The organism is Streptococcus suis (assembly GCF_902702775.1).
Lineage (GTDB): Bacteria > Bacillota > Bacilli > Lactobacillales > Streptococcaceae > Streptococcus > Streptococcus hashimotonensis.
In genome coordinates this window covers 1-230,686 of record NZ_LR738724.1, presented here as the reverse complement: position 1 = coordinate 230,686, position 230,686 = coordinate 1, and the positions used below count along the sequence as shown (strand labels likewise).

215 protein-coding genes, 30 tRNA genes, 6 rRNA genes, 2 pseudogenes and 2 riboswitches (1 of these 255 cut by a window edge) are annotated in these 230,686 nt (G+C 42.7%); of the genes and pseudogenes, 35 read left to right on the top strand and 218 right to left on the bottom strand.

Annotated features, from left to right (window positions below):
• Positions 1 to 139: the 5' end (the start) of a CidA/LrgA family protein gene (locus GPW69_RS01260; RefSeq protein WP_002941098.1), read on the bottom strand. Its footprint begins 242 nt before the window's first position; the window shows 139 of its 381 coding nt (coding positions 1-139); the start codon lies at positions 137 to 139; its stop codon lies off the left edge, out of view.
• Between the two features lie 293 nt (positions 140 to 432).
• Here GPW69_RS01260 and GPW69_RS01255 point away from each other — a divergent pair, with 293 nt between their 5' ends.
• Genes GPW69_RS01255 through GPW69_RS01245 form a run of 3 tightly spaced genes read left to right on the top strand, consistent with a single transcriptional unit; the run spans position 433 to position 2,562 of the window.
• Positions 433 to 759 carry a PadR family transcriptional regulator gene (locus GPW69_RS01255; protein WP_002937550.1) on the top strand — a complete coding sequence of 109 codons (327 nt, stop codon included), beginning with the start codon at positions 433 to 435 and terminating at the stop codon, positions 757 to 759.
• Positions 746 to 1,501: a DUF1700 domain-containing protein gene (locus GPW69_RS01250; RefSeq protein WP_074391380.1), complete on the top strand. Its 756-nt coding sequence runs from the start codon at positions 746 to 748 to the stop codon at positions 1,499 to 1,501. The genes GPW69_RS01255 and GPW69_RS01250 overlap by 14 nt, the downstream gene beginning before the upstream one ends.
• On the top strand, positions 1,498 to 2,562 hold the full coding sequence (locus GPW69_RS01245; protein ID WP_074391379.1) for a DUF4097 family beta strand repeat-containing protein: 1,065 nt from the start codon (positions 1,498 to 1,500) through the stop codon (positions 2,560 to 2,562). The genes GPW69_RS01250 and GPW69_RS01245 overlap by 4 nt, the downstream gene beginning before the upstream one ends.
• Positions 2,563 to 2,613: 51 nt before the next feature.
• Here GPW69_RS01245 and GPW69_RS01240 read toward each other — a convergent pair whose 3' ends face one another.
• A complete protein-coding gene (locus tag GPW69_RS01240; RefSeq protein ID WP_074391378.1) occupies positions 2,614 to 5,073 on the bottom strand; it encodes a YhgE/Pip domain-containing protein in 2,460 nt (819 codons plus the stop codon).
• A gap of 125 nt (positions 5,074 to 5,198) precedes the next feature.
• Here GPW69_RS01240 and GPW69_RS01235 point away from each other — a divergent pair, with 125 nt between their 5' ends.
• From GPW69_RS01235 to GPW69_RS01220, 4 genes are all read left to right on the top strand, one after another.
• Entirely contained in the window at positions 5,199 to 5,732 is a 534-nt protein-coding gene (locus GPW69_RS01235) for a TetR/AcrR family transcriptional regulator (protein ID WP_015646379.1), read from the top strand.
• Between the two features lie 84 nt (positions 5,733 to 5,816).
• On the top strand, positions 5,817 to 6,800 hold the full coding sequence (locus GPW69_RS01230; protein WP_074391377.1) for an ABC transporter ATP-binding protein: 984 nt from the start codon (positions 5,817 to 5,819) through the stop codon (positions 6,798 to 6,800).
• Positions 6,793 to 7,572, top strand: coding sequence for an ABC transporter permease (locus tag GPW69_RS01225; protein WP_024384749.1), 780 nt, complete (start codon positions 6,793 to 6,795; stop codon positions 7,570 to 7,572). Before GPW69_RS01230 ends, GPW69_RS01225 begins: the two co-directional genes overlap by 8 nt.
• Before the next feature lies 1 nt (position 7,573).
• Entirely contained in the window at positions 7,574 to 8,356 is a 783-nt protein-coding gene (locus GPW69_RS01220; protein WP_024400374.1) for an ABC transporter permease, read from the top strand.
• A gap of 263 nt (positions 8,357 to 8,619) precedes the next feature.
• On the opposite strand, the gene GPW69_RS01215 is transcribed toward GPW69_RS01220, so the two are convergent.
• From GPW69_RS01215 to GPW69_RS01200, 4 genes are all read right to left on the bottom strand, one after another.
• Positions 8,620 to 9,450: a Cof-type HAD-IIB family hydrolase gene (locus tag GPW69_RS01215; protein WP_074391376.1), complete on the bottom strand. Its 831-nt coding sequence runs from the start codon at positions 9,448 to 9,450 to the stop codon at positions 8,620 to 8,622.
• Between the two features lie 11 nt (positions 9,451 to 9,461).
• A complete protein-coding gene (locus tag GPW69_RS01210; RefSeq protein WP_074391375.1) occupies positions 9,462 to 10,694 on the bottom strand; it encodes a CapA family protein in 1,233 nt (410 codons plus the stop codon).
• A 332-nt stretch (positions 10,695 to 11,026) separates the two neighbouring features.
• Positions 11,027 to 11,965: a dihydroorotate oxidase gene (locus tag GPW69_RS01205; RefSeq protein ID WP_074391374.1), complete on the bottom strand. Its 939-nt coding sequence runs from the start codon at positions 11,963 to 11,965 to the stop codon at positions 11,027 to 11,029.
• A gap of 198 nt (positions 11,966 to 12,163) precedes the next feature.
• Complete coding sequence (locus GPW69_RS01200; protein ID WP_074391373.1) at positions 12,164 to 14,803, bottom strand: LPXTG cell wall anchor domain-containing protein; 2,640 nt, start codon at positions 14,801 to 14,803, stop codon at positions 12,164 to 12,166.
• Between the two features lie 231 nt (positions 14,804 to 15,034).
• Between GPW69_RS01200 and gdhA the strand changes: the two genes are divergently transcribed.
• Entirely contained in the window at positions 15,035 to 16,381 is a 1,347-nt protein-coding gene (gene gdhA / locus GPW69_RS01195) for an NADP-specific glutamate dehydrogenase (RefSeq protein ID WP_044673733.1), read from the top strand.
• A gap of 369 nt (positions 16,382 to 16,750) precedes the next feature.
• Here gdhA and GPW69_RS01190 read toward each other — a convergent pair whose 3' ends face one another.
• The 9 genes and pseudogenes from GPW69_RS01190 to GPW69_RS01150 form a co-directional block, all read right to left on the bottom strand.
• A complete protein-coding gene (locus tag GPW69_RS01190; protein ID WP_044771807.1) occupies positions 16,751 to 17,338 on the bottom strand; it encodes a DUF4352 domain-containing protein in 588 nt (195 codons plus the stop codon).
• A gap of 10 nt (positions 17,339 to 17,348) precedes the next feature.
• Positions 17,349 to 18,197 (bottom strand): mechanosensitive ion channel family protein, encoded by an 849-nt coding sequence (locus tag GPW69_RS01185; protein ID WP_002937530.1) that lies wholly within the window; start codon positions 18,195 to 18,197, stop codon positions 17,349 to 17,351.
• A gap of 258 nt (positions 18,198 to 18,455) precedes the next feature.
• Complete coding sequence (locus GPW69_RS01180; protein WP_074391372.1) at positions 18,456 to 19,790, bottom strand: alanine/glycine:cation symporter family protein; 1,335 nt, start codon at positions 19,788 to 19,790, stop codon at positions 18,456 to 18,458.
• A gap of 109 nt (positions 19,791 to 19,899) precedes the next feature.
• A riboswitch (glycine riboswitch) is annotated at positions 19,900 to 20,004 on the bottom strand.
• A 262-nt stretch (positions 20,005 to 20,266) separates the two neighbouring features.
• On the bottom strand, positions 20,267 to 20,899 hold the full coding sequence (locus GPW69_RS01175) for an ABC transporter ATP-binding protein (protein WP_024416766.1): 633 nt from the start codon (positions 20,897 to 20,899) through the stop codon (positions 20,267 to 20,269).
• Position 20,900: 1 nt separating this feature from the next.
• Complete coding sequence (locus tag GPW69_RS01170) at positions 20,901 to 22,883, bottom strand: DUF1430 domain-containing protein (protein ID WP_074391371.1); 1,983 nt, start codon at positions 22,881 to 22,883, stop codon at positions 20,901 to 20,903.
• Between the two features lie 19 nt (positions 22,884 to 22,902).
• Positions 22,903 to 24,888, bottom strand: a pseudogene (locus tag GPW69_RS01165) (DUF1430 domain-containing protein).
• Between the two features lie 181 nt (positions 24,889 to 25,069).
• Complete coding sequence (locus GPW69_RS01160; protein ID WP_074391429.1) at positions 25,070 to 25,927, bottom strand: helix-turn-helix domain-containing protein; 858 nt, start codon at positions 25,925 to 25,927, stop codon at positions 25,070 to 25,072.
• A gap of 136 nt (positions 25,928 to 26,063) precedes the next feature.
• A complete protein-coding gene (gene msrB, locus GPW69_RS01155; protein WP_074391370.1) occupies positions 26,064 to 27,002 on the bottom strand; it encodes a peptide-methionine (R)-S-oxide reductase MsrB in 939 nt (312 codons plus the stop codon).
• A 39-nt stretch (positions 27,003 to 27,041) separates the two neighbouring features.
• Positions 27,042 to 28,571, bottom strand: a complete 1,530-nt coding sequence (locus GPW69_RS01150; protein ID WP_074391369.1) for an AMP-binding protein — start codon at positions 28,569 to 28,571, stop codon at positions 27,042 to 27,044.
• On the opposite strand from GPW69_RS01150, the gene GPW69_RS10890 reads away from it, so the two are divergent.
• The gene (locus GPW69_RS10890; protein WP_353735889.1) at positions 28,561 to 28,611 is read left to right on the top strand and encodes a hypothetical protein; all 51 of its coding nucleotides are present in this window, start codon (positions 28,561 to 28,563) and stop codon (positions 28,609 to 28,611) included. The two genes, GPW69_RS01150 and GPW69_RS10890, sit on opposite strands and share 11 nt — an antisense overlap.
• Before the next feature lie 100 nt (positions 28,612 to 28,711).
• Here the strand turns inward: GPW69_RS10890 and trxA are convergent, their stop codons facing one another.
• The 8 genes from trxA to treR all read right to left on the bottom strand — a co-directional run bounded on the left by trxA (position 28,712) and on the right by treR (position 35,711).
• A complete protein-coding gene (gene trxA / locus GPW69_RS01145) occupies positions 28,712 to 29,026 on the bottom strand; it encodes a thioredoxin (protein ID WP_012775426.1) in 315 nt (104 codons plus the stop codon).
• Between the two features lie 375 nt (positions 29,027 to 29,401).
• Positions 29,402 to 30,256: an aldo/keto reductase gene (locus tag GPW69_RS01140; RefSeq protein ID WP_074391368.1), complete on the bottom strand. Its 855-nt coding sequence runs from the start codon at positions 30,254 to 30,256 to the stop codon at positions 29,402 to 29,404.
• A gap of 2 nt (positions 30,257 to 30,258) precedes the next feature.
• Complete coding sequence (locus tag GPW69_RS01135; protein ID WP_029694277.1) at positions 30,259 to 30,636, bottom strand: MerR family transcriptional regulator; 378 nt, start codon at positions 30,634 to 30,636, stop codon at positions 30,259 to 30,261.
• A gap of 102 nt (positions 30,637 to 30,738) precedes the next feature.
• Positions 30,739 to 31,392, bottom strand: coding sequence for a GNAT family N-acetyltransferase (locus tag GPW69_RS01130; protein WP_074391367.1), 654 nt, complete (start codon positions 31,390 to 31,392; stop codon positions 30,739 to 30,741).
• A 23-nt stretch (positions 31,393 to 31,415) separates the two neighbouring features.
• Complete coding sequence (locus tag GPW69_RS01125) at positions 31,416 to 33,749, bottom strand: endonuclease MutS2 (RefSeq protein WP_074391366.1); 2,334 nt, start codon at positions 33,747 to 33,749, stop codon at positions 31,416 to 31,418.
• A gap of 339 nt (positions 33,750 to 34,088) precedes the next feature.
• Positions 34,089 to 34,637, bottom strand: a complete 549-nt coding sequence (locus GPW69_RS01120) for a CvpA family protein (protein ID WP_074391365.1) — start codon at positions 34,635 to 34,637, stop codon at positions 34,089 to 34,091.
• Positions 34,634 to 34,945, bottom strand: a complete 312-nt coding sequence (locus tag GPW69_RS01115) for a hypothetical protein (protein ID WP_074391364.1) — start codon at positions 34,943 to 34,945, stop codon at positions 34,634 to 34,636. The genes GPW69_RS01120 and GPW69_RS01115 overlap by 4 nt, the downstream gene beginning before the upstream one ends.
• A gap of 52 nt (positions 34,946 to 34,997) precedes the next feature.
• Complete coding sequence (gene treR / locus GPW69_RS01110; protein ID WP_074391363.1) at positions 34,998 to 35,711, bottom strand: trehalose operon repressor; 714 nt, start codon at positions 35,709 to 35,711, stop codon at positions 34,998 to 35,000.
• Between the two features lie 233 nt (positions 35,712 to 35,944).
• Here treR and treP point away from each other — a divergent pair, with 233 nt between their 5' ends.
• Both treP and treC read left to right on the top strand, forming a co-directional pair.
• Positions 35,945 to 37,939 carry a PTS system trehalose-specific EIIBC component gene (gene treP, locus GPW69_RS01105; RefSeq protein ID WP_074391362.1) on the top strand — a complete coding sequence of 665 codons (1,995 nt, stop codon included), beginning with the start codon at positions 35,945 to 35,947 and terminating at the stop codon, positions 37,937 to 37,939.
• Positions 37,940 to 38,020: 81 nt separating this feature from the next.
• Positions 38,021 to 39,646, top strand: a complete 1,626-nt coding sequence (gene treC, locus GPW69_RS01100; protein WP_074391361.1) for an alpha,alpha-phosphotrehalase — start codon at positions 38,021 to 38,023, stop codon at positions 39,644 to 39,646.
• A 572-nt stretch (positions 39,647 to 40,218) separates the two neighbouring features.
• Here treC and GPW69_RS01095 read toward each other — a convergent pair.
• Together GPW69_RS01095 and GPW69_RS01090 are read right to left on the bottom strand one after the other, a co-directional pair.
• Positions 40,219 to 41,409, bottom strand: a complete 1,191-nt coding sequence (locus tag GPW69_RS01095) for a LysM peptidoglycan-binding domain-containing protein (RefSeq protein ID WP_156697658.1) — start codon at positions 41,407 to 41,409, stop codon at positions 40,219 to 40,221.
• A 408-nt stretch (positions 41,410 to 41,817) separates the two neighbouring features.
• Positions 41,818 to 42,801 carry a Gfo/Idh/MocA family protein gene (locus GPW69_RS01090; RefSeq protein ID WP_074391359.1) on the bottom strand — a complete coding sequence of 328 codons (984 nt, stop codon included), beginning with the start codon at positions 42,799 to 42,801 and terminating at the stop codon, positions 41,818 to 41,820.
• Between the two features lie 84 nt (positions 42,802 to 42,885).
• Between GPW69_RS01090 and rnhC the strand changes: the two genes are divergently transcribed.
• From rnhC to recD2, 3 genes are all read left to right on the top strand, one after another.
• Entirely contained in the window at positions 42,886 to 43,776 is an 891-nt protein-coding gene (gene rnhC / locus GPW69_RS01085; protein WP_074391358.1) for a ribonuclease HIII, read from the top strand.
• 9 nt (positions 43,777 to 43,785) lie between these two features.
• Positions 43,786 to 44,415 carry a signal peptidase I gene (lepB, locus tag GPW69_RS01080; protein WP_074391357.1) on the top strand — a complete coding sequence of 210 codons (630 nt, stop codon included), beginning with the start codon at positions 43,786 to 43,788 and terminating at the stop codon, positions 44,413 to 44,415.
• A 62-nt stretch (positions 44,416 to 44,477) separates the two neighbouring features.
• Entirely contained in the window at positions 44,478 to 46,961 is a 2,484-nt protein-coding gene (gene recD2 / locus GPW69_RS01075) for an SF1B family DNA helicase RecD2 (protein ID WP_074391356.1), read from the top strand.
• A 167-nt stretch (positions 46,962 to 47,128) separates the two neighbouring features.
• On the opposite strand, the gene GPW69_RS01070 is transcribed toward recD2, so the two are convergent.
• From GPW69_RS01070 to dinB, 5 genes are all read right to left on the bottom strand, one after another.
• Positions 47,129 to 47,767, bottom strand: a complete 639-nt coding sequence (locus GPW69_RS01070) for an endonuclease III domain-containing protein (RefSeq protein WP_169051083.1) — start codon at positions 47,765 to 47,767, stop codon at positions 47,129 to 47,131.
• A gap of 47 nt (positions 47,768 to 47,814) precedes the next feature.
• Entirely contained in the window at positions 47,815 to 48,735 is a 921-nt protein-coding gene (locus GPW69_RS01065) for a 1-phosphofructokinase family hexose kinase (protein WP_074391355.1), read from the bottom strand.
• Positions 48,736 to 48,834: 99 nt separating this feature from the next.
• A complete protein-coding gene (locus tag GPW69_RS01060; protein WP_024402034.1) occupies positions 48,835 to 49,461 on the bottom strand; it encodes an NAD(P)-dependent oxidoreductase in 627 nt (208 codons plus the stop codon).
• A 134-nt stretch (positions 49,462 to 49,595) separates the two neighbouring features.
• Positions 49,596 to 50,015 carry an Rrf2 family transcriptional regulator gene (locus GPW69_RS01055; RefSeq protein WP_024402035.1) on the bottom strand — a complete coding sequence of 140 codons (420 nt, stop codon included), beginning with the start codon at positions 50,013 to 50,015 and terminating at the stop codon, positions 49,596 to 49,598.
• Between the two features lie 42 nt (positions 50,016 to 50,057).
• Positions 50,058 to 51,125: a DNA polymerase IV gene (gene dinB, locus GPW69_RS01050; RefSeq protein ID WP_024402036.1), complete on the bottom strand. Its 1,068-nt coding sequence runs from the start codon at positions 51,123 to 51,125 to the stop codon at positions 50,058 to 50,060.
• A 315-nt stretch (positions 51,126 to 51,440) separates the two neighbouring features.
• Here dinB and pflB point away from each other — a divergent pair, with 315 nt between their 5' ends.
• Positions 51,441 to 53,786, top strand: coding sequence for a formate C-acetyltransferase (gene pflB, locus GPW69_RS01045; protein WP_023369171.1), 2,346 nt, complete (start codon positions 51,441 to 51,443; stop codon positions 53,784 to 53,786).
• Positions 53,787 to 54,239: 453 nt separating this feature from the next.
• Here pflB and GPW69_RS01040 read toward each other — a convergent pair whose 3' ends face one another.
• The gene (locus GPW69_RS01040; protein ID WP_044772393.1) at positions 54,240 to 55,187 is read right to left on the bottom strand and encodes a serine hydrolase domain-containing protein; all 948 of its coding nucleotides are present in this window, start codon (positions 55,185 to 55,187) and stop codon (positions 54,240 to 54,242) included.
• Entirely contained in the window at positions 55,184 to 55,918 is a 735-nt protein-coding gene (locus GPW69_RS01035; RefSeq protein ID WP_024402038.1) for a CppA family protein, read from the bottom strand. The genes GPW69_RS01040 and GPW69_RS01035 overlap by 4 nt, the downstream gene beginning before the upstream one ends.
• 181 nt (positions 55,919 to 56,099) lie before the next feature.
• Between GPW69_RS01035 and GPW69_RS01030 the strand changes: the two genes are divergently transcribed.
• Positions 56,100 to 58,367, top strand: coding sequence for a Xaa-Pro dipeptidyl-peptidase (locus GPW69_RS01030; protein ID WP_044772395.1), 2,268 nt, complete (start codon positions 56,100 to 56,102; stop codon positions 58,365 to 58,367).
• Between the two features lie 71 nt (positions 58,368 to 58,438).
• Here the strand turns inward: GPW69_RS01030 and GPW69_RS01025 are convergent, their stop codons facing one another.
• The 3 genes from GPW69_RS01025 to GPW69_RS01015 all read right to left on the bottom strand — a co-directional run bounded on the left by GPW69_RS01025 (position 58,439) and on the right by GPW69_RS01015 (position 63,870).
• The gene (locus GPW69_RS01025) at positions 58,439 to 60,949 is read right to left on the bottom strand and encodes a G5 domain-containing protein (RefSeq protein ID WP_044772396.1); all 2,511 of its coding nucleotides are present in this window, start codon (positions 60,947 to 60,949) and stop codon (positions 58,439 to 58,441) included.
• Positions 60,950 to 61,260: 311 nt separating this feature from the next.
• Positions 61,261 to 62,463: an IS110 family RNA-guided transposase gene (locus GPW69_RS01020; RefSeq protein WP_074391354.1), complete on the bottom strand. Its 1,203-nt coding sequence runs from the start codon at positions 62,461 to 62,463 to the stop codon at positions 61,261 to 61,263.
• Positions 62,464 to 62,706: 243 nt separating this feature from the next.
• Complete coding sequence (locus tag GPW69_RS01015) at positions 62,707 to 63,870, bottom strand: SIS domain-containing protein (protein WP_074391353.1); 1,164 nt, start codon at positions 63,868 to 63,870, stop codon at positions 62,707 to 62,709.
• A 283-nt stretch (positions 63,871 to 64,153) separates the two neighbouring features.
• Here GPW69_RS01015 and GPW69_RS01010 point away from each other — a divergent pair, with 283 nt between their 5' ends.
• Positions 64,154 to 64,453 carry a YbaB/EbfC family nucleoid-associated protein gene (locus GPW69_RS01010; protein WP_002941492.1) on the top strand — a complete coding sequence of 100 codons (300 nt, stop codon included), beginning with the start codon at positions 64,154 to 64,156 and terminating at the stop codon, positions 64,451 to 64,453.
• A gap of 37 nt (positions 64,454 to 64,490) precedes the next feature.
• Here the strand turns inward: GPW69_RS01010 and GPW69_RS01005 are convergent, their stop codons facing one another.
• From GPW69_RS01005 to GPW69_RS00970, 8 genes are all read right to left on the bottom strand, one after another.
• Complete coding sequence (locus GPW69_RS01005; protein WP_074391352.1) at positions 64,491 to 66,257, bottom strand: glycerophosphodiester phosphodiesterase; 1,767 nt, start codon at positions 66,255 to 66,257, stop codon at positions 64,491 to 64,493.
• Positions 66,258 to 66,447: 190 nt separating this feature from the next.
• Positions 66,448 to 67,374: a transketolase family protein gene (locus tag GPW69_RS01000; protein WP_023369151.1), complete on the bottom strand. Its 927-nt coding sequence runs from the start codon at positions 67,372 to 67,374 to the stop codon at positions 66,448 to 66,450.
• Positions 67,371 to 68,219, bottom strand: coding sequence for a transketolase (locus tag GPW69_RS00995; protein ID WP_024408595.1), 849 nt, complete (start codon positions 68,217 to 68,219; stop codon positions 67,371 to 67,373). Before GPW69_RS00995 ends, GPW69_RS01000 begins: the two co-directional genes overlap by 4 nt.
• Before the next feature lies 1 nt (position 68,220).
• Positions 68,221 to 69,567: a PTS ascorbate transporter subunit IIC gene (locus tag GPW69_RS00990; protein WP_074391351.1), complete on the bottom strand. Its 1,347-nt coding sequence runs from the start codon at positions 69,565 to 69,567 to the stop codon at positions 68,221 to 68,223.
• A gap of 53 nt (positions 69,568 to 69,620) precedes the next feature.
• Positions 69,621 to 69,905 (bottom strand): PTS sugar transporter subunit IIB, encoded by a 285-nt coding sequence (locus GPW69_RS00985; RefSeq protein WP_002935998.1) that lies wholly within the window; start codon positions 69,903 to 69,905, stop codon positions 69,621 to 69,623.
• Between the two features lies 1 nt (position 69,906).
• On the bottom strand, positions 69,907 to 71,949 hold the full coding sequence (locus tag GPW69_RS00980; RefSeq protein WP_074391350.1) for a BglG family transcription antiterminator: 2,043 nt from the start codon (positions 71,947 to 71,949) through the stop codon (positions 69,907 to 69,909).
• A gap of 426 nt (positions 71,950 to 72,375) precedes the next feature.
• Entirely contained in the window at positions 72,376 to 72,870 is a 495-nt protein-coding gene (locus tag GPW69_RS00975) for a DUF536 domain-containing protein (RefSeq protein WP_012774919.1), read from the bottom strand.
• 169 nt (positions 72,871 to 73,039) lie between these two features.
• The gene (locus GPW69_RS00970; RefSeq protein ID WP_074391349.1) at positions 73,040 to 74,440 is read right to left on the bottom strand and encodes a glycoside hydrolase family 1 protein; all 1,401 of its coding nucleotides are present in this window, start codon (positions 74,438 to 74,440) and stop codon (positions 73,040 to 73,042) included.
• Positions 74,441 to 74,677: 237 nt separating this feature from the next.
• On the opposite strand from GPW69_RS00970, the gene GPW69_RS00965 reads away from it, so the two are divergent.
• From GPW69_RS00965 to GPW69_RS00955, 3 genes are all read left to right on the top strand, one after another.
• On the top strand, positions 74,678 to 75,853 hold the full coding sequence (locus tag GPW69_RS00965; protein WP_074391348.1) for a BaiN/RdsA family NAD(P)/FAD-dependent oxidoreductase: 1,176 nt from the start codon (positions 74,678 to 74,680) through the stop codon (positions 75,851 to 75,853).
• A 359-nt stretch (positions 75,854 to 76,212) separates the two neighbouring features.
• On the top strand, positions 76,213 to 76,911 hold the full coding sequence (locus GPW69_RS00960) for an ABC transporter ATP-binding protein (protein WP_074391347.1): 699 nt from the start codon (positions 76,213 to 76,215) through the stop codon (positions 76,909 to 76,911).
• 9 nt (positions 76,912 to 76,920) lie between these two features.
• Positions 76,921 to 78,546, top strand: a complete 1,626-nt coding sequence (locus GPW69_RS00955) for a hypothetical protein (RefSeq protein WP_074391346.1) — start codon at positions 76,921 to 76,923, stop codon at positions 78,544 to 78,546.
• A gap of 140 nt (positions 78,547 to 78,686) precedes the next feature.
• Here GPW69_RS00955 and GPW69_RS00950 read toward each other — a convergent pair whose 3' ends face one another.
• The 7 genes from GPW69_RS00950 to GPW69_RS00920 form a co-directional block, all read right to left on the bottom strand.
• Positions 78,687 to 79,709: a YeiH family protein gene (locus tag GPW69_RS00950; RefSeq protein ID WP_044760992.1), complete on the bottom strand. Its 1,023-nt coding sequence runs from the start codon at positions 79,707 to 79,709 to the stop codon at positions 78,687 to 78,689.
• A 9-nt stretch (positions 79,710 to 79,718) separates the two neighbouring features.
• Positions 79,719 to 80,042: an AzlD domain-containing protein gene (locus GPW69_RS00945; protein WP_044694005.1), complete on the bottom strand. Its 324-nt coding sequence runs from the start codon at positions 80,040 to 80,042 to the stop codon at positions 79,719 to 79,721.
• A complete protein-coding gene (locus tag GPW69_RS00940) occupies positions 80,029 to 80,730 on the bottom strand; it encodes an AzlC family ABC transporter permease (protein WP_044669052.1) in 702 nt (233 codons plus the stop codon). Before GPW69_RS00940 ends, GPW69_RS00945 begins: the two co-directional genes overlap by 14 nt.
• A 193-nt stretch (positions 80,731 to 80,923) precedes the next feature.
• On the bottom strand, positions 80,924 to 83,125 hold the full coding sequence (locus GPW69_RS00935) for an alpha-galactosidase (protein WP_074391345.1): 2,202 nt from the start codon (positions 83,123 to 83,125) through the stop codon (positions 80,924 to 80,926).
• A gap of 9 nt (positions 83,126 to 83,134) precedes the next feature.
• On the bottom strand, positions 83,135 to 83,965 hold the full coding sequence (locus GPW69_RS00930) for a carbohydrate ABC transporter permease (protein ID WP_044756438.1): 831 nt from the start codon (positions 83,963 to 83,965) through the stop codon (positions 83,135 to 83,137).
• Between the two features lie 10 nt (positions 83,966 to 83,975).
• Positions 83,976 to 84,869: a carbohydrate ABC transporter permease gene (locus GPW69_RS00925; RefSeq protein WP_074391344.1), complete on the bottom strand. Its 894-nt coding sequence runs from the start codon at positions 84,867 to 84,869 to the stop codon at positions 83,976 to 83,978.
• 67 nt (positions 84,870 to 84,936) lie between these two features.
• Positions 84,937 to 86,211, bottom strand: coding sequence for an ABC transporter substrate-binding protein (locus GPW69_RS00920; RefSeq protein ID WP_074391343.1), 1,275 nt, complete (start codon positions 86,209 to 86,211; stop codon positions 84,937 to 84,939).
• A gap of 214 nt (positions 86,212 to 86,425) precedes the next feature.
• Here GPW69_RS00920 and GPW69_RS00915 point away from each other — a divergent pair, with 214 nt between their 5' ends.
• The gene (locus GPW69_RS00915; RefSeq protein ID WP_014637344.1) at positions 86,426 to 87,262 is read left to right on the top strand and encodes an AraC family transcriptional regulator; all 837 of its coding nucleotides are present in this window, start codon (positions 86,426 to 86,428) and stop codon (positions 87,260 to 87,262) included.
• Positions 87,263 to 87,298: 36 nt separating this feature from the next.
• Here GPW69_RS00915 and tsaD read toward each other — a convergent pair whose 3' ends face one another.
• Genes tsaD through tsaB form a run of 3 tightly spaced genes read right to left on the bottom strand, consistent with a single transcriptional unit; the run spans position 87,299 to position 89,416 of the window.
• A complete protein-coding gene (gene tsaD / locus GPW69_RS00910; RefSeq protein ID WP_044669060.1) occupies positions 87,299 to 88,306 on the bottom strand; it encodes a tRNA (adenosine(37)-N6)-threonylcarbamoyltransferase complex transferase subunit TsaD in 1,008 nt (335 codons plus the stop codon).
• Positions 88,296 to 88,736, bottom strand: a complete 441-nt coding sequence (gene rimI, locus GPW69_RS00905) for a ribosomal protein S18-alanine N-acetyltransferase (protein WP_029752424.1) — start codon at positions 88,734 to 88,736, stop codon at positions 88,296 to 88,298. The genes tsaD and rimI overlap by 11 nt, the downstream gene beginning before the upstream one ends.
• Positions 88,733 to 89,416: a tRNA (adenosine(37)-N6)-threonylcarbamoyltransferase complex dimerization subunit type 1 TsaB gene (gene tsaB / locus GPW69_RS00900; RefSeq protein ID WP_074391342.1), complete on the bottom strand. Its 684-nt coding sequence runs from the start codon at positions 89,414 to 89,416 to the stop codon at positions 88,733 to 88,735. The genes rimI and tsaB overlap by 4 nt, the downstream gene beginning before the upstream one ends.
• Before the next feature lie 446 nt (positions 89,417 to 89,862).
• Here tsaB and GPW69_RS00895 point away from each other — a divergent pair, with 446 nt between their 5' ends.
• Positions 89,863 to 90,093 carry a DNA-dependent RNA polymerase subunit epsilon gene (locus GPW69_RS00895; protein ID WP_002938523.1) on the top strand — a complete coding sequence of 77 codons (231 nt, stop codon included), beginning with the start codon at positions 89,863 to 89,865 and terminating at the stop codon, positions 90,091 to 90,093.
• A gap of 3 nt (positions 90,094 to 90,096) precedes the next feature.
• Complete coding sequence (gene rnjA, locus GPW69_RS00890; RefSeq protein ID WP_029752426.1) at positions 90,097 to 91,776, top strand: ribonuclease J1; 1,680 nt, start codon at positions 90,097 to 90,099, stop codon at positions 91,774 to 91,776.
• 327 nt (positions 91,777 to 92,103) lie between these two features.
• On the opposite strand, the gene glnA is transcribed toward rnjA, so the two are convergent.
• The 10 genes from glnA to groES form a co-directional block, all read right to left on the bottom strand.
• A complete protein-coding gene (gene glnA / locus GPW69_RS00885) occupies positions 92,104 to 93,450 on the bottom strand; it encodes a type I glutamate--ammonia ligase (RefSeq protein WP_011921751.1) in 1,347 nt (448 codons plus the stop codon).
• Between the two features lie 28 nt (positions 93,451 to 93,478).
• Complete coding sequence (locus GPW69_RS00880; protein WP_002940041.1) at positions 93,479 to 93,850, bottom strand: MerR family transcriptional regulator; 372 nt, start codon at positions 93,848 to 93,850, stop codon at positions 93,479 to 93,481.
• A 75-nt stretch (positions 93,851 to 93,925) separates the two neighbouring features.
• The gene (locus tag GPW69_RS00875; protein ID WP_024414154.1) at positions 93,926 to 94,441 is read right to left on the bottom strand and encodes an FUSC family protein; all 516 of its coding nucleotides are present in this window, start codon (positions 94,439 to 94,441) and stop codon (positions 93,926 to 93,928) included.
• A 629-nt stretch (positions 94,442 to 95,070) separates the two neighbouring features.
• Positions 95,071 to 96,270, bottom strand: coding sequence for a phosphoglycerate kinase (locus GPW69_RS00870; RefSeq protein WP_014637337.1), 1,200 nt, complete (start codon positions 96,268 to 96,270; stop codon positions 95,071 to 95,073).
• Positions 96,271 to 96,528: 258 nt separating this feature from the next.
• On the bottom strand, positions 96,529 to 97,539 hold the full coding sequence (gap, locus tag GPW69_RS00865) for a type I glyceraldehyde-3-phosphate dehydrogenase (RefSeq protein ID WP_002938507.1): 1,011 nt from the start codon (positions 97,537 to 97,539) through the stop codon (positions 96,529 to 96,531).
• Between the two features lie 206 nt (positions 97,540 to 97,745).
• A complete protein-coding gene (gene fusA, locus GPW69_RS00860; RefSeq protein WP_002938501.1) occupies positions 97,746 to 99,827 on the bottom strand; it encodes an elongation factor G in 2,082 nt (693 codons plus the stop codon).
• 326 nt (positions 99,828 to 100,153) lie between these two features.
• The gene (gene rpsG / locus GPW69_RS00855; protein WP_002940031.1) at positions 100,154 to 100,624 is read right to left on the bottom strand and encodes a 30S ribosomal protein S7; all 471 of its coding nucleotides are present in this window, start codon (positions 100,622 to 100,624) and stop codon (positions 100,154 to 100,156) included.
• 16 nt (positions 100,625 to 100,640) lie between these two features.
• Entirely contained in the window at positions 100,641 to 101,054 is a 414-nt protein-coding gene (rpsL, locus tag GPW69_RS00850; RefSeq protein WP_002940030.1) for a 30S ribosomal protein S12, read from the bottom strand.
• A 230-nt stretch (positions 101,055 to 101,284) separates the two neighbouring features.
• Positions 101,285 to 102,907 (bottom strand): chaperonin GroEL, encoded by a 1,623-nt coding sequence (gene groL / locus GPW69_RS00845; RefSeq protein WP_024393522.1) that lies wholly within the window; start codon positions 102,905 to 102,907, stop codon positions 101,285 to 101,287.
• A gap of 10 nt (positions 102,908 to 102,917) precedes the next feature.
• Complete coding sequence (gene groES, locus GPW69_RS00840) at positions 102,918 to 103,199, bottom strand: co-chaperone GroES (protein WP_074391341.1); 282 nt, start codon at positions 103,197 to 103,199, stop codon at positions 102,918 to 102,920.
• A 197-nt stretch (positions 103,200 to 103,396) separates the two neighbouring features.
• On the opposite strand from groES, the gene GPW69_RS00835 reads away from it, so the two are divergent.
• Positions 103,397 to 103,642 carry a hypothetical protein gene (locus GPW69_RS00835; protein WP_074391340.1) on the top strand — a complete coding sequence of 82 codons (246 nt, stop codon included), beginning with the start codon at positions 103,397 to 103,399 and terminating at the stop codon, positions 103,640 to 103,642.
• Between the two features lie 113 nt (positions 103,643 to 103,755).
• Here GPW69_RS00835 and GPW69_RS00830 read toward each other — a convergent pair whose 3' ends face one another.
• Positions 103,756 to 104,151 carry a single-stranded DNA-binding protein gene (locus GPW69_RS00830; RefSeq protein ID WP_074391339.1) on the bottom strand — a complete coding sequence of 132 codons (396 nt, stop codon included), beginning with the start codon at positions 104,149 to 104,151 and terminating at the stop codon, positions 103,756 to 103,758.
• 65 nt (positions 104,152 to 104,216) lie between these two features.
• Here GPW69_RS00830 and GPW69_RS00825 point away from each other — a divergent pair, with 65 nt between their 5' ends.
• Entirely contained in the window at positions 104,217 to 104,996 is a 780-nt protein-coding gene (locus GPW69_RS00825) for a DUF2785 domain-containing protein (protein ID WP_074391338.1), read from the top strand.
• 32 nt (positions 104,997 to 105,028) lie between these two features.
• Here GPW69_RS00825 and ytpR read toward each other — a convergent pair whose 3' ends face one another.
• The 4 genes from ytpR to GPW69_RS00805 are packed head-to-tail and all read right to left on the bottom strand — an operon-like array spanning position 105,029 to position 107,272.
• On the bottom strand, positions 105,029 to 105,652 hold the full coding sequence (ytpR, locus tag GPW69_RS00820) for a YtpR family tRNA-binding protein (protein WP_074391337.1): 624 nt from the start codon (positions 105,650 to 105,652) through the stop codon (positions 105,029 to 105,031).
• Between the two features lie 18 nt (positions 105,653 to 105,670).
• The gene (locus GPW69_RS00815; RefSeq protein ID WP_074391336.1) at positions 105,671 to 106,627 is read right to left on the bottom strand and encodes a DUF1002 domain-containing protein; all 957 of its coding nucleotides are present in this window, start codon (positions 106,625 to 106,627) and stop codon (positions 105,671 to 105,673) included.
• 43 nt (positions 106,628 to 106,670) lie between these two features.
• Positions 106,671 to 106,991: a thioredoxin family protein gene (locus GPW69_RS00810; protein WP_074391335.1), complete on the bottom strand. Its 321-nt coding sequence runs from the start codon at positions 106,989 to 106,991 to the stop codon at positions 106,671 to 106,673.
• A complete protein-coding gene (locus GPW69_RS00805; protein WP_024383185.1) occupies positions 106,988 to 107,272 on the bottom strand; it encodes a DUF4651 domain-containing protein in 285 nt (94 codons plus the stop codon). The genes GPW69_RS00810 and GPW69_RS00805 overlap by 4 nt, the downstream gene beginning before the upstream one ends.
• Positions 107,273 to 107,484: 212 nt before the next feature.
• Here GPW69_RS00805 and pepA point away from each other — a divergent pair, with 212 nt between their 5' ends.
• On the top strand, positions 107,485 to 108,546 hold the full coding sequence (pepA, locus tag GPW69_RS00800) for a glutamyl aminopeptidase (protein ID WP_074391334.1): 1,062 nt from the start codon (positions 107,485 to 107,487) through the stop codon (positions 108,544 to 108,546).
• Positions 108,547 to 108,590: 44 nt separating this feature from the next.
• Here the strand turns inward: pepA and GPW69_RS00795 are convergent, their stop codons facing one another.
• The 11 genes from GPW69_RS00795 to comGA form a co-directional block, all read right to left on the bottom strand.
• Positions 108,591 to 109,847, bottom strand: coding sequence for a bifunctional folylpolyglutamate synthase/dihydrofolate synthase (locus GPW69_RS00795; RefSeq protein WP_074391333.1), 1,257 nt, complete (start codon positions 109,845 to 109,847; stop codon positions 108,591 to 108,593).
• Positions 109,848 to 109,902: 55 nt separating this feature from the next.
• Positions 109,903 to 110,454 (bottom strand): folate family ECF transporter S component, encoded by a 552-nt coding sequence (locus tag GPW69_RS00790; protein WP_074391332.1) that lies wholly within the window; start codon positions 110,452 to 110,454, stop codon positions 109,903 to 109,905.
• A gap of 45 nt (positions 110,455 to 110,499) precedes the next feature.
• A riboswitch (THF riboswitch) is annotated at positions 110,500 to 110,645 on the bottom strand.
• Positions 110,646 to 110,770: 125 nt separating this feature from the next.
• Positions 110,771 to 111,958 (bottom strand): acetate kinase, encoded by a 1,188-nt coding sequence (locus tag GPW69_RS00785; RefSeq protein WP_044680792.1) that lies wholly within the window; start codon positions 111,956 to 111,958, stop codon positions 110,771 to 110,773.
• 49 nt (positions 111,959 to 112,007) lie between these two features.
• Positions 112,008 to 112,961, bottom strand: coding sequence for a class I SAM-dependent methyltransferase (locus tag GPW69_RS00780; RefSeq protein ID WP_024414316.1), 954 nt, complete (start codon positions 112,959 to 112,961; stop codon positions 112,008 to 112,010).
• Between the two features lie 49 nt (positions 112,962 to 113,010).
• The gene (gene comGG, locus GPW69_RS00775) at positions 113,011 to 113,424 is read right to left on the bottom strand and encodes a competence type IV pilus minor pilin ComGG (protein WP_074391330.1); all 414 of its coding nucleotides are present in this window, start codon (positions 113,422 to 113,424) and stop codon (positions 113,011 to 113,013) included.
• Complete coding sequence (gene comGF / locus GPW69_RS00770; RefSeq protein WP_044762030.1) at positions 113,402 to 113,836, bottom strand: competence type IV pilus minor pilin ComGF; 435 nt, start codon at positions 113,834 to 113,836, stop codon at positions 113,402 to 113,404. Before comGF ends, comGG begins: the two co-directional genes overlap by 23 nt.
• Complete coding sequence (gene comGE, locus GPW69_RS00765; protein WP_024401507.1) at positions 113,823 to 114,116, bottom strand: competence type IV pilus minor pilin ComGE; 294 nt, start codon at positions 114,114 to 114,116, stop codon at positions 113,823 to 113,825. Before comGE ends, comGF begins: the two co-directional genes overlap by 14 nt.
• Complete coding sequence (gene comGD, locus GPW69_RS00760) at positions 114,088 to 114,495, bottom strand: competence type IV pilus minor pilin ComGD (protein ID WP_074391329.1); 408 nt, start codon at positions 114,493 to 114,495, stop codon at positions 114,088 to 114,090. The genes comGE and comGD overlap by 29 nt, the downstream gene beginning before the upstream one ends.
• The gene (gene comGC, locus GPW69_RS00755) at positions 114,476 to 114,757 is read right to left on the bottom strand and encodes a competence type IV pilus major pilin ComGC (protein ID WP_074391328.1); all 282 of its coding nucleotides are present in this window, start codon (positions 114,755 to 114,757) and stop codon (positions 114,476 to 114,478) included. The genes comGD and comGC overlap by 20 nt, the downstream gene beginning before the upstream one ends.
• Position 114,758: 1 nt before the next feature.
• Positions 114,759 to 115,796 (bottom strand): competence type IV pilus assembly protein ComGB, encoded by a 1,038-nt coding sequence (gene comGB, locus GPW69_RS00750; protein ID WP_269472402.1) that lies wholly within the window; start codon positions 115,794 to 115,796, stop codon positions 114,759 to 114,761.
• Positions 115,708 to 116,658 carry a competence type IV pilus ATPase ComGA gene (gene comGA, locus GPW69_RS00745; RefSeq protein WP_074391327.1) on the bottom strand — a complete coding sequence of 317 codons (951 nt, stop codon included), beginning with the start codon at positions 116,656 to 116,658 and terminating at the stop codon, positions 115,708 to 115,710. The genes comGB and comGA overlap by 89 nt, the downstream gene beginning before the upstream one ends.
• Positions 116,659 to 116,743: 85 nt before the next feature.
• Here comGA and GPW69_RS00740 point away from each other — a divergent pair, with 85 nt between their 5' ends.
• Positions 116,744 to 117,694, top strand: a complete 951-nt coding sequence (locus GPW69_RS00740; RefSeq protein WP_074391326.1) for a S66 family peptidase — start codon at positions 116,744 to 116,746, stop codon at positions 117,692 to 117,694.
• Positions 117,695 to 117,721: 27 nt separating this feature from the next.
• Here GPW69_RS00740 and GPW69_RS00735 read toward each other — a convergent pair whose 3' ends face one another.
• From GPW69_RS00735 to pbp1b, 4 genes are all read right to left on the bottom strand, one after another.
• Positions 117,722 to 118,096, bottom strand: a complete 375-nt coding sequence (locus tag GPW69_RS00735) for a DUF1033 family protein (protein WP_024385120.1) — start codon at positions 118,094 to 118,096, stop codon at positions 117,722 to 117,724.
• 147 nt (positions 118,097 to 118,243) lie between these two features.
• The gene (gene rpoC, locus GPW69_RS00730) at positions 118,244 to 121,891 is read right to left on the bottom strand and encodes a DNA-directed RNA polymerase subunit beta' (RefSeq protein WP_024385119.1); all 3,648 of its coding nucleotides are present in this window, start codon (positions 121,889 to 121,891) and stop codon (positions 118,244 to 118,246) included.
• A gap of 177 nt (positions 121,892 to 122,068) precedes the next feature.
• Complete coding sequence (rpoB, locus tag GPW69_RS00725; RefSeq protein ID WP_002936570.1) at positions 122,069 to 125,641, bottom strand: DNA-directed RNA polymerase subunit beta; 3,573 nt, start codon at positions 125,639 to 125,641, stop codon at positions 122,069 to 122,071.
• 248 nt (positions 125,642 to 125,889) lie between these two features.
• Positions 125,890 to 128,313: a penicillin-binding protein PBP1B gene (pbp1b, locus tag GPW69_RS00720; RefSeq protein ID WP_024401499.1), complete on the bottom strand. Its 2,424-nt coding sequence runs from the start codon at positions 128,311 to 128,313 to the stop codon at positions 125,890 to 125,892.
• Between the two features lie 147 nt (positions 128,314 to 128,460).
• Between pbp1b and tyrS the strand changes: the two genes are divergently transcribed.
• Positions 128,461 to 129,717 (top strand): tyrosine--tRNA ligase, encoded by a 1,257-nt coding sequence (gene tyrS / locus GPW69_RS00715; protein ID WP_024401498.1) that lies wholly within the window; start codon positions 128,461 to 128,463, stop codon positions 129,715 to 129,717.
• Between the two features lie 56 nt (positions 129,718 to 129,773).
• On the top strand, positions 129,774 to 130,151 hold the full coding sequence (locus GPW69_RS00710; protein ID WP_024401497.1) for an HIT family protein: 378 nt from the start codon (positions 129,774 to 129,776) through the stop codon (positions 130,149 to 130,151).
• A gap of 27 nt (positions 130,152 to 130,178) precedes the next feature.
• Here the strand turns inward: GPW69_RS00710 and GPW69_RS00705 are convergent, their stop codons facing one another.
• The 71 genes and pseudogenes from GPW69_RS00705 to ruvB form a co-directional block, all read right to left on the bottom strand.
• Positions 130,179 to 130,388: a heavy-metal-associated domain-containing protein gene (locus GPW69_RS00705; RefSeq protein ID WP_024401496.1), complete on the bottom strand. Its 210-nt coding sequence runs from the start codon at positions 130,386 to 130,388 to the stop codon at positions 130,179 to 130,181.
• On the bottom strand, positions 130,385 to 130,831 hold the full coding sequence (locus GPW69_RS00700) for a CopY/TcrY family copper transport repressor (RefSeq protein ID WP_024401495.1): 447 nt from the start codon (positions 130,829 to 130,831) through the stop codon (positions 130,385 to 130,387). The genes GPW69_RS00705 and GPW69_RS00700 overlap by 4 nt, the downstream gene beginning before the upstream one ends.
• A gap of 102 nt (positions 130,832 to 130,933) precedes the next feature.
• Positions 130,934 to 132,445: a zinc ABC transporter substrate-binding protein AdcA gene (locus tag GPW69_RS00695; RefSeq protein WP_024414328.1), complete on the bottom strand. Its 1,512-nt coding sequence runs from the start codon at positions 132,443 to 132,445 to the stop codon at positions 130,934 to 130,936.
• A gap of 9 nt (positions 132,446 to 132,454) precedes the next feature.
• A complete protein-coding gene (locus tag GPW69_RS00690) occupies positions 132,455 to 133,267 on the bottom strand; it encodes a metal ABC transporter permease (protein WP_002936593.1) in 813 nt (270 codons plus the stop codon).
• Positions 133,260 to 133,964 (bottom strand): metal ABC transporter ATP-binding protein, encoded by a 705-nt coding sequence (locus GPW69_RS00685; protein ID WP_024404806.1) that lies wholly within the window; start codon positions 133,962 to 133,964, stop codon positions 133,260 to 133,262. Before GPW69_RS00685 ends, GPW69_RS00690 begins: the two co-directional genes overlap by 8 nt.
• Positions 133,965 to 134,408 carry a zinc-dependent MarR family transcriptional regulator gene (locus GPW69_RS00680; protein ID WP_012774904.1) on the bottom strand — a complete coding sequence of 148 codons (444 nt, stop codon included), beginning with the start codon at positions 134,406 to 134,408 and terminating at the stop codon, positions 133,965 to 133,967.
• Between the two features lie 166 nt (positions 134,409 to 134,574).
• Positions 134,575 to 134,766: a hypothetical protein gene (locus GPW69_RS00675; RefSeq protein WP_141591397.1), complete on the bottom strand. Its 192-nt coding sequence runs from the start codon at positions 134,764 to 134,766 to the stop codon at positions 134,575 to 134,577.
• Between the two features lie 196 nt (positions 134,767 to 134,962).
• Positions 134,963 to 135,793: a hypothetical protein gene (locus GPW69_RS00670; protein ID WP_074391324.1), complete on the bottom strand. Its 831-nt coding sequence runs from the start codon at positions 135,791 to 135,793 to the stop codon at positions 134,963 to 134,965.
• Entirely contained in the window at positions 135,744 to 136,607 is an 864-nt protein-coding gene (locus tag GPW69_RS10975) for a hypothetical protein (RefSeq protein ID WP_232051775.1), read from the bottom strand. Before GPW69_RS10975 ends, GPW69_RS00670 begins: the two co-directional genes overlap by 50 nt.
• A 496-nt stretch (positions 136,608 to 137,103) precedes the next feature.
• Positions 137,104 to 137,187 (bottom strand) — tRNA-Leu (locus GPW69_RS00660).
• 11 nt (positions 137,188 to 137,198) lie between these two features.
• Positions 137,199 to 137,270 (bottom strand) — tRNA-Gln (locus tag GPW69_RS00655).
• An 11-nt stretch (positions 137,271 to 137,281) separates the two neighbouring features.
• Positions 137,282 to 137,354: transfer RNA gene (locus GPW69_RS00650), tRNA-His, on the bottom strand.
• Between the two features lie 7 nt (positions 137,355 to 137,361).
• Positions 137,362 to 137,432 (bottom strand) — tRNA-Trp (locus tag GPW69_RS00645).
• A 7-nt stretch (positions 137,433 to 137,439) separates the two neighbouring features.
• Positions 137,440 to 137,520 (bottom strand) — tRNA-Tyr (locus GPW69_RS00640).
• 20 nt (positions 137,521 to 137,540) lie between these two features.
• Positions 137,541 to 137,613: transfer RNA gene (locus GPW69_RS00635), tRNA-Phe, on the bottom strand.
• Between the two features lie 15 nt (positions 137,614 to 137,628).
• A tRNA-Met gene (locus tag GPW69_RS00630) sits at positions 137,629 to 137,702 on the bottom strand.
• A 9-nt stretch (positions 137,703 to 137,711) separates the two neighbouring features.
• Positions 137,712 to 137,801 (bottom strand) — tRNA-Ser (locus GPW69_RS00625).
• A 5-nt stretch (positions 137,802 to 137,806) separates the two neighbouring features.
• Positions 137,807 to 137,878: transfer RNA gene (locus GPW69_RS00620), tRNA-Glu, on the bottom strand.
• A 6-nt stretch (positions 137,879 to 137,884) separates the two neighbouring features.
• Positions 137,885 to 137,958 (bottom strand) — tRNA-Ile (locus GPW69_RS00615).
• Between the two features lie 30 nt (positions 137,959 to 137,988).
• Positions 137,989 to 138,059 (bottom strand) — tRNA-Gly (locus GPW69_RS00610).
• Between the two features lie 5 nt (positions 138,060 to 138,064).
• A tRNA-Val gene (locus GPW69_RS00605) sits at positions 138,065 to 138,137 on the bottom strand.
• A 5-nt stretch (positions 138,138 to 138,142) separates the two neighbouring features.
• Positions 138,143 to 138,258 (bottom strand): 5S ribosomal RNA (gene rrf, locus GPW69_RS00600).
• Positions 138,259 to 138,343: 85 nt separating this feature from the next.
• Positions 138,344 to 141,247: ribosomal RNA gene (locus tag GPW69_RS00595) — 23S ribosomal RNA — on the bottom strand.
• A gap of 165 nt (positions 141,248 to 141,412) precedes the next feature.
• Positions 141,413 to 141,485, bottom strand: a tRNA-Ala gene (locus GPW69_RS00590).
• A 53-nt stretch (positions 141,486 to 141,538) separates the two neighbouring features.
• Positions 141,539 to 143,087: ribosomal RNA gene (locus tag GPW69_RS00585) — 16S ribosomal RNA — on the bottom strand.
• The 16S, 23S and 5S rRNA genes sit together here with 13 tRNA genes alongside, the layout of an rRNA operon.
• Before the next feature lie 530 nt (positions 143,088 to 143,617).
• Positions 143,618 to 144,913, bottom strand: a complete 1,296-nt coding sequence (locus GPW69_RS00580) for a glutamate-cysteine ligase family protein (RefSeq protein ID WP_074391044.1) — start codon at positions 144,911 to 144,913, stop codon at positions 143,618 to 143,620.
• Between the two features lie 198 nt (positions 144,914 to 145,111).
• A complete protein-coding gene (rplQ, locus tag GPW69_RS00575; protein ID WP_000331493.1) occupies positions 145,112 to 145,498 on the bottom strand; it encodes a 50S ribosomal protein L17 in 387 nt (128 codons plus the stop codon).
• A 14-nt stretch (positions 145,499 to 145,512) separates the two neighbouring features.
• Complete coding sequence (locus GPW69_RS00570) at positions 145,513 to 146,451, bottom strand: DNA-directed RNA polymerase subunit alpha (protein WP_004195512.1); 939 nt, start codon at positions 146,449 to 146,451, stop codon at positions 145,513 to 145,515.
• A gap of 44 nt (positions 146,452 to 146,495) precedes the next feature.
• Positions 146,496 to 146,879: a 30S ribosomal protein S11 gene (gene rpsK, locus GPW69_RS00565; RefSeq protein ID WP_004195509.1), complete on the bottom strand. Its 384-nt coding sequence runs from the start codon at positions 146,877 to 146,879 to the stop codon at positions 146,496 to 146,498.
• 17 nt (positions 146,880 to 146,896) lie between these two features.
• Complete coding sequence (rpsM, locus tag GPW69_RS00560; protein WP_002936622.1) at positions 146,897 to 147,262, bottom strand: 30S ribosomal protein S13; 366 nt, start codon at positions 147,260 to 147,262, stop codon at positions 146,897 to 146,899.
• Positions 147,263 to 147,281: 19 nt separating this feature from the next.
• Positions 147,282 to 147,398: a 50S ribosomal protein L36 gene (gene rpmJ, locus GPW69_RS00555; RefSeq protein WP_001808836.1), complete on the bottom strand. Its 117-nt coding sequence runs from the start codon at positions 147,396 to 147,398 to the stop codon at positions 147,282 to 147,284.
• A 24-nt stretch (positions 147,399 to 147,422) separates the two neighbouring features.
• Positions 147,423 to 147,641: a translation initiation factor IF-1 gene (gene infA, locus GPW69_RS00550; protein ID WP_002936627.1), complete on the bottom strand. Its 219-nt coding sequence runs from the start codon at positions 147,639 to 147,641 to the stop codon at positions 147,423 to 147,425.
• Between the two features lie 121 nt (positions 147,642 to 147,762).
• Entirely contained in the window at positions 147,763 to 148,404 is a 642-nt protein-coding gene (locus tag GPW69_RS00545; protein ID WP_002936630.1) for an adenylate kinase, read from the bottom strand.
• 93 nt (positions 148,405 to 148,497) lie between these two features.
• Positions 148,498 to 149,808 (bottom strand): preprotein translocase subunit SecY, encoded by a 1,311-nt coding sequence (gene secY, locus GPW69_RS00540; RefSeq protein WP_014637293.1) that lies wholly within the window; start codon positions 149,806 to 149,808, stop codon positions 148,498 to 148,500.
• A gap of 13 nt (positions 149,809 to 149,821) precedes the next feature.
• The gene (gene rplO, locus GPW69_RS00535; protein ID WP_002936637.1) at positions 149,822 to 150,262 is read right to left on the bottom strand and encodes a 50S ribosomal protein L15; all 441 of its coding nucleotides are present in this window, start codon (positions 150,260 to 150,262) and stop codon (positions 149,822 to 149,824) included.
• 135 nt (positions 150,263 to 150,397) lie between these two features.
• On the bottom strand, positions 150,398 to 150,580 hold the full coding sequence (gene rpmD / locus GPW69_RS00530) for a 50S ribosomal protein L30 (protein WP_002936638.1): 183 nt from the start codon (positions 150,578 to 150,580) through the stop codon (positions 150,398 to 150,400).
• 14 nt (positions 150,581 to 150,594) lie between these two features.
• Positions 150,595 to 151,089: a 30S ribosomal protein S5 gene (rpsE, locus tag GPW69_RS00525; protein WP_002936639.1), complete on the bottom strand. Its 495-nt coding sequence runs from the start codon at positions 151,087 to 151,089 to the stop codon at positions 150,595 to 150,597.
• Between the two features lie 18 nt (positions 151,090 to 151,107).
• Entirely contained in the window at positions 151,108 to 151,464 is a 357-nt protein-coding gene (rplR, locus tag GPW69_RS00520; RefSeq protein ID WP_002936641.1) for a 50S ribosomal protein L18, read from the bottom strand.
• Between the two features lie 88 nt (positions 151,465 to 151,552).
• Positions 151,553 to 152,089, bottom strand: coding sequence for a 50S ribosomal protein L6 (gene rplF, locus GPW69_RS00515; protein WP_004195502.1), 537 nt, complete (start codon positions 152,087 to 152,089; stop codon positions 151,553 to 151,555).
• Positions 152,090 to 152,405: 316 nt separating this feature from the next.
• Entirely contained in the window at positions 152,406 to 152,804 is a 399-nt protein-coding gene (gene rpsH / locus GPW69_RS00510; RefSeq protein ID WP_002936647.1) for a 30S ribosomal protein S8, read from the bottom strand.
• Between the two features lie 191 nt (positions 152,805 to 152,995).
• Positions 152,996 to 153,181 carry a type Z 30S ribosomal protein S14 gene (locus GPW69_RS00505; protein WP_002936651.1) on the bottom strand — a complete coding sequence of 62 codons (186 nt, stop codon included), beginning with the start codon at positions 153,179 to 153,181 and terminating at the stop codon, positions 152,996 to 152,998.
• A 14-nt stretch (positions 153,182 to 153,195) separates the two neighbouring features.
• The gene (rplE, locus tag GPW69_RS00500) at positions 153,196 to 153,738 is read right to left on the bottom strand and encodes a 50S ribosomal protein L5 (protein WP_002936653.1); all 543 of its coding nucleotides are present in this window, start codon (positions 153,736 to 153,738) and stop codon (positions 153,196 to 153,198) included.
• 23 nt (positions 153,739 to 153,761) lie between these two features.
• On the bottom strand, positions 153,762 to 154,067 hold the full coding sequence (gene rplX, locus GPW69_RS00495; RefSeq protein ID WP_014637292.1) for a 50S ribosomal protein L24: 306 nt from the start codon (positions 154,065 to 154,067) through the stop codon (positions 153,762 to 153,764).
• An 84-nt stretch (positions 154,068 to 154,151) separates the two neighbouring features.
• The gene (rplN, locus tag GPW69_RS00490; RefSeq protein ID WP_002936658.1) at positions 154,152 to 154,520 is read right to left on the bottom strand and encodes a 50S ribosomal protein L14; all 369 of its coding nucleotides are present in this window, start codon (positions 154,518 to 154,520) and stop codon (positions 154,152 to 154,154) included.
• 24 nt (positions 154,521 to 154,544) lie between these two features.
• Positions 154,545 to 154,805, bottom strand: coding sequence for a 30S ribosomal protein S17 (rpsQ, locus tag GPW69_RS00485; protein ID WP_000440801.1), 261 nt, complete (start codon positions 154,803 to 154,805; stop codon positions 154,545 to 154,547).
• Between the two features lie 23 nt (positions 154,806 to 154,828).
• Positions 154,829 to 155,035, bottom strand: a complete 207-nt coding sequence (rpmC, locus tag GPW69_RS00480) for a 50S ribosomal protein L29 (protein ID WP_002936659.1) — start codon at positions 155,033 to 155,035, stop codon at positions 154,829 to 154,831.
• Between the two features lie 9 nt (positions 155,036 to 155,044).
• Entirely contained in the window at positions 155,045 to 155,458 is a 414-nt protein-coding gene (gene rplP, locus GPW69_RS00475) for a 50S ribosomal protein L16 (RefSeq protein ID WP_002936660.1), read from the bottom strand.
• Between the two features lie 3 nt (positions 155,459 to 155,461).
• Positions 155,462 to 156,115 (bottom strand): 30S ribosomal protein S3, encoded by a 654-nt coding sequence (gene rpsC / locus GPW69_RS00470; protein WP_002936661.1) that lies wholly within the window; start codon positions 156,113 to 156,115, stop codon positions 155,462 to 155,464.
• Positions 156,116 to 156,127: 12 nt separating this feature from the next.
• Positions 156,128 to 156,472, bottom strand: a complete 345-nt coding sequence (gene rplV, locus GPW69_RS00465; RefSeq protein WP_002936662.1) for a 50S ribosomal protein L22 — start codon at positions 156,470 to 156,472, stop codon at positions 156,128 to 156,130.
• A 17-nt stretch (positions 156,473 to 156,489) separates the two neighbouring features.
• A complete protein-coding gene (rpsS, locus tag GPW69_RS00460) occupies positions 156,490 to 156,771 on the bottom strand; it encodes a 30S ribosomal protein S19 (RefSeq protein WP_000533766.1) in 282 nt (93 codons plus the stop codon).
• A 104-nt stretch (positions 156,772 to 156,875) separates the two neighbouring features.
• The gene (rplB, locus tag GPW69_RS00455) at positions 156,876 to 157,709 is read right to left on the bottom strand and encodes a 50S ribosomal protein L2 (RefSeq protein ID WP_002936663.1); all 834 of its coding nucleotides are present in this window, start codon (positions 157,707 to 157,709) and stop codon (positions 156,876 to 156,878) included.
• A gap of 17 nt (positions 157,710 to 157,726) precedes the next feature.
• Positions 157,727 to 158,026: a 50S ribosomal protein L23 gene (locus GPW69_RS00450; RefSeq protein ID WP_004195491.1), complete on the bottom strand. Its 300-nt coding sequence runs from the start codon at positions 158,024 to 158,026 to the stop codon at positions 157,727 to 157,729.
• Complete coding sequence (gene rplD / locus GPW69_RS00445) at positions 158,026 to 158,649, bottom strand: 50S ribosomal protein L4 (RefSeq protein ID WP_004195490.1); 624 nt, start codon at positions 158,647 to 158,649, stop codon at positions 158,026 to 158,028. The genes GPW69_RS00450 and rplD overlap by 1 nt, the downstream gene beginning before the upstream one ends.
• 24 nt (positions 158,650 to 158,673) lie before the next feature.
• Entirely contained in the window at positions 158,674 to 159,300 is a 627-nt protein-coding gene (rplC, locus tag GPW69_RS00440) for a 50S ribosomal protein L3 (protein WP_011921686.1), read from the bottom strand.
• 71 nt (positions 159,301 to 159,371) lie between these two features.
• A complete protein-coding gene (gene rpsJ / locus GPW69_RS00435) occupies positions 159,372 to 159,680 on the bottom strand; it encodes a 30S ribosomal protein S10 (protein WP_002939332.1) in 309 nt (102 codons plus the stop codon).
• Between the two features lie 220 nt (positions 159,681 to 159,900).
• Positions 159,901 to 160,047 (bottom strand): annotated as a pseudogene (locus GPW69_RS10765) (nucleotidyltransferase family protein); the annotation flags it as partial.
• A 134-nt stretch (positions 160,048 to 160,181) separates the two neighbouring features.
• Positions 160,182 to 160,502 (bottom strand): DUF1292 domain-containing protein, encoded by a 321-nt coding sequence (locus GPW69_RS00430; RefSeq protein ID WP_002939343.1) that lies wholly within the window; start codon positions 160,500 to 160,502, stop codon positions 160,182 to 160,184.
• A gap of 11 nt (positions 160,503 to 160,513) precedes the next feature.
• Entirely contained in the window at positions 160,514 to 160,933 is a 420-nt protein-coding gene (ruvX, locus tag GPW69_RS00425; RefSeq protein ID WP_002939356.1) for a Holliday junction resolvase RuvX, read from the bottom strand.
• The gene (locus GPW69_RS00420) at positions 160,933 to 161,199 is read right to left on the bottom strand and encodes an IreB family regulatory phosphoprotein (protein WP_002939360.1); all 267 of its coding nucleotides are present in this window, start codon (positions 161,197 to 161,199) and stop codon (positions 160,933 to 160,935) included. The genes ruvX and GPW69_RS00420 overlap by 1 nt, the downstream gene beginning before the upstream one ends.
• Before the next feature lie 99 nt (positions 161,200 to 161,298).
• Entirely contained in the window at positions 161,299 to 161,697 is a 399-nt protein-coding gene (gene spx / locus GPW69_RS00415; RefSeq protein ID WP_002939362.1) for a transcriptional regulator Spx, read from the bottom strand.
• 235 nt (positions 161,698 to 161,932) lie between these two features.
• Complete coding sequence (gene recA / locus GPW69_RS00410) at positions 161,933 to 163,084, bottom strand: recombinase RecA (RefSeq protein WP_024388019.1); 1,152 nt, start codon at positions 163,082 to 163,084, stop codon at positions 161,933 to 161,935.
• A gap of 51 nt (positions 163,085 to 163,135) precedes the next feature.
• On the bottom strand, positions 163,136 to 164,317 hold the full coding sequence (locus tag GPW69_RS00405; RefSeq protein WP_074391043.1) for a competence/damage-inducible protein A: 1,182 nt from the start codon (positions 164,315 to 164,317) through the stop codon (positions 163,136 to 163,138).
• Between the two features lie 36 nt (positions 164,318 to 164,353).
• Complete coding sequence (locus GPW69_RS00400; protein ID WP_044692561.1) at positions 164,354 to 164,923, bottom strand: DNA-3-methyladenine glycosylase I; 570 nt, start codon at positions 164,921 to 164,923, stop codon at positions 164,354 to 164,356.
• 607 nt (positions 164,924 to 165,530) lie between these two features.
• Positions 165,531 to 166,121, bottom strand: coding sequence for a Holliday junction branch migration protein RuvA (gene ruvA, locus GPW69_RS00390; RefSeq protein WP_074391042.1), 591 nt, complete (start codon positions 166,119 to 166,121; stop codon positions 165,531 to 165,533).
• Between the two features lie 38 nt (positions 166,122 to 166,159).
• Complete coding sequence (gene mutL / locus GPW69_RS00385) at positions 166,160 to 168,097, bottom strand: DNA mismatch repair endonuclease MutL (RefSeq protein WP_074391041.1); 1,938 nt, start codon at positions 168,095 to 168,097, stop codon at positions 166,160 to 166,162.
• Positions 168,098 to 168,214: 117 nt separating this feature from the next.
• Positions 168,215 to 169,738, bottom strand: coding sequence for a quinol oxidase (locus GPW69_RS00380; RefSeq protein ID WP_074391040.1), 1,524 nt, complete (start codon positions 169,736 to 169,738; stop codon positions 168,215 to 168,217).
• Between the two features lie 190 nt (positions 169,739 to 169,928).
• Complete coding sequence (locus tag GPW69_RS00370; protein WP_074391039.1) at positions 169,929 to 171,149, bottom strand: bifunctional folylpolyglutamate synthase/dihydrofolate synthase; 1,221 nt, start codon at positions 171,147 to 171,149, stop codon at positions 169,929 to 169,931.
• A 207-nt stretch (positions 171,150 to 171,356) separates the two neighbouring features.
• Positions 171,357 to 172,256 (bottom strand): helix-turn-helix domain-containing protein, encoded by a 900-nt coding sequence (locus GPW69_RS00365; RefSeq protein WP_074391038.1) that lies wholly within the window; start codon positions 172,254 to 172,256, stop codon positions 171,357 to 171,359.
• Positions 172,257 to 172,360: 104 nt separating this feature from the next.
• On the bottom strand, positions 172,361 to 172,984 hold the full coding sequence (locus GPW69_RS00360) for an HAD-IA family hydrolase (RefSeq protein WP_074391037.1): 624 nt from the start codon (positions 172,982 to 172,984) through the stop codon (positions 172,361 to 172,363).
• Between the two features lies 1 nt (position 172,985).
• A complete protein-coding gene (locus GPW69_RS00355; protein WP_074391036.1) occupies positions 172,986 to 173,732 on the bottom strand; it encodes a GNAT family N-acetyltransferase in 747 nt (248 codons plus the stop codon).
• Positions 173,732 to 174,730 (bottom strand): Holliday junction branch migration DNA helicase RuvB, encoded by a 999-nt coding sequence (gene ruvB, locus GPW69_RS00350; RefSeq protein WP_029172061.1) that lies wholly within the window; start codon positions 174,728 to 174,730, stop codon positions 173,732 to 173,734. The genes GPW69_RS00355 and ruvB overlap by 1 nt, the downstream gene beginning before the upstream one ends.
• A gap of 127 nt (positions 174,731 to 174,857) precedes the next feature.
• Here ruvB and GPW69_RS00345 point away from each other — a divergent pair, with 127 nt between their 5' ends.
• From GPW69_RS00345 to GPW69_RS00330, 4 genes are read left to right on the top strand one after another with little or no spacing between them, the layout of a single operon-like run.
• The gene (locus GPW69_RS00345; RefSeq protein WP_074391045.1) at positions 174,858 to 175,517 is read left to right on the top strand and encodes an amino acid ABC transporter permease; all 660 of its coding nucleotides are present in this window, start codon (positions 174,858 to 174,860) and stop codon (positions 175,515 to 175,517) included.
• A complete protein-coding gene (locus tag GPW69_RS00340; RefSeq protein ID WP_074391035.1) occupies positions 175,498 to 176,175 on the top strand; it encodes an amino acid ABC transporter permease in 678 nt (225 codons plus the stop codon). The genes GPW69_RS00345 and GPW69_RS00340 overlap by 20 nt, the downstream gene beginning before the upstream one ends.
• A gap of 4 nt (positions 176,176 to 176,179) precedes the next feature.
• Positions 176,180 to 176,926 carry an amino acid ABC transporter ATP-binding protein gene (locus GPW69_RS00335; RefSeq protein WP_074391034.1) on the top strand — a complete coding sequence of 249 codons (747 nt, stop codon included), beginning with the start codon at positions 176,180 to 176,182 and terminating at the stop codon, positions 176,924 to 176,926.
• 12 nt (positions 176,927 to 176,938) lie between these two features.
• Entirely contained in the window at positions 176,939 to 177,808 is an 870-nt protein-coding gene (locus GPW69_RS00330) for a cysteine ABC transporter substrate-binding protein (RefSeq protein WP_074391033.1), read from the top strand.
• 277 nt (positions 177,809 to 178,085) lie between these two features.
• On the opposite strand, the gene GPW69_RS10620 is transcribed toward GPW69_RS00330, so the two are convergent.
• The 8 genes from GPW69_RS10620 to purB form a co-directional block, all read right to left on the bottom strand.
• Positions 178,086 to 178,259, bottom strand: coding sequence for a hypothetical protein (locus tag GPW69_RS10620; RefSeq protein WP_171841446.1), 174 nt, complete (start codon positions 178,257 to 178,259; stop codon positions 178,086 to 178,088).
• 101 nt (positions 178,260 to 178,360) lie between these two features.
• The gene (locus GPW69_RS00325; RefSeq protein ID WP_074391032.1) at positions 178,361 to 180,073 is read right to left on the bottom strand and encodes an ABC transporter ATP-binding protein; all 1,713 of its coding nucleotides are present in this window, start codon (positions 180,071 to 180,073) and stop codon (positions 178,361 to 178,363) included.
• Positions 180,074 to 180,075: 2 nt separating this feature from the next.
• On the bottom strand, positions 180,076 to 180,846 hold the full coding sequence (locus GPW69_RS00320) for a hypothetical protein (RefSeq protein ID WP_074391031.1): 771 nt from the start codon (positions 180,844 to 180,846) through the stop codon (positions 180,076 to 180,078).
• A gap of 5 nt (positions 180,847 to 180,851) precedes the next feature.
• On the bottom strand, positions 180,852 to 181,724 hold the full coding sequence (locus tag GPW69_RS00315; RefSeq protein WP_074391030.1) for an ABC transporter ATP-binding protein: 873 nt from the start codon (positions 181,722 to 181,724) through the stop codon (positions 180,852 to 180,854).
• Entirely contained in the window at positions 181,717 to 182,145 is a 429-nt protein-coding gene (locus GPW69_RS00310; RefSeq protein WP_171841445.1) for an Msa family membrane protein, read from the bottom strand. The genes GPW69_RS00315 and GPW69_RS00310 overlap by 8 nt, the downstream gene beginning before the upstream one ends.
• Positions 182,146 to 182,159: 14 nt before the next feature.
• Positions 182,160 to 182,738 carry a CPBP family intramembrane glutamic endopeptidase gene (locus GPW69_RS00305; RefSeq protein ID WP_044683414.1) on the bottom strand — a complete coding sequence of 193 codons (579 nt, stop codon included), beginning with the start codon at positions 182,736 to 182,738 and terminating at the stop codon, positions 182,160 to 182,162.
• 9 nt (positions 182,739 to 182,747) lie between these two features.
• Positions 182,748 to 183,476, bottom strand: a complete 729-nt coding sequence (locus GPW69_RS00300; RefSeq protein WP_074391028.1) for an amino acid transporter — start codon at positions 183,474 to 183,476, stop codon at positions 182,748 to 182,750.
• Positions 183,477 to 184,124: 648 nt separating this feature from the next.
• The gene (gene purB / locus GPW69_RS00295; protein ID WP_024399268.1) at positions 184,125 to 185,417 is read right to left on the bottom strand and encodes an adenylosuccinate lyase; all 1,293 of its coding nucleotides are present in this window, start codon (positions 185,415 to 185,417) and stop codon (positions 184,125 to 184,127) included.
• Positions 185,418 to 185,707: 290 nt separating this feature from the next.
• On the opposite strand from purB, the gene GPW69_RS00290 reads away from it, so the two are divergent.
• The gene (locus tag GPW69_RS00290) at positions 185,708 to 186,295 is read left to right on the top strand and encodes a hypothetical protein (RefSeq protein WP_074391027.1); all 588 of its coding nucleotides are present in this window, start codon (positions 185,708 to 185,710) and stop codon (positions 186,293 to 186,295) included.
• Positions 186,292 to 186,852 (top strand): hypothetical protein, encoded by a 561-nt coding sequence (locus GPW69_RS00285; RefSeq protein ID WP_074391026.1) that lies wholly within the window; start codon positions 186,292 to 186,294, stop codon positions 186,850 to 186,852. Before GPW69_RS00290 ends, GPW69_RS00285 begins: the two co-directional genes overlap by 4 nt.
• Here GPW69_RS00285 and GPW69_RS00280 read toward each other — a convergent pair.
• The 56 genes from GPW69_RS00280 to dnaA form a co-directional block, all read right to left on the bottom strand.
• Positions 186,842 to 187,069, bottom strand: a complete 228-nt coding sequence (locus GPW69_RS00280) for a hypothetical protein (protein WP_074391025.1) — start codon at positions 187,067 to 187,069, stop codon at positions 186,842 to 186,844. The two genes, GPW69_RS00285 and GPW69_RS00280, sit on opposite strands and share 11 nt — an antisense overlap.
• A gap of 183 nt (positions 187,070 to 187,252) precedes the next feature.
• Entirely contained in the window at positions 187,253 to 188,350 is a 1,098-nt protein-coding gene (gene purK, locus GPW69_RS00275; RefSeq protein ID WP_074391024.1) for a 5-(carboxyamino)imidazole ribonucleotide synthase, read from the bottom strand.
• Positions 188,337 to 188,825: a 5-(carboxyamino)imidazole ribonucleotide mutase gene (gene purE, locus GPW69_RS00270; protein WP_074391023.1), complete on the bottom strand. Its 489-nt coding sequence runs from the start codon at positions 188,823 to 188,825 to the stop codon at positions 188,337 to 188,339. The genes purK and purE overlap by 14 nt, the downstream gene beginning before the upstream one ends.
• 25 nt (positions 188,826 to 188,850) lie before the next feature.
• Positions 188,851 to 190,113, bottom strand: a complete 1,263-nt coding sequence (purD, locus tag GPW69_RS00265) for a phosphoribosylamine--glycine ligase (RefSeq protein WP_074391022.1) — start codon at positions 190,111 to 190,113, stop codon at positions 188,851 to 188,853.
• 134 nt (positions 190,114 to 190,247) lie between these two features.
• Positions 190,248 to 190,526 (bottom strand): hypothetical protein, encoded by a 279-nt coding sequence (locus GPW69_RS00260; RefSeq protein ID WP_074391021.1) that lies wholly within the window; start codon positions 190,524 to 190,526, stop codon positions 190,248 to 190,250.
• A 114-nt stretch (positions 190,527 to 190,640) separates the two neighbouring features.
• On the bottom strand, positions 190,641 to 192,188 hold the full coding sequence (gene purH, locus GPW69_RS00255; RefSeq protein WP_074391020.1) for a bifunctional phosphoribosylaminoimidazolecarboxamide formyltransferase/IMP cyclohydrolase: 1,548 nt from the start codon (positions 192,186 to 192,188) through the stop codon (positions 190,641 to 190,643).
• Between the two features lie 9 nt (positions 192,189 to 192,197).
• Positions 192,198 to 192,749 carry a phosphoribosylglycinamide formyltransferase gene (purN, locus tag GPW69_RS00250; RefSeq protein ID WP_074391019.1) on the bottom strand — a complete coding sequence of 184 codons (552 nt, stop codon included), beginning with the start codon at positions 192,747 to 192,749 and terminating at the stop codon, positions 192,198 to 192,200.
• Complete coding sequence (purM, locus tag GPW69_RS00245; RefSeq protein WP_074391018.1) at positions 192,746 to 193,768, bottom strand: phosphoribosylformylglycinamidine cyclo-ligase; 1,023 nt, start codon at positions 193,766 to 193,768, stop codon at positions 192,746 to 192,748. Before purM ends, purN begins: the two co-directional genes overlap by 4 nt.
• A 56-nt stretch (positions 193,769 to 193,824) precedes the next feature.
• Positions 193,825 to 195,279: an amidophosphoribosyltransferase gene (purF, locus tag GPW69_RS00240; RefSeq protein WP_074391017.1), complete on the bottom strand. Its 1,455-nt coding sequence runs from the start codon at positions 195,277 to 195,279 to the stop codon at positions 193,825 to 193,827.
• A gap of 2 nt (positions 195,280 to 195,281) precedes the next feature.
• Complete coding sequence (locus GPW69_RS00235) at positions 195,282 to 199,001, bottom strand: phosphoribosylformylglycinamidine synthase (RefSeq protein WP_074391016.1); 3,720 nt, start codon at positions 198,999 to 199,001, stop codon at positions 195,282 to 195,284.
• Between the two features lie 12 nt (positions 199,002 to 199,013).
• Positions 199,014 to 199,721 (bottom strand): phosphoribosylaminoimidazolesuccinocarboxamide synthase, encoded by a 708-nt coding sequence (gene purC / locus GPW69_RS00230; protein ID WP_074391015.1) that lies wholly within the window; start codon positions 199,719 to 199,721, stop codon positions 199,014 to 199,016.
• 117 nt (positions 199,722 to 199,838) lie between these two features.
• Entirely contained in the window at positions 199,839 to 200,087 is a 249-nt protein-coding gene (locus tag GPW69_RS00225) for a phosphopantetheine-binding protein (protein WP_014637254.1), read from the bottom strand.
• Positions 200,080 to 201,087: a phosphate acyltransferase PlsX gene (gene plsX, locus GPW69_RS00220; protein ID WP_044756061.1), complete on the bottom strand. Its 1,008-nt coding sequence runs from the start codon at positions 201,085 to 201,087 to the stop codon at positions 200,080 to 200,082. Before plsX ends, GPW69_RS00225 begins: the two co-directional genes overlap by 8 nt.
• Positions 201,084 to 201,866 (bottom strand): DNA repair protein RecO, encoded by a 783-nt coding sequence (gene recO, locus GPW69_RS00215; protein ID WP_024385103.1) that lies wholly within the window; start codon positions 201,864 to 201,866, stop codon positions 201,084 to 201,086. Before recO ends, plsX begins: the two co-directional genes overlap by 4 nt.
• Entirely contained in the window at positions 201,853 to 203,031 is a 1,179-nt protein-coding gene (locus tag GPW69_RS00210; RefSeq protein WP_029172090.1) for a pyridoxal phosphate-dependent aminotransferase, read from the bottom strand. Before GPW69_RS00210 ends, recO begins: the two co-directional genes overlap by 14 nt.
• A gap of 86 nt (positions 203,032 to 203,117) precedes the next feature.
• Positions 203,118 to 204,086 (bottom strand): ribose-phosphate diphosphokinase, encoded by a 969-nt coding sequence (locus GPW69_RS00205; protein WP_002935337.1) that lies wholly within the window; start codon positions 204,084 to 204,086, stop codon positions 203,118 to 203,120.
• 102 nt (positions 204,087 to 204,188) lie between these two features.
• A complete protein-coding gene (pcsB, locus tag GPW69_RS00200) occupies positions 204,189 to 205,445 on the bottom strand; it encodes a peptidoglycan hydrolase PcsB (RefSeq protein ID WP_024385105.1) in 1,257 nt (418 codons plus the stop codon).
• A gap of 84 nt (positions 205,446 to 205,529) precedes the next feature.
• Complete coding sequence (gene mreD, locus GPW69_RS00195; RefSeq protein ID WP_074391014.1) at positions 205,530 to 206,045, bottom strand: rod shape-determining protein MreD; 516 nt, start codon at positions 206,043 to 206,045, stop codon at positions 205,530 to 205,532.
• Positions 206,035 to 206,871, bottom strand: coding sequence for a rod shape-determining protein MreC (mreC, locus tag GPW69_RS00190; protein ID WP_074391013.1), 837 nt, complete (start codon positions 206,869 to 206,871; stop codon positions 206,035 to 206,037). The genes mreD and mreC overlap by 11 nt, the downstream gene beginning before the upstream one ends.
• A gap of 59 nt (positions 206,872 to 206,930) precedes the next feature.
• A tRNA-Ser gene (locus GPW69_RS00185) sits at positions 206,931 to 207,018 on the bottom strand.
• A gap of 12 nt (positions 207,019 to 207,030) precedes the next feature.
• Positions 207,031 to 207,104, bottom strand: a tRNA-Ile gene (locus tag GPW69_RS00180).
• Between the two features lie 31 nt (positions 207,105 to 207,135).
• Positions 207,136 to 207,208, bottom strand: a tRNA-Phe gene (locus tag GPW69_RS00175).
• A gap of 15 nt (positions 207,209 to 207,223) precedes the next feature.
• A tRNA-Met gene (locus GPW69_RS00170) sits at positions 207,224 to 207,297 on the bottom strand.
• A gap of 10 nt (positions 207,298 to 207,307) precedes the next feature.
• A tRNA-Ser gene (locus GPW69_RS00165) sits at positions 207,308 to 207,397 on the bottom strand.
• Between the two features lie 7 nt (positions 207,398 to 207,404).
• Positions 207,405 to 207,478: transfer RNA gene (locus tag GPW69_RS00160), tRNA-Ile, on the bottom strand.
• Positions 207,479 to 207,494: 16 nt separating this feature from the next.
• Positions 207,495 to 207,568: transfer RNA gene (locus tag GPW69_RS00155), tRNA-Met, on the bottom strand.
• Positions 207,569 to 207,580: 12 nt separating this feature from the next.
• A tRNA-Pro gene (locus GPW69_RS00150) sits at positions 207,581 to 207,654 on the bottom strand.
• Positions 207,655 to 207,701: 47 nt separating this feature from the next.
• Positions 207,702 to 207,775 (bottom strand) — tRNA-Arg (locus GPW69_RS00145).
• Positions 207,776 to 207,793: 18 nt separating this feature from the next.
• Positions 207,794 to 207,877, bottom strand: a tRNA-Leu gene (locus GPW69_RS00140).
• A gap of 7 nt (positions 207,878 to 207,884) precedes the next feature.
• Positions 207,885 to 207,956, bottom strand: a tRNA-Gly gene (locus tag GPW69_RS00135).
• 12 nt (positions 207,957 to 207,968) lie between these two features.
• Positions 207,969 to 208,041, bottom strand: a tRNA-Thr gene (locus tag GPW69_RS00130).
• Positions 208,042 to 208,055: 14 nt separating this feature from the next.
• A tRNA-Leu gene (locus GPW69_RS00125) sits at positions 208,056 to 208,137 on the bottom strand.
• Between the two features lie 3 nt (positions 208,138 to 208,140).
• Positions 208,141 to 208,213: transfer RNA gene (locus GPW69_RS00120), tRNA-Lys, on the bottom strand.
• 74 nt (positions 208,214 to 208,287) lie between these two features.
• A tRNA-Asp gene (locus tag GPW69_RS00115) sits at positions 208,288 to 208,360 on the bottom strand.
• 2 nt (positions 208,361 to 208,362) lie between these two features.
• Positions 208,363 to 208,435: transfer RNA gene (locus GPW69_RS00110), tRNA-Val, on the bottom strand.
• Between the two features lie 5 nt (positions 208,436 to 208,440).
• Positions 208,441 to 208,556: ribosomal RNA gene (rrf, locus tag GPW69_RS00105) — 5S ribosomal RNA — on the bottom strand.
• Positions 208,557 to 208,641: 85 nt separating this feature from the next.
• Positions 208,642 to 211,545: ribosomal RNA gene (locus GPW69_RS00100) — 23S ribosomal RNA — on the bottom strand.
• A gap of 165 nt (positions 211,546 to 211,710) precedes the next feature.
• Positions 211,711 to 211,783 (bottom strand) — tRNA-Ala (locus GPW69_RS00095).
• A gap of 53 nt (positions 211,784 to 211,836) precedes the next feature.
• Positions 211,837 to 213,385, bottom strand: a 16S ribosomal RNA gene (locus GPW69_RS00090).
• A 616-nt stretch (positions 213,386 to 214,001) separates the two neighbouring features.
• Entirely contained in the window at positions 214,002 to 214,472 is a 471-nt protein-coding gene (locus GPW69_RS00085) for a sigma-70 RNA polymerase sigma factor region 4 domain-containing protein (RefSeq protein ID WP_024393242.1), read from the bottom strand.
• A gap of 351 nt (positions 214,473 to 214,823) precedes the next feature.
• Positions 214,824 to 216,797 carry an ATP-dependent zinc metalloprotease FtsH gene (gene ftsH, locus GPW69_RS00080; RefSeq protein WP_074391317.1) on the bottom strand — a complete coding sequence of 658 codons (1,974 nt, stop codon included), beginning with the start codon at positions 216,795 to 216,797 and terminating at the stop codon, positions 214,824 to 214,826.
• Between the two features lie 21 nt (positions 216,798 to 216,818).
• Complete coding sequence (gene hpt / locus GPW69_RS00075; protein ID WP_014735203.1) at positions 216,819 to 217,361, bottom strand: hypoxanthine phosphoribosyltransferase; 543 nt, start codon at positions 217,359 to 217,361, stop codon at positions 216,819 to 216,821.
• Positions 217,362 to 217,368: 7 nt separating this feature from the next.
• Positions 217,369 to 218,637 carry a tRNA lysidine(34) synthetase TilS gene (gene tilS / locus GPW69_RS00070; protein ID WP_074391316.1) on the bottom strand — a complete coding sequence of 423 codons (1,269 nt, stop codon included), beginning with the start codon at positions 218,635 to 218,637 and terminating at the stop codon, positions 217,369 to 217,371.
• Positions 218,638 to 219,918 carry a serine hydrolase gene (locus GPW69_RS00065; protein ID WP_074391315.1) on the bottom strand — a complete coding sequence of 427 codons (1,281 nt, stop codon included), beginning with the start codon at positions 219,916 to 219,918 and terminating at the stop codon, positions 218,638 to 218,640.
• A gap of 12 nt (positions 219,919 to 219,930) precedes the next feature.
• Entirely contained in the window at positions 219,931 to 220,044 is a 114-nt protein-coding gene (locus tag GPW69_RS10760) for an SP_0009 family protein (RefSeq protein WP_004194325.1), read from the bottom strand.
• Positions 220,041 to 220,409, bottom strand: coding sequence for an FtsB family cell division protein (locus GPW69_RS00055; RefSeq protein ID WP_004194327.1), 369 nt, complete (start codon positions 220,407 to 220,409; stop codon positions 220,041 to 220,043). The genes GPW69_RS10760 and GPW69_RS00055 overlap by 4 nt, the downstream gene beginning before the upstream one ends.
• Positions 220,396 to 220,668, bottom strand: a complete 273-nt coding sequence (locus GPW69_RS00050) for an RNA-binding S4 domain-containing protein (protein WP_004194330.1) — start codon at positions 220,666 to 220,668, stop codon at positions 220,396 to 220,398. The genes GPW69_RS00055 and GPW69_RS00050 overlap by 14 nt, the downstream gene beginning before the upstream one ends.
• 49 nt (positions 220,669 to 220,717) lie before the next feature.
• Positions 220,718 to 224,209 carry a transcription-repair coupling factor gene (mfd, locus tag GPW69_RS00045; RefSeq protein ID WP_074391314.1) on the bottom strand — a complete coding sequence of 1,164 codons (3,492 nt, stop codon included), beginning with the start codon at positions 224,207 to 224,209 and terminating at the stop codon, positions 220,718 to 220,720.
• On the bottom strand, positions 224,209 to 224,778 hold the full coding sequence (gene pth, locus GPW69_RS00040; protein ID WP_024384311.1) for an aminoacyl-tRNA hydrolase: 570 nt from the start codon (positions 224,776 to 224,778) through the stop codon (positions 224,209 to 224,211). Before pth ends, mfd begins: the two co-directional genes overlap by 1 nt.
• A 51-nt stretch (positions 224,779 to 224,829) precedes the next feature.
• Positions 224,830 to 225,162 (bottom strand): immunity 51 family protein, encoded by a 333-nt coding sequence (locus GPW69_RS00035; protein ID WP_228477898.1) that lies wholly within the window; start codon positions 225,160 to 225,162, stop codon positions 224,830 to 224,832.
• Between the two features lie 12 nt (positions 225,163 to 225,174).
• Positions 225,175 to 226,290, bottom strand: coding sequence for a redox-regulated ATPase YchF (ychF, locus tag GPW69_RS00030; RefSeq protein WP_014637241.1), 1,116 nt, complete (start codon positions 226,288 to 226,290; stop codon positions 225,175 to 225,177).
• 83 nt (positions 226,291 to 226,373) lie between these two features.
• On the bottom strand, positions 226,374 to 226,733 hold the full coding sequence (locus GPW69_RS00025) for a helix-turn-helix domain-containing protein (protein ID WP_074391322.1): 360 nt from the start codon (positions 226,731 to 226,733) through the stop codon (positions 226,374 to 226,376).
• Positions 226,734 to 226,836: 103 nt separating this feature from the next.
• Positions 226,837 to 227,040 (bottom strand): DUF951 domain-containing protein, encoded by a 204-nt coding sequence (locus GPW69_RS00020; protein WP_029171245.1) that lies wholly within the window; start codon positions 227,038 to 227,040, stop codon positions 226,837 to 226,839.
• A 9-nt stretch (positions 227,041 to 227,049) separates the two neighbouring features.
• Positions 227,050 to 227,931, bottom strand: coding sequence for a diacylglycerol/lipid kinase family protein (locus tag GPW69_RS00015; RefSeq protein WP_074391313.1), 882 nt, complete (start codon positions 227,929 to 227,931; stop codon positions 227,050 to 227,052).
• 91 nt (positions 227,932 to 228,022) lie between these two features.
• Positions 228,023 to 229,159, bottom strand: a complete 1,137-nt coding sequence (dnaN, locus tag GPW69_RS00010) for a DNA polymerase III subunit beta (RefSeq protein WP_004194538.1) — start codon at positions 229,157 to 229,159, stop codon at positions 228,023 to 228,025.
• A 153-nt stretch (positions 229,160 to 229,312) separates the two neighbouring features.
• The coding region (gene dnaA / locus GPW69_RS00005) for a chromosomal replication initiator protein DnaA (RefSeq protein ID WP_024384308.1) at positions 229,313 to 230,686 on the bottom strand (1,374 nt) is incomplete at its 5' end.

Genomic DNA, 230,686 nt, shown 5'->3' with positions numbered 1-230,686 from the left:
TCAATTTGAACTCTAGGGCTAAAAATAGGAGGATTAAGCCAATAATACTTCCCGGAATAGGAAGATGAAAAATAGTCGAAATAGCTTCTCCTAAAAATGAAAATACCAGAATAATCATAAACTGAACATATAGTTTCATATTTACACCACCTTAAATACTACTAATCCATCTGAGGTCATTCTCTTTTAGTCTAGAAAATCCCTTAATGTCAGTACTGTTATTAAGTTTACTACTCTGAAAATATTTTTCAAGGCTATAAAACGTTTACACATTAAAAATTTGTCTTAAGCTATTTTATTTATTTTGCACATAATCACTTGACAATTTATTTTTGTAGGTGTATATTTAATATATAACAAATTTTGATATATACAACTAAATACTATATATCAAAACCGAACCTAACTAACAACAAAGGAAAGGAGCGTCCTATGCATTTTCCAGTCCCCGCAGTGCTGACAGAATTTCTCATCATGGCTATTTTGGAATCCGATGATTCTTATGGCTATGAAATCTGTCAGACCATTAAATTAATTGCCAACATCAAGGAGTCCGCCCTCTATCCCATCCTAAAGCGATTGGAGCAAAATGACTTTTTGACTACTTATTCCCAAGAATATCAGGGTCGTATGCGCAAGTATTATAGCCTAACTCAGTTAGGTCACGAAGAATTGGTCCGACTCAAAGATGACTGGGATACCTATACAAACACGATAAACGGCATCATAGAAGGGAGCGTCCGCCATGACAAGAACTGAATACATGGAGCAGTTAGAAAAATATCTCAAAAAACTGCCCCACAAAGAATACTTTGAAGCCATCAGCTTCTTTAATGAGTATTTTGACGAGGCTGGACCAGAGCGTGAAACAGAAATTATAGAAGAACTTGGTTCACCAAAAGAAGCTGCCAGCGAACTCATCAACAACATGCTCAACAAACAGATCCAAGAGGAGAAGGATCAACAAGAACCTATTCAACTCAACTGGAAACTCTGGGTTGGTCTGGGAGCCTTAAGTATGACAGGTCTCTTCTCTTTCTTCCTACTCTTTATCATGGGAGAGTTCATCGGAGTCATTCCTCTGTTTGCAACTCTTATCCTCGGCGCCTTTCTCCTCGGTCGCTACTTCCGTAATTTTAGCCAAACAAAACGAACGCTCTGGTTGGCTATCCTAGCTGTCATTTCCCTGCCTATCGCCATTCCACTTTTGCTTATTCTCCTAGCTAGTCTATTGGGATTGGTGGCGCTCATCTTGGCCCTCATTGTCGGTGCCTTTGTTCTGGGTGTCGGACTTCTCACCAGCGGTGGCTATCTGATTTGGGAAGCCTTTAGCCTTATGTCAGAAGGTTTCAATATCTTCCTCATGGGGTTTGGCTCAGGTTTGTCTTTGATTGGCGGAGCTATTCTCATCTACATCTTGACTGGATTTTTTGCCTACTGGTCTTGGCGACTGGTCAAGGCTTGCTTCAAATGGATCTTGAAACGAGGTAAACGAGCATGAAAAAGAAACTAACCATCGCCATTATTATCGGCTTTGTCAGCCTGATTGCAGGCTTAATTCTGGCTGGCATTGGATTTTTCACAGGAGGCGTAACCCGCTTAGAAGAGGTTGCTGCTCCGACGGAAGTCCATAAGACCTTCACAGATTTGAATACCATTAAAATTGACTTTATCCCCCACAGCGTCTATATCAAGGAGTCTAGCGATAGCAACTACCATGTGACCTATGCCAACTCCGACAACAATATCCAAAACCCTCTAAAACTCAGTGAGAAAGACGGCGTCTTAACCCTCTCTGCACAGGAACTAAAATTTGCCATTGAGGGAATCATGCAGTATCTGGGAGAAAGGTTGGCCCAACGTCGCATCAATGTCTTCTCAGTCACCATTGAAGTGCCTAAAGGGAAGACTCTGAAAAAGCTTACAGGATATAGTTCCTATTTATATAATTATGGAGGCTTTTCCATTGAGAATGCCCATATACAAGAGGTTGACCTATCCGCTGGTATCTTCCTTGATAATGCACAAATTGACAGCGGTAAAATCACAGCTGGTTACTTTGAAGCTGTGAATTCTGCACTCAGAAATACCTCTATATCTGCAAATGAAGCTTCAGTCAATTTAATCGAAACCAGTTTGGAAAATGTTACAATTAAAAACTACCAAGAACTAAATGCAGATCAATTGACTATCATAGGAAAAAACGTCCTCACTCCTTCCGAATACAGCCTATCTGTTACAAATATAAACCTAACAGATAAGAGCTTACAAGACATCAATCTGAATATCAGTACACAGCTGGACATCAAAACACTTGCGGAACACTTAGGCTACCACTATGAAACCCTTGAAGAACTAAAGCAAGCTGTTGGTGATATGAGTTACTTCAACGAACAAGCTGAAAACGTTGGTATTTTCACTAAAGATAAGTATCAAACATTATCAATCAAAAAAGAGGAGGATAAACAAACCTTAACTTTGGAGAAAAAAGAGAGCAATAATAGCCTGACCATTACTTCAACTAACGCAACCATTAATTTACGAACACCAACACCAAAATAACTACATCGACCAAAAACCAACTGTCCACATTGTGAGCAGTTGGTTTTATTATTATTCATCTTTTTGATTATAAATCAAGAGACCTAGTCCCATAAAGCCTACTAAGAAGAGGCTCAGCATCCAAACTTGATGACTACTATTTCCAACCATAGAAATGGTTTGACGAAGGCCTGAAACAGAATAGGTCATTGGAAGATAGGGCTGAATGACTTGGAAGAAACGTGGGCTGAGTTCGATTGGGTAGGTACCTGCGCTTGATCCAAGCTGTAGTAACAAGATAATTAAACTTGCGAAGGAGCCGAAACGATTGTTCCAACCCACCAAGGCTGTAACGAGGGCCATAAAGGTCCATGAAGCTAAGAGGATTAATCCCAAGGTTGCCATAGGATGAGCTGGATCGATTCCAATCAAGCGAAGAACACCGTACAGAATCAGTGCTGCTAGGCTGGCTATCGTACCATTCAGTAACAATTTCCCTTTAGCCCAATCCCAACGATTTTTGTAGGAACGATTATCAATGTGTTTGACAAAAATAACATTCGCTGACAAGGCTGCAACCATTAGTGCGACAGATACCATGTAAGGAGCCATTCCGACACCGTTGGTTTTCACCTCATCTTGATCACTGTGTTCCAAGGTGACTGGCTGAGAAACCGCTTGTGCATTTTTGTCTTCTACAGAGATGACTGATAGTTGTTGACTGGCTGAGCTGAGTGAATTCGTTAGGGTTTCACTGCCTGTACGAAGACTGGAAATACCGCTTGTCAAGGTTTGACCGCCACTAGCTAATTGATCCGCACCAGCAATTAATTGCTGACTACCAGATGCCAGTTGTCCTGAACCGCTGACAAGTTGACTAGAGTTAGCAGCTAAGGTTGCCAATCCTGATGTTAACTGGCTACCTCCAGATTGGATGCTACTATTATTCGCAACCAACTGGGCTCCACCTGTTGCTAATTGGGCAACACCTGCGGTATAGGCTGTTACTCCTGACATGAGTTGACTCGCTCCATTTGATAATTGCGTTTGAAGTTGACTCACACCACTCGTCAAGGTTTGAGTTCCTGGTAGAACTTGCCGGTTCAAAGCGGTGTTGACCTGACTCAAGCCACTTGATAGGTTTTCAATGGCTGTTGTAGCTCCTGGCAATGCTTGATTGGCAGCCGTGTTAATCTGACCGACAGCTGATTGTAGCTGGCTCATTTGTGTTGCCATTCCAGAAAGACTTTGTAGGCTAGATAAGGCTTGACTGAGTTGAGACAATTGACCCAAAATCGTTTGGGCTGCTGTCGCTGTTGTCGAAGGCGAGTTTTGGAGGGCGCCAACCAATTCAGCTTGCTGATCAGCTGTCAAGTTCTGATAGGTAGCCGTTGCTTGCAAGGCTGCAATGCTGGCTGTTTTATCAGCTTGGGCTGCAGTCAACAATCCTTGAGCTTGAGCCCCCATCTCTGTCAAGAGGCTAGATAGAGTAGAGGTATCTACTGCAAGTCCTCCTATACTTGAGAGGCTATCATTTAATTGACTGATGGCTGCTTGCAACTGAGGAAGTCCTGTCAATAAGGCCTGTATCTGACTAGACTGTTCAGCAGACAAACTAGTTGAACTAGCGAGTTGCTTCAAGCCTGCCTGCAATTGATTGGCTCCCGTTACCAGTTGTTCAACCTGGCTTGCTCCTGATTGCAATTGTCCCACCCCAGCGATGAGCTGAGAGGAATTGGCATTTAATTGCTCCGCACCTGAAGCAAGACTCGCCACCCCATTTGTGTAGGTCGTTAAGCCACTGGACAGTGTTTGACTGCCTGTCGCAGCCTGATTGACTCCATCTGTATAAGATACAAGACCGGTGGCCAATTGATTTGCTCCTGTCACGAGTGATTGACCCGAAGTCGTTAAAGTAGTCAGTCCATTTGAAAGTGTTTGACTGCCTGACTCCAATTGACTAGCTCCATTTGTTAATTGTTGGCTACCATCTGCCGCCTCGACCATGCCAGATTGAATCTCTCCCATACTGTCAAAAACGGCAGAGGTGTATGTTTCGGTAATCGTCTCTGAAACAGATTCCTTTAATTTCTCCATAGCTGATTCGCCCATCTTAGAAGCGACAAAGCTGTGACCTTTAGAGGTTTGGTAAGAAATCGTTAGTGGTTCAGGCTGATCCGTCAAGAGACTAGATGCTTTTTCTGATAAATCTTCTGGTAGGGTGATGACCATATAATAGTCCCCTTCTTCCAAACCTTTTTCCGCATCCGTTTCTGATACAAAGTGGAAATCCAGACTCTTGCTCTCTTTCATATTATCCACCATATCATCACCAATGGTGAGGGTTTTATCTTGAAAGCTCGCCGACTGGTCTTGATTGACAACTGCTACAGGCAACTGGTCTAGTCGGCCGTAAGGATCCCACATAGAGGTTAGGAAACTAATGTTATATAAGGCTGGGACACAGGCAATACCAATAATGGTAACCAAAGTCATTGGCTTTTTTAAAATATTCTTCACTTTTCGTAACATAAGCAACTCCTTTAGACATACTGTCCAAAAACTGATAAAATACATTATACAAGTATCATTTTCAAAATCAAGTCAGAAGAATTGTTTTTGGACATTGTGTCCAAAAATGTTCAAAAGGAGAAATTATGGGAACAGATAATCGGAAAGAACGAACTCGACAGGCTATTTTGGAAGCTATGGTAACCTGCTTGGAATCACAAGGATTTAATGACATTACAACCACCCACCTAGCCCAGACTGCTGGTATCAGTCGTTCCAGTTTTTATACCCACTATAAGGATAAGTACGAATTAATCGACTCCTACCAACAAGGACTTTTTCACAAATTAGAGGCTATATTTGACCGTTATGATGGCAATCGCCAATCATCATTTTTAGAAATTTTCGAGTTGCTCTATCGTGAAAAATTGCTTTCCGCCCTACTGACCCATAACGGAACTCAAGAAATCCAAAATTTTCTTATCAATAAGGTCCGACTTCTTGTTGCCAATGATTTAGCGGAGCGCTTAGGAAAAGAGAATTTATCACAACTGGAAAAAGAATACAGCAGCATCTATTTTTCACATGCCTTCTTCGGTATCATGCAGGTATGGATTAAAAATGGTAAGCAAGAATCTCCTCAATATATGACCGATTTTCTAATAAAAATGTTACCTTAAATGTGACTTTTTACCGCCACTTTCTGGGGAATATGTTATAATATCCTTATCTTACGCAAACGTTTTCAAACAGGAGATTATGATATGATTCAAGCTGAACATCTATCAAAAACCTATTCCATCATAGATAAGGAAGTCGGTCTCAAAGGTTCGATTAAGGCCTTTTTCAAGCCAAAGAAAAAGTCAATCCCTGCTGTTCAAGACATTTCCTTGCAGGTAGAAAAAGGCGAAATCATCGGCTATATCGGCTCTAACGGTTCTGGTAAATCCACCACCATCAAAATGCTTACCGGAGTTCTCTTCCCAGACCAAGGACAGGTTCGCATCAACGGACTCAATCCGCAAGAACACCGTAAAGAAGTCAATAAACAAATTGGAGTTCTCTTTGGGCAAAAATCCCATTTGGATTGGAACTTGCCTGTCCAGGAATCTTTTATCCTTCACGCAAAAATTTATGATGTTCCAGATAAGGTATTCAAAGAGCGATTGGCTGTCTTGATTGACCTATTGGACTTGGCTGATATTATGAAGCAACCAATCCGTAATCTGTCACTCGGTCAACGGGTTCGCTGTGAATTTGCGGCTATCTTTATCCACCAGCCTGCCGTCGTTTTTTTGGACGAGCCAACCATTGGTTTGGATGCCAGCGTTAAGGAGACCATTCGCTCCTTCATCCGCTATATGAATCAAGAATACCAGACCACTTTCTTGATTACTTCCCATGATATGAAGGACATTGAAAGCCTCTGTGAGCGGATTTTTATCATTGATAAGGGCAAAAAAGTCTACGATGGTTCACTGACCGTCCTCAAAGAACGCTTTTCCACAGTCAAGACCATTCTCTTCTCCACAGAAAAACCAATTGAACAGGACTTACAATTGGAAGGCTTGGAATTTGTTCGTAAAGATGATTTTCACTTTGAAATCCACTACCAAAGCAAGGTCTGGACTAGTGCCCAGGTGATTGAGCAAGTTTTCAATCATTATTCAATTGAAGATGTCACCATGAAGGAATTGGAAATTGAAACCATGGTCCGCCAAATTTATGAGGAGGGTATCCATGCGTAAATATCTCTACATGACCCGCCTGACCATGATGAATGCCATGCAGTACAAGGCTTTCTTTCTAGCGACTTTCGTTTCACTGGCAGTGAAGATTTTGGTGGCTCTCTATGTCTGGAAAACCATTTTCTTCACTCAATCAGAAGTCAATGGCTTTACCCTGCAAACCTTTACTACATACATCATCTTTGCTAATCTACTAGCCAGTTTAAATTCCTTCTCACTCGGAGAAGATTTGTCCTACAGCATTTTGAAAGGGAGCATTGCGGGGGAATTTCTCAGACCCTATTCCTTTATCCTAGCCCTCTTTTTCAAAGACCTTGGAAATAAACTCTTGGAACTGATAAAATTTGCCATCGTATTTATCGGTATTCTACTTGTTCATCAAGATTTCTACCTGCCTGACGGCCAGACCATTTTGCTCTTTCTGGTCAGTTCGATTTTAGGGATGTTTATCGTTCAATTACTGGATATGGCTTTTGGCTTCTTAGCATTTTTTACAGTCAATGCCTGGGGAGTCATGCTTCTGAGAATGGGACTTTTCAATCTAGCCTCTGGGGCGCTTTTGCCACTCAGCTTCTATCCACAGGCTGTGGAAAACTTTTTGAAACTCCTTCCCTATAATTATGCGGTTAACGTTCCAGTTTCCATTTTATTGGGACAGGAAAGCGATCTAACAGCTTTGGGACTGCAAGTTATATGGATACCCATTCTAGCCTGCTTCATCGCCGCTCTTTGGTCCCAAGCCAAGCGTCGTATTGTCATTTTTGGAGGTTAACATGAAGAAATATATCAGCCTCTATCTATATAACATCAAGGTCTACATGATGGCCCAGATGTCCTTTCGGGTGGACTTCTTCATCGGGCTATTCTCCTCTTTGATTGAACAAATTGTCTACCTGATTTTCCTCAACATCCTCTTTGGAAATATCAAGGAAATCGCTGGTTTCAACTACGGTCAAATGCTTTTCATCTATGGAATAGCAACCGTCGGACGCTCCATTCACTTGATTTTCTTTGACAATCTCTGGATGTTTGGCAGTCGCTACATCCGACAAGGCGAATTTGAACGCCTCCTCCTCATGCCTGTCAATCCTCTTTTTCAGCTTATCTGTGAACGAATCCAGCCACAAGGAATCGGAACAACCCTCATCGGTTCCCTTGCACTAGCCCAAGCTTCCAAGGAACTGGGTATGGAATGGAGTCTTGGAAAACTAGCCCTACTAATCTTTATTGCCATTTGTATCGGCCTACTCTATGCAGCTATTCAGCTCGGTCCAACTGCTCTAGCATTTTGGATTGTAGAATCATTTCCTTTGACTATGGGAATTTTCGCCCTCAATCAGATGGCTCAATACCCACTCAATATCTATCCAAAAATCATTCAAATCCTGCTGATTTTTGTTTTCCCTTATGCTTTTACAGCCTATTTCCCAGCCCTCTACTTCCTAGACCTGTCTATGTGGGGACTGGCTTTGCCACTGGTTGTCCTGATCTTATTTACCATCAATTACAAACTCTTCCGCCATGGTATGACCAAGTTCACCAGCGTTGGAAATTAAAAAAAGCTAGCATTCTCTGGATTGAGAACACTAGCTTTTTTCTATATACTTATAAAATATAGTCGTTTAGTTTGCTTTTAGTACTAGCTTCAAAGGTTCGGGGAACCTTTGGAGGCTGGAAATAAAGCGAACAACGTTCGCATCAAAAAGTCGCAGGCTGTACTGGAGTACGGCAAAGCGAGTTCAAATCACTCCTGTGGAGTGTTTGAAGTTGGAAATAAGGAAACGACGTTTCCTCGCTCGTCGAAGTAATCAAAGATAAACTAAATGACTATATATTCTTCAATGACCTGCATGACCCCTGCCTCCAGATGGCTGGGAGCTCGGTACTTGGCTACCGCCTTGACCTTGTCTGTCGCATTTTCCATGGCATAGGAATGCCCAGCATAGGACAATAACTCAATATCATTGTCTGAATCACCGAAGGCCATCACCTGTTCAGGTTCGATATCCAAACTGGTCAAAACCTGTTCCAAGCCCCATGCCTTATGAATCCCTTCTGTCAATATATCAATGGAGCCATAGCCACTAGTCACTGCAACCAGCTGACCTTGAAAAGCCTGGTTAAACTCTTCCGTTATCGACTCCACACGCGCTTCAGGAATCCAGAGACCAACCTTATAAATAGGTTCTAAATTAGGATAGGCACTGAGGTCGTCTAAATAGGTCACACGATTTTGGAAGGCAGCCATTTGGGCTGGTTCTATTGGCAAATCCGTCCCTGCAAATGGCATACCTGCCCCAGCCTGCATATAAATGTTTTCTTCATTCGACAACATCAAACATATATCCGCCCAACGTCCTTTGAAAAAATGCAGTATTGCTTCGACTTCTTCTTGCTGAATAGCACGTCGAATCATTGTTTTGCCATTTTGATAAACATGGGCACCATTATCAGCCACAAAAATCAGTCGATTTTCAAATCCTTGGCATAATTGTAGCAATCGCCCAATTCCATTGCCACTAGCGATAACAAAAGGAATCTTTTTCTGATCTAGTTGATCCAAGACCCTTAAAAATCGCTCCCTATCAAAACTCCCCTGGCCATCTAAAAAGGTCCCATCCATGTCTGTTGCAATTAATCGAACTGTCATCTTCTCTCTCCTCACCATACCAAATTGACAAATTCCTTCATTTCCTGATAGGCTGTATCCACACGCGCCTGCGTATCTAGATCCAATTGTCCATAGTATCGACCACCAGCGATCCAGTCTTCCAATACATAGGTCTGATAGCTAAAACGCTCATAACCATCTAGTGAATACGTTCCCTGAGAGATACGATTCACCCAGGTTGGATGCGCTTGGGCTGTCCGAATACTTGTCTGCCCATTCTCTTTCTGAATCCTTATATCCATCAAGACACCCCGCTCGGTCCATTGGGAATTTGGTGTATCATCCATGCTTTCAATACGCTGATTGGACAGGAAATTCCCCATCGAATAGATAATCAATTTTCTCTGACCATCTTTTTCAATAATCTCTGCGGGCTCGACTACATGCGGATGCCCACCAAGAACGATGTCTGCTCCCCAATCAACCATTTGATGGTACAAACTGGTTTGTTCCTCCGTAGGCTCCAACTGATATTCCACACCCGTCTGAGGCATGACGATGGTAATATCTGCCTCTTTCTCGGCTCGTTTAATCTCAGCCTGCATCTTTTCTTTATCAAAATCCGATAAATAGGCATCATATTCCTCCTGACTCAGCAAAGCCTCCATCCCATTGAAACCGTAAGCATAGGCTAAAACAGCTATACGGATACCATTGACTTCCCGAATGTAGAGTGGTGCAGTTGCCCGATTGCCTTCAGCGTAGACACCGACTGTATCCACACCTGCCTCTCTAAATGTATTGACAGTGGAAACCAATCCAGAAAGATGTGAGTCCAAAATATGATTGTGGGCTAAGTCCACCAAATCGTAGCCCGCATCATGGATATTGTTGGCGACAATGGCAGGCGCATTAAAAAGTGGGTAACCTGCTAATTCGACATCTGGGGAAATGGTCCCTTCAAAGTCTGCGATAGCGAAATCAGCCTGTTCTATCCAGGGCTTTACGTAGGTAAAATTCTCAGAAAAATCGTAACTTCCATCTGGCTGTTCTGCTCCTCGAAGAATAGGCAAGTGATAGAGTAAATCTCCATGGGCCATGATGCGAACAGAATTATCTGAGTGCATTGATTCTGATGCCTGATTCAGCCTAGGAACTAGCTGCTCGCTTACAATAATAATCGCCAAGATAATAGTCGCTAAGCCACAAATAAAAAACAAATGCATCTTTGTCCGATAGGACGCATATCGTTTTCTGCGAATAGAGTTCGCCCTTTTCTCCATACCTTTATCCTCATACTCCCTACTTAAGAACCTTTGTTCAAAATACAGTCAGTAGTCTCTCAAAAAACTATTTCTTCCATAAAAGCACATCACTTATAAATAGAGGTTCTAATATTAGTATACGACATTTTTGCTAAAAAATCTAAATAAAATCAGAATTCCATCTCACAAATATATGTTTCCGACTATGTATTCCATTCCTCAAACGATTATCAGACCGATCTTCACAGACCATTTAAAAAGAGCTAACATTATCCCTTCCTAACTCCCTAAAAGATTATCTGGGAGAACGGTACAATGTTAGCTTCTTTTTATGTCTTCAACAGATGATTTTAATCATCTAAGTGCTGTAGCTTGCCACGAAAATCTTCAATCGTTTCATAGCCTTTTTCAGCCATGATGGCCTGCAATTCAGCCGTAATGCGTTCAAAGGCTGCCACACCTTCCTTTTGCAGGGTTGTTCCAACTTGAACCATGCTGGCTCCACAGAGAATGTGTTCGAAGGCATCCCGACCTGTCAAGACGCCACCAGTCCCAACAATCTGAATCTCCGGTTTCAAGCGCTGGTAAAAAGCGTGGACATTGGCAAGAGCAGTCGGCTTGATATACTCTCCACCGATACCACCAAAACCATTTTTAGGCTTGATGACAACTGACTCATCCTTGATATAGAGACCATTTCCAATCGAATTGACACAGTTGACAAACTTCAAAGGAAACTGGTTGAAAATCGCTGCTGCTTGGTCAAAATGCACAATATCGAAATAAGGTGGCAACTTAATACCGAGTGGTTTGGTAAAGTAAGTGAAGACCTCCCGCAAGATGGTTTCTGTCGTTTCAAAATCATAGGCAATCTGCGGTTTTCCAGGGACATTGGGACAAGAAAGATTTAACTCTGTCAGCCCCTTAAAATCACTGGCTTCTACAGTTCTCAAAATCTCATGAGTCTCATCAGGCGACATTCCAACTACAGATAAAACAAATGTGCGTTCTGGCTCCGTTTCCTGCAATTCTAGTAGATAATCCAAATAGTAAGCCAAGCCCTGATTTGGCAAGCCCATCGAATTGATAGAACCAAGCGGAACATTCTGATAACGTGGTTCTGGATTACCCGCGCGGTAGTCCAAGGTTGCTGTTTTTGTCACAAAAGTACCCGCCTTCGAGTTCTTAACCGCATCCAATTCTTCCTTGGTCATGCACCAAACCCCTGCCGCATTCATCAAACAATTACCAAAGGTAAATCCACCGAGTGTCGTTGCTGTTGAAACCATCTTTCCTCCTATTTTCGCTCGATAGATGCCAACCATTATCAACCAGCCATAAAAAAACTGACGGCTTTCCCAGTTTGCATAACAAAGAGCGTCTTTTTTATTTGTTTCATTATAACATAGCTTCTCTCGAGATGAGGCAAATCGCTGTCAATGTTCGTATTTTAAAAAGAGAGTCCAAATGGAACTCTCTCTAGGTTATTAATTTCTACGTCTACGCTGGTTAGCAAGAGCTAAGGTTCCTAGCAATGCCAAACCTGTCAGTCCTAACATTGACTCAACAGAACCGGTTGCAGGTAGAGTCTTAGTTTGAGTTGCAGTTACCTTGCTACTTGTTTGAGAAACTTCTGGTTTTGACAATGGTTTAGGAGTCGCTACAGGAGCCTGCTTCAATTCTTTAGCTTCAGCCGCTTTTTGCAATGCTAACTGTGCTTCATAAGCAAGTCTCATGCTCTTATATTTTGATAGAGCAGTTTCAAAATCTGTCTGCGCTGCTTGTTTGGCTTCCAAGGCTGCATCACGTTGTGCAAGAGCTTCTGCTGCCGCTACTTTCGCTTCCTCAAGCAACTGCTGAGCTAGACGATAGTTCTCTTGTGCATTGAGTAAGCTTGCAAGATAAGCTTCTGCTGCTTTCAAATCTGCGACTGTCTTGGCAAGGTTAGCCTCTGCAAGTTTCAAAGCTGCTTCTTTCGTTGCAGTTACTTCCTGTAAAGCGGATAGACTTGCCTGTGCTTCTGATAAAGCATTTTTTGCAGTCGTCTGTGCTGCTTGAGCGACTGATAAATCTTGTTTTGCAACACTTGCCGCTTGTTCTTTATTAGCAAGTGTCTGCTCAGCAGTAGTTAAGTCTTGTTTTGCAGCGGCTGCTTTTTCTTTTGCATCCGTAAGAGTAGCTTGAGCCTTATCAAGTTCTGCTTGAGCTTTCGTTACTTTAGACTCAACAGATAATAATTGGTTATAAGTTGTTTGACGATTTGCAACGGTAGCTTTCGCAGTCTCTACACTTGTCTGTGCCGCTTGACGTGCTGTCTTAGCTTTCGCAAGTTCGGCCTCCTGCTTCGCTAAATTCGCTTTAGCTTGCTCAACTGCATCGCGTGCTTTTTGAATATCAACTATTTTGACTTTGACCGTTTCTTTCTTACCATTTGGGAAGGTTACATACACGCTTGTTTCGCCTTCTGAGATACCTGTAAGCACGCCTGATTCTGAAACTACAGCAATGTTCTCGTCAGCAGATTCCCAAGTTAGTCCTGAATAAACAGATACGACACGGGCATAGTCATCGTAAGGGGCAAAAACTGCTGAAACATTCAGCACTATATTCTGATTGACATCTGATATTATTTCAGGCGTTAGCAATTCGTAATCAAATAAATAATCTTCTTTGGCTTCTAAAATCTGTACGGCATCACCGTATAAACCAACCGCTTCTTCTGAGGTATCCCCTACAGTAAAGTGTTGTGCCACACCTGTCCACCCATCATTGCCAGCTGACAAGAAAGCTGATAGGGCTGTATGGGTGTAATTCGGATTGATTAGTGATACATAGTGACCTACTACCGCATCCGGAGTCTGGTTCACAAAATCTTCTTTTTCTGCGTAGAACTGCTCAATAGCCGTCAACATTGCATCACCTGATCGACCAAAATTCCAAGCCAAATTCTCAGAACGTACGGCTACAATTTCAGGATTATCAGTGTCTACAGTAAAGACGCTCTTATCTGTCCAACGAATGTGCCCCAAGGTATACTCTGCCTCTGCAGCACGAATTTGAGTTGTATACTCTAAAATAGTTGACCACTTAAGAGGTACATAACGATCTACAAGGCCTTCATCAAAAGCTTCCTTACGAATTTCATTAATTCTAGCTAAGATAGCTGCTTGATCAGGTTCGTAGAAGGTGCCTGACACACCCACCATAGCATTTCCTTCAGACGGCTCTTCAACCTCTGCTCCGAAGAATTCTAGCGGAGTCAATTCTGTTCCATCTGAAACCAAACTAGCTAGATATGCTTCTGCTGCTGCAACTGCCGCTTGAGCTTCTTTAACACTTGATTCAGCCGTAGTCACCGCAGCTACTTTTTTAGCCAAATCAGCCTCAGCAGCAGCCTGTGCTTGTTTGGCTTGAGCTAAGTTCTCCTTGGCTAGCGCCAATTGTTGAGCTGTTTCCTTATCAGCTTGTTCAGCCGTTTGTAAAGCGGCTTGGGCTGCCTGAACTGCTTGCTCAGCAGTTGCAACTTGGTTGGTAGTTGTCGCTACATTTGCCTCTGCTGTTGCAAGAGCGGCTTGGGCTTCGGCAACTTGGTTAGTTGCTGCAGTAGCCGTAGCTTGTGCGGCAGATAATGTAGAATTAGCTTTTTCATAGGCTGTTTGTGCTTGAGCCACCTTCTCAGCTGGAACCTTTTCAGCCTTCTTAGCCTCAGCCAGTTCCTTTTCAGCAAGAGTTTGAGCTGTTTCTTGACTGGCAGCTGTTTCTTTTAACTCTTCTATAGTAGTCTGAGTCTTTTCGATTTCTGCCTCCGTAGCCTTCGCTACAAGCTCTTCAGCTTTTGCTAGATTATCAGTCGCCTCCACAACGCCTTGAACAGCGTTAGCAGCAACTTGTTCCTTAGCCGTAGCAGTATTTGAAGCAGCTTGGGCAACTTGCTCAGCCTCTGTCACAGCTGCCTGTGCACTTGCAAGCCCTTGCTCACTAACAACCTTTACTGGTGCAGCTTGTTCTTCTGAGACAGTAGGAACAATAGTATCGGCACTGACTTGGTTTGCTTGAAAACCAACTGTCCCAACAGCTAAAACACCTGTAGCAAGCGTTACTGGAATAGCAACAGATTTCTTTTTCATATATATTACCCCTATATTTTACTTACAACTTTTATATTATACTATCATTCCTCATTTGTCAATGTTCGTATGTAAAGAAAGTCTACTTTTTGTCTACTCGCAACTTGCTCAGAAAGTTTAGAAAAATTATCATTTTTTTCTTTACATTTAAAAATCATGGTGCTATAATAATTATCAGATAAATTAAATTGTCAGACAATTTAATAAATAAAAAAGAAATCAGGTGATCCCATGTCAAATGCCAAAGCTTACATCCAAGCTTCTTTTGAAGCAGTCAAAGCCCGCAACCCACATGAAACAGAATTCCTTCAAGCTGTAGAAGAGCTCTTCTCTACACTTGAGCCTGTTTTTGAAGCACACCCAGAATACATCGAAGAAAACATCTTGGCCCGTATCGTTGAGCCTGAGCGTATCATCAGCTTCCGTGTTCCATGGACAGATAAAGATGGAAATGTTCAAGTCAACCGCGGCTACCGTGTTCAGTTCAACTCAGCTGTAGGTCCTTACAAAGGCGGTCTTCGCTTCCACCCAACTGTAAACCAATCCATCTTGAAGTTCCTCGGTTTTGAGCAAATCTTCAAAAACGTCTTGACTGGTCTTCCAATCGGCGGTGGTAAAGGTGGTTCAGACTTTGATCCTAAAGGAAAAACTGATGCTGAAATCATGCGCTTCTGCCAAAGCTTCATGACTGAATTGCAAAAACACATCGGACCTTCACTTGACGTCCCTGCAGGTGACATCGGTGTCGGTGGTCGTGAGATTGGTTACATGTACGGTCAATACAAACGCCTACGCCAGTTTGATGCAGGTGTCTTGACTGGTAAACCTCTTGGCTTCGGCGGTTCATTAATCCGCCCAGAAGCAACTGGTTACGGTTTGGTTTACCTCACTGATAACATGTTGGCAGCAAACGGTAAGTCCTTCAAAGACCAAACAGTCCTTATCTCAGGTTCTGGTAACGTTGCCCAATATGCTGTTCAAAAAGCGACTGAACTCGGTGCAAAAGTCATCTCTGTGTCAGACTCAAATGGTTACATCATTGACGAAACTGGTATCGACTTTGACCTCTTGGTGGACATCAAAGAAAAACGCCGCGCTCGTTTGACAGAATACGCTGCAGAAAAAGCAACTGCTAAGTACTTCGAAGGTTCTGTATGGAACTACGATGGCAAGGCTGACATTGCCCTTCCATGTGCGACTCAAAACGAAATCAACGGCGAGCAAGCTGCTGCCCTTGTGAAAAATGGCGTTTACTGTGTGGCTGAAGGTGCCAACATGCCATCTGACCTTGATGCTATCAAAGTTTACAAAGAAAATGGCGTTCTTTACGGCCTTGCAAAAGCAGCCAATGCTGGTGGTGTAGCCGTATCTGCCCTTGAAATGAGCCAAAACAGCCTTCGTCTTTCATGGACTCGTGAAGAAGTAGATGGCCGTCTTAAAGACATCATGGCCAACATCTTCAACACAGCCAAAGAAACTGCTGAAAAATACGACCTTGGTACAGACTACCTTGCAGGTGCTAACATCGCAGCCTTTGAACAAATTGCGGATAGCATGATTGCCCAAGGTTTAGTATAAGCTTACTTTTAGTTTACTAAACTATAATAAAAACGCCCCCAAAATTGACGTGCTAATTTTGGGGGTATTTTTCGTTAAAAGAAGAGAGGCTGGGAAAAAAGTCCTGCCACACTTCTCAGAGTTCGTGTCAACATCTCAGCGCAGTGGTTGATTGGCAGATTTGTTCGTGTTTTACACTCCAAATCTGACCTAATCAACTGTGCGGGGGTGGGAAGACGAACTCTTTTTTAGACCAGTCGAGTTCTTTCCCACTCCCTTTTTAAAATGTAAAAATAACAGATAGGTCGATTATCAAGCCGAACAATCGGAACCCAAGGGGCGTTATAAACCCGCAAAATTATGCAGTATTTAAAACTTTTTCTACAGCAATTAGATACCTTCTGCGACTAATTCCGTCCACATGGCATCTTCGTAGGTAAAACCAAAGTTTGTTTCATCATCTATACCGTAGATAAGTTTTACTTGTACTTTCTCTCCTGGCTTCAACTTTTCAACTAGATTCACATCGTAGGTCCGTAAATCCAGAGAAAACGGAATCTGACTAACGGGGTCCATGAGACTGAAATAGTATTCATCAAAATAGAGTTCTTCTGCGGTCGAATTTTCAACTTCCATTTCAACAACATAAGCTGTGCTGTAGTAGCTATCTACTAGTTCTATGCTATCGTCTTTGCCCATAGACGTTACGGTCACATGAAGACCATCAGAAAAATCAACTGAGTCACCAACTTGATACTCCGTGTATTCCACAGTCTCATCAATGTATCCGTCACTACCTGTATCCCAATTATCAAAATTTGCTGCGCTTAGGCCAATCATAAAAATAAAACAGGTTACTCCTAGGATGAAGGAGAGAACAGCACCAGCAATGGTTGTCCAAAAGAGAGGCTGTTTGTGCAAGGGTTTCTTCTTATAATACATCTGCCCATTTTCAACGACAAAATCTTTTGTTTGCATAATAAACTCCTTATTTTAAAACAGTTGGTCCACTTGAAGGTAAATCTATTCCTGCTTGACGCAGAGCATCTTGATAAAAACCAAAGAATTGATGATAGATCTTGTTCTGTTGACCGTTGGCTACGAAAAGATTAACACGAAATACAAACTGTCCCGAAATAGCGTTTTGGGGACCTAATACAGTCACACCTGTAATCTGGTCAAAATTGCTGATTTCTCTCAAATTGACCTCTTCTATTACGCGATAGACTTGTTCCAAATCGGTATTAAATTTGAGCGGAATATCGATTTGAGCACGCATGTCCCCTCTTGACTGATTGGACACCACTAGAATGTTGCGATTGGGAATAAAATGCAATGTCCCATCTGCATCACGTACTTGTGTCGTTCGGATTCCCATGCTAACGATGGTTCCTGAAATGGTAATGGGCCCGTTGGTTAACTTAACCACATCTCCGACATCAAACTGTCGTTCAATTAAGATAAAGAATCCATTGACCAAGTCTGAGAGAAAGCCTTGTGCGCCCAGCCCAACAGCTACCCCAGCAATCCCGGCTCCTGCAAGAAGACTGGATACTGGTAAACCGAGGATACTCAAAATACAGTAGATAAGGATAAAGTAGAGTAGGTAATTTAGGATGCTTTCTACCAGACGACTGATGGTCTTCTGACGACCAATGTCTTGTGTAGATACCTTTAGAGAGGGAACCAAAACCTTTTTCACAGAAGCTTTGGCTATCTTCTTGATAATGTAAAATGCAACAAAGAGTAAAACAAGCGATAAAACCTTATTTAGACCCGCTGTCACAATGGCCTCAATATTAAATTGAGACAAATACTTGGTAATAAAATCATTCATGAGATAATTATAGCAGAAAACATCCTAAAAGAACAAAAAGACAGCCAAGTGGTTGACTTAGAACGTAGACAAACTCCTAAAAATATTAAAAATTGAAGAAGTTTGCGAAAGATAACAAGTCATTAAACTCCTAGAAACATTGATATTTCGCGTTTCTGAGAGTTTTTTATTTTTAACATAAAGAAAAAAGATTGAAGAAAATTGGTCCAAAATGGACTTTTTCTTCAATCTGAGACAGCCAAACGACTGTCTTTTATCTTATTTCTTCTTTGCAAAATACTGGCGTGTCTCCTTGATGATAACAGGAGAGAGGGCTAGTAAGGCAATCAAGTTTGGTAGGGCCATGAGACCATTCACAATATCGGCAATAGTCCAAATCAAGTCTAGTTTGAGGAAACCACCAAGGGCTACCATTGCCACAAATAACAGACGATAAGGCAAGATGGATTTGGTACCGAATAGAAACTCGATACAGCGTTCACCATAGTAAGACCATCCGAGAATAGTTGTAAAAGCAAAAAGTACCAAACTAATCGTCAAGGCAATAGATCCTGCATTGCCAAAAACTGTTGCAAAAGCTGCCTGTGTCAGAGGAGCTCCTTCCAATCCTTCGACAGACCACTGACCTGTCACCAAGATTGTCAAACCTGTTAAGGTACAGATAATAATCGTATCGATAAAGGTACCCGTCATAGAAATCAAACCTTGCTCAACAGGATTATCCGATTTGGCTGCCGCAGCTGCGATAGGCGCCGAACCTAGACCAGATTCATTTGAAAACACTCCACGCGCAATACCACGTTGGATTGCTTCTTTTACAGTTGCCCCTACAAAGCCACCTACTGCTGCTGCAGGTGAGAAGGCAGATTTCAGAACCAAACCAAGTGTCGGAAGCAGTTCATTCCAGTGAACTACCAAGACTATCAAACTTGCCAAAATGTATAAAATTGCCATGAAAGGAACGATTTTGGTCGAAACATCCGATATTTTTTCAATTCCCCCAAAGATAAAGAGAGCAATTGAAATGGCTGTCACAATGCTGACCAACTGGGGAGCTAATCCAAAACTCGAAGACATGGAAGATGCAATCGAATTAACCTGTGAAAATGTCCCCATCCCCAAAAGCGCTACGAGGACACCTGAGATAGCAAAGAAAACAGCCAAGGGTTTCCACTTCTGTCCCATCCCCAAGGTGATATAGTGCATAGGTCCACCTGCTGCTTGACCGTTGGCATCCTTGGTACGGTATTTAATGGCTAAAAATCCTTCCGCATACTTAGTTGCCATCCCGAAAAAGGCTGCTACCCACATCCAGAAAAGAGCCCCTGGTCCACCTGTCGTAATGGCTGTTGCCACACCGACGATATTTCCCGTACCAACTGTCGCTGCCAAAGCTGTACAAAGAGCCGCAAAGCTAGACACATCTCCCTGACCAGACTGGTCACTAGAGAAAATCAGACGAAAGGCGGTTGGTAACTTGCTAACTTGAAACATCCCTAAACGGAGTGTAAAGTAAACACCCGTACCGACCAAAAGTATTAAGAGAGGCGGTCCCCAAACAAGATTGTTGATAGCCTTAAATAGTTCTAACATAGTTCCTCCTAAGCATAATTCTTAATCCGATAAAGCTGCCGGAAAAACAAAAAGAGGCTGAACTCTTCAACCTCTAGAATCAACGTGAAAAATACAGAAAAAGCCTATTTTTCAACGCTCTGTCCTTTTACCTGAGAGTTTCAGTAGCTCTACTTTTCCAAGCAGAACTACCTTGCCCCTTCGGTGCCAAAATGGTCTCTCCAGAGTTCCGTCCATTGAACAGTCAGTTTCCCTTCTACCCAATATCAACCGGTTATTCAGTTTTATCTAGTTTTATTTTAATCTAATTTCACGAAAAAATCAAGAATATTTTCTGATACTCAATGAAAATCAAAAGTGGCCTAGGAAACGAAGCCGAAGATAGAACTCTGTTACTGTCTTGTTTCAAGGTAACAGGCTGAAAAGCTCCACCGGAGCTTTTCACTCATCAAGGCTCTTGACAACGGATAATTTTGATTTTCGAAGAGTATGAATTTTTACAAGTCTTCCATTTTTATGATAAGGTCTGCTCGCTCCCAAATCAAAGGATTATGGGTCGCAATCACAATTAGCCGTTCTGGGCTCTTCAAGGATAACAAAATATCCATAATTTCTTGGGAGCTCTTAGGATCTAAGGCAGCCGTCGGCTCATCTGCTAAAATCAATGGAGGATTTTTCAGGATGACTTTAGCAAGTGCTACCCGTTGAGCTTCCCCTCCTGAGAGTTCATAGATAGGCTGGGACAGGTCCAGATAAGATAGACCAACTGCATCAAGTGCCGCTTCCTGCCTCGATTTCCTTTCGTCTTTGGACAATTTTTGACCAATCAGTCCCAAATCCAGATTTTCTCTGATTGTCTGACTTTCTAAAAGACCAAAATTCTGAAAGAGATAGCCTAATTCCTCCCTAAAAAAGAGATGGGGCTTCAACTTTTTCAAATCCTTCCCCTTGTAGAGAATGTCGCCTGCATCATAGGACTCCAACTTGGCTAAAATATTCAGCAAGGTCGTTTTTCCGCTACCACTGGCACCTATCAAGGCATAGACCTTTCCAGCCTGCAAGTCTAGCGTTACATCAGAAAACAAGCTACGTTTCCCAAATTTCTTTTGAATTGATTGGATAGAAAACATACTAGGCTCCTTTCAAAATACGGATATTCCAAGCTCCTTCTTTCCTCGCCTGCCACCTCAATAAACAGAGGGCATTGACCATAAACAAGGCAAAACTGATACTACTTATGAAAATGTGACCTGTCACTACCATGCTTGCTCCAAGAGCCAACAAGAGGGAAAGCAGTTGGAACGTTAGGTATTTCTTATGGATTCCCAAAAAATCCATCCCTGCAATTTCTTTGATAAAAATATCACGTTTAAACTCTTCGAAGTATAATAGATTCATGGTATTAAACAGGATAATTGATGCCACAATCCCTAAAATAGCACCCATAGATGTTGAAATGGTCTCTATCCGAATACGGTCTAAAAGTTCTGTAAAGAGAGAGGAACTACTTCTCACTTCATTGACAAACTGAAACAGATTTCTTGCCTTCAATTCGCGCAAAAGTTTATCCCTGTTTTTAAATAAAATACTGCTATCTACTTCATTCAACCAAAAATCAGCAGATTCCTCTCCCAGACTTGACGGTGCCAGCACAACTAAAATAGGGTCTTTCAAATATTGCACATGCTGACCAGAACGATGATTGTAGATAAATTGCTTCTGCCCATCTTTTAAATAGGCAACTTTTCCCTTAATGGTAGCTGAGCTTGCTTGATTAGCAGGTCTAACCATACGATTGATATAATCTTGGTAAAGATGGAGATACCTATCACTTTCAGGACGCAATGTTTCAGGTAATAGAAGTTGAAATTCTCCTTCTTGTAGAGAAGGTAATGCTTCGTCCGACAAGTCTACATCCTGTATCTGCAAATAATTTGGACTAACGTAGAGGGTGTTTCCAGCTGGATGGTAACTGTCAAGGCTTGTCCCATCTTCCAGTTGGGAGCCCATTAAATAGGCATTCAAATTACTTTTGACAAAGAGCGCGCCGTCTTCCTCCAAAGCTTGCTTTAGTAAAGGATACCAATTTTCAGGCGAATTTAGTCCTGAGTGACCATCCGCAGCAATGTTCCAAGCCAAACTATGGTAATCCTCTTCTTTCTCCCACTGCCGGGCACCCGCTTGGTATTCTTGCCAAATTCCTGAATAATAGAAGGTTTGAGCCATACCCAATGACACCACCAGTAGAGCCAGCATTTGCCCCATAACCATAATGGTCAGGATTCCTTGCAGGGGCATCTTCCCTTTTAACAAAGGTAAAAAGTGATAGGTCCGAATGCCCAAGGTAAATGTAGCAGCGAAAAAAAGGGCAATCAAACCAAGCAAGAAATGATAGCCTACTAGAGCTGCGATCAGATAATAGACGGAATAGCTATCTAATCCGATGAGATAGGCCAGTCCAACTGCTGGAAGAACCGCAAATGGGATAGTCAGTGCTATCTCTTTCGCATTTTCCTGTAGAGATAGCCAAAACAGATGCCAGCGTGAATCTCCTGCAATCAAACGGATGCCTGCTGTACGCAACTGCCTTACATTGGCAATCACGACCAAAGCCATATAGGTAATAAGAAAGACCAGTATGGCTAAGAATTGACCACCTTGTGTCAGAAATGCGAGTAAAGTAGCAATAGTCGAAGGCTTCCGAATCTGAACCTCGTCAAATCCAAGCGAAACCAGAAGAGACCGAAGCTCCTCTACCGTCGCTTTCCCTTGGAAAATAAAATATTTGGTTAAAAGCGCAGACTCCACCTTTTCTGATGCCTGAAATTCCTCCAGCCCTCTCGGCAGGGGAGATTTACTAAAATTATCATAGGAAAAGGTACGTCCACCTGATGTACTTGGCTCAATCACCCGCCTGGCAATCACACTATCCGTCTGTTGAGAATATTCCTCTAATCGCTGTTGTACATCTGAGTAAGTCACGTCCTCAGATGCCGACAAGGTGGTCACAGAAGGATAATAATGAACTAGCATAGTCTCCTTTTGGCTAACCCCCAACCAAATCATAAAGACGGCTAGAATGATCGTCGATACAAGTACAAATTTTCCTTTCATTCTACCTTCACCTCATTAACTATCTGCCATTTAATACACTCAACTGGATTTTTTCTGCCTTTTTCGCTTGTTTGTTCAGTAACATCCAACTATTTATCAACAGAGCCACAACTACTCCTAGGCTAACAATAACTGACTTTGTCATAAACATTGCCAACCCCATCCCAACAAGAGCGGAGCCGACTTGTTCTCCTAGATAAGAACCATGCAATTCGATAAAACGCATCCCTGCTATCCGCTTGATGGCTATTTCTCTTTTGAAGGTCTCAAAGTATAGAAGATTCATCGTATTGAACAATAGTATGGAAGTGAATATTCCAAGGATTGTCGGAGATAGGGTCATAAGAATTTCAAGTTGAACATTTTTTCTCAGGGTGTTGTACTGTTGCCTGCTAGATAACAAGCTACCTATTGTGTTTCGTAAATTGTATTTGTCCAACAGCTGTTCCAGCATCTCTTTATCTTTGAAAAATACAAAATCTGGTAAGGCATTTTCCCAAAAATAGGACGTTTCTTCAAAACTTTCAGGTGATAGAACAACAATCAACGGAGCCTGTAAAAATTGCTCATAATTTATCGGAGTATGATTGTAAATGAACCATCGCTTCTCGTCTGAAATGTAATAAACATTTGAATGCAAACTTATGGATCTTTCTCCATCCGCAAGCAATTTCCCTACCATGTCCTCAAAATACGCTTAGTAAACACTCGCATCATTTTGCAAACTCTTTGGTAATAATAAAGCAATTTCTCCCTTACCTAATTGCTTTATCTCTTCCAGCTGATTGAAATCGTACAGGCCACCTTCTGATTGTATATAGTTCGGCGTCACATACAGCACCCTTTCTAGAGGAATTTCCTTGCTGGATTCAATGATGGTATGTTCTTTTATTGTGTTATGCCGTAAATGGTGCTGGACTAACATTACATTATTTTTCGAATATGATTCTAAAATTACATGAGACCAAGCTATTCTTTGTTGCTGAGCCATCGCTTCATCAGCTATGAACGCTTCACGATTCAAAGACAGACTAAAAACATCTTGTCTTTCTTGCCAAGCCTTTTCTCCTATCGTTAGTGTATGGAGGACTCCAACATATGTCAATGTTCGACTAACACCAATAGAGATGATACAAACCGCTAAACACTGACCTATTAGTAAAATAGCAAAAATCGCCTTGAGAGGCAAAGCTCCCTTAATTAGCTTTTGTAACTGAGTAATGTTTAATGCAATCATGAATCCAACACTTGTCGATAAAGACAGGAACAAAAGCAAACAAGCATAAAAAGCAATACCGATTGCTACAAAACGATAATATACCATTGGCCAACCCAAAATTAAAGTAGCAATCAGTCCGAAAACAAGCGCCCCTCCTGTAGCCAATGCTATATCTCTTCCATCCACTCTTAAAAAACGACTAGCAATCTGCCAACTCCTCACACCTGAAAGTATCTCTATCCCTGCTGACCGCAAGTAGACAATCTGCCCAACTACTGTCAATGCAAGATTTGTGAGTATAAAGATAATAAGGCCTAAGCTCGGAGCTCCCCTACCAAGAAATAGACTTAAACTGTTTAATAGGGTCGGTCTGTAAGTATAACTATCCACCAATCCTAGTGACTGTAAGACATTTTCTACCGCTTTGATGTCCAGATTCCCTTTTACAACATAGTAATTTTCAGCTAAGTTGGCCTGACTAGCTACTAACCTATCCGCTTTGACCAAGCCCTGTGGAAGCTCCCCCTTCCCAAAAACATCATAACTGGTAGCAGTTCGCCCACTATCATCTGTTTCTGTTATTGTCTTAGCAATTAGACTATTTTCCTTTTCAGCTAAATTTGTCAGGGCATCCGACACTTCTTCATAGGTCACTTCTTCCCCTCGACTTAATATAGAAACCGATGGATAGTAATGATAAATTAAAGAATCGAGTTGCAGACTCACTAACCATATACAGAAGAGACAGATGCTAAAAGTGGATAAATAAGTAAATACTTTTTTCATAACGAACCCCATTTGCACAAAAAGGAGGTGGACTCCACCACCTCCCTATCATTAGAACCCGTAACCAAAATCAACATGTTCTCAAACATTCGTTGATATAGCTTTTTATTTTATCTTAACATATTAATAGTTGATTTTCAACCAATTTTAATTATTTTTATAAAAAATCTATACTTGATTATTAAATATCTTTCGATAGATATTCTTTCAAACTAAGATAACTATTTTGCGGACCAAAAAATTTGAATAGACATTCCGCTTCTCTATAATAGGAGAGAATTTCATCTTTTGATAGAAATCCCTCTCCGACATTTGCGATTAAACAAAGCGTATCTGCCAAAAGATAACAACTCTTCTTGTCTCGCAAGATTTCGATTAGGTCTGTCAATTCATCAATTGCCTGTGACTGCCTCTTCCTTTTAAAAAGATAGTGAGCGTGATTGTAGCGAATCTTGATATACTTATGAAAACTCTCTGTGTTCGATATATCCAAGTGGCTAAGCTTTTCTGAAAGCCCCTCATACAAACTGTCTAAAGCCTCGTCTCGAGAAGTCAAGGCATAAAAATTAACCAAGCTATTGTATACATCAAGATAAAAACTAGATTTCTTACTGATTCGATGACTAAGTTCTTCCATACGTACAATTGCAGTATCTTCCTTATGATAATGATGGAAGTCCACTATACAAGCCAGATAAGTTAAATATTCACTGCTTTCCTGCGAATGAACAGCTTCTTTCTGCTTCTCTGCCTCTACAAGATAAGCCAGTTGATCATAGGAACGAGTGAACAAAGCTTTGTCCACCAATCGTTTAAATACCGTAATATCAGGCGCTTTATCTGATACACTTTCATCAAAAAAATAGTCCATAGACACCTGTAAGCGTTGTGATAAGGCAAATAATATATCCGATGTAGGAGCAACTCCTAATTTTTCAACTCGACTAATCAAACTCTGCTCACAAATTCCCTCTGCAAGTTCCTTTTGAGTAAAGCCAAGTTCCTTTCTTCTATTTTTAAAACGTTTACTAAGAATCATTTTCATAACCTTTCCATATATGTCCCTTAAGAAAAATCTCTATACAGATTATTATATCAAAATCATCTTTCTGAACATACAATTTTAATACACAAAAAGCCTATTCTTTGCGAATAGACTTTCTGCGCTCATAAATTTATTTAATCAACTCCAAAAACAGGCCATATCCTGCTTCTTCCATTTCCTCTCTCGGTATGAAACGAAGGGCTGCCGAGTTGATACAGTAACGGAGACCGCCTTTGTCTCTCGGACCATCGTCAAAGACATGACCTAAATGAGCATGACCAGCCCGACTGCGAACTTCGATGCGGTTCATGCCGTGGGAGAAATCTTGGAAATAAGTCGCAACTTCTTTGCTGATTGGTTTGGTAAAGGAGGGCCAGCCGCAGCCTGAATCGAATTTGTCCGTCGAGAGAAAGAGGGGCTCACCAGTCGTAATATCGACGTAGATGCCAGCTTGGTCGCTATTCCAAAACTCATTTTCGAAGGGTCTTTCCGTCGCAGCTTCTTGAGTGACTTGATACTGGAGGTCGGTCAAGCTGTCTTTTAAGACTTGCTGGTCTGGCTTTTGGTAGTCTGCAACATCAATCAGAGGGATTTTTGCTTGCCCAAGATCGATATGGCAGTACCCTTGGGGATTTTTCTTGAGATAATCCTGATGGTAGTCTTCGGCGGGGATGTAATGCGCGAGTGGCTCCACTTCAACGGCTAGGGGGCGTCCGCCAAAGAGCTGGGATTGCTCCGTCATGACCTGCTCGATGGTCGGCAAATCAGCCTCATCTGTGTAATAGATACCAGTCCGATACTGGCGCCCCTTGTCAGGCCCCTGCTGATTGACAGAGAAGGGATCAATGACGCGGAAATAGTAGAGGAGGATTTCCCGCAAATGGATACGAGTCTCATCATAGGCTAGATAGAGTGTTTCTGCGTGATCTGTTTGTTTGAGGAGTTGATAATTGGTCGTCTCCACCTGTCCATTGGCATAGCCAACGCTGGTGTCAAGAATACCATCAATCTGGGAAAAGTAGCCTTCCATTCCCCAGAAACAACCGCCTGCTAGATAAATTTCTTTCATGTGAACTCCTTCTTATCTGCAAGCGTGGTTTCGTCACCCTTACAGATTTTTTTCTTTCATTTCTGCTTCCATTTTGAGGCGTTGAACCTTCATGGTCGCAGTACGTGGAATGTCGTCATAAGCCATCAAGATGGGTTCTTTCAATAGTGGTAGATCTGCAACCATTGCCCACCAAGCTTCCCAGTTCATCTCAGTATCTTCTGCCAGAGCGATAATCGGCTGTGGTGCACCATTGACATCGCGTATAATCACGACTTCTGATAAAAAGTCCAATTTATCCAGCAATAAATCCTCCAAGGCAAGATTGCTGTCGATGTGCTCAATGAGGTCAACCTGACGGTCTTTTAGAAGAAGTGTACCCTCTGGAGTCATGCAGCCGTAGTCACCACTATCCCACCAAGCACCGTACACATTATCTTGGAAACGGGCATCTTCTTTATAATAGGTCACAGCACGGCCTTTTGACAGGAACTGGATATGTCCGTTTTCTCCAGCTGGGAGAGGATTCCCTTGGGCATCTGTGATGCGTGCTTCTGTGTAACCTTCCAGACCAATCCCCATATCTCGTCCGCTAACTGTTCCTAGATTTTCCAAACGATGGTAACGTAAAATCATTGGACCACATTCACTTTGACCATAAACTTGCATAAAGACTGGATGTTGCTCTTTGGAAGCCTCCAAGAAGGCGCGAAGCGTACCAATATTGATAGCATCAAAGGTTGAATGGTAATAACGAATGCTACTAAAGACCTCTGGTTTTTCCTTGGCCAATCTTGCCCATTGGACAAAGTTGTTAGGATGGGTTTCCAGAGCACTTGGACGATGAAGAGCAAGCGCCCGTTCAATATCATCTTTTCTTGCAGAAGAAAGCGGGTAGAGGGGGAATCCTAGCCCAATCGCCGACGACACGCCGATATTATAGCGTGAATGAACAGGGGAGATGTGGAAGGCCAGCAAGCCTCTCTCCGTCATCTTGTCAAAAATAGTCTGTTGCCATGCTACTCGCCAGCCCATGGTCTGTGCTGTGTGGCAGATTAGTTTTGGAACACCTGTCGTTCCTGAAGTATGGGTCATGTATTGAATGACATCTTCTGGCAGGAGATTTTCTTCAAAAGCAACTGCTTCTTGCACTAGGACTTGGGGTAAGAATACCTTTGTAACCAGGTCAGTTCGGGTCATTCCTGCCACACGTTCTTCCGTTTCCTGGTCATAGACAATGAAAGACTTTTCCAATCGCTCCGCAAACACATCTAAATTCGAAGATGGCAAATGGTAGGAAATCATAACAGGAACAGCACCCAATGCCGTTACCGCCACTGCTAACAAATAGGTGTCAAAAGCTGGACTCTTATATAGAATTACCTTGTCCCCATAGCCAATACCTGCTGCTGCAAATTGGGCAGCTCTTCTTTGAATGGCCTCAAAAACTGTTTGATAGGTATTTTCCAATCCTAATTCAGGGAAGGAGGCGTAGGGTTGGTCAAAATAAATGGCAACATTTGGAAACTCTTGAACTGCTGTTTTAAACTGACGATAAAGATTTAATGGTTTGTAATTAATAGTTGACATATCTAACCTTTCTAAAATGACAATGATAAGGTTATTATAACATCTTGTGTCAACCTTCACAATCTGATTTTTTGAACATACTTTCAGTTGTGAAAAAAACAAGTAGCGAATCTGAGCTCACTACTTGTTTACATTTTCAATTAACCAATCTCTGCCAAGATAGCTTTGATTTGATCTTTCGTGTGGACACCAGCAACTTGTTTCACAACCTGTCCATCTTTTTTGAACAAAAGAGTTGGGATAGACATGATACCAAACTGACGAGCTGTGTTTGGATTCTCATCAACATCCATCTTGTAAATACGCAATTCATCTTCGTCCACTTCATCTGCCAATTGCTCCAAAATTGGTGCTTGCATACGACAAGGACCACACCATGGTGCCCAAAAGTCAACAAGGACTACGCCTTCTTGTGTTTCAACTTCAAAGTTTGCATCTGTAATAACTTGAACCATAATTTTCTCCGTTTCTGTTTTTCTACTATCATTCTACACCAAAAAAAAACAGAAAGCGAATTTTTGCTACGGGATGAAGCATGAGATAAACGTATCTATAAGAATTTCAGTTGTAAAAAAATGGGTATAGCTAAACTAGACCGCAACGATACAAGCGAGAAATGAAAAATTGTTTTGCTTATCAAATCCAATTGTAACAATGAGACAAGGTGACGGAGTAGGTGCTACGGGAAAAAGCGGGGAGATAGATGTGTCGAGAAAATAGTGACTTGGAAAAACGTATTGGTCAAGCTAAACTAGATCGCAGGGAGCAAGCGTGAAATGGAAAATGGTTCTTCCTGTCAAATCCAGTATTAGCCAAAAACAAGCTTACTCTTAAAAGGCCTTCCCTACATAGCCTGCTAGAGCTTCAATGGTTTGAGCTTGGTGGTGGTCCGCAAAGACTGTTGTATCTGTATTGAGCCCTTGGATAGCGGTCATATCTTCTTCTGTCAATGTAAAGTCAAAGATGTCAAAATTCTGACGGACACGCTCTGGATTGGCAGATTTCGATAAAGAAACAATACCTGACTGGAGTTGGAAGCGGAGCATGACCTGGGCAGTTGATTTGCCGTATTTGTTGGCAATCTCTGTCAAGACAGGATTTGTAAAGACATCAAATTTCCCTTCTGCAAAGGCTCCCCAGCTTTGGACTTGGATGTCCTTGCTAGCTAGATAAGCCCGTTCTTCTGGTTTTTGGTTGAAAACATGAAGTTCAATCTGATTGACCATCGGCTTCACTCTATTAAAGAGAGCTAGGTTGGCAATCTGGTCTGATTTGAAATTGGACACGCCAATGGCACGGATTTTCCCTTCCTGATAGAGTTCTTCTACGGCCCGCCAAGCTCCAAAAGTATCTCCTACTGGCTGATGAAGAAGGTAGAGATCCAGATAATCCAAGCCTAGCTTTTCCATAGAGGTCGCAAAAGCTTCCTTGGCACCTTGGTAACTCATATCCGAAATCCACAATTTGGTCGTAATAAACAGTTCCTCCCGTGGCACACCTGCATTGCGAATGGCACGACCAACCGCCTCTTCATTGCCATAAGCCTGAGCAGTATCAATCAAGCGATAACCTGTCCGAATAGCTTCTTCAACAACCTGTTGGCAGGTTTCTGGATCTGGAATTTGGAAAACTCCAAATCCAACTGTTGGCATCTCAACTCCGTTGTGTAATGTAACTGTTTGCATATTTATTCTCCTTTGTCTAATCGTTCTTGTTCAAAGCGTAGTAAGTGACTATCATAGGTCGCCACCTTGTGACTCAACATTTCCAAGACAGCTTCTTGCTGAGCGATTTGCTCCTTCAACCGCTCTTCCTGTTCCTGTAAAATCGCCTTTCGAGCAGCGATGGTACTATCTCCCTGTCGTACTAGGCCAACATAGTCCACCAAACTTTCAATGGACATCCCAGATTTACGAAGCATTTTGACCAAAAAGAGCCAGTCAATAGACTGCTGGTCAAATTGCCGGTAGCCGTTTTTGTCTCGAGGCACCTGTAAGAGCCCGATTCGTTCATAATAGCGAATGGTGTCATTGGACAAGTCCAGTTCCCCCGCCACTTCTTTCATCGTTTTCAAAACATCACTTCCTCTCTCCAACTGATGATAATACGATTATAAACTATGGAGCCCACTCCATAGCAAGCGAAAAAAGAAAAAAGTTGAAATATTTCAACTTTTTTCTGTTAAATCCACTACGTAGGTTAATTCTTGGTAGACATCTTCTATGTCAAAGAGCTCCAGGTCAGCCTCTTCACTGACTACATAGACACCCTCTCTTAAATAATAAGGAACTGACTGACCCGACTCATCTGAAAAGGCCAATCGACCACTCTCTAAATCAATACCAAAACGGAAGGTCGGAATATCCTTGGGTGCCCCAACCACCAGATAATCAGTACATACCAATTGCCCACCCCATTTCTGATACAAATGGTTAGCAGCATCGTCCTCTCTGGTAAAGATAGCTAGTTTCTCTACACCTTGCTCTCTCAATTCATTCTCTGCCCGTTCAAAAAGCACTTGTGCAATGCCCTGCCCTTGAAAATCAGGGTGAACTGCTAGGTTAGTAAAATAAGCTGTTCGCTTACTTGGTGCGTAAATATAAGATTGGCTGCACTCCTCAGTATAAATATCGATGTCGATTAGACCAACGATTTGACCGTCCACTTCTGCCACCCATTCTACACGGTAGTCATAAATATCCGTCATCAGTTCAGGCTTTTCAGTTTCTCTATCGTCAAAAAATGGGGAAAAGAGATAGCTGAGTGCCTTACAGTAAACCCAGCCTTTTTCATCACTGGTTTGATATTTTCTGATAATCATAAGAATCTCCCATCGATTGATTGCTATTTAAACGTCACAATAGTACAGCCTGAGCCACCTGCATTTTGTGGGGCGTAGCCGAACTCCTTGACTTGCTTGTTGCGGCGAAGGTACTTTGTCACCCCTTCTCGGATAACCCCTGTACCAATACCGTGGACAATGTCGACTTGTGCTAAATTGTTGAGAAGGGCTTGGTCGATAAATTCATCCAGCTCCATCATAGCCTCTTCGTAGCGTTTGCCACGGAGATCTAAGCGGGCTTTTGGTCCTCGTACATTGGCACGTTTGACTGTGTGAACCTGGCGTTTCTTAGGCTGCTCTGCCTTTTCCGCCTTGACTAACTCAAACTCATCTTTGGCCAAGGTCATCTTAATCAAACCAACCTGAGCTTCCCAACGTCCATCTTTAAGCTGATTGGTCAAGGTCCCACGTTGTCCATAAGCTGTAACTATAATGTCATCGCCCAACTTGGCTTCCCGCTGAATTTTGGCTTTTTTCAAGACTTTGTTCTTAGACAAATCCACCACTTCAGGTGCCAACTTTTTCAACTCTGCCTTGGCTTCGATAATCTGGTGGGGCTTAAGACTGGCTGCAGCATGAAGATTTTTGAGAATATCCTCGCTTTCTGCCAATGCCATATCTACAATTTCCTTGGCCTCCAAACGTGCCTTGTTGAGCTCATTTTCCCGCTCACGATTGAGCTCGTCATAGAGCTTACGAAGGGCTCGGTTCATCTTGTAATTTTCTTGCTCCACATCACGAATCTTATCCAGACGCTGACGACTTTCAACCGTCTGACTTTCCAATTTCTCGATAATGCGGTTCACATCGCTATCTGTATCCGTCCAAGATTTTGCTGACTGGATAATAATATCAGATAGACCAAGACGGCGGGCAATTTCAAAGGCATTGGAGCGACCAGGAACACCCTGCATAAACTTATAGGTCGGACGCAGGCTATTGCTATCAAACTCCATGCTGGCATTTTCAATACCAGAGGTTTCTATCCCATAAGCCTTGAGCTCAGGGTAGTGGGTGGTTGCCATGGTCTTGATCCCCCGCAGACGAAGGTCATCCAAAATAGCCATTGCCAAAGACGCACCCTCCTGCGGATCTGTCCCAGCTCCCAACTCGTCAAATAGAATGAGGGAATCTTGATCCGCCTCTGCTAAAATCTGAACCGTGTAGGTCATGTGACTGGAGAAGGTTGATAAACTCTGCTCAATCGACTGTTCATCCCCAATATCCGCAAAAATTTCTTTGAAGATAGCTACCCTACTGCCCTTGTCTGCCAAAATAGGCAAACCAGACTGAGCCATAAGGTGCGTTAATCCCAAGGTCTTGAGCATAATGGTCTTACCACCCGTATTGGGACCTGTGATAACAATAGCCGTCAATTGACTACCAAAATACAGGTCATTTGGTACAGGCTCAGCAATGAGCGGATGGCGAACGTTAAGAAGGGCAATATCCTGCTTCTCAGATAGTTTGGGTACAACTGCTTGATGATCACGCGCAAAGAGATGCTTGGCACGGACGAAATCAATATGTCCGATAAGCCATGCATTGTTACGAATCACGCCACTATGCGGACGGAGCATATCCGACAATTCCTGCAAGATACGGTTGAGCTCGTGGCGTTCTTCTGCACGGAGGTGACTGATTTCCTCGTTCAGGGTCACCACTGCCCGCGGTTCAATATACACAGTCGAGCCAGAAGCAGAAATGTCATGGACAACCCCTGCAATCTTATTGCGATAGGTATTTTTGACAGGAAGGACATTTCGCCCATTACGACTTGCCAAAATACTATCGGACAGCATGTCGCCCTTGGTCTTCAAAATATCCTGCATGACCTGACGAACTTGGTCTTCAGCTTCACGGATTTTTCTTCGAATACGGGCTAGTTTTTCAGAGGCAAAATCCTCTACAAAACCAGCATCATTGATGGACTGGAGGGAGCCTTGTAAATGTGGAAAAAGCTCAATCTTCTCAAAGAGTTTATCCAGCTGGCTAAGACTGACATTTTCCAGATTTCCATAAAAATCCAAGAGAGATTTAGAAACTTCCAAGACCTTTTTAACAGCTAATAGCTCAGCGATATTGAGGTCTGTATCCAATTCCAAACGACGCATGGCTGGACCGATGTCGCTAGTAGCAGCCAGACTGAAATAGGGATTTTCCACAAAAATCTGCGCTATGTCTGTCAACTCGTCGAAGGCCTGTTGGATACGGTGGACTTCCACCATGGGCTCCAACTGTCGTAATTCTTCAAAGCCCTGTTCCGTCAAGAGATAGGGCTCAATTTTTTGTCTTACCTTGTGAAATTCAAGGGTTTCAATAATTTTATTATTCATATGTTCCTACTTAGTCTTTTCCTTAGCTCTATCTCATTATCAAAACAATAATAAGATAAAATATAGTCTTTCCCAGTCTCTTACATTAAAAGTATAACAGTCAACTAATACTCAATGAAAATCAGAATCAGACTTGCTCCAAAGGTTCGGAGAACCTTTAGAGGTTGGAAATAGGCGAACGTAGTTCGTTTCGCTCTGATGCAGATTGAACTCTGTTCCTTTTATATTTCAAGGGAACAGGCTGAAAAGATCCACTGGATCTTTTCTCTCAGTAAATCAACAACGTCCTATTTTGATTTTCGAAGAGTATAAATGACGATAAAAAGGATAAGGTCTCCCTTACCCTGCTATATTACTCAACCAGAGAGATTTAAAAAAACTACTTGTAAATGGTGTGTATTGAATCATGGCATTGGCAATAGAGCTATTTTGAAGATTATCCTGGATAATCGCCAATGGTATCGTTGATAACAGGACCATGACAATTTGTAAGGAAATAAAAGTCACCAAAACCGATAACAATCCACTAATCACATTGCTAGTCTGAGTATCTGGATTAAAATCTTCAAATAGATGGACAAATATCCCTAAAAATCGCACCAATACATAGACCAAGAAATAGATGATTAGGAAGGCCAAACCTGCATAAAATACACTATCTAAGTCAAAGAGATATTTCTCATCAAAATAATAGTTTGAACTACCTTGAGTCGCGTTCGCAAATGGAACCCAAAGATAAAGGAAAGGAATCAAACTTTTATAAGTTGCCGTCGCAATCGTTAGAGCAACAATACTTCCAAGGCTATAAAAGGTCTGCACAACCAAACCCCGACTATAACCCAGATAAAAACTCCATACCAAAACAAGAATAAGTACTATTGAAATCATGTCTTATCCTCAAGCCCATCTAAATCTACAAGGGTCACATTCTTCTTGTCAACCTTGTCTTTGGTCGTTTCTAACTCTTTTTCTCTCTGTTCAAAAGCAATCTCACGAGTTAATTGAACAGACAAGGCATTGATTGCCAATAAAAGGGCCAATGTCTCGGAATCTGCCGTCGGCATTTTTTCCTTTATTGCCTGGTATTTTTCCTGGGCAATACGTTCAATTTCCTCCATAAAGAGATTGTCATGCTCAGTTGTTAATGTTAATTGTTTTTCACCAAATGTAAATTTATATCGATTTAAGTTTGCCATATAACACCTCACCTACCATTATACAATAAAATAGATGATATTTCCATTCCTCTTATAACGAACGTTTTCGACGAGCAAAATCTACAAAACGGAATTTATCTATTTTATGCTTACTTTCCGTATATTGGAATTGCTGCGTATCACCAAGAAAGACACGAGACTTAATCAACACTAGGTAATCATCCTGTGATTTCATCAATTCGCATTCTTCACGACTGGTTGGCTCCACGGTAATTTCTTTTTGCGCATAAGAAATATCAAGGCCTAACTTATTTTCCAGGTATTCGTAAATGGATTTTTCAGCAATAGCAGTTGTCAACTCTGGCACGACATCGACAGCAAGATAATCTGTATCCACAACGGAGACCTTACCGTCAATCGAACGTGTACGGACAACTTTCCACACCTTGCTATACGGCTCAAAGCCTGTCAAATGCGAAAGGCTACTATTAACGGTAATCATATCTAAGCTGACAACATCTGTCTTGGTAGAAATCTGGAGAACATTTGTCAATTCCTGATAGGAAGTTAACCCTGAAACTGGGAAATTGAGAATTTCTTGCTTAAGGACCATTGAACCACGCCCTTGCACTTTTTGAATCAAACCTCCCTCAGTCAAAATCGCCAACGCCTTACGAACCGTATCACGACTAACACCATAGATTTCCTGAAGCTGCTGTTCTGTCGGTAGGGAGCTTTCTGCCGGATAAACATTTGTCCGTATTTTTTCTTTTAAGTCATTATAAATTTCTTGGTATTTTTTCATCATTTCCTCGCAAATTCATCTGTCAAATAGCATACAACTATCAACATTATAACAAAATTCATTTCAAAATTAAAAAAAACTAAGCAAAAACGCTTGCATTATTTTTTGAAATCGGATACAATCATAACACAAAGGAAATTTGTCCGTACAAATTTCGAAAAAGACATACTTTTGAGAGATGTCTAAAAAATATAGGGTGACGGATTCCATAAGCCGTCTAGAAGGAAAAATATATGGGAAAATTTGAAAAAGAAGCTAAACAGCTCCTAGAAGCTATTGGCGGAAAAGAGAATGTCAATGCAGTAACACACTGTGCAACACGCATGCGCTTTGTTCTTGCAGATGAGAAAAAAGCAAACGTAAAAGTCATCGAAGACATTCCTGCTGTAAAAGGAACATTCACCAACGCTGGTCAATTCCAAGTCATCATCGGTAACGATGTACCAATCTTCTACAATGACTTTACAGCTGTGTCTGGTATCGAAGGCGTATCAAAAGAAGCTGCTAAGTCAGCCGCTAAAAGTAACCAAAATGCCATCCAACGTGTTATGACTATGCTGGCGGAAATCTTCACTCCAATCATCCCTGCCCTTATCGTCGGCGGTTTGATTCTTGGTTTCCGTAACGTCTTGGAAGGCGTTCAGATGGAGTGGTTGGGACAAAAAGTAGTTGACGGTGTCAAACAAGTCACAGCTTCTGGCTCTCCGATTTATAATACTATCGTTGATGTTTCACCATTCTGGAATGGTGTCAACCACTTCCTCTGGTTGCCAGGTGAAGCCATCTTCCACTTCTTGCCAGTAGGTATCACTTGGTCTGTATCTCGTAAAATGGGAACTTCACAAATCCTTGGTATCGTCCTCGGTATCTGTTTGGTTTCTCCTCAGTTGCTCAACGCTTATGCTGTACCAAGTACAGATGCAGCGACCATCGCTAGCGAATGGTCTTGGAACTTCGGCGCATTTAGCATTGCCCGCATCGGTTACCAAGCGCAAGTTATCCCTGCCCTTCTTGCAGGTTTGGCACTTTCTTATCTGGAAATCTTCTGGCGTAAGGTTGTTCCAGAAGTGGTCTCAATGATCTTCGTACCATTCCTATCACTTCTTCCAGCTATTATCCTGGCTCACACTGTCCTTGGTCCTATCGGCTGGACAATCGGTCAATGGTTGTCAACTATCGTATTGGCTGGTTTGACTGGCCCATTGAAATGGCTCTTCGGTGCGGTATTCGGTGCCCTCTATGCACCGTTCGTTATCACTGGTCTTCACCACATGACAAACGCTATCGATACGCAATTAATCGCGGATGCTGGTGGAACTGGTCTCTGGCCAATGATTGCTCTTTCTAACATCGCTCAAGGTTCTGCAGTATTTGCCTACTTCCTCATGAACCGTCACAATGAAAAAGAAGCGCAAGTTTCTCTTCCTGCAACGATTTCTGCATATCTTGGTGTTACTGAACCAGCCCTCTTTGGTGTCAACGTGAAATACGTTTACCCATTTGTAGCTGCTATGATTGGTTCAAGTATCGCAGGCTTACTTTCTGTAACCTTCAACATCCAAGCTGCTTCTATCGGTATCGGCGGTCTTCCAGGTATCTTGTCTATCAAGGCTGAATACTGGGGTGCATTCTTTATGACAATGATTGTTGCGATTGTTGTCCCAATGATTTTGACAGCTGTTTTCAAACGTACAGGTGCATTTTCAAAAAAAGAAGAAACTGTTGAAGAAGTTGTAACTCTAGCTGAAACTATCGTTGAAACTGGATCTGCTATCGAATTGATCAGCCCACTTACTGGTCAAGCCAAAGAATTGTCACAAGCTACTGACCCTGTATTTGCATCAGGTGTCATGGGACAAGGTGTCCTTATTGACCCGAGCGAAGGTGTCTTGGTTGCTCCAGTCAATGGTGAAGTATCTGTCCTCTTCCCAACCAACCATGCTGTTGGTATCACTGCTACAAACGGAGTTGAGCTCCTTATGCACATTGGTATGGATACTGTTGGATTAGAAGGCAAAGGCTTCACAGCTCACGTCAAACAAGGTGACAAGGTAAAAGCTGGTGATAAATTGATTAGCTTTGACATCGATGTCATCAAGGCTGCTGGTCTTGTTGCTGAAACACCAGTTATCGTGACCAACCAAACTGACTTTGACACTCAAGTTATCGGAAATCTTCCTCGTGCCATCTCGCAAGGCGAAGCTATTCTGACAGTTACAAAGAATTAATGTTCTAGGAGGGCGCAAGGTAACTTGCACCTCCTATCATTGCTTATGCAAGAAGGAAAAAATTAAGAAAGAGAGAGCAAAATGACAATAGACAAACGAAAGGTTGTTTATCAAATCTACCCAAAATCTTACAAGGACACGACCGGCAATGGTGTCGGCGATCTGCGTGGGATTATTGAAAAACTCCCTTATCTAAAAGAACTAGGCATTGACATGATCTGGCTCAATCCCTTCTACCCAAGTCCTCAGCGAGACAACGGTTATGATATTTCTGACTATACAGCCGTCAATCCTGATTTTGGCACCATGGCCGACTTTGAAGAAATGGTGGCTGTCGGCAAAGAATTGGGCATCGAATTCATGTTGGACATGGTTCTTAACCATTGCTCGACAGACCACGAATGGTTCCAGAAGGCCCTAGCTGGCGATAAATACTACCAAGATTTCTTTATCCTGCGTGATCAACCTACTGACTGGGTGTCCAAGTTCGGCGGCAATGCCTGGGCACCCTTCGGCGATACTGGGAAATATTATCTCCACCTCTTTGATGTGACCCAAGCCGACCTCAATTGGCGAAATCCGCATGTCCGCGAAGAACTCTTCAAGGTGGTCAACTTCTGGAAAGACAAGGGTGTCAAGGGCTTCCGCTTCGATGTTATCAACCTTATCGGCAAGGATGAAGTCCTAGAAGATTGCCCAATCAACGATGGCAAACCAGCCTACACCGACCGTCCGATTACCCACGACTACCTCAAGATGATGAACAATGCTACTTTTGGTAGCGAAAAAGGCTTCATGACCGTTGGGGAAATGTCTGCCACCACCATTGAAAACTGTATTCTCTACACAGCTCCTGAGCGGGAAGAATTGTCCATGGCCTTCAACTTCCATCACTTGAAAGTGGACTACAAGGACGGTCAAAAATGGACCATTATGGACTTTGACTTTGAGGAACTCAAACGCCTCTTTCACACTTGGGGCGAAGAGATGTCCGTCGGAAATGGCTGGAACGCCCTTTTCTACAACAACCACGACCAACCTCGTGCCCTCAACCGCTTTGTTGATGTGGAGAATTTCCGAAGCGAAGGAGCAACCATGCTGGCTGCCTCTATCCACCTATCACGCGGGACGCCTTACATCTACATGGGCGAGGAAATTGGTATGATCGACCCCGACTACGATAGCATGGACGACTACGTGGACGTGGAGTCTATCAATGCCTACCAGATGCTCTTGGACCAAGGGCACGCACCTGAGCAAGCCTTCAAGATTATTCAGGCCAAGTCCCGTGACAATTCCCGCACCCCGATGCAATGGGATGCTTCTGACAATGCAGGCTTCTCAACAAGAACCCCTTGGCTGAAGGCTGGCAAATCCTATCCAACCATTAACGTTGAACAGGAAAAAACAGGCCCAATCTTTACCTTCTATCAAGAGTTGATTCGACTCCGAAAAGAACTCCCCCTCATCTCAGAAGGGGATTACAAGGCAGCCTACAAGGATAGCCAGAAAGTCTACGCCTTTGAACGCTTACTGAACAGCGAAAAACTGCTAGTCCTCAACAATTTCTTCGCAGAAGAAGTTGAGCTCGACCTGGCAGACGATTATGCCCACGGCCAAGTCCTCATCAGCAACTATCCTAACAACAAACTAGGAAAAAAAATCATTCTCAAACCTTACCAAGCATTGGCGATTCAAGTTAAATAAACGATAAAGCATCCGAAAACAACACTCTACATGTCAATTTTAATTTTCCTAAAATTAGAACCTGCCTTCACAGCTCAGTATGTTACTTGTGAAGGCAAGTTCTTGGTTTAAGGTTTCTTTTAGGAATATATTTTATACTATGATTTGCGCACGAAACAGCTATCTGGGGGGAGATGGCTGTTTCTTCTTTTATAGTCATTTGAATTAACTTTGATACATCGTCACTTTCGGCTTGCCGTACTCTACGAAAGTGACTTGTTTCGCAAGCCTTATTTCCAAACTAGAACGGGAGTGGGAAAGAACTCGACTGGTCTAAAAAAGAGTTCGTCTTCCCACCCCCGCACAGTTGATTAGGTCAGATTTGAAGTGTGAAACACGAACAAATCTGCCAATCAACCACTGCGCTGAGATGTTGACACGAACTCTGAGAAGCGTGGCTGGACTTTTTGCCCAGCCTCATTCTAGCTGCCTGCACCTCAGTTCCTTGTTTGAAAGTTAATTCATTCGACTATATTACTACATATAAAGAAATAACCGTTTCAGATAAGGCTGAAACGGTTATTTTTGTAAGTCTAATTAAAAGATACATGCACATGATCGTAGTGGTTTTCTGTAACGCTACCACGGTCTGGCATCAGGTTCCATGTATAGGCTGGACCATAGATACTGTCATACGGCGCATAGAAACGCTGTTTCCAAATGATGTAGTTGATATTTTTAGAAGCTAAGTTTGCAACTGCATAAGCTGCCACTTGATCTCCTAGAGCTGAGCTCTCAGGCACCATAAAGTCAATTGCCAGACCTTTACCATGGTCTCCTGAATCACCTGCACGGTAACCAGAGAATGAGGTAATACCAAAGGCATTTGCCACTTCTGCGCGGAAGGCTGCTACCTGAGGTTGCAAACCAACATCATAAGCACTTGTACTTGTTGTAGTGGTTGATAGGGCTGTCACTTGTGGAGTTTCAACTACAGGCTGTTCTACAACTTCCTCTACAGGCGCTTCTACTACAGGTTGCTCTACAACTTCCTCTACAGGTGCTTCTACTACAGGCTGCTCTACAACTTCCTCTACAGGTGCTTCTACTACAGGCTGCTCTACAACTTCCTCTACAGGTGCTTCTACTACAGGCTGCTCTGCAACTTCCTCTACAGGTGCTTCTACTACAGGCTGTTCTACAACTTCTTCTACAGGTGCTTCTACTACAGGCTGTTCTACAACTTCTTCTACAGGTGCTTCTACTACAGGCTGTTCTACAACTTCCTCTACAGGCGCTTCTACTACAGGTTGCTCTACAACTTCCTCTACGGGTGCTGAGTCAGTAACTGATGAAATTTGATCCAACGGAATAACCGTATCCTCAACCGTTACTTGATTGGTTGTTAGGTCAACAGTTGCCTGAACGGTCTCATTTGTGTTTCCCTGAACAGGAGCTTCAATCTCAACCTGAGTCACTTGATTGTTTTGGTCAACAGTCGTCGTCAGTACCGTATCAGGGAAAATCAAGTTGACATCTGCAATTTGATTCATTTTCGCCAGCAAGTCCATATCAATATTCATAGCTGAGGCGATGGCTGATAAGGTATCCCCATACTGAACAGTATAGGTCATCTTCCCTTCTTCTTGGACAATTTCTGGGCTAATTTCAGAAACAGTACGTGGAGCCCATTCGAGGGCTAAAACATTTGTTGAAATCACCCCTGTACTAAAGAGGGAAAGAGCCAATGAAGATGTGTATAACATCTTCTTATTGTTTTTCATGATGGGTGTTTTTCTCTTGCGACGCATATGTTGTGGTTTATTTGTTCTCTTACGTTTCATAATCTTATTCCTTCTTTATTTTTGAGATGGTTCTATCTTACCTAAATTAAATCTGAAAAACAAGCCTTCAACCGTTCTTTTAAATAAACTGTCTCCACTATGTAATCTTAGGACTTTTCTGTCACACAATCAATATAAATGTCATCTGACTGTCATATTATTAGATAATACTCAATGAAAATCAAAAACAGATTCGGAGACGCAGATGCAGGTAGAACTAACGTTTACCAAATCAAGTCAACAACGTCTGGATTTTCGAAGAGTATAAGTAAAAAATAAGAGTAAGGTAATAACCCAATAATTGGCTACTAGCTCACTCTCATTTCTATTTTCGGATTAGTCAAAACCCTACATTTCTTCAGGATAAACCAAGCCCCATTCTTTGCGGAGTTGGGTCATGATCTCCATGACATCTTGGGTGTAGGCTAGGTGCATGGTGTTTTCGATGCCTGCGACAGCTTTTTCCATATCCGCCACTTCATAAGAAAGGGCCTTGGCTGTCTCGCCCGCTTCGATTACCTCTTGACTACCATCTTCTGTGTAGGTAATGACTGCCTTCTGACCACGAGGATACTCGTAAAGTTCGATGTAGCCCTTGTCGTAGGCAATAGTACCCCGTTTTGGCTGTTTGGCATGGAGGGTCAGGGCGATGGTCACCATCTCTCCTGCATCATTGCTGAGTAAAATCCCTACCTGCTCGTCCACACCTGTCGGAGCTAATTTGACCTGGGATAGGACTTGATTTGGCTTTTCAGTCATAAACCAACGGACAAATGACAGAGCGTAGACACCAATATCCAAGAGGGCACCGCCTGCCAAGTTTTTATTGAAAAAGCGGTTGGTCATATCGTATTCCTTGTAGCTGCCAAAGTTCATCTGAATCATTTTCAAATCTCCAAGCTTGCCACTGGTAACCACTTGGCTCAACTGACGATAGATTGGCATATGGAAAATGGTCATGGCTTCTGCCAGGATAACCTGATTTTCTTCCGCCAGTTGAATGGCTTCTGCTAATTCTTCTGAATTAAGCGTAATAGACTTTTCACAGAGGACATGCTTTCCAGCCTCCAAAGCCTTTCTCAAATAATTGATATGGGTATTGTGAGGCGTAGAAATGTAGATAATGTCTACTTCAGGATCCTCAAAGACTTCATCGATTTCTCGATAAACTTTCTCGATGCCATATTTTTGCGCAAATTCCACCCCCTTGTCATAGGTACGGTTGGCTACCGAATAAAGATTTCCACCCATAGCCTGCAAGGCCTGAACCAATTCGTTGGCAATGACACCTGTTCCCAGAGTCGCCCATTTATACTTCATTTGCACTTCCATAGTGTACCTCACTTTCTTCTACCATTATAGTAAATTCCACCCTTTTCTGCACACTCTAACTAGCATTTGTGTTACAATAAGAACATGAATACCGTTGTACTAAAGGCATCTGCCCAGCAAAAACAAGCCATGATGGCTCACTATGACCGCTATCGGCAGACCAGCAAAAATCCTTACATCGAAGCATTTTTCAAACTGACCGGTGCCAGCCTGTCCATCTACACTTCTGGAAAAGTCGTTTTTCAGGGGGAAATGGCAGAGCAGGAAGCAGGGCTCTGGGGCTATGAGCCAGAAAAGTCTGGACAGACGACCATACCTGGTCAAAACCTGCCCATGATTGGTACCGATGAGGTTGGAAACGGGTCTTATTTCGGAGGTTTGGCAGTCGTTGCTAGTTTTGTCCGCCCAGAAGACCATGCCTTTCTCAAGTCGCTTGGTGTGGATGATTCCAAGAAAATGACAGACCAAAAAATCTGCCAAATCGCCCCTCTCTTAAAAGAGAAAATCCCCCACCAAGCTCTGCTATTGTCACCGAAAAAATACAACGAAGTCATCGAGCAAGGCTATAATGCGGTGTCTGTTAAGGTCGCCCTACACAATCAGGCTATTTTCCTACTCTTACAAAAGGGTGTCCAGCCTGAGAAGATTATTATTGACGCCTTCACTTCCAGTCAAAACTATCAAAAGTACTTGAAGAAGGAAGCCAACCAATTTGCCAACCCCGTCACTCTGGAAGAAAAGGCTGAGGGCAAATATCTGGCTGTGGCAGTATCTTCTATTATCGCTAGAGCTATGTTTTTAGAAAATCTTGTCCAGCTTGGTCAACTAGTTGGGATGAATCTGCCGTCTGGTGCGGGCAGTAAATCCGACCAAGCCGCAGCAAGCATCTTAAAACAATATGGTATGGCTGGTCTCAACCAAACTGCCAAACTCCACTTTGCCAATACGCAAAAAGCACAAAAATTATTGAAATGAGGAAAAAATATGGGAGCAATCCAAAAAACAAAACGCTCACCACTAGTCGCCTTCTTAGCTGAATGGGGCATCTTTTTACTGTTTATGGTAGCTTTTTTTGCCAGTCGTTACTTTATCTGGAATCCTGTCTCTGTCGATGGCCATTCCATGGACCCAACGCTTCAACACCAAGAAAAACTCATCATGCTAAAAACGACCTCTATCGACCGCTTTGATATTGTTGTAGCCAGCGAGACAGACAGCGATGGCAAGGAAAAACTGATTGTCAAACGTGTAATCGGTATGCCAGGTGACACCATTCGCTACGAAAACGATATCCTCTATGTTAACGACCAAAAAGTGGACGAGCCTTACTTAGATGAATATCTCGCTGCATTCCAGAAAGATAAACTTCAAGAAGTCTATTCTTACAACAAACAATTCCAAGCTGTGGCCCAATCTGCTGAAGCTTTCACACAAGATGCCAATGGTTACGTAGACTTTACCGTGACAGTCCCAGAAGGACAATACTACCTGATGGGAGATGACCGCCTTGTCTCACTAGATAGTCGTAGTGTAGGAACATTTTCCCGTGAAAACATCAAAGGAGAAGTTGTCTTTCGCATGTGGCCTTTCAATCGTATTGGGACTGTTGATTAATACAAACAAGTTTGGAGCAATCCGTTCCAAACTTCTTTTCATTATTATTGGAAATAAACTCTATGAACGAAGTGTATTTTACCGGTACTATTGACCGGATTATTTTTGAAAATCCTAGTAATTTTTATAAAATCCTTCTCCTTGAAATCGAGGAGACAGACGCAGACTATGATGACTACGAAATTATTGTGACCGGAACGATTGCCGATGTCATTGAAGGAGAAGACTATCGTTTCTACGGCAATCTAGTCACCCATCCCAAGTATGGTCAGCAGCTGCAAATTTCGCGTTACGAACGTAGCAAGCCTACCTCAGCTGGTCTGGTTAAGTATTTCTCCAGCGACCATTTCAAGGGAATTGGACGTAAAACAGCGGAAAAAATCGTTGAGCTCTATGGCGAGGATACCATTGATAAGATTTTAGCTGAACCTGAAAAACTAACCCAAATCACAGGCCTATCCAGCAAGAACATGCAGGCATTTGTGGAGAAACTCCGCCTCAATTATGGAACCGAGCTGATCTTGGCAAAACTAGCTGAGTATGGCATTCCCAATAAATTGGCCTTTCAAATCCAAGACCAGTATAAGGAAAAAACACTTCAGATTATTGAAGAAAACCCCTATCAACTGGTCGAAGATGTCCAGGGGCTCGGCTTTACCATTGCCGATAGGATTGCGGAAAATCTAGGAATTGCCAGCGATTCCCCCCAACGCTTTCGGGCCGGTATGCTCTTTAGCCTCATTCATCGCTCCATGGAAACAGGCGATACCTATGTGGAGGCCAGAGACTTGCTGGAAGCAACCCTTGAACTGCTGGAAAAATCCCGCCATACAGAGCTGGACCCCGCTGCTGTTGCCAAAGAATTGACGGGACTGATTGCAGACGACAAGGTACAGCAAGAAGGCACAAAGATTTTTGACAACAGCCTCTACTTTGCCGAACATGGTATCCATAAAAACTTGACCCGCCTGATGGGAAAAAATGGCTTCAAGCCCTTCCCACGCGCAGACGTCGAGGCTGCCATAGCAGAGCTGGAAAGTATGTCTTCCCTAACCTACGATGACATTCAAAAAGAAGCCATTGTCCAAGCCATTACCAATCCGCTATTCATTCTGACAGGTGGACCAGGAACTGGAAAGACAACGGTTATCAACGGTATTATCGCGGTCTATGCCATCTTGCATAAGATTGACCTGACTCGCAACCGAGAAGAATGCCCTGTCCTCCTAGCCGCTCCAACTGGACGAGCAGCCAGACGAATGAATGAATTGACAGGCCTGCCTTCCGCCACCATCCACCGCCATCTCGGTCTGGTAGAAGGACAGGAAGAATCCTACCGTGATGATTATTTGGATGCCGACTTTATCATCGTGGATGAGTTTTCCATGGTAGATACTTGGTTGGCAAACCAGCTCTTCCAGAACATCTCCTCCCAGACCCAAGTTCTGATTGTCGGCGATGCGGAGCAATTACCTTCTGTCAGTCCCGGTCAGGTCCTAGCTGACCTCTTGAAAATCGACAAGCTACCCAGCATCACTCTGGAACGCATCTACCGTCAATCCGATGATTCGACCATTGTTACCCTAGCCAGCCAGATTCGCCAAGGAGCTCTACCTAGCGATTTCCGTGAGAAAAAGGCTGACCGCTCCTATTTTGAAGCGCAAAACGAACAAATTCCAGCTCTGATTGAACGCATTGTCGGCGCAGCTATCAAGTCAGGTATCCCTGCAAACGAAGTCCAAATCCTCGCTCCCATGTACCGTGGTGCCGCAGGCATTGACCAACTCAACACCATGACCCAGGCCCTGCTCAATCCCCTAGAAGACGGTGAGCTGGAATTCCTCCACAACGAGCAGGCCTTCCGCCAAGGCGACCGAGTCATCCACCTTGTCAACGATGCTGAGGCCAATGTCTTCAATGGTGATCTGGGCTATATTACTGACCTCCTGCCTGCCAAGTACACCGACTCCAAGCAGGACGAGATTACCATCAACTTCGACGGTAGCGAGGTCACCTATCCCCGTAATGAATGGTACAAGATTACCCTGGCCTATGCCATGTCCATCCACAAGTCCCAAGGTAGCGAGTTCCAGGTGGTCATCCTTCCCATTACCCGCACCAGCCACCGCATGCTCCAGCGCAACCTGGTCTACACCGCCATCACCCGCTCCAAGAGCAAGCTCATCCTCCTAGGCGAAATCTCCGCCTTTGACTACGCCGTCAAAAACGCCGGCACCGTCCGAAAAACCTATCTGGTCCCACGTTTCCAAGGGGAAATGGCAGAGCAGGACAGTAAGGAAAGCCTGACTGAAAACAACGAAAGCAAAACAGCCACACAAACCCAGCCCCCTGCCCAGTCAGATAAACCAAAACAAACAGAGCCCGTAACAGAAAACAGCCAACAACTGTCCCTTCTTGACCAAGACCAGCCAGAAAAAACAAGTGGACAAGCCAGAGAATATATTCTGACTGTGGACAACCTGCTAACCATCGACCCCATGATCGGCATAGATCAGGCAGATATTGAAGAGTTTTTTAAAGCATAAAAACCAGCAAGTCAGTAGATTTGCTGGTTTTACTCTTCTCTAGTCGTTTCGTTTGCTTATTAGTACAAGGCAACGATAGGCTGGCTACTTCAACAGTCCAGTAGAGCGTTTGAACTCGGAAATAAGGCTTCCTCGCTCTTCGTAGTAATAAAAGATACACTAATGGACTATATCATCAACCATGATTCATCAAGCCGCCCCTTTGTTAATCTGAACTGCTTGCCATGTTCATCAATCAGTGCATGAAGCTCCTGAGCGTCTTTTACCGACCAATCTTTTATCTGCTCTGTAAATTCCTGTCTCAAACTCAAATAATCCTTAGACTGACTAAGTCCTAACCGATTAAATAGTCTAAGAGCATATTGATCCGCCACAAAAACACTTCTTCGACACAAATAGAGCAAAATAACATCCGCAGTTTCATTGCCAACCCCCTTCAAGCTCAGCAGCTCTTTTCGGAGTACTGCTGTCTCAACACTATCTAGGCGAGAAAAATCTCCATCGAACTGATTGGCCCACTCAACCACTGACCGAATGTAGAGTGATTTTTGCTTGAAGAATCCTGCTGGGCGAATACATTCTTGTAAATCCTCCACAGGCATCTCTAAAAGCGAATGAATTGTCAACCGTCCCTCCAACTGTTCTAAAGCACGCTTGGCATTTGCTTCCGTTGTTTGCTGAATAAGAATCATAGATACCAAATCCTTTATGGGATTTTCATCGTTCCACCAGTGAAATTCACCATATCGCCGTTTTAAATTTTGGTAAAGAACCGTCAACTGTTCCACTACTATCCCCCATCTCACCTTGTTTCTCCTTGCCATTATAGCACGATGAGTAAAGGGATACAATACTACAGTTCCTCTAGTAATATTGTATCTACAATCGCAGCAAACTGCTCTGCTTCAACCTCTGGAAAATAATTCAAACAATTGGCCGTTGCAAAGGCTGCCGCTTCTTTCAAAAAGATTTCTGGAGCTTGACCTTGACTGATTCCCTTGACTAGCAAGCCCAGGTAGAAATCCCCTGCGGCAATCGGATTACGCGTTTCTTTCTTAGGTGACTGAATTCGGAAGAACCGCTGACCTATTTTTGCCAGACTACCCTTACCTCCCATGGTAATGATGATGTTCTCATGAGGGGTTACATCTTTCAGTATTCGTAAAATATCCTCAGGACTTTCTTCATCCAGCTCAGGATAAATATCTTTCAGCTCTTCATTATTGATTTTGATAAGGACCGGTCTAGCTTGATAAGCCGCACGTAGAGCTGGTCCACTGGTGTCCACTATGGTCAGCACCTCTGGGTATTTTTCAATAAACTGCTGAATATAGTCATCCGGCATCCCCTTCATCAGACTGCCTGAAAAGACTAGGATGTCGCCAGCTTGCAGGCTATTTTCAATCTGCTGAGTGAATTGGTTGAGCAAATCCTCTGTTAGTTCAAAACCTTTTTCATAAAATAGTACTACATCGCCTGTACTGGTTTCAACATAGATATTACACGTCCGAGTATTCTGGCTATTTTCAACCACGCGCAGGGTATTTCCACTATCAGCATTAAGCTCCTGAATATAACGACCAATCTGACCACCCAAAATAGTATGAATGATGTAGTCTGTCACACCGTTTTCACGGAGGGCATAGGCCACGTTGAAGCTTTTTCCACCAGGATAATCCCTCACTTCCGTCGGTCTCAGGGGAATATTCTTTTCAATTTTTTCAACAAGTAGCGTACGGTCCAGAGCTGGATTGGGACAAATCAAGTGAATCATATCGGCCTCCTTTTTTGTTTATATTATTATACTATATACAAACAAAAAATAAAAAGATAATTCCTCGACGGGAACTATCTTTTAGACTATTTAATTTTTTTATGCAAATACGGAAATTCGTTCCTGCTGGTAGCCACCTTTTTCAGCAATGTCAACCAAAGCCATAGCATAGTCGGCATAACTAATATAGCTTTCACCTTGGGCATTGACTTGGAAAACCTCGCTAGCAATAGTGTAGATACCTGTCTTTGAGCCTTCTGCATCAAAATCGGCTGCTGGGCTGATATAGGTCCAGTTGATAGCTGTCGCCTGACGATAGAGGTCTAGACCAGCACCCATAGCCTCAGCGATTGGCAGATATTCCGCAGGGAAATCTGGTGTATCTTTCAGCATAGCTGTCTGGCTCTCGTCTAAATAAAGACTGCCTGCACCACCAACTACTAAGAGACGAGTTGGACTACCAGCAAGGATGGTCGTTAGATGCTCCGCAAGACGAGCGTGACCCGGCAAGGTTTCTGGTGTCCAAGCACCAAAAGCATTGACTACTACATCAAAGCCTGCCAAGTCTTCCTTGGTAAGAGCAAAAGCATCCTTTTGGATCACTTCTTGGGCTACACTCTTGTTTTCAGAACGGACAATAGCCGTCACCTGATGACCACGTTCTACTGCTTCCTTTGCAATGGTTTGACCTGCTTGACCATTCGCTGCAATAATAGCTATTTTCATATTGATACCTCACTTATTTTGTTGTAATAATTACATTTACAACAAAAGTATAAACTATTTTCGTTGTAACGTCAATTGTTACAACTCAAAAATTAAAAAAATCTCCACGAAGATGATTTTTCTTGAAAATATGATTACAATTCTGCCAATAAATCAGCAATAGTCGTCTGTGCAAGTTCATTTTCCAAAGCCGATTGAGCATTTTCCAAACGACTATCTAGCAGGGGATGAATATTGCGGCCTACCTGACAGTTTGGATTGGGTTGCTCATGAAAAGCGAATAATTGACCCTTTTCTCCAAACAACTCCACAGCCTGATAGACGTACAAAAGTGTAATCTGGTCTGGAGCCTGTGCCAAGCGAGCACCTCCAACACCACGCGCTACTTCTACCAGACCAGCCTCCTTGAGTTGGGACAAAATATTTCGGATAATGACAGGATTAACCCCGACACTACCTGCAATGCTAGTACTGGTCTGTTTTTCTTTTTCTCCTTCCAGAGCCAAGAGAACCAAGATATGGCTGGCAATGGTAAATCTACTTGAAATTTGCATCTCTTCTCCTTTTTTTCAGTCTATCATAGACTGAAACAGAACTCAAGTTTGAAAATTGGTCACGGTCACACCCAGCAAACGAATCCCTTTTTCAATCTTCCCAATTTCTTCAATTAGTTGACGAACCTCTTTCTCAATCGTTTCCGTCTGGTCCGTATACACCTCTAGACTATGACGTTTCGTCAAGGTAGAAAAATCACCATAACGTACCTTTAAAACAATTGTTCGCCCCTTTTTTCCATTCCGCTTCAAACTAGCTGCGACCCGTTGGCAGAGACTGATTAGCTCTTTCAGGACATCCTCCTCCCGATAAAGAAGTTTGCGATAGGTTCTTTCCTTTCCAATTGACTTACGAACACGGTCCACTTTAACGGGCGAATTAGAAATGCCCCTCGCTTTCCGATAAAGGTCGAAGCCAAAACGCCCAAATCTATCTATCAAAACCATTTCTGGTACATCTAGCAAATCTTTCCCCGTGTAGACCCCCATCTCATGCAGGCGTTCCACCGTCTTCTTCCCCACACCGTGAAATTTTTCAACAGGCAGGGAGGCGAGAATACCAACAGCATCTTCAGGTAGAATCAAGGTCAAACCGTGCGGTTTTTCCATATCAGAGGCAATTTTTGCTAAAAATTTATTATAGGAAACGCCTGCGGAAGCTGTCAGATGCAATTCATTCCAAATATCGTATTGGATAAGCTTGGCAATCTTAACCGCAGAGCTGATACCCAACTTATTTTCTGTTACATCCAAGTAAGCCTCATCGATAGACATGGGCTCCACCAAATCAGTATAGCGATGAAAAATTTCTCGAACCTGTCGCCCAACTTCCTGGTATTTTTCATAATTGCCAGAAATGAAAATCGCCTGAGGACAACGCTCATAGGCCTCTTTTGAGGACATAGCCGAGTGAATACCAAAGGCACGCGCCTCATAATTACAGGTAGACACCACTCCTCTACCGCCAGATAGTCTTGGGTCAGCCCCAATGATAACAGGTTTGCCCTTCAAAGCAGGATTATCCCTGACCTCAATGGCAGCAAAAAAAGCATCCATATCTACATGAATAATTTTTCTAGATAAATCATTGATTAAGGGAAAAATTAACATGACTGCCTCTTCCTGTTTTCAAGTTTAACTCGCTATATTATACCGCATTTCTTAGGAAGTTTCAGCCTTTAGATTCGTTGAACCAGCCATCTTACCAATACAATAAACGACAGCTTATCACCTTATTACAAATACAAGCAGAAATTCACTTTGAAAATACCAACTATGTCTTTCAAATTTTTTCATATTCCTTGAAAGGTTTTTCATTTATTTTCAAGTATTTTTGTCTTGTAGAAAGTGTTTTCAAATGGTATAATGATGACATGTTGGTATTGATACAAAGTCGATACCCAAAAGCATAAAAGGAGAACCCTCATGTCAACAAAAGTTAAAACAAAAAATGTTGCTGAAGACATTTTCGCCCAAGCCTGGGAAGGCTTTAAAGGTACAGATTGGCAAGATAAGGCAAGTGTAACACGCTTCGTTCAAGCCAACTACACTCCATACGATGGAGATGAAAGCTTCCTCGCAGGCCCAACTGAGCGTTCACTTCATATCAAAAAAATCATCGAAGAAACAAAAGCTGGCTACGAAGACACTCGCTTCCCAATGGACGTAGATCGTGCTACTTCTATCGCTGATATTCCAGCAGGTTTCATCGATAAAGAGAACGAACTCATCTTTGGTATCCAAAACGATGAGCTCTTCAAACTCAATTTCATGCCACGTGGTGGTATTCGTATGGCTGAAACAACTCTTATCGAAAACGGCTATACTCCAGACCCACTCCTTCATGAAATCTATACAAAACACGCTACAACTGTAAACGACGGTATCTTCCGTGCCTACACAGCTGACATCCGCCGTGCTCGTCACTCACACCACGTTTCTGGTCTTCCAGATGCATACTCACGTGGTCGTATCATCGGTATGTACGCTCGTTTGGCACTTTACGGTGCAGACTACTTGATGGAAGAAAAAGTAGCTGACTGGAATGCAATTACTGAAATCGATGAAGAATCAATCCGTCTTCGTGAAGAAATCAACCTTCAATACCAAGCATTGCAACAAGTTGTACGCTTAGGTGACTTATACGGTGTTGATGTTCGCAAACCTGCGATGAACACCAAAGAAGCTATCCAATGGACAAACATCGCCTTCATGGCAGTATGTCGTGTTATCAACGGTGCAGCAACTTCTCTTGGTCGTGTGCCGATCGTTCTCGACATCTATGCAGAACGTGACTTGGCTCGTGGTACATTTACTGAATCTGAAATCCAAGAATTTGTTGACGACTTCGTATTGAAACTTCGTACAGTGAAATTCGCTCGTACAAAAGCCTTCGACGAAATCTACTCTGGTGACCCAACATTCTTGACAACCTCTATGGCAGGTATGGGTAACGACGGTCGTCACCGTGTTACTAAGATGGACTACCGTTTCTTGAACACACTTGACAACATCGGTAACTCTCCAGAACCAAACTTGACAGTTCTTTGGTCAGACCAACTTCCATATTCATTCCGTCGCTACTGTATGGCAATGAGCCACAAACACTCTTCTATCCAATACGAAGGTGTGACAACAATGGCGAAAGATGGTTATGGCGAAATGTCATGTATCTCTTGCTGTGTGTCACCACTTGACCCAGAAAGTGAAGACCAACGCCACAACATTCAGTACTTCGGTGCTCGTGTGAACGTTCTTAAAGCTCTTCTTTCAAGCTGGAACAACGGCTACGACGATGTTCACAAAGATTATAAAGTGTTCGATGGTGTTGAACCAAATACTTCTGAAATCTTTGACTACGATCAAGTTATTGCCAACTTTGAAAAAGCCCTTGACTGGTTGACTGACACTTATGTAGATGCTATGAACATCATCCACTACATGACTGACAAGTACAACTATGAAGCAGTTCAAATGGCATTCTTGCCAACTCACCTTCGTGCAAACATGGGCTTCGGTATCTGTGGCTTCGCAAATACTGTTGACTCATTGTCTGCTATCAAGTACGCACAAGTGAAACCAATCCGTGACGAAGATGGCTTCATCTACGATTACGAAGTAACTGGCGACTTCCCACGTTATGGTGAGGATGACGACCGTGTAGATGACATCGCGAAATGGCTCATGGAAGCATTCTTCTCTCGCTTGAACAAGCACAAATTGTACAAGAATGCTGAAGCAACTGTGTCTATCTTGACAATCACTTCAAACGTTGCTTACTCTAAACAAACAGCTAACTCACCAGTTCACCGCGGTGTATTCCTCAACGAAGATGGTTCTGTTAACACTTCTAAAGTGGAATTCTTCCCACCAGGTGCCAACCCAACTTCTAAATCTCGTGGTGGTTGGTTGCAAAACTTGAATACTCTTTCTAAACTCAACTTCAAACATGCCAACGACGGTATCTCATTGACAACTCAAGTTTCACCAAAAGCTCTTGGTAAAACATTCGATGAGCAAGTGAACAACTTGGTGACAATCCTTGACGGATACTTCGAACAAGGTGGTCAACACGTCAACTTGAACGTTATGGACTTGAACGACGTTTATGACAAGATTATGGCAGGTGAAGATGTCATCGTTCGTATCTCTGGATACTGCGTAAACACCAAATACCTCACTAAAGAGCAAAAAACTGAATTGACTCAACGTGTCTTCCACGAAGTTCTTTCAATGGACGACCACGCTGCAGAAGTTTCAGGTCAAGCTTAATCAAGCAAACACAAAAGGACTTGCACATGCAGGTCCTTTTACTATGTCGAAAAATCTACTGAGTGTTGCGGAAGGATAGTTATAGTCTTTTAGTTTACTTTTAGTACTAGGCAACGAGCTGCAGACAGCTTGTACAGTCGAGTGACTGTGCAAGGTTGGAGATAGCACTTGCGGAGCAAGTCACCCCTGCAGAGTACGGCAAAGCGAGTTCAAATACTCCAGTGGAGTGTTTGAAATTGGAAATAAGGAAACGATGTTTCCTCACTCGTCGAAGCAATAAAAGAAAAACTAAACGACTATATACTCAATGAAAATCAAAAGTCGCCTAAGAAACGAAGTCGAAGATAGAACTCTGTTACTTTCTTATTTCAAGGTAACAGGCTGAAAACCTCCACTGGAGCTTTTCACTCATCAAGGCTCTTGACAACAGATAATGTTGATTTTCGAAGAGTATTAGTCAATAGCCTCTTCTTCCTCCAAGACCTGACGAATCAAGACCATAACCTGGTTTCTATCCAACTTCCACTGGGCCCGCTCATCCTTGTCAAAAGTACGATTCGAAAGAAAAATCGCAGCTTTCTGCAAGGGACGATTGTACATGATAAAGGTCCCCGTATAGCCTGTGTGGGACAACCAGTCCCCCTTCTTATCCCAAGCCAGAGACCGCTTGCGCTTATCATCAAAACCGTAATCCTGCGTTAAATTCGCCGCAAAGTCAGCCGTCAGACAGTGTTCCAAAAAGATTTCCAAATCTTTTACGGTCGAAAAGAGACCTGCACTTCCCGCGTGGAGGCCCAAGACACGCGCCTTGGGATCATGCACCACACCTGCCTTGACGCCACGCACCGTCGGCACCGCCTGACTGACTGGTCCAAAGGAGGTTTGGGACATACCAAAGGGCTCTAGAACGTCTCGACTAATCAGCTGGTCTAGACTGTCTCTACCCAGTTCCTCCAACAAAAAGCCCAGCAAGAGAAAATTAATGTCTGTGTAGAGGAAATCTTTCTTATCCGTTACGGTAATCTTCAAAATTGCTTCCTTGAGCTGGTCGGCATCCAGACTATCCCGATTGGGAATGAAGGGATTGATACCACTAGTATGGGTCAATAATTGCCGAATGGTGACCTCACTATCCGCAAAAGCTGGATAATAAGACTGCAAGGTCCTATCTAGCTCCAAAGCTCCGCTATTAACCAGAAAAGTCGCAAGAGTCCCTACTCCAACCACCTTGGAAACAGACGCCAAATCATAGGTCAAACCCGCCTCAACTGGTAACTGACCATCCTGGGTCCCTAAATAATATTCCTGCCACTGACTCTTAGAAAAAAGAGCCAGACTGGCACCAGGATAAACTCCTTGCTCAATCTGCTCTGAAACCTTGTCTAAAATTACTTGTCTCATTTTTCGAACCACAATTCAATACCACTTGGGTCAACCGTTTGGATAAAGCTTGCTTTTTTATCTTTAAAGAATGGTCCTTCCAACTGGCTTTCCAAATGTACCCAATCAAAATCCTGCTCAACGGGAAAACGCAAGCCTTCTAAATCCCAAACTTGTTCTGCAGGAGTTAATAAATCCTTACCTTCTGCTCCAACAAAACGCAAAAAGGCTTGTTGAGGTAGGATAGCCTCATAATAGTCTTGGCTGATACTAGCTTGTGGGGTATTAAGCCAAATAGACTCTACTGAAAAAGCAGTCAGACCAGAAAAGTCATCCTGCACCTTAAATGGAACAGGTGGAAGGATTGCTTTTAGGTCATCAACAGATGCTTCTGCATGCAAAAGGAAGGTGTCTCCTTCTGGCGACACAGCTTCAAAACCATAGCCATTTTTTCCTTGGTAGAGCTTACTATACTGTGACCCTTGCGCCAGTAAAACTTCAATTTCAGAGGCATTGTCTACTTTTATCACAATTTTATTCAGTTTTTTAAGCCCTTCGACAGCACGGGTGCGATTACCAGGAGATTCTGTCAAAACGAGCTTCGTTTCTGGACTTGTTCTATCTCCAAAATCAGCAAATGGACCATCTTCTAGCTTGGTTTTCATTCCTAGATTTTTTTCTAAAAATCCTTGATTAATAGCCCTATTATTAATACGTAAAATAGGGACTATAGCTTCATTTTTTCTCAACACGATACATTTCACTCCTCAGTCATTCTACAATATTGTATAAAAAATTTCATCATTTTACAACTAATTGTATCGTCGTTTTATACATTAATATTTTTATATATACTGATAATTTTTAGACAAACACTGGCTTATCAGATATAATAGCTATTATAGACTATTATCCTAAAAAAGAGGAGAATTTATGCGCTTTAATCAATTTTCTTTCATAAAAAAAGAGACCTCCGTCTACTTGCAAGAGCTTGGTGCTCTAGGATTTCAACTGATTCCTAATGCAAGTAGCAAGACAAATTTAGAAACCTTTGTCAGAAAGTGCCATTTCCTGACAGCAAACACCGACTTTGCCCTGTCCAATATGATTGCGGATTGGGACACAGACCTCCTGACCTTCTTCCAGTCTGACCGTGAGTTGACAGATCAGATTTTCTATCAAGTGGCCTTTCAGTTGCTGGGATTTGTGCCTGGTGTAGATTATACAGATGTGGAAGAATTCCGCAAGACCAGCCAGTTTCCTATTGTCTACGGAGATGTCATCGATAACCTCTACCAACTCCTCAATACCCGTACCAAGTCTGGCAATACCCTGATTGACCAACTGGTCAGCGACGACCTAATCCCAGAGGACAATCGCTACCACTTCTTCAACGGCAAATCCTTGGCAACCTTTTCGACCAAGGACCTCATTCGTGAGGTGGTCTATATCGAAACGCCTGTTGATACGGCGGGGACTGGACAGACTGACATTGTCAAGATTTCCATTCTCCGTCCTCACTTTGACGGGAAAATCCCTGCGGTGATTACCAACAGTCCTTATCATCAAGGAGTGAACGATGTAGCCAGCGATAAGGCCCTGCATAAGATGGAAGGGGAACTGGCTGAAAAACAAGTCGGTACCATTCAGGTCAAGCAGTCCAGCATCACCAAGCTAGACTTGGACCAGCGAGACCTGCCTGTCAGCCCTGCCACTGAAAGACTGGGCCACATCACTTCTTACTCCCTCAATGACTACTTCCTCGCTCGCGGCTTTGCCAGCCTCCACGTGTCTGGGGTCGGCACTCTGGGCTCGACGGGCTACATGACATCTGGCGACTACCAGCAGGTTGAGGGCTACAAAGCGGTGATTGACTGGCTGAACGGTCGCACCAAGGCCTACACAGACCACACTCGCTCGATTGAGGTCAAGGCCGATTGGGCAAATGGTAAGGTGGCGACGACAGGACTATCTTACCTCGGTACCATGTCCAATGCCTTGGCAACAACTGGCGTGGACGGATTGGAAGTCGTCATCGCAGAAGCAGGGATTTCCTCTTGGTATGACTACTACCGTGAAAACGGGCTGGTGACCAGCCCTGGCGGCTATCCAGGCGAGGATCTGGACAGCTTGACCGCCCTGACCTACTCCAAGAGTCTGCAAGCAGGTGACTTCCTCCGCAATAAAGCAGCCTACGAAAAAGGACTGGCGGCAGAACGTGCTGCCCTGGACCGCACCAGCGGCGACTACAATCAATACTGGCATGACCGCAATTATCTGCTCCACGCTGATAAGGTCAAGTGTGAGGTAGTCTTTACCCACGGCTCACAGGACTGGAATGTCAAGCCAATCCATGTCTGGAATATGTTCCACACCCTGCCAAGCCATATCAAAAAACACCTCTTCTTCCACAACGGTGCCCACGTGTATATGAACAACTGGCAGTCTATCGACTTCCGTGAGTCCATGAACGCCCTGCTCAGTCAAAAACTGCTGAGCTACGAGAATAACTACCAACTGCCAACGGTTATCTGGCAGGACAATAGCGGTGAGCAAACTTGGACGACCTTGGACACCTTTGGTGGTGAAAACGAGGCTGTCTTGCCACTAGGTACTGGAAGCCAGACCATTGCCAATCAGTATGCCCAAGAAAATTTTGACCGCTACGGCAAATCCTACCCTGCCTTTCACCAAGACCTCTATGCAGGCAAGGCCAACCAAGTCAGCATCGAGCTGCCTGTAAGGGAGGACCTCCTGCTCAACGGACAGGTCACCTTGAAACTCCGTGTGGCTTCTAGTGTAGCCAAAGGCCTCTTATCTGCTCAGCTATTGGACAAGGGAAGCAAAAAACGCCTAGCCCCAATCCCAACGCCCAAAACGCGGCTGAGCTTGAACAACGGTCGTTACCATGCCCAAGAAAATCTGGTGGAGTTGCCTTATGTGGAGATGCCGCAACGCTTGGTGACCAAGGGCTTTATGAACCTGCAAAACCGCACCGACCTGATGACTGTCGAGGAAGTGGTGCCTGACCAGTGGATGGACCTGACTTGGAAACTGCAGCCGACCATTTATCAGCTGAAAAAAGGTGATGTCTTGGAGCTGATTCTCTACACCACTGACTTTGAGTGTACTGTTCGGGATAATTCTCAATGGCAAATCCACCTTGATTTAAGTCAATCACAGTTAATTTTACCGCACTAATATTTGATTTTCAGTTCTAAAAAGAGGCTGGGCGTTTCCGCCCGGCCTCTTTGTCGCTGTTTCATAATGGTTTAGATTTGATCTTTAGATTTTTTGTTTATAGCTGTAGCGACTACTGTCAAGCTAATTCCAGCTAAACCAAGGCCTACTAAGGCTAGGTTATTGCGTTGTTCACCTGTTGCAGGTAGTGTTGCTTTGTTTGCAGAAGGTGCACCTTTGTGACTCAGTGTCGGATTCGATTGTACTGAAGGAGTTGTTTTTACTTCTTCTTTCTTCATTTCCAAGCTACCTTTTACAAGGATACGATTTTGACCTTCAACAACAGTCTCTGATAATAGGTTGGTTGCGACAACTTTACCATCAACTATGACATCTTGATAAACAGATACTTTTTTACCTGCTTTTCCTTCTTGAAGAAGGTATGATTTGCCAAGCGCTAGGCTTGCATCATATCTGATTTCTTCTTTGATAGGGAGAGCTTCTTCTACCTTTCGTTCTTTTGTTGTGAAATCTAGCTTTGGTTTTTCCGCTGTTTTTGGCGCGACTTCTGGAACTGCTGTCTTAGGTGTAGAGTCTTCCGCTTTTGGGTGCTCAGCCTTTGGCATTTCCTCCTTCGGCATGTCTTCTGCTTTCGGTTGCTCCATTTCTGGTTGCTTAGCCTCTGGCATCTGTTTGTCAGACTCTACTTTATCAGTTTTCGGTGCTTCCATTTGTGGTTTGTCCACTTTTGGTTGCTCAGCGTCTGACATTTCCGTTTTTGGTGCTTCCGGTGTTGGAGGAGTCGGCTTATCAGCCTCTGGTTCCATTGGTTTTAGAGCCTCGTCCTCAGCTTTCGACGTAATATCTGGTGTTTTTTCCACTAACATGCCTTTTGCAATCAGACGGTTGACTGGGGCTTTACGGTCTTCTGAAAGGAGATTACTTGCTATGACATTCCCTTCAACAATCACATCTTGATATTTCTTAACCAATTCGCCTTTTTGACCTTCACGAAGAACCTTTGTCTGACCAAGTGGCAAACTAGCATCGTCTTGTTCTTCAACCATATAATCCAAAATTTCTCGCTCTACTCGCTCTTTGACAGTAAATTCTAATTTTGGTTTTTCAGGCGCTGTCGGTGCTGTATCAGGATGTTTCTCTACTAACATGTTTTTTGCAATCAGACGGTTGACTGGGGCTTTACGGTCTTCTGAAAGGAGATTACTTGCTATGACATTCCCTTCAACAATCACATCTTGATATTTCTTAACCAATTCACCTTTTTGACCTTCACGAAGCACTTTTGTTTGACCGAGCGGCAAACTAGCATCATCTTGTTCTTCCACCATATAATCCAAAATTTCTCGCTCTACTCGTTCTTTAACAGTAAAGTCCAATTTTGGTTTTTCAGGAGCTGTCGGTGCTGTATCGGGATGTTTCTCTACCAAAGTACCTTTTGCAATCAGATGATTGACTGGCTCTTTACGTTTTTTGGAAATGAGTGTACTTGCTACAATTGTATCACCAACAATCACATCTTGATAAGTCTCAGACTCTTCGCCTCTCTCACCTTTTTGTCGTTCCTCTTTCTCACCAAGTGGCAAGTTTGGATCTTCCTGCTCTTTCGTTTCGAAATCTAAAAATTGATATGTTGTTCGTGTTTGAACTTTAAAATCTAATTTTGGTTTTTCGGCTACTCTAGGTGCTTCCTTAGGAACTTCTGTTTTGAGGTTATCACCTTCTATTTTTTCAGCTCTCTCTTTAATCCTTTCAAGTGCTGCTTCTGAATTCCCAACAGATACTCTAAGTAAATCTCCTTCTTGGCTAAAAGTACCGCTATCCTCTCTTTGCTCTAAATATGTCTTATACTCTTTTTCAATTTCTGGATCGTTAATATATTTTTTACGATACTGAGCAACCTCACGTGTTAAGCGTTCCATCGTAATATGGTGTTTAAAATCAGCCAATCTTCCATATACACTTTGAATCTTAGCATCCCCCTCTTCAAGTGTATGAGCAAGTTTTATATCTGCCTCTCCAACACTTAAAAAAGATTCCCAAGTTTCTTTTTGCAGTGAATAATCTGATTTAGTATAATCCCTAAACACCTCCAGCTCTTCCAAATCTCTTTCTAACTCTTTTACAAGTTTTTTAAGATTTTGAAGAGGTGAATTTTTAACTTCGGTATTCTCTGATACTTCTTCCTTAGCTTCGCTCGTGAGGGCTGCTGGGGCAGGAGTTGGTTCTTCTGATTTTTCAGGTTCAGAGGCTATATTTTGTTCAGCAGACTTCACTTCTGGATCTGCCTTTTCAGCAACTGGAGTTTCTGATGTTGCTGGAACTTCTTCTTTAGCTTCTGGCGCAACTTTTGATTCAAGATTCGTATTTTCTGTACTTACTGTTCCAGTAATCTGTACTGTTGGCTCGGTTTCTCCCGTTGGCTGAGTTGCTTCAACTTGAGTAGATTCCGAAGCCACTGTCGTTGCAAAAGCGGTTGTTGTCGAGACCCCAGCCCCAAGTAAGCAAGTGGCAATTAGCACTGAGCCTACACCGACTTTAAATTTACGAATACTATATCTGAATTTTTTCTTTGCAGTTTCCATTTCTATTATTCCTAATTTATATTTTATTATATACTGTTATTGTACCATGATATTCAGGTGTCAGGTGTATTTTTTATATATTAAAACTCTACCGAATAGCTACGTTTCTTCATCATTGAATACATGTAACTCTTTTCTACCATTTGTCAAGCCTTTCAAGGTATTTGATGAACAATATTTTGAATTCAGTAGTCAAAATAAGGAAATTATTTTATTTTGGACTAAAGTTTAGTGTAAAAAGTGTATACAAAAGCAACACCTTATGTTGAAATTTTTTGATAAGGTGTTACAATGATAGAGCATAAACAGTTTTACCGATTTTGGGTAGAAGTATAATCGTAAAGCTTATTATGCGTAATGAGGTAATACATTGTCCGAATGAGACGATGTATGGAGGCAATCGTGTGTGGCTTCGTTGAAGTCGTTTGCGATTGTCTTTTTCGTTTCTCATAAAAGTCTGCGATATGGCAAGGATTGGTATGACTGGCTGAAGCGATATTGTGAATGCATTTGAACAGAATCTTTCTAGCGTAGGGATTTCCACGCTTGGTAATGTGTTCCTTAGCGAGGAAGTTACCAGATTCATAGTGTCTCAGGTCAATACCGATAAAGGCATTGATTTGATTGGCAGACTGAAAACGGCGAATATCTCCCAGTTCGCCAATAATACTTGTTGCAGTAGTCTCAGCGATACCAGGAATAGAAAGCAGAATGTCATACTCTGGTAAAGGTTGAGCTAGTTCCACCATTTCGTCTAAGACTGCCTGTCTCTGTTCAGAAAGTCTAAGCAATTCTTTTGTATAGTAACGGACCTCTTCCAGCATTGGAGAGGTTTTCTTGACGGCACAATAAGATTGATTAGCTAGTGCTATCAGTTTATCGGCTAAGTACGCCACACGCTTGTCCGAAATCCGTTTTGAAGTGGATTGACGAATGCTTTCTGAGAGTTTATCCTTGCTTAACTCAAGCACGAAGTCCTTACAAGGAAAAGCTATAACTAAGTTCCAGTATTGTTCACCAGTTGGTGTTGACAAGATATTTTCCAATTCAGGGAAAGTGACCTGTAAGACCTTGTGCAGGCGGTTTTTAGCCCGAACGATGTCCTCGGTCAGATTCTGATAGAAACAGCTGAGATTCCGCAAGTTTTGGTAGACTTCTTCTTGGACATAGGTCGGTTTACGATTCAGTACAAACTGAGACTGAGCCAGTTTTTCAGCGTCAATTTGATCTGTTTTCCGCACACGCAAGCTATCCAGTTGCTTCTTGGCTTCTAAGGGATTGAGCCGTGTATAAGCGTAGCCATGTTCATCCAGAAAAGCTTGAAGACGACGAGAATAGACGCCTGTTGCTTCAAAGATGATTTCAGGCTTGTGAACGGTTTTCAAATCGCCAAGTAGCCGAGAAAAGCCAATGGCATCATTGGACATGGTGTAGTTATGTACCTTCTCGCCATTGACTAGAATGGCTACTTCTGAACTTACCTTACTCACGTCAATTCCAAATACTACTCGCATGATATTACCTCTTTGTCTTGAATGATTCCTTGTTTTAGTGATGTCATTTTCAATACTCGACGTCTGGCGTCCCACATACTTTGATAACATTCTTTCTAAAACAGGTGCCTTGCCAGTTTTTGATGCGACGTCTAGCGTCAAAAGAGTTCTCGACTTAACAAGACACCTCTACTTTATCATAAAGAAAAAGTAGTGAGTACTTTCTCCCGTCGGAGATTTCCTCACTACTAATCTTAGTATGTTTTATAGTGGATGTATAATCACACCCTGCACCACACGGTTGACGGTGCCTGTTGGAGATGGTGTATCTGGTAGGTTCTTGCATTTGATAGCTGCCATAATAGATACCGTTTGGGCAAAGATGATGTAAGGGAAGGTTAGGAAAACATCTGGCAGATCTGCTCCGCCTTCTGCCAAGACAAAGTTAGCTGCCTCTGTATCTGCTAGCTTGTCAGCCGACAATGCCACTATCCGCTCTGCTATGCCATCACCATGAACTTCATTAAGCAAGTCCACATCATACTGACGTGTGTAAGGATCGTTTGAGGCAAAGAGGAAAATCAAGGTCTTTTCATTGATGAAGGATTTTGGTCCATGACGGAAACCGAGTGGTGACTCGTACATGGTCGCAATTTTGCCTGCTGTCAATTCCAGAATTTTCAACTGAGCTTCGTGGGCAAGACCATAGAAACCACCTGAACCGAGGTAAATCACTCGCTCAAAATCAAGGTTAATCAAGTCTTGCACGTAGTCTTCACGGTCCAAAACATCTTGACCCAGACGGGCAATGATCTCAACCCAAGCAGCTTTTTCTTCTTGACTGGCTGGCGAGAAGACGAGGAGGGCTGTCAGAGCCATACAGCTGTAAGAACCTGTCATGGCAAAGCCCTTATCGTTTGAACCAGCTGGTTGCAAGAGCAGGAGATTTTCAGCATCTCCTTCAGCCGCTAGTGCCAGCTTACCTTCTGGTGCACAGGTAATGGTCACTTGATACAATTTATCTACCAATTGCTTAGCGACTTCAACTGCTGCCACACTTTCTGGTGAATTCCCTGAACGGGCAAAGGATACCAAAACCGTTGGCACATCTGCCTGTAAATAGTCATGTGGGCGACTAACCAGCTCCACTGTACCAATGGCAGAAAAACGAATGTGTTTCAAGTCATTGACTTGGTTGAGGTAGTTGGCAATGCTTTGCCCAACAAAGTCTGAAGTCCCTGCACCTGTAAAAACAACGTGAACAAAGTCATGTTTTTCCTTGATTGATTTTAGAAAACTCTCGATTTTTTCCAATTGGTCAAGATAGAGTTGATAAGCTTCCTTCCATAAGCCTGGCTGTTGGTAAATTTCGGTCGCCGTAATAATAGCCCCCAATTTTTCTAATTCTTCTTTTGCTAAACGGAACATAACTCCTCCTTGATTTCTGGTTATAACCAGTTTTTTCTTATATTATAGCGAATTTATCCCTCAAAGTCAATTTAAAATAGATTAATATGTCAAATTTACCAATTTATATCCGATATTGCTGACTATAACTTATTTTAAGAAGGTAGCATTATCTACATAAAACATGTTATAATATTTACTACGCCTCTGCCTTTGAAAATTTTTAACAATAAGGCAAAATAAGGTAAGGAAAAATTACAAACAAGGTCTAACCCCTTGATAGGAAAGGAATCTTAAAAATCTTATGATGAATATGCAAAACATGATGCGCCAAGCTCAAAAACTTCAAAAACAAATGGAGAAGAGTCAAGCTGAGTTGGCTGCTACTCAATTTACTGGTAGCTCTGTACAGGACTTGGTTACTGCTACTTTTACTGGAGATAAGAAATTGGTTTCTATCGACTTCAAGGCTGATGTTGTGGATGCAGACGACCTTGAAACCTTGCAAGAAATGACAATCCAAGCCGTCAACGCTGCACTTACAAAAGTTGACGAGGCAACTCAGAAAAAACTAGGTGCCTTTGCAGGTAAATTACCTTTTTAAAAGAAAACGCGATTGGATATTCTCCTCTCGCGTTTTTTTATTCAAAATTATAAATCAAAGACTGAAATTGCAGGAAAAAGAGGTCTGGATAACGTCGATTCTCTTTCATTTCCTCCATCAGACTTTGGAGGTCGGTCATGTTGTCAGTGATGATACCGTCCACTTGTAGCAGCAACATCTTGGTCATACTCTCTTCTTCATTCGGTGTCCAAGCATAAACTGACTTCCCACGAATCCAAGATTTTACCATAAAGTTTTGATCAAGCGAAGTATACTCCATAGTATAGCCGTCAGCAACCGTCGTCGGATAGATAGAGTTGAACGGAAGAATAAAGAAGGATACTAATTTCTCGCTATACTGCTTTATTTCGATAATAGTACGGTAGTCTAATGATTGCATCTGGTGTCCTTTGGCAATCAAACGTTGACCGTATTTTTTTAAGAAATTCTGGGTGAGTTTTGGCGAATCTGCCTTGGTCACTTTAATTTCTACCAATAATTTCTGTCCCAGCCCATCCGCTTTTTCAAGATATTCATCAAAAGAAGGAACTGGAGCTGCCATGCCGTTTTCTGATGCAGTCATCCCTGTCAACTCTGCAAGAGTATAGTCATGTGTACCTCCGGGATTGCCCGTCAAAGCCAATAAATCCGTATCATGCATGACAATAAACTGACCATCCTTCGTCTCCTGAACATCCATCTCAATATAATCTGGCTTGAGCTGAGAGGTTTTCTCTAAGGCCTCGATAGAGTTCTGGACAGCATTGCCATTGTCAACACCGCGATGGGAAATGGTAACTGGCAGGGTATCGAAGGGATAGTAGAGTGCAAGCGCTCCTTGGGTACCGAATACCAGACCAGATACTAGCAAAATTGCTAATCGCAGGCGATGACGGAGGCGTTTACGGCGGTAGTTTGGCAATTGTTTCCCTGTTAAGAGACTTACAAATCCTATCATAAAGAGTGCAACTACTCCGTAGTAGGCTAATTTTAGGATTGCATAACAAACAACTGCCAGCCAATATGAAGGGCCTGTGTCTGGTAGATAAGGTTCAGCCACTAGCTGTACTAGATAGAGCAATATCCCTATTCCTGTGAATAGGAGGACTGGAAAAGTGACCAGCCAAATCAGACGGAAAAAGGAACTGACTTGTTTTCTTCCCTTGGTCTTCTTCCAAGAATAAGCGATGGATTCCTTCACACTCCTGTGTTCAAAGTAAATGTTCGGCAGAGCGTACATAAAGCGTGATGCGAGCCAGAAGAACAAGAGGAGAAAGAACAAAATCAATATTCCTAGCCAGACTGTGTTGGATAGGTAATCTACGATAAATTGGGGTACTACGATTTTATTAAAATAATAGATATTTAATACCCGTCGTAGAAATGGGAGAAGAATAACTGAGTAAAAGAGTAGAAATAAAACCTTTGGTAGGCTGCTGTGACGGATAATCGCCACCATACTATCTCGTACATCCCGTAAATAGTCGGGGAGGTGCTTGACTTTTTCATCCAACAGTTGCCAAACCCCTGTGAACAATAGAGCTAATTCTAGATAGGCAATGGCAATGTTGACAAAAAAGAGGAGAATAAACAAGCCTGTCACGAGCAGATTTTCAGCAAACACCGACAACAAATTCGTCGGTGAAAGGTAGGCATGCCCTGTCATAGCTAAGAGTCCCTCAGAAATCCATGAATTGAGCGGTATCCAAACAAATTCCATAAAGGTAAACAGGGTAAAAAAGAGCAAAAGAATCTTGTCTAAGTTGTAATATATTTTTTGAAATTCACGTTGTATCTTTTTCATGATTCTAGTGTCCCATATTCTGACAGGAATTGCAAGCCTTCATCAAGGATGGAAGATTGTGAAAGTAATGAATGAAGTATAGAAAAAATCAAGTTCCTAAGTGGAGCTTGATTTCTTACATTTGATTTGCTTTCCTATTTCCAAGCCAAAGTAAATCGAAAGGCTACATAAAATACGAATCACTATCTCACTATTGTTGTAACATTAATTGTGCTTGTTTAACAATATGCTCTGCTGTCAGTCCATAAACATCCATCAAATAGACCTGTTGCCCAACTTGACCAAAAGATTCCTCAATACCAATTCGATGTACTGGGGTCGTCAGATCCGTAGCCATTAATTCACAAATGCTACTACCTAAGCCGCCAATTCGATTATGATTTTCTACAGTTAATACTGGCCTTCCTGATAATAGAGCTGGTATGTCTTCATGAATTGGTTTGATACGAAAAAGATCAATGACTTGAACAGATACTCCTTGAGCCTCTAACTGATCCGCCGCCTTTAATGCCTGCTCTACCATAATACCACTCGCAAGCAAGGTCATATCCTCCCCTTGCCTAAGGACACAGTAGCCTTTGCTAAAATCTTCTCCACCTTGATAAATAGGCGTTGGCGCTTTCCGAATGGTACGAATGTACTTCAACCCGTCTACCTTGATTGTTTCTTTAAGAACAGCTTGAAACTGGACATCGTCACTGACCTCATAAACACGCGCTTTTGGAATGAGCCGCATTAAGCCCAGCTCCTCAAACGGCATGTGAGTCCCACCATTCATCTCCGCTGATACCCCCGCATCGGAACCAATGACCGTGGCATTAAGCTGGGCATAAGCTAGAGAGATAAACACCTGATCATAGACTCTACGACTAGCAAATGGTCCAAAGGTATGAATGTATGGCTTGTATCCTAGAAGAGATAATCCAGCTGCTACCCCTACCATTTCCTGCTCCATGATACCTACATTGACATAGCGTCCACCCAGAACAGAGGACAATTTGTTGGTAGCCATTGAACTGGATAAATCTGCTTCAATAGCTGCTATGGTTGTGTCTTCCTGCCCTACCTGAGCTAGAAAATCACTATAAACCAGTCGCATCTCCTTTGTCTGTCTCATTCCGTCACCTCCAACTCTCTCGCTAAAACAAGAGTTACTTGCTCTAAATCTTCCCGTAATTGACCCGACAAACGCAAATGGTGATTGCTTTCTAATTCTTCTAAGAAGGTAACTCCCTGCCCCTTAGTAGTATCAAGAACGATACATTTTGGTTGAGGAGACTTACTTGACTTCATTGTTAGAATAGCATTTATAATAGCATCTATATCGGCTCCATTCACACGCATTGATTCCCAACCAAAAGCCTGAAATTTTTTAACAAAATCAAAGGTTTGGCAAATATCATGGGTACGACCATCTAGTTGTTTTTTATTGTCATCCACAAACAGAATCAGTTTCGATAGTTCGTGGTGGGCTGCAAACTGAGCTGCTTCCCAGCATTGACCTTCGTTAAGCTCCCCATCCCCTACCAGAGTATAGGTATAGTACGGTGACTGCTCTATCTTCTTACCATAAGCAACACCTGTCGCGACACTCATCCCTTGCCCCAACGAACCCGTTGTCATATCCACCCCTGGCGTTAAGTTTCGGTCAGGGTGTGAAGGCAAATGTGTTCCATTTTGATTTAGCGATAAGAGAAAATCTCTATCAAAGAAGCCTTTCAAATACAACGTACTATAAAGTGCTGGACCTGCATGTCCCTTAGACAGAATAAAGTGATCCCGCTCCTTAGAAGAGAAATTCTGGACACGAATGTCCAGAATTTCTCCATATAGAGCAGCCAACACTTCTACGATTGATAAGCTACCACCATAATGACCAAATCCTAATTGATTCAAAGTCGCCAAGGTATGGTAGCGAATTTCTTTGGCAAATCGTTTCAAATCCGTTGTGCTGCTAGTCATATTAGCCTTCTTTCTGTTCTTTATTCGCCAATGACAATCCAAGTATCAAAGCCAAGACAGCAAAGATACCAACCGAAACTGTGAGGATACCGCCATTCTTAGCTAGCACTCCCAGGAAAATACCAGAAAGACCAAAGTCTGCATCTGAGAAAGTTGAACCAGCAAAACCAAGGTCTCCCAAAACAGGAAGTAAGAATACAGGTAAGAAACTAATGAGAACCCCTTGCATAAAAGCACCACAAACTGCGCCACGAACACCACCTGACGCATTTCCCATGACCCCTGCGGTTGCTCCACAGAAGAAGTGTGGTACGACACCTGGAAGGATAACGACACCGCCAGTCAAGGCAAGAATAATCATGCTGACAATACCACCTGCAAAACTAGAGATAAAGCCAATCAACACGGCGTTTGGTGCATAAGGATAAACAACTGGACAGTCTAGGGCTGGTTTGGAATTCGGAACCAACTTCTCTGAAATTCCTTTGAAGGCTGGAACAATTTCCGCCAAAATTAAGCGTACACCGGATAAGATAACAAAAACACCTGCTGCAAAAGTTCCACCTAGGGTCAAGGCGTAAATCATACTGTTAGTACCACCACTAAGGTTTTCCTTAATATAATCACCGCCTGCAAACAAAGCCACAATCATGTAAATCAAGGACATAGAAATGGCAATGCTGACAGTTGAATCACGCAAGAATGCCAAACCTTTAGGGAAATTAATATCCTCAGTAGACTTAGACTTATCACCGACCAAACCGCCTACTACACCACTCAACCAGTAACCAAGTGCACTGAAGTGACCTAGGGCGACATGATCATTTCCTGTCAATTGAATCATGTATTTTTGAACGAAGGCTGGGGAGAGTGTCATAATCAGACCTAAAGCCAACCCACCCATCACAATTAGGCCGACAGAAGTGAATCCTGCAACACTCATGATAACTGCAATCATACAGGCCATATATAGTGTGTGGTGTCCTGTCAAGAAAATATATTTAAAGCGTGTAAAGCGAGCAATAGCAATATTGAAGACCATTCCAAGCAACATAATCAAGGATGTAGCAGTTCCATACTTATCCAAAGCCATCGCTACAATAGCTTCATTATTTGGAACAACCCCTTTCAAGTTGAAAGCTTGTTCAAACATTTGACCAAATGGCTCAAGCGAGCCAACAATAATATTCGCTCCGCCACCAACAACAATAAAACCAACAAAAGTTTTCAAGCCCCCCTTAACTAAATCTGCTGCAGGCTTTTTCTGTAAGGCTAAACCTAGAATAGCAATGAGAGCAACCAGAATTGCCGGAGTTTTAGCAATATCAATGAGAAAATCCAATATCATTTTCTGTCTCCTTTATAATTTTATCTTTGCAGGTCATCCCCTGTGTATACGATTTAAACCAAACCTTTTTCTTGACAGATAGCCGTGACAAGTTCCCTCAACTCATTCATATCAATAATACTATTCAATATTCGAACATCTCCTAAATGAGTTGCAGAATCAGCCAGGTCACGTCCGACAATCCACACATCTGCTTCACTCGGATTGGCACCACCTAGATCATAATGCTCCACATGAACATCTGATACACCTAAATCTCGCAAAATGGATTCAATATTCATTTGAACCATAAAGCTAGAGCCTAAACCTGAACCACAGGCTGTTCCAATTCGTAACATATTACTGTTCCTCCTTTAATAAATGTTGTACGTCGGCGAATTCTTTGGCGCCGACAAGTTGTTGAATATTTTCTTCTTCTCGCAAAATTTTTGTCAAATGCGAGAGTGCTCTGAGATGGGTTTGATTATCCACGGCTGCAATACAAATGAACAGCCGAATTTCATGACTAGGGTCATCCAATAGATAAACTGGCTTATCCAATACCAACATTGACATCCCTACCTCATTAACCCCATCTTCTGGTCGTGCATGTGGAATCGCAATTCCTTTACCTAGGTCAATAAATGGACCAAACTCTTCTACCTTCGCTATCATAGCATCAATATATCGAGTTTCTATAGATCCTTTATCTACCAGAGGTCGTGCAGCCAGGGCAACTGCTTTTTGCCAATCTAAAACTTCCTCAGACCATTGAAAGGTCTCTTTTGTAATCAATTCTTCTAACATAGGACTCCTTCCCCTTTGCTCATGGGAGCGTTGATTGAGAAACTGCACCAATTCATATTTCAAAGCCTGCTCCTGATGAATGGTTGCATGTTTCCCAACAAGTGATAATAACTGCTCAATCTCAATCGGAAAATAAGCCGCATTTGGGAAATGCTGATTAACCAAATGAAATAGTTCTTTTTTATGATTAGAGGTCATCAGCTGGGATACCAAGAAAAATGGTAGCTCTATATTCAGCTTGATAGTTCCAAATACCATGTCATAGTCTGTCATGTCTAGCATCTTCCAATCCTGTAAGGAATGGGTATCGGCAAAATAGATATTAGGAAATAGTTGCCGTAGATTTTCTTTTACAATCAGCGAAGAGCTCACTCCATTTGGGCAAACAACCAAGGCCCGATAACGATATGAACGTTGTTGACCTGCTTCGATGTAGCCACCAAAGTGGATGACAAAATAAGATACCTCACTATCTGGTATAGTAAAACCTAGATGCTCTTCCAAAGGCCGCAAAGCTTTTTTTACAAGATAGAACAAGTCGGCATGCTCTTCTTTGATGGTTTCAGTATATGAATTGACACTTACCAAACGAGATGTTAAACGGTAGTAAGCAGGAATTAGGTGACGTTGCAAACCTTCAATCATTTCCGAGCGATGTTCAAAAGCAATTAAGGACAAACGTTCCATCTCTTCCACTATTTCTACAGTCAAGTGGTAAAATAGGTCATCCTTTTCTCCGCTCTCACCTTCTAAGCATCCTTGCAGTAAATGTGACAGATACTCTTGTGTCGCAGCATTTAATTCTAATGTGCTAGTACTTTTTAAACGTAATAATTTCCAAAGGCGTTGCAGAAAATCTTTTACAAACCCTACCTTTCCTTCAAAATTCCAGTTAATAAGGTTGCCAACACGCGCCTGACGGATAAATAAAAATATCAAAAAATACAAATATTCATCCAATCTCTCTTCTAAAGCTGAGACTTTATAATAATTGCAAGCTTGTTGACTCACTATTTTCAATTCTTCAATAGGATTTTCCTCACCCCAAGATTTAAGAATATAATCCAAAGCCCACACACCAATCGAAGACTGCAAACAATTACTGAGTGCATAAAGCGCCAATCGATGTTTATCTTCTTCTCGACCAATTAGATGATAGCCTTTCGCCCTCGTATATTCCAAACGTACTTGAAAGTCCAAGCAAAGTTCCTTTACATTCTTAATATCCGTCAACGTTGTATTACGGCTCACACTCAATAATTCTTGGTAGTGAACGTTTGATACAAATTCTTTTCGGATAAAGGTATAAAGATAGATAAGAAGCTGTCTTTCTTCTTGCGAAAGATAGATCTGGCGATTGCGAAAGAGCGAAAATACTCTTTCTTTTTGATTGTAAAGCTCCGTAGAAATAACAAACTCGCTATCTTTGTATTGTATCTGCGGGAAGGAATGTTCTTGCAACAATTGATTGACTAGTTCCAAATTAGAATGTAGCTGCTCCTTTTCAATTCCTGTTTGAATACTAAGTTCGTACAAACTTTCTTTTCGAGTCGCAAACAATTCCATCAGAATTGCCATGGTACGATTATCAACCATATTTTCCTCCTTGTCTTAATTGTATCCCTTTTCATTTCTGATTTCTAGAGTCTTTGAGCCCAATTAATATAATGAAAAACAAAAATTCAATTGTGCTCACTACTTAAACTAAAAAAGATTGGTGCCCACCAATCTTCTTATATCACATATCATCTTCCATTTTTTAGCGCGGGCTGAAACAGTCTGTCCCCGGACTGTACCTCGCTTTCTTATTTCCAGGCTCGGGCTGAAACAGTCTATCCCCAGACTGTACCTCGCTTTCTTATTTCCAGGCTCGGGCTGAAACAGTCTATCCCCAGACTGTACCTCGCTTTCCTATTTCCAAGCTCGGGCTGAAACAGTCTATCCCCAGACTGTTTCACTCCCCCAGACCTTTATTCGCTCTCTTGTTTCCAAGCTCATGATAAAAAGGTCCCCCGGACCTTTTTATTTCCCAAACAAACGTGCAAAGAAGCCTTTAGCTTGCACTTCTTCTGCCTGTGCTTTAACTTCGTCCAATTCCAACTTGAGAACTTCCTTATCGGCCATAGCTTTTAGTGTCAATTGCTGTTGCTGATCTAACTGTTTATCCTTCTCAGCAATCTGCACATCTTTAACCTTGAGTTGTTCATCTTTTTCGGCAAGTTGCTTATCTTTGGCTTTTAATTGACTATATAAGCGGATGATTTCAGCATTTTTCTCGTCAACTAAAATTTCCATCAATTCACGATGCTTGACTTCATCACTAATCGGCTCATCTTCAAAAATGGTTGTTTTGTAGATTTCCTCCAACTTAATCAAGCCAGCACGGTTTACAACGGTCACACCCTTGTCATTTTTATCTACAAATTCTTCAGGAAGTGATTTGACACGATTATTCATAGCCTGCCGGCTCACTCCTAAAATTTCAGCTAACTCACTGACTGTTTTTTCGATTCCCATAATATCCTCGGTACTTACATTTCTCATAGTTTGTATCATTAAAATATTACCACAGAACCCTATCCCTGTCAAATCTAGGGGAATTTTCTTACCAAGCATTAGTGGATAATCACAAACCTCAAAAGCATCTTATCTCAATGCAATGTTATGCAGAAACGAAATATACATTCTATCTAATAAAACCATTTTTAGCACTCACTTGCTTGAACCAATATCCAGATTTTTTGACAGTACGCTTCTGAGTTTGGAGGTCAAGCGAGACCAAGCCGTATCGGTTTTTATAGGCATTTAACCAAGACCAGCAGTCAATAAAGGTCCAGACCATATAGCCCTTACAGTTCGCTCCTTCTTCAATACCTCGATGGAGCTGAATCAAATGGTCTTCCATGAATTTAATCCGATAGTCATCCTGAATCATGCCATTTTCTTCAAAAACATCCTCCCCTTCAACTCCCATACCGTTCTCCGTTACCAACCATTCGATATTCCCATAGTTTTCCTGGATATTTTTGGCAATGTCGTACAGCCCTTCTTCATAAATTTCCCAGCCTCTATGGGGATTGATTTTCTTGTCAGGCTTATCATAAGGCTGGAAATATTGGGATAGGAAAGTAGCTTCTTCGTTCCATCCATCTTCTGAAGGAGCCTGCACGCGCAGGGGCTGGTAGTAATTTACCCCCAGGAAGTCAACCCTATTTTCTTTGATAATAGTCAATTCCTCCTCTGTGGTTTCTGGACGTAAACCGTGTTTTTCAAGAATGTCAACCAGTTCCCTTGGGTATTGTCCCAAAACAGATGGATCCAAAAAACTTCTCGTTTGAAATAGCTCAGCAATCCGCGCTGCCTGTAAATCTTCTGGACTCTGACTTCTTGGATAGGCAGGAGTAAGATTAAGAACAATGGAAATTTTGTGGTCTGGGTGTAGTTGGTGACAGGCCCGAACAGCCAAAGAACTAGCCAGTTGAGTATGATACGCTACGACCACAGCTGCCTTTGCATCCACCTTGCAAGGATAATGATAGCTTCCTAGATAGCCACATTCTACTGGAACAATGGGTTCATTAAAGGTAATCCAATGATCCACCAGATCTCCAAAGAGACTGAAACACTGGCGAGCATAAGCCTCATAGGCCCAGACAATCTCCTTATTTTCCCAGCCCCCTTTTTCCTGTAAGACATAAGGCAAATCGAAATGATAGAGATTGATCAAAAGCTTTATCCCACGCTCTCGAATACTTGCAAATACAGCCCTATAAAACTCCACAGCTTGCGGATTGACCTCGCCTATCCCTTTCGGAATCAGACGTGACCACTGTATAGAGGTACGAAAAATACTATGACCTGTTTCCACCAACAAATCCAAATCTGAGTGGAAATGTTCATAGAAAGTCGATGTTTGTTCTGGTCCTATTTGCTGGTGAAAGAGCTCAGGTTCCTGATTGTACCAGTAATCCCAGTTATTCCACCCCTTTCCATCACCAGCTACGCTTCCCTCACTTTGAGGACCTGAAGTGGAGGAGCCCCACAAAAAACCTTCTGGAAAACGATACTCTCTTTGCTCAGTTACCATTCTTCTACCTACTTTCTTTCATGCTACAGACGGAATTGTTAGGACCTGGATTCACAATGCAGCCTCCACAAAAATACTTTGCTTGTACATACAGGCTCCTGATAAAAACTAATTTCCCTTAGTCTAAGTATACTCCCCTATCACGTCAATGGTCTTCCGCAATTTCAAGGAAAAACTCCACAAATCATAGCAAAGACTCAAACTACTTTCTTGATGAAAATATGATACAATAAAGCTATGAATACAGTAGATACCATTATTATCGGAGCGGGACCTGCGGGCATGATGGCCGCTATTTCTTCCAGCTTTTACGGCAAGAAGACCCTGCTCCTCGAAAAAAACAAGCGTTTGGGCAAGAAACTGTCTGGCACAGGTGGCGGACGTTGCAATGTGACCAACAACGGCACCTTGGAAGACCTGCTGGCTGGCATTCCTGGAAATGGCCGCTTTCTATACAGCGTCTTTTCTCAGTTTGACAACCATGACATCATGAATTTCTTTCAGGAAAACGGGGTCAAGCTCAAAGTGGAGGACCACGGCCGTGTCTTTCCGACCACCGACCGTTCCCAGACCATTATCAAGTGCCTGGAAATGAAGATGCTGGAAAATGGCGTGGACATCCGCACAGGAACTGAGGTGGTGTCCGTCCGCAAGATTGACGACCTCTTCCATGTCAAGACTAGCGAGGAGACCTTTACAGCTCCCCAGCTGATTGTCACCACTGGTGGCAAGACCTATCCTTCCACTGGCTCGACTGGCTTTGGTCACGACATTGCCCGCCACTTCAAACTGGAAGTCACGGAGATTGAGGCCGCTGAAAGCCCCGTTCTGACTGACTTCCCCCACAAGAAGCTCCAAGGCATTTCCCTGGACGACGTCACTCTGACCTACGGCAAGCACGTCATCACCCACGACCTGCTCTTTACCCACTTTGGCCTGTCGGGACCCGCTGCCCTTCGCTTGTCCAGTTTTGTCAAAGGCGGCGAAACCGCATTTCTCGATGCTCTGCCGACCCATTCTGAACAAGATTTGTTTGAACATTTAGAAGCCAACAGGGAAAAATCCGTCAAGAATGCCCTGCGAGAACTCATGCCAGACCGCCTAGCAGACTTTTTCGCTGAAAACTACGATAGCAAGGTTAAGCAAGTTTCTCAAAAAGACCTGGCTGAACTGGTCTCTCTCCTCAAAGCCCTCCCTATCAAGATTACAGGCAAGATGTCCCTAGCCAAATCCTTTGTGACCAAGGGTGGCGTTGACCTCAAAGAAATCAATCCAAAAACCTTGGAAAGCAAGAAAGTCCCAGGCCTCCACTTTGCAGGCGAGGTCCTGGACATCAACGCCCATACCGGTGGCTTTAACATTACCTACTGTCTAGCAACTGGCTGGGTGGCAGGGAGTTCCTACTCTTCGTAAATCAAACTCAGACGTTGTTGACTTGATTTGATGAGTGTAAAGCTCCAGTGGAGCTTTACAGCCTGCTACCCGAAAATAAACGGTAGCAGCGTCCTATCTACATCTAGTGTCACGAACTACGTTCGCCTTATCTCCAACCTCCAAAGGTTCCCCGAACCTTTTTGTAGCGAACTTTGTTCGCCTTATCTCCAACCTCCAAAGGTTCCCCGAACCTTTGGAGCTAGTCTGAGTTCGATTTCCTTTGAGTAGTACACTACTAATTATTTCATGACTGAAAAATTCAAGCACAAATTTGCTTGAATTTTTTTGTTTATTATTGTATGATAAAACCATAACAATACAACAAAAGGAGATTGGCTATGCGACTAAAACTGTCTTCTATTTCTAAAAAATTTGATCACAAGATTATTCTGGAGGATGCCAGCTTTCAATTTGAACAAGGAAAGATTTACGGCTTGCTAGGGCGGAACGGGGCTGGTAAGACAACCTTGTTTAACTGCATTGCCCGTAATCTGACCTTAGACAGTGGCAGTATCCAGTTTGTAGAGGGGGAAGAAACTCTTGACTACGATAATACAGACATCGGTTTTACCCAGACCTATCCGCAACTGCCTGCCTTTATGACGGCCTACGAGTTTGTCCGCTTCTATATGGACATTCACAAGGATAAGCTCAAATCTCCTCGCAGTCCAGAAGAATGGCTAAACTTGGTCGGTATTGGAGAAGAAGACCAGCACCGTCTGCTCAAGGATTTTTCACACGGTATGCAGAACAAGGTCCAGTTGCTCCTGTCCTTGATTGTCCAGCCACCTGTCCTGCTCTTGGATGAACCTCTGACTTCCTTTGACCCCGTGGCTGCCCACGAGTTTAAGCAGCTAATTCGGGAAGCAAAAAAAGATTCCGTCATTATCTTTTCCACCCACATTCTCCAATTAGCACAAGACCTCTGTGATGAGATTGTTTTGCTCCATCACCAAGAATTGCAGGCTGTTCCAAGCGACAAACTCCACGACCCTGACTTTGAACAGGAGATTGTTCAACTACTGATAGCAGATTAGGAGGAGCTTATGAAAACCATTCTACGTTATTTTTGGTATCGGGAAAAGTATGCCCTCCATCGCTCCGTCAACGGATTTTTCTACTATCTAAGGAAACTGCCACTTGTGGGAAAGAGCATTCCAGAAAGTATTTTCAAGTCTTACAGTTTTAAGTCTGGTCTCTTTTTGGTCCTGCACATCCTCTCCATCCCCAGTCGCTTTCTGGTCAAGGGCTTCTGGTTGGTTTTTCATTTCTATCACGCTTCTTTCTGGATGAATATCTTGGCCAGTGAGGAATTTACCTTTTGGAATATTCTTCCAGGGACTTGGCTTCTAGGCTTTGTGTTCTGGTTTCTGTTTGTCGGACTAAACTGTCGTTTTAGCAAGGGCTTAGACCCAGTCATCTCGAAAGCAGATAGAGAATTTATGCAGAACTTCGATCTATCACAATCTACCTTTTTGCAAAGTCAACTCTTTATCGAACCTATCCTGACTACCATTTACTATCTTCCAGCCCTAGTTATTTTTTGCCTAATGACAAATCAATGGCTGGTCTTTCCTGTCGGCATGATGACCGTACTAGCAGGTCACCTGACTGGTCATGCTCTCAATCGTTGGTTCTTTGAACATCGTATGTTAACCCGTCGCAATTCTTGGCATGCTTGGCTATGGGGCGCGTTTATTCTTGTTTTATATGTTCTGACTATTGTCTTCCGTCATCAACTCTCCTTAGGCATGCTAATTCCTATCCTGCTTGTCCAACCATTTCTGATTTGGTTTAGCTATGGTTATTTGAAAAGACAAACCAACCATCTGGACTATCTTTCCTACTGCATGGACCAGTCCTTACAAATGGACAAGAAAATTGTTGAGATGACCAAGGGCAATGAATATACTCGCCAGGGTTTGCAGATGCAGGCAAAACTGAATATGGAAACTGGAAAAGACCTGTCCCACCTGTCTGGCATGACCTACTTAAACGCTCTGCTATTTGACCGCTACCGCTCCATCCTCACTAAAAAATTGCTCTTCCGCTTGGGGTGTCTTTTGGCGATTATCCTCTTTCTTGAAGGAATCCGTTGGTTTTCAAAAGAGGATATAGAAATAAGCAATGCCAACTACATCGAGGGACTACCTTTTACTTTCATGGTCATGTATGCCGCCTCCATGGGCAAGGCTGTCGCACAGATGGTCTTTGTTAACTGCGATATTTCCATGCTCCACTATCCATTTTACCGCGAAGCAAAAACCATTATTGCAGGCTTTCATTATCGTTTTCTGCAAACTGTTAAATTAAATGCTGCCTTCTCTGGATCTCTACTATTGGCCCTCATCATCTTTACTAGAGCGCAGCTACCTATTGAAACCTATCTCCTAACTGCCCTGCTTTTGTTGAGTCTAACAGCCCTCTTTTCCTTCCACGATCTCTTTATCTACTATATTCTCCAGCCCTTTACAAAGGATATGGAGGTTGTCAACCCAGTCTATAAATTTCTCAGCGGTGCCCTCTACTGGGTAGCCTATCTCAATATCAAGCTGGAGCTTGGCAGTCACTTGTACATCCTACTCATTTCTCTGACTATGATTGCCTATGTCAGCATCGGTTACTGGATTTTATTGAAAAAAGCTCCGCAGACTTTTAGATTGAAAGCATAAAAAAGCAGCCTCTCGCAAGAGAAGGCTGTTTTATACTCAATGAAAATCAAGAGTAGCCTAGGAAACGAAGGTGATGATAGAACTGAGGATCATCGAACCAAGTTGACAACGGATAATTTTGATTTTCGAAGAGTTTTGCTTTACCAAATTCCCAAGATTGCCTGCCAAACCAGTGTCAGCACCGTCACTCCCAGCCAGCAAATCAGACCAATCAGAAGAGCAGCTCTGCCATTTTTCACCAAAGAAAAGACATTGGTCCGCAAGCCAATGGCTGTCATGGCCATACAAATGAGAAACTTGGACAGGGTTTTGAGCGGAGTAAAAATGTCCGCACCCAGTCCAAAGTGACCCGCGATTGTTGTCACCAAACTGGCTAGGATAAAATAGAGGATAAAGGTTGGAAAACCTGCCAAGAGCGAACTCTTGTCTGCCTGAACTCCCTTCCCTCTAGCCTGCCAAATTGCCAAAACTGACGTAATGGGAATAATGGCCAAGGTTCGCGTCAGCTTGACCATCACAGCCGTGTCCAAGGTCTGACTGCCCAGGCCGTAGAGGCTGTCCCAAGTGGTTGCTGTTGCGGTGACCGACGAGGTGTCATTGACCGCCGTTCCGGCGAACATTCCAAAGGCCTGACCCGAATCGGTCGAAAAACCAAGCCAGGTTGCCAAGGTCGGAAAGACCAGGGCCGCCAAGACATTAAAGAGGAAGATGACCGAGATCGCTTGTGCCACATCCTCATCATCCGCCTGGATAATGGGAGCCGTCGCCGCAATGGCAGAGCCACCACAGATAGAGGTCCCAACGCCAATCAAGGTCGCTAGATGAGATGAAATGGGCAACCATTTCCACAGCAGAAATGCCAAAAACAAGGCAAAACTGATGGTTGACAGAATAATTGGAAGCGATTGGCGACCGACTGCCATGACAGCAGATAAGTTTAGTCCAAATCCCAAACAAATCACCGCATACTGCAAAATCTTCTTAGAGGTAAAGGTCAAGCCTGGCTGAAAGGCATTTTTCCTTGAAATGTAGGAATGCAGGCTCATCCCGATTAGAAGGGCAAAAACAGGTCCACCCACCAATGGAAACAAGCCACCTAACCACTGTCCCACCAAAGCCAAGACTAGACAAAGTACCACACCTCTGGCATTTTCCTTAACCATAAGCCCCTCCTAGAAAATCAAGCGGAGAGCAGCTGTCGTCAAGACGCCAACCACTACTGCGAGGAGGATATTTTTGGTCCTCAAAACCACCAAAAAGGTCGGAAGGAGGGCCAGACTTTCGACAGGGAGAAGGTTGGGGAGGGAGCCCACTTCTTCGTCCATGATGCTGGACAGGGTCAGGGAAAAGATAATGGTGATGGGTAGAAAGCTGAGAAATTTCACCAGCTTTGGAGGCAGGGATTTGTTCTGCGTCAGTACAAAAGGCAGGACGCGTGGTACCCAGGTCACTAGGGCCGCCGCCAGAATAATCAGTAGAATACTAGTTTTTATCATCAATCATCACCCCCACAAAACAGCCCAAGAGCGTCGCCAGAAGCACCGCCACATAGGACGACACTAGCACAGACAGGCCGACATAGGCTAGACCAACCGCCAGCAAAATCAAGCCGATTTTTTTCAAAGGAATAGTCCGAGCCATAGCCTCCAACTGACCTGAGAAAATCCCGACAAACATGGCAACCAAGGCAAAATCCAAGCCAAACTGCTCGGGATTTGGAATCAAACCACCGATGAGATTGCCCAGAGTGGTAAAGATAGCCCAAGAAGCATAGCCAGCAAAGTTGTTGCCGTACATCCAGCTAGGGGCAATCTGCTTTTCCTCAATGTGTTTCCGCAAGAGAACCACATAGGATTCATCTGTTAAAAATGAGCCAATCAAGATATTGGAGCCCAGCCTATTTCCCTGAAAAATGGTCGTCGTATGCAGGCACATGAGAAAATTCCGCAGGTTGACAAAGAAAACCGTCACCGCAATCGACAACAAGGGGGCGCCTGCCAAAATCATGGCACACATGACAAATTGGGCACTCCCTGCATAGACCAAGAGGCTCATCAAAGCCATTTCCACTGCTGAAATGCCTGAATTGACCGATACCACACCGCAGGCTAAACCGATACTGGCATAGCCCAGAGCTGTGGGAATGGCATCCCGCAAGCCCTCACGAAAAGCATATTTCTTCATTCATTATCTCCCTTCCCCTCACTAATTGATTGAAGAATTATTCTCTCATTTTCTCACATTGCAACTCGTTTTTCAAGTCTTCCCTTATAGCTAAGCAAGCATTATGCCTTTATACTTGAAAAAGTGCAATAAACTTCCTGAGTTCCACACAAAATAGGTTCAACCAATGGCTGAACCTAGAGGGATAGGGAGGCTACTGTTGTTTCTGGAGGATCATCAAATAAGAAGTAAAGTCCTTATTGTCTCCAACATGGTCTCCATGTCGAATCGACAAACCTGTATGCATTAATTGGCTACCAGTATAAACTTCTCCATCAAGGTGATAGACCGCTTCCTCTTCCAACCCCTGCAAATACAAGCGTTGATAAGCAAGATTGGCAGTTGTTAACCGACGATAATAACCCACGATAACTTGCTGACCATCCAAGGATTGGACCTGCCAAGCCGTTATCTCACCATCGAATGGACTTTTCAGGCGAGTGAAAATACCCTGTTGGAAAATCTCACGGTGAGCCTTGTAAAAGGTAATCTGCTCTTTCATCTCTTCCAACTCTTCTTGGCTACAATCAAACAAATCCAACTCATAGCCAAAACTTCCAAAGAATGCAACATTGGCACGTGTGCTTAGTGGAGTAGCACGCCCCAACTGCTGATTCGGACTAGCTGACACATGGCAACCCATACTGTTCAAAGGATAGACCAGACTCGTTCCATATTGGATTTTCAAGCGTTCCATGGCGTCCGTGTCATCGCTGACCCAGGTTTGAGGTGCATAGTAGAGCATTCCTGGGTCAAATCTAGCTCCACCACTTGAACAAGACTCGAATAAGACTGTCGGAAAAGCTGCTATCAGACTATCATATAGACGGTAGAGATTGAGAATATAGCGATGGAAGGTCTCACCTTGCCGCTCCGCCTCCCGTGTACATGTAAAGACCTCTGTCATATAGCGATTCATATCCCATTTGATATAATCAATGTCATGCTCAGCCAACAGCCGATGGAGTTGGTCATGAATATTTTGATAAACATCCTCTCTTGATAAATCCAAGGTATATTGGTGGCGTCCGTGCGATTGACTATGCTGAGGATGACGGAAAATCCAATCTGGATGCGCTCGGTATAAATCACTGTCCTTATTGACCATTTCAGGTTCAATCCAAAGTCCAAATTTCATTCCCATAGCATGAACTTGGTCAATAATCCCTGTCAAGCCACTTGGTAATTTCTCTCGGTTGACCGTCCAATCTCCCAAGCCTGCTCGATCATGGTTTCGCTTGCCAAACCAACCATCATCCATGACAAAGAGTTCAACACCAAGACCTGCAGCCTCCTTAGCCAAGGAAAGAATTGTTTCCTCATCAAAATCAAAGCTCATAGCTTCCCAGTTGTTCAAGAGAACAGGCCGTTCTCTATCACGCCAATAGCCACGCACCAGATGTTTTTGGAAAAGGCGGTGATAGGTTTGGCTCATACCATTCAAACCATGCTCGCTATAAACCATAACGACCTCAGGCGTCTGGAACTCTTCTCCCTTATCTAATGTCCAAGAAAAACGTTCAGGATGGATTCCCATACTCACTCTCGTCTTTTGGAAAGAACTCACATCCACCTGCGCCAAAAAGTTTCCGCTATAGACGAGCGAGAAGCCCAGTACCTCCCCCTGATGCTCATCCGCATTTGGTCGTTTCAAAGCCATGAAGGGATTGTGCTCCGCACTACTAGCCCCTTTGAGACTGTAAATAGACTGACAACCTTGATGGAGAGGCGATAATTGCAGATGCCGCTCGCGCCCCCAAGCCCCATCCAAATGCAACCAGTCATAGTCCATATCAGGCAGACAGAGTGTCATACTCAAGGCACGGTTCAAACAGACAGATTTTTCTCCGAGTTGTTCAAAACGAGCAGAGCGGGTCACCGCTGGATAATCTCGAAAAATCGTATAAGACAAGACCAGAAGGGTCTGCGACTCTTCATCCAACAAATAAATATCCAAACTATCTGCCTGTCCCTCCTCATCCAGATAGAGATGAGGAAGACCCTTCAAAGCCGATCGCCCAGCATAAATTCTATGCCCTTGATAAACAAAGTGCGATAGGCTGCTACCATCCTTCTGCACCAACTCAAAAGTCGGAGAAAAATAGTCCGTTGTACCATAACAAGCAAATTCAGGATTGGCATATTGGAGTGAGAAGAAACGGTCATCGTCTTCTACAAAGGAAGTCAAAGCACGATACTCATCTTCACGCACATACTGATAGGAAGCTGTTTCTGTTACACGCTTTCCATAATACAAACTACCAATATGACCATTAGGCAAGACCGTCAACACATAGCTAATAAACTCATTGTAAAGATGGAATTCCTTTGTCTTTTCATGAAAGATAATTCCCATTGTAGCCTCCTATAATTTTCCACCAGATGTCGCAATTCCTTGGATAAACTGCTTCTGGAATATCACATACAGTACCAACATCGGCCAAATAGCCAAAACACTTGCAGCCATGAGCTGAGGATAGTTAACAGCGTAAGCTCCCTGGATCTTAGAAAGTGCGCTAGACAGGGTAGCCTTGTCCGCTTCTGAGTTGATAATCAATGGCCACAACAAATCCTTGAAAGCAAACAAAGCCGTAAAAATCGCTAAGGCAATCAAGCCAGACTTAGCCAAAGGCAACATGACCTTAAAGAAGGTCTGCCCAATATTACAACCATCCAATTTTGCAGATTCCTCCAATTCTTTTGGAAGACCCATGAAAAATTGACGGAGCAAGAATGTACCAAAGGCACTGACAATTCCTGGAAATACCAGAGCAAAAATCGTATTGCGCATACCAAGTTGGTCAATCATCAAATACTGAGGAATGACGAACAACTGAGGTGGCACCATCATTTGAAAGAGGACCAGACCAAACAAGAAATTCCGCCCAGGAAATTCCAAGCGAGCAAAGGCATAAGCTGCCATAGCTGAGAACATAACCGAGCTAAAGATACGCCATACCATCATCAAAATGGTGTTCAGATAGAGTATCGGAAAATTATTAGTCCGAATAGCCTCCGTATAATTGCTCACCATCCACTTACTTGGTAAAAATTGGAAAGGATTCATCTGAGTGGATTCGGTTACCGTTTTAAAAGACGTCAACACCATCCAAACAAACGGGATCAGCATGCCCATTGCCACTAAAATCAAGAAGGCATGCATCCAAATAGTTGATTTTAAAGCTGATTGTTTCACATGAACCTCCTTAACGGTAATGCACCCATTTTTTCTGTACCTTCATCTGAACGAAAGTAATGACAAGAATAATCAATAACAACAACATGACAATGGTAGAACCGTAGCCCTTATCCGAATATTTAAAGGAATTATTGTAAAACAGATAAACCAGAGATACCGTCTTATCATAGGCAGGACTTCGGATGTCTTCCATCATATAGATAACATCAAAGACTTGCATGGATTGAATAACACTGGTTACCACAACAAAGAACAAGGTCGGCGAAACCAAGGGCAGGGTAATGGAGAAAAATTGCTTGGCTGGACTAGCTCCATCAATGCGAGCCGCCTCATAAAAATCCGTCGGAATTTCTTGTAAACCAGCTAAAATTAAAATCATGCTATAGCCAACAGTACTCCAAATTCCAATCAGAGCAATTGAATAGAGAGCAATCTTTGGATCTTCAATCCAGTTCACAGCACCCAGTCCCAAACGACGCAAGACATAGTTAATCAGACCGAAGTCCGTATTGTAGAGCCATTTCCAAACTATGGTCACCGCGGCTGGTGCTGCCACCATAGGCAGGAAAAATATTGTCCGATAAATATGCTTCCCTTTAATCTTAGAATTCAACAAAACCGCAAGCAACATGGCCAAGGCAACGGTAGCTGGAACAACTAGAATCGTATATTTCAAGGTATTCCATGTCGCCTGCCACACTTGCGCATCCCCTAACATGCGTTGGTAATTTGCCAAGCCGACAAAGATGTCACCTCTGCCGAAATCTCCACTCTTATGGAAACTCATCTTCATAGTTTGGAAAATAGGAATAATATTGAGCACGACTAATCCGATAATGGTCGGCGCTACCATTGCCCATCCCCAAATTGCCTCATTTAAACTTCCTTTTTTTCGGAACATCTTATCCCCATCCTTCTTCATTTAATAAGAAGGTCCGGGGAAGAATCAACTTCCCAAGACCTCCTACCTATTTTTCAGTTGCTAATTCAGCATTCATCATATCAGCTGTTTCTTTGGCAGCTTCTTCAGTTGCTTTTTCTCCAAGATAAGCAGGTTTCAATAGCTCGTAAGCCTTATCTTCCCACTTGATGGTTGTTTGTGAATATGGACGAATCTGTGCATAATCCACCATGTCAACGTAGTTCTTGATAGCAAAGTTTTTATTTGAATCTACCCAAGTATCTGCCGCGCCTTTATAAGCCGAGATTGCCACACCAAGTGTTGCCTGCATTTCTTGTGCCTCTTTTGAGCTGAGGTATTCAACCCATTTCCAAGCAGCATCTGGCTGTTTAGTGGTAGCAGCAATGGCATGACCCAATCCATTAAAGATGGTTGCACGAGTTCCATCTGGCCCTTTTGGCAAGACAGCTACATCAGCATTTTCACGAATGTAGTCATTAGCAGTGAAACCAGATAAATTCCAAGAACCGAAGACGCTCATAGCCACTTGACCGTTTTGGAATGCTTCGGCCCGCTCTTTATCCACTGTAATAGCTGGTGAAATTTTCTCTTTGACAAAGCTAAAGTAGTAATCCAAGGCTTCAATGGTCTTAGGATCATCGTAGCCTGATTTCAAATCATCAGTAATAACCTTACCACCATTTTGATAGATAAAGTTGTAGTAGCCCTCTTGGTTACTCAAACCAGCACCAAAACCATACTGACTACCATCTGGCTTGGTCAATTGTTTTGCCACTTCCTTCAACTTGTTCCAATCCCAAGTATCATCTGGATATGGAATACCTGCTTCGTCAAATAATTTTTTATTGTACCAAAGACCGATTGTATCGAAATCTTTTGGAATAGCGTACTGCTTACCATTTATATTGTAGATTTCATTCAAACCATCTGGGAAATTAGCTAGTTTGGCATCTTCACTCTTGGCTAAGTATTCATCCAACGGCAATAGCATTTCATTGGAACCATAGCGATAAATCTCATTTGAATGCATCCAGAAGGTATCAGGCAATGAACCACCTGTCGCACCAGCTTCTAGCATAGTCCAGTAGGAATCCCAATCCGATACTTGAATATTGATTTTAATATCTGGATTCTTTTTCTCAAATTCATCCGCAATCTTTCTCAAACCAGGTTCCTGACCAGAATCCCAAATGGCATAGGATATTTCTGTCTTTCCTGAACCACTTCCTTCCGTAGCTTTACTAGACTCAGTCGAAGTAGAACACGCTGCCAGTAGGCCTGCAGCCGCAAGCAAGGTAACATAGCGACCAAATTTCTTCATGGTAATACTCCTTTTCTTTTGTCGAATACGTCGACGAACTTTGTTGTTTCTACTATAACTATAACATGTAAGCGCTTTATAATAAAATAGGAATATTTGACATCTTCTATATGATTTTGGGATATTTTTTAATTTTTTCAAATAAAATGTCACATTTACATATAAATATGTTATACTATTTGTAAACCTTTACAATTTTTGTGGAGAGAATACAATGAAAATACAACCTGAATTTTACGTCTTTAATAACAGATCCTATGTAGATTTTTACCCCATCCAATTTGGCATGGAAGCCTGTAAGCCACTTCACTCATTCGGCCCAACTATGAAACAACACTACCTGTTTCACTACATCATCTCTGGTTCAGGTACTTTTTACGATACCTCCGACCAACGTGAATACCACCTAACTGCAGGACAGGGCTTTCTTATCTCCCCAGATGCCATCTGTAGCTACGAAGCAGACGCAAAGGACCCCTGGACCTATATCTGGCTTGAATTTGACGGTCTGAAAACTGAGCATTTTCTTAGACAAGCAGGACTCTCAAAAGAGCAACCTATTTTTTCGCAACGAGAAATGCCCACCTCTAGCCCTGTCTACCATGAAATGAAACAAATTCTCGCGCTCCATCACCAAAAAAGCGCCTGCCTTCTTGGGCACCTCTACCTCTTTATCTCCTATCTCATCGACTGCTCTCTGACCAAAACAAGCAGTAAACACGATGAAAACAAGGAATTTTATATACGAGAGGCCATCAACTTCGTAGAACGAAACTATGAGAAAGCTATATCCGTCGACGATTTGGCACAAGTATGCAACCTCAATCGCCACTACTTCAGTCGGCTATTCAAGGAGCAAATGAACATCTCACCTCAACAATTTATCATCCAATACCGACTCAGCGAAGCCTGCGAACTCTTAAAAAACACCACTAAGACACTACAGGAAATTGCTGAAGAAATCGGCTACTCCAACCAATTCAATTTTTCAACTGCTTTTAAAAGGCATTACCAAATTTCTCCAAATCGCTGGCGAAAAATTCATAAATAAACCTCTTACGCATCCTTGACGTAAGAGGTTTTTATTCTATAAATTCTCAAAAGCCAAGCTTGGTTTGGCATTCAAATCCCAACCAGCAAAGTTTTCCTTATTGTATTCACTAACGGCTGCCAAGGCAATCATACCAGCATTGTCACCGCAGAGGCGAAGCGGGGGAATGATGACCTCCACATCGGTGATTTCAGCCGCCAACCGCTCCCGCAAGCCCTGATTGGCTGCCACACCGCCCGCTACGACCAAGGTCTTGACAGGGTATTTCTCCAAGGCCTTCTTGGTCTTAGCCATGAGAATGTCCATAACACAGGCTTGGAAAGAGGCTGACAGGTCCGCATTGGACAAGGTTTCCCCTTTCTGCTGGGCATTGTGGTAGAGGTTGATAAAGGCAGATTTGAGTCCAGAAAAAGAAAACTCCAGATTATCTTCTTTTATCATAGCACGAGGGAAGTCATAAATGTCTTGCCCCTCATGAGCCAATTCATCGATGACACGACCAGCTGGATAGGGCAGACCCATGACCCGTCCTACCTTATCGTAGGCCTCGCCGACCGCATCATCTCGCGTTTCACCGACAATCTTGTAGTCGCCCGCCTCTGACACATAGACCAACTCCGTGTGCCCACCGCTGACCAAAAGAGCCAAGAGCGGAAACTCCAACTCCTTGACCGCACGCGCCGCCATCAAATGCCCTGCCATATGGTTGACAGGAATGAGTGGCAAGCTATTAGCCCAAGCAAATGCCTTGGCAGCCGAAATCCCGACCAGCAAAGCACCGACCAAGCCAGGCCCATAGGTCACAGCCACAGCCGTCAGGTCCTCTGCCGTCACTTCCGCCTCCAACAAGGCCTCCTCGATGCAGGCCGTAATCACTTCCACATGGTGACGGCTAGCCACCTCAGGCACCACCCCGCCAAACCGCTGGTGGCTGGCAATCTGGCTGGCAATGACATTGGACAAAAGCTCCGCCTCATTTCGCAAAACAGCCACCGAGGTCTCGTCACACGAAGTCTCAATCGCCAAAATCAATCTATCTTTCATTCCGTTCTCTCTTCATTAGCACCGCGTCCTCGACAGGATGGCGGTAGTAGTCTTTTCGTTTTCCTATTTTGGTAAAATGCTGGCGTGTATAGAGGGCCTGAGCTGCACTATTGGACTCTCTCACTTCGAGGAAGATGTCCCCCTCCCAGTCCATCGCAGCAGCCATCAGCTGACTGGCGATTCCCAACCTCTGAAAATCAGCCCTGACAGCAATCTGCAAGATTTCCATCTCATCCAGCACCGTCTGAACAGCCAAAAATCCGACCAATTCCTGACCTTTATAAGCCAAATAGTAATCTTCATCCTGACTAGCCATACTGGACACAATTTGCTCCAGAGTCCATGGAGACTGCTCATAGACCGACTGCATAACTGCCAAAACAGCCTCTGCCAGATTTTCCTGACCATCGTAGTGTCTAATCTCTATCATACACGCTTGATATAACTTTCTGAGCCAGCTTGGTTGTCCTTGAGCCATTTTTCCTCTGCCTCTACTCGTTTGAGATAGTTGGGCTCAAAGCTGGTGACATCTACTGCTGGCAAGTCTTGACCAATCACCGCCAACTGATAGGCAGACGGCAGACTAGTTTGGTAATGGGCAGTCGGCAGAACTTGCTCGATTTGCTCCATAAAGTTTTCTACTTCTCCGACAAAGGTGATGTTTTCCCTGCCAGACAGGCTAGAAAGCAAGTCCTCAAAAGACCAGTAGCGGTCTGCCTCGACTGCTCTGCCATTTTCATAAACACCTGCATAGACGCAGTTACGGCGAGCATCGATGAGGGGCACCACCAGACCCGTCAGGCTGGACGGAACCAGGGACTGAAGGCTGGATAGCCCCACCAAGTCGATCTTGAGGGTGTAGGCCAAGGTCTTGGCAGTCGCCACCGCCACACGAAGCCCCGTGTAGGAGCCAGGTCCCTGAGCGACCACAACCCGATCCAGGTCTTTGGGTGTCCAGCCCACCTGTGCCACCAAAAAATCGACCACAGGCATGAGGCTGATACTATGATTTTTCTTGACAGCCAGCAGGGTTTCCGCCTGCAAGCGACCGTCCTCCACCAAGGCCACCGATAAGGCCTGGTTGGAGCTATCTAAAGCTAGGATTTTCATAAGTTTCTCTTTCTTTACAAGTCTACTCTCTATTGTAAGCTATCTTGGCCTTTTTTTCAAATAATGAAAAGACTGGGTTGTTATTTCTAGTAGGTTAATGGATCGAATCGATTTGTCATTCTAGTAAGTCACATCACTATCTGGCAGTTGACAGGCATTTCTCGGCACAATTGAACTTAGTCTTAGTAATCTCAACACACTCGGAATCCTAACTCATTTCTTTGATTTATCCCCTTCTGAAATACCGAATTTCTGAAAATCATGACACTTTTCCATTTTCCTACCAAACCCTTTTACCATCAGCATATTTTATGGTATAATGAAGAGTACATTTAGACTGAATAAATTGACAACTCGAGAAAATTGAATAGGCATTACCAGACAGCCCCAACTGTTTGGGGCTTTTTTCATAGTTGCCAGTCAAAAAGAAAGGAACTATACTACACATGATTTATAAAGTATTCTATCAAGAATCAAAAATTAGCCCACGTCGCGAGCAAACACGCGCTCTTTATCTAGACATCGATGCTGCATCAGAATTGGAAGGTCGTATTATCGCACGTGAATTGGTGGAAACCAACCGCCCTGAATACAACATCGAATTTATCGACCTCTTATCAGACAATCATCTTGAATACGAGAAAGAGCACGCAGATTTCAAAATTACGGAGTTTTAATCCATGTCATCAGTCAATCTAAAACCTCATGAAGTTGGCGTTTTCGCCATCGGTGGTTTGGGAGAAATCGGGAAAAATACCTACGGTATCGAGTATAAGGATGAAATTCTCATCGTCGATGCCGGTATCAAGTTCCCAGAAGATGACCTATTGGGTATCGACTACGTTATCCCAGACTACTCCTACATCGTTGAAAACCTAGACCGCGTTAAAGGTCTGGTTATTACCCACGGGCACGAAGACCACATCGGAGGCATTCCCTTCTTACTCAAGCAAGCCAATGTCCCAATCTATGCTGGACCTTTAGCCCTCGCCCTCATTCGAGGCAAATTGGAAGAACACGGACTGCTCCGTGATGCGACTTTGCATGAAATCAATCATAATACAGAGTTGACCTTCAAGCACCTCAAAGTCAGCTTCTTCCGTACCACCCACTCCATTCCAGAGCCACTCGGTATCGTCGTTGACACCCCGCAAGGAAAAATCGTCTGTACCGGTGACTTCAAGTTCGATTTCACTCCAGTTGGCGAGCCAGCAGACCTTCACCGCATGGCTGCCCTCGGTGAAGAAGGCGTTCTCTGCCTCCTCTCCGACTCGACAAATGCTGAAGTCCCAACCTTTACCAACTCGGAAAAAGTGGTCGGTCAGTCCATCATGAAGCTGATTGAAGGCATCCACGGACGTATTATCTTTGCTTCCTTTGCCTCCAACATCTTCCGTCTTCAACAGGCGGCTGATGCAGCGGTTAAGACCGGACGCAAAATCGCTGTCTTTGGACGTTCCATGGAAAAGGCCATTGTTAACGGTATCGAGCTCGGCTACATCAAGGTGCCTAAGGATACCTTCATCGAGCCAAACGAGATCAAAGAATACCCTGCCAGCGAGATCATGATTCTCTGTACAGGGAGCCAAGGAGAGCCTATGGCAGCACTCTCTCGCATCGCCCACGGTACCCACCGTCAAGTGCAACTCCAGCCAGGCGACACGGTTATCTTCTCGTCCAGTCCTATTCCGGGAAATACCACAGGTGTCAACAAGCTCATCAATATCTTGATTGAAGCCGGTGTCGATGTGATTCACGGTAAAATTAACAACATCCACACCTCTGGGCACGGTGGTCAACAAGAGCAAAAACTCATGCTCCGCTTGATCAAACCAAAATACTTCATGCCTGTCCATGGTGAATACCGCATGCAAAAAATCCATGCCAGCCTAGCTGTTGATACAGGCGTTCCAAAAAATAATATCTTCATCATGGAAAACGGAGATGTCCTTGCTCTGACAAAAGATTCTGCACGTCTCGCAGGTCAATTCAACGCCCAAGACATCTATGTCGATGGAAACCGCATCGGTGAAATCGGCGCAGCAGTCCTCAAAGACCGCCGCGATCTTTCAGAAGATGGTGTTGTCCTTGCAGTAGCCACTGTCGATTTTAATTCTAAGATGATATTAGCAGGACCAGACATCCTCAGTCGCGGTTTTATCTATATGAGAGAATCTGGCGAGCTCATTCGCGAAAGCCAACGCGTCCTTTTCAACGCTATCCGCATCGCCATGCGCAACAAAGACGCAAATATCCAAACAGTCAACGGCGCCATTGTTAACGCCTTACGACCATTCCTATACGAAAAAACAGAGCGTGAACCAATCATTATCCCAATGATTCTGACGCCTGACCGATAACACACTAAAATCCCATAGGTGAAACCTCTGGGATTTATTTTATATTAATACTCTTCGAAAATCAAAATTATCCGTTGTCAACTTGCCTTGATGAACTCCAGTTCTATCTTCGGCTTCGTTTCCTAGGCTACTTTTGATTTTCATTGAGTATAACAAGATAACCCAGCTTGAAAAAAGACCGATTTCAAGCTCATGTCCATCCCCTCGCCCTACTATTTCTTAGCTCAGGCTGAAACAGTCTCTTCCCAGACTACTTCACTCCACTGGACCATTACCCGCTTTCTAGTTTCTCGGCTCGTGAACAAAGGACCCGTCGGGGTCCTTTGTTTAATACATATCCAAATAGTTGTCGATTTCCCATTGGGAAACGTAGGTTGCGTAGCTTGCCCATTCGATTTTCTTAGCTTCCAAGAAATTCGTATAGATATGATCACCTAAAGCTGCACGAACTACCTCATCTTCACGAAGAGCTTTCAATGCATTGTGAAGAGTTGAAGGAAGATCAGTGATTCCTGCTTCACGACGCTCCTCATCAGACATTGCATAGATATTAGATTCTACTGGGGCTGGTGCTTCAATCTTATTTTGAATACCTTCCAAGCCAACTTCCAATAGAACGGCCATAGCTAAGTATGGGTTGGCAGTTGGATCAACCGAGCGCAATTCCAAACGAGTTCCCATTCCACGTGATGCAGGTACGCGAACCAATGGTGAGCGGTTTTTACCAGCCCAAGCAATATACACAGGAGCTTCAAAGCCTGGAACCAAACGCTTGTAAGAGTTCACTGTCGGGTTTGTAATAGCAGTATAGTTATAAGCATGCTTAATCAAACCACCAAGGAAATGGTAAGCAGTTTGAGACAGCTGCATACCGCGAGGATCTTCTGGATCAAAGAAGGCATTATTCCCATCCTTATCAAAGAGTGACATGTTACAGTGCATACCTGAACCAGCAATACCAAACTTAGGCTTGGCCATAAATGTCGCATACATACCATGCTTACGAGCAATTGTTTTAACAACTAACTTGAAGATTTGAATATTGTCACAAGCTTTTAAGACATCCGCATATTTGAAGTCAATTTCATGCTGACCTACTGCCACTTCGTGATGGCTCGCTTCAACTTCAAAGCCCATCTCTGTCAAGACATTGACGATTTCGCGACGTGTATTATCAGCCAAGTCCGTTGGTGCGAGGTCAAAGTAACCACCTTTATCATTTACTTCAAGCGTTGGATTTCCTTGTTCGTCCATCTTAAAGAGGAAGAATTCTGGTTCTGGACCAAGGTTGAATGAAGAGAAACCTGCCTCTTCCATGTGACGAAGCGATTTCTTCAAATTTCCACGTGGGTCACCAGCAAAAGGCTTAGCATCTGTTGTATAAATATCACAAATCAAGCCAGCTACACGGCCATTTTCATCACCCCAAGGGAAGATAGTCCATGTATCCAAGTCTGGGTAAAGATACATATCTGATTCATTGATACGAACAAATCCTTCAATAGATGAACCATCAAACATGACCTTATTTGACAAAACCTTTTCGACCTGCTCATCAGTTGCTGGAATTTCTACGTTTTTCATCACTCCCATGATGTCTGTAAACATAAGACGTAGGAAGGTAACGTTTTTCTCTTTGATATCACGCTTGATATCTGCCACTGTGAATGTCATTATTTTTCTCCTCTATTTTAAAAGCTAATTACGACGAACGGAAAATGGAACTAGGACTTGAAAATCGTCCCTGACGACTGAATTCATCATGTAAGATACGACGGACATCTTCATCAGTCAAGGTTTTCTGCTGTTTTTGGACCTTAGCTTTCGCTTCCCGATTTGCATATTCCTTCTTAATCGCAGCAATATTCAAACCTTCATCCAAAAAATCCTTGATTTCTAAAAGTAAGTCCATATCGTTTAGAGAATACAAGCGACGATTCCCTTCATTGCGATCGGGCTTAATCAAGCCTTGATCTTCATAGTAACGAATTTGACGAGCAGTTAAATCTGTCAACTTCATCACACTACCGATCGGAAAGATGGCTAAGGAACGACGAAACTCTTTTTCTCTCATAACGAACTCCTTTCTGCCTACCATTATAGGAGAATTTTTTTTTTAGGTCAATAGGCGATGTTATATTTTGTGACATCATTTATCCTGAAAACGTTTTTTTATAACATTCACATCATAATTAACTAGAATCGCAATGAAAACTCCGATAAAGGTTTCAAACACACGAATAAACACATATTGAATCGTATCACCAGCAGGGATAGACAATGTAATAATTAATAAAGCTGACACTCCACCAATAATTCCCGCTTTATTATTCATCGCCACATTTGTCATAATCGTTAACATGACAAATATCGGAACAAAAACCGCAGTTACCCAAAAATGATCTAAGAATAATCTATCCAAAATAAAGAAAAGTAGCGCATAAAAACCACCAATAGAATTACCCAGAATACGAGAAGCTCCAAAATGGACACTCTGATCGAAGTCTTCTCGTAAACTAAACACAGCCGTCAAAGCCGCAATCTGAATCCCTTGCCACCCCATAAAACCAAACAAAAGAATAACTAGGAAGACTGCCAAACCCGATTTGAACGTCCGCATCCCCAACCGAAATTTCTTTGGATCAAATGTATATTTTTTTAACATACCTCTATTCTAACATGATTTCGGAAAATAGAATAGCAAATACCTGCCCAGCTTTTCTTTTCTCCTAAGCTCGACAGGAAAAGCCTCCTGTTCACACCAGCTTTTCAAAAAACCAATAATCTGCCACTTTAAATCAGCTGCAAGAAGGAACCCAGAAGTAAGATAAACGAATAGACGCTGTAAAAAAACAACGTCTTTTTGCATTTATATTTTTGTTTGGTAGCTGAATGGCAGTTGTGACCAACCTATTCAGCCTTACGGAGTTCAAATAGCCCAGTGGACTATTTGAAGTTAGCACCCAATAAAAACAAAGTGACGAGCAACGGAATCATTTTTGACAGAAGCTTCGCTTCTTCTATTTCCAACCTCAAAATATCCCCCAGATATTTTGAGCTGACTTACCGCCTATTTTTCAGTAAGTGCTGCGAGACCAGGCAATACTTTTCACCTTGCTAGACTTTCTAACTCGCTTAGCTTCGTAGAAACTCTACGCGATGCACAAAATGCAACGGAAATCCGTTGCATTTTAGCCTTTACCTAGGCTGATTTTCTAACTCACTACGTTCACAGAAAATCTAGCCTTTGCACTAGAAAAGAGCTGGTTGCCCAACTCTTTTCGTCGCAAGTTTTTACTTTTCAGTAAGAGCTGCAAGTCCTGGAAGCACTTTGCCCTCAAGAAGTTCCATTGATGCACCACCACCAGTTGAGATCCATGAGAACTTGTCTGCACGGCCAAGGTTGATAGCCGCTGCTGCTGAGTCACCACCACCGATGATTGATTTCACGCCTGGTTGTTTCACGATCGCGTCCATTACACCGATTGTACCAGCTTGGAAGTCTGGGTTTTCAAATACACCCATAGGTCCATTCCAAACAACTGTTTTCGCACCAGTCAAAGCTTCGTCAAACTTAGCGATTGACTTAGGACCGATGTCAAGACCAAGGAAGCCTTCTGAAACTGCTTCGCCTTCAGTGTCGCGAACTTCAGTGTATCCAGCAAATGCGTTAGCTTCTTTTGAGTCAACTGGCAAGATCAATTTACCGTTAGCTTTTTCAAGAAGTGCTTTTGCTACATCCAATTTATCTTCTTCTACAAGTGAGTTACCGATTTCGATACCTTGAGCTTTGTAGAATGTATACGTCATACCACCACCGATAAGAACTTTATCAGCTTTTTCAAGAAGGTTCTCGATAACACCGATCTTATCAGATACTTTTGAACCACCAAGGATTGCTACAAATGGGCGTTCTGGAGTTTCAACAGCTTCTTGGATGTAAGCAATTTCGTTTTCCAAAAGGAAACCAGCTACTGCTTTTTCTACGTTTGCTGAGATACCAACGTTTGATGCGTGTGCACGGTGTGCAGTACCAAATGCGTCGTTAACGAAGATACCGTCACCAAGTGAAGCCCAGTATTTACCAAGTTCTTCGTCGTTTTTAGATTCTTTCTTACCATCAACATCTTCGAAACGAGTGTTTTCAACAAGGAGAACTTGTCCATCTTCCAAAGCATTGATAGCTGCTTCCAATTCAGCACCACGAGTAGCACCTGCAATGAAAGCAACGTCTTGACCCAATTTAGCTGCCAAGTCAGCTGCTACAGGAGCCAATGATTTACCTTCTTTGTCAGCTTCTTCTTTCACACGACCAAGGTGAGAGAAAAGAATTGCACGTCCACCTTGCTCAAGAATATACTTGATAGTTGGAAGAGCTGCTGTAATACGGTTATCGTTAGTGATAACGCCATCTTTCAAAGGCACGTTGAAGTCCACGCGAACAAGAACTTTTTTGCCTTTCAATTCTACATCTTTAACAGTCAATTTTGCCATTAGATAAGAACTCCTTAAATTATATTTACTTTACCATTGTATCATATTTTCTGTATTTTTTCTTGCATAAAGATATTTTTTTCACAAATGTTATGAAATCTAAAACTATCGCCTCGTAATCAGATTTTTCAAATTCTAAAATTGCCAAACCAGAAACAACTCATCTCATTCATATTTTTAGCATAAGAAAACAGCCATATTCCAGCAATCCGAAAATACAAAAAAAGAGGCCGAAGCCTCTTCGATTTTCACTAAGGATTATTTAGCGATTTTTGCGAAGTACTCAAGAGTACGAACAAGTTGTGCAGTGTAAGACATTTCGTTGTCGTACCATGAAACAACTTTAACCAATTGCTCGCCATCAACTTCGATAACTTTAGTTTGAGTTGCATCAAACAATGAACCGAATGAGATACCTACGATATCTGAAGATACGATTTGGTCTTCAGTGTAACCAAATGATTCAGTAGCAGCAGCTTTCATAGCAGCGTTTACTTCTTCAGCAGTTACTTTCTTGTCAAGAGTTGCAACCAATTCAGTTACAGAACCTGTTGGAACTGGAACACGTTGTGCAGCACCGTCAAGTTTACCGTTCAATTCTGGGATTACCAAGCCGATAGCTTTAGCAGCACCAGTTGAGTTAGGAACGATGTTTGCAGCAGCAGCACGTGCACGACGAAGGTCACCACCACGGTGTGGTCCGTCAAGAACCATTTGGTCACCAGTGTAACCGTGGATTGTAGTCATCAAACCTTTTTGAACGCCAAATGCATCGTGAAGAGCTTTAGCCATTGGTGCCAAACAGTTTGTAGTACATGAAGCACCTGAGATAACTGTTTCAGTACCATCAAGGATGTCGTGGTTAGTGTTGAAAACAACAGTCTTAACATCGTTACCACCAGGAGCAGTGATAACAACTTTTTTAGCACCGTTAGCGTGGATGTGTTGCTCAGCTTTTTCTTTAGAAGCAAAGAAACCTGTAGCTTCCAAAACGATATCTACGCCATCAGTAGCCCAGTCGATGTTTCCTGGCTCGCGCTCAGCAGAAACTTTAACGAATTTACCGTTAACTTCGAAACCACCGTCTTTAACTTCAACAGTACCGTCGAAACGACCTTGAGTTGTGTCATATTTCAACAAGTGTGCAAGCATTACTGGATCTGTAAGGTCGTTGATACGAGTAACTTCAACACCTTCTACGTTTTGGATACGACGGAAAGCAAGACGACCGATACGTCCGAAACCGTTAATACCAACTTTAACTACCATGAATGATTTCCTCCTTATGAAAATCGAGTTCTTTATTTTAAAAGGCAAGCCTTTTAATCCTTTTGTGAAAATATTAACTTGTAAGCCTACAAGCATCTTTTCAACGTTTTTATTATATAACTATTTACCGAAAATTGCAAGAGTTTGCATACTTTAATGCAGGAACTTACATAGAAAAAGGCAGCCGAAGCTGCCTGGGTTAGCAATTATGCATTGCCACCGTTTTTCTTAATGATTTCATCTTGTACAGATTTTGGTACATCTTCGTAGTGGTCAAATACCATCATGAAGGTACCGCGACCTTGTGTTGCTGAACGAAGAACAGTTGCGTAACCGAACATTTCAGCAAGTGGCACATAAGCACGAACGATTTGCGTGTTACCACGAGCTTCCATACCATCGACGCGACCACGACGTGCAGTAACGTGACCCATAACGTCACCAAGGTTATCTTCTGGTGCAGTGATTGTTACAAGCATCATTGGCTCAAGGATAGTTGGTTGAGCTGATTTAGCTGCTTCTTTAAGGGCAAGAGACGCTGCCACTTTGAAGGCTGTTTCAGATGAGTCGACATCGTGGTATGAACCATCGTAAAGCTTCGCTTTAACGTCAACGATTGGGTAACCAGCAAGAACACCGTTAGCCATAGATTCTACGAGACCCTTTTCAACCGCTGGGATGAATTCACGTGGAACCACACCACCGACGATAGCGTTCTCGAACTCGAAACCTTTACCTTCTTCGTTTGGTGTGAATTCAATCCAAACATCACCGAATTGACCTTTACCACCAGACTGGCGTTTGAAGAAACCACGAGCTTGTGTAGAAGCGCGGAATGTTTCACGATATGATACTTGAGGAGCACCTACGTTTGCTTCAACCTTGAATTCACGACGCATACGGTCAACAAGGACATCCAAGTGCAACTCACCCATACCAGAGATAACTGTTTCACCAGTTTCAACGTTTGTTTCAACGCGGAATGTTGGATCTTCTTCAGCCAATTTAGAAAGGGCAATACCCATCTTGTCTTGGTCAGCTTTAGACTTAGGCTCAACCATCAATTGGATAACTGGTTCTGGAACGTGGATTGACTCAAGGATGATTTTTGCTTTTTCATCTGTCAATGAGTCACCAGTTGTAGTATCTTTCAAACCAACCGCAGCGGCGATGTCACCTGCATAAACAGTTTCAATTTCTTGACGGCTGTTTGCGTGCATTTGAAGGATACGTCCGATACGCTCACGTTTACCTTTAGAAGTGTTCAATACGTATGAACCGCTGTTAAGGACACCTGAATATACACGGAAGAATGTCAAACGACCTACGAATGGGTCAGTCATGATCTTGAAGGCAAGAGCTGCAAATGGCTCTTCATCTGATGCATGACGCTCTTCTTCAGCATCTGTATCTGGGTTAACACCTTTAATAGCAGGGATGTCAAGTGGGCTTGGAAGGTAGTCGATAACCGCATCAAGCATCAACTGAACACCTTTGTTTTTGAAGGCTGAACCACACAATACTGGGAAGAATTCAACGTTGATAGTTGCTTTACGGATAGCAGCTTTTAATTCTTCGTTTGTGATTTCTTCACCTTCAAGGTATTTCATCATCAATTCTTCATCAGTTTCAGCAACTGCTTCAACCAATTTTTCACGGTATTCTTCAGCTTGCTCAAGGTATTCAGCTGGAATATCTTCTTCAAGAATATCTGTACCAAGGTCGTTAGTATAGATTTCAGCTTTCATCTTGATCAAGTCGATGATTCCACGGAACTCATCTTCAGAACCGATTGGCAATTGGATTGGATGAGCATTTGCTTGAAGACGCTCATGAAGTGTGCTTACTGAGTAAAGGAAGTCAGCACCGATTTTATCCATTTTGTTAGCGAATACGATACGTGGAACACCGTATTCAGTTGCTTGACGCCATACTGTTTCAGTTTGCGGCTCAACACCTGATTGTGAGTCAAGAACGGTTACCGCACCATCAAGAACGCGAAGTGAACGTTGTACTTCGATTGTGAAGTCCACGTGTCCTGGTGTGTCGATGATGTTTACACGGTGGTTATTCCATTGAGCTGTTGTCGCAGCAGATGTGATAGTGATACCACGCTCTTGCTCTTGCTCCATCCAGTCCATTTGTGATGCACCTTCGTGAGTTTCACCGATTTTGTGGATTTTACCAGTGTAGTAAAGAATACGCTCAGTTGTCGTTGTTTTACCCGCGTCAACGTGCGCCATGATACCGATATTACGAGTTTTTTCTAATGAAAATTCGCGTGCCATGAGGTTTGTTCTCCTATATTTTTAGTTTTCTATTCTGATTATACCATATTTTAAGAAAAGCGAGTGGGTAAATCCCACCCGCTTAAGTTCTTACTAATGGTGTGAAGTGGTTGAGGCAAGCCTCAATCCGATTTTTGATGGTTGAACGATAAGTTGGTGCATAATCTCAATTGATTTATGTAGAACTGACTTAACGTCCTCACATCTTAATTAGTTGAGTTCGGACTAAAAATTCTGGAAAAAAGATAAATCTTCCTTGGACCTTAAGGTCCATCGTCTGATTTCCTATTTTTCCTTGAATTTTCTTAACGTCCTCACATCCTATCTTACCAGCGGAAGTGTGCGAATGCGCGGTTTGCTTCTGCCATTTTGTGAGTATCTTCACGTTTCTTAACAGCTGCACCTGTGTTGTTTGCTGCATCCATGATTTCTTTCGCAAGGCGATCAATCATAGTGTGCTCACCACGGTTACGAGCGATTGTTACCAACCAACGAAGACCAAGTGTTGTACGACGCTCTGGACGAACTTCAACTGGGACTTGGTAGTTAGAACCACCGACACGACGTGCACGTACTTCAAGTACAGGCATGATGTTTTCCATTGCTGTTTCAAATACTTCAAGTGCATCGTTACCAGTTGCTTCTTTGATTTGATCAAAAGCACCGTAAACGATTGATGCAGCAGTACCACGTTTACCGTCCAACATAACACGGTTGATCAAACGAGTTACCAATTTTGAGTTATACAATGGATCTGGCAATACTTCGCGCTTAGGCGCTTGATTTTTACGACTCATTTATATTTCCCCTTTCTTAGCCTTTTGGACGTTTAGTACCGTATTTAGAACGGCCTTGCTTACGATCGTTAACACCTGCAGTATCAAGTGCACCACGAACGATATGGTAACGTACCCCTGGAAGGTCTTTTACACGTCCACCACGAAGAAGAACAACGCTGTGCTCTTGCAAGTTGTGACCGATACCTGGGATGTAAGCAGTAACCTCGATAAGGTTGCTCAAACGTACACGAGCAAATTTACGAAGGGCTGAGTTAGGTTTTTTAGGTGTCATTGTTCCGACACGAGTTGCAACACCGCGTTTTTGTGGTGATGAAACGTTTGTTTGAACTTTTTTACGGCTGTTGTAACCAACGTTCAAAGCTGGTGATTTAGATTTTTCTACTTTAGACTTACGTGGTTTACGTACCAACTGGTTAATTGTAGGCATCTACATTCTCCTGTATATATTTTTTATTTTTGGTGATAGGGCATTGGTGACAACCCCTATCTGTGTGTACTTTTGCAACATTTGTCAGCACGTCCCTGTACACTCTTGAGAGACCAAAAGTAAAAAGTACCGTCTAATATAGTACCACATCCCAAACCCATTGTCAAATAGATATGTTTGAAATTTTCAAGAAAAAACACAGCCAATCAGCTGTGTCATTTTGCTATTTCTTAGTAGCCCATACCCATTCCATCCATACCTTGTGGCATAGCTGGAGCGGCTGGTTCTGGTTTGTTGGCAACGACTGCTTCTGTCGTCAAAATCAAGCTGGCTACGGAAGCCGCATTTTGAAGAGCTGAACGTGTTACTTTAACAGGGTCAATGATACCTGCATCCATCATGTTGACCCATTCGCCTGTCGCTGCGTTAAAGCCAGTGCCAAGTTCTGAATTCTTCAGTTTATCAATGATAACTGAACCTTCATAACCTGCGTTATAGGCAATCTGACGAACTGGTTCTTCCAAGGCACGAAGGACAATATTGCGTCCTGTTTCATCGTCTCCTTTCAACTCCAATTTCGCTACGCTATCGATAACATTGACAAGGGCTGTACCACCACCGGCAACGATCCCTTCTTCAACTGCGGCACGTGTTGCGTTGAGGGCATCTTCGATACGGAGTTTCATTTCTTTCAACTCAGTCTCAGTAGCGGCACCGACCTTGATAACTGCAACACCGCCTGATAATTTGGCCAGACGCTCTTGCAATTTTTCACGGTCAAATTCTGAAGTTGTTCCCTCAATTTGTGACTTGATAACAGCCACACGGTTGGCAATGGCTTCTGGATTTCCAGCACCTTCAACAATGGTTGTACCATCTTTGTCGACCACAACTTTGGCAGCCTGACCAAGTGCTTCAATAGTCGCATCTTTCAAGTCCAAACCAAGGTCTTCTGTAATCACTGTACCACCTGTCAAAATCGCAATGTCTTCCAACATAGCTTTGCGACGGTCACCAAAGCCGGGCGCCTTAACAGCAACAACATTGAACGTGCCACGAATCTTGTTGAGAACAAGGGTAGGAAGAGCTTCGCCATCCACATCGTCAGCAATAATCAACAATGGACGATTGGTTTGGAGAATGCTTTCCAAAAGTGGCAAAATATCCTGGATATGAGAAATTTTCTTATCGGTAATCAAGATGAATGGATTTTCAAGTTCAGCTACCATCTTTTCATTATCTGTTACCATGTATTGTGACAGATAACCACGGTCGAATTGCATACCTTCAACCACATCCAATTCTGTCTCCATACCGCGAGATTCTTCGATAGTGATAACGCCGTCTGTTCCCACGCGCTCCATAGCTTCTGAAATGTACTCACCAACTTTTTCAGAACGGGAAGATACTGCTGCGACTTGAGCAATTTCAGCTTTATTCGATACAGGACTTGCTTGTGCTTTCAAAGCCTCAACTGCTGTTGCAACTGCTGCTTCAATCCCGCGACGGATACCGATTGGATTGGCACCTGCAGTTACGTTTTTCAAACCTTCACGAACAATAGCCTGAGTCAAAACAGTGGCAGTTGTTGTACCGTCACCAGCAATGTCATTGGTTTTTGAAGCCACTTCGGATACCAACTTAGCACCCATATTTTCAAAATGGTCTTCCAACTCGATTTCTTTAGCAATGGTCACACCGTCATTGGTAATGAGTGGTGAACCGTAAGCTTTTTCCAAGACAACATTACGACCTTTTGGCCCCAAGGTTACTTTGACTGTATCAGCCAAAATATCGACACCACGGACCATGCTTTCACGTGCATCTGCTGCAAATTTAATTTCTTTTGCCATTTTTCTACCTCTATTCTACAATTGCCAAAATGTCTGCTTCACGGATGATGTGAACGGTCTGGTCTCCGTCTTTAACTTCCAATCCTGCATGGGCATCAATCAAAACAGTATCTCCAACTGCCACTGCTGGGGCAACCAAGTCACCATTCAAGGTACGAATCCCTTGTCCGATCGCTAGGACACTTGCTTCTTTTGTCTTTTCTTGACTTGTACCTGCTAGGACAAATCCACCAACTGTTTGTTCTTTTTCTTCAATTTTTACGACGATACGATCGCCCAATGGTTTCAACATGGTATTACCTCCTGGTCTTTTTAGCACTCTTTACCTCCGAGTGCTAATTCACATTTCCTATTGTATCACTTGGTCAAAAATAGTCAAGAAAATTCTATTCCTTTTTCGTGAAAATCCTTCTTAAGTATGAGATAGAATTTACCTATTCATTATTGGTAAACTATGCTATACTATTTTTAACAAGTTAGGGGGTATTCATGAAAATTTTTAGAGATTTAAAAACAGATTACCTAGAAAGCCGATTTTCAGCCTACGAAAGTTTTGCAGAATGGTTTTTAAAACGTAAATTAGGCTTTTGGGGGAAAATGATATTCGCCTATCTACTCTGGCTAGTCTGGATATTTTTCTTTAGCCACCCTCATTACATCATCTTTTTCTTCTACGGCGTTATCCTATTGTCACTGATTGTTATGCTAGTAGAATGGTGGAAATATAGAAAATGAACAGCAAAAAACGCCAACTTTCGTCAGCGTTTTTAAGGAGATATGAAAAATATTTAGGATTGACTATAGTATAACCTACTTTTCAACATTCTCCATCGGTCTTGGGACGGATATTAAAACGGCAATTCTTCCTCTTCCAAGACCAAGTCAGCTAGGTCATCGCCAGTATTATTTTCTCGCATGGCACGTTGGGCGCGGCTTTCGAGCAACTGGAAGGTATTGCCCAAGATTTCGGTCACATAGTGGTTGCTGCCATCTTTTTCGTATTTTCGCGTCCGCAACTCACCATCAATAGAAATTAAACTTCCTTTACTACCATAAGAGACAAGTGTTTCCGCCAGTTTTCCCCAGAAAATAACATTCAAAAAGTCTGCCTCACGCTCGCCATTTTCTGTTTTGAAACGGCGATTCACAGCAATTGTAACACGAGTCAGATTTTTGCCATTTGGCGTTTGAGTCAGTTCCGGTTGGGCCGTCAAGCGACCGATTGCAATGATTTTATTATACATTTTTTATCCTCCTACTTATTTATTCGTAGGAAAGATGATAAAACGATGAAAAAGGAGAAAAATAGATGAAAAATATCCTTACCTCAAAGTTGCAAGCCACCCAAGCTTATACCAATCAGGAGCTAGTCTGGTTGCTGGAAAACATCGGTCATCCAGATCCTGCTATACGCAACGATCTGGTTTATACTAGTTTTTGCCACATCTTTCTAAATGGTTTGATTACAAGAGAACAAGCACAGTCGCTACTGCAATTCTCTCAAGAAACCAATCCCCTTTCCCTAGAAAGCTCCACACTAAAACGAAGTTTTACTTGCTTGCTTTACTGTCTTCTGCTGTCTGTTGACAATGACCAAGATTCTGAGTACTCTGCATTTTTAAGCACTGACGACCGCGAACTGCTTTTCCAACAGGCCTTGAATTATTTGACGATTGAAAATGACTGGTCTGGCTACGATGAAAAACTCGGCTGGATCCATACCGCTGCCCACGGAGCAGATTTTCTTCTGGCTGCAAGCTGTCATGAGCAATTTCCCAATGATAAAACCGAAGAAGTCTGGCAGGCTATTGTCACTTGTCTAAAGAAACAAAAGCAAGTTTTCTCCGCTGGTGAAGAAATCCGTCTGGCACAAATCCCTGTCTACCTCCTGCTGAATGAAAAAGTGTCAAGCCAGGAGCTGGCAGAATGGATTAACAAGCTAGACTTTCCCAACCAAGAACCTCTGGACTACTTCCGGTGGCTCAACCTCCAGCATTTCCTGTCCAGTCTCTACTTCCAACTCAATTCACATCAGACTTTGACAGCGGAACTCCAACAAGCTATTGAAGGAAAAATTGAAACAGCATAAAAGAATTGGCCATCTGACCAATTCTTCTTTTTCTATCCCTTCCAGTGTTTTACTGGATCAAAGGCTTCTCCGACCACTGCGGAGTCGTCCAATTCAATAATACCACGGACTTGTGGTGCGTTTGGCAGAGCCAATTCACGCGGACTGCACATCATACCAAAGCTATCTTCACCACGCAACTTCCCTGGGAAAATCAGGCTACCGCTCGGCATCATTGCCCCCGGAAGAGCTACAATGGTTTTCAAACCTTGGGCAGCATTTGGGGCACCAGCTACGATTTGCACTGTTTTACCACCGACATTGACCTGACAGATATTGAGGTGGTCGCTGTCTGGATGAGGAACCAATTCCACAATCTGACCGACTACGAACTTTGGAGCATTGTCGTTAACCAAGCTTTCAGTAAAACCTTCTTTTGCCAATTCTACATTCAAGGTCGCAACTTGCTCGTCTGTCAGGAAAACCTGACCATTTCCGGCAATCTCAATCAAACTTGATGCTTCAAAGATATTCCAAGCCACTGTTTTTCCTGTTTCCTCTAGGAAAACACGCGCCACTTGACCCTTGCGTTCAAACTGGACAGCTTGTCCCTTGTCCTCAGCAACAATCACCATCAGAACATCGCCGACGTGTTCCTTATTATATGTAAAAATCATTTCTTTTTCATTTCTCCTTTATGCAAATAGACCGGTCAAGCCTTTCCAAAGATTTTCAAAGAAGGCACCGATTTTTTCTAAAATCCCTGAATCTTGTAGATTCTTATAGGCTTCTGAAATTTGTTGCTCCGCCTGTTGTTTGAACTGGTTGAGCTGGGCAGCAACCTCAGCCGAATCAATGGCAGAGGTTTCCTGATAAGCTTTGGCAAAGGTAACCAATTTTGAAACTTCATCTGCTGTGATGACATTTTCCAAACCGTTATTGGCCAAGACATCGTTAATAATAGTATTGATGTCTGATTCAGAAGCTACCTGACCATTGGACTTTTTGTAGTCGGCAAGAGCTGTCTTGATTTCCGCTACCGCCTTATCCAAGGCTGAACTATCAAAATTGGAGTCACCTGTATGAGCCGTCGCTACTTCATTGACTGTCTCTAGCTCTTGTTGAGCTACTTCGGTTCGAGCTGTATCAACTGTTTCACCATTGGCCGCGAGAGCCTTGTAAACACCTGTCAGGGCAGACTCCCCCGTTACCTGAATCGGAGAAGCTACATCAATCAAGACATCCGTCGCACCAGCTGTAATAGCCGCATTGGCATACTGCGTCTCGGTAATCAAGGTGATGTTCTGCGGCGTCTTAATATCCACCACAACCCCTTTTCCAGCATCCTGCTTTTGCACCAAGATAGATGAATAGAGGGAGGCTGTGTCCGCTCCAGATGTACCTAAATATTGGTCCATATCCGTGCCAACAACCACCTGACGACTGACATTATTAACATCCGAAATACCAAATAGATTGTTAACCTCTGTCGCCTGCGCATCTGACAAACCGCCACCGTAGACCAGGGTTGGCTTGCCCCATTTTTCATTGATAATATCCGTCTGAATCTCCGCTTGCACCAAAGGAGCAAGACTCAAACTCAACCCCAGCACCACAGGCGCTAGAAGGATTCTTCCTAGTGATTTCTTCATGTTCTTTCCTTTCTTTTGGACATAGCAGAGCTTCTCTGCTAATTTATCTACCCAGTCCAGATAAGAAGTTCATGATTTCTTCCTTGGTCTTGCGATTCTTATCGACAAAACGACCGATTTCCTTACCATTTTCCAAAACAACCAGACTTGGAATGCCTAAAATAGCCCATTCCTGCGCCAAAGGCATAAAGTCATCTCGATCCAGTTGCACAAAACGGAAATCTGGAAAAGCCTCTTCGATAGCTGGCAAATGCGGTTTGATATAGTGGCAATCTCCACACCAAGTCGTCACAAATAGAAAAACAGTTGACTTGCCATCTTCAATCAAGGCAGCTACTTCTTCAAGATTTGTTGGAAAAATCATCTTTCTTCCTCCCTGTATTGAATAGAACCTTGGGTATTTTCAAATAGAAATACCTGTCCTGCCTCCATCACAACCCCTCCGATGAGAGTTGTCTGCGTAGAAGCTGTTTCATCCACATAGACCGTGGCAATCTCTCCTAAATCAGCGAAAAAGTCACGCACCTCCTGCAAGGCCTGTGCTTTTTTACGGTCTTCTTGGATTTTACGGTAAAATTGAGCACTAGCGGTGAGCACACCTGCCCCCAATAAGCCTGCTAGCAAGGCTGTCTTTTTCTTTTTCATGTTGACTATTTTATCATATTTCCTCGGAATTTTCCCAAAAATGCCATTGGACTTGTGACAGCTGAGACAAACTCTCCACAAACATATGAAAACGATTCAGTTTTCAGAAAGCATGATTTCATCATGTGTTTATTGTTTATTTTCCCATATTTTCAAGACAAGTCTAGCTCTTCGTGATAAAATAGTAGTAATCATGTCATGGAGGAAGAAGTATGACTCTTTTTGAAAAAATTAAAGAAGTTACAGAATTGCAAAGCTTACCGGGATTTGAAGGACAGGTTCGCAACCACATCCGCCAAAAAATCACACCGCATGTGGACCGCATTGAAACAGATGGACTAGGTGGAATTTTTGGCATCAAGGATACGGCTGTTGAAAACGCACCTCGTATCCTTGTAGCCGCTCATATGGATGAAGTCGGCTTTATGATTAGCCAAATCAAGCCAGACGGTACTTTCCGTGTTGTCGAGCTGGGAGGCTGGAACCCTTTGGTCGTATCAAGTCAAGCCTTCACGCTTCAACTACAGGACGGTCGGACCATTCCTGCCATTTCAGGTTCAGTGCCTCCCCATCTTTCTCGTGGGGCTAACGCTCCCGGCATGCCTGCCATTGCTGATATTATTTTCGATGCTGGTTTTGCCAATTATGACGAAGCTTGGACGTTCGGCGTTCGTCCGGGGGATGTCCTGGTACCCAAAAACGAAACCATTCTAACAGCCAACGGAAAAAATGTTATTTCTAAGGCTTGGGACAACCGCTTCGGTGTCCTTATGGTGACTGAGTTGTTGGAAAGCCTATCCGGTCAATCTTTGCCAAATCAGTTGATTGCTGGGGCAAATGTGCAAGAAGAAGTCGGCCTACGTGGAGCTCATGCTTCTACAACCAAGTTCAATCCAGATATTTTCCTTGCTGTTGATTGCTCGCCAGCAGGCGATATTTATGGCGACCAAGGAAAAATTGGTGACGGAACCCTGCTTCGTTTCTACGACCCAGGTCATATCATGTTAAAAAACATGAAAGACTTCCTCCTCACAACTGCTGAAGAGGCTGGGGTGAAATTTCAATACTACTGCGGTAAAGGTGGAACAGATGCTGGTGCAGCTCACTTGAAAAACCATGGTGTTCCATCAACAACTATCGGTGTCTGCGCTCGCTACATCCATTCACACCAAACCCTCTACAGCATGGATGACTTCTTAGAGGCCCAAGCCTTCTTGCAAGCCATCGTTAAAAAGCTAGACCGCTCAACGGTTGATTTGATTAAAAATTATTAAAATAAAAGACTTTGCTAGGTAGAATGCCCGGCAAAGCCTTTTTTCTATAAAATTTCCTCTAAAATGTACTTCCTCACATAGGTAATGAAATAAAGCGAGCCTGTAATCAGGTAAAGTTTTTGGGGATTGTCCAAGTCCGCCTGCTCCAACCACTCCTGATAGGTCTGAACTCGTTCATAGCCTGACGGATAATCTTCTAACTGTACCGCTCTGAAATCGTCAAAAGTTGTCACGCTAACAGGTCCAAATTGGCTAAGCTGGGACAACATCTGGTCCACTGGCTTAGTATTGATAGCTGCAAAGAGGATTTCAATATCCCTGTCCGCGTACTTTTCTTCCAAGAGTTGTGTCAGGACGGCGATGCTTTCATTATTGTGGGCTCCGTCAATCATGAGCCTTGGTTGTATCAATTCTAAGCGGCCCGGCCAGATGGCTTGGGACAAGCCCTGGCTGATGGTTTCATTGGTAATCTTTGGAAAATGAGGTCTGATGAGCTGAGCTGTGGTCACTGCCAAGGCTGCGTTGACCTCTTGGTGACGCCCCTGCATCTGTAGCCTCAAATCCTCAACACGGCCGAAGGGGCTTGAAACCGCAAAGCCTGCTCTGCTATTTTCCAAAAGAATCTCCCGCTCCACCGCATAGGTCGGACTCTGAAGCTGATGGGCGTACTCCTCAAATACTGCCACCACTTCTGGCTGGTCGGTCGCATAGAGGAGGGGAACTCGCTCACGCAAGACAGCAACCTTGTGACGGGCTATGGCAGCATGAGTCTCTCCCAAAAAAGCTTGATGGTCCAAACCGATAGAAGGACAAACTACCGCTAGAGGATTAAGGACATTGGTCGCATCCTGCAAACCACCCATACCTGCCTCCACCAAAAGAATATCGGGACGCTGGTAGTAGGCAAAGTAGACAAACATAGCCACTACTACAATCTCAAACTCTGAGATGGCATCCAGTCCAGCCGCCTGGTCCAAGTCCTCAATCAAGGGTTGCAAGTCTGTCACAATCCTCGCAAAATCTTCCTCCGAAATCATCTCCTGCTCAAAGACAATCTGCTCTCGAAAATCAATGATGGACGGCGATGTAAAGCGACCGACGGTGTACCCCGAAGACCGTAAGATAGACTGTAAGGCATTGAGGGTCGAACCCTTTCCATTTGTTCCAACAAAGTGAATAGTCGGCACTTGAAGCTGGGGATTGTCCAAGCGTTCCAAGAGCCAGTTGACACGCGCAACGCCATTTTCTAAATCTGATGCAGGGCGATTCGATAGCCACTGACGAGTTTCTTGATAATCCATGATTCCCTCTCTACAAAAGCAGCAACAGGGGGATGACCTGTTGCTCGATACTGTTTTATTTAATACCCATTAACTTGGCCAATTCAGGTATTTTTTGTAAACTTGGCAAGACAAGCATGGTCACGACAATGCGTAACGGAATTTCAAAAATAGCCTTAATCAAACGACTGCTATACAAGGCAATCCAAGGAGTTCCAAAATGGAAATGGAGGGCAATCGGTGTCATGATAAAGGAAATCACAACCTGAATCAAGACAACTACACCAGCCACATAGAGCCAATCAGCTTTGTTTTTAATATTCAGCGGCTTCTGATAAAAGAACCAGCCGTAGATAAAAGCCGATACCGCCTCAATCAAAATCCAAGTGAAGAGAACAGTTTGCCCGCTAAACAAGACAAAGACTGGGTCTGAAATAGCCGCAAAGACAGCCGCCCAAACTGGACCAGCAATAGCTCCCAAAATAGTATTGGGAATGAAGGTAAACTGGACCTGCAAGGTTTCCGAAATCCGAATGGAGAAATAGTTCTCCACAACCATAACCAAGGCAAGGGTCATCGCAATAGCAGTCAACAACTGCACCGTTAGTTTTGGAATCTTCTTTTCCATAAAAAATGCTCCTTTTTCAAAAAAATGGAGCTGTCGTTTGTATTCGACAGCGGATGCAATGGTTTACCGCGCTACTCTCAGCCAGACCCCAATGTTCCTACTCTAGGAGACATCAGATACAAGCAAAGATCAGCTTCGTTATGTGGCAACATCCCATCCACATACACTTGACGCAAACCATCTACTCTGTGCAAATTTCTTTGCCAGTCTATTGTATCACACACTATATATTTTGACCACTTGCTAAAAACTATACCTTTCTAAAGGTATAAACTATAAGAGAAACTGGCAGTCTCCGACTGCCAGTTAGTTTTTCTTATTTCAAACGTTCAACTTCACGCGCAATAACCAATTCTTCATCCGTTGGAATAACCAAGACACGAACTTTTGATTCTGGCTTTGAAATGTCACCATTCGCACCACGAACATTCTTAGCTGGGTCTATTTCGACACCGAACCAAGACAAACCTTCTACTACGTCATTGCGCATAAGCGGTGCATTCTCACCCATACCTGCCGTGAAGACAATAGCATCCGCACCATTCAGAACCGCAAAGTATTGACCAATGAATTTCTTGATGCGATCAATAAAGATATTATAAGCCAAAACAGCATCTGGGTTCTTAGCTTCCAAACCTGATTCAATGTCACGCATATCGCTTGAATAACCCGATACGCCAAGCAAACCTGATTGTTTATTCAGCATGTTAACAACATCCGCAGCATCCTTTAACTCATCAACATTTGCAATCAAGTAAGGAATAATCGCTGGATCAATATCTCCCGAACGAGTACCCATCATTGGACCAGCTAGAGGAGTGAAGCCCATAGAAGTGTCAACTGATTGACCGTGGTAGTTGGCAGTAATAGATACACCATTTCCGATGTGAGCCGTAATCAATTTTAATTCCTCAAGCGGACGTCCCAATACTTTTGCTGCCTCATGCGCTACATAATAGTGGCTAGTTCCGTGAGCTCCGTACTTACGAACCTTGTGGTCGGTATAGTACTTTTGTGGAATCGGATAAAGATAGGCATGCTTTGGCATCGTAGTGTGAAAGGCTGTATCAAAAACAGCTACATTCAAAACTTCTGGTAGTACTTCCTCAAATGCACGCATTGCTGCTACGTGAGCAGGGTTATGAAGCGGTGCCAAAGCACTTAGTTCTTCAATTTGCTCAACCTCTTTTGGTCCAATAACAGCTGATTCTTTGAAAATCTCTCCACCTGCAACAACACGGTGTCCGATACCAGTAATTTCCTCGTAAGCAGCGATGATGTTGTGTTTAAGCAAGTCTTCTAGGAGAATCTTAACCGCAACCGTATGATTAGGAATATCTAAAACTTCACTTTCTTTCTTTCCATCATACTTAACTGTTGAGATGGAATCATTCAAACCGATGCGCTCAATAATCCCTGCTGCTAGTACTGTTTCTTCTGGCATTTGATAAAGTTGCCATTTTAGACTTGAACTACCTGCATTAATTGCAATTGTTTTTGACATATCTTACCTCTTTTAAAGCGTTTTCCTAACTAGTATAACAGATTTTCACTTAAATTGCATTCTCTTGCTTCCAATTTTTGAAATTGAGCATGAACTTCTGAATAGCTTCTGGTTCTTGAAGACTTTGTAAGGGATAAACAAACGGCGCCAACGGTCTTGCAGCTTTCTTTTGCAAGACAAAAATAGACTTGGCCATAGCAGCCTTCCCAAAGAGATTTGGTGGCAGGGCAATCATGGCAACGATATTGGCTTGCTCCTGTAACCAGCCTTTCAGTAAATCGCTTTGCGGACTAGTCAACAAATCATTTGGAGCCAAGAGAATAGCGAATCCATCCTTTTCCAGATATTTGAGGGACTGTTCCATGAGTAAATGATGGGCGTAGGTATGTTCATTTGGGCTGGCAACCTGATAACGGCTGGCAATCTGGTCATCTGGATAGTAGCCAATAGGCAAATCTCCCAAAATCACTTGACTTTCCTTCAAAATCTGCGGACGTACCGCATCTCCCTGAGCAAAAGAAATATCTGCCTGCATGACATCCGCAATACTTGCCGACAAATCAATCAAGAGGTCGTCCACTTCAATCCCCAAGTAATCTAATTCTTTCTGGCTGGCGTTGAGAATGGTCTGAGCTAGATTGCCTGTCCCCGAACCAATTTCCAGAACCGTCACCTTGGAAGTAGATACTAGTTGGTCCACTAGAAAAGATAGGATAAATCCGATAGAGTCTGGTGTGAACTGGTGATTATACTGCATGGGTTCAGTCTGATTGGCCTTGATGAGCAGGAATTGGAAGGCACGACGCCATTCTTCCTTGGTTAAATCTAGTTGTTTCAAGGTCTTGTTATTATTGACAACAAGATCTGTCTCATGCTGACCAGCTACGTAAGCAGCATTTTGCTCAATCATGGCATCGTAGATATTGGTGCCTAGCTGGTTTTGGATAGTCTGTACGTTTTCTAATAGCAGGTCGTAAGCCTGTTCGATCTTTTCAAAATTCATACTCTTATCTTATCAAAAATTCACCAACTTTGCACCAAAAAGAGAGCGACTAGCCACTCCCCTCGGGTACTATTTTAACCGGAAATTGATAGGTATACAGACCATCACTTGTTAACTCAACTGCAACCAATAGTTGGTCACCTTTAAGTTGATAACGAGCCTGTCCCTCTTGAAAGGAGACCCTTCCTCCATCCTCCTTCTGCTTAGAACCTGTGGTTAAATTTGCTTCCTTTTCATTCACTACCGCTCCTGTAACTATTTTTTCTACTTGGAGGTCCTGCTCGACTTTGTCCAAGACCATCTGAGCCATGATGTAGGCCGTCGCTTCTTGCCTTACCACCTGAACCAAGCGACTCTCAGCTTCTTGGCGGTGGAGATAAAACTGAAGCAAAAGACTAAAAACCGCCAGCATCAAAAGGGCATAGAGCAGGATGCCCGCCTTAACTTTTTTCTTTAAAAGCATAGATAAAGGTCCGCTCCTCTCCGTTTTTAAAACTAAAGTCGATGCGCACCAGCTGGTTTTCTTGGGAAATAGCTGCGCTGTCCACCTGATAGAGCATGGGCTGGTAGCCCTGTCCCCTGTCATTTGTTTTCCGAAAATCATCCGACCGTGACTTACCAAAGGCCAAAGCCTGACCACCCTTATCAACATAGACCTTGCCATTTTCAACCTTGACCAAGTCAGCCTGATCCCACTCCGACCGCAATTGACTAGAGAAGACCAACCATTCCTTTTGAACGGTCTGACCTTGATAATGCGCTTCTTGGACCAGCAGTTTTGACAAGCCTTCAAAGACCAGAAGACTACCTGAAAGAATGACTAAGGCTACCAAGCATTCCAAGAGAGTAAAAGCAGGAATTTTACTTTTTAACAACCGATAAAACCTCCTTTCCCTCGTGGAAAACAATGATCTTATCCGCTGTTCGTTGAACCTGAACTGTAACACCGTTTAAGGCTAAGTTATCTTGCTCGGTCTGAACAGCCATCTGTGCTAGATTGAGAACCTCCTGTTGTTCCAATTCCCAAGCCTGTCGCCTACGACCTGCATCCACAGCTGATAAAATCAAACTGCAAATGGTCACTAGGGTCGCAAGGGCAACCAGACTTTCTAGCAAAATATAAGCCTTATTCTTCTGTTTTCTTATAGCGACCACTCCCTATATATAATTGATACGTGACTGTCTTTCGACTAAGCCGAAAACGAATCTTGGCCAGAGAAGAATTTCCACCATTTTCTTCAAATGTGATGGTCTTCCCTTCCAATACTTCTACATTTCTGGGTACCTGTACAGCCTGATAACCATTGGTAACCTCCTGTCCACCGATAGCTAGACTCACTGTTTGGTGGGAACTAGCTGCCAGTTTCTGACTGTCTTTATAGATGCCCTCAAATTCCCAGAGAAAAATCTCTTCTTGAACAGACTGAAAGGCCGTTTGCACCGTTCCTGATAAAGAAACAGCTAAAAAACTGACAACAAACAAGGTCAGCAGACTTTCAAACAGGGTGAAGGCCTTATTTTTTCGCCGTAGCATACTGCTCCGCTTGTTTTGGCGTAATATAACCAGCCTTTTGCAAGTCCTCCACCGTTGCTTCCTTATCATATTCCAATTCATAGAGCTCCATCTGACTCTCCACTACTTTGACAACCGCAGCATCCCCCTTCTTCTGAATAGCATCCTTCTGCTTGCTCAAATTTGGCACAAAGAGGAGCAAGAGCAGGCTGATAATTCCCAAAACGACTAACATTTCCACCAGAGTGAACCCTTTTACCTTCATTTCAATTAATTTTTTCATTTTACAACTCCATATTTTGATAAATCGGCAGCAACATGGCTGCGTAGATGAGAACGACCATTAAGGCCACAAAGAGAAAGACCAGCGGTTGAATCAGCTGCATGGCTCTATTGACCCGAGAGAAAAAGTCCTCCCAGCACTCGGCTGCATAGACTGTCAACTCGCCACCCAACTTGGACTTGACCTGACCATACTCGACAATCAAACTCAGCTCCCGCTTAAAAAAGGCATAGGTCTTAATGTGTTCGTGAAAACTCTGACCATTGGAAAGCGACTGCTCCAGGTCCTGTCCAATCTCTCGAAAGAGCTGCGATTGCTGCTCCTGCATCAAACCCACAATCTGCGGCAGGTCCAAGCCTTGCCCAATCAAACTCCCCCACTCCCTGGCGTAATAGGCCGTCAGATAGGTTTGGATGAGTTTTCCGAAAAATGGCAGAGCTGCTAAGCAGGAAAAGACCCTGATTTTGTTGGTTTTGCGAAACCAAACAAGACCAGCCAAGACCGCCACCAAACTAAGTCCACAGAGGGATAAAAAGATGGTCGGCAAATGGTTAATTAGCATAGTCGCTGCATTGCCTTCCTCCAACTGGGGCAGAAGGTAATTTTTCAAACCCAGCATAATCAAGAGCAGAAAACCTAGTAAGATAATCGGATAGGTCGCCACCTCAATCAGTTTTTTACGAACCTTGCTGACATTTTTCAAATAGGACTGGATATGGCTCAAACTCAGGCTGGTATTGCCATGAACTTCTGCCAGTGCCACCTGCGTGACCACCGCATCTGAAAACCGCAAATCTGCCAGCAAACTTGAAAAGGGTTTGCCTGCTAACAGCCCGTCTGACAAGACCTGGGTATAGGGATCTGCCAGAAGCTGACTGCGTTTGAGGAAATCAACAATTTCCCCCAAATGAAAACCACTAGCAAAAAGATTATTGAAAAGCTCAATGACCTTACGCTGGCGATCCAAAGGCAATTTTTTCTGTTTCTGCCTGCCGAAGACTGATATGTCCTGCTGCAAAAAGGCGATCAATTTGCGCATTCCACTGGTCTGCGGAATGGTTTTGGTAATTTCCCTTTGCAAAATCTACTACACCTCCTCCCCCAATCAAACGTTGATAGGCAATGCCTTGAAGGGCATTATTTAACTCCTCAGGGCTGACACCTAGTTCTAACATACGGGCATAGACTCCTGAAATAGACCTTGCATGAACTGTTGAGAAAACGGTAGCTCCCGTCAGACTGGCTCGAATGACTGCTCGAGCGGTTTCCGCATCCCGAATCTCTCCGATGATGAGCAAGTCTGGTCGATGGCGGAGGGACAGTTTGATCAGATTGTCGTAGGTGGCTCCGATGGCTTCATTGAGCTGGAGTTGCAGCATGTCCTCCTGTTTGATTTCGACAGGATCCTCGATGGTCAAAATCTGCTTGTCTGGGAATTTCAGCCTGGCAAGATGGTACATAAGTGTGGTCTTACCAGAGCCGACTGGACCCGAAAAAAGGTAGAGCCCTCGTCCCTTGATTTCTTCTGCAAGTCGCTCGGCCGCCTCAAACCAGAACTTGAGTTCCTTGTCATTGTCATAGAGCAGGCGGATAACCAAACTTTCCTTACCACGATAATCACCGACAGTTGATAAGCGAAGTGAAATCTCTCCGCTACCATAATCATAGTCACAGGAACCCTGCTGGCTACGGCGTTTTTCACCAACATTTAAACCTGCTAAAAACTTGAAATGGCTGATAATGGCTGTCACTTCCTCTTCAGCCACGTCTTGCACAAACTCCCGTTCATCCATGATGCGATGATAGACTTGATAGCCCTGACCACGAGGAACCAGATAAATATCACTGACCCTATCTGCCACTGCCTCTTCAATCATCTTTCTTGCTTTTTCTTGAATCATACAACCTCCTTACCCTATCAATTCGTAAGGAAACTTGATTTTCCATACTTTTTTGTTAAAATAATAAAAAAGCTTGGAGGTTCCTATGAAAAAATTAAAAAAAGACGACCACATACGCGTAGTCAGTCCCTCTTCATCTATTGAAAGAATCGGTGGTTTTGAGGCCAATCTTACCGCCAAGGAAAAATTAGAAGACCTGGGCTTCAAACTCACTTTCTCAGAACATTATTTTGAAAACGATATTTTTGATTCGGCTCCGATTGCCAGTCGTGTTGCGGACTTGGAAGTAGCCTTTGCGGATGAGTCGGTCGATGCCATTCTGACAACCATTGGCGGTGTCAACTGCAACGAACTGCTGCCTTATCTGGATTTTGACCTAATCGCCCGCCATCCGAAAATTTTCTGCGGTTATTCGGATACGACCGCCCTGCTCAATGCCATTTACGCCAAGACAGGCATGCAAACCTACATGGGTCCAGCTTATTCAAGCTTTAAAATGGTGCAAGCCCAAGAGTATCAAACAGAAGCCTGGCTCAAGGCCGTGACACAAGATTCCTATGACCTGATTCCGAGTCCTGAATGGTCTAGCGACGCCTGGTACCTACCAGACGCCCCTCGCACCTTTTACCCAACAGAATGGAAAGTATATAATCCAGGCCAGGCCTCTGGTATTGCCATCGGCGGAAACATCTCAACCCTCAATCTACTGACTGGGACAGAGTTTGCTCCCAGACCAGACAAATATATTCTATTTTTAGAAGAGGCGGAAGACGACGATTATCTCATTATCGCTCGTCATTTGACAGCTCTTCTACAAGCCTATCCAAATCCCCAAGCCCTTGTCTTCGGTCGTTTTCCTAAGGAGACCAAGATGACCCAGGAGATTTTCTTGGCGATTTTGGACAAGCACCCTATTCTCAAAAAAGTTCCTGTTCTCTACGATTTGGACTTTGCCCATACCCAGCCTCTGTTTACCATTACCATCGGTGGTCAAGTGGAGCTCGACACCGAAGCCTTTTCTATCAGATTCAGCTAAAAAGGATTGCTCACTATGGCAATCCTTTTATGAATCATAGTTGACACATTTTCCTTGTCTTAGCTTGCAAGGGCGAACTCGCGGTTGTTGCACCGGTTTAGTAGCAAACCCTGCAGGTAAATTTTCTCTCGCTTCTACCAACATCAGCGAATGATACCGCTGCAAATATTCATCGCATTCCTCACACCAATGCTGGTCTGATTCATCCCAAAAAGCCACCATCGTTCCATTCTTACTTTTCTTCATTGGAAAATCCTCTGATAGCCGTACCCACTCTTTTTGAAAGGCATTCAGTGCATCCTCATAGCGATCAAAAGCTGCCCTACTGGTAACATCCTCTTCCCAACCATCTAAGAACCACCAGGGTTCAAAATCTCCATACATTTTAATAACTTGATACATAATATTACTTCCTTTTTCGTACACATTATATCGAAATTGTATGATTTAAGAAAACATTCTGCTTGTTAATTCCTTATCAAGTCATATATATGTTTCTTTCCGAATATCAAAAAGCACATCCCTCAAAGAGAGATGTGCCATCTTAATTTACTCAGTTACTGCAGCAAGTTCTGCTTCTGCTGCAAGTTCTTCAGCGACTGTGTCTTCAATGATTTCAACTTCATTGATGGCTTGTGGTTCTAGATTACGGTAGCGGGCCATACCTGTACCTGCTGGGATAATCTTACCGATAATAACATTCTCTTTAAGACCGAGAAGGTTATCGCGTTTACCACGAATGGCTGCATCTGTAAGAACGCGAGTTGTTTCTTGGAAGGATGCGGCAGACAAGAATGAGTTGGTTTCAAGGGACGCTTTTGTGATACCCATAAGAACTGGACGAGCTGTTGCCGGAATACCACCAGCGATAACCACTTCCGCATTGGCATCTGTAAAGTCGGTAATATCCATGAGGGTACCCATGAGAAGATCTGTATCTCCTGGATCCATGACACGAACTTTACGAAGCATTTGGCGAACCATTACCTCGATGTGCTTGTCGCCGATTTCTACACCCTGGCTACGGTAAACTTTTTGAACTTCAGAAAGAAGGTAAGTTTCAACCGCCAAGACATCACGGACTTCAAGCAAGCGTTTTGGTTGGATAGAACCTTCGGTAAGGGCTGCTCCACGCGCAACTTGGTCACCAACTTCAACCTTCATACGGGCTGTAAATGGAACCACATATTCGCCTTCGCCAGTTTTACCTTTAACAAAGACTTTCTTGGTACGAGTAGAAGCATCTTCTTCAATAGCGATAACTTCACCTTTAACCTCAGTGATAACCGCTTCCCCTTTCGGATTACGGGCTTCAAAGATCTCTTGGACACGAGGAAGACCCTGCGTAATATCGCTGTTTGAGGCTACACCACCCGTGTGGAAGGTACGCATCGTAAGCTGTGTACCAGGTTCACCGATAGATTGAGCTGCAATCGTACCGACTGCTTCACCCACTTCAACCGCATCACCTGTTGCCAAGTTGATACCGTAACAATGACGGCAGACACCGTGACGAGTGTTACATGTAAATACGCTACGGATGGTTACTTGTTCAACACCTGCATTGACAATTTCACGGGCAATATCTTCCGTAATCAATTGGTTTGGACCAATGATAACGGCACCTGTTTCAGGATGTTTAACAGTTTTCTTAGTGTAACGACCTTGCAAACGCTCTTCAAGTGGCTCAATCATTTCCTTGCCATCTGTGATAGAACGGATGTCAAGACCACGGTCTGTTCCACAGTCGTCTTCACGGATAATAACGTCTTGGGCAACGTCAACCAAACGACGAGTCAAGTAACCTGAGTCGGCTGTCTTCAAGGCCGTATCCGTCATACCCTTACGGGCACCGTGAGTTGAGAAGAACATTTCCAATACAGAAAGACCTTCTCGGAAGTTAGACAAGATAGGCAATTCCATGATACGTCCGTTAGGAGCTGACATCAGACCACGCATACCGGCCAACTGGGAGAAGTTGGAAATGTTACCACGGGCACCGGAGTCCATCATCATAACGATTGGGTTCTTCGGATCTTGTTTTTCAACCAGACGTTTTTCCAATTTTTCCTTAGCTGAACGCCATTCATCTGTAACAGCTGCATAACGCTCATCGTCAGTAATCATACCACGACGGAATTGTTTCTTGATTTGTTCTACACGTTCGTGAGATTCTTCAATGATTTCAGCCTTGTTGTCGATGACCGGAATATCAGCAATACCCACTGTCAAACCAGCGAGTGTTGAGTGATAATAACCCAAGTCTTTCAAACGGTCAAGCAGGGCTGATGTTTCAGTTGTACGGAAACGCTTGAAGATTTCAGCGATGATGTTTCCAAGATTTTTCTTCTTGAATGGTTGGTTGATTGGCAATTCTGCAATAGCAGCCTTGATATCTGATCCTGGTTCCAAGAAGTATTTATCAGGGGTTCCTTCTGTCAAGTTAGCATTGTTTGGCTCTTGCAAGTATGGAAGACCTTCTGGCATAATCGCGTTGAACAAGATTTTTCCGACAGTTGTCATCATGACCTTGTGTTTTTGGTTGTCTTTCCAAGGTTTATCAAGGCTATCTGTTGCGATACCAACACGAGTATGCAAGTGAACATAGCCATTGCGGTAAGCCATAACAGCCTCATCCGCATCCTTGAAGACCATACCTTCACCTTCACGACCAGCATCTTCCATGGTCAAGTAGTAGTTACCCAAAACCATATCCTGAGATGGTGTTACGACTGGTTTACCATCTTTAGGGTTAAGGATGTGTTCTGCCGCAAGCATAAGGATACGTGCTTCTGCTTGTGCTTCTTCTGACAATGGAACGTGAATCGCCATCTGGTCACCGTCAAAGTCGGCATTGTAGGCTTCACAGACAAGCGGGTGCAAACGAAGGGCTTTACCGTCGATCAGAACTGGCTCAAAAGCCTGGATACCCAAACGGTGAAGGGTAGGTGCGCGGTTCAAAAGAACTGGGTGTTCTTTGATCACTTCTTCCAAAATATCCCAGATACGATCATCTCCACGTTCAATCAAACGTTTTGCCGCTTTTACGTTGCCAGCAATATCACGGGCAACGATTTCGCGCATAACAAACGGTTTGAAGAGCTCGATTGCCATTTCACGTGGCACACCACATTGGTACATTTTTAGCGTTGGACCAACGGCGATAACGGAACGTCCTGAGAAGTCAACACGCTTACCAAGCAAGTTTTGACGGAAACGTCCTTGCTTACCTTTAAGCATGTGGCTGAGTGATTTAAGCGGACGGCTACCTGGTCCTGTGATTGGACGACCACGGCGACCGTTGTCAATCAAAGCATCCACAGCTTCTTGGAGCATACGTTTTTCGTTTTGTACGATAATTCCTGGAGCATTAAGTTCCAAGAGACGAGCCAAACGGTTGTTACGGTTGATAACACGGCGGTAGAGTTCGTTCAAGTCAGATGCGGCAAAACGGCCACCATCCAACTGAACCATCGGACGCAAATCTGGTGGAATAACTGGAAGGATGTTGAGAATCATCCACTCAGGCTTGTTACCAGATTTATAGAAGGCATCCAATACATCCAAGCGACGCACTGCTTTAATGCGTTTTTGACCAGAAGCTGTTTTCAATTCTTCTTTCAAAGCTGCGATTTCTTTTGGAAGATCGACTTGTTTCAAGAGGTCTTGAATGGCTTCTGCACCCATTTTAGCAACGAATGAACCATAACCATATTCACGCAAACGCTCACGGTACTCGCGCTCAGTCATGATTGACTTGTGCTCAAGCGGTGTATCTTTCGGATCGATCACCACGTAAGCTGCGAAGTAGATAACTTCTTCCAAGGCACGTGGGCTCATATCCAAGGTCAAGCCCATACGACTTGGAATCCCTTTGAAATACCAAATGTGTGAAATTGGTGCTTTCAACTCAATGTGTCCCATACGTTCACGACGTACTTTTGCACGAGTTACTTCAACACCACAGCGGTCACAAGTAATCCCTTTATAACGGATACGCTTGTATTTACCACATGAACACTCCCAGTCTTTTGTTGGACCAAAGATGACTTCATCAAAGAGTCCATCACGTTCTGGTTTAAGTGTCCGATAGTTGATTGTTTCAGGTTTTTTAACCTCACCGTAAGACCATGAACGAACCTTACTTGGTGAAGCTAACGTGATTTGCATACTTTTAAATCGATTTACGTCAACCACTAATAATCCCTTTCTTTTCTTGTGAGAGGCTGGATTCCCAGACCTCAAATTCTTGAACAATAATCAGCAGAATGGATAGCTGGTAAGCTATTCCTCTATAAATCAGACGGTGGAAGATCGTTGGTCCTTATCTCTTTCAGTTCTGAGATTTGGACCAACTTGTTCCATCCATTCTCATTATTCTTTGCCTTCTGCTTCTTCTGCTGCAAAGGCTGCGGCTGCATCAGCTGCGGCTTTTGCACGTGCTTTTTCAAGATCATCTACGTGGATGATGTCATCATCTTCACCTTCATCAAGGTCACGCAATTCTACTTCATTGTTGTCTTCATCAAGGACACGCATATCCAAACCAAGTGATTGCAATTCTTTGACAAGAACGCGGAATGATTCTGGAACACCTGGTTTTGGAATTGGTTTACCTTTGGTGATGGCTTCATAGGCTTTAAGACGGCCTGTCACATCATCTGACTTGTAGGTCAAGATTTCTTGAAGGACGTTAGAAGCACCGTAGGCTTCAAGGGCCCAAACCTCCATCTCACCGAAACGCTGACCACCAAACTGAGCCTTACCTCCGAGTGGCTGTTGGGTAACGAGTGAGTATGGTCCGACTGAGCGGGCGTGAAGTTTGTCATCAACCATGTGGTGAAGCTTGATCATGTACATGACACCGACAGATACACGGTTGTCAAATGGCTCACCTGTACGTCCATCGTAAAGAATGGTTTTGGCATCTGAATCCATACCTGCTTCTTTAACAGTTGACCAGAGGTCTTCTGAACTTGCACCATCGAAAACTGGTGTTGCGATATGAATGCCCAAGTTGCGAGCCGCCATACCCAAGTGAAGTTCCATAACCTGACCGATGTTCATACGTGATGGCACCCCGAGTGGGTTCAACATGATGTCAACTGGTGTTCCGTCTGGAAGGTATGGCATATCCTCAACAGGTACAATACGTGAAACGACACCCTTGTTACCGTGACGACCGGCCATCTTATCTCCGACCTTGATCTTACGTTTTTGAGCGATGTAAACACGAACCAACATGTTAACACCTGATTGCAATTCATCACCGTTGGCACGAGTAAAGATTTTCACATCACGAACGACACCATCGGCACCGTGAGGTACACGAAGAGATGTATCACGTACTTCACGTGACTTGTCACCGAAGATAGCGTGCAAGAGGCGCTCTTCAGCAGAAAGATCTTTTTCACCTTTTGGTGTGACTTTACCAACAAGAATATCGCCCTCTTTAACTTCCGCACCGATACGGATAATACCCATTTCATCCAAGTTGCGAAGAGCATCTTCACCAACGTTTGGAATTTCGCGAGTGATTTCTTCAGGGCCTAACTTGGTATCGCGTGTTTCTGATTCGTATTCTTCCAAGTGAACAGATGTATACACATCGTCTTTCACAAGGCGTTCAGACATGATAACCGCATCCTCGAAGTTGTAACCTTCCCACGTCATGTAGGCAACGATAGGGTTTTGACCAAGAGCCATTTCCCCATTTTCCATAGAAGGTCCATCTGCGATGAAGTCGCCTTTTTCTACGATGTCGCCCAATTTTACAAGGGTACGTTGGTTGTAGGCAGTACCAGAGTTTGAACGACGGAATTTAGAAATGTGGTAGACATCAAGCGATCCATCTTCACGACGCACTTCTACCTTGTCCGCATCTGCGTAAACAACCTTACCATCGTGTTGAGCGATGATTGCTGCACCTGAGTCATGGGCAGCCTGGTATTCCATACCAGTACCAACGTAAGGCGCTTTTGGATCAATCAATGGAACAGCCTGACGTTGCATGTTGGCACCCATGAGGGCACGGTTGGAGTCATCGTTTTCCAAGAAAGGAATACATGCTGTCGCAACGGCAACTACCTGCTTAGGAGAAACGTCCATGAAGTCTGCTGAATCTGCTGGGAACTCTTGGTTGTTACCTTGGTGACGTCCCATTACAATCTTATCAACGAAACGGTTGTTTTCATCAAGTGGTGATGTTGATTGTGCTACGATGTAGGCATCTTCTTCATCCGCTGTCAACCAAACGATTTCGTTTGTAACTGTACCAGTTGCACGGTCAATCTTGCGGTATGGTGTTTGGATGAAGCCATACTTGTTGAGATGACCATAAGAAGACAAGTTGTTAATCAAACCGATGTTTGGTCCCTCAGGCGTTTCAATCGGACACATACGACCATAGTGAGTGTAGTGAACGTCTCGAACCTCATAACCAGCACGGTCACGAGTCAAACCACCAGGTCCCAAGGCTGACAAACGGCGTTTGTGAGACAACTCAGAAAGTGGGTTGTGTTGGTCCATGAACTGTGACAACTGAGATGAACCAAAGAATTCTTTGATTGCGGCTGTAACAGGGCGGATATTGATGATTTGTTGTGGCGTCAATACTTCATTGTCTTGAACAGACATACGCTCACGCAAGTTACGTTCCATACGAGTCAAACCGATACGTACTTGGTTAGCAAGCAATTCACCAACGGCACGAATTCGACGGTTACCCAAGTGGTCAATATCATCTACACGACCAAGACCTTCAGCCAAATTGAGGAAGTAGCTCATCTCTGCCAAGATGTCCGCAGGTGTTACTGTACGTACGTTTTCCGCCGGATTCGCATTACCAATCACCGTCACAACACGTTCTGGATCCTTAGGAGCTACAATCTTGAATTTCTGCAAAAGAACTGGCTCAAGAAGAACAGCATTGTCATTTGGAATATACTCTACCAAGTTGAGCTCATCAAATTGTGCTTCCACTTTTTCAAGCACATCACGACTCAATACAGTACCAGCTTCCAAGACGATTTCGCCTGTCTCACCGTTAATCACATGCTCAGCAAGTGTTTGGTTGAGCAAACGAGTACGGAGGTTGAGTTTTTTATTGATTTTATAACGACCAACAGGTGCCAAATCGTAACGACGTGGGTCAAAGAAACGAGCTGTCAAAAGACTACGAGAGCTTTCAGCTGTCTTTGGTTCACCTGGACGAAGGCGCTCATAGATTTCCTTAAGCGCTTCATCCGTACGAGAATCTGCTGGGTTTTTATGAATATCTTTTTCAATGGTATTGCGAACCAATTCGCTATCACCGAAGATGTCAAAGATTTCATCATCGCCTGAGAAACCAAGCGCACGAACAAGCGTTGTGAATGGAATCTTACGCGTACGGTCAATACGAGTGTAGGCAATGTCTTTTGAGTCTGTTTCCAATTCCAACCAAGCTCCACGGTTAGGGATAACCGTTGAACCATAACCTACTTTACCATTCTTATCTACTTTATCATTGAAGTAGACACCTGGTGAACGAACCAACTGAGAAACGATGATACGCTCTGCACCGTTGATGATGAAGGTACCCATTTCAGTCATGATTGGAAACTCACCGAAGAAGACTTCTTGCGTCTTGATCTCGCCAGTTTCTTTATTCACCAGACGGAAAGTTACATAAATTGGAGCTGAGTAGTTCGCATCATGCGCACGCGCCTCTTCCAATGTATATTTAGGTTCTTTCAATTCATAACCAACGAATTCCAATTCCATGGTATCCGTAAAGTTTGAAACTGGAAGTACATCTTCAAAGACTTCTTTCAAACCATAATCTAAAAAGTCTTGGAAAGAGTCCGTTTGGATTTCAATCAAATTTGGTAAATCAAGAACTTCCTTGATTCTTGAAAAACTACGACGGGTACGGTGCTTACCGTACTGAACTTCATGTCCTGCCAAGTTAATTCTCCTCTATTTTTCTATTGATTTTTCTGCAAAATCAAACACATTTGCCTTTTGTTAGAATTTTTAGAATCTTTAAGAATAGGTAACAATTCTCAAAAAAATTCCTCATAGACACAAAAAGAGCAGCTAAATCTTCCTTTGAAAAAGTTTGATTTAACTGCTGCAAGCCTTGTTTGGACAATATTTCAAACAAGACACACGACAAATAATTTACACTATTATAGCACAAGTACTAGGAAAAATCAAGGTGAATCATTATTCGCTTGCTCACTAGTTGCTGTTTGCGTTTCTGATGACTGGTTCGTGTTATTAGCTGAAGAACTCGTGCTAGTCCGAGTTGAACTGCTTCGTTGGGTTGAGCTACTTGATGTTGGTGTTTGCGAGCCGATAATTGTATTCCAAGCCTGTGCTCGGTCACTATCTGTCCCCCCAACCATGAAGTTATAACTCGTTACTGGTGCACCATTTTTAGCCCAATAACTAGTTGTCATCGCACCGCCAACTGTTACTTGGCGCCCATTTACCTGTGTCGTCCCTGCACGTTGACCTGTAGAAGCAACGACGCTAGAAGCAATAACACTACTGTCTAATTCAAATTTTCCTGCGAACATATCCGCATTAACATTGTAAAGTGCATCAACCATATGGGCCACATATTGTGAATTATTGTGGTAGCCAGTCCAGACATACATTTCTGAGTTATCATCATTCCCAGCCCAGGTACCTAAAGTTACTCTAGGGGTTGATAGCATGAGCCACACGTCATTGACTTCATTACTTGTTCCCGTCTTACCGACGAAATCAGACGATGCTGCCTGTGGGTTTAAACCACTCAATCGACTCTTGAACGTCGTAGTATACCCAGAGTTGACAACCTGTCTCAAAAGCTGGTTCATAATACTTGCAGTTGCTTTAGAATAGACCTGAACCGGAGCAGCTTCATGCTGATACACTACTGTTCCATCAGAGGCAGTAATGCTTTCAACAATGTAATGTTTGTTATAAACACCACCATTTGCCAAAGTTTGATAGGCATTTGTATTTGTCAATACTGAAATTTCAACACCACCGCCCAACGGTACACTTTCAATATCGTACATAGGAATATGATAATTCATTTTATCCATGTACGCTTTGGCATCTACACCTGCATTTCTCATCATCTTATAGGTCCAAAAAGCAGGAATGTTAACAGAACGGTCAATAGCCGTCTGTAAGTTCATCATGCCAGTACCACGTCCTGAACCATACATAATCGGTTGTCCACTTGAAAAGTTCGTTGGATAATCTGAAAGGATGCTGGCAGAACCTATCAAACCTTGATCAATCGCAATACCGTAAGCTAACAGAGGCTTGATGGTTGACGCTGGCGAACGAAGAGTATCAAAGGCATGGTTATTTTGGTTGGTTGCATAATCGCGACCACCCACAAATCCTAAAATGGCTCCCGTGGCATTATCAATTAACACACTACCTGTCTCGACATATTCGTTTCCATCATCCAAAACAGATCCATAGTTTGCCACAACAGACTGCATCGCCGCATAGATTCCTTGATCAACGGTACTCTTAATCGTATAGCCGCCCTGACTCAATTCTTGCTTAGCCAATTCTTCATATGAAGCCTTAGTTTCATCGTTTTTCAAGTCATTTTCAGAAACCTTATCGCGTTTTACAAGATAATCAAACATAACCTCTTGCGCTTCTTCCATGACCTCGTAGTAGAGATAATCTTTCGTATCCGCCATTACAGGAGCTGGAGCAATAAAATCTTGTTTAATATCGTAAGCTTTGTAGGTTTCGTATTCTTCCTTGGTCAAGAATGACGCCCGATACATATTAAAGAGAACATCTTGATAGCGTTCAATACCGTAAACCATATCTTCATCTGATTTACGTGTTCCATCTGATGCATAGGGAGAATAAACAATCGGACTTTGCGGTAAGCCTGCAATAAAAGCAGCCTGCGGAACAGTCAAGTCTTTCGCTGGTTTACCAAAAATTCCCTGAGCCGCAGCTTCTACCCCTGCAATATTTCGTCCCTGATTATTTCGACCAAATGGAGAAACATTTAGGTAAATGGTTAAAATCTCTTCCTTGGTCATATTCCGCTCTAATGCCAAAGCCGAAACAATCTCATTAGCCTTACGCGTAAAGGTTGGAGCATCTCCGACAAGTTGCTGTTTTATCAATTGCTGCGTCAAGGTTGAACCACCGCTAGATGAACCTAGACCAACTGATCCCAGTGCCGCACGCAAAACAGCCTTAGGCACAACCCCATTGTGGGTTTCAAATGTTTCATCCTCTGTCGCAATTACAGCCTGTTTTAGATAATTAGAGACCTCTTCCGAAGTAATGGGTACACGAAGCAAATCTGAATTAACTTCCGACACCAAGCTACCATCCGAATAGGTAACGGTGGAAATCCGACTAACTTCTGAAACCTTCGCTACCAGTTCCTCTGTTTTGGGAATCTTAACGTCATCGAAAAGACTAACCACGAAACCAATTCCTATACCCGCACCAAAAAGACCGAATAGGAAGACCAAGACTGCTACTGAATTGAATAATAATTTCAGCGTCCGAAGGAAAACTCCCACTACATCCCCTAAGCCTAGGGCACTGATTTTCTTTTTAAAATCTTGCTTATCTGATTTAGTCGCCATATTAACTCCTTATCGTTCCATTATACCAAATTTTGTTTATTTTCCGCAATTTCGTGGTATAATAGGAGAGAATTTTTTAATGGTGAGATGCGGTTTTAGCTTGTAAAAAAACTCAAAAACCAAAGCATCTAATTGAAGGAGAAACGCATGAACATTTTTGAAGAACTAAAAGCACGTGGCTTGGTCTTTCAAACGACTGATGAAGAAGCCCTAGTAAAAGCATTAACAGAAGGGCAAGTATCCTATTATTCTGGCTATGACCCAACTGCCGACAGCCTGCATTTGGGGCATTTGGTACCAATCCTCGTCTGCCGTCACTTGCAATTAGCAGGGCACAAACCTTACGCTCTAGTTGGTGGAGCTACTGGTCTGATTGGCGACCCTTCCTTCAAGGATGCGGAGCGGAGTTTGCAGACCAAAGACACCGTGGACGGTTGGGTTGATAAAATCCAAGGTCAACTCTCTCGCTTCTTGGATTTTGAAAATGGTGACAACAAGGCTGAAATGGTCAACAACTACGACTGGTTCTCAGACATCAGCTTTATCGACTTCCTCCGTGATGTTGGTAAATACTACACAGTCAACTACATGATGAGCAAGGACTCTGTGAAAAAACGGATTGAAACAGGGATTTCCTACACCGAGTTTGCTTACCAAATCATGCAGGGGTATGACTTCTACGAGCTCAATGACAAGCATAATGTAACCCTCCAAATCGGTGGTTCTGACCAGTGGGGCAACATGACAGCAGGTACTGAATTGCTTCGCCGTAAGGCCGACAAGTCTGGCCACGTCATGACTGTTCCCCTCATCACCGACTCAACAGGTAAGAAGTTTGGTAAGTCGGAAGGTAACGCTGTTTGGCTCGATGCCGACAAGACTTCTCCGTATGAAATGTACCAATTCTGGCTCAATGTCATGGACGACGATGCCGTTCGTTTCTTGAAAATCTTTACCTTCTTGTCACTGGATGAGATTGCTGAAATCGGGAAACAATTTGACGCAGCCCGTCATGAACGTCTGGCTCAGAAGATCTTGGCTAAGGAAGTCGTGACATTGGTCCACGGTGAAGAAGCCTATAACCAAGCCCTTAACATCACCGAGCAATTGTTCGCTGGCAATATCAAAAACCTATCCGCAAAAGAGCTCAAGCAGGGTCTCAGCAACGTTCCAAACTACGCTGTACAGGCTGAAGACAACCTTAACATCGTTGAACTCTTGGTTACCTCTGGTATTGTCAACTCAAAACGCCAAGCTCGTGAAGACGTAGCAAATGGTGCGATTTATGTCAATGGTGAGCGTGTGCAAGACTTGGACTACACTCTTTCTGACAGCGACAAAATCGACGGCGAGTTGACCGTTATCCGTCGTGGTAAGAAGAAATATTCTGTTTTGACTTATTAATGTTTTTCAAGGAAATCCTATGTGATTTCCTTTTCTGCTAACCTAGGAGAAAAGACATGACCTGCATTTTTTGTCACCAACTCAATGATAATGACATTCTCTACCAGACGGAGCATTTCAAGGTCGTCTGGGATATTGACCCTATTCAAACAGGACATCTGCTGATTATCAGCAAGGAACACTATGACACGCTCCACCAAGTCCCTCCTGCTGTTCGCTATGAGCTATCAGACTTGGAAGTCTTGTTGACTGAAAAACTCTGTCAAATATTGGCAATTGACGGCGTGACCATAGCCTGCAACGATCGCTTGTTTGATGCTGGCACCCATTTCCATGTCCACCTGATTCCACGCTTTCAATCAGACGGCTTCTGGGACCAAATTTCACTTGCACAAGTGCAACTGGATCTGACTCACTTTCTCAAAGCATTATAAAAAGCAGCTTGACGGCTGCTTTTTCACTTATATCAATTCTTCTACTTCATAGATAGTGTCTTCCAGCACCTCTTGGTATCGCTCCAAGTCATAGGCCACAGAGGTTTCCACCTCCGCCAACTGCTCTTCCAGCTGGATGTTCACATCTTCCACCCCATCCAAGTCCAAGAGGTGATTGGTCACGTGTTTGACACAGTTCTGACACGATAAGTTTTTCAATTTCAAAGTTTGCTTCATCTTCTTTCTCCTTTTGTATGATGCCCACAGGTACATTGCCCCACCAAACACCGACAAGCGATTCGCTCAGGTGCAGTCTTTTGTAGCTGAGAGATTTTGCTGGCCAGATTTTCTAGGCTTTTTTGGGAAAATGTCCCTGTGTCTAGCAGTTTTTCAACCAGTTGCCCCTGTTTTGTGGAACATATGGCAGCTAGTAAGAGCTCCACCTGCCCCTGCAAATGTTCCTCTTCACTGATCAGCGGGTAGTAGTGGTACTTGCTAGTTTCCTTAGCCATTCTCAAATAGTTTTTCTTCCGCAGCCGCCCTAAAAGTGTCTTAATGGTCGTCGCCTGCCAATCAAAGCCTTCCTGCAAGGCCTGAATAATTTCCTGAGAAGTCGCACCAGGCTGGGCCCACAAGACCCGCATGACCTGCCACTCCGCAGCAGAAATTGTCTGCTCCACAAACTCACCTCCCAACAATCATTTTCTAACTTTAGTTTACATTTGTAGTCAAAAATTGTCAAGAAGAAAGACTGAACATCTTGCCCAGTCTTCTCATTATTCTTAGTGAGCCAGCATTTCCTGACCAATTTCCAAACCAGTCAAACCAACAGGGTAGTATGTCGGCCAGTTTTCCAACTCTTCCAAGAGTTTTTCTTGGCTCTCTCCACCAAAATAGATATGGAAGTGACCTGTTTTAACAGGGGCGATATTGTGGTCGCTAAATTGAACATACTTATAGTTACCAGCATTTGCATCCGTTGCTTCAAACAAGAAACGAACACCACGATTTCCTTTTTTGTAGGTCAAAATCTTATAGCCCACATACTTATACGTGAATTTTTCTTTCTTATCTCCCACTACAAATTCCATGGTATTATCTGTAATGTTAATTTGATCAACATCTGTTTTGTAGCCTGTATCGTAATAAGCCTTGTACTCTTCAGCTGTCATACCACCTTTGATCTTAGCCTTGTAATCCCAGACTTGATCCAGCGTCCCGTCCAGCAAGTATGGATAAACCGACTGCCACTCACCTGCATAATCTGAAAGAGTACGATCTTTTACGGCACTATCTTCAAAATAACCATTATAAACAGTTTGCGCAGTCTCAGCACCTTCTTCTGGCAAAATTTCAGAACCTTCTTGGGAAGTTGTTTTTTCAAGGGCAGTCAGATTATCTTCCATAACAGAAATATAATCCTTACCATTTTTCATATCCTCATCCGTCAAACTTTCAAGAGGATTAAGAACGTCCAACTGAACCCCAGTCTCTTTAGCAAGTGTTTCTGCAACAGATTTTGACGCATTTTCTTCAAAATAGATATACTTAATACCATATTTATTGATATACTCTGTCAATTCCGCTAGACGTGATGGAGTCGGATCCTCATCTGCAGCAACACCTGTAATAGAAACTTGTTTCAAACCATAGTCCAAAGCCAAATATGCAAATGCAGTATGTTGTGTAACAAAGTATTTCTGTTTCGCAGCAGATAATGTTTCAGAATACTTCATATCTAAAGCATCTAATTTCTCAATATAGGCTGCCGCATTTGTTTCAAAAGCATCTTTCTTTTCTGGGTATTTAGCTACCAAACTATCACGAATATTTTCTACAAGTGTGATGGCACGCTCAGGAGACAACCATACATGCGGATCATAAGCATGGCTATGCCCCTCCTCACTATGGTCGTGATCTTCATGTTCCTCCTCACCGCCAGGCAAAAGCAACATCCCCTCCGTCGCACTAATCACATTAACCTTTGTTGTATCAAGTGATTTTTCAACATCATGAACCCATGTTTCCATATTTTCATTTTCATAAACAAAAGCATCTGCCTCTTGGATACGAGCAATATCTTTAGCTGACGGCTCATAACCATGAACCTCTGTCCCAGCCTTAACCAACAGATCAACATTTGCCTCATCACCTGCCACCTGCTTGGTAAACTCATAAACAGGATAAAAGGTCGTTACAATATTCAACTTCCCATCTTCAGAAGCTGTGCTATTGCCACAAGCCCCTAAAAGCAAAGCTGAAACAGACAATAATAATAAACCAACTTTTTTCATCTTAACTCCTTATTTTTTAAATTTTTGAACAACATTCACCAGTAAGAAAATACTAATGAAAATCAAGGTAATACTTGCACTAGCTGGGGTTTCTGCATAGTAAGAAGTCAGCAACCCCATGACCATTCCAAAAAAGCCAATGCCCATCCCAGTAAAGATAACAGCTTTAAAACTCTTACCAAGTCGCAATGCAATAGAAGCAGGCAATACCATAATTGTTGAAACCAGCAAAGCACCTGCCGCAGGAATCATTAAGGCAATGGCAACACCAGTCACCACATTGAAGGCAATGGACATAGCTCGCACAGGCAAGCCATCTACAAATGCCGTATCCTCATCAAAGGTAAGAATATACATCGGACGTAAAAACAGCAATGTCAGCACAATGACAATCACAGCAATCGTAAACAAAGCAATTACCTGCTCCTGACTAATCGTCACAATCGAACCAAACAGATATTGTTCCAGACTAAGCCCTGATTTCCCACCAGATTTATTCATGACAATGAGCGAAATAGCCAAACCAGTCGACATGAGGATAGCTGTCCCAATTTCCATAAAATTCTTGTAAATTGTCCGCAAATACTCTAAAAATACAGCTGCCACAATAACGACAAGAACAGTCGAAAGCGTTGGTGAAATCCCCAATACCAAACCGAATGCAACCCCCGCCAACGAAACATGACTAAGAGTATCCGACATCAAACTCTGTCGTCTGAGTATCAAAAAGACCCCCAAAATAGGCGAGAACAGACTCATCGCAATGATTGCCAGGAAAGCACGCTGCATAAAGTCATAATGAAATACAGATAGATCAAACATCGGCAACCTCCTCATCCGCTTCATGAACATTGAAACAACGCCAAGGAGACTGCTGATCACGAACCAAGTGAATGTTTCGATCAGCATACCTATTCAGCTCATCAGGATCATGAGTTATCATCAGAACCGACTTTCCATGCTTCTTAGCCGAATGATGCATGAGCTGGTAAAAAGCATCCTTGGTCCCTGCATCCATCCCTGTTGTCGGTTCATCCAGAATAAAAATATCTGGATCCGAAGCAAACATACGCGCAATGACCGCGCGTTGCTTCTGCCCACCACTCAAAGCACCTAAGCGCTTATCCCGATGTTCCCACATTCCAACTGATTCCAAACTAATCCGAACATGTTCCTCATCATGGGCTGTCAAACGACGAAACCAACCTTGTCGAGGATAACGCCCTGATTTTACAAATTCGTAAACCGTGCTCGGAAAACCAGCATTAAAACTTGCAATTTGCTGAGGTAAATAGGCCATTCTTAACTTCTTACCTTTTATACTCTTCTCAGCAATAGAAACCCTCCCTTGTTTGGGCTTCAATATCCCCAAAGTCGCCTTAATGAGGGTTGTCTTGGCTGCGCCATTCTCACCAGTCAAAGTCACAAATTCCCCACTATCAAGATAATAATGAATATGTTCTAAAACCGGTTCTTTGTCGTAGTAAAACGACAAGTCTTCCACAGTAATATATCTCATTTATTTTCTAATCTTCTCCACTAACTCACTTAAGAATCGAGCAATTGACTCCTGCTCTTCGAGACTATAATTTTCCAAAAGCTCTTCATAAGCTTCCAAGGTATGCGCGTGATGATGAGCATGCTCTGCAGCAATAGGCTTAGCAGCCTCAGTCAAACTAAAGCGAACAATACGAGCATCCTTATCATCTCTAACCGCCACCAATAACCCCTGAGCAACTAATGACTTTGTAGCCTTCGTGATCGCAGCCTGACTAACATTCAACTCCTTAGCAATCTCAGTATTAGTATATGCAGCCTTTTCAATAAGCATCAAAATATGCTCCTGCGTATTCGTCAACTTCACCGTGCTTTGACAAGAACCAACCAAAATCTCCAATTGATTCTCCGAACTCAAAACAATCTCGTGCAGGTACTTCTCAATTTCTAATGCAATACGATTCATAGGCATCCCCTTAACCTTTTAATTAACTTGTTAAGTATACCACATGGAAAACAAAAAAACAAGGAAAATTTACTGAAAAAGAGTATATCTATCCATAGCAACTCATAAGCCTTCTTAATAAAAAAGAAACACCAATTTCTCAGTGTTTCTTCATTTCAAACTATTCTTACCATCTGTTAACAGCAGATTCCACCTCTGTTGTAACATCCCTATACTCGAGATTAGTCAAACTTGCATAGACATCATCGATACTATCACGATAAAAATGATCCGACTGAGCAGATAGCTTAACCATTTTATCTTCATCCAGTTCACTCGGTGCTTCTAGTGTAACAATACCATCCTTGTCAATAATCAATTTAGAGAAATTGTAAACATAGAAATCTGTTGAAGTTTTGACAAAAGAATCTTCTTTTAAAAGAAACCGATAGATATTCTTTCGTTCCCACCTGACAAGCCGTTAACACCAAAACTGACAAGGCTACAAAACCTACTCTTAATAATTTCTTTTTCATCTTTCTCCTACAAGCCAGGACTTCTCCAGTTCATTTGAATCAGCGAATAGTTGCATGGACGCCGTAACGCTCCATGTTAGCTAATTTTTCATTAGCTCGCGCATTCTGGATAGCTACCCTTGCCGCGGGATCTTCCAAATGAGCCTGCCCTTTACGAAGTCGCTCTGCCTGAACACGCAGTTGTGAAATTTGAGCATTCCTCCGCGCCAATTGTTCCGCCATTTTTTTCTGTTGATTCATCACAGATTGCTGATGCTGTTCTGTCCGCCAAAGGTTAGCAGCTTCTTGGAAATTCGTTGCACGGAAATCCTGCAACAAGACCAACATACCCGCAAAATCTGTCAAATTTGCAAAATTATCAGGGATCAGAGACAAGAAATAAAGAAGTGTCTGGTTGCTTTCCAATGCTAACTTATCTGCAAGGAGCGACTGATATTCTTGAGAATGTTCCGCTTCAACAGTTGCTTCTTGAGTAACCTTCTCAAGTTGTTTCTTACTAAGTACATTTACAGTATAATTGAGACCGAAAGCCGAATGTTTTTTATTAGTCGGTCTAGCCATAAGCCACATAAAGAGACGGACTGTAGCCTGCCCAAATAGATACATCACCCCCATCATGAAAAGAGCGTTGAAAAAATTATTGCCGAGTTCAACCACTCCCATCAGGGCAAAAATGATACCACCAATATTTCCATTCCGATTATACTTAGCTGTTGTAGCCTGTTTAACACGCGTACGAATAGTCTGTTCAACAATAGAAGACATTTTATTCTTAATAGTAAAGAATTCATCAATCTGCACATACAAATACTGCAAAATATCAATGAGTTCCTCGCGACCAAATTGGTTTATATTTTGTTGTTCTGCCATTCTTTCCTATCCTCTTCTCCGTTTTTTTGCATAACCTAGTCCAAGACCAGCAAGGGCCGTGTAGCCTAACAATACCAAAAGGCTTTCTTGTGAGCCCGTTTGTGGCAGCTGTTTTTGCGGCTGCTTTAGTTTTCGCATCAGCCTGTGCTTGTGCAAGAGCTGCCGCTGTTTGGTTAGCAGTCGCTTGTTGTTGCGTTTGTGTTTCCGTAAGACTTGCAAGGTCGCTGGTCTTTTTAGCATCTGCGGCTTGGGCAGTTGCAAGGTCGCTTTGTGCCTTGTTTTCGGCTGCTTGGGCTCGTGTTAGGGCTGCTTCTGCATTATCACGTTCTGCAATGATTGCAGCAGCTCCAGTACCATCTAGAACTGCTTGTGCATTATCCACAGCTGTTTGAGCATTGTCCACAACAGTCTCTTGAGCGTCAATGACCGCTTGGTCACTATTTACTTTAGCTTGTGCATCATCGGCTTTTGCTTGTGCTTCAGCTGTGTTTTCAGCGGCTTGAGTAGCCTTGCTTTCAGCTTCTGAAATAGCTGTTTGCGTATCAGCCACCCCTGTTTCAGCATTCACAATATTTTCATCCCTTGCTTCGGCCTTGTTTGTTTCAGCCTCTGCAACCACTTCAGTAGCCCTTTCAACCACGTTTACGGCATTTTCTTCGGCAACACTCGCATCCACCACCACAGCTGTCTGATCAGCTACAGCCTGGTCAGCAGCAGTCTTAATAGTAGCCGCCTGATCAACCGTTGCTTCAGTCGGTGTTTCTGTTACAACAGCAGTACCATTGGTCACGATAACACCTGATACTGTCTTCAATACCTACACTAGCTGTCAGAGACACCTCAGGGCTCTCAACAGGGCTTGTAGGCGTATTTACATCTTCTTCAGCTTTTAGCAATTAGGAAAGGCTTGGCTGGAAAGTCAAGCCTTGTTATACTAGTATAACAAGCGATTTGTCAGGTATTTTGTGCAATATTTTCATTTATTTGTCAAAAAAAGATCTAAAATTTTTACATACTTTTCCAAGTCAATAAGAGATGAGAAGAACACCCCCATGAAAGCTTGTCATCAGCCCAAAGGAAAAACTGAAAGCATTATTTTCCATGCCCAAACTAATCAACACCTTAAATACAGGAAACAACTGCATCAATTTTCAGAAGCTCACCTTCCCATTATCAACATACTAAAGTAGAAGTACTATACCAAATCTAACATTACTACAATGTCAGAAATATTCTGAGCCTAAAACCACCCTACCCGCCAGACAAAGCAAAAAAGAAACGCTGATAAATCAACGTTTCTTCATAAACTATACCGGCGGCCGGGGTCGAACCGGCACGTCCTTGCGGACACTGGATTTTGAGTCCAGCGCGTCTGCCAATTCCGCCACGCCGGCATATAGTTGAACTGGGGTAGCTGGATTCGAACCAACGCATGAGGGAGTCAAAGTCCCTTGCCTTACCGCTTGGCGATACCCCAATATTAAAATAGGCGAGTGAGGGGAATCGAACCCCCGAATGTCAGAGCCACAATCTGATGTGTTAACCACTTCACCACACCCGCCATATAACACGGGCAGTAGGAATTGAACCCACACTGAAGGTTTTGGAGACCTTAGTTCTACCTTTAAACTATGCCCGTAAAGGTATGGAGAGAGAGGGATTCGAACCCCCGAACCCGAAGGAGCGGATTTACAGTCCGCCGCGTTTAGCCTCTTCGCTATCTCTCCGAAATATAATATTAAATTAATGGCGCGAGACGGAATCGAACCGCCGACACATGGAGCTTCAATCCATTGCTCTACCAACTGAGCTACCGAGCCAAATTCTTAAAGAAATTGCGGGAGCAGGATTTGAACCTACGACCTTCGGGTTATGAGCCCGACGAGCTACCTAGCTGCTCCATCCCGCGATAGTAGTAAGGAGGATGTGGGATTCGAACCCACGCACGCTTTTACACGCCTGACGGTTTTCAAGACCGTTCCCTTCAGCCGGACTTGGGTAATCCTCCAAATATAGTCCGTACGGGATTCGAACCCGTGTTACCGCCGTGAAAAGGCGGTGTCTTAACCCCTTGACCAACGGACCATATAATGGGCACGAGTGGAATCGAACCACCGACCTCACGCTTATCAGGCGTGCGCTCTAACCATCTGAGCTACGCGCCCAAACCAAGTTTGGGTATGAACTATGTTCAAAGCGGGTGACGAGAATCGAACTCGCGACAACAGCTTGGAAGGCTGTAGTTTTACCACTAAACTACACCCGCTTATATGGGAGTTAACGGGATCGAACCGCTGACCCTCTGCTTGTAAGGCAGATGCTCTCCCAGCTGAGCTAAACTCCCAATTTGCTAAGCGACTACCGTATCTAACAGGGGGCAACCCCCAACTACTTCAGGCGTTCTAGGGCTTAACTGCTGTGTTCGGCATGGGTACAGGTGTATCTCCTAGGCTATCGTCACTTAACTGTTGAGTCTTGTCAACTCAAAATTGAATATCTATATTCTAACAAGTTTTACCAACGCTGTCAATATTGACTCTAGTTTATTTTTTGGATAAGTCCTCGAGCGATTAGTATTGGTCCGCTACATGTGTCGCCACACTTCCACTTCCAACCTATCTACCTGATCATCTCTCAGGGCTCTTACTAACATAAAGTTATGGGAAATCTCATCTTGAGGTGGGTTTCACACTTAGATGCTTTCAGCGTTTATCCCGTCCCTACATAGCTACCCAGCGATGCCTTTGGCAAGACAACTGGTACACCAGCGGTAAGTCCACTCTGGTCCTCTCGTACTAGGAGCAGATCCTCTCAAATTTCCTACGCCCGCGACGGATAGGGACCGAACTGTCTCACGACGTTCTGAACCCAGCTCGCGTGCCGCTTTAATGGGCGAACAGCCCAACCCTTGGGACCGACTACAGCCCCAGGATGCGACGAGCCGACATCGAGGTGCCAAACCTCCCCGTCGATGTGAACTCTTGGGGGAGATAAGCCTGTTATCCCCAGGGTAGCTTTTATCCGTTGAGCGATGGCCCTTCCATACGGAACCACCGGATCACTAAGCCCGACTTTCGTCCCTGCTCGAGTTGTAGCTCTCGCAGTCAAGCTCCCTTATACCTTTACACTCTGCGAATGATTTCCAACCATTCTGAGGGAACCTTTGGGCGCCTCCGTTACCTTTTAGGAGGCGACCGCCCCAGTCAAACTGCCCGTCAGACACTGTCTCCGATAGGGATAACCTATCCGGGTTAGAGTAGCCATAACACAAGGGTAGTATCCCAACAGCGCCTCCGTCGAAACTGGCGTCCCGACTTCATAGGCTCCTACCTATCCTGTACATGTGGTACAGATACTCAATATCAAACTGCAGTAAAGCTCCATGGGGTCTTTCCGTCCTGTCGCGGGTAACCTGCATCTTCACAGGTACTAAAATTTCACCGAGTCTCTCGTTGAGACAGTGCCCAAATCATTACGCCTTTCGTGCGGGTCGGAACTTACCCGACAAGGAATTTCGCTACCTTAGGACCGTTATAGTTACGGCCGCCGTTTACTGGGGCTTCAATTCAGATCTTCGCTTACGCTAAACCCTCCTCTTAACCTTCCAGCACCGGGCAGGCGTCACCCCCTATACATCATCTTACGATTTAGCAGAGAGCTGTGTTTTTGATAAACAGTTGCTTGGGCCTATTCACTGCGGCTGACCTTAAGTCAGCACCCCTTCTCCCGAAGTTACGGGGTCATTTTGCCGAGTTCCTTAACGAGAGTTCTCTCGCTCACCTGAGGCTACTCGCCTCGACTACCTGTGTCGGTTTGCGGTACGGGTAGAGTATGATACATCGCTAGAAGCTTTTCTCGGCAGTGTGACGTCACTAACTTCGCTACTTAACTTCGCTCCCCATCACAGCTCAATGTTATAGATACAAGCATTTGACTCATATCACACCTCACTGCTTAGACGGGCACTTCCAATCGCCCGCTTTAGTTAGCCTACTGCGTCCCTCCATCACTTCATACTCTAGTACAGGAATATCAACCTGTTGTCCATCGGATACACCCTTCGGTCTCTCCTTAGGTCCCGACTAACCCAGGGCGGACGAGCCTTCCCCTGGAAACCTTAGTCTTACGGTGGATGGGATTCTCACCCATCTTTCGCTACTCATACCGGCATTCTCACTTCTATGCGTTCCAGCACTCCTCACGGTATACCTTCTTCACACATAGAACGCTCTCCTACCATAACACCTAAGTGTTATCCACAGCTTCGGTAAATTGTTTTAGCCCCGGTACATTTTCGGCGCAGGGTCACTCGACTAGTGAGCTATTACGCACTCTTTGAATGAATAGCTGCTTCTAAGCTAACATCCTAGTTGTCTGTGCAACCCCACATCCTTTTCCACTTAACAATTATTTTGGGACCTTAGCTGGTGGTCTGGGCTGTTTCCCTTTCGACTACGGATCTTAGCACTCGCAGTCTGACTGCCGACCATAAATCATTGGCATTCGGAGTTTATCTGAAATCAGTAAACCGAGATGGCCCCCTCATCCAAACAGTGCTCTACCTCCAAGATTCTCAAATGTCGACGCTAGCCCTAAAGCTATTTCGGAGAGAACCAGCTATCTCCAAGTTCGTTTGGAATTTCTCCGCTACCCACAAGTCATCCAAGCACTTTTCAACGTGCCCTGGTTCGGTCCTCCAGTGCGTCTTACCGCACCTTCAACCTGCTCATGGGTAGGTCACATGGTTTCGGGTCTACGACATAATACTAATCCGCCCTATTAAGACTCGGTTTCCCTACGGCTCCGTCTCTTCAACTTAACCTCGCATCATATCGTAACTCGCCGGTTCATTCTACAAAAGGCACGCTCTCACCCATTAACGGGCTCGAACTTGTTGTAGGCACACGGTTTCAGGTTCTATTTCACTCCCCTTCCGGGGTACTTTTCACCTTTCCCTCACGGTACTGGTTCACTATCGGTCACTAGAGAGTATTTAGGGTTGGGAGATGGTCCTCCCGGATTCCGACGAGATTTCGCGTGTCTCGCCGTACTCAGGATACTGCTAGGTATAAAGAATATTTCAAATACGAGGCTATTACTCTCTTTGGCCTACCTTCCCAGGTAGTTCTTCTATACTCTTTAAGTCCACTTTGCAGTCCTACAACCCCGAGGAGTAAACTCCTCGGTTTGCCCTCCTGCCGTTTCGCTCGCCGCTACTAAGGCAATCGCTTTTGCTTTCTCTTCCTGCAGCTACTTAGATGTTTCAGTTCACTGCGTCTTCCTCTTCACTACCTTAACAGTAGTGAGTGACAGGCATTACCTGCCGGGTTCCCCCATTCGGACATCCCTGGATCATTGCTTACTTACAGCTCCCCAAGGCATTTCGTCGTTAGTCACGTCCTTCATCGGCTTCTAGTGCCAAGGCATCCACCGTGCGCCCTTATTAACTTAACCTTATTAACCTAATTTTTTCAAAAATTAGAAAACTCATTAAATATTTACAGCGTTTTCGGTTTATTTTCTTGTTACTATTTCTATACGTACTGTTACATACGTTTAGGAATGTTTGATAGATATTCAATTTTCAATGGACAAAATCTTAACAACTTCCGTTGTTAATGGAGCCTAGCGGGATCGAACCGCTGACCTCCTGCGTGCAAAGCAGGCGCTCTCCCAGCTGAGCTAAGGCCCCACAAGACCTCTCAAAATTAAAGAAGACTAACGTACAGGTTTCCATTTCCTTAGAAAGGAGGTGATCCAGCCGCACCTTCCGATACGGCTACCTTGTTACGACTTCACCCCAATCATCTATCCCACCTTAGGCGGCTGGCTCCTAAAAGGTTACCTCACCGATTTCGGGTGTTACAAACTCTCGTGGTGTGACGGGCGGTGTGTACAAGGCCCGGGAACGTATTCACCGCGGCGTGCTGATCCGCGATTACTAGCGATTCCGACTTCATGTAGGCGAGTTGCAGCCTACAATCCGAACTGAGACTGGCTTTAAGAGATTAGCTTGCCGTCACCGACTTGCGACTCGTTGTACCAGCCATTGTAGCACGTGTGTAGCCCAGGTCATAAGGGGCATGATGATTTGACGTCATCCCCACCTTCCTCCGGTTTATTACCGGCAGTCTCGCTAGAGTGCCCAACTGAATGATGGCAACTAACAATAGGGGTTGCGCTCGTTGCGGGACTTAACCCAACATCTCACGACACGAGCTGACGACAACCATGCACCACCTGTCACCAGTGTTCCGAAGAAAAATCCTATCTCTAGGACGGTCACTGGGATGTCAAGACCTGGTAAGGTTCTTCGCGTTGCTTCGAATTAAACCACATGCTCCACCGCTTGTGCGGGCCCCCGTCAATTCCTTTGAGTTTCAACCTTGCGGTCGTACTCCCCAGGCGGAGTGCTTAATGCGTTAGCTGCGGCACTGAGTCCCGGAAAGGACCCAACACCTAGCACTCATCGTTTACGGCGTGGACTACCAGGGTATCTAATCCTGTTCGCTCCCCACGCTTTCGAGCCTCAGCGTCAGTTACAGACCAGAGAGCCGCTTTCGCCACCGGTGTTCCTCCATATATCTACGCATTTCACCGCTACACATGGAATTCCACTCTCCCCTTCTGCACTCAAGTTTGACAGTTTCCAAAGCGTACTATGGTTAAGCCACAGCCTTTTACTTCAGACTTATCAAACCGCCTGCGCTCGCTTTACGCCCAATAAATCCGGACAACGCTCGGGACCTACGTATTACCGCGGCTGCTGGCACGTAGTTAGCCGTCCCTTTCTGGTAAGATACCGTCACTGTGTGAACTTTCCACTCTCACACACGTTCTTCTCTTACAACAGAGCTTTACGATCCGAAAACCTTCTTCACTCACGCGGCGTTGCTCGGTCAGGGTTGCCCCCATTGCCGAAGATTCCCTACTGCTGCCTCCCGTAGGAGTCTGGGCCGTGTCTCAGTCCCAGTGTGGCCGATCACCCTCTCAGGTCGGCTATGTATCGATGCCTTGGTGAGCCGTTACCTCACCAACTAGCTAATACAACGCAGGTCCATCTCATAGTGAAGCAATTGCTCCTTTCAAGCATCTACCATGCGGTAAATACTGTTATGCGGTATTAGCTATCGTTTCCAATAGTTATCCCCCGCTATGAGGCAGGTTACCTACGCGTTACTCACCCGTTCGCAACTCATCCGTCTAGTGCAAGCACCAGACCTCAGCGTTCTACTTGCATGTATTAGGCACGCCGCCAGCGTTCGTCCTGAGCCAGGATCAAACTCTCATAAAAAGTTTTGATTCAAACTCAAGCTATCACTAGCTTTCCGTTTTATTGTTTTGTTTTGTCATTGACGATTTATCCTTAGATAAATCACCCTGCACGTTTGGTTCGTCTTCTTTAATTTTCAAAGGTCTTGTTCGTTGTCGCGCTCTCGCGACAACTATCTAAGTTTATCATTTCTTAGAAACTTTGTCAACACTTTTTTGAAACTTTTTTTCGTTTCGCTGTTAACCAGTTCCTCAAGAGACAACTCAATTATTCTATCATCTTCTGATGGACTTGTCAACACTTTTTCGAAACTTTTTTCATTCCGCTATTGACTAGCCCCTCAAGAGACAACTCAATTATTCTATCACGACTTATACACGTTGTCAACCGGTTTTTTGAGATTTTTTTGGATTTTTTTATAAAAAACTGAGAGGCATACTAATCAGCGATTGTATATTTTCTTCGTATGCCTCCAGTATATCAAATCTTTACAACGGTATTTATGTTCTTTGTAAAAATCTATGGCTACCTATTCATATTTTAGTAGACTGTCACAGTACCCCGGAGTTATCAATTAATGAATTGTACAGTGGAGTTAAATATTTTTCTTCACTGTATCCTCTCAAAAGGAGGGCTTCATGTGCACAATCTAATAATGTCTTAGAAAAGTCTTTCACCATTCTTTGTTCTACATCAAACAGTTTTTTTCTCGAAAATTGTCTACGTAGCTTTGAATAATCTCTGCCAAATTCTATAAAAAACTCTGTACTTTCTAGAATTTCTTCCAATTTCACGAGATTGGCGAGCAGACCTAAATGAAAGGCTATGGGAGCAAATGTTGTTTCAAATGGTTGTGTACATGTACTTCGAAATTCAATAGTTCCTCGCTTGGTAAGCTCCTGATAGTGGTATGAGCGATGATTTTTGAAATCATCTGCTTTCGAAACAAAGTAACATATCTCGCCAGTTTCTGAATACGCTGCAAATTTTTCTTGCTCAAAAAAAGATTTGACAGTAATTGGTTTAAAATAATAATAACAGTTATCCCTGATGACATAAAACATTGCGGACTCTTCTTGGTATTGACGATATTCTGCCTCAGTATGAAATTCCTCTGAGTAGATACCAACGTTATTCTTTAAGAGGCCATGCATTGAATATTCCCAAAAATAATCCCTAGTAAGGGCCATATCATCTATATGATCGAATGGTGAATTTGCAAACAAAAACGCCTTCGCTGCCTCAATTTTATTAAACGCATTAATGACTCGTAAAAAGGTTTTTCGACTCACATCAAACTGCACTTGATTTCCACAAATAAAGCCAGCATATCCAGTATAGGGATGCATATTAGGTTTGCCTTCTCCTAGCTTGAGATAGTTCATTAACATCCTATATCGGCCCGTATCTACCGGTCTATTGTCATTATTTTCCCAGTTGGGATTTATTCCTAACCCCTGCAATTCATGTCCATTTTGGCGCAAATAATCTTGAATATTCGCTAGATATTCTTTATGACGCTCTTCTACACTACCAATATTTTTTGCTTTTGCGAATGCAAATTCTAGTGTATTATACGTGACTTCAAATAGTATGAGGTCTCCCGACTCGTGCTGGAGTTCTATCGGATTTCCTCTATCATCTCTTTTGATGATTGTAAATCCATTTTGATTAGAAATGTGTCGCATCATATCTGTAGCCACTTGGATAGAAGTTGCTTTCCCTGAGATATTAACTATCGGATATTCTAATTCTACACCTATAAACAATTCTGGCTTTTCTTTAATGTTAGCAAAATAGTATTCTTCAAAACAATTGCCTATGGATATTCTGTCTTCTCTATTCATTTTATAAGTATATCAAAATTTTTGAGTAAAATAAAAACGCCTGCTTACGAAATTATTCTATCTTAGAGTAATTTCGTAAACAAGCGTCCAATCAACATGATGAGTGTTACCGCTGAGACAAGCTCAGCGGTAGACCAGAGCTAGACTAAGAATCAGAATAGGATTCCATCATCATAACACTCAACAAAATTGATGATCTTATACAAGTTCGATAATTGCCATTGGTGCAGCATCACCACGACGTGGTTCAGTTTTAAGGATACGAGTATATCCACCATTACGTTCTGCATAACGAGGTGCAATTTCAGAGAACAATTTTTGAAGTGCTGTAGTAGAAGTGTACTTATCAGTTGCTTCATCATAGTTTTCAGATGCAATTTCGTTACGAACAAATGCTGCTGCTTGACGACGTGCGTGCAAATCACCACGTTTACCAAGTGTGATCATTTTTTCAACTGTTTTACGGATTTCTTTAGCACGAGCTTCAGTTGTAACGATTGATTCGTTGATCAAAAGGTCAGTTGTCAAATCGCGTAACATTGCTTTACGTTGTGAGCTAGTGCGTCCTAGTTTACGGTATGCCATGATTTCCTCCTATATTATTTATCTTTTTTCAATCCTAGACCAAGATCAGCCAATTTAACTTTAACTTCTTCAAGACTCTTGCGACCAAGATTGCGCACTTTCATCATTTCTGGCTCAGTTTTCTCTGTCAAGTCGAATACAGTGTTAATGCCTGCACGTTTCAGACAGTTATATGAGCGAACAGATAGATCCAATTCTTCAATCGTACGATCAAGCATACGATCATCTGAAGCCACTTCAGCTTCTTTCATCACTTCTGCAGATTTTGCAACTTCAGTCAAGTCAGTGAAGAGACCTAAGTGCTCCATCAAAATGCGCGCAGAAAGACCTAAAGCATCTTCTGGAATAATGGTGCCATTTGTGTTGATTTCAAGTGTTAATTTGTCAAAACCATCGTTGCTACCAACACGAGCTGGTTCAACTTGATAATTGACTTTCTTCACTGGCGTATAGATAGAATCTACAGCAAGTGTTCCCACTGGTGCATCATCTTTCTTATTACCCTCAGCTGGTACATAACCACGACCTGAATTGACAGTCAAAACAGCTTTAAAAGTGGCACCATCAGCAATGGTAAAGAGATAATGGTCAGGGTTTACAATTTCAATGTCACTATCTGTAAGAATGTCTCCTGCTGTTACTTCAGCTGGACCTACTACATCAAGTTCAATTTTCTTTTCGTCTTCGACATAAGATTTTACAGCAATGCCTTTGATGTTAAGAATAATTTGCATAACATCTTCACGAACACCTGGAACTGTGTCGAATTCGTGGAGTACACCATCAATTTTAATTGATGTTACTGCAGCACCTGGAAGTGAGGCAAGAAGTACACGACGAAGAGAGTTACCAAGAGTTGTACCGTAACCACGTTCTAATGGTTCGATCACAAATCTGCCGTAATCTTTATTTTCATCAATTTTTGTTATTGTTGGTTTTTCAAACTCAATCATTTCTTACTCCCTCTTAAACGAAAAGCTGTGTATGGAATGTATGATTATACACGGCGACGTTTTGGAGGACGAGCACCATTGTGTGGTACAGGAGTCACATCACGAATTGCTGTTACTTCAAGACCAGCGGCAGCAAGAGCGCGGATAGCAGACTCACGACCTGAACCTGGGCCTTTAACGGTAACTTCAACTGTTTTAAGACCGTGTTCTTGTGCAGATTTAGCAGCTGCTTCTGAAGCCATTTGAGCTGCGAATGGTGTAGATTTACGAGAACCTTTGAAACCAAGAGCACCAGCTGATGACCAAGCAATAGCGTTACCATGCACATCAGTAATCATAACAATAGTGTTATTAAATGTAGCGTGAATATGAGCAATACCAGATTCGATATTCTTTTTCACACGACGTTTACGTGTTGGTTTAGCCAATTTTTCTACCTCCTATATTATTTTTTCTTACCTGCAATCGCAACAGCTTTACCTTTACGAGTGCGGGCATTGTTTTTAGTGTTTTGTCCACGGACAGGAAGTCCACGACGGTGACGGATACCACGGTATGAACCGATTTCCATCAAACGTTTGATGTTCAAGTTAACTTCACGACGGAGGTCACCTTCAACTTTGATTGCATCAACTTCGCGACGAATAGCATCTTCTTGATCTGATGTCAAATCTTTCACGCGTACATCTTCTGAAATACCTGCAGCTGCAAGAATTTTTTTAGATGTTGCAAGACCGATACCATAAACATAAGTTAATGAAATAACTACACGTTTGTCATTTGGAATGTCAACTCCAGCAATACGAGCCATGTTTTCTCCTTTCTATTTCTTAACCTTGACGTTGCTTGTGTTTAGGGTTTGCTGGGCAAATCACCATAACACGACCATTACGACGAATAACTTTGCAGTATTCGCAAATTGGTTTGACCGATGGTCTTACTTTCATGTCTAATCCCTCCAAGTATTTCGACTATTTAAAGCGGTATGTGATACGTCCACGTGTCAAGTCGTATGGACTAAGCTCAACAGTTACGCGGTCACCGACCAAAATACGAATGTAGTTTTTACGGATTTTACCTGAAACAGTTGCAAGGACTTGGTGTCCGTTCTCCAACTCAACAGTAAACATAGCATTTGGCATTGTATCGACTACTTTGCCTTCAATTTCAATCACATCTTCTTTTGCCATGCAAAAGTAACCCCTCTCTAAATATCGATTTGATGTCCTCTGAACACAGAGGTAACAATTATAAGTCAGACTAGGCTATTTTATCATCTTTGTATAAAAAATGCAAGCCAAATCTATTAGTTTATTGCAATTTTGATAGTACTGTATCAATTGCTTGGAAAACAAGGTCAATGTCTTGGTCACCTTCAATATCATGGACCAGCCCTTTTGCACGATAATGATCAATGATTGGCTGTCCTTGTGCGATATTGACCTCTAAACGACGTTTGACAGATTCTGGCTTGTCATCTTCACGTTGATAGAAGTCTTCCTCTTTGTAGTCTCCAACAGGTGGATTGAATACTTTGTGGAAAGTCTCTCCGGTTTCTTTATGAATAATACGACCGCTGAGACGCTCTACCAATTTTGAAGGATCAATCTCAATATTGATAACACCTTGCAACTCAATTCCTAAGTCAGCCAAATTTTCATCCAAGGCATGGGCTTGTTCAATCGTACGAGGATAGCCATCTAGCAAAAAGCCTTTTTCCTTGATGTCATCCTGAACCAAACGTTCTTTGACAATGCCATTAGTAACTTCATCGGGAACGAGGTCCCCCTTATCGATGTACGACTTGGCAAGAATACCCATTTCAGTCTGATTGGCCATTGCTGCACGGAACATATCTCCTGTTGAAATATGAGCAACATTGAATTTCTCAACAATCTTGGCCGCTTGTGTCCCTTTACCAGCACCTGGTAAACCCATAATTAAAAGATTCATGACAAACTCCTTATTTTGTTTTCACATAAATTTGCCATTATTGACAAACTTATCTAAAAACAAAATAGAAGGTTGACTAGGTCAACCTATATTCTATTCTGTAATTTCTAAGAAACCTACATATTTTCTCTTAAGAAGGTAGCCTTCTAATTGCTTGATGCCTTCGATACTTGTAGAGATTACGATAATCAAACTTGTACCAAGGAACGCAATGCTTGAAGAAAGCCCAAAGAGATTTTGCGCAAGGATAGGCAACAAAGCTACAAAACTCAAGAAGAGTGCACCGATTACTGCCAATCTTGTCAATAATTTTGACAAAAACTGTTCAGTGCCATTACCAGGACGAACTCCATGGATATAGGCTGCACTTTTCTGAAGGCTTTCTGCAGTCTTCTCAGGATTTACTTGAACAAAGGTGTAGAAGAATGTAAAGGCAATAATTAAACCTGCATATACAATCATACCTTTAGCAGTTGAATAATCAAAGTATTCCTGAACCGTCAATAACCACCCGGCACTCTTATTTTGACTTGCGAAATATTGAATCAAAGAAGTTGGCACTGCAGTGATTGAGCCTGCAAAGATTACGGGAATAACTCCTGCTGGATTCAATTTCAGCGGTAAATATGAGCTAGAAGGTGCTCCTTGTGCACGTTTTGTATATTGAATTGGTAATTTATATTCTGCTTGTTGTACAAAAGTTGTAAAATACACAACAAAGAATATTAATACGACGAGTGCAGCAACAAAGATTGCTGACTCCCCCAAACGACTTGATTCAATATTAACAAAGCGATCAATGTAAATCTCGTGAAAAGTCCCTGGTAGTGATGAAATGATACCCGCAAAGATGATCATTGATGTACCATTACCATAGCCCTTTTCAGAAATTTGTTCCCCCAACCAGGTTACAATAATCGAACCTGTTGTCAAAATTGATCCAATCAACAAATATGTTTGCCAATTTAGTGGCATATTGGTCAATTTTGCACCAGACAAGGCATTAAAGCCTGCTGTAATACCAATCGATTGAACAAATGCCAGTACCAAAGAAATGTAGCGTGTTGCCTGATTCAGTTTACGACGACCAACTTCACCTTGCTTACCCCATTCAACAAATTTAGGTAAAATATCCATTTGCAAAAGTTGAACAATGATGGAAGCTGTAATATAAGGACTAACCCCTAGTGCGAAAACTGAGAAATTACGCATAGCATTTCCCGAAACCAAGCTCAACATGTTCAAAAACGGAACATTTGACAAGGCTTCAAGACTCTTTGCGTTTACTCCTGGTACTGTAATGTGGGTTCCTACGCGGAAGACAAAAAGGATAAAGATAGTAAATAGAATTTTACTACGTACCAATTTTACCTTTAAGGCATCTTTTAAAAGTTTAAAAAACATAGGCTGTCACCTCTTAGATGACTTCTACTGAGCCACCTTTAGAAGTGATTGCTTCTTCAGCTGATTTAGAGAATTTAGCAGCTTTAACTGTCAATTTCTTCGTCAATTCACCGTTACCAAGAATTTTAATTCCTGATTTTTCAGCTTTAACGATTCCAGCTTCGATAAGCACAACTGGTGTTACTTCTGCACCATCTTCAAAAGCGTTCAATTGATCAAGGTTAACGATTGCGTACTCTTTAGCGTTGATATTTGTAAATCCACGTTTTGGAAGACGACGGAACAATGGAGTTTGTCCACCTTCAAAACCTGGGCGAACACCGCCACCGCTACGAGCTTTTTGACCTTTTTGACCACGGCCAGATGTTTTACCGTTACCTGATGATGTACCACGACCTACACGGTTGCGGACTTTACGAGAACCTGTAGCAGGTTGTAATTCATGAAGTTTCATTATTATTTCTCCTCTTTTATATGCTAGCGCCTGTGAAGTACAAGAGTCTTCCTCCACAAACTCGCTGTATGTAAATATGTAAAATGGACTAGAAGTCGCAAAGATTTCTCTATGCGACTTAGTCTATTTGTTAGATTATTTAACTTCTTCTACAGTTACCAAGTGAGAGATAGCGTTAACCATTCCAAGAATAGCTGGGTTATCTTCTTTAACAACTGAAGAGTTCAATTTACCAAGTCCAAGTGCAACAACTGTTTTACGTTGTTCTGGTTTGCGACCGATTGGAGACTTAGTCAAAGTGATTTTAATTTGAGCCATGAGTATCTCCTTTCTTATGCTAAATCAGAAACTGAGATGCCACGAAGTGCAGCCACTTCTTCAGCACGTTTCAATTGTTTCAAACCTTCAACTGTTGCGCGAACGATGTTGATTGGTGTGTTTGAACCAAGTGACTTAGAAGTCACATCTGCGATACCTGCCAATTCGATTACGGCACGAGTTGCACCACCGGCAGCAACCCCAGAACCTTCTGAAGCAGGTTTCAACAATACACGAGCGCCGCCAAATTCTGAGCGAACTTCGTGAGGGATTGTTGTACCAACCATTGGTACTTCAATCATGTTTTTCTTAGCAGATTCAACTGCTTTACGGATAGCTTCTGGTACTTCTTGAGCTTTACCAGTACCGAAACCTACGCGACCGTTACGGTCACCAACAACCACAAGAGCTGCAAAACGAAGACGACGTCCACCTTTAACAACTTTTGTAACACGGTTGATGGCTACTACGCGTTCTTCAATTTCAACTGCGTTATCTTTGAATGCCATTTCTTAGTGTCCTCCCTATTAGAATTTCAATCCGTTTTCACGAGCTGATTCAGCCAAAGCTTTCACACGTCCGTGATAGAGATATCCACCGCGGTCAAAAACCACTTCAGAAATACCTTTAGCTACCGCGCGTTCAGCAACGAGTTTACCTACAACAACAGCTTGTTCTGTCTTAGTACCTTTTGAAACTTCTTTATCAAGAGTAGAAGCGCTTGCGAGCGTTACACCCGCTACGTCATCAATCACTTGAGCGTAGATGCCTGTATTAGAACGGAAAATGTTCAAACGTGGGCGAGCAGCAGTTCCAGAGATTTTACCGCGAACGCGACGGTGGCGTTTTTGGCGGATTTTGTTTTTATCTGGTTTTGAAATCACAATATTCACCTCTTAATGTATGATTCTGTTTCTTACGAAACAATTTGAGAAATAGTCAGCCAGGTGGCTAAGCCACCTCAGCAAGCTATTATTTACCTGTTTTACCTTCTTTACGGCGAACGAATTCACCAACGTAGCGGATACCTTTACCTTTGTATGGCTCAGGAGCGCGAAGGCTACGGATGTAAGCTGCTGTTTGACCAACAACTTCTTTGTTGATACCAGACACGACGATTTGTGTTGGTGTTGGAACTTCAAATGTGATACCTTCTGGTGCAACCACTTCATCTGGATGTGATTTACCAACAGCAAGTGTCAATTTGTTACCAGCCAATTGAGCACGGTAACCGACACCACGCATTTCAAGTTCTTTTTTGAAGCCTTCAGAAACACCAACAACCATGTTGTTGAGGTTAGCACGGCTAGTACCGTGAATAGTCTTCATTTCTTTTGAATCGTTTGGACGGTGAAGAGTTACTTCTGCACCTTCCACACGGATTTCAATAGCAGTTGGGAATTCACGAGTCAATTCCCCTTTAGGTCCTTTTACAGTTACCACGCCGTTGTTTTGAGCAAGCTCAACACCAGCAGGCAATGTAATTACTTTATTACCAATACGTGACATATTTTTTAATTCTCCTGTTAAATTATCAAGCCGTCTAGCGACTAGTTTTCACGGGGGCTCATGATACAGAGGGCGTTAAGAAGTCAAAGTAAAAATAGGAATCTTGACGCAGAAGCCTAAGCTTCGAGGAAGGATTGTCTTTTTTACACAGACTTTAGCCCGTGTTCGAATGAGCAGGTTTCATGATCGCATTTGAGAAGCAATCATGCTTTTAGGTTTCAATTTCTAAATGTGGCAAGGTAGAGCGACGCAGGCTATACTCGAGTATGCCAAGACGCTCTAACACAGGCACATGACGAAATTGGAAGCTAAAAGATTACCAAACGTATGCGATAACCTCACCACCAACGTTCTTTTGACGAGCTTGTTTGTCAGTCAAAAGACCTTCTGATGTTGAGATGATTGCGATACCAAGTCCGTTAAGAACTTTTGGAATATCTTCACGTTTTGAGTAAACACGAAGACCTGGTTTTGAAACGCGTTTCAAGTTAGTGATAACTTTTTCACCGTTTGGTCCGTATTTCAAGAATACACGGATGATGCCTTGTTTGTCATCTTCGATGAATTCAACGTTTTTCACAAAACCTTCGTTTTTAAGGATTGTAGCAATGCCTTTTTTGATGTTTGATGCAGGAACTTCAAGCACTTCGTGTTTTGCTTGGTTAGCGTTACGAATACGTGTCAAAAAATCTGCAATTGGGTCAGTCATAACCATTTGTTGTTTCTCCTCTTACTAGCAGTTTGATTAGATCACTTGCTAGTTAATGATGTCCTTGCGGACAAGTAGTAAGTGTATATATAGAATAAGTTGCTAGTCCTAAGCAAGTCTAGGAAGCACTTCGCAGGCAATACCGAGGTATGGCCAGAAGTGCTGACGACGAATTGCAACGGAATAGCAAATTATTCTTACCAAGAAGCTTTTGTTACACCCGGAATTTGTCCAAGGTAAGCCAAGTCGCGGAAGCATACACGGCACAATTTGAATTTGCGGTAAACTGAGTGTGGACGTCCACATTTTTCACAGCGTGTGTAAGCTTGTGTAGAGAACTTAGCTGGGCGTTTGTTCTTAGCGATCATTGATTTTTTAGCCATTTATTCTCTCCCTCTTATTTTGCAAACGGCATACCAAGGCCAGTAAGCAATGCACGTGATTCTTCGTCAGTGTTAGCAGTTGTAACGATAACGATATCCATACCGCGAGTCTTATCAACATCGTCGAAGTTGATTTCTGGGAAGATCAATTGCTCTTTCACACCAAGTGTGTAGTTACCACGTCCGTCAAATGACTTAGTTGGTACACCGTGGAAGTCACGTACACGTGGAAGTGAAACTGTAACCAATTTGTCCAAGAACTCATACATACGTTCGCCACGAAGAGTTACTTTCGCACCGATCGCAACACCCTCACGAAGACGGAAGCCGGCGATTGATTTCTTAGCTTTAGTGATAAGTGGTTTTTGACCTGAGATCAAAGCCAATTCTTGAGCAGCTTTCTCAAGGTTTTTAGCGTTAGAAACAGCGTCACCAACACCCATGTTCAAAACGATCTTATCAACTTTTGGCACAGCCATAACTGAAGAATAGTTAAATTGTTCAGTCAAAGCAGGAACTACTTCATTAAGATATTTTTCTTTTAAACGATTTGCCATTATACTTCTCCTTTCCTTCGTGATTAATCAAGCACTTCGCCTGATTTTTTGTTGTAGCGAACTTTTTTGCCGTCTACAAACTTGTAACCAACGCGTCCTGCAACACCATTTTTGTCAAGAACTTGAACGTTTGACACATGGATTGGAGCTTCTTTTTCAACGATAGCGCCTTGAGGGTTTTCGCTGTTTGGTTTCTGGTGTTTCTTAACGATGTTAACACCTTCAACAATAACTTTGTTTACTTTTGGAAGTGCTGTTACAACAAGAGCTTCAACGCCTTTGTCTTTACCAGCGATTACGCGAACCTTATCGCCTTTTTTTACAAACATTTGATTTCTCCTATGATTTCTTACGCCCTAATGGGCACCCTGGTTAGTGATTTAACCAGGGGACTTAGTTTGTTAGATTTTAAATTAAAGTACTTCTGGTGCCAATGAAACAATTTTCATGAAACCGCCATCACGCAATTCGCGTGCCACTGGGCCAAAGATACGAGTTCCGCGAGGGTTTTTGTCTTCACGGATAATAACTGCAGCATTCTCATCGAATTTGATGTATGAACCATCAGCACGACGAGCACCTGTCTTAGTACGAACGATAACGGCTTTAACAACGTCACCTTTTTTAACCGCACCACCAGGAGTAGCTTGTTTTACTGAAGCAACGATGATGTCGCCGATATTCGCGAATTTACGTCCTGAACCACCAAGAACTTTGATTGTCAAGATTTCACGTGCGCCACTGTTGTCAGCAACTTTCAAACGAGTTTCTGTTTGAATCATGTCAATTTTCTCCTTTCAGGTTGATTAAATGATAACTGCCTCTTCCACAACTTCTACAAGACGGAAACGTTTTGTAGCTGAAAGTGGGCGAGTTTCCATGATACGAACGATATCGCCTTCTTTAGCAACATTGTTTTCATCATGAGCTTTGTACTTTTTAGAGTAGTTAATACGTTTACCATAGACTGGGTGGTTACGTTTAGTTTCAACTACAACTGTGATTGTTTTGTCCATTTTGTCAGATACTACGCGTCCAACAAGAACTTTACGATTATTGCGTTCCATTGAAATTCTCCTTTCCCAATCTATTATTTAGTTTCAGATTGCACAGTTTTGATACGTGCAATTTGTTTCTTCACTTCGTTCAAACGAGCAGTTTGCTCAAGTTGACCAGCAGCAGCTTGGAAACGAAGTTCGAAGAGTTCTTTCTTCAATTCGTTTTCTTTCTTAGCAAGTTCTTCTTGAGAAAGGCCACGAAGTTCTTTTACAAAATCTTTAATTTCTTGAAGTTTCATGTCTTCTCCTTATTCTGCTTCACGTTTTACGAATTTAACTTTAACTGGCAATTTGTGACCAGCAAGGCGGAATGCTTCGCGAGCGATTTCTTCAGAAACGCCAGCTACTTCAAACATAACCTTACCGCGTTTAACTGGAGCTACCCAACCTTCAGGAGCACCTTTACCAGAACCCATACGTACACCGATAGCTTTAGCAGTGTATGATTTGTGTGGGAAGATCTTGATCCAAACTTTACCACCACGTTTCATGTAACGCGTCATAGCGATACGGGCAGCTTCGATTTGGCGGTTTGTAATCCATGAGCTAGTAGTTGCTTGAAGACCGTATTGACCAAAGTCTACTTGTTTTCCACCTTTAGCTTCACCGCGCATTTTTCCACGGAATTCACGACGGTGTTTTACACGTTTAGGTACTAACATTTGTTATTTACCTCCTTTAGTGTTTTTACGAGCTGGAAGAACTTCACCACGGTAGATCCATACTTTAACACCAAGTTTACCGTAAGTTGTCAAAGCTTCTTCCCAAGCGTAGTCGATATCCGCACGAAGTGTATGAAGAGGAACAGTTCCTTCTGAGTAGCCTTCTGCACGGGCAATATCAGCACCGTTCAAACGGCCAGAAACTTGTGTTTTGATACCTTTTGCACCAGCGCGCATTGCACGTTGGATAGCTTGTTTTTGAGCACGGCGGAATGCCACACGTTGCTCCAATTGACGAGCGATTGACTCACCAACAAGGTGTGCATCCAAATCAGGTTGTTTGATTTCGATGATGTTGATGTGTACTTGCTTACCAGTCAATTTGTTCAATTGAGCACGAAGTGCATCAACGTTGCTACCAGCTTTACCGATAACCATACCTGGCTTAGCAGTGTGGATAGAAACGATTACTTTATTTACAGCACGTTCGATTTCGATTGTTGATGTTGACGCATCAGCCAATTCTTTTTTGATAAAGTTGCGGATTGCAAGATCTTCATGAAGGTAATCCGCGTATTCTTTTTCAGCATACCATTTAGCATCCCAATCACGGATGATGCCAACACGCATACCAATTGGATGTACTTTTTGACCCACGTTTTTACCTCCTTATTTCTCTGCCACAACTACAGTGATGTGAGCTGTGCGTTTGTTGATTGGTGAAGCAGAACCTTTCGCACGTGGACGGAAACGTTTCAACGTTGGTCCTTCGTTTGCGAATGCTTCGCTGACTACCAAGTTAGCTTTTTCCAAACCAAAGTTATTTTCAGCGTTAGCGATTGCTGAGTTCAAAACTCCCTCGATAATGCCTGCAGCTTTGTTTGGTGTGAATTTCAAGATTGCGATTGCGTCTGCTACGCTTTTGCCACGGATGTTATCCAAGACAAGACGTGATTTACGAGGTGAAACACGTACTGTGCGAGCAGTTGCTTTAGCTGAAGTAATTTCTGCCATTGTGTTTTCCTCCTAAATTATTTACGACGAGTTTTCTTGTCGTCAGCAGCATGACCTTTGTAAGTACGAGTTGGTGCAAATTCACCAAGTTTGTGACCTACCATGTCTTCTTGAATGTATACAGGTACGTGTTTACGTCCATCGTAAACTGCGATTGTATAACCGATGAAACTTGGGAAGATCGTTGAACGACGTGACCAAGTTTTAATTACTTTTTTCTTTTCGTCGTTTGCTTGAGCTTCAACTTTTTTCATCAAATGCTCATCGACGAAAGGTCCTTTTTTAAGACTACGTCCCATTTTAGTGTTTTCTCCTTTAAAATATGTACCACAGCGGCTTGTCCGCAAAATAGCGGACTACCGAGTTGGCGGATGATATAGAATGCTAAGCAACTAAGAATAGATTATTTTTGGTTGCGACGACGAACGATAAGTTTGTCAGATTTAGCTTTCTTGTTACGAGTTTTCAAACCAAGAGCTGGTTTACCCCATGGTGTAGATGGTGCTTTACGACCAACTGGTGCTTTACCTTCACCACCACCGTGTGGGTGATCGTTAGGGTTCATTACAGAACCGCGAACTGTTGGACGAATACCTTTCCAACGGCTACGACCTGCTTTACCAAGGTTAACAAGGCCATGTTGTTCGTTACCTACAGTACCAACAGTAGCACGGCAAGTACCAAGGATCATACGAACTTCACCTGATTGAAGGCGAACAAGAACGTATTTACCTTCTTGACCAAGAACCTGTGCAGATGCACCAGCAGCACGAACCAATTCACCACCGCGACCTGGTTTCAACTCGATGTTGTGAACAACAGTACCGACTGGGATGTTTGCAAGTGGAAGTGCGTTACCAACTTTGATATCTGCTTCTGGACCTGAAACGATGCGTTGACCAACTTCAAGACCTTTAGGAGCAATGATGTAAGCTTTAACACCGTCTGTGTAGTGTACAAGAGCGATGTTTGCTGAACGGTTTGGATCGTACTCGATAGTTTTAACGATTGCTTCAACGCCATCTTTGTTACGTTTGAAGTCTACCAAACGGTAGAAACGTTTGTGACCGCCACCTTGGTGACGAACAGTGATGCGACCGTTGTTGTTACGACCAGCTTTGCTCTTCAAAGCAACAAGCAAGCTTTTTTCTGGAGTGCTTGTTGTGATTTCAGCGAAGTCCAAAGAAGTCATGTTACGACGGCCATTTGTCGTTGGTTTATAAACTTTAATACCCACGTTAATTCCTCCTTTGATTATTCAGCGTCAGCTGTAGCGAACAATTCGATCGCTTTTGAATCAGCAGCCAATGTGATGATTGCTTTTTTCACTTTGTTTGTGCGACCTACATAACGACCTACGCGTTTTGTTTTAGGTTTCACGTTGATTGTGTTAACATTTGCAACTTTAACACCCTCAAATGCAGCTTCAACAGCTTGCTTGATCAAGAGTTTGTGTGCACGAGTGTCAACTTCAAATACATACTTGCCTGCTTCGAGTTGGCCCATTGAGCTTTCTGTGATGACAGGTTTTTTGATAACATCATACAAATTCATTATGCAAGAACCTCCTCAATTTTAGAGATAGCTGCTTGAGTTACAAGAAGTTTGTCTGCATTTGCGATGTCAAGTACGCTTGCAGTTGTTGCAGTTGCAACTTTAACTCCTGGGATGTTACGAGCAGAAAGAGCTGCGAATTCGTTGCCTTCTTCAAGAATAACAAGGACTTTAGAATCAATGCTCAATGCTGCAAGCACTTTTGCAAATTCAGCAGTTTTTGGAGCTGTGAATTCAAGTGAGTTAACAGCTACAAATTTGTTTTCAGCAACTTTTTCTGAGTAAACAGATTTAAGTGCCAAGCGACGAACTTTTTGTGGAAGTTTGTACGCGTATGAACGTGGAGTTGGTCCGAAGACTACGCCACCGCCACGCCATTGTGGTGAACGGATAGAACCTTGACGAGCACGTCCAGTTCCTTTTTGACGCCATGGTTTGCGTCCGCCACCTGAGACTGCTGAACGGTTTTTAACTGCGTGAGTACCTTGACGAAGGCTAGCACGTTGGCTGATGATCACATCAAATACAACTGCTTGGTTTGGCTCGATACCAAAGATCGCATCGTTAAGAACTACTTCACCAGCTTGTTTACCAGTTTGGTCAAATAATGTTACGTTTGCCATTTCGACTGATTTCCCCTTTCCTTATTATTTACCAGCTTTAACTGCTGACTTGATAGTGATAAGAGATTTCTTAGCACCTGGTACGTTACCTTTGATAAGGATAACGTTCTTTTCTGGAACAACTTGTACAACTTCAAGGTTTTGAATTGTTACACGGTTGCCGCCCATGCGACCTGCAAGGTTTTTACCTTTGAATACACGGTTAGGTGCAACAGGACCCATAGAACCTGGACGACGGTGGTAACGAGAACCGTGAGCCATAGGACCACGTGATTGACCATGGCGTTTGATAACACCTTGGAAACCTTTACCTTTAGATGTACCAGTTACATCAACAACATCACCAGCTGCGAAAGTTTCAACTGTAATTTCTTGTCCAACTTCCAAGCCTTCAATGTTTTTGAATTCACGAATGAAGCGCTTAGGAGCTGTGTTAGCTTTAGCTACATGGCCTTTGGCAGGTTTGTTGCTCAATACTTCACGTTTGTCATCAAAACCAACTTGAACTGCTGCATAACCATCAGTTTCAACTGTTTTCACTTGAAGAACAACGTTTGGAGTTGCTTCGATGACAGTAACAGGGATAAATTCACCAGATTCAGTGAAGATTTGAGTCATTCCCACTTTTTTCCCTAAGATTCCTTTTGTCATGAGAAAAATATTCCTTTTCTTATTTTATAGTCAAAAAGTTTTTAACGAGCGTTTTTTATGCTCAAAATCAATTAAAGTTTGATTTCTACGTTTACACCACTTGGAAGATCCAATTTCATCAAAGCGTCAACTGTTTTTTGAGTTGGGTTGATGATGTCGATCAAACGTTTGTGTGTACGCATTTCGAACTGCTCACGAGAGTCTTTATACTTGTGAGTCGCACGGATGATTGTGTAGAGGCTACGTTCTGTTGGAAGTGGAACTGGACCTGCTACTTGAGCACCTGTACGTGTTGCAGTTTCAACGATTTTTGCAGCTGCTGTATCAAGTGTACGGTGTTCGTACGCTTTCAAGCGGATGCGGATTTTTTTGTTTGCCATCTTTTTCTCCTTTTCGTCTATTTAACATAATAGGCTAGCTCCACAAGAAAACCAACACGAGTCGCGTGGCAATGCAACCGAGCGTGTCGCAACCTCTTGCATCAAAGCTACAGCCGTAATTTTTACGGCACTAGAACATTCTATCAGATTCTACTTGCTATTGCAAGAGTTTTTACTCAAAAATTCAAAAAATCCCAAAACTTTTATTTCAGGATTCTTCATTACTTCTATCCATTATGTCTAATATGACCAAAATATTTTTATCAGCCAGTAGACGCCTCTCTAATTCCTCACTCAGCCTCTTACTTCTTTCTGTAAAACTATCTTTCATCTGACCTCCCTTTTGATTTTCTGGCTCATGATTCATTCCTCCCCCAGACTGTTTCACTCCACCGAACCTCAATTCGCTCTTTGATTTTCAACTCACGATAAAAAGGTCCACTGGACCTTAATTCGCTTTCTTGTTTTCAGGCTCATGATAAAAAGGTCCACTGGACCTTTTTATTCCTCTTCCATAAAGCTATTGAAGACTTCTTCAATCATATCCCATTCTGCTGTTGCGTCTTCTGGGATAGGTTGCAAATCGCCTTCTGTGCCATTCTCATTCTCAATGTATGAGTAAGCTTGGATTTCAACTTCTCCGTTCTCATCTTCTTCTGCACTTGCAGGAATCAAGAGAACATAGTTCTTACCAAACTCTTCTTGACCGTCAATCGTCAATAAGATTTCAAAAAGTGTTTCGTTACCTTGGTCGTCTACCAAAGTAATCAATTCACGTTCGTCGTGATTGTGGTCGTGTTCATGGTCATGATGATGTGCCATTAGAATCTCCTTTAAAATGTTCTATCTAAATAATTTTGTAAAATCAGCTGAGCTGCTAATTTATCAATAACTTTCTTGCGTTTTCCTCGGCTGATATCCGCTTGCTCAATCAGCATCCGTTCTGCTGCAACAGTTGTTAAACGTTCATCCTGATAATCAACTGGAAGTTTATAACGCTCAGTCAATAAATCACCGTAAGCTTGACTAGCTTCCACACGTGGACCACTAGTATTATTCATATTCTTCGGCAAGCCTACAACAAATTTATCAACCTTGTACTGTTCTACAAGTTCGGTCAAACGCTCCAGACCGAATTCGCCCTTTTCTTCATCGATTGGGATGATTTCCAACCCTTGGGCCGTGAAGCCTAACGGATCTGAAATGGCTACACCAACTGTCTTGGAACCGACGTCTAATCCCATTATTCTCATTAGAGGTCAATCCCATTCCCTTTCAAATAGTAGCGCACCAATTCTTCAATGATTTCATCTCGTTCATGCTTACGAATCTGATTGCGGGCATCATTATAGCGAGGAATATAAGCAGGGTCCCCACTTAATACATAGCCAATGATTTGGTTAATCGGATTATAGCCCTTTTCCTCTAGCGAACGATAAACACTAGTCAATGTTTTGCTGATTTCTTGTTTATCTGTATCATCTAGGCGAAAACGAACGGTTTCTTCGGTAAATCCCATACTTACACCTTCTTTCCCTATTTTTTACATTATATCACAAATTTTAATTATTCTCAAAAAATGCGCAAAAAGAACCCCAAAAGAGTCCTTTTGTACATCTTATAGAGCTGCTCTCATACGAGCTTGAGCATTTTCAACATTGCGCACTGCACGTGGCAAGAAAGCGCGTATATCATCTTCTTTATAGCCCACTTGAAGTCGTTTCTCGTCAATCAAGATTGGACTCTTCAAAATACGTGGGTTAGAGGTAATTAAATCAATGACCTCATTCACACTCAACTCTTCAATATCAAAGTCTAGACTCTTTGCATAACGGTTTTTTGACGATACGATACTTGCAATACCATTCTCTGTTTTTGTTAAGATGTTTAGGATTTCTTCCTTAGTAATGGCTTCCTTCGCAAGATTATGCTCATTATAAGATAATTGGTGAGCATTTAACCAATTTTTCGCTTTCTTACAAGAAGTACAACTAGATACAGTATAAATTTTAATCATGTAGTCACTCCTTTGCTACATTTTATTAAGCACATTATAGACTATTATATCATAAATTCCCTCGGTCTGCAGACCTATTTTTTAAAAAAACATTAAATTTTGGGGTAAAAATTCGGTTTTTATTAGAAAAAAGCCTGGAATCTCCAGACTTTTTCGTGCTTATACTAAACAACTTCGTACACACATATAAAATATAGGTGGCAATAGTTCAATATTAAATCTATTTTGTTAGGAATTAATCTTCTAATTCAATACCGCCATCAAGATCTAGGATAACATCTTGGATCTCTTCCGCAGCAACAGGAGCTTCTTCGGTCGCAACCTCTTCAACTCCATCTGCTTCAATCAAGCCATAATGAATACGAATCTTGCGGTCAATTTCATCAAAGATTGCTGGATTATCTGCTAAGAATTTCTTAGCATTTTCAGAACCTTGGCCAATTTTCTCTCCATTATATGAATACCAAGCACCTGCTTTTTGGATGATACCGAGGTTGCTACCAATCTCAATCAATTCACCTGTGCGAGAAATTCCTTCACCGTACATGATTTCAACAACAGCTTCTTTAAATGGTGGAGCCACCTTGTTCTTCACAATCTTCACCTTGGTTTCCTTACCAACGTTTTGATCTTTCTTGTCGCCTGTTCCTTTGATTTGCGTGTTTCCACGAACATCCATACGGACAGATGCATAGAATTTAAGCGCACGTCCACCTGGCGTTGTTTCAGGGTTACCAAACATGACACCAACTTTTTCACGCAATTGGTTAATGAAAATAGCTACTGTTTTTGTTTTGTTGATGGATGCACCGAGTTTACGCATGGCCTGACTCATCATACGAGCCTGCAAACCAACGTGGCTATCACCAATATCACCGTCAATTTCTGCACGTGGTACAAGGGCTGCAACCGAGTCAACAACAACCAAATCAACAGCACCAGAGTCAATCAACTTACCAGCGATTTCAAGACCCTGCTCTCCTGAGTCTGGCTGTGACAAGAGCAACTCATCAATATTGACACCAAGAGCTGCTGCATAGGCTGGATCCAAGGCATGCTCCGCATCGATAAAGGCAGCAATACCGCCATCTTTCTGGGCTTGAGCTACTGCGTGTAGAGCAACAGTTGTCTTACCTGAGCTCTCTGGACCGTAAATCTCAATGATGCGGCCCTTCGGATAGCCACCCGCTCCAAGCGCAATGTCGATTGACAAGCTACCTGAACTCATAACTTGAACTTTTTGCTCAGCACGCTCACCAAGACGCATGACAGCACCCTTACCAAAATCTTTTTCAATTGATTTTAGGGCATCATCCAGCGCTTTTTTACGCTCATCGCCAAATTTCTTTGTAATATCTTCTAATTTTTTTCCTGGTTTCTTAGCCAATGATTTTCTCCTCTTTTCTTAGTCAAACTATTATAGCAAATATCTGCTATTTCACAAAGTGTTTCGTACAAAATCCCAGGCCTGCAAACAAGCAAGCTGGCGAAGGTATTGCCACGAATAACCACCTAAATCTATCTCTTTTTTGGAAATACCCGAGGTCGTAGCCAAGGTGAGATATACTTTTGCAAGTACGTTGTCCTCTGTTGATTCCGGTTTGATAAGCACAGACACAGCCAAACCTAAATCAGCTTGCAGCTCCTGCCGAATGCAGTCAGCTTCCTCTGATAGCCTGCCCGATTCTGTCCCTAGCTGACCGATGACTTTCCCCCCGCTAAAATACGGCTGATCAGCCAAAGCCAAACTCAATTCAGCTTGCAAGAGACCACCTGTCCCCTGTTCGACGATGGCTATAGTTTGTTTTTTCTCTATCAAACAAGACGCTACCATTTTGACCAAACTATTATCCTCTCCGTAGGCATAGAAATAGTCTGCCAGTTTGTCATGTTGTAAGATTTCTTCTTCCAACTGATTCAAACGTAGATTTGCTTCTTCTTGGCTGGTCGCTTTGGTGGACAAGCGTAAAGTCACCTCTCCAACCTTAGCATAGGGTGCAAGAGTTGGGTCTGTCTGCTTGTCAATCAAGTCCGCCAAAACAGTCACCAGCTGGCTTTCACCAATGCCAAAAAAGCGTAGGACACGCGAATAAAGTTGCTGCTGAGATTGGGACAGTAAAGGCAAGAGACTCTCAGAAAACATGGCCTTGAGCTCGCTTGGTGGGCCAGGCAAAACAATATAGGTTACACCATCTTGCTCAATCATACCACCAGCAGCTAAACCAGCTGGATTCTGTAGCGCCTGACTTCCCTCCACAATCTGTGCCTGACGTTCATTATTTGGTGTACGGACACGACCTGGGCGACTGGCAAAGAAGCGGTCTAATTTTGCCATAGCCTTTTCATCAAAGACCAATTTTCTACCTAAGAAGGTCGCCAGGGTCTGCTTGGTCAAATCATCTTCAGTTGGACCAAGTCCTCCACAGAGAATGACCAAGTCGCTCCGCTGACGGGCTACTTCCAGTACAGACAGAAGCCTGTTTTCATTATCTCCAACAGCTGTGTGGAAATAAACATCAATTCCCAGCTCTGCGCATTTTTCCGAAAGGAACTGAGCATTGGTATTAACGATTTGGCCTGTCAAAATCTCCGTCCCAACGGCGATTAGTTCTGCTTTCATATTCCTCCTCTGTCTAGGGTGCGATTGCTCGCTCATCTAATTAGTTCGTAATTTCTTTCCAATCTCACAAGTTTCTTCATGTTCATTCAACAGACCTGCTGCCTGCAAATAAGAATAAATACAGACAGGACCTACAAATTTGAAACCTCGCTTTTTCAAATCTTTTGAAATTCGCTCAGACAAGTCGTTCTTGGTCGGCAATTCTCGGAAGGACTTGACAGGGTTGTCGACAGATGTAAAGTTAACCCATTCCCAAAGATAGGTATCAAACGTGCCGAATTCCTCCTGTACTCGAAGAAAGGCCTGGGCATTGGCGCGGGTAGCATACAACTTAGCCTTGTGACGAATGATGTTTGGATTGCTCAGAAGACCGTCTAACTCGCTATCGGTCAGAGCCGCAACCTTTTGAATATCATAGTTGAAAAAAGCAGAGCGAAAAGCCTGGCGTTTATTGAGAACAATTTCCCAGGAAAGTCCTGCTTGGTAGGATTCCAAGCAAAGCAACTCAAACAAAGACTGCTCATCGTGAAGTGGCTTGCCCCATTCTTCATCATGGTAAGCAATATAGAGTGGATTATTTAGATTAACCCAAGCACAACGGGACATAGAAACTCCTTTTCGTGAATAACTAAAGTGCGAATCAGGATAAACTGACTGAAACACGACTACGATACTTTGTAAAATTGTCAAACTGAATCCTAAATATCACCGAATAACGCAGTTGACATCTGGCAAGAGGCGTCGTTAAAACTCGCCTCTTACCTAGCTGTCATTACGGAGGTCTCACACTGTTCGACCGTCTATTTTCTCTTTGTCCTTTACGTCCTTTGTATCTGGACACGACATGAGCCGCAAAAATCGATATTATTTTTGTGGCGAATTAGTAAGGTACCTAGGCAAGTCGCAAATAGCGATTGCCGTAGTGGGAGCAGGAAAGAATTCAACAGATAAAAAAGAATTCGTCTTCCTGCCCCCGCACAGTTGATTAGGTCAGATTTGAAGTGTGAAACACGAACAAATCTGCCAATCAACCACTGCGCTGATATGTTGACTCAAACTTTGAGTAACAAAACAAAACTTTTTAACCATCATACTGGTACGGTAATTGAACACGGACTAAGGACTGTGAGAAAAAGATAAACCTGCCTAGAGCCTAAAGGCTCTGCGTTAGGTTTCCTACTTTCTCTTTGTCCTTTACGTCCTTTGTATCTTATCACTTCATCAACATTTTAAGTGCTGACTTGATGTAGTTTTCGGCGGTGTCATTGGTGCCGTCGAAGAATTTCTTGATTTTCTTGAGTTCAGCTGGTCGGTAGCCAAGAGCTTCCATGGCTTCCATAGCTTCTTCGAGGGCGATATTTTCACTGGATGGTGCTACTTGTTGGACAGGACCAGCTTCTTCGCTGATAACAAACTTGCCTTCCAGGTCCAAAATCATCTGCTGGGCTGTTTTCTTGCCAATCTTTGGAAACTTGGTCAGGTAGGTAATGTTTTTCTGCTCAATGGCACGAACAAGCCCATCATTATCATCGACAGCAATAATAGCCAGAGCTGTTGTTGGACCAATACCTGATACTGAAATCAGACTCAGAAAGACGGATTTTTCATTCTCAGTCGCAAATCCGTAAAGCAGATGAGCATCTTCACGAATCACCTGATGAGTATAGACAGTCACTTCTTGCTGGACTTGTCCTGAATAGGCGTAAGGGTTAGCAACCTGCAAGATATAGCCTACTCCATGCGTTTCTACCACAATGTATTTTGCAGTTATTTTCGTTAAAATTCCTTTAATATAGTAGTACATATACTTCCTTTACTAATGTGTCAACTTTTTCAACTATGTTAATACTTGCCCAATTCTCGCAAACTTGTGTGATTTTCTTGAATGCGACGGAACATTTTTTCCATGTCCGACTTGCTAAAATGCACTAAAACTGGACGACCGTGCGGGCAATTATAGGGATTTTGGCAGTAAGACAATTGTCTCAATAAATCACGCGCCGAATAATCATCCAAAGCATGGTTGGCCTTGATTGACCGTTTACAAGACATCATGATAGCCAGTTCTGCCCGATACTGCTTGATTGACACCTGATCCGTCAAGAGCAACATGTCACACATCTCATAGATGCCAGACTCAATCTCCTCTTCCTTCATCCAAATAGGATGTTCACGCAGAATAAATTGATTAGCTCCATATTCTTCTAAGTTGACACCAACTTGACGAAGAGCATCCATTTTGTGGACAAGGTTAAGGGCATCATTCTGCGGAAATTCAAAAATATACGGCACCAATAACTGTTGAGCTGAATTGTCAACCTGTCCAATTTTCTCACGATAGTATTCGTATTTGACCCGTTCTTGTGCGGCATGCTGGTCAATGATATAAAGTCCTGTCTTACCTTGTGCAAATAAATACGTCCCATGCATTTGACCAAAATATTCTAACTCTGGAAATGTCGATGTTTCCTCCTGGTCTAATTTATCTGCCAGTTTTGCCAATTCTTTTGCACTTAGATTAGGATGCTCCTGATCTTCTGATTCCACCGACTGACGTTCTGCAAATTGAACAGATGTAGGTTTATTTTCGACAGGCGACTCAACAATCTCTTGCCTATCCTCTTCGAGAGGTTTGACATCCTCAGCGACCACGTCTGGTTTTAAGAAGAAGTCTTGCTTAATCGTATCATAATAGATTTTTGGCTCTTTGAGTGGTAAGGTGCCTTGCTCTACTTTTACTTTTGGTCGAGTACTTGACTGAGCTAAATTCTCAAGAGCATCTGGTATCAAGTCCTGCTCTTTAAGCGCTTGACTAATCGCCTCTCGAATCAAGGTCATGAGTTCTTTTTCCTTGGAAATACGGACCTCTTGCTTGGTCGGATGGACATTGACATCAGCAAGATAGGGGTCAATTTCTATAGAAATGACTGCCAGCGGAAAGCGTCCAACCATCAACTTACTGCCATAACCTTCCAAAATCGCTCGATTAAGCAAAAAATTCTTGATATAGCGACCATTGATGAAAATGGAAATGTAGTTGCGGTTGGCACGAGTCAACTCTGGCAAGGAAACATAACCTGAAATCTGAAAATCCAAGTCTTCGGCCTCAATTTCAACCATTTTTTTGGCAGAAGCAATCCCATAAATCCCTGAAATTGCCTGACGAAGTTTCCCTGTCCCTGCAGTTCTAATTAATTCTCGTCCTTCGTTTACTAAGGCAAAAGCTATTTCCGGATGAGCTAGACTCAATCGATTTACAACATCAACAATATGTGATAATTCAGCCTGTTGACTGCGAACGTATTTGAGACGAGCAGGGGTATTGTAAAATAAATCCGAAACAGTAATCTGCGTACCAACTGGACGACTAACTGGCTCCTCTTTCTCGATGACACCGCCTTTGGCCTCCAAATGAAGCCCATGTGCAGAGTCTGCCGTAGCTGTCTCAATAACCATCTGACTGACAGAAGCAATGGAAGGCAGAGCTTCTCCACGAAAACCGAGGGTGCGAATACGAAACAAATCCGATTGATTTTTTATCTTACTGGTGGCGTGACGGCGGAGGGCAAGCGCTACTTCATCAGGGGCAATCCCCTCACCGTTATCCGTGATTTGAATCATTTTAAGGCCAGCCTCTTCAACACTAATTTCAATCTGACTAGCCCCTGCGTCAATGGAATTTTCCACCAACTCCTTAACCACACTGGCTGGTCGCTCAATGACCTCACCAGCCGCAATCTGGTTGGCTAGTATTTCTGGTAGTTCAATAATATGTGACATCATTTCTCCTACATTTCTTTAATAATTTTTCCCGAATGCTTATTTTTCCATTATACCACATATCCACTTTCCCTCCTTTTCCCAGATAGGCTAAAGAAAAAATGACTGCCTGAGCAATCATTCATTCTTTTGATAAATCGTAAAGTAATCCGTTGTCTGAACAGACTGGTACTGTGATTCTAAATTTGTCTTGATTTCATCTAGAATTGGCAAATTCTTATTGACGACTACAAATTTTGCCTCATTTTTATTAATGTCATACATCAAGCTATTTTTATTGTCGTCAGTATTCAGATAGGGTTCTGCTGTAGTAATCGTTGCGGCAGATAAACGTTGACTTGAAAGATAGATGCTTGCGCTATTATCCCAAACATAAATCTTATCCGAATCTTTCGTTTGTTCACCAATGTAATTGGCAACTTGTTCACGGTCAGTTCTCAAATCTCCCTGTATCAAATAAAGATAAGCAGGTTGAGCGATAATACCCAAGCAAATAGCTAATGGAAGGAAGAATTGACGACGCAAATAGCCACGATGATCTTCTACATCCTCATCACGCAGATAAACGACTGACATCGCAAAACCATACGGTAAAAGAAGAATGAGTTGACTCCATTGAAAGTTTGCATTCCCAATAATAAAGACACATTGAACTAAGAAAGTCAATAATAGGAGAACTTTGATATAGGTATGTCTTCCTTGTTTGAAAGAAAACACCATTTGGATGAAACTTTTAAAGAATCCAGATAAGAGTAAAAATACAGACACAATCGCCAAGGCTAAATATAGATAGGAATGGTGAAAGTCTAACTGTAAGTTATAAAGGAAAGTTTGTTGAATAGCTGTCCCCAGAATCTGCGCCTCAAAAGCATAATAACCTACCGCATATAGAATCAAAAGAAAACCAAAAATGGTCGCTAATAATTGATAGATTCCTCGAGTAACTTGGCGGTGTTGGATATTAAAAATAAATAAAACTAGACCCGCAACTAACCAAAGAATCAGACTTTTTGGGTAAATTAAAAATACCAATGCCGCATCGATTCCGTAGAGGATAAATGCCTCATCACGCACTGCATTTTCAAAATAGCGGACCAGAAACCACACACTAGTCAAAAGAAACGGAAGAGCAAACATTTCTGCATACATCCCTCCAAAACCAAGTGCAAAAATAAACACATAGAACCAATGACTAGAACTTGTCGCTAGGTGTTCTGACTGACTAAAATAAGCTACAATCTTATAGAAATAGATTCCCGCTATCAGTAACGCTATAAACTGGAGGATTCCAAAGATAATGAAAGTCCCTCCCAGATGACCTAAGAAAGCAAGTAAGTAGAATAATAACCCGCTTGTACCAAAGAAATCACCATAAGGGATTTGTCCATTTGCCATTGCCATCCCTGCATATAAATTTTGAGTTTGTATATTGGTTGCAAATGGCATTAGCAGTGGATTGGCTACGCTAAAAACACTTAAAACTAAGCTCCAAACAAGAGCCGGCCAATACTTTGTCTTTAATACTCTTTCATGAAATTCACCATTCAGTTGCACTTGCTGTCTGCGTGATGCTCTACGACTACTCCGATAAGTTTCCTCAGGATGAGTAACTACATCCGAAACTACATCTAATTCTGTCATTTTCTTCTCCTTGGATTTGCTTTCTTTATTATATCAAAAAGCACTCCCGATGTCATTTCCTATCGGGAGTTCTAGAAATTTTTGCAAACTGTTCTAATTGGCGAAAGGTATGGCGTTTGAGCTTTTCAAATTCCTTTAGAAATGCTATTTTTTCTGCATGTGTCATACCTATTTATTCGCAAAAAGATAGTTATTTTTTAAAAAGCCGACGAACTTCTGAGATAAAGTAGAGAGAGCCTGTGACAATCAAAATCCCTTGCTTGCTAGATTTCCAGTCTTCTATAAACTGCTGATAGTTCTCAACATAATCTCGTCCTTGTCGGTTTTTCTCAGACAAGGCACCATCATAAGCAAAGCTGGTTAATACAAGGGCAGTATGTGGTAATTTTTCGTCCAATAATTCCAGCATTTCTTGAAAGTCCTTGCGCCGAAGAGCTGAAAAGAGAATGGTGACAGGCTCTTCTTGAACCTGAATAAATTCAACCAAACGTTCGATAGCTGGGACATTGTGGGCTCCATCCAAATAGATTTTTGGCTCTTGAGCAACCAATTCCAAACGACCAGGCCAGCTGGTTTGGGCAAGGGCTTGTTGAATCAACTGAGGTTGAATGTCTTTTTGGATATTGGTCATATAGAGTATAAAAGTTTGTAGAGCTACGGCCGCATTCTCTTCTTGATGATGGCCTGCCAGACCCAGAACTAATTCTGATAGGTCGATGTCCGTATTGCTGAACTGTCCTGCTTTATAGGTGAATTCCTGACCAAATTGGTAGACTGGTGCTTGTTTTTCAAGGGCAATTTGGCGACAGATGGCTGTGGTTTCTGGAGAAAGTGGTCCAAGGACGACAGGCATGTTTTCCTTGATAATCCCTGCTTTCTGCTCTGCTATTTCCCCTAAAGTCAAGCCTAGTAAATCCTGATGGTCCATACCGATGGAGGTGATCACGCTTAGGGCTGGTGACACGACATTGGTCGTATCCAAAAGCCCTCCGATGCCCACCTCTACTAGTGCCACATCGGGCTGCTGGTCCTGGAAATAGAGGAACATAATGAGCACCATAACCTCAAAATAGCGGAAAGGCTCATAGCGAGCGGCGATTTCCTGCTCCAAGTCGTAGACTTTCTGTAAATAGTGCTGAAAATCATGGTCAGAAATGGGCTGGCTGTCGATACAAATCCTGTCGTGTACGCTCACCATGTGGGGTGACACGAAACTGCCGACACGCAAGCCATGTGCCTGAAATAGCTGGCGCATAAAGGCAATGGTCGATCCCTTGCCATTGGTCCCAGCGACATGAATGACTGGCACTGCAAACTGGGGATTTCCTAGCAGTTCTAGGGCATACTCAATCTTCTCCATCTTATAATGAAACACCTGACCTTGCTTGGTGTTTAACCAATTTTCTAACATGGCCACCTCCTACATACTGTCTAGTATAACAAAAAAGCCTAACGGATGTTGGCTTTTTACTAATATTATTCTTCAACCCAAGTCCCCCAATTACCACCAAGACGACCAAAAAAATTCAAAAAGTTAAACATATTACTAATCTCCTTTAATCTTTATGAGTTTAGTATAATGCTTTTTGCAATTCTTCAACAGGACAAAAATGTCACTTTATTGATTGTCAACTTTCCAATCTTCTTCAATCTTCTCCTCTAACTCTCTATTTTCTATCAATTTTGCAAATAGCATCGCATCTAGATAATGCTTTTCAGCCTCACCTCTATCCTTATTTACAAAAAGTGCGTACTTCCATTTCAACACGCTGACAATTGGCTTTTTCTGAAAATCTTGCGTTAACTGTATAATTTTATCTACACTGTCGAATATCTTTGGTATTGGTTCATAATATTTTTTACTTCCCAAAATGTTTACACAAGATAACAATGTATCTCTTAGAACAAATAAATCACTTGAATTGATAATATCAATTTGTCCATGTAAATATTCTATAATTTTCAAAAACTGTCCAAATATCTCTGAGTCACTACTGGATAATCTAACGTATTCAAGCTGGAGCCTAATAATCAGCAAATCATTCACTTCGTACTTTTGTTTTCGAAAAATTTGTTCAAAGTAATCTTCCAGTATCTCTTTTCCAAAGCCTGCTGTCCCTGACTCTAAGGTATCAATTCGGGATTGAATGGCATCAATCGCTACTTTCTCCTCCTCAGGCAAGTCATCATAATAATCATCATAGATTTCCGTCATGATAGCATCACGTTTTTCAACTAATTCCTCATTACCATAAGTCGGTGTACGGAGGACATCAAATTTCAGCTTGGAGTATCTTTCTGGCAAGGATACATAATCAGGCATAAGCTCATAGAGCCCCATGCCTAAGCGGGTTGCGATATATTGGATTTTTGAAAAAGTCGGCTTAGAAGTACCTGCTTCGATACGGGTTAATTGGCGGACGGAGAGCTCAAGTTCGTCACCGCAAAACTGTTCACGTGTCAGACTAGCGGTTTCTCGAAGTTGACGTACACGTTGTCCAAATTCCTTATCGTTCATAAAATACCTCCAAATATTATTTTGTATATTATAGCAAAATCATCACTCAATTTCCATACTTTTTTCTGCTTTTAAATAAAAAACAAACGGTTTTACGTTTGTTTTTATTTGTATTCATCGGTTAATATTTGTTTTATATCCAAAAGAGAAACAATCTTCCAATTCTTCTCTACACCATCAATTTGCAGGTTGATGCTATGAATCCCTGCGTTGATAGCTGTTTCTACATCGAGCAAACGATCGCCGATGTAGTAGGTATTTTCTTTGTTCAGTCCATATTTTTCGATGAGAAATAGCAGAGCTTCTGGACTTGGTTTGCGGGCAAAACCAGAATCGCTGGTCAAGATTTCTGTGAAATGGTGACGGACACCCAAATCCTCCAAAACCTGAAAAGCATTGTCACTTTTGTGTGTATAAACGAAATTTTGAATTCCTTTCTCTGCTGTCCAATCCAAAATTTCACGCGCACCAGCCATCAAGGGAATTTGCGTATTTTTCTCCTTCAAGGAAGTCGCACGCACACGATTGAGCTCATCGCTATCCAGACCGTACTTGTCCGCATCACGCACCAGCAAATCCTTGACAGAATAGCGAAGAATGAAATTTCTTACTTCCTCACGGTCAAAAGGAAGGTCAAATTGGTCGTAGGTTTCCTGTATACCAGCTAAAATCGCTTCATAAGAATCCAGCAATGTTCCGTCCAAATCCCAAATAAATGTCGGTGTCATCTTATCTCCATTCATATGCTTGATAGGGCTTGTCCAATTGGTAACCCAATTTTTCAGCCAGTTTCAAGGAAGTCAGAGTATGGGCATCCCAGCTAGGATAGAGATTACGGTCTAAACAAGCTAAGATTAACTGAGCAGCACAAGATCTAGCCAAACCCAAACCTCGATAGTCTTCCCTAGTATCCACTTCTATCTCAATCCCACCTGAATAACTGGCATAGGGTGAGGCACCTGACACCACCTGTTCCTTATGCAAGATGATATAGCCTAGACCCAAGTCTAAAAACTGCTCCACATCAGCATAATTGCCCACCAAATCGCGTGACCATTCTTCTACCAGACAGGCATCATACAGATTACGGTCAATCACTTTCAGGTCAAACTCTTCAGGTAGGGCATCAATCAGTTTCTGCAAATGCCCAAGGTCAAAACTAGTATCTTTTTTCGTAGCATAACGGGTAAAGGACCGGATCCTGTCTCCGTAAGTCCCTTCTATCAAGTCTGACCAGGCTTGGTTTTGGGGTACTAAAATAATATCCTTTCCCTCACAAATTTTTAGCAAGTCTGCATTTGGTTTTCCGGCCCAAAAACCAAAGAAGCTCTGCCGTCCATAGAGAGCTAGGACTGACTGGGGAGACTGGGTATTATCTACATGAATCTGTCCCATTCTGCCCTCTAAACAGGTCCAAATAATTGCCTCAGCCCAATCTCCAAATAAACTGGCTACTCGTCTCATCTGCTCTGCCATTATTTTTCCGTATAGGGATAACCCAAGTGCTCGTAGGCCTTGGCTGTCGCAACCCGCCCTGTCCGTGTCCGCATGAGGAAGCCCTGCTGAATCAGGTAAGGCTCGTACATATCCTCCACTGTTTCACGCTCCTCGGCGATATTGACCGACAGGGTGTTGAGGCCGACAGGACCGCCGCCGTACATCTCAATCATTGTACGAAGAATCTTCTGGTCCACATAGTCCAGCCCCTCTCGGTCCACGTCTAGCATGGTCAGGGCCTTGTCCGTAATGCTATCGTCAATCAGGCCGTCACCCATAATCTGTGCAAAATCCCGCACTCGCTTGAGCAGGCGGTTGGCGATACGAGGGGTCCCCCGCGAACGACGAGCCAGCTCAATCGCTGCTTCATGGGTAATCTCCATCTCAAAGATATCCGCTGTCCGCTCGACAATCTCGGTCAAATCAGCCAGTTCATAATACTCCATGTGACCGGTGATACCAAAACGAGCCCGCAGGGGATTGGACAGCATCCCCGCACGAGTGGTTGCTCCAATCAGGGTAAAAGGAGGCAACTCCAGATGCACAGAGCGACTGGCCTCCCCAGCCCCAATCATGATGTCAATGTAAAAATCTTCCATAGCAGAGTAGAGAATTTCCTCGACCGCCATGGGCATACGGTGGATTTCATCGATAAAGAGGACATCGCCTGGCTCCAAATCGTTGAGAAGGGCCACTAAATCGCCTGCCTTTTCAATGACGGGACCACTGGTCTGCTTGATATTGACGCCTAGTTCGTTGGCAATGACAAAGGCCATGGTGGTCTTACCCAGACCTGGAGGACCAAAAAGAAGAGTATGGTCCAAGGCTTCGTCACGGAGCTTGGCTGCCTCGATAAAGATTTTCAGCTGGTCCTTGACCTTGTCCTGACCGATGTATTCATTTAATTTCTGGGGACGCAGGGTACGCTCAACGTATTCCTCGTCCTGCATTTGTTCCATATCTAATATTCTACTCATGCATCTATTATAGCATAGCCCGTTAACTGATAGAGAAAACTTATACCTCCCATTAAAAAAATAAAATTTTCAAGCAAAAGCATATATGTTACTATAAATTCAATACTTCACAAAGGAGGTGAATCTTCTGGATTGGAACTTTATTCAAGAATCCATACCACTCTATCAAGAGGCATTCATTCTAACAATCAGACTCGCATTCCTCGGAATTATCGGTGCTTTTAGCTTGGGGTTGATTATTAGTATCATCCGTTATTACCGTATTCCAGTTCTACAACAGATTTCTACTGCTTATATTGAATTGTCACGCAATACTCCCTTGGTCATTCAACTTTTCTTCCTCTACTATGGTTTGCCGAGATTGGGAATTGTGCTGGATGCTGAAGTCTGTGCCATTGCTGGTTTGATTTTTCTAGGTGGTTCCTATATGGCAGAATCCTTCCGTAGTGGATTTGAGGCTATCAAGAAAAGTCAGATAGAAATCGGAGCTAGTTTGGGTCTGACAAATTGGCAAATTTTCCAATATATCTTGCTTCCTCAATCACTAGCTATCGCTCTACCTTCCTTTAGCGCCAATGTCATCTTTCTCATCAAAGAAACTTCCGTCTTCTCCATTATTGCCTTGGCCGACCTCATGTACGTGGCTCAAGATTTGATTGGACTACAATACGAAACAGACGAAGCACTCTTTCTCCTAGTGAGTTCCTACTTGATTGTCCTGCTTCCACTCTCGCTTTTCTTTTATTACCTAGAAAGGAGGATTCGCCATGCAGGATATGGGCATTAAAGTCTTACTAGAAGGAAATAATTTGCAACGGCTAATGGCCGGGCTTGGTGTTACACTCTGGATTTCCTTTCTCTCTATCGGTATTTCCACCATTGCTGGACTAGGATTTGGCATCATCATGACTTCAAAAAATAAGCTGATTGTATGGATGTCACGGATTTATTTAGAAACCATTCGCATTGTACCCCAGCTGGTCCTACTCTTCCTTTTCTACTTTGGATTAGCACGGGGATTCAATATCAATATTTCCGGTGAATTGGCCGCGATTATTGTATTCTCACTATGGGGGACAGCTGAAATGGGAGATTTAGTTCGAGGTGCCATCACCTCTCTACCTAAACACCAATTCGATAGCGGATTAGCATTGGGATTAAGCAAACAAAGTCTCTATCGCTATGTCATCATCCCTCAAGTTCTACGCAGACTACTCCCACAGGCAATTAACTTGGTCACCCGCATGATCAAAACCAGCTCCCTGGTTATCCTCATTGGCGTAGTCGAAGTCAATAAAATCGGACAACAGATTATTGATTTTTACAGGACTACCTCTCCTAGCGTGTCCTTATGGATTTACGGAGTGATTTTCTGTATTTACTTTATGATTTGTTTCCCAATATCTGCATTTTCTCGCTATCTTGAATCGATTTGGAAGGAGTGAAGTCGTGAGCCATCCTGTCTTAGAATTACAAAATATTACTAAAAGCTTTGGTCAACAAACTATTCTCAATCATCTTTCCTTATCCGTTAAGGAAGGGGAAGTCGTCGTCATCCTAGGACCTTCTGGTTGTGGAAAGAGTACACTACTCCGTTGCATCAACAAACTTGAAAGCATTCAAGAGGGCGATATTTTACTAGATGGCCAATCTATTCTGTCTGGATCACTTTCTCTACAGGATATTCGTCAAAAAATTGGCATGGTCTTTCAAGATTATGAATTATTTCCCCATATGGATGTCTTACAAAATCTGACCCTTGCTCCTGTCAAAGCCCTAAAACGCAACAAAGAAGAGGTCCAAGCAGAAGCCGAGACCTTGCTCAAACGGGTAGGACTAGAGCATAAAAAACATAGCTATGCCAGAGAATTATCTGGCGGGCAAAAGCAACGGGTAGCTATCATTCGTTCCCTCCTGATGCATCCTGAAATTTTATTATTTGATGAAGTCACTGCTTCTCTTGACCCAGAAATGGTTCGGGAAGTCTTGGTTCTCATCAATGATTTGGCAAAAGAAGGACGGACCATGCTGATTGTGACGCATGAAATGGAATTCGCACGCGCCATTGCTGACCGCATCATTTTCATGGACAAGGGAGAAATTATCGAAGAGAATACTGCTCAGAATTTCTTCCAACATCCACAAACTCAACGGGCTCAAGCCTTTCTAACAACTTTTGATTTTAATCATTTTTAAAAGGAGAATTTTATGAAAATCTTTAAACCTATTTTTGCTATTTTTAGTGTATTAGCTGCAGTTATTTTAGTCGCCTGCAGTAATACAAGCACTTCTTCAACTAGTTCCAGCAGTTCCACAAGTGGGGCAACCGCACGTACTCTTGAAGAAATCAAAGAAAGTGGAACAGTCAAAATCGGTGTTTTCAGTGACAAGAAACCATTTGGCTATGTGGATGCAAATGGTGAATACCAAGGATATGACGTCTATCTAGGCAACCGTTTGGCAAAAGAATTGGGCGTTGAGGTAGAATACGTCCCTGTCGAAGCTGCAAACCGTGTGGAGTATCTCACTTCTGCCAAAGTTGACATCATCCTAGCCAATTTCACAGTAACAGATGAGCGAAAAGAACAGGTTGACTTCGCCCTACCTTACATGAAAGTATCCCTCGGCATCGTGTCTCCAAGCTCTGCTGTCATCACTGATCCAGAACAACTCAATGGTAAAACCCTCATCGTCAGCAAAGGAACCACAGCTGAACTTTATTTTGAAGAGAATTATCCAGAAGTCAAACTTCAAAAATACAACCAATACAGCGAAGCCTATGCTGCCCTCTTAGACGGACGCGGCGATGCCATGAGTACAGACAACACTGAAGTTCTCGCATGGGTCTTGGAAAACAAAGGTTTCGAGGTTGGTGTAAAAGCACTAGGGGATGTAGACACTATCGCTCCTGCCGTCCAAAAAGGAAATACCGAATTACTTGATTTCATCAACCAAACAATTGAAAAACTTGGTGAGGAAGAATTCTTCCATAAAGCCTACCAAGAAACCCTTCAACCAGTATATGGTGATGCTGCCCAAGCTGATGATCTTGTTGTAGAAGGTGGAGTTATTAAATAATATTTGAAGAATAATAAGGTGCAGAGTTAGTCTGCATCTTTTTTTGATAAAAATGAAAACAGCCGACTTTTGCCGACTGCTCTCAGGAGATTATATGATACCTAGCTCTTGTCGCTTGCGACTTAGAGCTAGAGACACCTTTAGGTGAAAAGTATTTCTGCTATTTCTAGCTTGGATATAGTATAACTCGCCAAGCTTAAGGGAAAGTAAAACAGAATTCATTTTATGTGTTTTTCATTATTTATAAAAACATCTGTGATTTTTGCTCACAGCTACTTTACTCCTCAATTCGCACATGAACAAACCATTTGTCAATTCGCTTCTTCCCAGATCGCCGTAACCGCTCTGCGATCCCCTCCATATATTTTTCAAACTTTTCTTCCATCTTTGAAACTTTCGAGTCCCCTCTATCGTTTCCTCCCAAAGATAATGTGTAAGTTGCTTGTTTCATTCTCTTCTCCTATCTATTTATTGTACAAGTAATCATCAGTATTCCATTTTATTATTAGGTAACCCTAGACTTAGACTGGTCAGTCCATCGACTCCCATTCACTAACTGGCTTGCGGTAAGCCTCTTAAGAAATCTTGATAGAGATGATTTCTCTCCACTAACTGCTGATGGGGACCATAGTCGGCTACTTGCCCATTTTTATCCAAGACCAAAATAGCATCCGCCTCACGCACTGTGTGCAAACGGTGAGCAATGGTTAGCCTTGTTTTCCCAGCTGTTAAACGGTCAATCGCTTTGCTAATGACACGTTCTGTGACAGTATCTAAACTTGCTGTCGCCTCATCCAACAAATAGATAGGATGCTCTAATAACAAGGCTCTCGCAATGCTAAACCGTTGTTTTTGGCCTTCCGACAAACCTGTCCCATTTTCTGAAATCCGAGTATCTAAACCATCTTCCAGCTCAGCTACTAAATGAGACAATCCCAACTCCTTGAGAATATGAGCAATACGCTCTTCAGACACTGACTCGTTCTTTCCATACAATAGATTTTCTCTAATCGTCCCATGGAAGAGGGTATTATCTTGAGGTATAAAGGAAATCAATCTTCTCATCTCCTTGGTTGAAATATCACTTAAGCATTGTTGACCAATCCGAATCTCCCCTTGGTAGTCTTGATAGTATTTCATCAGCAAGGCAAAAATAGTTGATTTTCCTGCCCCACTTGGACCAACAATCGCTACATGAGCTCCCTCAGGAATTCTAACCGATACTCCATTCAAAACCGGATCTGTATGATAGGAAAAACAAACATTTTCCAACTGGATACTAGCTTCATCAACCAACTCTGTATCTGCCTGTTCTTCCTTATTCAGCTCTAACAACTCTACCAAACGTTTAGACACCGCATGAAACTCCATTAGTTCGTTTAAGGAAGAGGCAATGTCTGTTACTGGGTCAATCAGTTGCATCATGTACAATACGAAGGTTGTCAATGTGGCCATGGTCATCACTCCCTTGGTCACTTCTATACCTGCCACAAGCAACATCAGAATGATAAATCCTGTCATCAAGCTACTAACCAAGGTATGTTGCACCGCTGATAGTCTAATCATTTTCTCAAAGGTTTGTGACAGTTTCTGAAAAGACTTGCCCATCTCTCGTTGTTCATGCTTTTCTCCCTGAAAGGCCTTCATCAAACGAATCGTTGTAAATTTATGACTAATTCTACTAGAAACCTGCCCTAATCCCTCTTGATAAGCAGAGTAGTAACCTTCCAGTCGCTGATTCATTGGAATCATAACCATTGACAACAAAGGAAGCAACAAGAGACTAAGACCTGTGAGCCACGGACTAATGGTCCACAGAAAATAAATTGACCCGACAACCATCAAACCATTCATCAAGAAATTTGGAAGAATAACGGTGATGAAGTTCAGAACAACCGACATATCATTGGTCAAACGACTGGCAAGATCGCCTGATTGGTACTGATCCAAGTCCTTTACAGATGTGGTCAACAAGGATTCATAAATAAATTGTTGCAACTGTTTGAGTGCATTACTACCGCTACGCCCGATGAAATAATTGGATAGAGCTTGTACCGTATAAACCGATACAAAGAAAAGGATGAAACCAGCCAGCAATGCTGGTCGTGTTAATAGATTGCTTAAATAGGTTTGATCTAGCAACTGACCAATAAACTGGGGAAGGAACAAGCCCATTCCAACCCCAAGAGCACTCAGCACTATTCCAAATAGGAACATCGTTTTATTTAGCGACTTCAATAACACTCCGACGAGTCTTCTATTCATACCTAGAACTCCAAATTCTTGAATTTTTTCGCAGCAATTTTAGTAAATACGAGTGCGTAAACAAGCGTCACACCAATAGCTCCTAAGTAAGCAAGTCCCACTCCTGTTAGACCGTCGCTCGCTAAAGGCATATAACTAGTTGGAAAAATCATCGCAACTGGACCGCCAACAACTGCTAAAATCATCATCGTAATCGTCACCAAGAATCCTGTGACCATTGTGGTAATATTTTTCAGATACAAACAAAGAGCAGTTACCAAACTAACCGATAAAATATCTTTTAGTAAATAAGCGACAATACAAAACACATTACTCAAACTCTCTGCCAAACTAGTATCAAAAACGGACGGACTACCAAAAGGCAGGTGAATTACTCGAACATAATGTACAAATGCAGATGTCGCAAGGAAGAAGCCATAGAAAATAACAATTGTTGCTAAGAGACCCAAATATTTAGACCAGAAAATCTGTTTCCGCCCAAGATCTCTGTATAAAAACATGGTATGTTCATCTACTTCTTTCCTAAAGACAGAGATAGCCAAGAAATACAGGGTCAAACTAGGAAGAATAAAACTATCCACAGAGCTCATCATCATATTCGTAAAGGCAACAAGGCTAACCAACCCCTCACTAGCATGAATTTGCATAAAATTCGACCCTTCAATAAATGAAGCGGCCATATAAATAAGAGGAAACAAAGTGAACAGGAGATAAATCTGCGTCTCCTTTCGCTTCCAAATCGTTCTAAAGATAGCTGGAAAAATTTGCTTCATACTCACTACCCTTTCGTAAAGATTTCTTTCAAGTGATTCTCTTTCACTTCTAGTTTCACAATCAATTCTTGACGAGCCAGCACACCAAAAATCCGATTTAGCTCACTTGTAGGTGTAGCAGTGGAAATCTCTAACACTTCCCCCTCTAGCACCACATGGTCATTGAGCAAAGCCTCTACAGAATCTAGTTTTTTAGTCGTATCCAACTGCACGAGTACGCTTGGATGAGATTTGCCTTCAAAAGCCTCTGCCAATTCTCCCGATTCGATATAGACATAGCGACTGCACAAGGCCTCCAGCTCACCTAGTTGGTGACTCGAAATCAACATGGAAATTTGTCGCTCACTCGACCACTGCTTCAAAATATCAATCAATTTCTGAACACCAATCGGGTCCAAGCCCACAAACGGCTCATCTAAGATAAGGAAATCTGGCTCCGCAACCAAGGCAATCGCCAAAGCAGTCCGTTGTTTCATACCAAACGAGAATCCCTTTGGTTTCCGATTACGAGCATCCCATAACTCTACCAATTTCAAAGTCTTCTCAATATTTGGATAGAGCTCTTTTTTCCCATGCAGGTCCAAATAAAACTTAAGATTGTCCATAACGGTCATTTCTGGATAGAAGACTGGATCAATCATAATCCCAAAATCTGCCAACAAATTATCCTGACTAAAAATATCCGTACCCTTATAAGTAATGGTTCCTGAACTTGGTTTTAGGGACTTGGCCATTAATTTCATGAGCGTGGATTTTCCAGCTCCATTTTTCCCAATCAGACCAACAATCTCGCCCTTATTGATCTCTAAACTCACATCTTTTAGTGAGTAAAATTCGTTTCCTGCAAACTGCTTTGATAAATGATTGATTTTAAGCATAAATAACTCCTTTTTCTTTCTGACGACCTGTTTGTTGAATAAAATATGTAGCAAAAGCTATGCCATAGTACACTACAGCAACAAATAGTATTTGTGATGGAGCTAACAGATTACTAGCTACCTCGACACTCATGACATCGTCTGAAACTGTATTCAGTTGAGAAAACTGAGCCCACTGACCATTGCTACTCGTAATGTAGGCAAAAGCAGCATAAAATATCATTGACATTGTTGGAAAAATGCCTGCTGACCATGCTTTCCAAGAATTATCCTTTTGCAATCCTAGACAGATTGAATTGACAATGGGTGGTAGCAAATAGGTCAACAATAGCAAAATAGGAACCGAAAGGCTTAACAGTAGTTGCGAACTAACAACTGTCAAACAAATATAAAATAAACTCAATAGTAGAATAAATATCATCATAACCCTCACAATTAAAATGGAAATCTCGAAACCAACAGATTGTAGATCCAATGTCCTCCGATAGCATACTGCAATCCAAAACGTGTAGCTAATACAGAGAACAATAAACCTAATGGAGTTCGAATGATTAGATTATCCAACAATGGATAATTCATATGTAGCAAAACTCCAAACAAGAGAGAAGTGACCAACATAGCTAGCCAAGTAGGGTATTCACTTTTTAGAATACGGTAGATAAGATAACGGAACAAGAATTCTTCACAAGTCGCAATAATAAATTGATTGACATATTCTTCACTTTGAATAAACCAGAAATTGATCAGGAAAATTGCAATAGCCAGCAAAACAAAACTTTTCCAACTGAACTTTACTTCCGATAGCTCCTGGCAAAGTTGATAACGCTTGGTTAACATAGATGGAAGTAGAATAAAACCTACTGGCATTCCAACCAGTATAGAAAATAGGTAGGCTACCTGTAAAAATTGACTGGGACTAAACAAAACCATAGATGTTGCTAGAAGATAAGAAATTGATGCTAAAATAATCAAAGCAATGGATAAGGCAACCGGTCTAATATAGCGAATTACCATAAAATACCTCTAAAACTCCAGCTTTTCAAAGTTCGAACGGCCTTTGAGATAGATAGCAACAATATAAAATGTCGTTATAGCTGCTACCAAGGACCATGCAAGCAGTGGCTGATTAAAGCTCATCTGAGCATAGCCATTCGGTACGACATAACGAACTCCAATGAGAAATGGTGCAGTTGTTGTAAACAGCGACCAAAAAACTCCTGCTAAAACTGCCTGTAAGGATTTGGCTTTGATAGAAACCATGGCAACCATTAGAATACCGATAACATTGATTGAAATTGTTGCAAAAATAGATAGCAAAGTGGACTGTACATTATTCCAATCATCCGATACTACTTTTCCAGAAGCATTCAAGAAACCAAAATAAGCAATCGCACTTGTCAGCATTGTTAGAAGGACATAAGAGGCATACATCGCCACTAAACTGATGATTTTTGCATTAAAAAGTCGGGATCTATTCAGATCTTTATATAAAAATAGAATACCGCTATCAATCTCATCCCTAAAAACTGCGGAAATTATCAAGGATAACAGCAATGTTGGTAACACAATCCCATCCTGTGTTGCCAATGCTGCTCCTAGAAAATCTAAAAAATTGTCTGTATATTCAGCCTTTACGCCTACCAAAAATTTGGACAATATAGGAACTAAGATTGGTAAACCAGCAAAGGCATAGAACAAAGCAACATCTCTTCTATAGATAATCGATTTAAAAATAGACCTAAACATATTCATATTGTTTCCCCTTTTTATCAATAAGATAGGAACTGTAACAAATTCCCATCTTATTGATAGCTAAATCAAATTAGCTATCAAGTTCTTTTTACAAAGTGTGACGACCACGACGATAGGTGTATTTGATAATACCTAGATCGATTGTTACACGTTTATTTTTCTTAAAAAATTTGTTCATTTCTATTCCCCCCTATTACTTTAACAATTTGATTTACTAACCTATTTACAAGGTATGACGACCACGACGGTAGCTATACTTAATAATCCCGAGGTCAATCGTTGTACGTTTGTTTACAATCTTGAACTTCTTTTTCATCCTTCTTCTCCTTTCATTTTTCCTACACTTGTTTATTCGTAAATCATTTGGAAAATGATTTATTTTTTCAAGTGTGTATCTCCTTGAGGGGAATTTTCCCTCTCACTTACTTATTCGCAAGTCGTTGTCATTTTTTTGAAAAAATCTTACTTTTTTTGAATAAGTTGTGAGCTTGCTTCCCCCACACTTATCTATTCGTAAACTTTTGTAAAAAATAATTTATTTTTACTCACGAATGATTGTCTAGCGGAAGGAGCTTGTTTTCCCCTTCACCTATTTATTCGCAAGTAAACAAAAAAATTCTCTGGAAAATCCAAAGAATTTTGATTTTTTTATAATCCAAGTCGTTCAAAGATGTCATCTACCCGTTTAGCATAGTAGTCTGGGTTGAAGAGTTCATCGATTTCTTCCTGGCTGAGTTTGGCTGTCACACGCTCATCCGCTTCGAGAAGGGGCTTGAAGTCCACTTGATTGTCCCAAGAATGTGCGGTTTTTGGTTGCACCAAGTCATAGGCTTCCTCACGGGTCATGCCTTTCTCAATCAAGCTGAGCATGACACGCTGGCTATAAATCAAGCCAAAAGTTGACTCCATATTGCGTTTCATATTTTCAGGGAAGACCGTCAAATTCTTGACGATATTGCCAAAACGGTTGAGCATATAGTTGATGAGGATTGTCGTATCCGGCGTGATAATCCGCTCTGCTGACGAGTGAGAAATATCACGTTCGTGCCAGAGAGCCACATTCTCAAAAGCCGTCACCAAGTGACCACGCACCACACGAGCCAGACCGGTCATGTTTTCAGAGCCGATAGGGTTGCGTTTATGGGGCATAGCAGAGCTACCCTTTTGGCCTTTGGCGAAATACTCTTCGACTTCGCGTTGTTCAGATTTTTGTAGCCCACGGATTTCTGTCGCCATACGCTCGATAGACGTTGCAATCAAGGCTAGGGCTGAGAAATATTCTGCGTGAAGGTCACGAGGTAGGACCTGGGTCGAAATTTCCTGCGGACGAATGCCCAATTTGCCACAAACATACTCTTCCACAAATGGAGGAATGTTGGCAAAGTTACCAACCGCACCTGAAATTTTACCAGCCTCAACGCCCTTAGCTGCCACATCAAAACGCTCCATGTTGCGTTTCATTTCGCTATACCAAGTCGCGAGTTTCAAACCGAAGGTCGTTGGCTCCGCATGAACACCGTGAGTCCGCCCCATCATGATAGTGTACTTATGCTCACGTGCCTTGTCAGCGATGATATTGGTAAAGTTTTCAAGATCGCGACGGATGATGTCGTTAGCCTGCTTGTAGAGGTAGCCGTAAGCCGTATCCACCACGTCGGTCGATGTCAGACCGTAGTGGACCCACTTGCGTTCCTCACCCAGACTTTCCGAAACCGCACGCGTGAAAGCCACCACATCGTGACGGGTTTCCTCTTCAATCTCTAAAATGCGGTCGATGTCAAAAGTCGCCTTCTCACGAATCAAGGCCACATCTTCCTTGGGAATCTCACCCAACTCAGCCCAAGCCTCATCAGCGAGGATTTCCACCTCCAACCAAGCCTTGTACTTGTTCTCTTCACTCCAAATAGCCGCCATCTCTGGGCGGGAATAACGATTGATCATGATTTATGATACAGAGGGCGTTAAGAAAGCGAAAGAAAAATAGGAAACTGACGCTGTGTGCTAGCACACAAGGCAGTTTATCTTTTTTCCGACGCTTTTAGCCCGAGTTCAAATTCTCAGAACGCTCTCTTCTCCTTTCACAATTTTTCTATCCCTATTATAACAAATTCATCCATTAATTTCATTTTAAAAATAATAGTCTCAGTATACTTTATAGGCATACTATGGTACAATGATTAGTGACTACTTTACAGAAAGATTTATTTTGATCTATTATGATAATTGGAGAAATGAAAAAAAATAAAGAATTTCCTATTAATATAACTGAGTATCTCACAAACGCTCACAAATACATAACAGAAAGATTCCCATCACAAACCATCAACGATGTCATTCGCCTACAAATGACCAAAGATAACAGAATATTATCTGTAAGATTTGAATTGAACGATGGCATTTTTAAAATACTTGAAGAAAAATTTACCCCCTTAGAACCGACATATGTTGTTAAAATTTCTGAGGAAGTTAAGCCAAGAACAAATAACTCTATTACAACTGGAAAATACAGTTATGAAATCAAAAATCAGAATGATGCAGATGATTTTGTGAGATTTGATTACAAGCCTTATGAACACTTTCCCCACTATCATATAAACGCTAGTGCGAGAATCCATGGCCCCAATAACCATCTAGAGTATCCAAAAGATACAACTATTAACTTAGAGCTATTAGATTGTTTTAAAGCAATTAACATTTTCAATGCCTTTGTCAAAGATTATATTGAAGGTACTGTCGATAATACGAATGATATATTAGTAAATTTCAAAAATAAGAATCCTAAATACATAAATAAATTAAAATCAGGAGAGCGCACATGACAACCAATTATAAAGATATCTGCGAAATGTTCAACGACTCCAAAGCTTATGCTATGGAAAAGAATATCAATAAAATTATTTTATTTGCTAAAGGAATAGAAAATGTCTTAAAATTCAAGAATATACTTGATGAAACTGATATTGAACTTATAATTACCACATTCCCAAGTAATCAGGTACTTTACATAGAAGACGAAGAGGAGGGGATTATTGAGACTCACCCTGAAATCTTGTCTTCCGAAAATCGAACAAAATTAAAATCCTTAAATATTCCACTGATTACATCTACTTTCCCATTCGAGCCAATTATCATACCTGGAAATAACTACAATCCCTATTCAACCATATCTCAAACCCTTAATATTTTTGGTCCCGGCACTGACATCGCTGTACAATCTTCTCTAATGGCTGTAGATACGGGTGTTGTTGAGCCTGGAGAGCGAATCTTAAGCCTTACAACCCAAAATGTACTGGACTTGAAAGCTACTAATAGTCGATTTCTTTTCCATCCAGAAAAAGGACTAGAAATTTATCATATTTTACGACCTAAAGAATAATCATAAAAAAACTACTGCCCATTATTACATGAGCAGTAGTTTTTTCCATATTTTGTGCGAATTCTATATTATCCACAGTAGTAGCTTTGAAAAAATCTGCAGATAAATCTGCAATTGAACTACTTTCTTCAATAATATCAACTCCAAAATCATCGATATTTATTCCAAATTCCAACAACGAAGATGCCAAATCATCAAAATGAATTTCATAAGACATAAAGTAAACAACTCCTTTTAACTCATTATATAACTCTATATAATTTTGTCAAGTATTTTTATTTTTTTAAGATTAGTACCAATTAAAACACATACTCGTTTATACTATTCGAAACTGCTTCTCTCTCTTTAAAATTCGTAAATCAAATTTAAATCTACCACGAAAACATTAATATCGATAAACTTAATAATAGCAAAACTTCTTTTCTTCCTCAAATTCCTCCACCTCAACACTATCCCCCAACACCGTCACGTGTCCCATTTTGCGATTGTGCTTCGCTTCTAGTTTACCATAAAAGTGGGGATGGGCGGTAGGATTTTCTTGAAGAAATGTTTGGACGGCTTCCATGTCTTGTCCGAGGACGTTGATCATGACAGCTGGTGAAAGCAGGCGGATAGGGGGTAGAGGCTCCCCTAGAATGCCTCGGATATGGGTATCAAACTGTGAAAAATCACAGGCTTCAATGGAATAATGTCCTGAATTGTGTGGTCGAGGGGCGATTTCGTTGACCAGAATGTCCTGACCTGCCACAAACATTTCAACACAAAGGGTGCCTGCCAAATGGAGCTTGTCTGCGATTTGTAGGGCCATGGTTTTGGCTTTTTCAGCTAGTTCATCTGAAATACGGGCAGGCACAATGGTCTTGTAAAGAATATTATTGCGGTGGATATTTTCCTGTACAGGAAAGACGGTGTAGTCGGAGCCATTGCCAGACACAAGGACGGAGATTTCCAGGTCGAAATTCACAAACTCTTCCAATACACACTCGGCAGAGTTGGCTAGTCGACTAGCCTCTATCAAGTCCGCCGCTTCTCGAATGACCTTCTGACCATGTCCGTCATAGCCCCCAGTGGCTGTCTTTAAGACATAGTTTTTGCTGAGGTCCAGACCTTCTAGGTCTAGGCTAGAAGTGACGACTTTGTAGGGGGCGACTTGCACGCCAGCTTTTTTTGCCAAAAAATCCTTCTCAAAAATGCGGTTCTGGGAAATGCGGAGGAGGTCTGTCCCTTGAGGGAGCTGGCCGTCCTTGATGACCGCGTCCAGTCCGTCGGCATCGACATTTTCAAACTCGTAGGTCAGGACATCGCACCGCTCCGCCAGCTGTTTGAGGGCCGCCACATCGTGATAGGGAGCGACAATGACCTCGCTGACTTTGGAGGCTGGGCAGTCCGCTGCGGGATCCAGCGTGATGACCTTGTGACCCATGTAAATAGCAGAAATAGCCATCATCTGCCCTAGCTGACCGCCTCCGATAATTCCGATTGTCTTAGATGAGGTCATCTGTCATCGCCTCCGCAATTTTTTCTTGTTCCTTGGCAAAATCTGCCAGCTGAGCTGCAATGTTTTCATCTTCAATGGAGAGAATGCGAAGAGCTGTCAGAGCTGCGTTAGTGGCACCTGCTTCTCCGATTGCCATGGTCGAAACAGGCACACCGCCTGGCATCTGCACGATAGAGTAGAGCGAATCCACACCGCTGAGGGCACGGGATTGGACTGGGACACCGATGACAGGCAGGGTCGTCTTAGCTGCCACCATACCTGGCAAATGAGCCGCACCGCCCGCTCCTGCGATGATGACCTTGATACCACGGCCACGAGCTTCTTCGGCGTGACGAAACATAAGGTCTGGCGTGCGGTGGGCAGAGACCACTTTCTTTTCATAGGCTACGCCAAATTTGTCCAGCACATCGGCTGCTTTTTTCATAGTTTTCCAGTCGGAACTAGACCCCATGATGATGGAAATTGGAATGTTCATGCTTATACTTCCTTTTCTTTATCCCTTATTTTACGGCCTTGCTTCCAATATCTGTCCGATAAAAGAGGCCTGTCGTCTCTTGATTTTTCAGCTCCGAGTAAATTTTCTCTTGGGCTTCTTGGACGGTATCTGCTGTGGTGACTAGCATATAAACCCGACCGCCGTTTGACAGCAGTGCTCTGCTATTTTCCGCAAAACGAGCCCCTGCATAGTAGGTCGTGATGTCACCCTCGGTCTTCGCTGGCAACTCTACGCCTTTTTCATAGTCCAGAGGATAGCCGTTTGATGCCACGACAACGCCCAGCGTCACGCCGCTTTCCAGCCAAGTCAGCTGGGTCGAGCGTTTGTGGAGGATGTCGTCGATGTTCTGAGCAAAGTCAGAGGTCAAGCGAGGTAGGATAATCTGAGTTTCTGGGTCTCCAAATCGAGCGTTGAACTCAATGACTTTAGGACCTTGATCGGTCAGAATCAAGCCAGCATAGAGCACGCCCAAATAAGACCGCCCCTCCGCAATCATGCCGTCCAGAATAGGCTTGACAATGGTGTCAACCGCTGTGTCCACCACGCTTTGAGGCAGGTGGGGAACAGGAGCGTAAGCCCCCATACCGCCTGTGTTGGGACCTTGATCGCCGTCAAAGGCACGCTTGTGGTCCTGGGCTGTCGGCAGGATATAGAACTGGTCGCCGTTGACCAGAGCAAAGAGGGAAAACTCCTCACCTGCCAAGAACTCCTCGATGACCACGCGGGCACCTGAGTCGCCGAATTTGTTGTCCAAGAGCATCTCCCGTGCCGCTTCGACCGCCTGCTCGACGGTTTCCGACACGACCACACCCTTGCCCAGTGCCAAGCCGTCCGCCTTGACCACGATTGGAGCCCCCTGCTCTTCGATGTAGGCCTTGGCTTCTTCGAAGTTGGAAAATGTGCCAAAGGCTGCTGTTGGAATGCCGTATTTGACCATGATTTGCTTAGCAAAGTCTTTTGACCACTCCAGCTCCGCGGCTAGACGACTCGGACCAAAAGCTTTTAGTCCCGCCTGTTCAAAATCATCAACGATACCTGCTGCCAAAGCATCGTCTGGACCAACAAAAGTCCATGCAATGTCATTTTCCTTAGCAAAGTCAATCAGAGTAGAATGTTCGGAAATACCGATATTCACCAATTCAATACCGTCCAATGTCATTCCATCGTTTCCAGGAGCGACAAAAACCTGTTCTACCTGCTCAGACTCTAACAATTTCTTTGCGATAGCATGTTCACGACCACCAGACCCAACAACCAAAAGTTTCATGTTTCACACCTCAAAAACGGATTTTCTATAAACAGTATAGCAAAAATAGACGGATTTTAATAGAAAGAACAGAAGAATGTTCGGGAATAGAAAAAGCTCACCGAGGTGAGCAAATTATCTAAAAAAATGTACTGTTATTGAATAGTAGTCTCTACTTGCCTAGCCTCCTCTTTTTCCAACTGCTCCATTTCAGAAAATAATTTACTAGCTACATTATCGATACGATTCATAACATCTTGTAAGTTGGTGTGAAGGGTATCTGTAATGTTATGAAGGTGGATCCGTACCAAGTCACTGTTTTCTGGTTTGTTAAAAGAGTGTAGTAAATCTACAGTAGCAACCTGTAAACGCAAGTTTTCTGTGGCTACCCCCAGTTCCAATCCCAATTCACTAAACTGATTTTTATTTAACATTGCTATTATCCTCACTTTCATATTTATGAGAACAGCTTAACGTACTAGACTGAAAATATTCTAAAAAACCACCCCAACTTCTCCAGCTAGGGTGCTATACTTATTCCAAAATCCTCAATGTCTAAAATGTCTGACTCCTGTAAAGACCATGGTCAATCCGTACTTGTTGGCCATGTCAATGGAGTCTTGGTCACGGACAGAGCCACCTGGTTGGATAATGGCCTTGATGCCTGCGGCAGCGATTTCTTCCACGTTATCAGCAAAAGGGAAGAAGGCATCCGATGCCAAAACAGCTCCTTCCAAACGGTCCTTGGCCTGCTCGATGGCGATACGGACGGAAGCCACACGGTTGGTTTGCCCTGGTCCCACGCCCAAAGTCATCTTGTCATTGGTGATGATGATGCCGTTGGACTTGACGTACTTGGAGGACTTCCAAGCGAACTCCATAGCCGCCCACTCTTGATCGGACGGTTGACGATCGGTCACCACCTGCCAGTCCGCTGGGCTTTCCACCACCACGTCCTGATCCTGCACCAAGAGCCCGCCGACAACGCCTGTGAATTCCTTCTCAACTTCGCTCGCATCCTGTGCGTCAAAGGCCAACTCCAAAATCCGAAGATTTTTCTTTTTATTGGTCAAAATAGCTAGCGCTTCTGCCGAGTAGCTCGGCGCGATGATGATTTCTAAGAAAATCGGGTGCATCTTTTCAGCCGTCGTAGCATCTACTTCTCTGTTCAGTACGACGATGCCTCCGAAAATCGACACTGGATCAGCCTCATAAGCGTAATCCCAAGCCTGTTCAATGGTTTCTGCCTGCCCGATACCACAAGGGTTCATGTGTTTAAGAGCCACAACAGTTGGACGGTCCTTGAAATCACGGATAATCCGAATGGCCGCATCCGCATCACGAATGTTGTTGAAAGACAGCTCCTTACCATTTAACTGCTTAGCAGCTGCAATAGAATAGTCTGTTGGCAGGGCATTTTGGTAAAAATCCGCATTTTGCTGGGGATTTTCTCCGTAGCGCATAGGCTGATTGAGGTCATAAGTAATGGTTAATTTTTCAGGCTTATCTTCGCCTACTTGCTTGGTAAAATAATCTGCTATTAGGGCATCATAAGCTGCGGTATGACGGAATACCTTTGCAGCCAGTCGCTGACGTGTTGCATAGCTCGTTCCCCCCTGCTCTGCAATTTCCCCTAAAACCGTCGGATAATCTGTCGGATCCACTACAACTGTCACGCTGGCGTGGTTCTTGGCTGCCGAACGAAGCATAGAAGGACCACCGATGTCAATATTCTCCACCGCCAAATCATAGGTCACATCTGGACGTAAAATAGTCTCTTTGAAGGGATAAAGGTTAACCACTACCAAGTCAATCAAGCCGATTTCATGGTCGCTGGCTGCTTGTAGGTGGCTGTCCAAATCCCGACGTGCTAACAAACCACCGTGTATTTTCGGATGAAGAGTCTTGACACGACCGTCCATCATCTCAGGAAAACCTGTCACATCGTCAATGGCGATGGTAGTTACACCAGCCTGATCCAAGGCAACTTTGGTACCACCGGTGGAGATAATTTTCCATCCAAGTTTGGTCAATTCCTGGGCAAACTCCACAATGCCCGCCTTGTCTGATACGCTAATTAACGCACGTTTTGTCATGATTTCTCCTTATTTTCTCACTACCCCTAACTCCTCCAATACTGCTGGATAGAGTTGGTATTCTGCTTCATGTATTCTAGCTTCGAAGGTTTCCAGGGTATCCTCAGCCAGTCTGGGTACACGGACTTGTTTGATAATTTGTCCTGTGTCAACGCCACTATCAACCCAGTGGACTGTTACGCCACTTTCAGACACACCTGCCTGCCAGGCATCTTCAATCCCATGAGCTCCTGGAAATTCAGGCAAGTAGGCGGGGTGGATATTGATAATCCGACCTTCATACTGAGCCAGCAGGGTTGGTCCCACAATCTTCATATAACCTGCCAAGACCACCAAGTCAATCTGGTGCTGGTCTAATAGTTGGATAAGGGCTTCTTCGTAGGCCTGCTTATCCGCAAACTCTTTTAGTTCAAAAGCAAAGGTTGGTACACCTAGTTTTTCAGCCCGTTCCAAGACATAGGCATTTCTACGGTCTGAAAAGACAAAAGCTACTTCAAACTGCTCTGCGATGACCTGGAAATTAGATCCATTGCCTGATGCAAACACTGCTATTCGCTTCATTTGATGACCACACTCTTGTCTTCCTTGGCGATGATGCGACCAACGGTGTAAACTTCCTCGTCAACTAGTTGACAGACACTGTCAATCTTGTCTGGACTGACTGCCAGGACCATTCCGATACCCATATTGAAAATTTCAAACATTTCTTCATGTTTGATGTGGCCGTATTTTTCAAGAGCTGTAAAGATTGGGAGGACCGGAATCTTATCTTCTTCAATCTCAGCTGCAAGATTATCAGCAAACATACGGGGAACATTTTCAATAAAGCCACCACCTGTGATGTGGGCAATCCCGTTGACCAGCCCTGCTTTTACTAAAGGCAATACCTGCTGGACATAGATGCGGGTCGGCTCTAAGAGGACATCCTTCAGAGCTCTGCCATTGAGCTCTGGCAACAGAGCGTCGCCAGAAACATCCGCAAAAACGCGACGGACCAGGGAATAGCCGTTGGAGTGGATGCCGCTGGAAGCTAGGCCGAGGAGAATGTCGCCCTCCTGGACTTTACTGCCGTCGATAATCTGGGATTTCTCCGCAATGCCGACGGCAAAGCCAGCCAGGTCATAGTCATCCTCTCCGTACATACCAGGCATTTCAGCTGTTTCACCGCCAATCAGGCCGCAACCAGCTTGGACACAGCCTTCAGCCACACCGGCTACCACCTGCTCCAGCTTGGCTGGCTCATTTTTTCCTGTCGCGATGTAGTCGAGGAAGTAAAGTGGCTCCGCACCTGCAGCGATGATGTCATTGACACACATGGCCACGCAATCCTGGCCAATCGTGTCGTGCTTGTCGTACTGAATAGCCAACATGAGCTTGGTACCGACACCGTCTGTTCCTGATACCAAGACTGGCTCTTTAACATCCAGTTTGGTCAGATCAAACATACCGCCAAAGCCACCAAGAGCTCCCATAACACCCAAACGTTCTGTCCGAGCCACGTGCTTCTTAATGCGTTCAACAACTTCATATCCAGCTTCGACGTCAACACCCGACTGGGCGTAGGCATTTTTATTTGTCATTTTGATTCCTTTCAACAGTTTACAGGTCTGTCAAGTAACGTTGACACCTCTGTCACTTACTTGACGTTTTCAATGTAGAAACTCGTTTTCTCTTCTAGGCTACGGAGATATTCTTCCTCATAGTCATAGAGAGGCGTTGGAAATTCTCCATCAAAGTAGGCCACACAGAGCCCGCCTTTTGGCGCATCGGTTTCGATGCCTATGGCTTCAATCATCCCCTCAAGAGAAAGGTAGGTCAGACTGTCTGCCCCAATAATCTCACAGACTTCCTCAACGGTATGGTTGGCTGAAATCAGCTCCCGACGGGTCTGAATATCAATGCCATAGAAACACGGGTACTTGAGTTCTGGGCTACCGATAGCCACATGAACTTCTTTTGCCCCAGCATCACGAAGAAGCTGGACAATGCGGCGGCTAGTTGTACCGCGAACAATAGAGTCGTCAATCATAACCACGCGCTTGCCTTTGACAACACTTGAAACGGCTGACAACTTCATGCGAACCCCCTGCTCCCGCAATTCCTGGGTCGGTTGAATAAAGGTCCGCTGGGTATATTGGTTTTTAATTAGCCCCATTTCATTTGGCAAACCAGATTCCTCTGCAAATCCCATAGCCGCAGATAGGGAAGAGTTTGGCACACCAACGACAATGTCTGCTTCCTGTTGAAATTCCTGGGCCAAACGACGACCCATGTTTTTTCTGGCCGTATGGACATTGACCCCGTGAATTACCGAATCTGGGCGAGCAAAATAGACATACTCCATAGAGCAAACTGCCAGTTGCGTATCTCTTGTATAGCTATCATATTGAATTCCTGAATCATTAATGACGACAATTTCACCAGGCTCCACATCTCGCACCCAGTCAGCCCCCACTACTTCAAAAGCACAAGTTTCGCTGGCAACTACCCAGGCACCATTTTTCATCCGACCGATTGACAGGGGACGGAATCCATTTGGATCCAAGGCAGCAATCAGCTTGTCCTCTAGCATGATGAGGTAGGCAAAGCCACCTTTAACAGTATTGAGGGCTTCCTTGATTTTTCCCATAAAGTCTGGATTGTGACTGCGGCGAATCAAGTGCATGAGAATTTCAGTGTCAGAAGAAGAAGAGAAAATGGAACCATTTTTTTCAAGTTCATCCTTCAAACTAACCGCATTGGTCAAATTCCCATTGTGTGCCAAACCCACCTGCATATCTGCAAAATCAAAGAGGAAGGGCTGGATATTATTGATAGAAGCAGAGCCAGAAGTCGCATAGCGGACATGACCAATGGCAGCCCTTCCTGTCAAGGCTTCTAAATCTGCTGGATTTTTGAAGACTTCTGCAATCAGACCTGTTCCACGATGGCGACGCAAATACTCACCATCATTGGCTAAAATCCCTGCCCCTTCTTGACCTCGGTGCTGCAAACTATGGAGACCAAAATAAGTAACCTGAGCAGCCTGCGGATGTCCCCAAATGCCGAAAACACCGCATTCTTCATTGAGTGATTTAACTTCGTATGTCATATTTATTTTCCTGTAAAATAGCGAACCGCTGAAACAAAGAGTTCTTGGTCTTTCTTACCTGGAATGTTTTGGAAAAGACCGTCCTCATACCGCTCTGAATGTCCCATTTTCCCGATAATCTGACCGTTGCGACTGGTAATGCCCTCAATGGCATGGCTAGATCCATTTGGATTGTACTTAGAATCCATGCTTGGCTGACCTGTAAAGTCAACGTACTGGCTGAAAATCTGACCATTATCCCGCAAGATAGCGAACTCCTCGTCCGTCACTACAAATTTTCCTTCCCCATGAGAAACTGGGATAGCGTGAATATCGCCGACTTGGACACCTGCCAACCACGGAGAGTTGACATTGGCAATCCGTGTCTCCACCATTTTGGCAACGTGCTGGTTAGCATCGTTGTAGAAGAGGGTCGGACTGCTTTCACCCGCCTCCTCAAAGTTTCCATACGGCAACAAGCCCGATTTGACAAGGGCCTGGAAGCCATTACAGATACCGATGATGAGGCCACCTTTTTCGATGAATTTGTCAATAGCAGAGCGGACCTTGGCGTTTCGTAAGATGGTCACGATAAACTTGGCAGACCCGTCTGGCTCATCCGCAGCCGAGAATCCCCCTGCGAAGAAAAGAATGTGTGCCTTGTCAATGTTGTCAACCATTGTGTCAACTGACTTTTCAATACTCTCTGCATCCAAAGTCACAAATGGAACAAGATTGACTTTTGCACCAGCCTGTTCAAAGGCCTTGGCAGAATCATATTCTGAGTTGGTACCTGGGAAGACTGGAATGTAAACCACAGGCTCCTCGATAATCTCTTTAGCCTGAATAACTTCTGTATTGGCTACCGCTGGAACTTCTTGGAGCTTTGTGTCCTGTTCAAATTCTGTTGGGTAAACCTCTTCTAACTTACCTTCAAAGGCTACCTGTAAGTCCTGCCCTGCTAGGTTGACACCGTTGACAAGGAGTGTAAAGTCAGCGGTGGTTTGTCCAATTTTCACAGCATCTAGAATGTCTTCTTTCGATGTAAAGACAAATCCGCCAAGCTGACCTGTCAAGCTGGTTTCAAGATCTGCAAGTTCGACTCTTGCTCCGATTTGGTTTCCAAAGGACATGAGGGCTAGACTTTCTAGAACTCCACCGTACTTGACTGCACTAGCAGCCGTAATCGCATGAGCGCTCTGCCATTTTTCAAAAGTCTCAAAATTAGACTTCATCAAGGCAAAATCAATGTCCTCCGATAAAATCTGACCTGGCAAGTAGTAAATGTGCTCGCCAGCCGTCTTGAACTCAGGCGAGAGGACCTTGCGGCTGTCTGCTGTGGTCACGCCAAAGGCAACCAGGGTTGGCGGAACTGTCAAGTCCTCAAAGGTACCAGACATGGAATCCTTGCCACCAATAGACGGCAAACCAAGCTGGATTTGAGCCTCGATAGAGCCCAGAAGAGCTGCTACCGGCTGACCGAAACGATCCGCCTGCTTGTCCATGCGTTGGAAGTATTCTTGATAGGAGAAGCGAGCCTTGGACCAGTTGGCGCCTGTTGCCACCAAGCGAGCCGTCGCTTCGATGACCGCGTAGGCTGCAGCGTGATAAGGAGACCAGTCTGCCAGATAGGGATGATAGCCCTGAGCCATGACAGAGGCCGTTGTGGTCACACCATGTTGGACAGGTAGTTTCTGTACAGAACTTTCTGTCGGTGTCAGCTGTTGGCGACCTCCGAGTGGGTGGTTGACGGTTGAACGACCAACAGATGAGTCAAAAATCGTCTGCAAACCTTTCTGACTAGCATGGTTGAGGTCTGAAAGAAGGTCTTTCAAGTCCTCCTGTAACGTTTCAACGGAAGTTCTACGTGTTTCTGGTAGATTGACAGGACTGTCAACTACCTTGGCATCGACGACTACACGGACACCGTTGGTATCAAGGAAGGAACGTTCCAAATCAACAATGGTTTGTCCATTCCAAGTCATGACTAAGTTTGGTTTTTCCGTCACTTTGGCTACGACAACCGCATGGATATTTTCCTGACGACAAGCTGCGATGAAGGCGTCTACATCCTCTGGACGAACAACGACGCTCATCCGCTCCTGCGACTCTGAAATAGCAATTTCTGTTCCGTTCAAGCCTGCGTACTTGAGTGGAACCTTGTCCAAATCAATTTCAAGACCATCTGCTAACTCACCAATGGCTACGCAAACACCGCCCGCACCGAAGTCATTGGATTTTTTAATCAAGCGAGTCACGGCACCATTGCGGAACAAACGCTGAATTTTGCGTTCTTCAATGGCATTTCCTTTTTGGACTTCCGCACCTGCTGTTTCCACAGACTCGACTGTCTGTACCTTGGACGAGCCTGTTGCCCCACCGATACCGTCGCGACCTGTTTTGCCTCCTAACAAGATAACCACATCGCCTGCGGCTGGTTTTTCACGGACCACATTTTCCTTAGGAGCTGCACCGACTACGGCACCCAGCTCCATGCGTTTAGCGACAAAGCCTGGGTGGAAATATTCACGCACATAGGTGGTCGCAAGACCGATTTGGTTACCGTATGAAGAATAACCATGTGCTGCTGTTTTAGAAATGATTTGCTGTGGCAATTTCCCTGGGCGAGTAGCCGTCAGAGGCTGGGTAATATCACCTGCACCTGAAATCCGCATAGCTTGATAAACATAAGAACGACCTGACAAAGGATCACGAATGGCTCCACCGATACAGGTTGCGGCTCCACCGAAAGGCTCGATTTCTGTTGGGTGATTATGGGTTTCATTCTTGAACATGAGGAGCCACGGCTCTTTTACGCCGTCCACATCCACTTCAATCTCCACCGAGCAGGCATTGATTTCATCCGACACTTCCATGTCATCCAGACGACCGTTGGTCCGCTCATAGCGACCAAAAATGGTCGCCATATCCATAAGCGTCTGCGGCTTGTCTGTCCGACCTAATTCTGTTCGCATCGCCAGGTACTTGTCATAGGTCGCCTGCAGTTGCTTGTGGAATTTTGAAGCTGAAAAGTCAATAGACCTCAATTCGGTTTCAAAAGTCGTATGACGGCAGTGGTCACTCCAATAGGTATCCAAGACCTTAAGTTCTGTCTCAGTTGGAACTCGCCCGATTGACTTGAAATAATCCTGAATAAAGAGCAGGTCTTCCACTTCCATAGCCAAGCCAGCCTCACGCTTGTAAGCCGCAAATTCTTCCGCCCCATAGCTATCAAAAAAGTCCAAGTTTGGAATAGTCGCATCTGACACCGAAAACTCTTGGGCTACCAAAGGAGCATCCAAGTCCTTGAAACGCGAATCCACAGGGTTCAGCAAATAGTTCTTGATAGCAGCTAACTCTTCTTCCCGCACATCGCCATTCAAGATATAGAGCTGACCTGTATTGACACGCACCTCCTGACGACTGCCCAATAAGAGAAGGGCCTCCTGACTGCTGGCAGCTCGCTGATCAAACTGCCCAGGAAGAGCCTCAATCGCAAAATAAGCAGCCTCGGCCAAGTCCAGTTCCGCTTCCGACAAGACCTTGTCCGTCACCTGCTCAGTAAAGATATGCTTGATCGCCTGCTCCAGCAAGTCCTCCTCAAGATTGAAAACATCGTACACCTGCACCAGACGTACACTCGTCAAACTTGTCAACTGTAAATTATGGGTCAACTCCTTACGAAGAGCCTCCGCCTTAACCTGAAAATCCGCCTTCTTCTCAACAAAAATCCGCTTCGCCATTTTTTCCAATCCTTACTTCACTTCTTGTAACTTTGCCAATACGACCTCGTAAACCTCGGTCAACTCCCCGAGACCCCGACGGAAAACATCCTTGTCCAGATGATTGCCATCCGCATCCCACAAACGACAATTATCAGGAGAAAACTCATCCGCCAATAAAATCTGACCAGACGAGTCAACCCCAAATTCTAGCTTGAAATCCACCAAAGTCAGCCCAATCTGTGTAAACAAGTCCTTCAAGAAGCCATTGATTCGTCTTGTTTCTTCCTTGATATAGGCGATTTCTTCTGAACTAGCTAGATTAAGGAAAAAAATATGTTCATCGTTGATAAAAGGATCGTCCAATTCATCTTTTTTATAGTAAAATTCTACGATAGGAGTAGGTAAGGCTATCCCTTCCTCCACCCCGAAGCGTTTTGAGAAAGACCCAGCTGTCACATTTCGCAAAACAACCTCAAGAGGAATAATCTCCACCTTCTTATTCAACTGTTCCGTATCCGACAAACGCTTGATAAAATGCGTCTGGGCACCCGCTTCATTCAATTTTTCAAAAATCAAAGAGGAGATCAGATTATTGAGCCGGCCCTTACCCACAATCTGTTCTTTCTTACCACCATTAAAAGCCGTCGCCTGATCCTTATAAACCGCAACAATCTGGTCGCTGTCAGCCGTTGCGTAGATGTCTTTGGCTTTTCCTGAATAGAGAAGGTCTGTTTTCATGAGAATGTTCGCCTTTCGTAAAATATTCTAGTCTTTTCGTTTATTCTAACATACAACATTCGCATTCACAACCAATTTACGGTTATTTAGGAAAAAACAAAGAAAAACGCCCGTAAACTACGAACGTTTTTTTACTTCTTCATAAATAAAATCAACAATATCAGATAGGACCTCAAAATGCTCAATAGCAGCATCTGGGACATCTACATGAAATTCATCCTCCAAATTAAGAACAAATTCCATGATTTCTACTGAATCTGCTGCAATATTATCTGCCAAAGTAGATTCAGGTTGAACTTGAAAATCTTCCCCCTTCTCATCCTGAATCAATTCAACAACCCGCTGATAGACCTGCTCTCTAGTCATGACTTTCCTCCACTACTGAAAATTTGGCCACTGATTTTTCAACAATACCAGCCTCCAAAATCGAACGCGTCTGCTTGATCGTATAGAAAATTGACTGAGCATCGCTGGATCCGTGCGCCTTGATGACAGGTGCTTTCAGACCAAGCAAGACAGCACCACCTGCAGTTTTATAGTCCATAGCCCCCAAGGCCTTTTTCAAGGTTGGCTTGACCAAAAGACCACCCAATTTAGCACGCAGACCGCCATTCTTGATTGAGCCCGTCAACTGACCAACGATGGATTTTGCTGTCCCTTCGACTGTTTTCAGCACAGCGTTTCCCGTGAAACCATCCGTCACGACCACATCCGCCACGCTGTTAAGCAACTCGCGCGCCTCCACATTGCCAATAAAGTTAATCGACTTGTCTTCCGCCAAGAGTTTATAGGCTTCTTGGTGAACTGGCGTGCCCTTGGTATCTTCCGTACCGTTGTTCAAAAGTCCCACACGAGGTTGTTTGACACCACGCACGTGCTCCGCGTAAAATGAACCAAGAATACCATACTGATAGAGGTGATGAGCTGTATTTTCAGCATTTGCCCCCAAGTCCATCATATCAAATCCCTTACCGTCCATAGTCGGCAAGGTAGACATAAGACCAGGACGGTCGATGTTCTTGATGCGACCGACCACAAAGACGCCTGCCGCCAAAAGAGCACCTGTATTTCCAGCTGACAAGACTGCATCTGCCTGACCATCCTTGACAGCCTTGGTCGCTAGGACCATAGAAGCCTCTTTCTTACGACGAATAGCCTTGACAGGCTCATCATCTGAATTGATTTTCTCCGTCGTATGGACAATGCTGACACGCTCTGTCACTGTCAAATACTGCTTGATTTTAGCCTCATCACCATAAAGTTGAATCTCAATATCTGGAAAGGCAGCCAAGGCTTGATTGACACCTTCTACCACTGCCTGAGGGGCATGGTCCCCACCCATAGCATCTACTGCAATACGTTTCATTCTGTTTCCTCATTTTCTGTTCTTGGTTTCATAATCTGCCCCCAAGAAGACAAATCATCTATAAATTTCTTGGATTTCAAGTGAATCCCCACATATTCCTCGTACAGCTGGTCAATAAAAAGCCGTAATTTTCGCTTCATCTCAGGCTTGATGGAAATGGTTTCCAGCTCATCAAAGGAAATAGCCTGAAATTGATCAAGTAGATAGGGAACATTGGGATCCAGATAAGCCCGTCGCTCATCTTGTTGATAGTGTTGCGGACACAAGACACCGCTGTACTTGTAGGAATAGTCGAAAGGCAAGCCAACCCGATGACAAAAAGCACACTCGTGAAAATTCAGACTGATCCCAAATCGTCCCAAGAGTTGAATTTCAAAGATATTGGTCAAAATTTCATAGTCCAAACCCGACTCCATCAAATCTAAGGTCTTGACCAAAAATGCAAAGAGGGCTGGGTCATAAACCTTATCCTGCAAGGCCGCATCTGCCAAGGCCAAGATATAGGTAGCATAGCTAAGCTTGAAAATATCGCCGTTAATATTCTTAAATGGCTGTACCTGATGAAAATCTTCGATATAAGACAGACCATCATCATTGATTTTAACGATAAAATCCGCATAGGTCAAAGGCTGGATAGAAGCTACCAGCTTGGACTTAGAGGCATGTTTCACAAAAAACATTCGCTTGCCAGCCTTCTCTGTAAAAATCTTGACCAGCTTGTCATCTTCTCGAAAATTCCGATTGTAAAGGACTAATCCCCTAGTTTCAATTCGTTCCATTTTCTTCCAGATATTCCTTCAAACGAACCATAGCTGTTTGAATTTTCTCCATACTTGCTGCATAGGAAATTCGCACATAGCCTTCTCCATACTGACCGAAGGCCGCACCCGGAATTAAGGCCACCGCTTTCTTTCTCGCAAAGTCTTGCAAGAAGCTAAAGGAATCTTGATTGTAACCCGCAGGGATTTTTGCAAAGATGTAAAAAGCTCCATCAGGCTTGATAATTTTAAAGCCCAAGTCCGTCATCTTCTCGATGATGTAATCCCTACGCTTGATATACTCCGCCCGCATTGGCAGAGCATCATCCTTACCATTTTTCAAGGCCTCAACCGCACCATACTGCATAGCAGTTGACGCTGCAGTCACGAGATATTGGTGGCTCTTGATGATTTGAGCGATGATGGGAGCCTGACTCATAATCAAGCCAATCCGCCAACCTGTCATGGCATGGGACTTGGACAATCCCTGAATCAAAATGGTCTGTTCTGGCAAAAACTCCGCAATCGAAGTATGGGGCTGGCCAGTATAAGTCAACTCCGCATAGACCTCATCTGATAGAACAAAGACAGGATACTTACGCAAGACATCCGCAAAGGCCTGAATCTGCTCACGTGAGTAGGTCACTCCCGTTGGATTGGCAGGATAGTTGAGAATGACAGCTTTTAGCTTATCCCCCTGCTCAATAATCGCCTCTTCCAACATCTCAGGTGTCAACACAAAATCATTTGCCGTCGTATCGATTTCAACAATGTCTGCTCCCACCATATTGACAATCGGCTCATAACCAGGATAGGCAGGGGCAGGTAGAAGTACCGTATCCCCAGCTTCTAAAATAGCAACTAAACTCGCTGATAGAGCTTCTGTCGCACCGATTGTAGAGAGGATTTCATTTTCTGGATTATAGTGTAAATTATATTTTTCAGCCACAAACTCAGCTGCTGCTTGGCGCAACTCCAAAAGACCAGCCATACCAGTATAATAGCTCTGGTTAGCATCGATTGCAGCCTTAGCCGCTTCTTTAACATGATCAGGCGTTGTAAAATCAGGCTCTCCCAAGGTCAGTTTCAAAATCCCTGGAACATCCGAAATAGACTGATCAAACTGACGAATCATCGAAACCTCAATCCGATTCAAATTCTTATTAAAACGATTTAATAAATCCATTCTACCACCTCAAAAACATATAAAACTATTATAATACATTTTGAAAATAAATGTAAAAAAGAAGAGTCATTTGACTCTCCTCATACCTATTTAACACGACTTGCCTCAAACAAAGGTGACAAGGGACGTTTTTCATGAATACGAATAATCGCTTCCGCTAATAATTCTGCCGTTGAAATATGTTCGATTTTATCGATTAAGCGATCTTCTGCAATTTCAATTGTATCAAGAACAACCAATTTCTTAATTGCTGACTTACTAATGTTATCCATAGCAGGCCCTGACAATACTGGATGCGTACATGAAGCATAAACAGCTGTTGCCCCTGCATCTGCCAAAGCATCCGCTGCATGACAGATGGTACCCGCAGTATCAATCATATCATCAATCAAGATACAAGTTTTATCCTTAATATCTCCAATAATGTTCATCACTTCTGATGTATTCATCTTATCAACACTACGACGTTTATCAATAATAGCAATCGGTGTCTTCAAGAACTGTGCTAACTTACGGGCACGTGTCACACCACCATGGTCAGGTGATACAACAACATAGCCATCACCTACCATACCACGACGCTCAAAATAATCCGCAATCAATGGAGCACCCATCAAATGATCAACAGGAATATCGAAGAATCCCTGAATCTGCGCAGCATGTAAATCAATTGTCAACAAACGATTGACACCCGCTGTCTGCAACATATTAGCTACCAATTTTGATGTAATTGGTTCCCGTGCACGAGCCTTCCGATCTTGGCGTGCATAACCATAATAAGGCATTACTACGTTTACTGATTCAGCAGATGCACGTTTAAGAGCATCAACCATAATCAAAATTTCCATTAAATTATCATTAACTGGTGAGCTAGTGGATTGAAGAATGTACACATGAGTTCCACGAATGGATTCCTCAATATTTACCTGAATTTCACCATCTGAAAATTGACGAACACTTGATTTTCCAAGAGGAATTCCTATTTTTTTCGACACCTGTTCAGCTAACTTCTGATTTGACGAAAGAGCGAACAATTTTAAGTCAGTAAACGCCATGACAGCCTCCTATATATTTCTACCTTTACTATTTTAACCCTTTTTCCTTCATTTTTCAAACAAAAATAGAGCGCAAATCCACACGCTCTATTTGAAAATTTCTTAATATGGAGGGTAAATGTAGTAAACTGCTCCCTCAGAAGTCGTTGTTGGGTTGAAATAACCACCACGATGGTTACCAATATAACGACGACCCATGTAGTTTGATTCAACAACTTGGATACTTGTTGAAGATTGAACAGCCGTAACAACCGCTACGTGCCCATAATAACCACCTGTCCAAACAGCAATCGCACCTACTTGTGGAGTAGAACCTGTACTAAAACCTTCAGCACGTGCTGATGCTAACCACTGTTTAGCATCTCCCCAGTAAGGACCAACCCATGAAAGTTGAGATTTAACTCCCCAAGTACACTCACCAACTGGGTAAGATGAAGCATCATAACGCGCATTATTTGCTGCCGCTGAACTACCTGAACCTGATGATGTAGACGTTGTAGGTGTACTTACCGTTGGTGTAGATTGTGATACTGTTTGAGTAGGAGCTGCAACCGTTTCAGTCACTGTAGTTTCTACTGGCGTTGACACGACTGGTGCTGATACTGAAGCTACTTGTTGCTGTGCTAGAGCTGCCTGTTGTGCTTGATACTCCGCTTGACGAGCTGCCGCTTGACGAGCTGCTTCTTCTGCAGCTGCCTTTTGCTCCAACAATGAATTTTTCTCATCTTCAGCAGTAGCTTTCTGCACAGCCAAATTTAACTTAGCAGCTTCCAATTCAGCCTGACGCACTTGCAATACTTGAGCATCATCTTCCAATTTTTGGCGATTAGCTGCCAAAGTAGTGATTGCCTCTTGGTTTGCCTTTTGTTTTTCAACAATTGCTTCCTTATCAGCTTTTTGTTGTTCCAACATACGGTTATTAGCTGAAACAATCTCACGCATTGCATTAACACGCGAAACAGCATCAACAATTGATTTTGAATCTAAAATTGTATTAATATAGCTTGAAGCAGAGCCATCAACTTGAGCACTACGCGCCTGCTCCTTTAAAGCACCATCACGTGACACAATATCAGCTGACAAACGCTCAATATCTGCCGCCAATGTCTGCGATTCTGCTTCCAAACGAGTATTTTCTTCTGTTAATTTCGCCTGTTCACTAACAATTGCATCAACTTGTCCTTGAATAGCATCAACTTGTTGTTGAGCTTCAGCTTGTTGTGCTGTCAACTCACTAATCTGTTGATTTTTTGCTGCAATCTGACTATCTACATCATTCGCACTAATCACAGCCACATAATTAGCATTAGATAGAACGACTGTACTTAACATAATTGTAGCCAAGATTTTTTTCTTCATATCCGAACATAACTCCTCTATACTTTCTGACTCTCTCATTTTATCAAAAAAATTGCGTAAGTATATTACGCAATTATTACATTTCTATGTCTTGTTTGTTATTCCAAATAAACGCTCAAATAACGGCTGTAGTACGAAAAATAAGGCCAAATTGAATAGTAAACTTGGAAGTAATTTATTAAAAACAAAGATAAACACAGACAAGTTTGTTATATGAAAAATACGAGCAAATGAATAACTAATAAATTCAAATTGAAAAATAGCTACTAGTAAAATCAAAATATTAATTCCTCGCTTGCTGACTGCACTTTGGAAGAAAAAATAGATGCAATACAAAACTAAAGGAAGGGTTGTAGTAGCAATACCAATCAGATTAAGATAACTAATATCATATACCAAACCTAGCAAAGTAAATATGAATAATGAAAAACCAAGAGACACATAGTTAGCATAAAAAATAGCTAACATAAGTACCAAATGACTTGAAATAGTAAATAATCCAACCGACCAATTTGTTGCCAACGTTGAAATCTGTCCATCAAGTAATAAAATAAAGAACAAGATGGGAAACATGAATATTTCTATCATTTTATTGCGCATTTGTTTGACCTACCACTAAAACCGAATAAATGTTTGAAAAACTAGCTGTCGGCTCAACATATACTTCTCTATTTAAACTGTTACTATTTGATTTAACCGATAAAACTTTACCAATTTGGACATTTGCCGGAGTCGCACCAGCCAAATCACTCGTTACAACATTGCTGCCCACTGCAATTTCATCAACTGAGTTCAACTGATTAATGATAAAACTATTTGTATCTGCATCATAGCCTGATAAAATACCATAAATTTCTTTAGAATCAACAGAAATTTTCACAGGCAACTTCGTGAATTCATCCGAATTCGTAAATAAGGTAACAACCGCCGAATCTGAACTCAATGAACTCACGATACCAACTAATCCACCATTAGCAACCACAAGTGCATTAGATGTCACACCACTAGTCTCACCAATATTAATTGAAATATGCTCCGACCACGATGAAGGAGTCCTCACTAAAACTGATCCTGGAATAAGTTGTTTTTCAGGAAAATCAGATACCACACCTAAACTGCTACGAAGCGATGCATTCTCTTCTTTCAAGCTAGTATTTTCAGCAGCCATCCCTTCAAGGCTCATAATAGCTTCCTTTAATTGTTTATTTTCCTCGTAAGCATTCATCAAATCTGTCAAGACATCTTTCTGCTCAGAAAAAAATCTAGTAGGTATTGAAATAACCGATTGAATTGGCTTTACAACAACACTAATGATATTATTTAAATATGGTACCTGTAACCCCTTAGAGAAAGTCACAAACAAAAGAGAAAATGACAGTAATAAAAAGATAGAAACAACTACTACTAATTTTGAAAATTTATTCATAATAGACCCTCACCAAGATACAATAAAACGAGAATATCAAGCGATAATCTCGTTCACTACGGAGAATAAGGGATTCGAACCCTTGCGCCAGTTACCCGACCTAACGATTTAGCAAACCGTCCTCTTCAGCCTCTTGAGTAATTCTCCATCAATATAATATGGGCACGAGTGGAATCGAACCACCGACCTCACGCTTATCAGGCGTGCGCTCTAACCATCTGAGCTACGCGCCCAAGATAATAAACTTGGACAAAGTTAAATTAATGGCGCGAGACGGAATCGAACCGCCGACACATGGAGCTTCAATCCATTGCTCTACCAACTGAGCTACCGAGCCAAATTCTTAAAGAAATTGCGGGAGCAGGATTTGAACCTACGACCTTCGGGTTATGAGCCCGACGAGCTACCTAGCTGCTCCATCCCGCGGTAGTAGAAAAGGAGGATGTGGGATTCGAACCCACGCACGCTTTTACACGCCTGACGGTTTTCAAGACCGTTCCCTTCAGCCGGACTTGGGTAATCCTCCAATAATATGGACCTTGTAGGACTTGAACCTACGACCGCTCGGTTATGAGCCGAGAGCTCTAACCAGCTGAGCTAAAGGTCCAGCAAACAAGAGTATATAGCGGCGAAGGGGATCGAACCCCCGACCTCCCGGGTATGAACCGGACGCTCTAGCCAGCTGAGCTACACCGCCAAAATAATATAATCGGGAAGACAGGATTCGAACCTGCGACACCTTGGTCCCAAACCAAGTACTCTACCAAGCTGAGCTACTTCCCGATACTATTAAAAATAAAGCTCCCCTAACGTCTCCATTAAGCGAGTGATGCACCCTAGAGGATTCGAACCTCTAACCGCCTGATTCGTAGTCAGGTACTCTATCCAGTTGAGCTAAGGGTGCTAACTATTATAATCTTCATGCCGAGGACCGGAATCGAACCGGTACGATGTTGCCATCGCAGGATTTTAAGTCCTGTGCGTCTGCCAGTTCCGCCACCCCGGCCTCTCAAAGCGAACGACGGGATTCGAACCCGCGACCCCCACCTTGGCAAGGTGGTGTTCTACCACTGAACTACGTTCGCAATCTTTCCCAATGCCGGCTACATGACTTGAACACGCGACCCTCTGATTACAAATCAGATGCTCTACCAACTGAGCTAAGCCGGCCTATTTCTATTCTATGCGGGTTAAGGGACTTGAACCCCCACGCCCGAAAGCGCCAGATCCTAAATCTGGTGCGTCTGCCAATTCCGCCAAACCCGCATATGACTCGTGCTGGGCTCGAACCAGCGACCCATTGATTAAAAGTCAATTGCTCTACCAACTGAGCTAACGAGTCTTCTCTCTTTTCTAAGAGGACGTAAGCTACGCTTACTTCATACAAACTTCAAAATGTCTACTAGACATCTCGAACGGTCCCGACGGGAATCGAACCCGCGATCTTCGCCGTGACAGGGCGACGTGATAACCGCTACACTACGGGACCTATGGGAGTTAACGGGATCGAACCGCTGACCCTCTGCTTGTAAGGCAGATGCTCTCCCAGCTGAGCTAAACTCCCAATTTGCTAAGCGACTACCGTATCTAACAGGGGGCAACCCCCAACTACTTCAGGCGTTCTAGGGCTTAACTGCTGTGTTCGGCATGGGTACAGGTGTATCTCCTAGGCTATCGTCACTTAACTGTTGAGTCTTGTCAACTCAAAATTGAATATCTATATTCTAACAAGTTTTACCAACGCTGTCAATATTGACTCTAGTTTATTTTTTGGATAAGTCCTCGAGCGATTAGTATTGGTCCGCTACATGTGTCGCCACACTTCCACTTCCAACCTATCTACCTGATCATCTCTCAGGGCTCTTACTAACATAAAGTTATGGGAAATCTCATCTTGAGGTGGGTTTCACACTTAGATGCTTTCAGCGTTTATCCCGTCCCTACATAGCTACCCAGCGATGCCTTTGGCAAGACAACTGGTACACCAGCGGTAAGTCCACTCTGGTCCTCTCGTACTAGGAGCAGATCCTCTCAAATTTCCTACGCCCGCGACGGATAGGGACCGAACTGTCTCACGACGTTCTGAACCCAGCTCGCGTGCCGCTTTAATGGGCGAACAGCCCAACCCTTGGGACCGACTACAGCCCCAGGATGCGACGAGCCGACATCGAGGTGCCAAACCTCCCCGTCGATGTGAACTCTTGGGGGAGATAAGCCTGTTATCCCCAGGGTAGCTTTTATCCGTTGAGCGATGGCCCTTCCATACGGAACCACCGGATCACTAAGCCCGACTTTCGTCCCTGCTCGAGTTGTAGCTCTCGCAGTCAAGCTCCCTTATACCTTTACACTCTGCGAATGATTTCCAACCATTCTGAGGGAACCTTTGGGCGCCTCCGTTACCTTTTAGGAGGCGACCGCCCCAGTCAAACTGCCCGTCAGACACTGTCTCCGATAGGGATAACCTATCCGGGTTAGAGTAGCCATAACACAAGGGTAGTATCCCAACAGCGCCTCCGTCGAAACTGGCGTCCCGACTTCATAGGCTCCTACCTATCCTGTACATGTGGTACAGATACTCAATATCAAACTGCAGTAAAGCTCCATGGGGTCTTTCCGTCCTGTCGCGGGTAACCTGCATCTTCACAGGTACTAAAATTTCACCGAGTCTCTCGTTGAGACAGTGCCCAAATCATTACGCCTTTCGTGCGGGTCGGAACTTACCCGACAAGGAATTTCGCTACCTTAGGACCGTTATAGTTACGGCCGCCGTTTACTGGGGCTTCAATTCAGATCTTCGCTTACGCTAAACCCTCCTCTTAACCTTCCAGCACCGGGCAGGCGTCACCCCCTATACATCATCTTACGATTTAGCAGAGAGCTGTGTTTTTGATAAACAGTTGCTTGGGCCTATTCACTGCGGCTGACCTTAAGTCAGCACCCCTTCTCCCGAAGTTACGGGGTCATTTTGCCGAGTTCCTTAACGAGAGTTCTCTCGCTCACCTGAGGCTACTCGCCTCGACTACCTGTGTCGGTTTGCGGTACGGGTAGAGTATGATACATCGCTAGAAGCTTTTCTCGGCAGTGTGACGTCACTAACTTCGCTACTTAACTTCGCTCCCCATCACAGCTCAATGTTATAGATACAAGCATTTGACTCATATCACACCTCACTGCTTAGACGGGCACTTCCAATCGCCCGCTTTAGTTAGCCTACTGCGTCCCTCCATCACTTCATACTCTAGTACAGGAATATCAACCTGTTGTCCATCGGATACACCCTTCGGTCTCTCCTTAGGTCCCGACTAACCCAGGGCGGACGAGCCTTCCCCTGGAAACCTTAGTCTTACGGTGGATGGGATTCTCACCCATCTTTCGCTACTCATACCGGCATTCTCACTTCTATGCGTTCCAGCACTCCTCACGGTATACCTTCTTCACACATAGAACGCTCTCCTACCATAACACCTAAGTGTTATCCACAGCTTCGGTAAATTGTTTTAGCCCCGGTACATTTTCGGCGCAGGGTCACTCGACTAGTGAGCTATTACGCACTCTTTGAATGAATAGCTGCTTCTAAGCTAACATCCTAGTTGTCTGTGCAACCCCACATCCTTTTCCACTTAACAATTATTTTGGGACCTTAGCTGGTGGTCTGGGCTGTTTCCCTTTCGACTACGGATCTTAGCACTCGCAGTCTGACTGCCGACCATAAATCATTGGCATTCGGAGTTTATCTGAAATCAGTAAACCGAGATGGCCCCCTCATCCAAACAGTGCTCTACCTCCAAGATTCTCAAATGTCGACGCTAGCCCTAAAGCTATTTCGGAGAGAACCAGCTATCTCCAAGTTCGTTTGGAATTTCTCCGCTACCCACAAGTCATCCAAGCACTTTTCAACGTGCCCTGGTTCGGTCCTCCAGTGCGTCTTACCGCACCTTCAACCTGCTCATGGGTAGGTCACATGGTTTCGGGTCTACGACATAATACTAATCCGCCCTATTAAGACTCGGTTTCCCTACGGCTCCGTCTCTTCAACTTAACCTCGCATCATATCGTAACTCGCCGGTTCATTCTACAAAAGGCACGCTCTCACCCATTAACGGGCTCGAACTTGTTGTAGGCACACGGTTTCAGGTTCTATTTCACTCCCCTTCCGGGGTACTTTTCACCTTTCCCTCACGGTACTGGTTCACTATCGGTCACTAGAGAGTATTTAGGGTTGGGAGATGGTCCTCCCGGATTCCGACGAGATTTCGCGTGTCTCGCCGTACTCAGGATACTGCTAGGTATAAAGAATATTTCAAATACGAGGCTATTACTCTCTTTGGCCTACCTTCCCAGGTAGTTCTTCTATACTCTTTAAGTCCACTTTGCAGTCCTACAACCCCGAGGAGTAAACTCCTCGGTTTGCCCTCCTGCCGTTTCGCTCGCCGCTACTAAGGCAATCGCTTTTGCTTTCTCTTCCTGCAGCTACTTAGATGTTTCAGTTCACTGCGTCTTCCTCTTCACTACCTTAACAGTAGTGAGTGACAGGCATTACCTGCCGGGTTCCCCCATTCGGACATCCCTGGATCATTGCTTACTTACAGCTCCCCAAGGCATTTCGTCGTTAGTCACGTCCTTCATCGGCTTCTAGTGCCAAGGCATCCACCGTGCGCCCTTATTAACTTAACCTTATTAACCTAATTTTTTCAAAAATTAGAAAACTCATTAAATATTTACAGCGTTTTCGGTTTATTTTCTTGTTACTATTTCTATACGTACTGTTACATACGTTTAGGAATGTTTGATAGATATTCAATTTTCAATGGACAAAATCTTAACAACTTCCGTTGTTAATGGAGCCTAGCGGGATCGAACCGCTGACCTCCTGCGTGCAAAGCAGGCGCTCTCCCAGCTGAGCTAAGGCCCCACAAGACCTCTCAAAATTAAAGAAGACTAACGTACAGGTTTCCATTTCCTTAGAAAGGAGGTGATCCAGCCGCACCTTCCGATACGGCTACCTTGTTACGACTTCACCCCAATCATCTATCCCACCTTAGGCGGCTGGCTCCTAAAAGGTTACCTCACCGATTTCGGGTGTTACAAACTCTCGTGGTGTGACGGGCGGTGTGTACAAGGCCCGGGAACGTATTCACCGCGGCGTGCTGATCCGCGATTACTAGCGATTCCGACTTCATGTAGGCGAGTTGCAGCCTACAATCCGAACTGAGACTGGCTTTAAGAGATTAGCTTGCCGTCACCGACTTGCGACTCGTTGTACCAGCCATTGTAGCACGTGTGTAGCCCAGGTCATAAGGGGCATGATGATTTGACGTCATCCCCACCTTCCTCCGGTTTATTACCGGCAGTCTCGCTAGAGTGCCCAACTGAATGATGGCAACTAACAATAGGGGTTGCGCTCGTTGCGGGACTTAACCCAACATCTCACGACACGAGCTGACGACAACCATGCACCACCTGTCACCAGTGTTCCGAAGAAAAATCCTATCTCTAGGACGGTCACTGGGATGTCAAGACCTGGTAAGGTTCTTCGCGTTGCTTCGAATTAAACCACATGCTCCACCGCTTGTGCGGGCCCCCGTCAATTCCTTTGAGTTTCAACCTTGCGGTCGTACTCCCCAGGCGGAGTGCTTAATGCGTTAGCTGCGGCACTGAGTCCCGGAAAGGACCCAACACCTAGCACTCATCGTTTACGGCGTGGACTACCAGGGTATCTAATCCTGTTCGCTCCCCACGCTTTCGAGCCTCAGCGTCAGTTACAGACCAGAGAGCCGCTTTCGCCACCGGTGTTCCTCCATATATCTACGCATTTCACCGCTACACATGGAATTCCACTCTCCCCTTCTGCACTCAAGTTTGACAGTTTCCAAAGCGTACTATGGTTAAGCCACAGCCTTTTACTTCAGACTTATCAAACCGCCTGCGCTCGCTTTACGCCCAATAAATCCGGACAACGCTCGGGACCTACGTATTACCGCGGCTGCTGGCACGTAGTTAGCCGTCCCTTTCTGGTAAGATACCGTCACTGTGTGAACTTTCCACTCTCACACACGTTCTTCTCTTACAACAGAGCTTTACGATCCGAAAACCTTCTTCACTCACGCGGCGTTGCTCGGTCAGGGTTGCCCCCATTGCCGAAGATTCCCTACTGCTGCCTCCCGTAGGAGTCTGGGCCGTGTCTCAGTCCCAGTGTGGCCGATCACCCTCTCAGGTCGGCTATGTATCGATGCCTTGGTGAGCCGTTACCTCACCAACTAGCTAATACAACGCAGGTCCATCTCATAGTGAAGCAATTGCTCCTTTCAAGCATCTACCATGCGGTAAATACTGTTATGCGGTATTAGCTATCGTTTCCAATAGTTATCCCCCGCTATGAGGCAGGTTACCTACGCGTTACTCACCCGTTCGCAACTCATCCGTCTAGTGCAAGCACCAGACCTCAGCGTTCTACTTGCATGTATTAGGCACGCCGCCAGCGTTCGTCCTGAGCCAGGATCAAACTCTCATAAAAAGTTTTGATTCAAACTCAAGCTATCACTAGCTTTCCGTTTTATTGTTTTGTTTTGTCATTGACGATTTATCCTTAGATAAATCACCCTGCACGTTTGGTTCGTCTTCTTTAATTTTCAAAGGTCTTGTTCGTTGTCGCGCTCTCGCGACAACTATCTAAGTTTATCATTTCTTAGAAACTTTGTCAACACTTTTTTGAAACTTTTTTTCGTTTCGCTGTTAACCAGTTCCTCAAGAGACAACTCAATTATTCTATCATCTTCTGATGGACTTGTCAACACTTTTTCGAAACTTTTTTCATTCCGCTATTGACTAGCCCCTCAAGAGACAACTCAATTATTCTATCACGACTTATACACGTTGTCAACCGGTTTTTTGATATTTTTTACACTGGAAGTTCTATGTAGATACTAAAGCATAAGGTTAATTCCAAATAATACCGCTAAATCAGTCAATCAGGCACTTAAGTTACTATTGGCTGAGTATCACATTTAGTCACTCCTCTCCTATTCCTTCTTCTCTTTGCTATAACCTAGATAAAAAGAAACTGAACAGAACTTTTTATGATGCTTCTGCCCAATTTCTTGATTTGATTAACATAATGTTAGCGACTAGCTTTAGCGAAAGTCTTTCAAATGAATTTGTAGATCACGTATCATTTCACGGCGACCATTAAAACATTGTCCGCTAATTAATTTTTCGTATTTATCAAGCTGATCATTGCTCAGATTTTTTCGATAATCTCTCAAGGCACCTCTCAACATTAATAGTTCATCGTTTATCAATCCCGGTGATTGTATTGCGTGAGATAATTCGTGAATATCTTCATGTGGCATACGGTCAAACTTGCGTTTTTGACTTTCCTGTTTGCGGATACGATCCTTGATTCGATTTCTGAACTTGACTTTGAAATAACAATATAATTGAACTTGTTCATCAACTAGCCACGGTTGATCTTCCAACAATTCAAATAAGGTCATCATTCCTTCTTGTTCCCAATCATCTCGATCCCATAGTTTAATGTAAAACTCTTTTCGAGCCTTGTTTACAATACCTTTGACGCTTGCGTACACTTTTTCGAATTCCATTTCTTAATCTCCTTTTGTTGATGGTTTAAGTTTATCGAAAAGTGCTGTCTTTCTACAGGACATTTTTGTCTAGCATACTTTATTTGATTTTTCTTTTTTAAAGTACATTTGCTATTGATACTCTATGGCAAACATTGCATTCTGCTTCAGAAGGGAGTTATTTGGTATAGTTCTAAGATTGAAATAAATAACTATTGATTCGTTTTTCTTGTAAATACCCTGTTTCTGATGTGTAGCCTGTAAAAAAGCCTTCGCCAAAATTATGTACTTAGCGAAGGCTTGGTGGTTATTTTAGTGGTTAAGAGTGAGGGCAGATCCGTTATGGAATGTCTTGCCCAGACTATTTTTATGCTACTCTTTCGTATTAATTTTCTCTTTTACTTCTTCATAAGAAAGGGGATGAACATCTTCGTCATCGTGTTCAATATTCTCTGGCATTTTGCCTGTTTCATACAGAGATTTAATTTGAACACTATCAAGAGTTTCATATTTGAGAAGTGCTTCTGCAATCAGTTTGTGTGTATCACGGTTTGATTGAATAATATCTGCAGCTTTATTTCGAGCCTCATTTAGCAAATCTCTTACTTCATTATCTAACTCATATGCAGTTTGCTCAGAAATATGTTTTTGAGTTGTTTGTCCACCAAACATTGCATGACTGCCTTCATACTGCATTGGTCCCATTTTTTCACTCATACCATATTCTGCAACCATAGCACGCGCCATCTGTGTAGCTTGTTCAAAGTCATTTGAGGCACCGGTTGTTTGGGTATTGAAAATAATTTCTTCTGCAACACGACCACCCATAAGACCAGCCAATTGCTCCTTCATATCTTCTTTAGATAGAAGCATTTGATCTTCTTTAGGGAGGGCAATCATGTATCCACCTGCGCGACCGCGGGGAACAATTGTTACTTTGTGAACTTCACGTGCATTTGATAGTACGAGACCAACAATTGTATGACCTGCTTCATGGTAGGCAACGATTTCGCGTTCTTTGGCTGAAACTTGACGGTCTTTCTTAGATGGCCCTGCAATAACACGATCTTCTGCTTCGTCAATATCTGAAGCATCAATGACAGTCTTGTTTCGACGTGCTGCTACAAGGGCTGCTTCGTTAAGAACATTCTCTAAATCTGCACCAACAAATCCTGGTGTTTGTTGTGCTACTAATTTCAAATCTACATCTGCTGCTAGTGGTTTATTCTTCGCATGAACTTTAAGGATTGCTTCACGTCCTTTAACATCCGGACGACCAACCAATACTTTACGGTCAAAACGACCTGGACGAAGAAGGGCAGGATCTAAAACATCACTACGGTTGGTTGCGGCAATGACAATGATCCCTTCGTTCCCTTCAAAACCATCCATTTCAATTAAGAGTTGGTTGAGGGTTTGTTCACGTTCATCGTTACCGCCACCCATGCCGACACCACGTTGGCGACCGACAGCATCGATTTCATCGATAAAAATAATGGCTGGTGCTGCTTTTTTTGCATCTTCAAATAATGAACGAACACGGCTGGCACCGACACCAACAAACATTTCAACAAAATCTGAACCAGAAATGGAGAAGAATGGCACACCCGCTTCACCCGCTACTGCTTTGGCAAGCAAGGTTTTACCTGTTCCTGGAGGACCCTCTAGTAGCACACCTGCTGGAATACGTGCTCCAAGTTTAGTAAAGCGTTTTGGATCCTTCAAAAATTCAACAACTTCAACTAATTCTTGTTTTTCTTCCTCTGCACCCGCGACATCTGAGAAACGAACTTTGATATTACTTTGCTCAAGAGCTTTTGCTTTGTTTCGTCCAAAGTTCATTGCTCCTCGAGCTCCGCCACCGCCCTGGTTCATCATCATCATGAAGAATACACCAACGATAACAAGCGGTAACAAATTAAAGATGATATTTAACCAAAGTCCATTTGAACTTTCAGGTTTAATAGTAACCTTTACTCCATTTTCATTTGCAAGAGCTTGTAGCTCTGACAAATTCGTTTCTGACGGTAAAATTAGTGACTTAAAGTTTTTATACTTAACTTTGCTAGAAACTTGGAATAACTTAATAGATGAAGCTAACTCATCTTTAGCTTCCTGTTCTGTTTTGTACTTACCAGTAATTTCAATAACACTTGAATTTGGTTGATAAGTAATTTCAGATACATTATTATTTTTCAATTCAGTCACTACTTGTGAATAACTGATTTCTTGAGTTGCTACTTGCTGACCAGCGTTAAAAAATTGAAAGGCTGTAACAATAGTGGCAATAACGAGAATAATGAGAAAAGGATTTTTTATAAATCCTTTATTTGGTTGATTGTTCATAATATAGTAGGAAACCTTTTTCTATTTTGTGTAAACTTCCTCTTTGAGTACACCAACATAAGGAAGATTACGATAATTTTCATCATAATCTAAGCCAAATCCAACTACAAATTCATTTGGAATAGTAAAGCAAGTGTAGTCTGGCTCGATTTCAACAACACGACCTTCTGGTTTATCAAGAAGAGTGGCAATTTTAATAGAAGCTGCCTGACGCAAAGCAAAGAGTTCTTTCAATTCTTTTAATGTGCGACCAGTGTCAATAATATCCTCTACGAAGATGATATGTCGACCTGCAACACTATTGTCCAAATCCTTGATAATCTTAACGGTACCGCTACTCTCCGTTCCGCCATGGTAGCTAGAAACAACCATATAATCCGTTTCTACATGGGCATCAATATGTTTCATTAATTCTGCCATAAATGGGATAGAACCTTTTAAAATTCCTACAAGAATAGGATTCTTATCTGCATAGTCTGTTGCTAGAATTTGACCGAGTTCTTTGCATTTTGCAACGATTTCTTCTTCTGAAACAAGAATTTTCTTAATATCTTTGTCCAACATAGTTGTTCTACTCTTTCATTTTTATATATAAGGTAGCTTTGATTATATCATTTTTTACTGATTTACTCAAATCACTGCTAACAAGATTCGTAATTCCATAAATTTCTCCATTCTGCTCGATAATAAGCGCATTTTGTCGAACTTTCTGTGAGATTTTATTATCAATAAACCAACGGCGCAGTTTTTTATTTACTCCGTTTATTAAAATGGTATCCCCAGCCTGCCTTCTCCTCACTACAATTGGATTTTCTGTAGGAAAATATAAAATACTATCCGCTTCTTCCAAAGGATGATTGAGAGAAAAAATATATGAACCGTAAGAAAAAATACCCTCTGATTTTATCATGATTTTTTCTGGTTGACTATCCGTCTCTGGTCCTATTTTATAAATTTGAAAACGATGATAATCCTTCTCTAACATGTAATCATTTTTCAATAAATGATAGTAGTTAGCTTTTGAACGCAAGATGTGTAATACTTCATTAAATTGTGGACGAGAGAGCTGTAAATCAGGAAATTTTTCCAAATATTCCTCTAATAGATAACTTTGTACCGCAGGTGTCTGTTGTTGAAAACTCATCACATCTGTAACGGATAAATCCTGTGTCAAATCTCTTAGCGCTTGAAATAGATTATTTGTATCAACTGCAAGATTATTGAGAGCAAGTTCGATTTTAGGATTTTCCTGTTTTAACTTTGGTAAATAGTCATTTCTGACTCTATTTCGAAAATATTTGAAATCTGCATTACTGCAATCTTCAAAATGAAATAGCTTATCAAAATCTGCCTTTTTAAAAGATAAAAGTGGTCGAATAAGTTCTCCTGTTGCAAAAGGCTGAGTCGGTTGAATTGCTGATAAGTGACGTAAACGCCCTCCTCTAATCAATCGCATAAAGACAGTTTCTGCTTGATCATCTGCATGATGTGCTGTCACTAGTGCAGTGTAGCCTTCCTTCTCCATGATTGTAGCAAAAAATCCATAACGCCATTTTCGTGCCGCTTCTTCTGAAAAATCACCTTCAAAATGGGACAGATAAAAGGGAACATTACTTTCTTCTGCTAACTGTTTAAGATATTTTTCCTCAATGACAGATTCTTCCCTCTGTCCATGATTAATATGGGCAATTCCAAGTTCAATCCCTAACACTTGTTTGCATTCGTATAAAAGATGGAATAGGTTCATAGAATCTACCCCACCGGATACGGCTACTAGTACTTTCTTATGTTTATCAAAAAAGTGACCATCCTGTGTCACTTTTAAAAATCTATCTTTCATTTACTTTAAAATCCCGTAAATATCATTTGCAATTTGTGTAATCTCATCATAATTTGATTTATCTGTAAAAATAGATAAAACAAAAGGAGACCCTGCGTAAACAATCGCTACATCGTGTTTGACATCATCTGCATCGCCAATTTTATGAGCAACTGGAACTGAGATGTCTTTCGAAATACGTTGATTATCAAATTGAGTAGATAACAAACTTTCTAGCACATAGCCATTTTGAATATATAAAGCTTCCATCATTTTCCCTGCGATCTCAGCTGAAGTTTCACGTGTAACCATACTCCACTCACTACCTGTTTTAGCAGTTATTACTTGATAAAAATTGGAATCGAATTTATTAGCTACATAATAAGAAAGTAAATTACTAGCTACATTATCTGACTCTTTAGCAGTCTTATTGATCAATTCTTCCACTGAATAATCTTTGTTGTCAGGAGTTTTTGACAGTGAACCACTTCCTCCAGCAACATAAGCTCCTGGGAAGGACATAGATTCGGCTGTATATTTCACTTTAGTAGTCAAATCAATATACCCAGCATTCAGTTGCTCTTGAACGTAATAAAGAATTGGTAGTTTAGCAATGCTGGCAGAATAGAATAGTTTCTCTTGATTTACACCTGCAGTTTGACCTGTTGACAATTGTTTCACATATATACCAATAGTATCTTTGGAATATTTGTTAGTCAACAACTCTTGAACAGCTTCTACTCTATTATCCGTTTTAGAAAGATTATTTACTGCAATCCAACCTTTATCTGTAACATAGGCAAACTCACCTAGGGAAGTTGTTACGATTTTAGAAACCATAACAGCTTGATAGGGTTGTAAATCATTTTTTATTTCCGTAGCTTCGTTAGCAATTGGTGAGGTTAACAATGTGAAACCTTTTTTTGTCCAATAAGTTTGCTCAACAGTAGTTTCTGTAACAATTACATCATCAAATAGTAGATGCCTACTTGCAAGAATGTACCCCTTGTCATCTATTTGGAAAACCAATTCTTTTTTACTATTGACTAGAGCATCCGTAATAGAAAAATGTTGGTTCGGCTGTAATTGTCCACCTGCTACAGTCAGTTCTTCATCCGAATAAAGATTCTCAGTTTGAAAAACATTTGGGTTTTGAGGGATAGTTTGAAAATACTGATCATAGATAGTATGAGTCAATTCGTATTCTTCTTGCGCTGTGAGTTCAAATGGTATTTCTGTACTATCGACCACCTGCCATCCAAATAAAACTGGTAATAACCATACGAGCAGTTTTTTCTGCATACTCCCTCCTTTCTACGATTCATTTTCTTCTAACTTTAATTCTCTATTCTTTTGATTCAACTCTTCTAATTTTTCATCAGAATGCTGTAAAAATTGCTCTACAATTTTAAAAATAGATTCGGTCATTTTGGTAACCCTGGAATATTGTAGACAAATTCCCCTTCTTTAGAGTATTGATACTTAGCCCGAACATACTTTGCTGCATATTCCTCATTTTTCAATTTTGCAACCATCTCTGCTTCCTGCTTCTGTTCTTTGGTCAGTTCTTCGTAATTTTTTTCCAATTCAGCAAGTTTCTTTTCCTGCTGCTGAATATTAGTGTAAGTCCCAACAAGATTGTAGGCAGGCAACATAAAAAGAAAGATAACTAGAATGAGAATTGCACCCATAAAACGATTTTTTTGTTGGCGTTCTGCCAATTGATGCTGAGTTTTTTTACGCTCCGACTGAATAAAGGCATTATTCAGTTGTAGAATTTTAGATTTCTTCATCTTTTTCTATCCTTTTTTCACTGATAATTTCATACATTTTCAATGCGTCTTCTTTTTTAGTCGAATCTTTCATCTCAAGTACTTTTACAGTGAGTAGTTTATTACCAAATTGGATTTCAACCTGATCATTTACTTTTAAATCTGTTGAAGATTTTGCCAAAATCCCATTGACTTTTATTCGTCCTTTATCGGCAACTTCCTTTGCAACTGTTCGACGCTTGATAATGCGGGATACTTTCAAATATTTATCTAGTCTCATACTTTACCTCAGTTCACTATTTTACCATTTTTCAAGGTATTTGAGAAATTTATTCTGCCTTCCTTGCTTTAATTTCTTTTAATTTTTCGGCAAAAGAAATCAATTCCTCTAATATTTCATATTCTTTTTTCTGTTGAATGTTAAACACAACAGCTAGTTTTCCTTTATTTTCCGTTATCTGAGCTTTCAAATTTGTCACAGATAAAGCTTCAAAGTAATCTTGCGTTAGGAAAATTTGACCAGCCATAGGTTCGAATGTTACTGTCACTTGATGTTGTCGTCTAAGAACTGTATGACAGAAAACTTGGTCTAAAAATGACTTCAATAGACCGATTTCCAGTAAGTAGGCTACTACATCAGGATACTCTCCAAAACGGTCTATCAATTCTTCTTGTAATTCTTGATAGTTGACACGACTGTCAATATTCTTTATACGCTTGTAAATTTCAATTTTTTGTCGCTGATCAGCAATATAGTCACTTGGTAGATAGGCGTCAATCTGTAGGTTGACCTCAGTGTTGCTTTTCTGACGCTGAGACGCCTTGCCTTGTTTTTCTAAAATGGCTTGTTCTAGCAATTGTGAATACAATTCATACCCTACAGAATCAATAAATCCTGACTGGGCAGCGCCTAAAATATTTCCAGCTCCACGGATAGACAAATCTTGCATAGCAATCTTGAAACCTGATCCTAGTTCTGTAAAGCCCTTGATTGCCTCTAAACGTTTTTCAGCTACTTCTGTCAGGGACTTGTCTGGACGGTACATGAGATAGGCATAGGCAATCCGACTGGAACGGCCAACACGTCCTCGAAGTTGATAGAGAGTTGACAGCCCCATATGATCGGCATTTTCAATAAACAGTGTATTAGCATTTGGAATATCAACACCTGTTTCGATGATTGTTGTGGTCACTAGAATATCATACTCACCCTCTACAAAGGCATAGAGAGTATTTTCTAATTGGATTTCCGACATTTGTCCATGGACGTATCCTATAGTAGCTTCTGGAACCAAGTCTTTTAATTCAGACACTTTCTGTTCAATAGTGTCAACTTTATTGTAAAGATAGTAAACCTGACCTCCGCGATCTATCTCACGAAGCATTGCATCTCGAATAACGGAAGGATTTGTTTCCATCACATAAGTTTGTACAGGATAGCGATTTGTCGGTGGAGTCTCAATTACTGATAAGTCACGGATTCCCAACATGGACATTTGCAATGTCCGAGGAATTGGAGTTGCAGTTAGGGTTAGGACATCTATTTTCTTTTTCAGTTCCTTCAAGCGTTCCTTATGCTTGACACCAAACCGTTGCTCTTCGTCAATAACCAGTAAACCTAAATCAGCAAAAACAACATCTTTTGATAGGAGGCGATGGGTACCAATCAAGATGTCAACTTGGCCTTTTTTCAACTTCTCAAGTGTTTTTTCCTGCTCTGCCTTTGTTTTAAAACGACTCATAACATCAACATTAACAGGAAATTCTGCAAACCGTTCTTGGAAATTAGCGTAGTGTTGCTGGGCTAAAACAGTCGTAGGAACAAGAATAGCTACTTGCTTGCCATCATTGACAGCTTTGAAAGCAGCGCGCATAGCTACCTCTGTCTTACCAAAGCCGACATCCCCTACCAGCAAACGATCCATTGGAGAGTCCTTTTCCATATCTTGTTTGATTTCATCAATGGAACGAAGTTGGTCGTCGGTTTCCACATGTGTAAAGTAGTTGTCAAACTCAACCTGATTCTCATCATCTGGTGAAAAGGCAAAGCCTTTCAGTTGACTACGCTCCGCATAAAGCTTAATCAAATCATCTGCAATATCCTCCACTTGCTTCTGAACTTTTTGCTTGGTTCGTTGGAACCGACCATCGTTTAGTTTATTAACTTTTGGAGCTTTCCCATCAGACGCTAAGTATTTGGAGAGAAGATCAATTTGTTCTACAGGAATAGAAATGCGATCAGAGTTTTGATATTGAACCGTTAAATAATCACGATGAATGCCTGAAATTTCAATAGTCTCAATTCCTAAGTATTGACCGATACCATGAACATGGTGAACGACATAGTCACCAACTGCTAATTCACTATAGTCCTTAATACGTTCAGCGTTAGAAATATTGGTTCTACGTGTCTTACGCTTCATTTTCTTATTGAAAATCTCTTTTTCAGTGATGAAAACTAGTTTCTCATCCATCAAATGAAAACCTGAAGCTAACTGACCAATCGTAACCTGTTGCTGACCTTCTACTAACTTATCTGCTGCATGTACTGGAAGATGGATATCATACTCTTGTAAAGTTTTCTGTAAAGTCTGTAAACTTACATCAGAACTCGCTTGAATAACAACGGTATTGTTTGACTTCGCATACCGAGTCAATTCATCTTTTAGCAGTGGAATCTGGTGGAAAAATTCCTGCATAGGATACTGTGTGAATTGATAGAGAGCATCAAACTTTACATTACCTAAACCTTTTTGAAAACTTGAAAAGAAAGTGGCAGGTTTGTATTTTCTTAACTCCGAATAGGTAGATGCAAAATAGTGCAAACTTGACACTGATTTTCCCTTTTGTAAATCATCTGTCAATAACTCTGCTGATTCTTTTTCAAATTGAGCCTGCTTGTCAGCAATTTTATGAAAATCATCTAAAAATAAGGGAGAACCCTTTGGCAAATAATCCAACAATGTCCAAGATTGTTCATATAAAAATGATAGAAATTTTCGTAAATCGGGATGACGATATTCCGTTTGCATATCTGCCACGACTTCTCGTAAATAAGACTGCTGCTCCCCACTTCTAGATTGGTCAATAGAGATTTGGATTTTCTGACTAGCCCGCTCATAGTCAGTAGACGATAAAATAATATCTGATGCTGGTGACAAACTGATTTGTTCGAGATTCTCTAAAGACTTTTGACTATCTACATCAAAAATACGGATGCCATCAATTTCATCTCCAAAGAATTCTAAACGGCAGGGAGATGCCGCTTGCATATCAAAAATATCTAGAATATCCCCTCGTTGGCTAAATTCTCCCTGAGTTAAAACTCTGGACACCTTTTTGTAGCCTGTATTGACAAGTTTCTTTACAAGATTGTCAACTTCTATTTCTTGACCAACTCCAAGCTTTATTTTAGAACCTTTATAAGCTTCAGGACTTGGCAATAAGACCCGACAAGCAGCCATACTTGCAACTAAAATTCCTGAACTGGAATCTGTCAAGAAATTTAAACTGTCAATCCTTGATTGAGTCCGTTCTTTTGATGCAAAAACAAACTCGGCAATAGGACTATCATCTGTAAAAAAGTTGTAAACATTCTCACTTCCAACGATGGCTGTTAAATCTGCAACTAATTTCTCAGCATCATTTTGAGTAGCAGTCACAATCATAATCTTTTCAGCCAAACAATCATAGGCAGTCGCCATGACTAATGACTTACTGGTTCCAGTGAGTCCCAATAATAGTTGGCGAGCTGACTTGTTTAAGCCAGACTGCCACTGATTGATTTGCTTATTTTTGTGAAGAAGATCTAGTATATTCATTATCCGTTAAACTTTCTCATGATGCTATCAAAATCGTCCTCTTCCAGATAAAAGTTGACAGCCTTGTCAAGTTTATCTAGTGCTAAGTCGATTTCAATACGGTCTTCTGTATCAAATCCAGATAAGACGTGATTGACAACGCTCATCTTTCCTTTTGGACGGCCAATACCAATCTTGATACGGTCAAATTCTTGTGTGCCAATATGCTTAACAATGGATTTAATCCCATTGTGGCCACCTGCGGAGCCTTTTTGACGGAAACGGATTTTCCCAACAGCCATGTCCAAGTCATCGTAAGCCACCAAAATATCTGTCTCATCTAGACCATAATAGGTCATCAGGGCATGGACAGCCTTACCTGATTCATTCATAAAGGTGGTTGGCTTTACTAGATAGATTTTCTCACCGTCAATAAAGGTTGTGGCAATATCCGCTTGGAAAATCTTATCATGACTAAAAGTCACATTTTCGCGCTTGGCAATCTTATCTAGCAACATAAAGCCGACATTGTGCTTGGTTTCAAAATAGCGATCCCCAGGATTTCCTAGGCCTATAATCAATCGTGTCATTTTTTCTCCTTAAATACCAAAAGGCTGGAAAATAACTTTCCAACCACTTTGTTAGTCTAATTCTGCCCTACTGAAAAGGTCCGCAATTAACTCTGAGTTATCACACGCTTGTTTGAATGTTAAGGCAAATTCTTTCAAAACAGCTGAATTCGTTGAGTAAGCACAGAACATACTTCCCTCGGAATCAAAGTCAATCTCCTCAGATAAGTCTGGTCTTTTTTCTTCTAGAAAAACACGAGCTAGGCTTTCCCAATCATAGCCATTTCCTTCAAAACCCTCATCAGCTCTGCTATCAAACAAATCCTGTAAATAACTACCAACCTCCAGACAAAGCGAAGTAGAGCCGCCGTGTTCCGTCAAGAAAAATGGTGTAAATTCAGACATCATATATCTCCTTTAAACATTGAAGCGGAACTCCATGATGTCCCCATCTTGAACGACATATTCTTTTCCTTCTTCACGGAGGCGTCCTGCTTCCTTAACAGCTTTCTCAGAGCCATATTGAATCAAATCATCATAGGACATGGTTACGGCACGGATAAAGCCTTTTTCGAAGTCTGAGTGGATGATGCCAGCACATTGAGGAGCTTTCATACCACGTTTGAAGGTCCAAGCACGAACTTCCTTCTCTCCTGCTGTAAAGTAGGTGCCTAGACCAAGCAAGTGATAGGCTGCACGTGTTAATTTGTCCACACCAGATTCTGTCAAGCCGAGGGCTTCCAAAAACTCACCCTTGTCTTCATCATCGAGTTCTGAAATTTCTTCTTCAGCACGCGCAGAAATCACCACTACTTCTGCATTTTCTGTTGCTGCAAAGTCACGGATTTGCTGCACATAGCTGATAGACTCAGGATCTGCTACCTTGTCTTCATCGACGTTAGCAACATAGAGGACTGGCTTGGTGGTCAAGAGGAAGAGTTGCTTAACAATTTTTTGTTCTTCATCTGTGAAGTCAACTGTACGAGCAGATTTTCCGTCTTCTAGGACTGGTTTGATTTTTTCAAGGACTGCAAATTCTGCGACAGAATCCTTGTCTTTTTGCGTACGGGCCATTTTTTCTACACGCGCATAACGCTTGTTGATGCTCTCTAGGTCCGCCAAAATCAATTCTAGGTTAATAGTATCAATATCTGCGATAGGGTCCACAAAGGCATCTTCACGGCCTTGTTCACGCATAACATTTTCATCGTCAAAGGCACGCACCACATGGACAATGGCGTCAACTTCGCGGATATTGGCCAAGAATTTATTTCCAAGCCCTTCACCTTTAGAGGCACCTTTTACGATACCAGCAATATCAGTAAATTCAAAAGTGGTTGGCACTGTCTTTTTAGGAGTGATGAGTTCTGTCAACTTCTGCAAACGCTCATCGGGCACTTCTACCATACCGACGTTTGGATCAATGGTCGCGAAAGGGTAGTTGGCAGCCTCTGCTCCTGCCTTTGTAATCGCGTTAAATAGGGTTGATTTACCAACGTTTGGCAAACCTACGATTCCTGCTGTTAAAGCCATGTTTTTTACTCTCCAATTAAAAATTCAATCATGACTATTATAGCAGAAAAGTAGAGAAAAAGCTTGCTGTTTGGCAAGCTTCGTTAAAAATAATGCTTAATAAACATTGCACATAAGAAGACAATGAAAAAAAGAATGAGAAAGACAAAATCTCCTCTTGTAAGAGGTCGTTTGGATTCTTCGTTCAAGTATTCCCAAACATTCATTTTTCCTCGTTGTTCCACCACAATTTCCTTCTCAGGTTCTTTTTCTAAAACCAGATAATCCAGACTGACACCAAATATTTCTGCCAGCTGGACCAGTTTGTCGATATCTGGCGTTGCTTCACCATTTTCCCACTTGGAAACAGCCTGACGGGAAATATAGAGTTTCTCTGCCAACTCATCTTGGGATAGGTTATTGGCTGTTCTTAAAACTCGAATTTGCTGTGCTAACTGATTCATGATCATTTCCTCCTCTTTTTTATAAGTCTATTATAGTTTAGAAAGGAACAGTTGACTAGCACTTTTTAGGAAATATTCGCAACCAGCAGTTGCAAACTGTCAACTAGGTTTCACTAGGCAGCACTTGTTGCATTTTTCGTTCAAAATCATGCCGGCTCATCATGACTACATGGTCACAGTTGGTACAACGGATTTTGATATCCGCTCCTAGACGGATGACTTCCCATTTATTGGCCTTCTTGCCGGTCGATTTGATGACACAGGCATGAGGCTTTTTCATTTCGACAAAGGATCCTAATTGATACATACTTCCTCCTTAAAGATACATACTTCTTTCCTGATAGGTTAACGTTACCTCATTTGCAGTGCATATCTCTCCATCTATTTGCAATAATAATTTTTCTTTTGATTTTAAAACTACATCTAGCCCTGTTAAATGCTGAATTGTATGAGAAGATTCATGCCTCTTCGTTAATAAGGCTAACAATGATTGTAGATGTTGGTAGAAATTTCCATTTTTGAAATAAACAATATCTACTTCCTTCTTTTTAGCACTTGCTGTTGGCCATATCATGATTCCTCCACCAAAATAAAGACTATTTGCTACAGAAATAAAAAAGAGATTACCTAACTGATAAGATTTTCCATCAAGAGTTAATTCTAAGTTTATAGCTTGTTTTGAAAATAATGTTTTAATACCAAAGAATAGATAAGTTAACTTCCCAAGTTTTACCTTGTTCAGAATTTTTTTCAAAATTGAATTCGTTGAACCATTGATAACTTGAGCTGCAAAGCCAAAATCCATACTGTTTACAACCGTTCCGTGTGAACTGTTTAAAACATATATCCGACTTGTTTTTCCCTCTAAAATGGCATCTACACTTCTATAGAGCGATGTTATATTCATTGCTTTTGCAAAATCATTTCCAGATCCTGTTGGATAATAAGCAAACGGTAGACCAGCTGGCCAAAAACGCAAGGCTTTAGATAGGGTGCCGTCTCCGCCTAAAATCATTAATTGGTCCTCACTACTGACAAACTCCTTTAAAATAGCCTCTATTTGATTTTTTTCATCCTCAGGCCCAACTGTCATAAAAATGTTAACTGCAAGCTGTGGATAACTTTCTTTTATTTTGAATATGATATGTTCAGCAGTATGGCTACCAGCATTAGGATTAGCTAATATATATAACGTCATTTATTCCCCATCACTAAATATATAAAAATAAGCTAGGTGCTATTTTTTAGTATAACATAAAAACGGCTAGTTTAGCCGTTCTTAATATTATTTAGTTGGTACGAACTGGTGTAACCAATTGAATAAAATCTTCCCCTTCATTATTGGGAATCAATGTAAATGGACGGACAGAAGAGATAAAGCTAATTTTCACTTGTTCACTAGTTGTGGCTTTCAATGCTTCTATCAAGTAAGTTGGGTTAAAGCTGATTACTAAGTCTTCACCTGATACTTCTACAGTATCTAATTCCTCATTCACACGTCCAACTTCTGGAGAATTTACATGAGCAGATACAACATTATTAGCAATTTCTAGTTTTACTGTACCATTTTGGGTTGCATTTGAAAGAAGACGAGCACGCTCCATTGAGTGACGAAGATTTGCAGTATCAAAAATTGCAGTTGTTTTAAACTCAGTTGGAATTAAGCGGTCGGTATCAGGGTAGGTACCTTCTAACAAGCGTGTATAGAAGCTAATATGCTCGCTTCTAAAAAGGATTTGATTATTTGAAAAGAAGACTTCTACTGTTTCAATATCATCTGTAAAAACTGCAGTAAATTCACGGAGAGAACGACTTGGAATAACAACATTAAAATCATCACCAGAGGTATCAAGGACCAATTTCCGTTGGCTCATACGGTGTGAATCTGTTGCAACAGTTTTTAGATTTTTATTTTCTGTTAAAACAAAATGAACACCTGTAAGAATAGGACGACTTTCTTGTGTAGAAGCTGCAAATGCTGTTTCATTAATTGTTTGTTTTAATACTTTGGTTTCTAACACCAATGGTTTTGATGTTGGAACTTCCTGTAAACGAGGATACTGTTCTGCTTCTTTTCCCTTTAATGTGATTTCAGACTTACCACTTGTCAAAACGATTTGCTTTTGTTCAATTTCATTGAAGTCAAGGACCAAATCCGGCATGCTGGATACAACATTAATAAAGAAACCAGCTTCTAAGAGAATGGAGCCTGGTGAACTGATCAAAAGTCCTGCATTTTCATCTTGAATAGAAATAAAATGTTCAATCGAGATTTGTCCATTTGAACCAGTTAAAGTGATTCCTTCACTAGTTACTGTAATTTTTACTGTTGAAAGAATTGGAATAGCATTTTTTGTACTGATTGCCCGTTTAGTAATACTAAGTGCTTGTAGAAATATATTTTTATTAATAGAAAATTGAATCATGGATGCTCCTTTATTTATTATCTATAAGGTTAATAGTAATAGTAGTCTCTGTGTATTCTGTGGAAAAGTGATGAAAGACCAATAAAACTGCGGAAATTAACTTGTTCACAACTTGTGGAAAAAACAGAAGTTTTTTTAAAAGTTATACACAGGTTAACGAAGTTTATTTTTTATACTGGTAATCTCTATTTCTAAATTCTCATCATCCAAGAGGAGAGTTTTTATTTTATTGTATGCATGCATAACGGTTGTATGGTCTCGATTACCAAATTCTTTCCCAATTTTTGGAAGAGAATTGTCTGTCATTTCACGTGCTAAAAACATAGCAACTTGTCGCGCGTGAACGATATGTTGAACACGCTTAGAACCTTTTAATTCTTTCAAGCTGACACCATAGAAATTTCCCACTTCGGTTTGGATTTTCTCAATAGGAATAACCATGTTTTGTGGATTTGTTTGTTTTCTTGATCGAATAGCCTCAGCAGCAACCTCGACACTTATCTCAGATAGTTGCCGCATAGTGGCTATCAAATGGATATCTTTTAAGGCACCTTCAAGGTCACGTACGTTCGAATCAAATTGCCCAGCTAGATAGGATAGCGTCTCATTTGTAAAGTTATAAGGAAGGTTCTCGCACTTGTTACGTAAAATTGCGATACGTGTTTCAAAATCAGGTGGAGTGATTTCACTGGTTAACCCCCATTTGAAACGTGTTACTAGTCTTTCTTCCAAATTGTCTAAGTGATCGGGATTACGGTCGCTTGTGAGTACAATCTGCTTATTTTTTTCATGAAGCGCATTAAAAGTATGGAAAAATTCTTCCTGTGTTGTTGCTTTATTACGGAGAGACTGAATGTCATCAATTAGAAGTAAGTCCAGATTGCGATAGGTTTTTTTGAAACTTTCCATATCATTGAGACGGAGGTGTTCTAAAAATTCATTGATGAATGTTTCCGATGAGACATATTTTATCCTTGCCTGGGGATTATCGGCTAGAACCTTATTTCCAATCGCATTTAAAATATGAGTTTTTCCAAGACCAGGACCACCAAAAATGAATAATGGATTGTAGAGCTCACCTAGGTTATCAGATACAGCTAAAGCTGCAGCCTTTGCCCAGTGATTATTGTCTCCTTGTACAAAATTAGCAAAGGTGTACTGGGATTTTATGTCAGAATGAACCGGTTTAAAAGTTTCTTGAGGCGTAGCCGGCTCAGGTGTCTGTACCTGGTGAACCACTGAACTTCTTGCGTTTGTAATGTTCTTAATCTCCTGTTCATCCTCTGTAAATTGATATTGGATGGCAAGAGGCTCTCCGTAGATTTCAAAACTAGCGGCAATCATTAACTCTTCGAAGTTTTTTTCCCAGAAATCTTTTTTAAATGGACGATTTAAGAAAATATTGGCAACTTGCTGGTTGATTCCGAGTAATTTTGCATCAGCGACATAAAAATCATAAATAGATGGCTTAAAATTTACTTTTGCCAATTCAATAAATCGTTGCCAAAAAAGTTGTTCTTGGTTCAT

Excerpts from the sequence above, each read along its gene's own strand:
- GPW69_RS00065 (WP_074391315.1), bottom strand. The coding sequence starts at position 219,918 with ATGCAGAAAAAACTGCTCGTATGGTTATTACCAGTTTTATTTGGATGG.
- GPW69_RS00970 (WP_074391349.1), bottom strand. The coding sequence starts at position 74,440 with ATGGTAACTGAGCAAAGAGAGTATCGTTTTCCAGAAGGTTTTTTGTGG.
- ychF (WP_014637241.1), bottom strand. The coding sequence starts at position 226,290 with ATGGCTTTAACAGCAGGAATCGTAGGTTTGCCAAACGTTGGTAAATCA.
- GPW69_RS00825 (WP_074391338.1), top strand. The coding sequence starts at position 104,217 with ATGAAAAATATCCTTACCTCAAAGTTGCAAGCCACCCAAGCTTATACC.
- GPW69_RS01065 (WP_074391355.1), bottom strand. The coding sequence starts at position 48,735 with ATGATTCACTTGATTTGTCCCAATCCAGCTCTGGACCGTACGCTACTT.
- GPW69_RS00785 (WP_044680792.1), bottom strand. The coding sequence starts at position 111,958 with ATGTCAAAAACAATTGCAATTAATGCAGGTAGTTCAAGTCTAAAATGG.
- gdhA (WP_044673733.1), top strand. The coding sequence starts at position 15,035 with ATGTCAAATGCCAAAGCTTACATCCAAGCTTCTTTTGAAGCAGTCAAA.
- ruvA (WP_074391042.1), bottom strand. The coding sequence starts at position 166,121 with ATGTACTACTATATTAAAGGAATTTTAACGAAAATAACTGCAAAATAC.
- GPW69_RS00380 (WP_074391040.1), bottom strand. The coding sequence starts at position 169,738 with ATGACAGAATTAGATGTAGTTTCGGATGTAGTTACTCATCCTGAGGAA.
- GPW69_RS00915 (WP_014637344.1), top strand. The coding sequence starts at position 86,426 with ATGAAAATACAACCTGAATTTTACGTCTTTAATAACAGATCCTATGTA.
- GPW69_RS00740 (WP_074391326.1), top strand. The coding sequence starts at position 116,744 with ATGAAAAAATTAAAAAAAGACGACCACATACGCGTAGTCAGTCCCTCT.
- GPW69_RS00545 (WP_002936630.1), bottom strand. The coding sequence starts at position 148,404 with ATGAATCTTTTAATTATGGGTTTACCAGGTGCTGGTAAAGGGACACAA.
- GPW69_RS00210 (WP_029172090.1), bottom strand. The coding sequence starts at position 203,031 with ATGGATTTATTAAATCGTTTTAATAAGAATTTGAATCGGATTGAGGTT.
- GPW69_RS01140 (WP_074391368.1), bottom strand. The coding sequence starts at position 30,256 with ATGCAAACAGTTACATTACACAACGGAGTTGAGATGCCAACAGTTGGA.
- GPW69_RS01040 (WP_044772393.1), bottom strand. The coding sequence starts at position 55,187 with ATGAGACAAGTAATTTTAGACAAGGTTTCAGAGCAGATTGAGCAAGGA.
- GPW69_RS01030 (WP_044772395.1), top strand. The coding sequence starts at position 56,100 with ATGCGCTTTAATCAATTTTCTTTCATAAAAAAAGAGACCTCCGTCTAC.
- tyrS (WP_024401498.1), top strand. The coding sequence starts at position 128,461 with ATGAACATTTTTGAAGAACTAAAAGCACGTGGCTTGGTCTTTCAAACG.
- GPW69_RS00705 (WP_024401496.1), bottom strand. The coding sequence starts at position 130,388 with ATGAAGCAAACTTTGAAATTGAAAAACTTATCGTGTCAGAACTGTGTC.
- GPW69_RS00870 (WP_014637337.1), bottom strand. The coding sequence starts at position 96,270 with ATGGCAAAATTGACTGTTAAAGATGTAGAATTGAAAGGCAAAAAAGTT.
- GPW69_RS01160 (WP_074391429.1), bottom strand. The coding sequence starts at position 25,927 with ATGATTCTTAGTAAACGTTTTAAAAATAGAAGAAAGGAACTTGGCTTT.
- tsaD (WP_044669060.1), bottom strand. The coding sequence starts at position 88,306 with ATGAAAGATAGATTGATTTTGGCGATTGAGACTTCGTGTGACGAGACC.
- GPW69_RS00695 (WP_024414328.1), bottom strand. The coding sequence starts at position 132,445 with ATGAAAAAAGTTGGTTTATTATTATTGTCTGTTTCAGCTTTGCTTTTA.
- GPW69_RS01025 (WP_044772396.1), bottom strand. The coding sequence starts at position 60,949 with ATGGAAACTGCAAAGAAAAAATTCAGATATAGTATTCGTAAATTTAAA.
- GPW69_RS00450 (WP_004195491.1), bottom strand. The coding sequence starts at position 158,026 with ATGAATTTGTATGATGTTATCAAAAAACCTGTCATCACAGAAAGCTCA.
- GPW69_RS01245 (WP_074391379.1), top strand. The coding sequence starts at position 1,498 with ATGAAAAAGAAACTAACCATCGCCATTATTATCGGCTTTGTCAGCCTG.
- GPW69_RS01060 (WP_024402034.1), bottom strand. The coding sequence starts at position 49,461 with ATGAAAATAGCTATTATTGCAGCGAATGGTCAAGCAGGTCAAACCATT.
- lepB (WP_074391357.1), top strand. The coding sequence starts at position 43,786 with ATGGGAGCAATCCAAAAAACAAAACGCTCACCACTAGTCGCCTTCTTA.
- mreD (WP_074391014.1), bottom strand. The coding sequence starts at position 206,045 with ATGCGCAATAAAATGATAGAAATATTCATGTTTCCCATCTTGTTCTTT.
- GPW69_RS01055 (WP_024402035.1), bottom strand. The coding sequence starts at position 50,015 with ATGCAAATTTCAAGTAGATTTACCATTGCCAGCCATATCTTGGTTCTC.
- GPW69_RS00735 (WP_024385120.1), bottom strand. The coding sequence starts at position 118,096 with ATGTATCAAGTTATTAAAATGTATGGAGATTTTGAACCCTGGTGGTTC.
- GPW69_RS01180 (WP_074391372.1), bottom strand. The coding sequence starts at position 19,790 with ATGTTAGAACTATTTAAGGCTATCAACAATCTTGTTTGGGGACCGCCT.
- GPW69_RS00995 (WP_024408595.1), bottom strand. The coding sequence starts at position 68,219 with ATGACTAGCAGCACAACGGATTTGAAACGATTTGCCAAAGAAATTCGC.
- dnaN (WP_004194538.1), bottom strand. The coding sequence starts at position 229,159 with ATGATTCAATTTTCTATTAATAAAAATATATTTCTACAAGCACTTAGT.
- GPW69_RS00305 (WP_044683414.1), bottom strand. The coding sequence starts at position 182,738 with ATGGTAATTCGCTATATTAGACCGGTTGCCTTATCCATTGCTTTGATT.
- GPW69_RS01240 (WP_074391378.1), bottom strand. The coding sequence starts at position 5,073 with ATGTTACGAAAAGTGAAGAATATTTTAAAAAAGCCAATGACTTTGGTT.
- rpsE (WP_002936639.1), bottom strand. The coding sequence starts at position 151,089 with ATGGCATTCAAAGATAACGCAGTTGAAATTGAAGAACGCGTAGTAGCC.
- GPW69_RS01120 (WP_074391365.1), bottom strand. The coding sequence starts at position 34,637 with ATGATTTCAATAGTACTTATTCTTGTTTTGGTATGGAGTTTTTATCTG.
- GPW69_RS00710 (WP_024401497.1), top strand. The coding sequence starts at position 129,774 with ATGACCTGCATTTTTTGTCACCAACTCAATGATAATGACATTCTCTAC.
- GPW69_RS00430 (WP_002939343.1), bottom strand. The coding sequence starts at position 160,502 with ATGGCACATCATCATGACCATGAACACGACCACAATCACGACGAACGT.
- ruvB (WP_029172061.1), bottom strand. The coding sequence starts at position 174,730 with ATGAGTAGAATATTAGATATGGAACAAATGCAGGACGAGGAATACGTT.
- GPW69_RS00290 (WP_074391027.1), top strand. The coding sequence starts at position 185,708 with ATGAAAAAAAATAAAGAATTTCCTATTAATATAACTGAGTATCTCACA.
- purB (WP_024399268.1), bottom strand. The coding sequence starts at position 185,417 with ATGATCAATCGTTATTCCCGCCCAGAGATGGCGGCTATTTGGAGTGAA.
- GPW69_RS01150 (WP_074391369.1), bottom strand. The coding sequence starts at position 28,571 with ATGTCAACTATTAATTACAAACCATTAAATCTTTATCGTCAGTTTAAA.
- spx (WP_002939362.1), bottom strand. The coding sequence starts at position 161,697 with ATGATTAAAATTTATACTGTATCTAGTTGTACTTCTTGTAAGAAAGCG.
- GPW69_RS00955 (WP_074391346.1), top strand. The coding sequence starts at position 76,921 with ATGAAAACCATTCTACGTTATTTTTGGTATCGGGAAAAGTATGCCCTC.
- dinB (WP_024402036.1), bottom strand. The coding sequence starts at position 51,125 with ATGTTAATTTTTCCCTTAATCAATGATTTATCTAGAAAAATTATTCAT.
- trxA (WP_012775426.1), bottom strand. The coding sequence starts at position 29,026 with ATGGTTCAAGTTATTACAGATGCAAACTTTGAAGTTGAAACACAAGAA.
- pth (WP_024384311.1), bottom strand. The coding sequence starts at position 224,778 with ATGACACGATTGATTATAGGCCTAGGAAATCCTGGGGATCGCTATTTT.
- pcsB (WP_024385105.1), bottom strand. The coding sequence starts at position 205,445 with ATGAAGAAAAAAATCTTGGCTACAATTATGTTAAGTACAGTCGTTCTA.
- pbp1b (WP_024401499.1), bottom strand. The coding sequence starts at position 128,313 with ATGGCGACTAAATCAGATAAGCAAGATTTTAAAAAGAAAATCAGTGCC.
- GPW69_RS00015 (WP_074391313.1), bottom strand. The coding sequence starts at position 227,931 with ATGACGTTATATATATTAGCTAATCCTAATGCTGGTAGCCATACTGCT.
- rplX (WP_014637292.1), bottom strand. The coding sequence starts at position 154,067 with ATGTTTGTAAAAAAAGGCGATAAGGTTCGCGTAATCGCTGGTAAAGAC.
- tsaB (WP_074391342.1), bottom strand. The coding sequence starts at position 89,416 with ATGAAAATCCTAGCTTTAGATAGCTCCAACCAGGCCTTATCGGTGGCC.
- GPW69_RS01175 (WP_024416766.1), bottom strand. The coding sequence starts at position 20,899 with ATGTTTTCTATCCAATCAATTCAAAAGAAATTTGGGAAACGTAGCTTG.
- treC (WP_074391361.1), top strand. The coding sequence starts at position 38,021 with ATGACAATAGACAAACGAAAGGTTGTTTATCAAATCTACCCAAAATCT.
- GPW69_RS00835 (WP_074391340.1), top strand. The coding sequence starts at position 103,397 with ATGAAAATTTTTAGAGATTTAAAAACAGATTACCTAGAAAGCCGATTT.
- hpt (WP_014735203.1), bottom strand. The coding sequence starts at position 217,361 with ATGTTGGACAAAGATATTAAGAAAATTCTTGTTTCAGAAGAAGAAATC.
- GPW69_RS01005 (WP_074391352.1), bottom strand. The coding sequence starts at position 66,257 with ATGAAAAAGATACAACGTGAATTTCAAAAAATATATTACAACTTAGAC.
- GPW69_RS01215 (WP_074391376.1), bottom strand. The coding sequence starts at position 9,450 with ATGACAGTTCGATTAATTGCAACAGACATGGATGGGACCTTTTTAGAT.
- purM (WP_074391018.1), bottom strand. The coding sequence starts at position 193,768 with ATGACAAATAAAAATGCCTACGCCCAGTCGGGTGTTGACGTCGAAGCT.
- GPW69_RS00925 (WP_074391344.1), bottom strand. The coding sequence starts at position 84,869 with ATGTTCCGAAAAAAAGGAAGTTTAAATGAGGCAATTTGGGGATGGGCA.
- msrB (WP_074391370.1), bottom strand. The coding sequence starts at position 27,002 with ATGAAAGAAATTTATCTAGCAGGCGGTTGTTTCTGGGGAATGGAAGGC.
- rplO (WP_002936637.1), bottom strand. The coding sequence starts at position 150,262 with ATGAAACTTCATGAATTACAACCTGCTACAGGTTCTCGTAAAGTCCGC.
- secY (WP_014637293.1), bottom strand. The coding sequence starts at position 149,808 with ATGTTTTTTAAACTTTTAAAAGATGCCTTAAAGGTAAAATTGGTACGT.
- ruvX (WP_002939356.1), bottom strand. The coding sequence starts at position 160,933 with ATGAGAATAATGGGATTAGACGTCGGTTCCAAGACAGTTGGTGTAGCC.
- rnjA (WP_029752426.1), top strand. The coding sequence starts at position 90,097 with ATGTCATCAGTCAATCTAAAACCTCATGAAGTTGGCGTTTTCGCCATC.
- GPW69_RS00990 (WP_074391351.1), bottom strand. The coding sequence starts at position 69,567 with ATGATATTGGATTTTCTCATTGATATTGCTAAAACTCCGGCAATTCTG.
- GPW69_RS00285 (WP_074391026.1), top strand. The coding sequence starts at position 186,292 with ATGACAACCAATTATAAAGATATCTGCGAAATGTTCAACGACTCCAAA.
- groL (WP_024393522.1), bottom strand. The coding sequence starts at position 102,907 with ATGGCAAAAGAAATTAAATTTGCAGCAGATGCACGTGAAAGCATGGTC.
- rpsH (WP_002936647.1), bottom strand. The coding sequence starts at position 152,804 with ATGGTTATGACTGACCCAATTGCAGATTTTTTGACACGTATTCGTAAC.
- GPW69_RS00680 (WP_012774904.1), bottom strand. The coding sequence starts at position 134,408 with ATGAATCGTATTGCATTAGAAATTGAGAAGTACCTGCACGAGATTGTT.
- GPW69_RS01115 (WP_074391364.1), bottom strand. The coding sequence starts at position 34,945 with ATGGCAAACTTAAATCGATATAAATTTACATTTGGTGAAAAACAATTA.
- rpmD (WP_002936638.1), bottom strand. The coding sequence starts at position 150,580 with ATGGCTCAAATTAAAATCACTTTGACTAAGTCTCCAATCGGTCGCAAA.
- GPW69_RS00790 (WP_074391332.1), bottom strand. The coding sequence starts at position 110,454 with ATGGAAAAGAAGATTCCAAAACTAACGGTGCAGTTGTTGACTGCTATT.
- GPW69_RS01225 (WP_024384749.1), top strand. The coding sequence starts at position 6,793 with ATGCGTAAATATCTCTACATGACCCGCCTGACCATGATGAATGCCATG.
- GPW69_RS10760 (WP_004194325.1), bottom strand. The coding sequence starts at position 220,044 with ATGACCGAATCTATTTTTAAAATTGTAGAGCAATTTTTACAGCATTCT.
- GPW69_RS01220 (WP_024400374.1), top strand. The coding sequence starts at position 7,574 with ATGAAGAAATATATCAGCCTCTATCTATATAACATCAAGGTCTACATG.
- treR (WP_074391363.1), bottom strand. The coding sequence starts at position 35,711 with ATGAAAAAATACCAAGAAATTTATAATGACTTAAAAGAAAAAATACGG.
- GPW69_RS00050 (WP_004194330.1), bottom strand. The coding sequence starts at position 220,668 with ATGAGACTAGATAAATATTTGAAAGTATCCCGCATTATCAAGCGTCGA.
- GPW69_RS00985 (WP_002935998.1), bottom strand. The coding sequence starts at position 69,905 with ATGTTACGAATTGGAACAGCCTGTGGTTCAGGTTTAGGCTCTAGCTTT.
- rplN (WP_002936658.1), bottom strand. The coding sequence starts at position 154,520 with ATGATTCAAACAGAAACTCGTTTGAAAGTTGCTGACAACAGTGGCGCA.
- GPW69_RS00830 (WP_074391339.1), bottom strand. The coding sequence starts at position 104,151 with ATGTATAATAAAATCATTGCAATCGGTCGCTTGACGGCCCAACCGGAA.
- GPW69_RS01020 (WP_074391354.1), bottom strand. The coding sequence starts at position 62,463 with ATGCGAGTAGTATTTGGAATTGACGTGAGTAAGGTAAGTTCAGAAGTA.
- purK (WP_074391024.1), bottom strand. The coding sequence starts at position 188,350 with ATGACCTCATCTAAGACAATCGGAATTATCGGAGGCGGTCAGCTAGGG.
- GPW69_RS00310 (WP_171841445.1), bottom strand. The coding sequence starts at position 182,145 with ATGATATTTATTCTACTATTGAGTTTATTTTATATTTGTTTGACAGTT.
- GPW69_RS00320 (WP_074391031.1), bottom strand. The coding sequence starts at position 180,846 with ATGAAGCAAATTTTTCCAGCTATCTTTAGAACGATTTGGAAGCGAAAG.
- comGC (WP_074391328.1), bottom strand. The coding sequence starts at position 114,757 with ATGAAAAAATTAATTGAAATGAAGGTAAAAGGGTTCACTCTGGTGGAA.
- rpsM (WP_002936622.1), bottom strand. The coding sequence starts at position 147,262 with ATGGCTCGTATTGCTGGAGTTGACATTCCAAATGACAAACGTGTAGTT.
- GPW69_RS01135 (WP_029694277.1), bottom strand. The coding sequence starts at position 30,636 with ATGAAAGAAGTGGCGGGGGAACTGGACTTGTCCAATGACACCATTCGC.
- rplV (WP_002936662.1), bottom strand. The coding sequence starts at position 156,472 with ATGGCAGAAATTACTTCAGCTAAAGCAACTGCTCGCACAGTACGTGTT.
- treP (WP_074391362.1), top strand. The coding sequence starts at position 35,945 with ATGGGAAAATTTGAAAAAGAAGCTAAACAGCTCCTAGAAGCTATTGGC.
- GPW69_RS00055 (WP_004194327.1), bottom strand. The coding sequence starts at position 220,409 with ATGAAGAAATCTAAAATTCTACAACTGAATAATGCCTTTATTCAGTCG.
- GPW69_RS00205 (WP_002935337.1), bottom strand. The coding sequence starts at position 204,086 with ATGGCGTTTACTGACTTAAAATTGTTCGCTCTTTCGTCAAATCAGAAG.
- GPW69_RS00340 (WP_074391035.1), top strand. The coding sequence starts at position 175,498 with ATGCAGGATATGGGCATTAAAGTCTTACTAGAAGGAAATAATTTGCAA.
- GPW69_RS01190 (WP_044771807.1), bottom strand. The coding sequence starts at position 17,338 with ATGCAAACAAAAGATTTTGTCGTTGAAAATGGGCAGATGTATTATAAG.
- GPW69_RS00810 (WP_074391335.1), bottom strand. The coding sequence starts at position 106,991 with ATGATTTTTCCAACAAATCTTGAAGAAGTAGCTGCCTTGATTGAAGAT.
- GPW69_RS00400 (WP_044692561.1), bottom strand. The coding sequence starts at position 164,923 with ATGTCCCGTTGTGCTTGGGTTAATCTAAATAATCCACTCTATATTGCT.
- GPW69_RS01210 (WP_074391375.1), bottom strand. The coding sequence starts at position 10,694 with ATGGAGAAAAGGGCGAACTCTATTCGCAGAAAACGATATGCGTCCTAT.
- comGB (WP_269472402.1), bottom strand. The coding sequence starts at position 115,796 with ATGCGCAAATTGATCGCCTTTTTGCAGCAGGACATATCAGTCTTCGGC.
- purD (WP_074391022.1), bottom strand. The coding sequence starts at position 190,113 with ATGAAACTTTTGGTTGTTGGGTCTGGTGGTCGTGAACATGCTATCGCA.
- comGG (WP_074391330.1), bottom strand. The coding sequence starts at position 113,424 with ATGCTTTTAAAGAAAAAAGTTAAGGCGGGCATCCTGCTCTATGCCCTT.
- GPW69_RS00505 (WP_002936651.1), bottom strand. The coding sequence starts at position 153,181 with ATGGCTAAAAAATCAATGATCGCTAAGAACAAACGCCCAGCTAAGTTC.
- mfd (WP_074391314.1), bottom strand. The coding sequence starts at position 224,209 with ATGAATATACTAGATCTTCTTCACAAAAATAAGCAAATCAATCAGTGG.
- GPW69_RS00580 (WP_074391044.1), bottom strand. The coding sequence starts at position 144,913 with ATGAATAGAGAAGACAGAATATCCATAGGCAATTGTTTTGAAGAATAC.
- GPW69_RS00570 (WP_004195512.1), bottom strand. The coding sequence starts at position 146,451 with ATGATTGAGTTTGAAAAACCAACAATAACAAAAATTGATGAAAATAAA.
- rplF (WP_004195502.1), bottom strand. The coding sequence starts at position 152,089 with ATGTCACGTATTGGTAATAAAGTAATTACATTGCCTGCTGGTGTTGAG.
- GPW69_RS01230 (WP_074391377.1), top strand. The coding sequence starts at position 5,817 with ATGATTCAAGCTGAACATCTATCAAAAACCTATTCCATCATAGATAAG.
- tilS (WP_074391316.1), bottom strand. The coding sequence starts at position 218,637 with ATGAAAGATAGATTTTTAAAAGTGACACAGGATGGTCACTTTTTTGAT.
- GPW69_RS01170 (WP_074391371.1), bottom strand. The coding sequence starts at position 22,883 with ATGAAAGGAAAATTTGTACTTGTATCGACGATCATTCTAGCCGTCTTT.
- GPW69_RS00405 (WP_074391043.1), bottom strand. The coding sequence starts at position 164,317 with ATGAAAGCAGAACTAATCGCCGTTGGGACGGAGATTTTGACAGGCCAA.
- mutL (WP_074391041.1), bottom strand. The coding sequence starts at position 168,097 with ATGTCACATATTATTGAACTACCAGAAATACTAGCCAACCAGATTGCG.
- GPW69_RS00355 (WP_074391036.1), bottom strand. The coding sequence starts at position 173,732 with ATGGCAGAGCAGATGAGACGAGTAGCCAGTTTATTTGGAGATTGGGCT.
- GPW69_RS01200 (WP_074391373.1), bottom strand. The coding sequence starts at position 14,803 with ATGAAAAAGAAATCTGTTGCTATTCCAGTAACGCTTGCTACAGGTGTT.
- GPW69_RS00330 (WP_074391033.1), top strand. The coding sequence starts at position 176,939 with ATGAAAATCTTTAAACCTATTTTTGCTATTTTTAGTGTATTAGCTGCA.
- purC (WP_074391015.1), bottom strand. The coding sequence starts at position 199,721 with ATGAAAACAGACCTTCTCTATTCAGGAAAAGCCAAAGACATCTACGCA.
- rpmJ (WP_001808836.1), bottom strand. The coding sequence starts at position 147,398 with ATGAAAGTAAGACCATCGGTCAAACCAATTTGCGAATACTGCAAAGTT.
- rplE (WP_002936653.1), bottom strand. The coding sequence starts at position 153,738 with ATGGCAAATCGTTTAAAAGAAAAATATCTTAATGAAGTAGTTCCTGCT.
- GPW69_RS00935 (WP_074391345.1), bottom strand. The coding sequence starts at position 83,125 with ATGGGAATTATCTTTCATGAAAAGACAAAGGAATTCCATCTTTACAAT.
- rpsG (WP_002940031.1), bottom strand. The coding sequence starts at position 100,624 with ATGAGTCGTAAAAATCAAGCGCCTAAGCGCGAAGTATTGCCAGATCCA.
- GPW69_RS00325 (WP_074391032.1), bottom strand. The coding sequence starts at position 180,073 with ATGAATAGAAGACTCGTCGGAGTGTTATTGAAGTCGCTAAATAAAACG.
- GPW69_RS01205 (WP_074391374.1), bottom strand. The coding sequence starts at position 11,965 with ATGGTTTCAACAGCAACGACACTCGGTGGATTTACCTTTGGTAATTGT.
- recO (WP_024385103.1), bottom strand. The coding sequence starts at position 201,866 with ATGGAACGAATTGAAACTAGGGGATTAGTCCTTTACAATCGGAATTTT.
- GPW69_RS00690 (WP_002936593.1), bottom strand. The coding sequence starts at position 133,267 with ATGTTTGATCTATCTGTATTTCATTATGACTTTATGCAGCGTGCTTTC.
- mreC (WP_074391013.1), bottom strand. The coding sequence starts at position 206,871 with ATGAATAAATTTTCAAAATTAGTAGTAGTTGTTTCTATCTTTTTATTA.
- GPW69_RS00815 (WP_074391336.1), bottom strand. The coding sequence starts at position 106,627 with ATGAAGAAATCACTAGGAAGAATCCTTCTAGCGCCTGTGGTGCTGGGG.
- GPW69_RS00685 (WP_024404806.1), bottom strand. The coding sequence starts at position 133,964 with ATGAGATATATTACTGTGGAAGACTTGTCGTTTTACTACGACAAAGAA.
- groES (WP_074391341.1), bottom strand. The coding sequence starts at position 103,199 with ATGTTGAAACCATTGGGCGATCGTATCGTCGTAAAAATTGAAGAAAAA.
- GPW69_RS00085 (WP_024393242.1), bottom strand. The coding sequence starts at position 214,472 with ATGGAATTCGAAAAAGTGTACGCAAGCGTCAAAGGTATTGTAAACAAG.
- gap (WP_002938507.1), bottom strand. The coding sequence starts at position 97,539 with ATGGTAGTTAAAGTTGGTATTAACGGTTTCGGACGTATCGGTCGTCTT.
- rpsL (WP_002940030.1), bottom strand. The coding sequence starts at position 101,054 with ATGCCTACAATTAACCAGTTGGTACGTAAACCACGTAAGTCTAAAGTA.
- GPW69_RS00940 (WP_044669052.1), bottom strand. The coding sequence starts at position 80,730 with ATGAAGAAATATGCTTTTCGTGAGGGCTTGCGGGATGCCATTCCCACA.
- infA (WP_002936627.1), bottom strand. The coding sequence starts at position 147,641 with ATGGCAAAAGAAGATGTGATTGAAATTGAAGGCAAAGTAGTCGATACA.
- GPW69_RS00965 (WP_074391348.1), top strand. The coding sequence starts at position 74,678 with ATGAATACAGTAGATACCATTATTATCGGAGCGGGACCTGCGGGCATG.
- GPW69_RS00260 (WP_074391021.1), bottom strand. The coding sequence starts at position 190,526 with ATGTTAAATAAAAATCAGTTTAGTGAATTGGGATTGGAACTGGGGGTA.
- ftsH (WP_074391317.1), bottom strand. The coding sequence starts at position 216,797 with ATGAACAATCAACCAAATAAAGGATTTATAAAAAATCCTTTTCTCATT.
- rplQ (WP_000331493.1), bottom strand. The coding sequence starts at position 145,498 with ATGGCATACCGTAAACTAGGACGCACTAGCTCACAACGTAAAGCAATG.
- purE (WP_074391023.1), bottom strand. The coding sequence starts at position 188,825 with ATGAACATTCCAATTTCCATCATCATGGGGTCTAGTTCCGACTGGAAA.
- GPW69_RS00280 (WP_074391025.1), bottom strand. The coding sequence starts at position 187,069 with ATGTCTTATGAAATTCATTTTGATGATTTGGCATCTTCGTTGTTGGAA.
- pepA (WP_074391334.1), top strand. The coding sequence starts at position 107,485 with ATGACTCTTTTTGAAAAAATTAAAGAAGTTACAGAATTGCAAAGCTTA.
- GPW69_RS00370 (WP_074391039.1), bottom strand. The coding sequence starts at position 171,149 with ATGTTAGAAAATTGGTTAAACACCAAGCAAGGTCAGGTGTTTCATTAT.
- rplC (WP_011921686.1), bottom strand. The coding sequence starts at position 159,300 with ATGACAAAAGGAATCTTAGGGAAAAAAGTGGGAATGACTCAAATCTTC.
- GPW69_RS00945 (WP_044694005.1), bottom strand. The coding sequence starts at position 80,042 with ATGATAAAAACTAGTATTCTACTGATTATTCTGGCGGCGGCCCTAGTG.
- GPW69_RS01235 (WP_015646379.1), top strand. The coding sequence starts at position 5,199 with ATGGGAACAGATAATCGGAAAGAACGAACTCGACAGGCTATTTTGGAA.
- fusA (WP_002938501.1), bottom strand. The coding sequence starts at position 99,827 with ATGGCACGCGAATTTTCATTAGAAAAAACTCGTAATATCGGTATCATG.
- purN (WP_074391019.1), bottom strand. The coding sequence starts at position 192,749 with ATGAAGCGAATAGCAGTGTTTGCATCAGGCAATGGATCTAATTTCCAG.
- GPW69_RS00975 (WP_012774919.1), bottom strand. The coding sequence starts at position 72,870 with ATGGGAATCGAAAAAACAGTCAGTGAGTTAGCTGAAATTTTAGGAGTG.
- GPW69_RS01015 (WP_074391353.1), bottom strand. The coding sequence starts at position 63,870 with ATGTTCCGTTTAGCAAAAGAAGAATTAGAAAAATTGGGGGCTATTATT.
- recD2 (WP_074391356.1), top strand. The coding sequence starts at position 44,478 with ATGAACGAAGTGTATTTTACCGGTACTATTGACCGGATTATTTTTGAA.
- rplD (WP_004195490.1), bottom strand. The coding sequence starts at position 158,649 with ATGGCAAACGTAACATTATTTGACCAAACTGGTAAACAAGCTGGTGAA.
- GPW69_RS00365 (WP_074391038.1), bottom strand. The coding sequence starts at position 172,256 with ATGAACGATAAGGAATTTGGACAACGTGTACGTCAACTTCGAGAAACC.
- GPW69_RS00315 (WP_074391030.1), bottom strand. The coding sequence starts at position 181,724 with ATGCTTAAAATCAATCATTTATCAAAGCAGTTTGCAGGAAACGAATTT.
- GPW69_RS00300 (WP_074391028.1), bottom strand. The coding sequence starts at position 183,476 with ATGAATATGTTTAGGTCTATTTTTAAATCGATTATCTATAGAAGAGAT.
- GPW69_RS00360 (WP_074391037.1), bottom strand. The coding sequence starts at position 172,984 with ATGACACCGACATTTATTTGGGATTTGGACGGAACATTGCTGGATTCT.
- rpsS (WP_000533766.1), bottom strand. The coding sequence starts at position 156,771 with ATGGGACGTAGTCTTAAAAAAGGACCTTTCGTCGATGAGCATTTGATG.
- GPW69_RS00805 (WP_024383185.1), bottom strand. The coding sequence starts at position 107,272 with ATGAAAAAGAAAAAGACAGCCTTGCTAGCAGGCTTATTGGGGGCAGGT.
- plsX (WP_044756061.1), bottom strand. The coding sequence starts at position 201,087 with ATGAAACGTATTGCAGTAGATGCTATGGGTGGGGACCATGCCCCTCAG.
- GPW69_RS01010 (WP_002941492.1), top strand. The coding sequence starts at position 64,154 with ATGATGAATATGCAAAACATGATGCGCCAAGCTCAAAAACTTCAAAAA.
- GPW69_RS01130 (WP_074391367.1), bottom strand. The coding sequence starts at position 31,392 with ATGATTATCAGAAAATATCAAACCAGTGATGAAAAAGGCTGGGTTTAC.
- GPW69_RS01090 (WP_074391359.1), bottom strand. The coding sequence starts at position 42,801 with ATGGAAGTGCAAATGAAGTATAAATGGGCGACTCTGGGAACAGGTGTC.
- rnhC (WP_074391358.1), top strand. The coding sequence starts at position 42,886 with ATGAATACCGTTGTACTAAAGGCATCTGCCCAGCAAAAACAAGCCATG.
- GPW69_RS00020 (WP_029171245.1), bottom strand. The coding sequence starts at position 227,040 with ATGTATCAATTAGGATCCTTTGTCGAAATGAAAAAGCCTCATGCCTGT.
- GPW69_RS00895 (WP_002938523.1), top strand. The coding sequence starts at position 89,863 with ATGATTTATAAAGTATTCTATCAAGAATCAAAAATTAGCCCACGTCGC.
- GPW69_RS00420 (WP_002939360.1), bottom strand. The coding sequence starts at position 161,199 with ATGGGATTTACCGAAGAAACCGTTCGTTTTCGCCTAGATGATACAGAT.
- GPW69_RS00880 (WP_002940041.1), bottom strand. The coding sequence starts at position 93,850 with ATGAGAGAAAAAGAGTTTCGTCGTTCCTTAGCCATCTTTCCGATCGGT.
- rpmC (WP_002936659.1), bottom strand. The coding sequence starts at position 155,035 with ATGAAACTTCAAGAAATTAAAGATTTTGTAAAAGAACTTCGTGGCCTT.
- GPW69_RS00875 (WP_024414154.1), bottom strand. The coding sequence starts at position 94,441 with ATGTTAAAAAAATATACATTTGATCCAAAGAAATTTCGGTTGGGGATG.
- GPW69_RS00920 (WP_074391343.1), bottom strand. The coding sequence starts at position 86,211 with ATGAAGAAATTTGGTCGCTATGTTACCTTGCTTGCGGCTGCAGGCCTA.
- GPW69_RS01095 (WP_156697658.1), bottom strand. The coding sequence starts at position 41,409 with ATGAAAAACAATAAGAAGATGTTATACACATCTTCATTGGCTCTTTCC.
- rplP (WP_002936660.1), bottom strand. The coding sequence starts at position 155,458 with ATGTTAGTACCTAAACGTGTAAAACACCGTCGTGAATTCCGTGGAAAA.
- GPW69_RS00950 (WP_044760992.1), bottom strand. The coding sequence starts at position 79,709 with ATGGTTAAGGAAAATGCCAGAGGTGTGGTACTTTGTCTAGTCTTGGCT.
- GPW69_RS00025 (WP_074391322.1), bottom strand. The coding sequence starts at position 226,733 with ATGAATCAGTTAGCACAGCAAATTCGAGTTTTAAGAACAGCCAATAAC.
- rimI (WP_029752424.1), bottom strand. The coding sequence starts at position 88,736 with ATGATAGAGATTAGACACTACGATGGTCAGGAAAATCTGGCAGAGGCT.
- ytpR (WP_074391337.1), bottom strand. The coding sequence starts at position 105,652 with ATGATTTTTACATATAATAAGGAACACGTCGGCGATGTTCTGATGGTG.
- pflB (WP_023369171.1), top strand. The coding sequence starts at position 51,441 with ATGTCAACAAAAGTTAAAACAAAAAATGTTGCTGAAGACATTTTCGCC.
- comGD (WP_074391329.1), bottom strand. The coding sequence starts at position 114,495 with ATGCTACGGCGAAAAAATAAGGCCTTCACCCTGTTTGAAAGTCTGCTG.
- GPW69_RS01185 (WP_002937530.1), bottom strand. The coding sequence starts at position 18,197 with ATGAATGATTTTATTACCAAGTATTTGTCTCAATTTAATATTGAGGCC.
- GPW69_RS00035 (WP_228477898.1), bottom strand. The coding sequence starts at position 225,162 with ATGTCTGAATTTACACCATTTTTCTTGACGGAACACGGCGGCTCTACT.
- purH (WP_074391020.1), bottom strand. The coding sequence starts at position 192,188 with ATGACAAAACGTGCGTTAATTAGCGTATCAGACAAGGCGGGCATTGTG.
- GPW69_RS00780 (WP_024414316.1), bottom strand. The coding sequence starts at position 112,961 with ATGAATTTTGAAAAGATCGAACAGGCTTACGACCTGCTATTAGAAAAC.
- purF (WP_074391017.1), bottom strand. The coding sequence starts at position 195,279 with ATGACATACGAAGTTAAATCACTCAATGAAGAATGCGGTGTTTTCGGC.
- GPW69_RS00960 (WP_074391347.1), top strand. The coding sequence starts at position 76,213 with ATGCGACTAAAACTGTCTTCTATTTCTAAAAAATTTGATCACAAGATT.
- rpsQ (WP_000440801.1), bottom strand. The coding sequence starts at position 154,805 with ATGGAACGCAATAATCGTAAAGTTCTTGTTGGACGCGTAGTATCTGAC.
- GPW69_RS10620 (WP_171841446.1), bottom strand. The coding sequence starts at position 178,259 with ATGAAACAAGCAACTTACACATTATCTTTGGGAGGAAACGATAGAGGG.
- glnA (WP_011921751.1), bottom strand. The coding sequence starts at position 93,450 with ATGACATTCACAGTGGCAGATATCAAGCGTGATATCAAAGAGAAAAAC.
- GPW69_RS00225 (WP_014637254.1), bottom strand. The coding sequence starts at position 200,087 with ATGACTAGAGAGCAGGTCTATCAGCGGGTTGTTGAATTGATTCAGGAT.
- GPW69_RS01000 (WP_023369151.1), bottom strand. The coding sequence starts at position 67,374 with ATGAGACAGACAAAGGAGATGCGACTGGTTTATAGTGATTTTCTAGCT.
- GPW69_RS01250 (WP_074391380.1), top strand. The coding sequence starts at position 746 with ATGACAAGAACTGAATACATGGAGCAGTTAGAAAAATATCTCAAAAAA.
- comGA (WP_074391327.1), bottom strand. The coding sequence starts at position 116,658 with ATGATTCAAGAAAAAGCAAGAAAGATGATTGAAGAGGCAGTGGCAGAT.
- rpsJ (WP_002939332.1), bottom strand. The coding sequence starts at position 159,680 with ATGGCAAACAAAAAAATCCGCATCCGCTTGAAAGCGTACGAACACCGT.
- GPW69_RS00235 (WP_074391016.1), bottom strand. The coding sequence starts at position 199,001 with ATGGCGAAGCGGATTTTTGTTGAGAAGAAGGCGGATTTTCAGGTTAAG.
- GPW69_RS01255 (WP_002937550.1), top strand. The coding sequence starts at position 433 with ATGCATTTTCCAGTCCCCGCAGTGCTGACAGAATTTCTCATCATGGCT.
- GPW69_RS01125 (WP_074391366.1), bottom strand. The coding sequence starts at position 33,749 with ATGAATAATAAAATTATTGAAACCCTTGAATTTCACAAGGTAAGACAA.
- GPW69_RS00795 (WP_074391333.1), bottom strand. The coding sequence starts at position 109,847 with ATGGATTATCAAGAAACTCGTCAGTGGCTATCGAATCGCCCTGCATCA.
- GPW69_RS00980 (WP_074391350.1), bottom strand. The coding sequence starts at position 71,949 with ATGGTTGATAATCGTACCATGGCAATTCTGATGGAATTGTTTGCGACT.
- GPW69_RS00670 (WP_074391324.1), bottom strand. The coding sequence starts at position 135,793 with ATGGCAGAACAACAAAATATAAACCAATTTGGTCGCGAGGAACTCATT.